The organism is Roseibium sp. MMSF_3544, assembly GCF_030732845.1.
GTDB lineage: Bacteria > Pseudomonadota > Alphaproteobacteria > Rhizobiales > Stappiaceae > Roseibium.
The window spans coordinates 1-202,849 of record NZ_JASHKA010000012.1 but is presented as its reverse complement, the minus strand read 5'-3'; the positions used below and the strand labels follow the sequence as shown (position 1 = coordinate 202,849).

Sequence of the window (202,849 nt, the reverse complement as noted above, 5' to 3'; positions counted from 1 at the left end):
CACATTCGCAGGCGTTCGAGGATGTGGCGCCCGAGGGTCCGAACCTTCCTGTGCTTGCTTCTGAGGAATTTGTCTTTCCTCCTGAATTCAGGTTGCCGCTTGGCGAAAGCGAATTTGACCTCTCGGGCCAGGACGACGCTCTGACGGATTTGGCCGCACTCGACGCCGGGGCCGATGGGGCTCTGCCGGACGAGGGGTCGTTCCAAGTGCCGAACGGGGCTGAGGGGGCATTGCCGGGGCAGTTCGCCATTCCTCGGGGCGGTGCAGACTTTGCTCCAGTTTTCGAACCGGGCACCTTACCGGATGCTACACTGCAGCCGTTACCAGCTGGCGTTTCGGCGCCGGCGTTTGTCAATGGGCCGGCAAACGGTGGGCAGCAAACGCCGCAACCAATCGGTTTCAGGTTGGTGGCGCCGCTGGAAGCAGCACCAGCTGATCTGCCGCAGGGCGGAGATATCAGGGTCGCGGATGTACTCAAGCCCGAGGTGGAGGTGGCCAAAGGCATATCCCTGATTGCTGAGCCAGAGCTCTCATATCCGCTCGCGTCAAAACCTGATGTTTCCGGTGCACAGGTCAGCGTACCTGAGGTGAGAACTGAACGGCGATGGCAGGCCGAGCTTCCCAGCGAGTTGCGGGCGCCGGTGCCTTCATTTGACAAGCCGCTCGAAGCGACCACTCTAAAGCCGGTCACAACGCCTTTGCCGTCTGATGAAGTGCGGATTGCTTCACCAGCTGTGCCCGCTTCCCTCGCTGGTAGCGCGCAGCAAAACCTGACGGCACCAACAGAGGTTCAATCGCAGCAGGTGCCACCGCTGGTGCCGGGCAAAGTGGTCACGCATCCTGTGGATGCTGATCTGTCAGGTGTGGCTGACGACGAGATCACGAACATTGCGAAACGTGCCGGTGCTGAGCCCGGCACAGTGTCGGTGACACAGTTCTTGCGTCAGACATCTGTCACAACCGAAACACGGCTCGAAGTACCGCAGGTTGTGAGCGGCCGCTCTGGCACTGTTGATCCGTCAGGCTTCGCGCCTGTCACCTTGGAAAGCGATGCGGCGGGCAAGGCGGGCACGGCCGCTGGAGGCGCAACGCTCGCGGACGCTAAGTCGCCAAATCCTGCCGCACATAACGGTGCAGATCCAGCGCGTCAATTGCCGGCAGGACCGGTGCAGGAGAGGCCTGCAGGCGCCCCAATCGTGGCGGCAGCCCTGGCGGCGCAGCTCCCTCCTGACGATCCTCAGCTTCTCGGGAATTCCCTGGAGCCCAATCCTTCTGGTGAGTTTGCAACGACCGTGCGCGGCGGCGAAGTTTCGGGTGCCTTGAGAACCGAGAGCCTGCAGCTGCCGAACCAGGCGCAATCCGGTCAGGTTTCAACGCAGGTCGCTGCCGAGATCGCGCGCAACCTGAAAAACGGCCAGACACGGTTTCAGATGCGCTTCGATCCACCGGAACTCGGCAGGGTTGATGTCAACATGCGTGTCGGTGCCGATGGCGGCGTTCATGCGCATCTGATTGTCGAACGGCCGGAAACGCTGGATATGTTTTTGCGCGACCAGCGCGGCCTTGAACGCGCGCTGGAGGCTGCGGGCCTGAAAGCGGAGTCTGAAAACCTGCAGTTCTCGCTAAAGCAGGAAAGCGGCCGTGACTTTGCATCAAGCGATGGCCGGTCTGACCAGACTGCCGACCTGGCTGGCGCGGAAGAGGGGGCCGAAGCTGACGACGCCGACAGGGATGCCGAAGAGGTGGTCCGACTTACGCTTGCCGGGCGGCCCGGTGGATTGGACCTGAAGATTTGACCAGTCACCTGAAGCTGAAGTTCGTCTCATCGATAGGCAGGCTTAGAACGAACTTCAGGTCCAGAAAGGTGACGAGCAAGTTTATGATTCCGGTGTGGTTTTCAAATCTGAAATTCGCACCGGAGGACACTGCAATATGAGGCGAATTTCGAATTCGCCGCACTAAAGGGATGGTGTGCCATCCGGGGAGTATGAAGTGACAACCGTTTCTTCCAGCACGAGTGCAACGGCCCAGAGCGGCGCTTCGGCCAGCCAGACCGGGCTTATGGCCAACTACGAACTGTTCCTGAGCATTCTGACCACCCAGATCCAGAACCAGGATCCGCTCGACCCGATGGACTCGGCCGAATACACCAACCAGTTGGTCCAGTATTCCAATGTCGAGCAGGCAATCCAGCAGAACCAGAACCTGGAAGAGATCATCGCGTCGCTGAACAGCAACATGAGTGTGAGCTATGTCAGCTATATCGGCAACGAGGTGACGGCCAATGCCGCGACCACGACGTTGACCGGAAGCCAGGCGAGCTGGAATTACGACGTGAGCGAAGACGCAACCGGCACATACGAGATCCGCAATTCCAGCGGTGTGCTTGTCTATACCGGGGAAGCCGATCTCAAGGCCGGTTCGGGAACCATCAACTGGAGTGGACAATTGACCACGGGTGGTGACGCCCCGGACGGTCTTTATACAATCTCTTTCGATGTCAGGGACGCGGCCAGCAATCGGGAGACTGTCAGAACGGAAACGAAGGGTATCGTCGACAGTGTCGATCTGTCCGGGTCGGAAGTGATCCTGAATGTCGCCGGACAGAAAATCCCGGTCTCCTCGGTAACGTCCGTTTCAACGCCCAGCTGATAGAAACGGAAACGACCTGTCCGGACGTGACTTGACCCCGTCTGGCGAGCAGCGATGCGATTGATGCAAAGCCTCGTCCGGTAAATTGTCATCCGGTGCAATGCTTTGTTGTCGTTCTCGGTGAAAGGGCGACCTTGCCATCTTGCAAAGTCTCACGCCGACTTGTGCTCCCGCTCATTTTTTTTGAAACGTTCTCGAAGCTTTGTCAGCTGTCGAATTGCGCACGCGTCGTTTTGCCTTGCAAAATGCGCGGGGAGGAAATCATGGTTAACAAAATCATATATTGGAGTTAATTCTTTTAGTGTTCTTCTTTGTGATTTCCTAAATATCATTCACTAAATTTCGATTTTATAGTTAATAAAAACACAACTTTGCTTTAGTCGTTTGTTAAGCGTCGTCTTGTAGTCTCAACTCACCTTGGTCATGGTTAGTGTGAGAGTACAATGACCGAACAGATTCGTTCGCGCGTAAAATATGTCATCGGGCCGGATGGTAGTCCGCTTACTATTGCAGACCTGCCTCCGACATCGACAAAGCGGTGGGTGATCCGCCGCAAGGCAGAGGTGGTGGCTGCGGTTCGCGGTGGCCTGCTGTCGCTGGAGGAGGCCTGTCAGAGATATACCCTGACAGTCGAAGAATTTCTTTCGTGGCAAAGCTCTATTGAAAAGCACGGCCTTGCAGGCCTGAGGGCGACCCGCATCCAGCAATACAGGGGTTAAACCCGAGTATTATCAATCACAGGTTCGCATTTAGTGCGCTTAGGAAGGTCGGCTTTGCCGGCCTTTTTATTTGCGTGATTTGCCTTCGAAATGTCGAAAAACTGGTGAAGCCTTATCCAACTATTAATGAAGTCGGCAGTTTTTCCCCACTTCAGTTGCGAATTGCAAATCGAAAAACGGCAGAAATCAGGCTTTTTTGAGTTTATCCGACTTGAGCGTTAACCAGTTGTTAACCGTCAGGGCGGCAAATTTTGCCCATCGAGGGTGTGGCGTGTCAGGCCGGCTCCAAAAACAACGGCTTAGACATGTTTCAGATGCGGGCGGGCAATCTTGAGCGGCTTATTTGATTTTCTGAAAACACTGGGAGCAGCGCGCCTTGCCGCAATGGGGGCGGTCGCGGCGATCCTTGTCGGCGTGTTTGCATTCATTATTCTTCGCGTCACCGCTCCGCAGATGACGACACTCTATAATGAGCTCACCCTGGAAGATTCCGCAGCGATCGTCTCGCAACTCGAAAGTCAGGGAACGCAATTCCAGCTCTCGCGCCAGGGCGCGACCATTCTAGTTCCCAGAGAGCAGGTTGCCCGGCTCAGAATGCAGCTGGCGGCTGAAGGTCTGCCGACTGGCGGGTCGATCGGCTATGAGATTTTCGACCGCAGCGACACGCTGGGTGCGACAAGTTTCGTTCAGAACATCAACCACCTGAGAGCGATGGAAGGGGAGCTTTCCCGCACCATCGGGTCGCTCGACAGGATCCGAAACGCACGCGTGCATCTGGTTGTTCCGGAGCGCCAGTTGTTTCAGCGGGATCGTCGTCCGCCGTCAGCGTCCATTGTTCTGAACGTGCGCGGTGCGCTTGGCCCCGGCGAAATCCGGGCGGTTCAACACCTCGTGGCGACTGCCGTTGACGGGCTCGACCCCGATCGCGTGTCGATCGTTGACGAAAGCGGCCGCCTTCTGGCGTCAGGGGCCGGCGGGGATGATGAAGATATGGTGTCGACCTCGTTGCAGGAGCGGACAGTTGCCATTGAAGGCCGCCTGCGCAACCAGATCGAAGAGATCCTGAACTCGATTGTCGGGCCGGGCCGGGCGCGGGTGCGCGTCAACGCGGAGGTCGATTTCAACCGGTTGACGGAAACGACGGAGACCTTCGATCCGGAAGGTCAGGTCGTCCGTTCAACCCAGACCAAGGAAGAAGCGACCTCGTCGGTGAGCCGGAACGGTCAAGTCACTGTGGGCAATCAGCAGCCGAATGCCCAGGCCCAGGACGATCAGGGTGGCCGTGATACCGCCTCCCTAACGGAAGAAGTCGTCAACTACGAGATTTCACGTTCCACGCGGACGGAAGTTGTCGAGGCCGGTCAGGTCCGGCGCCTGTCCGTTGCCGTGCTGGTCGACGGGACGTACGAGCCCGATGCAAGCGGCAATTCCGTCTACACGCCCCGGTCCCAGGAGACGCTGGACCGGATCGCGGTGCTGGTGCGCTCGGCTGTCGGGTTCGATCAGACCCGCGGCGATCTGGTTGAGGTCGTCAATCTGCAGTTCGCCCTGCCGCCTCAAGAAGATCTACTGACTGATGGCAACGGTCTTTTCGAATTTACCCGGGACGACATCATTCGCTTTGCGGAGCTGGGTGTCCTTTTCCTGATTGCGATCCTGCTTCTGATGTTCGTGGTGCGCCCGCTGCTGCGCCGGATCGTCACGCCGGAAGAAAAACAGCCCCAGGAGCTGATGATCGGGCCGGACGGAACGCTGGTTGTCGAAACCGAAGTGCCGCAGGAGGAAGAGGAACAAGACGAATTCGTCATCGAGTGGCTGGAACAGGCGCGCCAGGAAGGCGCGGTGCAAGCAAGCTCGATCGCGAAAGTGGGCGACATGATCAAGGATCATCCAAGCGAAGCCGTCAACATCGTGCGCGGCTGGCTGGATGAGCAGGCGGCCTGATGGGAACCGATCAACTTCAACAACACCTCACGATCAGCACGGATGAGGAAGACCGTGAGCTTAAAGGTGCCGAGCGGGCGGCGGTTCTGCTGCTCGCGCTGGGGGAATCGCATGGTTCGCCAATCTGGGAAAAGCTTGACGAAATCGAGGTCCGTCAGGTCTCAGCTGCGATGGCAAATCTCGGGCCGGTGACACCGAACATGCTTGAGAACCTCTTCAAGGATTTTGTTCGCCGGGTCAGCTCGAGAGGCGCGTTGACAGGCAATGTGGATGCGACCGAGCGCCTGCTGGCCAATTTTCTTCCTGGAGACAAAGTGTCGGTCATCATGGAGGAGATCCGGGGACCGGCCGGACGGAACATGTGGGAAAAGCTCTCCAATGTTCAGGAAAACGTTCTCGCGAACTATCTGAAGAACGAATACCCGCAGACCGTCGCGGTGGTGCTTTCGAAAATCAATTCCGACCACGCCGCGCGCGTTTTGGGCATCCTGCCGGAAGAGCTGGCGCTTGAAGTGGTCAGCCGGATGCTGCGCATGGACGCCGTGCAGAAGGAAGTCCTTGAGAAGGTGGAGCAGACGCTCAGGGTGGAATTCATGTCCAACCTGACCAACACGTCCCGCCGGGACAGCCACGAGATGATGGCGGACATCTTCAATAATTTCGACCGCCAGACCGAGGCACGTTTCCTGGCGGCGCTGGAAGAGGACAACCGCGAGGCAGCCGACCGCATCAAGACGCTGATGTTTACGTTCGACGATCTTCTCAAGCTGGATGCGGCGAGCTGTCAGACGCTTCTGCGTCACGTGGAAAAGGACCAGTTGGCGATCGCCTTGAAGGGCTCGACGGATACGGCGCGCGAATTCTTCTTCGGCAACATGTCTTCACGCGCGGCGAAACTGCTTGAAGACGACATGGACGCGCTCGGACCAGTGCGCTTGCGCGACGTTGACGAGGCTCAGACGGACATGGTGAACAAGGCCAAGGATCTGGCCGCAAAAGGTGAAATCATGATCTCCAAGTCCAAGGGCGACGAGGAAATCATCTACTGATGTTTAAACGGCAGGCAGCAACGACAGAATGGGCAGCATGACCAACCCGTCCAAATTTCTGTTCAACATGGACTTCTCCGCGCCGGAGGAGCCGGAAGTTGTTGTGCCGCCGGAACCGCAGATCCCGATGATCCCGGTTGCTGAACATGAGCAACTTCTGGCGGATGCCAGGGCCAAGGCGTTCGAGGAAGGGCGGGTGCAGGCGCTGCAGGATCTCCAGACCAAGCAGGAAACCCTGCTGACGGCGGAGATCAATCGGCTGGTGGATGTTGTCGGCGATGTGGTTCAGACCATTGATGAGGAACTGGCCGCCCAGGAGAAGAATGCGATCAGCCTGTCATTTCTTGTGGCAAGACGCCTTTGCGCGCACCTGATCGCCCGCCAGCCGCTGGCTGAAACGGTGGCCCTGGTGTCAGAATGCCTCGGGCCTCTGCGCAAAGCACCCCACCTGGTGATCCGGATCGCCGAAAAGGACCTTGACGCCTTGAAAGCCCAGGTCGATCCGATCATTCACGAAAAAGGCTTCGACGGCCGCCTTGTGATCCTGGGTGAGCCGGATATCGGGCGCGGTGACTGCCATATCGAATGGGCCGATGGCGGCATCAAGCGCGACCGCAAGGTATTGGAAAGCGAAATCGACACAAGTATCCGCACGTATCTGCGCGCGCACAGCGCGGCCAAAAAGGGCCAACAGACTGGTGCGCCGGCGGAGAAGGAACCTGACGCATGAGCGACGAACAAGACACGAATATTCCGCTGGACGAGCTGGAAGCTCCGCAACGCAGCCTGGAAGAAGATGAGGGCAACACGCCGCAATCGGCTGGTGATCTGGAAGCCGTTTTCGACGTCCCCGTCCGGATATCGGCGGTTCTTGGACATTCCAGAATGCATGTGTCGGATCTTTTGAAACTCGCCTCCGGCACGGTGCTGGAACTCGACCGGAAAGTGGGCGAGGCGATTGATATCTATGTGAATGACCGGCTGGTGGCCCGCGGTGAAGTCGTCCTGGTGGAGGACAAGCTCGGCGTCACCATGACGGAAATCATCAAGACGGACCGGTAAGGAGGGGATCAGATGCGTCTGCTAATTGTCGGGACACTTGGTGGTCAACTTACGACAGCATCGAAAATCGCCATGCAGGGCGGTGCCCAGGTTACCCATGCCGACGATGTCGAGGGAGCTTTAAAGGTTCTCAGATCCGGCCGCGGCGCAGATCTTCTGATGGTCGAGGTGCATCTCGATATCGCGAGCCTGATTTCAAAGCTGCAGAACGAGCGGGTCCATGTGCCGGTCGTGGCCTGCGGTGTGGAGACCGATGCCCAGGCCGCCGTCTCCGCAATCCGGGCAGGGGCGAAGGAATATATTCCCCTGCCGCCCGATCCGGAGATGATCGCGGCGGTGCTGGCTGCCGTTGCGCAGGAGCGCGGCGACCTGATCTATCGCGACGAGGCGATGGCCACGGTGGTCAAACTTGCCGAGCAGGTGGCTCCGTCCGAAGCTTCCGTGTTGATCACCGGCGAGTCCGGCACAGGCAAGGAAGTCATTGCCCGCCACGTACACAAGTGTTCCACCCGGGCCTCGAAACCCTTCATTTCGATCAACTGTGCCGCGATCCCAGAGCATCTTCTGGAATCCGAGCTGTTTGGTCATGAAAAGGGAGCCTTTACCGGCGCCGTTGCCCGCCGGATCGGCAAGTTCGAGGAAGCAGACGGCGGCACGCTGCTTCTAGATGAAATCTCGGAGATGGATGTGCGCCTGCAAGCAAAGCTGTTGCGGGCGATCCAGGAGCGCGTGATCGACCGCGTCGGCGGCACGCGTCCGGTTCCGGTCAATATCAGGATCCTAGCAACGTCCAACCGGGATCTTGCGGAAAGCGTACGCCAGGGCCAGTTCCGCGAAGATCTGCTGTTCCGCCTGAACGTGGTCAACCTAAAACTTCCGGCCCTGCGAGAGCGGCCCGCGGACATCATGGAACTCGCCCAGTTCTTCATCAATCACTACTCCGAGGCGAATGGTGTGCCGGTGCGGCCGGTGTCGCTCGAAGCGCGTCAGGCGCTGATGTCCAATCCCTGGCAGGGCAATGTCCGCGAACTGGAAAACACCATGCACCGCGCGATCCTGCTGGCGTCCGGCACGGAGATCGGCGTCGAGGCAATCCGGATGCCGGATGGGACGCCGCTGTCCGGTTCAAGGGGCCTTGCCGAAAGGGCCGTTCAGACGGCGGAAGCTGTGAGCCGGTCCTTTGTTGGGCGAACGGTGGCAGACGTTGAGCGAGATCTTATCCTCGACACGCTGGACCATTGCCTGGGCAACAGGACGCATGCTGCGAAAATTCTGGGAATCTCCATTCGCACGCTGCGCAACAAGCTGAATCAGTATACCGATGAAGGCGTTAGCGTACCCGCACCGGGGGAAGCACGGGCTTGAATCAACCGTAATCGAACAATGCTGGGCGTGGTAAGTTAAGTCAGTCGAGCGCCTGCCAGTAACCGGAACTCAGAATGTCGGACACGGCAGCAGGCGGACAAAACGGGGCGTCCAGTCCCCCACCAGAGCAGCAGGCGGCTGCTGCGCAGCAGGGCAGTCCGTTGTCGGGCGTGCCGAGCGTTCATGAACTCATCGACACGCTGAAGAAGGGTGACGTCGGTCTTGCCACCGGCATTCTCGTTATCCTGACGCTGCTGATCCTGCCGATGCCGCCGATGATGCTGGACATGTTCCTGGCGGTGTCGATCATCTTTTCCGTCATGATCCTCATGACCGGGCTGTTCATCCAGAAGCCGCTGGAGTTTTCCTCCTTTCCGACCGTGCTCCTGATTGCGACCATGCTCCGGCTCGGTCTCAATATCGCGTCCACCCGCCTGATCCTGTCCAACGGCCACGAAGGCACGGCGGCGGCCGGTAATGTCATCCAGTCCTTCGGCAACCTGGTCATGGGCGGCAATTTCGTTATCGGGATCATCGTCTTTGCAATCCTGGTGATCGTGAACTTCGTTGTCATCACCAAGGGTTCGGGCCGCATCGCGGAAGTCGCCGCCCGCTTCACGCTGGACGCAATGCCCGGCAAGCAGATGGCCATCGATGCGGATCTGTCCGCAGGGCTGATCGATGAGGCGGAAGCCAAGGCACGGCGGAAGGCACTGGAAGACGAGAGTTCGTTCTTCGGTGCCATGGACGGTGCGTCCAAATTCGTGCGCGGTGATGCCATTGCCGGACTCTTGATCACCTTCATCAACATTCTCGGCGGGATCTTCATCGGCGTCGCCCAGATGGAGCTGAGTTTTTCCGAAGCGGCCAACAACTACACACTGCTGACGATTGGTGACGGCCTGGTGTCACAGATCCCGGCGCTGATCGTTTCGACAGCTGCGGGCCTGCTGGTCTCCAAGGCAGGTGTCCATGGGGCAGCAGACAAGGCGCTCACCAGCCAGTTTACCGGTTATCCGAAAGCACTCGGCATGTCGGCGGCGGTCATGGTTATCCTCGCGTTCCTGCCGGGCATGCCGATGGCGCCGTTCCTTGGCCTCGCACTGATCTCGGGATATCTCGCCTATCAGATAGGGACCAAAAAGAAGAAGGCAGCGGCCAAGGTGGCGCAGCAAAAGGCCGTCGAAGCCGCGCCGAAACCGCCGCCTGAGCCGCCCATCACCGATGCGCTGAAGATGGATGAACTCAGGATCGAGCTCGGCTACGCGCTCCTGCCGCTGATCAACGGCAAGGCCCAGGGTGACGGCGATATCCTGACGGAGCAAATCAAGGCGCTGCGCCGACAGGTCGCCGGCGACATGGGCGTGATCATGCCTCCCGTCAGGATCCTCGACAATATTCAGCTCGGCGCGAACGACTATGTCATCAAGGTCAAGGAGGTTGAGGCTGGCCGGGGCATGCTCTACCCGAACCATTACATGGTCATGGATCCGGCGGGCGGCCAGGTGAAGCTCCCCGGAACGCACACTACGGAACCGACCTTCGGACTGCCCGCCACCTGGGTCGAGGCGCAATATCGCGAGGATGCTTCCCTGCGCGGCTATACAGTGGTCGATCCGGCAACGGTGCTGTCAACGCACCTGACCGAGACCATCAAAACCAATATCAGCGAGCTGCTGACCTATGGCGATGTCCAGAAACTTCTGAAGGAGCTGAAGGGCGAGCAGGCCAAACTGGTCGAGGACCTGGTGCCGTCCCAGATCACGGTTTCCGGCCTGCAGCGCGTGCTTCAAACCCTGCTCAACGAACGCATTTCCATCCGCGATCTTGGTACCATTCTGGAAGGGGTGTCGGAAGCGACCGGCATGACCCGCAACACCGATACGATCGCAGAACATGTCCGTTCCAGGCTCGGACGCCAGATCTGTGCCGCCAACCTTGCGCCCGGCGGTTATCTGCCACTGATCGCTTTGTCGCCGCAGTGGGAGCAATCCTTCCTGGAATCCATCGTCGGGGAGGGGGACGACCGTCAGCTCGCGATGCAGCCAAGCAAGCTTCAGGAATTCGTCGGCCGGGTCCGCGACGCTTTCGAGGAAGCTGCGCAGCAGGGCGAAGTTCCGGTGCTGCTGACATCACCCCAGACCCGCCCCTTCGTCCGGTCGATCGTCGAACGCTTCCGTGCTCATACGACGATCATGAGCCAGGCGGAAGTGCATCCGCGGATCAAGCTGAAAACGATCGGGTCGATTTGAGAGGTGGACAGCTTCGCTTCAATGAAAGTGTCTGCCCTCAAATTATTGGTTCGGGTGCAAGACAAGTCTGCCCCTGACTTTTGCCATAAACTTTATCTTTTTTCAGAATTCGTGGCTCGTCGATTTGGTCGAGCGTCACAACGCTCAAATATTCGTCAATGAAAATTATTCCGAAGGCTAATTACTTTGCCTGCTCACTTCCACTCCCAGATCGAATACGGAAGTTAACTAAATTTTAACTTGAAATACGCACAAAGTGCACCACGTGTTAGCTGAAAGGAGAATGCAAATGAATTTGCATAACGCTAAAAGTCTCCTGGTGCGTGATGGCCTGACGTATAGTCGTCCTCGCCTCGCTTGGCTTCCTTCGAACCTGTATCGCTCGCTGCGGGAAGCCAAGAAACACATCAGAAAGAACAAGTAGGCAGGCCTGCGTGCATTAGGTCATACCCGGTTTTCAAAGGGTATGACCTAGCCTACGCTCCCTGGTCCGCACACTCGCGGGCCCCCAGAAACCATCAAAGAACTCTTTAGACCAGCACGTTCACGCGTGCCATGACAGCCGTCGGGTTGGCGTAGGGACCGGCCTGGCTCTGGTTCTGCATGACGAACAGGGTATTGGCCTGTGAGGCCTGTGTGCCGATCGTGTTGAACGTGCTGGCCAGGTTGCGCAATTGCTGCATCTTCTGCGCCGATGCCTGGCGTTTCTTGGCCCAGGCCTGGTTGAAGTCTGACCAGGTGGATTTCCGCTGGGAGCTGAACGTTTTGTGGTAGTCCCGCTGGACGTAGTTTCCGATTTTCGGCATGGTCGCATCTTTCCTGGATACCGGATCACTGTCGCAAGACGTGGTTAACAACCTCTTAACAGGATGCAGAACGCAATTCGCCCTCTTGGTGATCCTGAAAGCAACTGATAAGCCGGTCCGGAACCCAAACATCGTCGTGGAGTTATGATGACTGGACAAGTGCTCGATCTGAACGGGTATACGGATGTCCCGGATGGCAAAATTGCTTTTGTCGTCACCTTTCTGGAAATGGTGAAACCACCTGAAAAACCGCTTGCTGCGGCGCGCGAGGACGTCTCGCTGCTCCGCTGGCACGACCCTGACCTTGCCGCTTACCGCAACCTCTTCCGCCAGGTCGGAGAGGACTGGATCTGGTTCGGCCGCCTGACCCATGACGACGAGACGCTCGGCAAGATGCTGAACGATCCCGCGAACGAAAACTACCTGCCGATGCAGGGCCGGAAGCCGATCGGAACGCTGGAACTCAACTACTCAAATCCCGAAGAACCGGAAGTCTCCTATTTCGGTCTCGTACCGGATGCCATTGGAGGCGGTCTCGGACGCTGGCTGATGGCGCAGGCGGTGGATATGGCCTGGTCACGGCCGGAAACCAAGCGCCTCTGGCTGCACACCTGCACCGGCGACAGTCCGCAGGCGATGAAATTCTACACGTCCTGCGGTTTCAGACCCTACAAGCGCGCCATCGAAATTGCCGACGACCCGCGTCTTCTCGGACATTATCCGCATCATAGAGCGCCGCATGTGCCGGTGATCGAGGGATAGTGCTGCGGCCCGATTTCCGGCAACGAGTGCCTCATCCTGAGGAGGGCCGGCAGGTCCGTCTCGAAGGATGTGCGGCGTGCGCTCTGGTTTGTGCCCATCCTTCGAGACGCCGCTGATGCGGCTCCTCAGGATGACGTGGTGCAGGTAGAAAAATACCCAGGCTGGAAAGTTGGTCACCTCTCCCCAAGAGAGAAGGTAAAGGAACGCGTAGACGCTCCGACCCGAAACGGCTTGGTTGCTTCCTGATGCGGCTCCTCAGGATGAAGTGGTGCTTCGAGCCGAATTTCTTTGGTTCGGTGTGAAAATTTCTCGCCGATCATCCCCGAACAATTCTGGGATGCCCATCTTGCAAGAAGGTGATTGCCTCAGGCGCTCATTTTCACGCGTTCCGGGAACGCTTCCGCGATGGACTGGCGGTTGGGTTGCAGGACGCCGCGCTCCGTGATGAGACCCGTGACAAGGCGGGCCGGCGTCACGTCAAATGCCGGATTGGCAACGGCAGACCCTTCGGCGACGATGTTGATGGTGTGGATGTCGCCACGATCGGTCCGTCCGGTCATTTGCGAGACTTCTTTTCCGTCACGCTCTTCGATCGGAACTTCCCGTACGCCGTCGGAGAGCGAGAAATCGATCGTCGGGGAGGGCAGGGCGACATAGAACGGAACATTGTTGTCCCTCGCCGCAAGTGCCTTCAGATAAGTACCGATCTTGTTGCAGACATCGCCGGTTGCCGTCGTGCGGTCCGTCCCCGTGATGACGATATCAACTTCGCCGTGCTGCATCAGATGGCCGCCGGCATTGTCGACGATCACCGTATGCGGAACACCGTGGTGGCCGAGTTCCCAGGCGGTCAGGAAAGCGCCCTGGTTGCGGGGGCGGGTCTCGTCCACCCAAACGTGAACAGGGATGCCGCCGTCATGGGACATGTAGACAGGGGCCGTCGCCGTGCCCCAGTCGACGGTTGCCAGCCAGCCCGCGTTGCAATGGGTCAGAATATTGACCGGCTCACCTTTCGGTTTCGTTTCGGATATCGCTGCAATCAGCTCCATGCCATGCATGCCGATCGCCATGTTGATGCCGATATCCTCGTCGCAGATCTCGTTCGCGAGTGTGAAAGCGGCAGCTGCACGAAGGGCAGGCTCGACCTGGATCAGGCTTTTGCGCGCCCGGTCCAGCGCCCAATGAAGGTTGACCGCCGTCGGGCGGGTTTCCAGAAGCGCGGAGCAGGCATTGTGAAGCGCTGCGTCGGAAGAGTCCGCTCGCATGGCAAGCGCCACCCCATAGGCGGCCGTCGCACCGATCAGCGGGGCGCCTCGCACCTGCATGACCCGGATCGCGTGGGCGGCGTCTTCCATGGTGTGCAGCTTCGTGATTTCAAAGGCATAAGGGAACTTGGTCTGGTCGATGATTTCGACGCTCTCGCCATCCTTTGCAAGCCAGATCGTGCGATACTTCTTGCCGTCCACATTCATGGCGCAACCTCCCAGGTTCGGTGAAACGATGAACGTTTCTCGCTCAAGACTAACTTTGCATAACCCATGAATTGGAGTGAGGCCAGCGCCGCCTTGCTGGCATTACGGTTAATTTTCCCCTAAGCTTTGTTAACCATTTTGAGATCATTGCCGGTGGATAGCGTGCCGATAGGGCCGCGGTGACGGTTTCGCCGCAAAGGGAGTCGGTTAAGACTCGTCGCACCAACGGCAAAAGAACGGAGCCTGGCGCCTCATGTCTGAAATGCAGGATAACGTCGTCCCACATACGCGCATGCGCTCCCTGCGTGATGCAATCCGGAAGGTTCAGCTCGGTGAAGTCGAGCGCTCGGACGTGGTTGTTGAGCTGCAGGACACCGAGCGTGCGCGGCTCGACATGCTGGCCGACGAGCTCAAGGACGTTTTCAAGGAAATCCCGGAAGATGACGACCAGTTTTCGCTGCAAATCATTTCCGGCTCGACACCGCGCTTGTGGATTGATGCGACGAGTCATGTTGCCGTCGGGGGCGACCGCAAGACGTACCGGTTCCTGAAGGACACCCGTCTTGGCAGGGTCGTCATTCTGGAGACGGCGAATATCGACGACATGGCGGACTGCCTGACGGAATATATCGCCGAACGGGTGATCGAACGGGAAAAGGCGCTGGAAGGCGACTGGCTGAACAATCGGCTGAAAGAGGTGGCACAGGATTCCAAGGTTGTCCGGGTGAGGGAAAGCCGAACATCCTGGCTCGCCGTTGCCGGTGCGTTCTCGATCGGCATCGCCGCCGGCGTCATCGGCCTGATCGCCTTTGCCTGGTTTGCCAATCCGATTTGAGCAGTAGCTGACTTGTCGTTGCGCAGGCGATGAAGCAAAGACCCGCTCGCAGTCCAACTTGTCGATGACTGCGGCCCGCTATCAGCGGATAGCGGCGCCGACAAAAACAATCTTTCTGCAGACGAGTGGGCCCCGGATCTCAGCTGCGCTGCGACTAGGGCAACAATCCGAACAAGGACGCCAGCTTCGCTTGCAGTGATCCCATGGCTTGACCATGGGATCCATCCCGCTTCCGTGTGGAGTTACGAAGCTGTGGCGAGGGCACGGTGTTGATTGCAGGGCCGAACCTGCTGTCCATCAACGTGTCATTCCGGCTGGTGCGCAGCGGAAAGCCGGAATCCGGTAAACACCTGTCTGAGCGTCTTTTTCAATCGCCAACCACACAGATGACTGGATCCCGGTCTTGCCGCATGTGCGGCAAACCGGGACGACAACTCAAACGAAGATTTCCGAAGGCTTCGTGCGTCAGCCCGCGTTTGGAACGGCGACATCCCGCTCGCTTAGAAGTTTCACCGGCTCGTTGGGCGCATCGAAGCCGTGTTCCTCCATCCGGCAGGTCCAGCCGGAATTGGTCTTGTCGATCTTGAAAAGGTTGTAGCGGGCGGCGGGATTGTGTCCGCCCGGGGCACTCGTTGCCGAGGGCACGCCGACAACCGGCACGGGCCCTGACGGCCCTTCTATCTCCTCAAAGCTGTCGATATGCGTGTGGCCATGTAGGATCAACTCCGCTCCTGCGCGCTTCACCACTGCGCGGACGCGGGAGGCATCCGACAGTCTCTTGTGCCATTTGGTGGCTTTCCGGAATGGCGGGTGGTGCAGCATGACGATGCGAAAGAGACCCTCTTTGCCAAGCTCTTCCAAAACGGAGCGCAAGCGCATTGCCTGATCGCTGCCGACCCGGCCGGTCGCAAACCAGGGGGCGGTGGCACGGCCGGTGGTGACGCCCACCATCGCGATGTCATTGCGGATGCGGACATAGGGAAAGGTCGCCTCGGACCTGGTCTTTTCAGCCGGCGCGCCATCGTTCTCGTCGGCGCACATATAGGGCCACCAGGCTGTCCGGGCTTTTCGGACGGCACCAGGCACATAGGCATCATGATTGCCGGGCACCACCGAAACGTCGTTCGGTTCGCCGATCTCTTCGAGCCAGGTGCGGGCCCCTGCGATTTCCAACGGAAGAGCTATGTTCACAAGATCGCCGGTGACCGCTATATGGTCGGGCGCTTTCGATTTCATGTCCTCGACCAGCTGGTCGAGATAGGTCGACCCCATGATCTTGGAACGGTTCCGCTGCCAATTCAGATAACCCAGAATGCGCTTCGAGAGCAGTTGGAAGAGCTTGGGATCGGGCAGGGGACCAAGATGAGGGTCGGAAAGATGCGCGAGCGTGAACATGGAGGCGCATCTTCAAATCAAAATGCGCCGCGTCAAGAAAATAACGCGGCGCATCGAATGCTTCACAGGTGTTTTGCCGTTCAGCGTTTGGCCTTGGCCTTGTCGTGCCTGGCCGTCGCAAGGCTCACCGTTTTGGTCGAGCCTGCGTCGCTGGTGCGCGTCGTTTCGCGCAGCGTGGCGTTCACAACATTTACAAATCCGAACATTGGCCTTGCCTTACTCGCGGCTTTCCCAGTCGTCAGTTTGACGGGAACGTGGTGAGCGCTGCAACAACGCGCGGGTTGCTGAGATCGACAGCCGGTTTCCACTGGTAGTGGTTCGGGCGGCGGCGCTTGCCGAAAAGTGCGTTCAACATTGTCTTGTTCCTTTGGAGGTGAAGGCAGGGGGATCGACTGCCTTCGAAATCATCATTGTGCACGGTATATAGGCACTGACCTGCCGATTTAGGAGAGCTATTCTGACGCATCTGCCCTGCAGCGACTGCATGGGTTAATTTAGGGTTCCTTCAGGAATTGCAGCTTCAAGCTATAGGTAATGCTGAAACTTTTGTCCTTCCTGCCAAGTTCCTGGACCAAGCGAATGGTCCAGAGCGCTGTCCTGATCAGAAATCCGTACATTCTCGGCGTGCGCGTTATCGTTGAAGACGGCGACCGGCAGGTGCTGCTGGTGCGCCATACCTATCTGGACGGCTGGTACTTGCCGGGTGGCGCGGTGGATGGCGGTGAAACGCTTGAAGAAGCGGCAAGCCGCGAGGTTCTTGAAGAAACCGGTGTCGTCGCCGGCAACGCACCTCGCCTATTGGGCATGTTTCTCAACCGGGAGGCGACGGGCCGCGATCACGTGGGCCTGTTTCACCTGAGCGAGTGGAGCCGGGCAGAGGCATTCCTGCAACCGAACGCGGAAATCGCCGAAGCCGGTTTCTTTGCACTGGACACGTTGCCGGACAATTTGAGCCCGGCAACGCAACGCCGCCTTGCAGATTTCAGGACTGGTGCAGCGCCCTCAAGTCCCTATTGGTAGGGCTCTTGCAGCTTGTTGCCGGCGCTCAGGCGGCTGCCGGCAGCCTGTCCCTGTTATGGGCTTTCCCGAAATCGAGGTCCGGTCCAACCGGCACGATGCGCGTCGGGTTTACGCTTTCGTGAGAGCCGTAATAGTGCTGCTTGATCGTTGCCATGTCGACGGTCTCTTCGACACCCGGCATCTGGTAGAGCTCCAGGAGATAGTTCGAGAGATTCGGGTAGTCGACAATCCGTCTGATGTTGCATTTGAAATGGCCGACATAAACTGCGTCGAAGCGCACCAGTGTGGTGAACAGGCGCCAGTCGGCCTCCGTCAACCGGTCACCTGCAAGGTAGCGGCGGCTTTCGAGCAACCCTTCCAGGTAATCGAGAGACTCGAACAGTGCGGTTACGGCCTCCTCATAGGCTTCCTGGCTGGTTGCGAAGCCGGATTTGTAAACGCCGTTGTTCACGGTGTGATAGATGCGCTCGTTGATCGTGTCGATTTCTTCGCGCAGATCTTGAGGATAGAAGTCCAGATTGGAACCGGTCAGTCCGTCAAATTCCGAATTGAACATCCGGATGATTTCCGCGGATTCGTTGCTAACGATGGTTTCCTGCTGCTTGTCCCACAGGATCGGTACGGTCGCACGGCCTGTATAGGTGGGGTCGGCCTTGGCATAGATGTTCCAGGCGTATTTCGCACCGGCGACAGGTTCCTGTTCAGCGAACTCCCAACCGTTTTCCAGCATGAGCGGCTGGACGGCAGAAAGGCTGATCGCACTTTCCAGACCCTTCAGTTTGCGGAAGATCATCGTGCGATGCGCCCAGGGACAGGCATAGGAGACGAACAGATGATATCGCCCGGCCTCGGCCTTGAAGCCGCCATCGCCGCTCGGGCCTGCAGAGCCGTCAGCCGTGATCCAGTTTCTGAACGCGGCATCCTTGCGCACAAACCGTCCACCACTCGATTTCGTATCGTACCACTGGTCTTTCCAGACGCCGTCTACCAAAAGGCCCATTTTGCTCTCCTACGTTCTTCCCTGAAAAACGTTGTGCGCCAGCCACAAAAATCAATCAACTGAATGCTGTGTTCGTCATGGGTGAACAATGGATGTTGTCCCTATGCGAGCAAAAAAGCACTGGACCGACGGGGTGTTGCGTGGTAACCGCATTGCCTCACGAATGAACCGCCGGACATTTTTGAGCGACCCGGCGAAGATGGCGAGACTGGGATAAATGACCGCAGGTCTGATGCTCCGACGACGAACCGACCGACGAGAAAGCTCTCGTCTGCTTCGTCGCGGCTGACCTGATCCCCGTACCAGACACATTCCCCCGGGGTTTCGGCAGGCGCGCTTTTCTGAAAAAGACCGCATGCTGAGGAACAGCCAAATGAAACAAACCTCGTGGGTCATCCGGCTCGAAGATGCCGCCGACAACACCGCCATCGAAGATCTCCAGGCAAATGCTTTCGGACCGGGCCGGTTTGCACGGACAGCCTTCCGCATCCGTGAAAACGTGCCGCACCGGCCGGATCTATCTTTTGTCGGGCTTGTGGGGTCGCATATTGCCGGTTCCATCCGGCTCTCGCCGATATTGATCGGCGAAACCGAAGCCCTGCTGCTCGGTCCCCTGACGGTTTCACCGGATTTCAAGAACAGGGGTCTCGGCAAGGCGTTGATGCGCACAGCGATGAACGCCTCTGCGCTTGCGGGCGACAAGGTCGTGCTCCTGGTAGGTGATGCGCCCTATTACAGTCCGTTCGGATTTCAGCAGGTGCCACTTGGACAGATCACGCTGCCTGGCCCGGTCGATCCCGCCCGGCTGCTGGTGGCGCTTCTGAATGGTGCGGACATGCCAAAAGGTGCGGTACAAGGCGAACGCCAAGTTTCTGTTTAACGACAACGGCCTGCCTTCCCGGACGCAGCGGAGCGGAGATCCGGGATCTGAGGTCTCCCATTGCAACGGGCAGGTCCCGGCTCGAGGCCGGGACGGCAATGGAGTGTTTTGATTGCGCTCTTGCGAAAGGATTTGAAGGGCCTCATCTGCCAATGCGCCTTCCCGGACGCGGCGGAGCGGAGATCCGGGGTGACACTCAATTTCCGAGTTGCCCTTTGTTTGGTGTCGACCCTGCCATCGGGACCGCGCCCGCAACGGTGTACGGGCCGCAACAGCAAAATCCAGAGCTAACGCCCTTCACGGTACCAGGTCAGCGACAGCATGCCGAGCAGAATCGCGAGGCCAAGCAGGCCGATCATCAGCGGATAGCGGTCGACGCCGTTGAGAACACTTGCCTCTGTTGCCTTCAGGCCGATCCAGCCATTGCCTTCATAGCTCGCCGACGCGCGCATCGATACGACCCGGGGCACATCCATATCACCGCCAACATCGCGCAAACGCTGGGTGCTGCCGCCTGTCGCTTCACTGATTGGGGCGATGGCTTCAGTGGTCGAGAGGACGTCAGTGTATTCGCGCGGGTTCTGCGGACCGACATGGATGAGGGCGCTCATTTCACCGTCCGTTACCGAGAACAGGCCGGTTTCGGTCGCCTGCATGTTGCCGCGCCACAGCCCGGGGTCTTGTTCGGACATGGTGACTTCGGTTGTGTCACCGGTCGGTGCGGTCACGGTGACCTCACCGACGGTGTCGCCGAGTGTCTGGCGCTCGATGACAAGATCGGAGCCGCGCATGGAAACATTGAGGGCTTCTTCCTCAAGGTCGGGTTCCTGCATCAGCCAATGCGCCAGACGGCGCAGCAACGGAACGTGCGGTCCACCACCCTCAAATCCGCGCGCCCAAAGCCAGACATGGTCCGACAACAGCATCGCGACGCGGCCTTCGCCTTCACGGTTCAGGACGAGAAGCGGGGCGTCGCTCGGACCGGACATGAGCTGGTGACCGGCGTCGAGTTGGGTGTCGACGGCCCGGAACCACCGGCTCCATGCAGGCGGTTCCTGTTCGGAGCCCGGCAGGCCACGCGTCACCGGATGGCGTTCGCCAAGGCTTGCAAGGGTCGCGTAGAAGGGTTCTTCCAAGATACCGCCGGTCGGGCTTGCCGGAAGTATGGGGGCGAGCGGCGTTCTGTAGAGACTGCCGGCCTCAGCATAATCCGGTCCACCTGCCAACAAGACGGCGCCACCGTCGCGCACATAGCGCGCGATGTTGTCGAAATAGAGCATCGGCAGCACGCCGCGCCGGACATATCGGTCGAAAATGATCAGGTCGAACTCATCGATCTTCACCGAGAAGAGTTCACGTGTCGGGAACGCGATCAGCGACAGCTGGTTGATCGGGGTTCCATCCTGTTTTTCCGGCGGACGCAGAATGGTGAAATGTACCAGATCAACTGACGCATCCGATTTCAGGAGGTTCCGCCATGTGCGTTCTCCTGAATGGGGAGACCCGGATACCAGCAGAACCCGCAGGTTCTCCCGGATACCGTCGATCGTGACGACGGCACGGTTGTTCAAAGTCGTCAATTCGCCCGAAAGCGGCTCTGCCTCGAACTCGAAGATATTGTCGCCGCCGTGTGCGATCTCGACCGGAACATCAATCTTCTGCCCGGTTCTGGCCGTGCGCTCGCTGACCACGGTGCCATCACGCTTGACCGTCAGCAACACCTGATCGCCAGGTCCCGTGCCCTGGCCCTGGTCGACCACAGTGAGGCTGACCGTCTGTTCCGATCCAACCAGTCCGAACCGGGGGGCCTTGTCGAGCACGATGCGGCGGTCGCGTTCTTCCGGAGCGCCGGTGATCAGGCCGTGGACCGGGGCATCAAAACCGAGAGCTCCGGCGCTTTCGGGAATGTCGTGGATCTGGCCATCCGTGATGATGATTGCACCACCGACCCGTTCCGGCGGCACATCTGCCAGGCCGTTTGTCAGAGACTGGAAGACTTGCGTACCGTTGCCCGCACCTGAATTCCTGGCTTCGATAATGCGCAGGTCAAAACCGTTCAAGGCTTCCACGCGCCGCTGAATTTCCGCTGCCGCTTCGTCAGTGGTCGTCTCACGGTCGGCAAGACGCTGGCTCTGGCTCTTGTCGACGACGAGCGCTACCACGCTTGAAAGCGGTTCCCTGTCTTCGCGCTCGATTGCAGGATTGGCCAGCGCAAAGAGCAGCAGCGCCATGGTAAGGGATCGCAGAACCCAGCCGCGTAAACTCAGATACCCCGAAAGGGCTGCGACCAGCAGCGCAACTGCGCCACCGGCAACGAGAGCCCAGAGGGGAAGCAGGGGGTCGAAGGAAAGGGACCAGACCATCGGCGCTCCTATTGTCCCAGCCGCTCGAGCAGGGCGGGGATGTGCACCTGATCGGCCTTGTAGTTGCCGGTCAGGCTGTACATGACAATGTTAACGCCCGACCGGAAGGCATAGTCGCGCTGAACCGGGCTGTTCGGTACGGTCGGATACATGAATTCACCATCGTCGGAGATCGCCCAGGCAGCGGCAAAGTCGTTGCCGGTGATCATGATCGGCGAAACGCCGTCGCCTGCCCGGACCGGCCGGTCACCGCGCGCTGCAATCTCTTCCAGGCTTTCCACCCACAATGGGCTGCCTGCATAACGGCCGGGGAAGGAATCAAGCAGGTAGAACGCCTTCGTCAGAACATGGTCAGGCGGCACCGGTTCCAATGGCGGGACGTCGAGATCTTCCAGAATTTCCCGCAACTTCAGCGTTGCCGGGGTCGAGCCGAAGCCGCTCGCAGACGCGTTGATGTGGTCACGCGTATCGAACAGGATCGTGCCGCCGTTGCGCATGAACGTGTCGATGCGGGCAATCGTCTGGTCTCCGGGCTTGTCCGCCGCCGCATCGATGGGCCAATAAAGCAGGGAATAGAAGGCAAGCTCGTCTCTGGCAATATCGATCCCGATGGGAGCACCTGGCTCAAGGGCCGTTCGCTCCGCAAGAAAGCGGGTCAGTCCTGAAAGGCCTGCCGCGCTGGCATCGTCGATTTCCGGATTGCCGGTGAGAACGTAGGCCAACCGGGTTTCGAGCGTCGACTCCAGCGCCTGGATGTCATTTGACGTCGATTGAGCCTGAACCGGGCTCGGAGCAGACACCAGAGCGGCTGCGAGTGACACGGCCAGGAGACCTGCAAGGCTTGCCGTCCTGCTGCGCAACCCGATCCGGCTCAGGCCACCGGCCAGCAGGAACACGGCGACCGCGTCTGCGATCAGAAGCAGGAAGGCGACGGTGAAAAAGAAGGCCCTGAGATCGACCGGATCGGAGGCAGGATAGGCCGTAAGTGTCGCCTTCGTTCCAAGGGCGGTCAGATCAAGCGGCAACAAGGCATCGTCGGCTTGCATCAGATTGAGTGCGCGGAAGCCGTCCTCGGTGCCGTAAAGCCCCGGTGGCGTTCTTCTGCTGGCGGTTGCCTCGCGGAATTCAGCGGCGTTGACCGGCGTGACTTCCACGGGCGGCGCACCGAACCGTCCATAGCCGTCCAGCAAGCGCAATGGCGGCAGGACGCTTGAAGATGGTGTGCTGTCGTCCGCTGTTTCAGATGCTGCCGCGACGTTGGAAACGGCAAGGATACGGCGGAGCATGTTCAGGAAAACACCTGACAGCGGCAGGTTCGACCAGGTCGAGTCCGCGGTGACATGGAACAGCACAATACTGCCGTTGCCAACCGGTGCGGCGGTCACGAGCGGCGTGCCGTCCTCCAGCATCGCCCAGGTCCGTTCGGGAAGATCGGACGTCGGCTCTGCGAGAACCTGGCGATTGACCGTGACTTCCTCAGGAACCCTGAGGCCGGAGAAGGGTGAATCCTCGGGGAAGCCGGCGAGATGCTGAGGCTGTTTCCAGGAGAGCGACCCACCGAGCGAACGGTCGCCTTCTCGAAGACGTACCGGGATCAGATCATCGCTGCCGCCGGCGGTCCGAGGCCCGGCAAATCGCACCAGCGTGCCGCCGTTTTGAACCCATTCGCGCAATTCGTCTGCGGTGGTATCCGGCAAACGGCCGACATCGGCGAGGACCAGCACAGAAATGCCCTGATCGATCAGCGCGGGAACGGCAAGGGCGATGTCACCATCTTTCGGCTGACGGATGTCGGAGAAGGGCAGCAGCGCCCGCTCAAGATAGTAGACAGGCGACAGAAGCGGTTGGTCGAGGTCGCCGGACTGGCCTGAGATCAGACCGACAATGCGGCGGCGCCAGCTGTCGTCGACCAGCTGGACTGCGCCAGCTGCCGCCTCCCCGGCAATTTCCACCCGGGCAATGTCATTGCGCAATTCGCTGGGCAGTTCGAACCGAACTGATGTCTCCGTGCTTCCGGCATCAAAACCGGCCTGGACTTCGCCCAGAATAAGCCCTTTCAGATCCAGTGCCTGCACATTGGCAGTGGCGACTGTCTGGTCCGGATGCCTGACGACCGTGAGCGAAAGCGCATCCGCGTCGTTCGACAAATCCTTCAGGCCCATCGGCGTGTCCAGACCCGCAAGAACGGTTATCGGAACGTCGCCCGTCATTGCGGCCAGATCCGTCAGAAAAGCACCCTCCGTATGGGTATTGTCCGAGAGCCAGACAATTGCGCCGGGAGGCGATTCCTGCGCTGCCTTGCGCAAACCGATGCTGAGTTCGTTGCGCTGAGGCGGATAGGGGCGTGGTTCAAGGGCCCGCAGTTTTTCCAAAGCGGAGGCTGCCGCTTCCGGAGCAAGGCTTTGGGACGGCCCTTCGGCGGTTGCTGCAAAGAGCACCGGCTGGCCCGATTGTTCTGCCGAATTCAAGAGCTGTTCGGCAGCGCTTACCTGGGCGTCCCAGCTTGCGGCGGATGTCCAGCCGTTGTCGACCAGGAGCCAGAGCACGCCTTCGCCCGTTTCGACAGGCTCCGATGTTCGCCAGATCGGGCCGGCAAGCGCAATGATCAGGATCGCGGCCAGGAGCAGGCGCAGCAGCGTCAGCCACCATGGACTGCGCTGAGGGGTTTCCTCGTGCTGGTCGATGTCCAGAAGCAGACGGGTCGGCGGAAACGAAATCTCCCGGGGACGTGGCGGTGTCAATCGCAGCAGCCACCAGATCACGGGCAACAGAGCGAGCGCTGCGAGGATCCAGGGTGCGGTGAATGTCAGGGGCAGACCGGCAAACATCGATTAAAAGCCTCCCCTGTTCATGACGTCGAGTGCGCCGGACAAAGCGCTGTGCAGGACAAGCAGCGGTTCGGAGGCAGGGCGATCCGTATGGTGCAGAACGTAAGTCCAGCCGGCCCGGCGCGCCATGTCACGGATCTCGGCCCGGTGCGCTTCCAGCTTGGTGTGATAGTCCTCGCGCCAGTTTTCCGCGCGGCCCGCAGTCAGACGGACACCGTTTTCCGGATCGGTGAACTCAATGCGTCCGTCAAACGGGAAGGTTTCCTCGATGGGGTCGAGCACCTGAACAAGGTGCCCTTTGGCACCGGTGCTTGCCACGCGCGCGACCCATTCGGCAATGTCTTCCAGCGGGTCAAGAAAATCCGAAACCAGGACCACGTCTGCGAAGCGCTTGACCGAGAGCGTGTCTGGCAAGGCAACCGGTTTCGACAGATGCGCCAGTGCATCGGCAAGCCGTTCGGCCGCCCTGCGATCTGAAAATGGCCGGGTCAATCCCGTCAGGCCGATCCGCTCGCCGGTTTCGGCCAGCATGTCCGCCAGGGCAAGCATAAGCACAATTGAACGGTCGCGCTTGTTGACTTCCGAAAGCCGGGACCGAAAGACCATGGAAGATGACAGGTCCGCCCACAGCCAGACCGTATGGGCGGCCTCCCATTCGCGTTCGCGGACATAAAGATGATCGTCCCGCGCCGAGCGCCGCCAGTCGATGCGTTTTGCCGGCTCGCCCATGTTGAAGGGCCGGAATTGCCAGAAACTTTCCCCGGGTCCGGCGCGACGACGTCCGTGCCATCCGGCAATGATCGAGCTTGCAACGTGGCTCGCTTCAACCAGAAGGTCCGGAAGGGCATCGGCAACAGACCTTGCCTCGCCGATGACATTCGGCAACGTGCTCTGATCAATGCCTGCCTTGGTGTTCCGGGGGTCCATGTAGTTTCGGGCTCCTGCGAAAGACTTGATGTCAGGCGATTGTCTCTTTGACGCGCTGAATGACGTCTCTCACAGTATGGCCGTCGGCTCTTGCAGCGAACGTCAGCGCCATGCGGTGCTGAAGCACGGGTTCGGCAAGTGCCAGTACATCGTCGATGGAAGGAGCGAGGCGCCCGTCCACCAGTGCCCTTGCGCGCACTGTCAGCATCAGGGCCTGGCTCGCACGTGGTCCTGGACCCCATGCAATCAGGTCGGCGACATCGGTCGCCGACGACGTGTCGTCAGGCCGCGCAGATCGCACGAGCTTCAAGATTGATTCAACGACGGATTCCCCGACTGGCATGCGGCGCACGAGCTGCTGGTAATCCATGAGCTCCTCGGCATTCATGGCGACCTGCGCCTCGGCCTGATCGGCTCCGGTGGTTTCCAGGAGAATGCGGCGTTCGGCTTCCAGATCCGGATAGTGAACGTCAATCTGCATCAGGAAGCGGTCAAGCTGCGCCTCGGGAAGGGGATAGGTGCCTTCCTGCTCCAGAGGGTTCTGTGTCGCCAGAACATGGAATGGGCGCGGCAAGTCGTGCGGATGCCCGGCGACGGTCACGTGATATTCCTGCATGGCCTGCAGCAGCGCTGACTGGGTGCGCGGGCTGGCACGGTTGATCTCGTCGGCCATCAGTAGCTGCGAGAACACTGGTCCGGGAATGAAGCGGAAGGATCGGCCACCGTCCGCACTCTGCTCCATGACTTCCGCGCCCAGAATGTCGGACGGCATCAGGTCTGGTGTAAACTGGATGCGGCGCGCATCGAGCCCGAGCACAGTGCCGAGCGTTTCTACCAGCTTCGTCTTGGCAAGGCCCGGAACACCCACCAGCAAACCGTGGCCTCCGGCCAGGATCGTAACGAGAGATTGTTCGACGACCGTCTCCTGCCCGAAAATGATCCGGGCAATGTCTGCCTTTGCTTCGCTGATGCGGGCAACGGCACGCTCTGCGTTTTCGGCAACGGCGGCGAGATCTTCGTCGCTTGGGCTGGAGGGAGAAACAACACTCATGAATCACCTTTCCCGTATGATCTTTTCCCGGCACCGGGGAGGGCCGGGGCATTGTCTTTAGTTGCTGCGACTCATGCAGTCTGACACCATATAATTCCGTAGATAAGGCGCAATTGTGCGCCATACAGTGGAAAGGTCCAAGATTCTTTCTGCGCACTGGGGAAAAGCGTGGGCTTGCCGGAACGAACTGCAGGTCCATTTTCGATGAATGAGGCACGGACTCGTCAAAATTCCGTAGGCCTTGGAATTGCAGCTACAGGACCTTGAAACGCATGTCGGATGAACACGCTCCTTTAGCAACCACGATGCCCGAAGGACTGAAAGCGCTGATGAGCCGGGCGGATGCGAAAGACAAGACACCTCCGCCCGTGGAAAAATGGAATCCGCAGTTTTGCGGGGATCTGGATATCAGGATTGCTCGAGATGGCACGTGGTATTACCTAGGGTCACCCATCGGACGGCAGCCATTGGTGAAATTGTTCGCCTCTGTTCTGCGCAAGGACGAGGACGGCAAGCATTATCTCGTCACGCCCGTCGAAAAGATTGGCATCACGGTCGATGATGCGCCTCTCCTGGCTGTGGAGATGGCGGAAGGCGGCGAGGGTGATGAACAGCAACTGACATTGCGGACAAATCTCGGTGATCTTGTCCCAGTGGGTACAGAACATCCGCTTCGATTCGAAAAAGAACCAGACAGCGGCGGTCTGAAACCCTATGTTCTGGTCAGAGGCCGTATCGAGGCCCTCTTCACACGTGCGCTGATGTATCAGCTTGCGGAGCTGATCGTTGAACGCACCGGTCCGAACGGTCCGGAAATGGGTGTCTGGAGTGGCGGACAGTTCTATCCCATCGACCCGGAATTGCTGAGATAAAGCCCCTTTGAAGGAGCAGGTGTGTGATTTTGCAACGACCAAAAAGAGTGGGCAGCCCGACTGAATGACCGTAACGCCCATAAACGAAATGCTTCACCGGGGCGACTGGGCAGCAGACCTGCGTGACCGGCTCTCGGCAGCGGAACGGACCAACGACCGTTCCGAGACCGGCGATCATGTGCTCAATCCCGATCTGCCGCCTTATGCCAGGTGGGACGGTCCGCCGCGGGATGCCGCTGTTCTGATCGGTATTCTGGAGCGCGGCGGCGGTCCGAGCGTCGTGTTGACACAGCGGACCGGACATTTGAACTCGCATGCCGGGCAGGTTGCGTTTCCCGGCGGAAAAATCGACCCGACCGACGGGGGGCCGGTTGAGGCCGCTCTCAGGGAAGCGGACGAGGAAATTGGTCTGGCTCCGGGCCACGTGGAGCCGCTCGGCAACCTGGCTCCTTATCTGACCGGATCGGGCTACCGCGTCATTCCGGTGGTGGGTGCCATCAGGGATCTGTCACCATTTCATCCCAATCCCGACGAAGTCGACGATGTTTTTGAAGTGCCCTTGAATTTTCTGATGAATCCGGCCAATCACCAGAAGCTCAGCCGCGAATGGCAGGGCAAGCGGCGTTACTTCTATGCAATGCCCTTCGGAGAACGCTACATCTGGGGCGTTACCGCCGGAATTATCCGATCCTTCTATGAGACGGTCTATCGCTGATGCTGCGTGTTGCACTGACCCACCTGGTCCTGTTTCTCCTGCCTTTCATCTGTTACGCGATCTGGCTGTGGCTGACCAAAAGAAGCAAGGACCCGGACCGCTGGGCGAAAGGGCCACTGGCCTGGCTCACGGTCAGTGGGCTTGGTCTGGTCATCGCGGGTTTTGTGGTCATGTCCACGTTGAACCGCGGGCCGGAGGGCACGGATTACCGGCCGACGCAATACAAAGACGGCGTCTTTGTGCCCGGTGGGTTCGAATAGTCCGATGACAGTCGATGTCGACGATAAGCTCCGTGACGCGGATTGGTTGCGCGCACCTGGCATTCAGGATGTCTTTTCGGCCGTCGAACAGGACGGCGATGAGGCCCGCGCCGTTGGTGGCGCGGTGCGCAACACTCTGCTCGGCCATCCGGTTCCGGACATCGATATCGCCACCACCGCGAGCCCAGAAGACGTCATGCGACGTGCCGGGAAGGCAGGGTTGAAACCGATTGGAACCGGCCTCGACCACGGCACAATAACGGTCGTCAGTCACGGATTTCCCTACGAAGTCACCACGCTGCGCGAAGACGTTGAGACGTTCGGACGCCAGGCTCGCGTGGTCTTTGGCCGCGACTGGCAAAAGGACGCGATGCGCCGGGATTTCACGATGAACGCGCTTTACGTGGACCGGCAGGGACGCCTGCATGATCCGCTTGGCGGGCTGGACGATTGCCTGGCGCGCCGTGTCCGCTTCATCGGTGATCCCGACAGCCGTATCAAAGAAGACTATCTTCGAATTCTAAGGTTTTTCCGGATTTACGCTGCCTATGGTGAAGGTGACCTCGACCCGGAAGGGCTCGGGGCCTGTTTGCGTCAGCGGGACGGACTGCGGCAGCTTTCCGCAGAGCGGATAGGTCATGAAATGAGGCGTTTGCTGCGCGCTCCGCTCGCTGCATATGCTGTGAAAATGATGAACGATTGCGGTCTTTGGGAGATCGCAACGGGTGGCCTCGCCCGCATGGACGACTACGAAGCCTTGCGCCAACTGGACGACATTGCGCCCGAGACGCGAGATCCCGAGCTCGCGCTTGTGGTGCTGGCCGGGTTCGTGCGCGAGGACCTGGAACGTGTGTGTGAGCGGTTCCGGCTTTCAAACGCTGAACGCAAACGCATCCAGACAGCGTGGGCTGCGAAAAAGATGCTGCGCCAGTCGGAAGATGTTCCTAGCGCCGCTTTGCTTACCTATTCCTTCGGCAAGCAGGGGGCCATCGACGGTCTGCTGGCAATCTGGGCGGTCGACAAGGCACGCGGAACAGAGGATGCGGACGCGCTCAGAGACAGGTTGTCTCTCATCAGGGCGCAGGCCGTTCCGGAGTTTCCGCTGAAGGGTGCGGACCTGATCGCTTCCGGCCACGCGGCAGGCCCTACCCTCGGCGTGCTTTTGAAGCGCCTGGAAGGTGAATGGCAGGAAAGCGGTTTTTCCTTAAGCAAAGAGCAACTTCTTGCGCGTTCAACGCAGTAATTTTAGCGTTTTTTTAAAAGAAAACCCGTCAAATGGCGGGATAATTTCTTTTTGCTGACCAACCGGAATTCAAGCTTCCATATCGGTTTGCAGGGCGCGACGAGACAATCGATGGAAATAGTTCTCATATCAGACGGACCGCTTTCACTTGATTCACCGGTGAGAAAGCTGCCGTTTTTCTTCCCTGCAAGATTGATCGATATGGACAAGGTTTCACCGCACACAGTGGGTGAGGGCAAGCTTGCGATCGTCGAGCTGTTGGGATCGACCGACGCCGGGCTGACTGCCTTGAAATCCTCCTGGGCGAGCATTGCCGAAATTCCCGTGATTTGTCTTATCTCGCAGAAAAACCGCAGAGAGGCCGTCCAGGCTGCCGCGCTGGGCAAGACGAAGACGATGGAGCGCGACGCGCCGTTTGCGCTGCTGCTGAAAGAGGTCAAGGTGCTGACCGGATCGGATCCGAATGCGGCCTTGCCCAGACGGACCCCTGAAGACACAGCCGCGGCCTACAGGAACTGCAATGCCTTTCTTGAGAGCCTGTGTTTCTCGACGGTTGAAGGCGCCAAGATCCGCGTCAAGCTGATGAATGAATGTGCCGAAGACCTGCTTTTTGCGCTCAACCGCGACGGTCTTTCAAGCTGGCTTTCTGCCGTACACACGCATCACAGCGAAACCTATCGCCATTCCCTTCGTGTTGCCGGCCTTGCAGGCATGCTTGCCAAGCAGCTTGGCTGGGACGACGAAGACTGTGCGGAAGTTGTCGCGGGCGGATTGGTTCACGATATCGGCAAGATGCGGATACCGCTGACAATTCTCGACAAAAAGAGCAAGTTGACGAACGAGGAACGGGCGCTTGTCGACAGGCACCCGGTGTTCGGTCGTGATATCTTGAAGTCACGGCTTGAAGTTCCGGCGGACATCAAGAGGATGGCCATCCAGCACCATGAATTTCTTGATGGTTCGGGATATCCGAACGGCCTGCCGGGCGAGCGTATCATTCCCAAGGTCCGCCTCATGACGGTGTGCGACATCTACACCGCACTGACGGAAGAGCGTCCTTACTGTGAGAGTGTGCCCGCACGCAGTGCCATCTCCATGATGAAGGACATGGGTGCCAAGCTTGACCAGAAAATGGTGACCAGGCTTGCAGAGATGATGCTGGGGCGCGAAATGGGCGCCGTTACCCGGGCCGCCCCGGCCGCATAGGCGTCGTCGCACCTGCTTCGCAGAGAAACCTAACTTAAGGCCATTTCACGACCGGCGGCATGGACGAGAGGATGGAGGCGACGTTGCCTCCCGTTTTCAGGCCGAAAATCGTGCCCCTGTCATAGAGCAGGTTGTATTCGACGTACCTGCCGCGCCGGACGAGTTGTTCCTCGCGGTCGGCTTCGGTCCAGGTCTTTTCAAAATTCCGGCGGACGAGTTCCGGATAGACAGCCCAAAATGCCTTGCCCACGGCTTGCGTGAACGCAAAATCGGCGTCCCAGTTTCCGCTGTGCAGATAGTCGTAGAATATGCCGCCAATCCCGCGCGGCTCGTTGCGGTGTTTCAGGAAGAAGTAATCGTCGCACCAGGCTTTGTAGGCATCATAGTCGGCCACGTCGTGTGCATCGCAGGCGTCCTTCATCGCCTGGTGAAAGGCGACGGTGTCGGGATCTTCCTGTGTTCGCCGGGCATCCAGAACCGGCGTCAAGTCCGCGCCGCCACCGAACCATTGGCGCGTTGTCACCACCATGCGGGTGTTCATGTGCACCGCCGGTACGTGCGGATTGTGCAAATGGGCAATCAGACTGATGCCAGATGCCCAGAAGCGGGGATCTTCCAACGCACCCGGTATCTGCCCGCGAAACTCCGGCGAGAATTCGCCGTGCACGGTCGAGATATGGACACCGACTTTTTCAAAGACACGGCCATGCATAAGGGCCATGACACCGCCGCCACCTTTTTCGCCGCTGCTGTCAGTCCGTTCCCAGGGTGTGCGTTCAAACCGGCCTGCCGGTTGGTCTGCAAGGGGACCACCAAGCGTGCCGATCTCGTCCTCCAGATCTTCGAAGGACTTGCAGATCCGGTCGCGCAAGTCCTTGAACCACAAAGGAGCGGTTGTCTTCTTGTCTTCGATACCGTCCGGGATAGGGCCGCCGCGATTTTCCGGGCTCGGTGCGTTCATGTGATCAACCCCAATTGAAAAGTAAGTAGAAAGCCCGGGATCAGCCTTCAGGATTGTTTTTAGGAAATGTGTTGGTCTGCCGCAAGACTTCCCCAAGCGCCATTCCTGTCGAGACGGCGACATTCAGCGAACGCATGCCTTCGATCATCGGAATCGTCAACCTTGCGTCGGCAAGTTCGTGGATGCTTTCAGGTACGCCGGTGCTTTCCCGGCCCATCAGCAATATGTCGTCAGCTCGGTATTGAAATTCCGTGTAGATGTCTTCCGCCTTGGTCGTCAGCAGGACCAGCCTCTGGTTTCGCGTCAGGCGGAACAGCTCAAAATCGGCAAAACTCCTGTGCCGCCGCATTGAAGCCCGCTCAAGATAGTCCATGCCCGCCCGCTTCAGGGCGCTGTCGGAAATCGGGAAACCCGCCGGCTCTATCAGATGGACGGTCACGCCCAGACACGCGGCCATCCGCAGGATCGTGCCTGTGTTCTGGGGAATGTCCGGTTGGTAGAGGGCAATGTCTGGCATCGGCTTTTCGATCTCGTGCTTTGAGAGCGCGCTGGGATATCAGCTTAATCGGCCCTTGTCATGGACAACAGGTCGTGGCCGCTGGTTTTACCCAGCTGTAATTTTTGCCAGACAATTGCATTGCAAAACTTCGAAATCCCACGCGAGTGTTTCACTCAATTTATTGGCCCAGACTTCCCTCAGAAGCGTAGGATGAGGAAAAGATTCGATCCTGCTCTCCTGGAGACGTCACGTGTCCCCGCTCTTTCATTTATTCGAAACCTGGATTGACCCGTTTCGATCAGCGCCGCCAAAGGATATGCCGCGCGGCGGCGTCGCTTTTCTGTTTTACTTCGTCAGTCAGGTGCGCTGGCCCTTTGTAGCCATGCTGGTTCTGGGCGGTGCGTCCGCGTTCGTCGAAGTCACAGTCTTCAACTTTCTCGGACGGATCGTGGACCTTCTGGAAAACGGCAACCGGGCAACTTTTTTCAGCGACCACGCCTGGACACTGCTGACCATGGCCTTCGTGGTTCTGGTCCTTCGAGCCCTGGTCAATTCACTGATGGCACTCGTGGAGGAACAGACCGTTGTTCCGTCCTTTTTCAATCTCGTCAGGTGGCAATGCCACCAGCGCGTGATGCGGCAAAGTCTCAGCTATTTCCAGGATGACCTTGCCGGCAGGCTTGCGCAAAAGGTCATGCAGTCGGGCATGTCTGCCGGAGACTTCATGATCAATCTGCTACAGGTTGTGTGGTTCATTGTCGTTTATGCCGTCACGACATTGGTACTTGTGACGGAACTCGACTACAGGCTTGGAGCGATTGTTGCTCTCTGGCTGGTCTGTTTCGCGCTCACCGCCCTTTATTTCGTGCCGCGCATCCGCGATGCCTCTAAGGAAACCGCTCACAGCTATTCAGGCGTGACCGGACGTCTCGTGGATACCTACACGAACATCCAGTCGGTGAAACTCTTCGGCTCCACGCGGGAGGAAAACCACGGAGCCAGAGGGGCCGTTGAAAACTTCATCGGCAAATTGCAGCGGTTCACCCGGTACCTGACGTCAATCCGGATGACCATGTCGCTGATCAACGGCGTCATGATTGTCTCCGTTACCGCGATGGCGCTGAACGTCTGGCAAGATGGTGGCATAAGCACGGGCCATGTCGCTTTCGCGCTCAGCCTGATCCTGCGGCTCAATATCCTGCTCAATCGGCTGTTCAACCAACTCAACGGCTTGTTCCGTCATTTCGGGTCCCTGCAGGACAGCATGGAGACAATCGTAAAGCCTGTCGTGCTGACCGACATGCCCGATGCGAAGGACCTTTCCGTCGCAAAAGGCGCGATCCGTTTTGAGAATATTCGCTTCCACTACGGCAAGGATGGTGGCGTGATCGATCATCTCAACCTGTCGATCCAGCCTGGAGAACGTGTTGGCCTGGTCGGGCCGTCAGGAGCGGGCAAGACCACACTCGTCAGCCTGCTGCTCAGGTTTTTCGACCTGGAGGACGGATGCATCTCGATAGACGGCCAGGACATCAAGTTTGTCGCGCAAGATTCGCTTCGCCGATCGATTGGCATGGTGACGCAAGATACCTCGTTGCTGCACCGATCCATCCGCGAAAATATTCTCTACGGACGGAGCTCGGCGAGCGAGGCGGAGCTCATCGAGGCGGCAAAGAAGGCACATGCGTTCGATTTCATTCAGCAATTGGAGGACAAAAGGGGCCGGACCGGCCTTGATGCCTTCGTCGGGGAGCGGGGTGTCAAATTGTCGGGCGGACAGCGCCAGCGGATCGCAATTGCCCGCGTCTTGCTGAAGGACGCACCGATCCTTGTCCTGGACGAGGCCACGTCCGCGCTCGATTCTGAAGTGGAAGCTGCGATCCAAGAAAACCTGCAAAGCCTGATGGCCGGGAAAACGGTCATTGCGATTGCCCACCGGCTTTCGACGATTGCAGCAATGGACAGGCTTATCGTCATGGACCAGGGACGCATTGTTCAGCAGGGAACACACCAGTCCCTGCTCGCGCAGGAAACCGGGCTTTATGCGCAGCTTTGGCATCGCCAGTCAGGTGGCTTCTTGAAAGCGGACAGCGTGCTGGCGTGATCGACTGAAGCGGCGATATCCCCGTTTCAGACGCTAGCAGTATGATCTGCCCACGCGTGGCAAGCGTAATGGGACAGTCTTTATACTGAGGATTCCATGTTTCAGCTTGTTACTGCCTATGTCGCGACCGCGATTGTTTTTCTTGCGGTCGACTATGTCTGGTTGTCCCAGGTGGCGACCCGATTCTATTTCGATCGCATCGGGCACCTTTTGATGGACAAGCCCAACATGGCGGCTGCCGGGGTGTTCTACATAATTTACGTGATCGGCATCGTGGTGTTTGCCGTCGCTCCAGCCCTGAAATCCGAGAGCCTCGCAACCGCGATCATTTATGGCGCCATGTTCGGCTTTTTCACGTATGCCACCTACGACGTGACCAACTACGCAACGCTGCGCAACTGGCCGGTTATTGTGACTGTCGTCGATGTCGCCTGGGGGACCGCACTGTCGGCCTTTTCCGCGGGCATGGGATATACGCTCACACGCATGGTGACCTGACGAAACAGCAACCGGGCAATATCAGGCCCGAATCTACGGGGAGTACGTAGTTGCCCTAGGGCTGACCGTTACTGAATTTTTACAAGCTCCTACTTAGACTGTTGCAGCGCCGGTCGTCCGCAATCTGGGCGCGATATCCGCACGGAAACGGAACTCAGGTGGGATTTGCCGAAATGCTTTCGATAAAGGGCCGGTTTGTTGCCATGGTTCTCACCGCAGCTGTCATCATGATGGCTGGAACGGCATTCGCATTCTATTCCTTCCGCCAGGCCCTGCTCGCAAAGATCGGGTCGTCCGATGGGGCACAAGAGTTTCTGTCCGGTGATGTTGCGGGAAGCATCGATGCGCTGATCGTCGAGCAAATCTTGACGGTCGGTCTCGTTGTATCGCCCATCGGTTTTGCTTTTCTGGGTCTGGCGGTCGTTTTGGCGCTGGGCATTGCCAGGCCGCTTGCGCGTTTGCAGAGCGGGCTCGACAAACTGTCGGACGGACAGCTTGATATTGTCATCGATGGCAACGAACGCAGCGACGAAATCGGAGCGATCGCACGGTCCGTGACGGCTTTTCGGGAGAATCTGGCGGAAAGGGCGCAGGAGCAGGCACGCCAGGAACTTGCTCACCAGGAAACCCTTGCCGGTGAACGCAAGGCACTCATGCAAGATGTTGCCGACGATTTCGAAAAGTCCGTTCTCAGCGTTGTTTCCGCGCTGACGCAAGCGGCGGGCAGCGTTGAGCAGAATTCCAGCCATCTCAATCAAGCCGTGGGTTCATCGCTCCAGGAGCTGGGAGACGTCCGCCGGGCAACTGAAGACGCAACGGCTTCGGTCGAGACCATGTCAGGATCGGCTGACCAATTGTCGCAATCGCTGGCGCGCGTCAGGGAAGATGTTGACCAGGCAACGGATGTCGCAGGTGTTGCTGTTGAAGAAGCGCGCAAGACAGACGAGATTGTCGGCCGCCTGTCTGAAACGGGACGTGCGATCGGCGAGATTGTCGACCTGATCAGTCAGATCGCCAGCCAGACCAATCTTTTGGCCCTGAACGCGACAATCGAGGCGGCGCGTGCCGGTGAGGCGGGGCGGGGGTTCGCGGTCGTTGCCAATGAAGTCAAGGCATTGGCCGAACAGACGACTAAGGCCACAGAGGATATATCTGCGCAGGTGGCATCCGTCCAGGAAGTTGCCGAGCTCTCCGAAACGGCAATCCGCTCGATTGGAGCGACGATCGGAAAGGTGAGTGACATTTCCTCCGCAATCAGGGACGCGGTTGAACTGCAGTCGTCCGCAACACAGGAAATCAGCAGCAGCGCAACCACAGTGCGTATGAGCACCGGCCAGGTTTCGAACACTGTGGACACTTTAAGCCATGTGATGGAAGCCAGCCGGTCAGCGACCGATGAGATGCTCGGCGCGTCGGCAGAACTCGGCAATCTGTCTGAAAGTCTGCAATCGCAGGTACGTCAGTTCCTTCAGAGTGTCAGAGCTGCGTAGGAGTTTTCCGGTAAAGTCGAGAAAAAAACTGTCAATAATAACTATATTTTCGATTTTCGCTATTTAGGGTTTTTTTCAAGTTCTTTTGGCAGAATTACCTCAACCGGGTTGAGACTAATAACACACCTGCATGATAGAACTTCTAGCCGCTTGGCCAGTGCAATATCTGTTTTTTGGTATCGGGGCAGGGGTAATACTCTTCCCCGCGGTGTTTTTTGTTGGCCGCCGGATCTCGAAGCAGTCGGCCTCTAAGGACAGGTTTGAATTCGGCAACGATGCCGCAATCCTCAAGACCGTTGTTGAACATGCGCACGAAGGCCTTGTCGTGCAGGACATTTACGGGCGCATTGAATGGTCCAATCCCGCCTATTCCCGCATCACCGGCTATTCGGCGGAGGAAATTCGCGGCAGGCGGCCTCAGGAATTCATTCTTCCTCCCGACAAGCAGCTTGCTCCGGACGAAATCGAGAACTTCAAGTTCGACCTCGGCAAATTTTCCTCTGGCTTCAAGGAACTGATTCTCAATCGCAGGAAGAACGGCGAATTCTTCTGGAACCAGCTGACCTTTGCACAGGTGGAAGGCGATACACCCGACAAGGCAAAGATGATCATCCTGTGTCAGGATGTGACCCGAGAAGTCGAACGGTTTGCAGAGCTTGAAGAAACGCGCAAACGATTGAAATATCAGGCGGAGCACGATGAGCTTACCGGCCTTGCGACCCGCGCAAGGATGACCTCCTTTCTGCAGGACAGGCTCTCGTCGGCAACGGACAAGGACGCCAAGGTCGGCATCATTCACTTCGACCTCGACCACTTCAAGGACATCAACGACAGCCACGGCCATAGCGCCGGCGACGCGGTGCTCCGGCATGTGGCGGATGTTCTCAAGACCGTCTTCAAGGACTTTGGTTTGGTCGCACGGGTCGGGGGCGACGAGTTTGTTGCCGTCGTGTCCAAACCGGACGGTCCGGAACAGATGGAGCACCTGGCTCAGCGCATCTTCGACAGTCTTACGCGGCCGATCATGGTCGAACGGCACCGATTGATGGTTGCAGGAAGTGTCGGCCTTGTCCTGGCGGATGCCGGAAAGACCAGTCTGGCGGAGATCGTCAACCGGGCTGACATTGCGCTTTATGCGGCCAAGAAGGCTGGCCGGGGCCGCTTCTCCTGGTATACGGAGGCCCTTGGAGCAGCCCACAGGCACCGGCGCATGAGCATGGCCCAGCTTGACCACGATCTTGAAAAGGGTCGGCTGACACTGCTCATGGAACCCCAATACAGCCTCGCGGACCGTCGCATCACCGGATACGAGGTGTCTCCACACTGGCTGCATCCATCCGAAGGACTTGTCGATCCGACCAAGCTGCTGTCTGTGCAGGAGGACATGAAGCGAATTGCGCAAGTCGAACGATTCGCCTTGCAACACGGCCTGTCGGAAATCAAACGCCTGCGCGATGCCGCGAACGTGCCATTATCAATGTCCGTCAATCTGACTGCCGCAAGTTTCGGAGAACACGGTATTGAAAGCAGGCTCGAAAGCCTTTGCGAAGAGGCGGATGTTGCGTTCAACGACCTCATTCTTGAATTCGATCAGCAAATCATCCGCTTCGACGAACCCGGCAGCCTGCAAAAGGCGATTGAAAGACTGTCCGGTATCGGCTGCCGGATCGCGCTGGACGAGGTTGGCAGCGGACATGGCGGCGCCGGTCAGCTGATCCGCCTGAGCGCGCATCTGCTTAAACTCAGTCCTTGGCTGGTCGGCGATCTTGAGACCGACGTCAACAAGCAATACCTGGCCCAATCAATTATCAATCTGGCTGGCAAATTCGAATTTCAGGTCATGGCGGTGGGCGTTGACACACCAGGGCAGCTGGAAATCCTGAAAGACCTTGGGTGCCAGTTCATTCAGGGGGCGATGATTTCAACACCGCTCTCGCCGCGCGAGGCGGAATTGCACCTGCACGAATTTTCCGGACGCGACCGGCTGCCCTGACACTTTGGTTCGGGTCTGCGACTCGGTTGTGTCCGATTGGCAACAGCTGTCAGTTACATGCCGCACATGAACGCATTGCCTCTTTTCAACTTCGCCAAAAACGGTTACCACACCTCCCAGTCAACTTTACCTTGTTGACACTGTTACCCCAGTGGCCGCCCGGCCGCGCAACCAGGAGGGCTTAAATGATAGATCATTGCATGATCCCAGTACTTTCCGCCCATACTGGTGGCCTAAAGGTATTTGTCTGGCAGCGTTAGGCGCCGACCTACCTCTTCTCAATCAATAGCTTTGCGGTGACCGGCTTAAGCCGTCCCATGCGCTGCACGCCCTTATTGCGCGTGTCTGCCGTCACCATACGACGTGATCCCGTTTCGGAGTTGTTCCGATGAATTCGCAATATCCGCAGAACCTGTCCGCTTTCGCGGACCGTCCGGATTTTGAAGTGCCTTCCATGCAGCGGCCGCCAGTGGGTCCTGGGCGCAGGTTCAGGCGTGCCCTGGTTTACGTTTGCACATTCCTTGGGGCGACACTTGGTGTTGCCGTTGTGCTGTTCGTTCCGGTTTTCCTATTCAATCTGAGCCGGATCGAGGCCCTTGAGATCGCCGGAAGGCATGTTCTGATCTCCGAGTTCTTTGATGAACTCAGCGCCTTGTTCTGGGGCACTGCAATCGTTGCCCTGGCATTCACAAGTTTGATGACCGGCCTGTTCTACATGGCGGCCGGAACGACAATTCGTCCGCGCTCACAACGGCCCGGCAGGGAAGATGCTCTGACGCATCTGACTGTGTTACGTTTGAGCCGGTCTGAGAGGTAGATATGTTCGACCGTTTCGAAAAGCTCGTTGATCCTTTTGAGAAAACCGAGCTTGACGTACCGCCGAAAGGCTTCTGGGCCTTCTGTTGGTACTACACCAAACCTGTCTGGCCGATCCTGGCCTGCGTGTCGCTGTTCGGCACGCTGGTCGCCCTGATCGAGGTGTATATTTTCACCTTCCTCGGGGACCTGGTCACCTGGCTGGAAAAGTCGGATCCGTCGACCTTTCTGGACGACAACTGGCCAACGCTGCTGTTCATGCTCTTCATCCTGCTGGTCCTGCGGCCGGCCCTGGAAGTGCTTTGGCAGCTTTATTTTCACCAGGGCTTGATGGGCAACTATCCGATGTCCATCCGCTGGCGGGTGCATCGCTATCTGCTCCGGCAAAGCGTCTCATTCTACCAGAATGACTTTGCCGGGCGGATTGCGACAAAGCTGATGCAAACGGCGCTTGGCGTGCGTGAGGTGATATCGCGCATGGCTGACATCATGGTGTATGTCGCTGTCTACTTCACGGCTGCGGTCATTGTTGTTGCCGATGCCAATTTTTGGCTCAGCTTGCCGTTTGTTGTCTGGCTTCTGGCGTATCTTCTGACCATCCGCGTTTTCGTACCGAAACTGCGCGATGTTTCAAAAGAGCAGGCGGATGCCCGATCACTCATGACGGGGCATGTTGTTGATGCCTATACCAACATCACCACGGTGAAGCTCTTCTCCCATGCCGACCGGGAGGAAGCTTACGCCCAGAACTCGATGATGGGTTTCCTGAAAACCGTCTTTCACCAGATGCGTCTGGTGACCGGGCTCAATCTGGTTCTGGTGTTCATCAACATGCTTCTGCTGACTTCGATCGGTGGACTGGCGATTATGCTTTGGCAAGCCGGAACGGTGACGATTGGTGAAGTGACGGTTGCTGTTGCGTTCGTCCTCAGGCTTCAGGGCATGTCGCACTGGATCCTTTGGGAGCTTGCCGGTCTCTTTGAGAACATCGGGACGGTCCAGGACGGGATCACCACGATTTCCCGCGAACGGGAAGTAATGGACGTGCCGGATGCAACGCCCCTGGTTGTCGACAGGGGGGAGATCCGGTTTGAGAACATCCGCTTCCACTACGGCAAAAAGGCCGGGGTGATCGAGGATCTCAGCATGACGATCCAGCCAGGTGAGAAGATCGGTCTGATCGGGCGCTCAGGTGCGGGCAAGTCGACGCTGGTCAATCTGCTCTTGCGGTTTTACGACCTGGAAGGCGGCAAGGTTCTGATCGACGGCCAGGACATCTCGCGCGTTCATCAGGACGATATCCGCGCGAATGTCGGTGTCGTCACGCAGGACACGTCTCTGCTGCACCGGTCGATCTTCGAAAACGTTGCTTACGGCAAGCCGGATGCAACGCGCGAGGACGTGGAAGCTGCGCTGCAAAAGGCCCATGCGCTGGAGTTTGTTGGAGGGCTCACCGACATGGAAGGCCGCAAGGCTTTGGATGCTCATGTCGGAGAGCGTGGCGTCAAACTGTCCGGGGGACAGCGGCAAAGGATCGCGATCGCAAGGGTGCTCTTGAAAGACGCACCTATCCTTGCCCTGGACGAAGCCACCTCCGCGCTGGACTCCGAAGTCGAGATCGCCATTCAGGAAAGTCTGTTCGACCTGATGAAGGGCAAAACCGTGATCGCGATCGCCCACCGGCTGTCGACCATCGCGGCGATGGACAGGCTGATTGTCATGGACAAGGGTCGAATCATCGAAGAGGGGTCCCATCAGGACCTTCTTGAGAAAAACGGCCTTTATGCGCAGCTCTGGCAACATCAGTCCGGCGGCTTCCTGGCGCCTGTTCAGGCGGCATAATTCACAAAACGAGACAGCGGGACCGGGATTCATTTGAATTCCGGTCTTGCGCACATTCCCCAAAAAAGGGCAGAAAAGCGACGGGGCGCTTTTTTTGCCTGCGACATATGCGTTTTGATCCATTTGTTGATCTGGACAAGCGTATCGAAGGGTGCAAAAAGACAAGCCGCTTGGCCGATGCGGGCAACTGCCGCACCCGGCCACCGTTGAGCCCGGCATGGTTCCGGCTATCCTTTCTGGCAAAGGGTGGCCCGGACATGATGCGGGCTTTCGGTACAGGTAGATTTTTGAAGGGGACGCGACCTTGGCACACAACACGGATCCGGAAGAACCGAACCGCCGTGACTTTCTCTACATTGCGACCGGTGCAATGGGCGTTGTGGGCGCCGGCGCTTTGGTATGGCCGTTCATTGACCAGATGAACCCGGATGCTTCCGCTCTCGCGCTGGCATCGATTGAAGTTGATGTGTCTGCCGTGGAAGAGGGGCAGTCGATCACAGTCAAATGGCGCGGTAAGCCGGTGTTCATCCGCAACCGCACCGAAACGGAAGTCCAGGAAGCGGCGGGTGTGCCGCTTTCGGACCTGCCGGACAAACTGGCCCGGAACGCAAACCTGCCAGCCAACGCGGAAGCGACGGATCCTAACCGCGGCGTCAAGGACAAGGAAAACTGGCTTGTCCAGATCGGCATCTGTACGCACCTCGGCTGTGTACCGATTGGCGACGCGGGCGAGTTCGGTGGCTGGTTCTGCCCCTGCCATGGCTCCCACTACGACACTGCCGGCCGCATTCGCAAAGGCCCGGCTCCCGAGAATTTGCTGATTCCGCCGCTCGAGTTCGTGAGTGACTCGACGATCAAGATCGGCTAACGGCAAAAATTTTTAGGAGACAGCCATGGCTGGACATTCAAACTACGTTCCGCAGAGCGCTGCGGCCAAGTGGCTCGAAAGCCGCCTGCCGGTTATTTCGCTCATGCGCGGTTCCTTCGTGGATTTTCCGACGCCGAAAAACCTGAATTACTGGTGGACCTTCGGCGGAATTCTGTTCTTCGTTCTGATCGCGCAGATCCTCACCGGCATCGTTCTGGTGATGCATTACACGCCGAGCACGGACGCAGCCTTCGACAGTGTCGAGCACATCATGCGCGATGTGAACTTCGGCTGGCTGCTGCGGTATCTGCACTCGAACGGCGCGTCGATGTTCTTCATCGCCGTCTACATTCACATCTTCCGCGGACTTTACTACGGCTCCTACAAGGCGCCGCGCGAGATTTCGTGGATCCTCGGCGTGATCATCTTCCTGATCATGATGGGCACCGCCTTCATGGGCTACGTTCTGCCCTGGGGTCAGATGTCTTTCTGGGGTGCGACGGTTATCACGAACCTCTTCTCAGCCATTCCGCTGGTGGGTGAGGCCATCGTGACGTGGCTGTGGGGCGGCTTTGCAGTCGACAATCCGACGCTGAACCGGTTCTTCTCGTTGCACTACCTGCTGCCGTTCATGATCTTCGGTGTTGTCATCCTGCACGTGTGGGCGTTCCACACCACGGGCAACAACAACCCGACGGGTGTTCAGCCCAAGACGAAGCAGGACACGCTGCCGTTCCACCCTTACTACACGATGAAAGACCTGTTCGCGATTGTCGTGTTCATGATCTTCTTCTCGTGGTTCGCGTTCTATCTGCCGAACTATCTGGGTCATGCGGACAACTACATTGAAGCCGATCCGCTCGTGACGCCGGCGCATATCGTTCCTGAATGGTACTTCCTGCCGTTCTATGCGATCCTGCGTGCCGTTCCGGACAAGCTTGGCGGCGTCGTTCTGATGTTCGGTGCGATTGCGGTTCTGTTCATCCTGCCGTGGCTGGACACCTCCAAGGTTCGGTCCGGGGCTTACCGCCCGCTGTTCAAGCAGTTCTTCTGGATCTTCGCCATCGTCTGTGTTGCGCTTGGGTATCTTGGCGCCATGCCTGCAGAGGGCATCTACGTGACGCTCTCCCGCATCTTTACCGCCTACTACTTTGCGCACTTCCTGATCATCCTGCCGATGCTCGGGTTCCTCGAAAAACCGTTGCCCTTGCCTGCGTCGATTTCAGAATCGGTGCTGAAGGGCGGCTCTGGCACACCGGCCGGCGCAGCTGCCGCACCGGACACGAAGTAACGCGAACCGGATCAGGAGTTATTTGAGACAATGAGCACCATGATCAAAATGGTTCGTTCCCTTGTCGCGGTGGCAACTCTTGCCATCGCAACACCCGCAGTCGCTGCTGGCGCCAAGATCGAGATCGACTATCAGAAGTGGTCGTTTGCAGGGCCGTTCGGTTTCTATGACCGGGCTCAGCTGCAACGCGGCTTCAAGGTCTATCGTGAAAACTGTTCGGCATGTCACGGTCTGAGACTGGTTGCCTTCCGCAACCTTGCCGAAGATGGCGGCCCGAGCTTTACCGAAGACGAAGCCAAGCAGATCGCTTCCGAATACACCGTCATCGACGGTCCGGATGATTTCGGCGAGATGTATGAACGTCCGGCGATCCTGGCCGATCGTTTCCCGTCTCCTTTCCCGAACCAGCAAGCAGCACGTGCAGCCAATAACGGTGCCTATCCGCCCGACTTTTCGCTGCTCGCGAAGGCGCGTGCGGCACAGCGCGGGTTCCCCGGGTTCGTGTTCGATATCTTCACGCAGTACCAGGAAAATGGACCTGACTATATCTACTCGTTGCTGACAGGCTACGAGGAAGACCCGGAAGGGATCACGGTCCCGGATGGTCAGTACTACAACCATTCCTTCCTGGCCGGGCAGTTCATCTCCATGGCTCCGCCACTCTTTGACGAAGCCGTTGAGTACACCGATGGTACGCCGATGACCGTCGATCAGTATGCGAAGGACGTTTCAGCGTTCATGATGTGGGCCGCCGAGCCGCATCTGGAAGATCGCAAGAAAATTGGCTTCCGCGTGATGATCTTCCTGATCGTGTTCGCAGGCCTGCTTTACTTCACCAAGAAGCAGATCTGGCGGAACGTCGACCACTGATCCGTTCTTACGGAAAAGACTTACAAAGGCGGGCGCTCAGCCCGCCTTTTTTTTAGTTTTGGGCCTATTCAACGCGCGAACCGCTTGATAATCAGCTTCTCGGACTGGATTCTACAGGAGAGACTTGGCAATGGCTGATGCGGTTCTTGGTATTATCGGCGGTTCCGGCATTTACGATCTGCCGGGTCTTGAGAACTCAGAATGGGTCACGGTTGAAAGTCCCTGGGGCGCGCCTTCCGACCAGGTCCGGATTGGCGACATGGACGGCTTGAAGATCGTTTTCCTGCCGCGTCACGGGCGTGGCCACGTCTACTCCCCGACCACCATCAACTACCGCGCCAATATTGACGCCATGAAGCGATGCGGAGTGACAGATCTTCTGTCGGTTTCCGCCTGTGGATCGCTGAAAGAGGAACACGCGCCGGGCACATTCGTTCTTGTCGACCAGTTCATCGACCGGACGTTCGCGCGCGAAAAGAGCTTCTTCGGAACCGGCTGCGTCGCTCATGTTTCCATGGCGACCCCGGTGAGCCCGAAGCTCATTGATGCCGTTGCTGCTGCCGCTGAGGCAGAGGATCTCGCTTATGCCAGGGGCGGGACCTATCTTGCCATGGAAGGCCCGCAATTCTCGTCGCTTGCCGAAAGCCATCTCTACCGCTCCTGGGGCTGCGACGTGATCGGCATGACCAACATGCCGGAAGCCAAGTTGGCCCGCGAGGCGGAGATCTGTTACGCGACCGTTGCCATGGTGACTGACTATGACAGTTGGCACCCGGATCACGGCGAAGTCGACATTCAGGCAATCATCAAGGTTCTGCACGACAATGCTGAAAACGCACAGCGCCTTGTCGCACGGGTCGCGCGCGACCTGCCTCGGGAGCATCAGTCCTGTCCCGCCGGCTCTGACACGGCACTCGAGTTCGCGTTCATGACCGCGCCGGAAAAGAGAGATCCGGCGCTTGTGGCAAAGCTGGATGCGGTTGCCGGCCGGATCCTGAACAAGGCCTCCTGAGGCCGAGAAAAACCAAAGCAGCAATCCTTTAATAGTCGCAAATTCGCTTCGAACCCGCTTGCAAACTTGGTATAAGCGTCGGTCGGGGCATGCGCCGGAAAGATCAGCCGAAGAAAGAGAGCTCGATGACCGAACAGACGATCCAGGATGAATTGGTCGACTCGATCCGCACGATCAGGGACTATCCGAAAGAAGGTATTCTGTTTCGGGACATCACGACACTTCTGGGCAACGCGCGCGCCTTCCGGCGGGCCGTTGATGCACTTGTGCAGCCCTGGGCGGGATCGAAGGTCGACCAGATTGCCGGGATTGAGGCGAGGGGGTTCATTCTGGGCGGCGCGGTTGCGCACCAGCTTTCGGCTGGTTTTGTCCCGATCCGCAAAAAAGGCAAGCTTCCGCATGAGACTGTCCGCATTGCCTATTCGCTGGAATATGGTCTGGACGAGATGGAAATGCACAAGGATGCCATCCAGCGGGGCGACCGCGTTATCCTGGTGGATGACCTGATCGCCACCGGCGGCACAGCGGAGGCAGCCTGCAAGCTGCTGAAATCCATGGGTGCGAATATCGAGGCGGCGTGCTTCATCGTCGATCTGCCGGACCTCGGTGGCCGCAAAAAGCTGGAAGAGCTGAATGTTCCCGTGCGCACGCTGGTGGAATTTCCCGGGCACTGACCAGTCATGGATCAGGACGTGGGCGGGGCGGTCGGGAGACCGGAATTTTCAGATCAATTCCAGCGAGAGTTTGAAACGCTGCTGAAGTGGCGCCGGGACGTGCGCCGCTTTCGAACCGTTCCGTTGCCGGACGGCGTACTGAACCATCTTCTCACGCTGGCGGACCTTGCCCCGTCTGTCGGTAACAGTCAGCCCTGGCGCATCGTTGTTGTCGACAGCCCGGAAAAACGTGCGAACGTCATTGCCTCCTTCGAGGCTGAAAATGATGCGGCTGCCAGACAATATGAACCTGAGAAAGCCCGGCATTACCGCGAGCTGAAACTCTCCGGTCTCAGGAACGCGCCAATCCACCTGGCGGTGTTCAGCGATGAGGATCCTGCCCAGGGGGCGGGCCTTGGCCGGGCAACCATGCCGGAGACGCTCGCCTATTCAACCGTCAGCATGATCCATACTTTCTGGCTTGCCGCCAGGACCGAAGGGATTGGCGTCGGCTGGGTTTCAATCCTCGATCCGGCGGCGGTGTCCGACATCCTTCAGGTTGACGGCAACTGGCGCCTCGTGGCTTATCTATGCGTCGGCTATCCTGAAGAAGACCATATCGACCCGGAACTGGAACGCGCGCGATGGCAGGCGCGCAGTCCTCTTGAAACGCGGTTATTCCGACGTTAGGAGCTCCGAAATGCCTGTAATCATTCGCCCTACGGAAGACAGAGACTATGAGGCTGTGCGTCAGCTTCTGACTGACCGCTGGACTGCTCCGGAAATCATGCTCGACAATGAAATGTTCGACGCGTCGCGCCTCCCGGGCTACGTCGCTTTCGACGGAGAAGAGCTGGTGGGCATGGTCACCCTGATCAAGCGAGAGCAGGAATGGGAAATCCTGACGCTCGACTCAATCAACCGCTGGGGCGGTGTTGGCAGTCAGCTTCTCGATGCGGTGGTGACGGAAGCGCGCTCCAAAGGTTTGCCGCGATTGACGGTGAGAACCTCCAACGACAATCTCGATGCATTCCGTTTCTACCAGCGCCGGGGCTTCCGTTTTGAGCGTATCCGGCAGGGGATCATCGACCAGGAGCGCGAGAGAAAGCCCGGCATTCCCCTGCGTGGCGACTACGGTATCGAAATCCGCGACGAAGTTTTGTTTGCGCGGGCCTTGTAGCCCGCGGCCAGCCCTTCAGACTGGTCTATTTGGACCGCCGTTCGACAAATACGTTGGCCTTGAACGAAAATACCAGCGTGCCGTCCTGGTTGTGTGCCTTCATGTCCGAATGGACGATGCCCCATTCTGGCCGGCTGCGGCTTTCCGTCTTGCCGGTTACTGTCCGCGTGTAGGTGAGGGTGTCGCCCACATAGACCGGCTTGATCCATTTCAGGTCGTCAAAGCCAGGCGAGGGGCCGATACGGGCGGCAAGAACTCCTGCCTCGCGCGCTTCTGACTGCTGAGCGGTCATTTTTGTGACGAACAGTTTCATGAAGACTGATGCCGTATGCCATCCGGAGGCGCATAAGCGGCCGAAATGGGTTTTTGCAGCACCTTCTTCGCTCAAATGAAAGGGCTGCGGGTCGTATTTTTCGGCGAAGCGGATGATCTCGTCTTTCTGGAACGTGTAAGTGCCAAGATCCATGGTCTCGCCGACGGTGATGTCGTCGAAAAAGGCGATCATGCGCTTGGCTCCCGTTTTTCGAAAAGAACGGGGTTTTCCCACATGATGACTTCCTTGCCGTCCTGATTGTCGGCGCGGATGCGAATGAAAACCATTCCGAGATCCGGTTTGGAGCGCAGCTCCTTCGTTCCGATGATTTCAGCACTTGCGGTCAATCTGTCGCCAGGAAAAACCGGTTGTTTCCATTTCAAGGTGCTGATGCCCGGTGATCCGCTGCCTGTGCTCTTGTTGAAAAGATTGGTGGCAAGAAGGCTCATGACCAGGCTGGCCGTTTGCCAACCCGACGCGGCCAGGCCGCCGAGCATCGAGGCCTTGCCGGCTTCCTCGCTTAAGTGAAAGGGTTGCGGATCGAATTCAGTGGCGAATTCAATGATGTCTTCTTTGCTCACATCGATTGACCCGAGCGCGATCGTCAATCCTGGTGTGAAATCCTCAAAAAAAATCGGTGCCGTCATGGATGTGTGCTGCATTGTGCGGGATGGGAAGGCCGATGGACCGGCCTTCAGTGAAGGGTCTCTGCTGTCTGTCGTAGCATGACCGGGGGGCCTTCTGAAAGACACGAGACGTCGACCGAAATGCGCCGGGACGCATCTGCAAGAGTGTCAGGTCTTTACGTATTTCCGCCAATTATGCTCTTCCTTGAACTCGAGCACCTCCCGGATCTTCCGGTTTGAAAACAGGGCCTCATGTTCACCGAGCTCCCGGCTGAGCGGAACACCGGGGAAGAAGCGCCGAAGGATCTCCGGATTGGGAATGTCGACCGAATTCGTGTCATTGCCCGCATTGAAGACCTGGAATCCGAGTCCGTCCTTTTTCAGGCACAGATCGACAATCTGGCCAAGGTCCCTGGCATCGATGTAACAGAAGATGTTGCGGCGGCGCTGAGCGGGGTTTTCGAAGAAATCCGGAAAGCGGTCATATTCGTGCGGCTCGATGACATTGCCGATCCTGAGCGCATAGATGTCGAAACCGGACCGGCGCTGGAAAGACCGCGCCGTCTGTTCGTTGACGACCTTGGAGAGGCCGTAACTGTCCATCGGATTGACATCGTCATCCTCTTCCACAGGCAGAGACTTCGGGTCGACGGTGCCATCGGCAAAGCATACGCCGTAAGTGGTTTCCGACGACGCAATGACGATCTTGCGAATGCCGAGCTTCACCGCTGCTTCGATGACATTGTAGGTCCCGATTGCGTTGACCTCGAAAGTCTTGTTGTCCGGATGGATCAGGATGCGCGGGATGGCGGCGAAGTGAACGATGGCGTCGAATGCGGGGACACCCTTGCCCGGTTCCAGCTCGTCAAAGTTGGCGTAGCTGGTCATGACGTTGAACATTTCGCCGGACCTGGTGATGTCCGCCGTCAGATTGTCGACACCCGGATGGTCGAGCGGGGTGAGGTCGACATTCACCACCCGATGGCCCCTGTTCAGGAGATAGGGGATCACGTGTTTTCCCGCTTTTCCGGATCCACCGGTGAACAGAATTCGCATTGCTTCTTCCTTGTCAGACTTTCCGCGTGCCCGTTGATGCGATGAGACCATATGCGAGGTCCCCGGAGGGACAAAGAGCCTCCTGATCACAAGTCAGCAAGATTTGTCAGATGGGGCGGTGCTAGGGTCCCTTCACCAATCAAGGGCACACCGATGACACAGCACGAGAAACACACAATTTCATCCAAAGATGACGGCTATTTGCGTCGCTTTACCAGAGTAATCGAATACATCTACGCGCATCTTGACGAAGATCCGGATTTGACCGTGCTTGCGGAAGTTGCCGCGCTTTCGCCGTGGCACTGGCATCGTGTGTGGCAATCGGCTTATGGCGAATCCATCGTGGCCACCGTCAAGCGGCTCAGACTGCACCGGGCCTCCGCGGACCTGACCTATTCCAAAATGCCGGTTGCAGAGATTGCAACACGCGCCGGCTACAGCACGCTGGAAGCATTCAGCCGCAGTTTCAAGAAAGTTTACGGCCAATCTCCCTCGGCCTATCGCGAGGCAGGTGTGGAAGGCCGTCTTCAGCCCGCTCATGGCGGTGCTCCCGTTCCACGTACAAGAGGATCTCTTCTCATGCATCAGGTTGAAATCAAATCCATTCCCACCGAAACCCTCGCCATTATCCCGCACAAAGGGCCCTATATGGAGATTGGAAAAGCGTTTGAAAAAGCCATTGGCGTGCTGGTGAGCCGCAATCTTCTGGGGCAGGCAGGCGCCATGAAAGGGCTCTACTATTCCGACCCGACACATGTCCCGGAAGACGAGTTGCAGTCGGCTGCCGGTGTTGCGGTGTCAGAAGGCTTCCCCATCGAGGCCCCGCTCGAAGCGGTCGAGACCTTCGGCGGTGACTATGCCGTTTTGCACTACAAGGGCCCCTATGCGGACATGAAGTGGGCCTATGAATGGCTTTACGGTGAGTGGCTCACCCAGTCGGGCCGGGAGCCGGCAGACGCGCCGTGCATGGAAGTCTATCTCAACAACCCGCGCGACACCGCACCTGCAGATCTCCTGACAGACATCTGCCTGCCGCTCAAGCCGGCTGCCTGACCTCAGGAGGACAAGGGCCAGAACACCAGAATTGCCGGAATGGAGACTGCCAGCACCAGGATTTCCAGGGGAAGACCGATGCGCCAGTAGTCTCCAAACCGGTAGCCGCCAGGACCCATGATGATAGTGTTGTTCTTGTGGCCGATCGGGGTCAGGAACGCACAGGACGCAGCGACAGCCACAGCCATCAGGAAGGGATCCGGATTGACGCCGAGGGTGCCGGCGATCTGAACGGAAATCGGCGCGGCAATGAGACAGGTCGCAACATTGTTCAAGAAATCTGAAAGCGTCATGGTCACGATCATCAAAACGGTGAGCGTGACCCAGGCGGGCGCTCCGGCCGTCAACGCGACAATCCCGTCAGCGATGAGCTGCGCATTTCCGGCGTTTTCGAATGCCTGTCCGAGCGGGATCAGCGACCCCAGCAGCACGATCACTTTCCATTCCACCGAATTGTAGACTTCAGAGCCGCTGACCAGTCCCGTGGCGGCATAAAGAACGACACATGCCGCCAGGGCGACGGGCAGGTAGGCAAGGCCCGCGACTGCCACCGCAATGGCCAGAATGAAGCCGGCGATCGCGAGCCAGGCCTTGTTGCGCTGGATCATGCCTGTCTGTCGCCCCTGCAACGGCAAGACGCCGAGCCAGGAACATGCGTTTTCCAGCCGTTCGGGTGTACCGATCATAAGCAGCACATCACCGGCCCGGATGGTTTCATGCCGGACCCTCTTTTGGATGCGCCGTCCTTCACGCGAGATGCCGAGCAGTGTGACACCGTGGCCGTAAAGCAGCCGCATGTTGAAGGCCGATGTTCCGGTGATGCGGGCGCTGTCCGGGGCAATTGCCTCAACCAGCGCAAGTGCGGAGCCGCCCAGGCCGCCCTTGTGCCGTTCGGAACCGGCAAAGTCGAGCTTGGCAGCCCCCATGAAGCTTTCAATCGCCTTCGGGTCGCCTTCGACGACAAGAAAGTCGCCGCCCTTGATCGGTTCCCGTCTGGCAAAACCCTTGATGCGCCGGCCGTTCCGAATGAGACCGATGATCACCACATCCTTGTCTTCGGCAACCGGATAAAGATCACCGACGGAAACCGGATTGTGTTCGCTGACCTTGCTGACTTTCAGCTCTGCCGAATAAAGGCTTTCGGCGAAACCTTCTTCCTTGGGCTTATCCCGGAAATGGGCCGGCAGCAGCCGCCAGCCAAACAGAGCAACAAACGCGATGCCGCACACGGCCACGGTCAACCCGACCGGCGCAAAGTCGAACATGGAAAAGGGACTGCCGAGTGCGTCGGAGCGGTATTCGGCAATCACGATGTTGGGCGGGGTTCCGATAAGGGTGATCATGCCGCCGAGGATTGTCGCAAAGGAAAGCGGCATCAGGGACAGGCCAGGGGATCTTCCCGCCTTCTTGGCGGCTTCCAGATCCAGTGGCATGAGGAGCGCGAGTGCGGCGACGTTGTTGATGATGCCGGATAGTCCGGCGCCGACGACCGACATCAGTGTGATGTGACCCGAGAGCGCTCGGGAGGCGGACAGAAGCCGGTTCGCGATCAGCTCAACGGCACCTGAATTCATCAGGCCCTTGGAGACGATCAGGACAAGGGCAATGATGATGACGGCGGCATGGCCGAAGCCGGAGAAAATCTGGTCCGATGGCACAAGGCCGAGGAAAGCACCGACAATCAGGGCGGCGAAGGCGACGAGATCAAAACGGATGCGGCCCCAGACCAGAAGCCCGAAGACAATTCCGAAAAGAACAAACAAAGCAATTTGGTCAAAAGTCACTGGGAAGCCGGCCTGTGCGGACGAAAATCACTACCGCAGTGTTTTAGGCTGATTTCCGAAGATTCGCCAGAGAACGAGCCCTGAAGTTGCTCCTGCCCGGACTAATGCCGGGCCGAGCACTCGTTTGTTCAGGTCTTGGGCGCCGTATTTCGGATCAGGCGGACACGGCCTCCCGGTCGGCATTCGGGGACATTCGTCCGATCAAGACTGCCGTTGTCATTGCGACGGCGCCGACCCCCAGAACTGCGAGCCCAAGCGTGGCGAACGCCGACAAAACCAGGCAGCCGGCGACCAGCGCGAAGAAGCCGGCGATCGCAGCGCCAAAGCGACGAATTCCCTGTTTGCAAGTGGCACCAATTGACTTCAGATGGTTCATTCCAGTCTCCATGTTCAGAATTGTCGGGGAAAATCGGGTGGCGGGACAGTGCCCGCCACATCACGAAGGCGTTGTCAGCTTTTGTCGTCGTCGTCATCGTCCAGCTCGGTCGAGATGACGTCGCCGGTCGCTGCATCGATCAGAACTTCAACTTCTCCGGCCGCGGACCTGATTTCGACTTCAAAGACTGCCTTGCCGTCTTCCCGCTCCAGTTCGATGGCTTCAATTGTGCCGTCTTGTGCCTTCAGAGCGATTTCAGAAACCTGTTCGATCGACAGGTCGGACTTCAAGGGAGCGCTTTCAGTGGTGCCCTGCGCTGCAATTGCGAGCGACGTTCCGGTCAATCCAACGGCGATGACGCTGGCGGCGATGATTTTGGCGGTGGTTTTCATAATTGTTTCCTCTTGGCTGTTGCCCGGTGGCCTCTGCCGTCCGGTGAGCAAGAGATAGGCGGTTCGGTTTACCTGCCTCTGGCGCGAAATTTACATTTTTGTAAAGAAACGCGTTTTCGTTTCCAGAAGACGAAACGGCCCTGTACAGCTAAGCGGACAAACCGCCATGCGGGACGGAAAACCTGGTACGTGCGATGAAAATACTGCTGCTGGAAGACGACGAGGGAATTGGGGAGTGGGTGCATTCCAGTCTGAGCGACGCCGGGCACGTGGTCGATTGGATAGCCAACGGCCGGGACGCTCTGGTGAGTGCAACCACGGGCGAGTACGACGTCATCGTTCTTGACCGAATGACACCCGACCTTGACGGGCTCTCCGTCCTGAAGGCGATCCGGGCGTCCAAGAACGCGACGCCAGTGCTGTTTCTGACGGCGATGGAAGCGGTTGAAGACCGCGTCGAGGGACTGGAAGCAGGAGCCGATGACTATCTGACCAAACCCTTTGCGTCGAGCGAGTTGCTGGCACGGATCAACGCGCTCGGACGCAGGGGCGCACCAGCCGCGCAGTCAGAACCTGTAAAGCTGGTGTCCGGAGATATGGAACTTGACCTGCTCAAACAGATCTGCACCCGGCAGGGGACGAAGATCGATCTGAATGCCAAGGAGTTCCGGCTCCTTGAAGTCTTCATGCGTAACGAGGGCCGGGTTCTGACACGCGCAATGCTGCTCGAACGCGTCTGGGACATCAATTTCGATCCCACGAGCAGTGTGGTTGAAACCCATATCAGCCGCTTGCGCGCCAAGATCGAGAAACCATTTTCGGACACGCTCATTCGAACGAAGCGTGGCTCCGGATACGTGTTTGAAACCTGACCCTCAACTGGCCCTCGAACGCTGACGGGAGATCGCCTTCGTGTCATTGATAAACCGGATACGTCTTTTGTTGCGCATGTCGGCTCTGCGGCAGGCCGTGCAACTGACATTGGTTTTTCTTTTGATCGTTGTCGTTGCCGGACTGGCCTCGATCCTGTTCGTTGACCGCGAGATAAGCGCTCAAATTGACGCGGAACTTGAGAGCCGCGCGGACGAGATCTCAACCAGCATAGAAACCAACGGCCTGAACCGCGCTCTGTTTTATGAAACGGAAGACCGGTTCGCCATTTATGAGCAAGAACGTGGTCTGTTTCCGAAACCTCTCGGTGCGCGAACGGGATACGACACGGTCAAACTGGATGGCAAAAAACCGAAGGACGATCTGGACGGTGTCTGGCGTGTTTACACTGTCGATGCTGGACGTGGGGTCCTGGTGGTTGGCACGAACCTGGATGACAAGGACGACTACCTTGAGGTTCTGATCAATATCTTTGCCGTCTCGGGCGGCGCGACGCTTGTGGTCATGGTCACGATTGGCGGGTTTCTGGGCTGGCGCGCCCAGAAACGTTTCAGCACGATTTCCGGCGTTCTTGAAAGGGTGGCCGGCGGTGACCTGAGCGCACGGGTCGAGGTTGCCGGTGGGAACGACGACTTTGACCGTCTTGCACGGGATATCAATCGGACGACCGCACGCCTGGAAATACTGCTGAGGCAAACACGGAACCTGACGGCGAATATTGCTCATGATCTCAAAACACCCCTGACGCGCTTGCAGGCGCAGCTAGAAGCCATTGAAAAGACGCCCGGAGACACGGGTGCCGTCGAAAAAGCCCTCGCTCAAACGGATGAAATGATTGCTCTTTTTGAAGCACTGCTGCGCATCGCCGAGCTGGAAACTGGAGAGCATCGGCGGCGCTTTGAAACGCTCAACCTGTCCAGGCTGGCTGAAGAAGCAGGAGAGATCTACCGTGCGGTCGTGGAGGACAGCGGAAGACATTTTGAACTCAAGGCGGGAAAGACGGCCGAGATTGCCGGGGATCGGCGGCTCCTGCTCCAGGCGATTGCGAACCTGATTGAAAACAGCCTGAAACATACCCCTGAAGGGACACGCCTGACACTCGTTGCAAACGCCAACAGCGTTTCGCTCTCTGATAACGGTCCGGGTATTCCCGAGGCTTATCGAGACAGGGTGTTCGAACCGATGTACCGGCTTGAAGAAAGCCGGACAACACCTGGCTCAGGGCTTGGCCTGGCTCTTGTCCGGACGATCGCCACTCTCCACGGGGCACAGATTTACGTCACGGACAATTCCGATGCGGGACCAAAAAACCCGGGCCTCAAGATCGAACTGCGGTTCTCGCCGGGTCAACCGGATCATTGAGTGTTTCTGACCTTCAAGGCGAATCTCTCCTGAACATGTCCAAAGCTTAATCTCTCGGAAATCCGCCGCCCATATTGCCGAACCATATCTCTTTCATGTGCAAACCATGGGAGTGATCAAAATGAAACCAAGCGAATATTCCTACTACGCGCTTGACCGGATGTTGATTGAACGCGAAGCGCAGAAAAAGCACCGGTCGGCGCAAACGCGGAAGGCCGAAAATAGCGACATGTTCAAACTGGGGAACTGGAACCCGTTGACAATGCTGGGTCTGGGCCGCTGACAAAGCTGATGAAAAGAACCCGCCTGTAACGGCGGGTTTTTTCTTGCAGTGGCGGCTTCAAGTTTTTTGCTTTTCTGACCGGATTGTAACCCGCCGGAAAGGCATCGGACATGGCCACTTCCCACCTTTCATTCAGCAACGAATGGAAGGAGTAATGAAATGGAACCTATTGGATACTCATATTACGACATCGACCGCCTGGTGAAGGAATACAACGGTCAGCGGTCTGAACCGACAGAGAAACACGGATCGGTGAGAGCCGCAAAATGGCAGGACCAGAAAGGTCCGAACCCGCTCATGCTGATGGGCCTCGATAGAAGCTGAAGAAAACCCCGTTGGGAAACCATCGGGGTTTTCCTTGTTCTAATGGGGGCGACAGTCGCGGACGCGCAAAAAACCAATCAAGCCTGCAAGCGCCCAAAGACCGGACCGCCGAGGTTGCCGTCCAGTGCCGCGACTTAGGTGTTGAACTTGAACAGAAGCACGTCGCCGTCCTTGACAATGTACTCCTTGCCCTCGTCGCGCGCCTTGCCTGCGTCCTTGGCCGCGTTTTCACCGCCAAGAGACACATAATCATCATAGGCGATTGTCTGGGCCCGGATGAAGCCGCGTTCAAAATCCGTGTGGATCACTCCGGCGGCACCGGGTGCCTTCGTTCCCTCGGTAATCGTCCAGGCACGGGTCTCCTTCGGACCGGCGGTGAAGTAAGTGATCAGACCGAGGAGATCGTAGCCGGCGCGGATCATGCGATCGAGGCCCGGTTCTTCAAGACCGATCGTCTCCAGGAATTCGTCCTGCTCTTCCTTGTCGAGTTGCGAGATCTCCGCTTCGATTGCGGCGGAAATGACAACGGCAGCAGCGCCTTCCTTTGCGGCCATTTCAGCGACTTTCTGCGACAGGGCATTGCCGTCAGCAGCAGAGGCTTCGTCCACGTTACAGACGTAAAGGACCGGTTTGGACGTCAGAAGGTTCAGGCCCTTCAGCATCCTGGCTTCCTCGGCATCTGCCGTTTCCAGAAGGCGGGCCGGTTTGCCGTCCTGCAGCAGAGCGAGAGCGGCCTCCATGAGCGGCAGAACCGCCTTGGCCTCCTTGTCGCCACCGGTCGCCTTTTTCTTTAGAGGCGCAATGCGGCGCTCAAGGCTTTCCATATCGGCGACCATGAGTTCGGTCTCGACCGTCTCGGCATCTGCGAGCGGATCGATCGTGCCGTCGACATGGGTAATGTCGTCATCCTCGAAGCAGCGCAGCACATGGGCGATGGCGTCGACTTCACGGATATTTGCGAGAAACTGGTTGCCAAGACCTTCGCCCTTGGAGGCTCCGCGGACGAGGCCTGCAATGTCCACGAAGGTGATCCGTGTTGGGATGACTTCCTTGGACGCGGCAATGTCGCGAATTGCATAAAGACGCGGATCGGGAACGGCGACTTCGCCGGTATTCGGTTCGATCGTGCAAAACGGATAGTTGGCGGCCTGGGCCGCTGCGGTTTTGGTGAGCGCGTTGAAAAGCGTGGACTTGCCGACATTCGGCAGTCCAACAATGCCGCACTGGAATCCCATGGGAGATTGCTTTCGGTTCGTGTCTGAAACTGTCGCAGCGCTACATGCCCGAGCGCGGTCGGCAGGTCAAGACTTGGCCGATGTCCTCGGCTTCATTTATGGGTCCGTACCCTAACGGTGTGCGGAGCGTTTTTCCGCCGCTCCGCATGTCCTTCCTGTGGAGGTCCGTCTACGAGGACTATTGTAGCCCGGTCGGATCGACAACGCCGCGTTTGCAGCCCATGCCGGTCGGATCCGCTGCGCGCATCAGTTCGCCGAGATCGGAGTCCAGCCTGATTGTTCCGAAAAGGCTGAGCCAGATTTCGTTGATCAGCGTCCGGCCTGAATCCGACTTACACTTGATAAGAACGCGCTCACCGCTGCCGCTGCCAAAGCTGGTGTCGAAAGCGGCCCTGATTTCCGCGCCGGTGATTTCCTTGCCGACATTGTTGAAGAAAAGGTCACCCACGGCAGAGCCGTTGACGAGACCGGTCAGGTACAGCGTGTCATCATAATATTCGTCCGCGCCGCCTGCACCAAAGTAGCAGGTGCCGTGCTTGATCCACTCGTGGTGATGCAGAAAGCTGGCAAAGCCGGGCATGGCCGCTTCCAGCGCGTCGGCGGTTTCCGTATCGATTTCGGGGGCGGGCAGGCGGTGCCAATTGTCGGGCTTGTCCAGATTGCGGATGTTGTTCGGAACGCCGCAATAGTCGTTGCCCTTGGGCTGCGGCCACAGTCCGTGGATCGAAAGCTGCCGGGTCGTGTGGGGCAGGTGGCCGTCATTGAGGTCCCGGCATTCTTTCTTGCCTGGCCGTGTTTCGCAAAAGGCGGGTTGCCAGCTCAGCGTGAGCAGGTTGTCGATGGATTCCGTGCCTGTCTGATCAATGACGACATCATCGGTGACCGTGTCATTTACGTCGGTCCCGCTCGTCCTTGTGTCAGCCGCCACAACGTGAAGGCCACAGGAGGTGCTGACCCAGCGGGACTCCGTCACCGGTGCGCCGTCGACCGTGACCTGGAAATAGTCGCCGCCCTCCTTGTTGATGCCGAGCATCTCATAAGCCATGCGGGGCAGTGTGGTGATATCGCCCGGATTGGTCTGTTTGTTCTTGCTCTGGAAAGCTTCACAGGTCTTTTCGGCAATGAAATACCCGTCAAGCTTGACGAAAGCAGAAGCGGGCGCCGCAAAAGTCATTGAAATTGCAGCAATAAAAAAAGATCTAAACATAAAAAATCTCCCGATAAAAATATGCAGGGAGCTTTAGATTGCGGCAGCGCCGTGTCGATTTTGTGACGCGAATCACACTTTTTATTCGCGTATAAGTAGAATCAAGGAGTGCGCCGACGGTTGCTATTTGCCGCCCAGGAGCTTCTTGAGCATATCCGCCATGGGACCGGATTTCGGAAGATCGACAGGTTTTTTCTGACGCGCCTGGCGGATATGACTTTGCCCCTTCGGTTTCGAAGATTTGGGCGTTTCAGATCCGGACTTGGCAGCCGTGTCCTTCCGCTGTGCCTTTTCCGGTTCCAGGGCGAGCGTCAGCTTGTTGGCAAACTGGCTGTCTTTTCCCTCCGCGAGCAGGTCCGCGAAGTCAGCAATATTCGACAGAAGCGGGTCAAGCCAGTCGCTGTCTCGTTTCGCAAAGTCGCCGAGCACGTAGTTCGACACAAGCTTCTTGTCTCCCGGATGACCAATGCCGAGACGAAGCCTGCGATAGTCAGGCCCGATGTGGGCGCTGATCGACCTCAAGCCATTATGTCCGCCATGTCCTCCGCCTTTTTTCATGCGGAACTTTGCCGGCGGCAGGTCGAGTTCGTCATAAAGAACGACGATGTCTTCCGGTTCGAGCTTGAAGAACCGCATGGCCTCGCCAACGGAACGGCCGGATTCATTCATGTAGGTCGACGGCTTGAGCAGAAGGACCTTCTCGGACCCCAGACGTCCCTCGGACACCTGGCCCTGGAAACGGGCGCGCCAAGGCTGAAATCCGGAATGGCGCCGATGGATTTCGTCGACGGCCATGAAGCCGATATTGTGCCGATGACCGGCATATTTGGCTCCGGGATTGCCGAGACCGACGATCAGTTTCATCACGCACCTTCAAGATCATGCTTGAAACGAAAAAGCAGCCGATGCCGGCTGCTTTGGATTGGAGGCGGAAACCGCCTCCAGTCATTCTATCACAGAAGCAAAGCTTATTCGCTTTCTTCTTCTTCTGCCGCTGCTGTCGCTTCTTCCGCTTCGCCTTCAACGGCTTCGTCGTCTTCTTCTTTCATGACTGCCGGTGCAGCGATCGTCGCGATCGTGAAATCACGATCCGTAATCGTCGGCTGGCAGCCTTCCGGCAGCGTGACGGCGGAAATGTGCAGGCTGTCGCCCAGATCGGCATTGGCCAGATCGAGTTCCAGACCTTCTGGAATGGAATCGGCCGGAACAGTCATCTCAACAGTGTGACGGACGATGTTCAGAACGCCGCCCTTCTTGAGGCCCGGGCTGTCGTCTTCGTTGAGGAATTGAACCGGAATTTCGACCGTGAGGGTCGCACCCTTGGCAACGCGCAGGAAGTCGACATGAAGAACGTCATCGCGCACCGGGTGCAGCTGATAGTCCTTCGCAATTACCTGGTGCTTTTCGCCATCGATGTTGATGATGCCGATCTGTGCAGTGAAACCGCCCTTGTGCAGGGTGATCGTGGTTTCTTTCACCGGAATGGTGATCGGCAGGGCCGGTTTTTTGTCGCCGTAGATTACGGCAGGTAGAAGGCCTTCGCGACGCAGTGCCCGTGCGGCCCCCTTGCCCACCCGGTCCCGTGCCGACGCCTTCAGCTCATAGCTGGCAGCCATGGGAAACTCCTTGAGTGTATGATAACGGACCGGCGAACCACCGTGTCAGGATGACTTGAGTTGTCCGGGGTCGGTCCAGAAGCGCCTCCTCCAGGGGTGCAGGCGCGAGCGCGCGTATAACGGAAAAGCGCCAGGGACGCAAGAGTGACCCGTCATCACGGCCCATTTTGTCAGGATTCAAGCCTGCGGGACGTGTCTTCCCGGTAGTCAGGATCGGCTTTCTTGGCGAAAGCGGCGCGCCAGGGCTCTGCCAGTTCCTTCAGGTCCGCAAGAGCTTTTGCGATGGCCGGATCCAGCCGTGGATTGAACCTGGCATGAATCACGTCTTTGAGGTTCCAGTCGGGGCAGGGGCGCTCGGCCAGCTCCAGCTTGTCTCCGGCTTCGAGAATGCCGGTTTGAAGGACGCTGAAATACCAGCCTGTCCTGGCGGTTTTCTGGAATGCCGCCGCCATGGCCGGGTTGCCGGTGTGAAGGTTGAGCTTCCAGCACGGCTGACGGCCCTGTGTGATCTGGACGCGCACCGATCCGGCAGCAAGAATATCGCCGATGCAAAGATCTTCTTCGGTGAAGCCGGCACTTGAGATGTTCTCGCCGAACCCGCCTGCGTGAAACTTTTGCTGATGATCGGGAAAAGCCTCGCGCCAGTGCCGATAGTGCTCAGAGGGATAAATGTGCAGGGCTTTGTCGGGACCGCCATGCACCTCGATGTCCGCCTGCTTGTCGCCCACAAGACCGGTTTGCGTGATCTGAACTTCTCCAACAGCCTGCGTCTTGCGGATCGCGGAAGGTGCTTTTCCTTCCCAGCGTTGCTCCGGTTCTCCCAGATAAAGGCCAATAATTTTCCAGTTTTCGTTCATGACATGGGTATTCCTAGGCGGCTTGGTGTTCATGGCAGATTTCAACGGCGTCGGATGCCGAGAGCGGAACATTCAAAAGGCTGCAAAACAGATCGTCATCCGATTGTTGGTGGTGCCTGCAGGTTTGGCACATTCCAAAGGTTCTGCCACCACGCTTTTTCAAGATCTCCCGGATCAGGTCCTTCAATGCGCTCTCAAACGCGTCCGTGGTCTTCCTGGGAAGACTTTCGAGAGCGTCGGTCACGCCTGAAGGGGCGTCCAGCAATGATTTTCCGGTGTCCGTTACATCATAGCGAATGCTGCGTTTGTCCGTCTCAGATTTCACTTCGGCGATGAAGTCCTTGCGGGCAAGCGCCTTGAGCGTCTGGGAGGCGGTGCCACGAGTCGTGGCCAGGTAGTCCGCCACGTGGGATGGCGCACGCGAAAATCTGTTGGCTCTCGCCAGATAGGCAAGTGCTGCGAACTGGGACGGGTTCAAAGGCCCGTTCCAGTCTTCTGCGGCGCTGAGGCGTGACACCCGGTCAATCAGATCCCTAAGCACACGCAAATGATTTGGTTCCTTCATGACTTGAATGTAGCGAGTCGAAATTAAACTTGCAATAGTTTCGAGTCGCTACTAAAAGAGAAGCATCCTCGAACTGGAGAATTCCCATGTTGAAACCAATCCTTGGAAGTTTGATTTTGGCCGGTCTGTCCGCGACAGCGTTTGCCGGAGGTGGCCACGAACATCACGCGCTTCACCAGGAAGACGCCGTCCTCTCGCCCGAAAACACTGCGGTGGATGCAAACTACGACATTCTTGCTGCACACGTTCACCGTGACGGCAGGATCGTGACCTTTCACATGACCTTGAAAGGGACTGCGGGCGCCACCGTCCCGGAAAAAGCGGGCCAATTGGCGGGCGCGCCGGTTGAGGCTTATGTGTGGCCAACGTCTCTGCCTCCCGAAAGCGTCGGATTTGAAGGGGCCGACGGCATCCTGGCGCTTGTTGCAACCAGTCATCCCGACTTTGACGACACGCCGCTGTTCGATGAAGACGGTGACGGTGACCTGGCAAATGACGGAGCCGTCTGGCATTCGCACTGGGTCGTGCTGGCCCAGACGAATGAGTGCGGCGACGGAGCGCTGTCGGTTCTGGATATTCCGGATAACGCCCGGCCAAAGATGCCCGCGACCTGGCCGGGATTGCCGATCTATATCGACAGCCCCGGATTTTCACCGGTTCTGGATGGGCCTGAAATCACGATCAATGTCGCGTTTGAGGATACGGTGCCTGTTGAGACCATATCCTATGACGGGGTCACATCGGCCCTTCGCGTCAACCAGAACATCCACGCGCCACTCTTGTGTGTCGCCGATGTGTTTGACATCGCCTCAGGTGATCTCAGCTTGCCAGGGCGGGTGAAATGACGTGCAATTATAAGGGGTGCTCCCACCCCTTATTCCCTTTGATTGAAAAATACAATCAAAAATTGAATAATTGAAAAAATAATACTACTGTACTTCTCAGTATAATTCGCATGATGCGGATAAAATCGTGAGATGATTCAAGAATAAGATAATGCATACACTGATTTTTAATTCGGCTGCGCAAATCTGTTCCCGGGAATAACCTAGGGAGTGAATGATGAAGCATCTCTTCTATACAACAGCGTTTTGTGTGCTTTTTGCCGGTGCGGCAACCGCGAATGAATTTGAATCCGAACTCAAGTCTCTGGCATCCGGACAGATCGCCGAGATTGCGTCTTCTGCCGAGGTGATTGCAGCCGTCAAGGCGCAAAATGGCGAGACTGGTGCTTACGAGCAGGCAAAGATCGACGAACTGGACACCACCTGGCGTGCTGAAGCCGAGGCAGTCGACCAGCCGATGATCGATGCGGTCATGGAAAAAGACCTGTCCGTCCATCTTGCCGGCGTGCAGGAAGGTAGCGACGGTCTCTTTACCGAAATCTTCGTCATGGACGCCAAAGGCCTCAATGTCGGCCAGAGCGAAGTCACCTCCGATTACTGGCAGGGTGACGAAGCCAAGTGGCAGGAAACTTACTCGGTCGGCAAGGGTGCCGTCCATATCAGCGAACTTGAAGAAGACGACAGCACACAGACACTTCAGAGTCAGGTCAGCGTTCCGGTTGTCGATCCGGCGAGCGGCGAAACAATCGGCGCCGTGACATTCGGCGTCAACGTCGAAAACCTCTGATCATGACATGCGGGAAGGCACGGCCTTCCCGCAACATTCTGGAGAATTCTGTGAAAGTTGCAGCAAAACTTCCGGCGCTCGTGCTTGGCATAGCGCTTCTTTGTTCTGCCGGTGTGGGCATTGCAAGTTACGTTTCAAGCGCAAACACCGTGCGCGGACAAGCAGAGCAACGATTGATGGCGCTGGCGGAAAGCCGCCGCGACAGTTTGCTGGAGTTTTACAGCGGCAAGCAACGAACGATTGAAGGACACGTCGAAGGCAAAACACTTCGCGCGTCCTATAGCGCGTTCGAAAGTGCATGGGCGAAGTACAAGGACAAGGCCTCGCAAGTCCTGACAAAAATCTACGTCACGGACAACCCGCACCTTCCCGGGGAAAGAGATCAGCTCGTCAAGGCGGGAAGAAAGCCCTACGACAAGGCGCATGCAAAGCACCACACGCCGCTGCGTGACTTTGCCGATGCCAACCAGTTTCCCGATCTCAAGCTTGTGAACCTGAACGGCGAGGTGATCTACAGTGCCCGCAAGCTTCACGACTTTGGCGTAAATCTGCAATCGGGAGAGTGGCAGGACACGCCACTGGCCGATGCTTACGAAAAAATTGTTTCCGGCGGACAGGATACGCTTCTGGTCTATGACCCGGTGAACTACCCCGGGCGCGACAACGAACCGACCGGTTTCATGGCTGCACCGATCTCGGTCGGCTCAAAAATAATTGGTCTTGCGGTCTACGAGGCACCCACCGAGGAAGTCACTTCGCTGCTCGGCAAGTTCTCCGGACTTGGAGACACTGGCGATACGCTCCTGGTCAACCAAGCTGGTCTTGCAATGAATGACAGCCTGCGTTCGCCTGATGCCTCTGAAATCCTGAGCGATCGATATGCTGCTCCGGAAATCCTTGCCGCGATGGGCGGGGAAAGCACTTTCACGCGCATCAACGACCTGAACGGTCAGGATGTGTTTGCCGCAATTGTCCCGATTTCGGCCTTTGGTCAGCAATATGCCGTCGTCGTCGTCCAGGGAGCGAACGAGGTGCTGGCGCCTCTGAGCACGCTCAGGAACTGGATTATTGCGATGGCACTTGCCTGTGCCGTCGTGGCGGGGCTTTTCGGATTGTTGCTCGCACGTGGTCTGTCCGGGCGGATCTCGTCCCTTAGCGAGATCATGGACAAGCTCGCGGGCGGCGATACGAGCGTTGACGTTCCCACGCAATCGGTCAACGACGAAATCAGTGCTATGGCCGCCTCTGTCAGCGTCTTTCGTGAAAACGCCCTGGAACGTGAACGCCTTGAGATGGCGCAGCGAGAAACGTCGCTTGAACAGGAGCGTCAGTCCGCGGCGGTCGCCGAGCTGATTTCGGAGTTCCGGACGGACGTCACGCAGATGCTTGATGCAGTCTACAGCAACAGTGAGCAAATGCGGGTTGCCGCCGAAGACCTGAACGGGGTTGCAGACGAAACTGCCCATGAAGCGACCAATGCCTCCGCCGCCTCCGAGACCGCTTCGACGAACGTTCAGACAGTCGCGTCCGCGTCCGAAGAGCTGTCTGCGTCGATCCAGGAGATCCGGCGCCAGGTGCAGTCGACGACCGAGATCGTGCGCAGCGCGTCCCAGGCAGCAGTTGATACCAACACAAAGATCGAAGGCCTGGCCGAATCGGCGCAGCGGATCGGCGATGTGGTCAACCTGATTTCCGCGATCGCGGAACAGACCAATCTGCTTGCACTCAACGCGACCATTGAGGCTGCGCGGGCCGGAGAGGCCGGTCGCGGATTTGCGGTCGTTGCTTCGGAAGTCAAGGAACTTGCGACACAGACGGCGAAGGCAACCGAGGAAATCGAAGGGCAGATCACCGAAGTTCAGGCTGCCACCAAGGAAGCGGTCTCTGCCATTGCCGGTATCACGGACACCATGGGCAAGGTCGACGAGTACACCGGAACGATTGCAGCTGCAGTTGAACAGCAAGGTGCTGCTACTAACGAAATCTCGGGCAACGTCCAGGATGCTGCACGGGGCACACAGGATGTCGCGCAAACCATTGTGTCGATTTCGGAAAAAGCCCAGGTGACGAGTTCTTCCGCAAGCCAGGTTCTGGGTGCTTCGACCGACGTTAACGAGCGGTCGACTGAACTTCGTGAAACGGTCGACCGGTTTCTGAAGGCGGTTGCCGCCGCCTAGCGACAGACCTTCCAGAAGACAATATGCCGGCACCTGCCGGCATATTTTTTTGCCTTTTCAATCACGGTGAACTTTTTGGGTCCGTCTCCTAGTCCTCGTTCGGCGCATAACTGCTCGGATCGACTGTCGACGGCCGGTCCGTGAGGAAAAGGTCAGCTGTGCGTTCCGGTGTCGCGGCGATGACCTTGCCACCCTTGACCACCTTCAGCCGGGTCGCTTTCAGCCGGATTGCCTCAATCTTGTCCCGAGCTTGAAGCACCACGAAGTCGGCCTTGCATCCCTTTTCCAGACCGTAGCCTTCAAGCCCCATAGCCTTTGCCGGATGCGCCGTGACGCAATCATAGGCATAGCGGATGTCGTCACGGCTGGTCATCTGGGCAACGTGCAAACCCATGGAAGCCACTTCCAGCATGTCGCCGGAGCCCATGGAGTACCATGGGTCCATCACGCAGTCGTGGCCGAAGGAGACGTTGACGCCGTAAGAGCGCAGTTCCGGCACACGGGTCTGGCCGCGCCGCTTGGGGTAGGTGTCGTGGCGGCCCTGCAGCGTAATATTGATCAGTGGATTGGCGATCGCGTGCACCTCGGCCTCGGCGATCAGCGGGAGCAGCTTGGAGACGTAGTAATTGTCCATGGAGTGCATGGAGGTGAGGTGAGACCCGGCAACGCGGCCATGAAGCCCGAGCCGCTGCGTTTCATAGGCTAGCGTTTCGATATGGCGCGACATCGGGTCGTCCGTCTCGTCGCAATGCATGTCGACCATAAGCCCGCGTTCGGCGGCGATTTCGCACAATCTGGCGACCGACCGGGCGCCGTCGTCCATGGTACGTTCGAAATGCGGGATGCCGCCGACAATGTCGACGCCCATGTCGAGCGCCGTGATGAGGTTTTTTTCGGCATTTGCCGAGCGGTAAAGGCCATCCTGCGGGAAGGCGACAAGCTGCAGATCGATGTAATCCCTGACCTTCTCGCGGACTTCCAGCAGCCCTTTGACGCCGGTCAGGCGGTCGTCGCAGACATCAACATGGGTGCGGATTGCCAGGAGGCCCTGCGAAACGGCAAGGTCACAGTATTTCAGGGCGCGCTCGGCAACGGCCTCGACGGTCAGGAATTCCTTGAGTTCCCCCCAAAGCGCAATTCCTTCGAGCAGCGTGCCGCTGCGGTTCATGCGCGGTAGCCCGAGTGAGAGCGTCGCGTCCATGTGAAAATGACTGTCGACAAAGGGCGGCGACACAAGTTTGCCGGCAGCGTCAATGGTCTCGCCAGCTTCAGCGTTGATACCTGCCTCGACAGCCTCGATCCGTCCGTCCTTGCAGGCGATGTCGATCCCGGTTCGCCCGTCGTGCAGGTTTGCATTCTTAACCAGAAGATCAAGTGTCATCGGGTGTTACCTTAGCGTTGGCCCTTGAAATACGGAACGAGCAGTGCGCGCGGATAATCGGCCCGCCTTGCCACAACGATCAGCGCCGCGATCGACAGGATATAGGGCATCATCAGGAAGACCTGGCCGGGGATGAAGCTGCCGACTTCTGTCTGAAGACGCACCTGGAAGGCATCGAATGCTCCGAAAAGCAGGGCGCCGATCAAGGCCTTGCCAGGACGCCAGGAGGCGAACACCGTGAGCGCGATACAGATCCAGCCGCGCCCGTTGACCATGCCGAAGAAAAACGCGTCGAACGCGGACATCGTCAGGAAGGCGCCACCAAGCGCCATGATTGCAGAACCGGCAACAACGGTTCCCATGCGGATCGCGTAAACGGACAGCCCCTGCGATTCAACCGCTGCCGGATTGTCACCGACGGCCTGGATGGCAAGGCCGAGTGGGGTTCTGTAGAGAACGTAAGCCGTCGCAAGTACCAGGAACAGGGCCAGGAAGGTCAGAGGCGTCTGTTGAAACAGAGCCGGACCAATGAACGGCAATTCGCTCAAAACTGGAATGTCCAGCGGCTGGAAGGCGTCGATCCGGGGCGGGGAGGACACGTCCGGCAAGGCGGTCCGGTAGATGAAATAGCTCAGGGACGTTGCAAACAGCGTCACGCCTATCCCCGAAACGTGCTGGGAGAGCCCGAGTGGCACAGTCAGGATTGCATGGATCAGGCCGAAGACCGCGCCGGCAAAGGCGGCAACCAGGACACCGCCCCACAGGCCGGCGCCGAGCCAGACCGCCATCCAGCCGGCCATTGCACCTGCGGTGAAAATTCCCTCGATGCCGAGGTTGAGCACCCCTGCGCGTTCGCAGATCAACGCGCCGATCACACCAAAAATCAATGGCGTTGCGATACGCAAGGCCGCTGCCCAGAAATTGGCGGAGAAGAGAATGTCGATGATTTCGATCATCGGCCGGTCTCCTTAGCTGAGGGGGCGGTAATGAATTTCACCTTGAAGCGCAGGAACAGACCGGAGACCAGGACGCACAACAGCGCCATCGCAACGATCAGGTCCGCCAGATAGTTGGAGACGCCGGTGGCTCGGGACATGGAGTCCGCTCCAACAAAGATGCTGGCAATGAAGAGGGCTGCAAAGACAACGCCTATAGGCGACAGGCCCGCAAGCATGGCGACGACGATGCCGGAATACCCAAATCCTGGCGAAAGGTCCGCCGTGAGATAGCCTTTCAGCCCGGCGACCTCTCCAACCCCGGCAAGGCCGGCAAGTGCGCCGGACAGCAGGCCGACGCGAATAAAGGTGGCCGTGACCGGGATCCCGGCGTGGCGAGCCGCTGCCGCGTTTTCACCGACGGCCCGGATTTCAAACCCCCAGACGGTTCGTTTGAGCAGGAAATAGACGCCAAGCGAAGCGGCCAGTGCAAGGACAAGGCCCCAATGGATCCGCATGCGGTCGAGCAGCTTGGGCAGGGCGGCTTCGTCGAGGATCGGTTCCGACTGCGGCCAGCCCATCCCCATGGGGTCCTGCATGGGGCCCTCCAGCATCATCTGCACGAAGAGCAGGACGATAAAATTCAGCAGCAGCGTCGTAACGACCTCGTCCACGCCCAGACGGGTTTTCAGGAGTGTCGGGCCGAGCATGAGCAGACCGCCTGCCAGGGCTCCTGCAACGACCACAATGGGTATGAGAATGAAAGTTGGGGCAGCAATGGCGCCCGTGCCGACTGCGACGGCTGCGAGCGCGCCTGCATAAAGCTGTCCTTCGGCACCGATGTTCCAGAGTTTGGCCCTGAAGGCAACCGCCGCGGCAAGTCCGGTTAGGATCAACGGTGTCGCGCGTGTCAGCATCTCGGTAAAGGCAAACAGGGAGCCGAAGGCGCCCTTGACCATGAGCCCATAAGCCTGAAAAACGGACAGGCCCGCAAAGAGCATGGGAATGGCGGCGAGCACAAGAGCGGCCACGGCAGCGGCAAGGGAAACGCCAAGCATTCGCGAGACGGAGGCTGGCGGGCGCGGTTCAAATCGGATCATGCAGCTTCCCCGCTCTGGCCGGCCATGCGTAATCCGAGCGTGCCGCGATCAAGGCTTTCGGTCGGGTCCGCAGCCGAGAGCCTGCCGCGGTGTATCACCGCGATGCGGTCCGACAGGCGCATCAATTCATCGAGATCCTCTGAAATCAGAATGACACCTGCGCCCCGGTCTCTTGCCGCCAGAAGACGCTTGTGCACGTCCGACGTCGCGCCGACGTCTAGGCCGCGGGACGGTTGTGCAGCAAGAACCACCTTGGGTTCCGGATCCAGCGTGCGCGCTAGCACAATTTTCTGAATGTTGCCGCCTGACAGCAACCTGGCCTGGCTGTCCTCCCCCTGGCAGCGAATATCGTAGGCATTGATCAACCGCCGCGCCGTTTCGCGCATTGCGGAAAAACGAAGCAATCCAAAGCGCTGGTTCTGGGGCTTCCGGATGGATTCAATTGCAAGGTTCTCCGAAACGCTCATGGCCCCGACAATACCGTCGTGGTGGCGGTCCTCGGGAATGCGGGCGAGGCCCTCGTCAATCATTTTGCGGGCGTTTGCACCGGTTTCATTGTTGCCTGCAAGGGTCATCGTTCCGGATGCCGGGGTCTTGAGACCGGAGATAACGCGCGCGAGCATGGTTTGACCATTGCCCGAGACGCCTGCGATCCCAAGAATTTCTCCCGACATCAAGGTGAGGTCGACATCGTAAAGGGCATCGCGCCCGCTTCCCGCCGTAACCTTGTCAAGCACAAGCAGAGGCGCCCCGGGCGATCCCTTGCTGCGCACCGTTTCAACAATCTCATGTCCGACCATCAGTTCGGCCAGCTTGCGCAGATCGCATTCAGCAGTTGGAAGATCGGCCACTTTACGTCCGCCTCGCAAGACGGCGACGCGATGAGACGAGGCAATCACTTCTGCAAGCTTGTGGGAGATGAAAATGATGGCGAGCCCGTCGGCCGCGAGTTTCTTCAGGGTCGCGAACAAAGTGTCCGATTCCTGTGGGGTCAACACGGCGGTCGGCTCGTCGAGAACCAGGACACGAGCATCGCGGTAGAGCGCCTTCAGGATTTCCACGCGCTGTTTTTCACCGACGGAAAGCTGCGATATCCGGGCGTCCAAGGGCACGGTCAAGCCGGAACGCGCAATCAGCTCCTCAAGTTTCTGGCGGGCAGGTTTGCGCGCAGAGGTCAATGCGGTCAGGTTTTCGGTGCCAAGCACAATGTTGTCGAGCGCGCTCAGGTTCTCCGCAAGCGTGAAATGCTGATGGACCATGCCGATACCGGCTTCAAGCGCCGCATGCGGCGACCCGGCTTCAAGTTCACTTAATCCTGTCCCGCGGGACGCAATCAGCACCCGGCCTTCGTCGGCGACGTAGTGCCCGAACAGGATGTTCATCAAGGTCGTCTTGCCAGCACCGTTTTCGCCCAGAAGGGCCAGGATCTCGCCCTCCTTAAGGTCGAGCGAGACGTCGCCGTTTGCCGTGAGTTCGCCAAAGCGCTTGGTGATTCCGTCCAGCCTGAGGACGGTCTCCGCCGCGTGTGTGGGGTCCGTCATGCGGAACTCCGGAATCTGGTTATTCGGCCGTTGAGGCGGCTTGGGCAGGATGTGCCGGCGGCACGGTGCCGCCGGCAAAGGGCGTTACATCGTCGATTTCGGTTCGGTGTCATTCACGTTGACCCGGAACAGGCCGTCGAGAATTTCCTGCTCCTTGGCTTTGGCAGCCGCGACGGCTTCCGGATCGGCCAGATTTTCATCGACAACGAAGCTGCCGCCGCCGTAGGACATGAAGCTGAAGGGACCATAGTCGGCAGGTTCAAAGCTGCCACCGACAACTTCGGCAATGGCGCGATCGACGGTCGGCTCCATGTGCCAGAGCGCAGAAGACAGGATCGTTCCTGGATAGTCGGCGGAGGTGTCGATCACATTGCCGATTGCCAGGATCTCTTTTTCCTTCGCGGCATCGGAGACGCCGAAGCGCTCGGCGTAGAGAATGTCAGCCCCCTTGTCGATCATGGCGAAGGCCGCTTCCTTGGCTTTGGGCGGGTCGTACCAGGAGTTGATGAAGGTCACAAGGAACTTCACATCCGGATTGACGGACGTCGCACCGTCCATGAAAGCGTGCATCAGACGGTTGACTTCCGGAATGGCGTATCCGCCAACCATGCCGATCACGTTCGATTCCGTACTGGCGCCAGCGATCATGCCCGACAGGTAGCTTGGTTCGTGGATCCAGTTGTCGAAAACGGCGAAGTTCGGCTGGGCGGGCCCGAAGGAAGACCCCATCAGGAAGGCCGTGTCAGGATATTCAGCGGCAACCTTGCGGGCGGCCCGCTCAACGGCGAAAGCTTCTCCAACGACAAGATCCATGCCCTGTTCGGCATATTCGCGCATGACACGCTCATAGTCGGTGTTGGCAACGTTTTCGGAGAATGTGTAGGTGATGTCGCCGCGTTCCTGAGCAGCCTTCAACGCCTTGTCGATTCGACTGACCCATTGCTGTTCAACCGGAACGGTGTAGATCGCCGCGACTTTGATCGGATCAGCCGCAATCGCTGCGACGGACGGGAGTGCGACAGTGGCTGTGACGGCCAAAGCGGCCGACATCAGGGCCCTGCGGACCCTGGAAAATGGTTTTGAAACGAGCATCGGATTCCCCTGGAAGTATTTTTACGTAAAAAGTTGATCACAGATTGGGCGTGCTCACAAGCTGTGCAGGGGGTCTCAATGTCGATTTTTTGATCAAATGGGAAAATTTTCAGGCGCAAGTGATTTATTGTTTCGCATTTGCCTTGAGAGGGCAGAAAGCAGACACAAAAAAAGCCGGCAGTGCCGGCTTCTTTTCAGAGTGCCTTCGCGTCAGCTGAACAGGCTGGAGACCGATTTTTCCAGGGCTGTCCTGTTGATCGCCTCACCAATCAAGGGGGCAATGGAAATCGCCCGGATGTTAGTCGCTGCGGTGATCGCCGCTGTCGGCTCGATCGAATTGGTAATGACGAGCTCTTTCAGCTTCGAAGACGTCACGCGCGCAACGGCGCCGCCAGACAGGACCCCGTGTGTAATATAGGCCGTGACCGATTCAGCTCCTTGTGACAACAGCGCTTCGGCTGCGTTGCAAAGCGTGCCGCCGCTGTCGACGATATCGTCGACCAGAATGCAATCGTAGCCATTCACATCTCCGATGATGTTCATGACTTCCGACTCTCCAGGCTTGTCACGGCGCTTGTCGACAATTGAAAGTGGGGCCTCGATCCGCTTAGCAAGCGCGCGGGCGCGAACCACGCCGCCAACATCGGGCGAAACCACCATGACATTGTCCGTGGCGTAACGTTCCTTGATATCCCGGGTCATCACGGGAGCTGCGAACAAGTTGTCCGTCGGGATATCGAAAAAACCCTGGATCTGTCCAGCGTGCAGATCCAGGGTCAAAATACGGTCAGCGCCGGCTTCGGTGATCAGATTTGCCACCAGCTTGGCCGAAATCGGTGTTCGGCCCGATGCCCGGCGGTCCTGGCGGGCGTAGCCGAAATACGGGATCACGGCCGTGATCCGGCGGGCCGAGGAGCGCCGCAGTGCATCAATGATGATGAGCAGCTCCATCAGGTGGTCGTTGGCCGGATAACTGGTCGGTTGCACGACGAAAACGTCCTCGCCGCGCACATTTTCCTGAATTTCTACGAAGATTTCCTGGTCGGCAAATCGCCGGACCTGGCATTTGGCCAGAGGAGCGTCCAGATATTTGGAAATCTCTTCAGCCAGGGCTCGGTTGGAATTGCCCGCGACGATCTTCATAAGCCGCAAGTCCTTCTGGTGCGACACCGGGGTGTGCAGGCGAGAAGATGCTGCAGACACCCGGAAAAGGCCTAGGTCGTGTCAAGTGCCGGTTGCCGCAGGCTTGTCAGGAAACCCTCGGCAGGCGGCGGCGTTGTAACAACCAAGCAACCAGACCACAACAGGGGATAGGCGTTGACACCGTCTTTTTTTGAATTTTTATGACGCGCTGCAAAATTTACCCGGCTAACTCATCATTATCGGTTGAGCCAGGCCTTGATTTCCACCATGGAGCGAGTTGCGATTCGCGAGAGTGTGCCGGCGTTGACCGCCTGCCAGGGATCGCCGGAGGCGCCTCCGGTCGCTTCCGTTCCGGAAATCCGCTTCAATCGCTGACCGTTACTGTCGACAATATCGAACACATAGAACACCGTCCCGTTTGACGGCTGGCCGGTTGCGGCAAGGTAACCGTTCACGCGATAGGTGGCCGAAGCGCCAACCCGGCGCACAAGCGTGATGCCCTGCGTGCGCGCTTCGCGGCCGATGAACTCCGACAGATCGTCGGCAATGTTGCCCGGCGCGCCGGTAAAGGGCTCAAACGCGAAGGTGATGCCCTGATCATCATCCACTTGCCCGGCAATTGACGGCGTCTGCACGGTCCCGGAGATCGGTGTTGGCGGTTGAGGCGATCCCTGGCAGGCGACAAGTGCGCCTAACAGGAAGAGACCTGCCGCAATGCGCAGGGCCGAAAGAACATTCTGACGGGAAGCTGGGAGCATGGAGAGTTCCGGCTCTGTTGGATAAAGTTGTTCTGGGTGCGAACCGTCAGCGACTGTCGCTCCGGATCGCGGAATTAGTCTTGGTTTAGCCTGACTTGACCGGGAGGTCGAGAGGCAGTGTCGATAAGCATTCCGGCTCCGCTTCCGTCGTGAGATAGGTCTGTCCGAGCGTCATGGCCGTGTCGGTAATGGAGTCCATCAGGATCATGTGCATGAAGATGACCATGTTTGGCCTGACCTCGGCAGGATTGGCCCTGTAGGCCATGGGCGTATCCATCCAGCTCGGTGTGAAGCGGGCACCCAGGGAATAACCGCAGGCGTTGAGGCGATGCTGCATCATGCCATGGGCATCCATGCGCTCGGCGTGTGCATCGAATATGTCGCCAAATGTCTTTCCCGGAACAAGTTGCGTTTCCACCGCGGAAAGGGCCTCGCGTGTAGCAAGATACATTTCCTGATGGCGATCGCTCGGTGTTCCAACGATCACTGTGCGCATCAGGGCAGCATGATAGTGTCGGTAGCTGCCGGCCCATTCCAGGGTGATCTGATCCCGCTCAGAAAGGATGCGCCGACCCGCCTTGTAGCGGCACAGAAGCGCGTCGTGGCCGGAACCGATAATGAACTCGTTGCCGGGATAGTCGCCACCGCCTTCGAAAATCGCACCCTGCATGGCTGCAAGGATCCTGCCTTCATCCGCGCCCGGACCGATCTCGTCCATGGCCGCGTGAAAGGCCTTGTCCGCCAGCTCCGCAGCCTTGCGAACGTACACGATTTCCTCATCGCTCTTGACCGCGCGCAATGCCGGGATCACGGTCGAAGCATCTGAAATATCTGCGAAACTGGTCAATTCCGCATTCAGCTGAAGAGCGATTTTGCCGGTCATGCCGTGCGTATCGTATTCGATGCCGATGCGGTTGCCGAGCAGGTTCATGTCGAACAGCATGTCCTTCAGCTGAAGGACGGGGCTGGCTGAGCCGCGGTCGATCCAAACGCGGATATCGGAGATATTGGACGTGTGCCTTGCCTGGCGTTGATCGGCAGAACGGGTCAGAAGCACCTTTTCGCCGTCCCGCGTGACGACGAGGCACTGGAAAAAGCAGAACCCGAAAGTGTCGTAGCCCGTCAGCCAGTACATGCTCTCTTGCGCGAAGAGCAGCATTGCATCCAGCTTTTCCGCATCCATGGCGGCCTTCAGCTTGTCAAAACGGCTTTCAAATTCGGCATCTGAAAAATGAAGTGACATGGTCGTCCTCACATTTGTGCTCGTGCATCAGATCTCGAGCGAGATTGCGCTGATCTGGCGGCCGTAGTCCGGCTCTTTCCGGTGGGTCGTGCGACGGTAGCTGTAGAAGCGATCTTCGTCAGTGTAGGTGCAAAGGCTCATGTCGACCACATGTCCCAGACCGATGCCGCTGAGCCGGCCGGTGATGTAGGCCGGCAGGTTGAACATGAAGTGGTCTTGCCGGTGCGAGGGAGCAAAATAGGCCCGATTTTCCGGACCTTCCTCGACGAAACGGATCTGAAACTCCGGGCCGACTTCATAAGAGGCCTGTGAAATCGTCGGGCCGAGCACAGCAATCATGCTTTGCCTGTTCGCGCCAAGTGTCTCCATGGCCATGACCGTGTTTTCCAGAACGCCCGAAATCGCGCCTTTCCAGCCCGAATGGGCAGCACCGATAACGCCAGCATCCGGGTCGGCGAAAAGGACAGGCCCGCAATCCGCCGTTGAAACGCCGATGGCAAGTCCGGGCGTTCCGGTCACCAGTGCGTCGGCTTTGCGGTCAGCATCATCGGCCCATGGTTCGTCGATGACGATCACGTCCGGTGAATGGATCTGGTAGGGCGACATGAGCCGTTCGGCGGTGACACCAAGTTCACCGGCAACCCGGTTTCGGTTTTCAAGCACGCTGTCGCGATCATCGTCAGAACCGAGCCCGATATTGAGGCTCTCATAGAGGCCGCCGGAGACACCACCCTGCCGGGTGAAGAACCCGTGGCGAATTCCGCTCAGCTTCAGTGCGTCAGCTTCGATCTTCATTTACTGCCCCTGCGAAGAGCGCGCCAATTGCCAGCCGGAACTTCCGGTGTGTCTGCAAGACGCGAATCGACCCACACGGCATGATCCTTGAGGGCTTCAGCCAGCGCTGTCAAACGGTGGAAACGAGCGGCCGTCACTCGTCAGTGCCAAGACCTTGAAAAGATTTCCCATTTGTTCGGACGCGGCAAGCCGTTCGACAGCGTCCCGGATCGCTTCCTGCTCCTTGTGCGCCTTTCCGGCGCCAAGCGCACCAGCGCGTTCCAAGAGACCTGAGCGCAAAAGGAATTCGCCTTGTGTGAGCGGTGGAAGCGCAGTTGCACCAGACCTGGCTGCCGCTGCCGCCAGGGCTTCGAAGTTTACATGGGCTGTCAGATCCGCTTCGCCTGGACGCGCAAGGGGATCGTCGAATGAATGACGGTAGAGTGCCTGCAACGTGTCGCCGGGCGCGGTCTTGAGATAACCGTAATCGATGATCAGTGCCGCTCCGCCATCGCGCGCGAGCCTTGCGCCGATCTCTTCAGCAACGGCATTGGCCGCCGGTTGCGTTTCGAGGACTGTGCCTTCAGCGCTGTCCGCGAAACCGGCCGGTATGTTTTCATCGGGCAGTCGCGGGGTGCCAGCTCCGATCGTGAGTGTGCCTTCGGTATCAAGACCGATCATACGCTCGCGCCAGCCGTCTCCGGTTCTGACAAACTGGTGAATTGGCAGTGCGTCGAAAAACTCGTTTGCCACAAAAATGACCGGTGCTTGCGGAAGGTCCTGAATGCGATCGAAAAAGACGGGTTCCAGAGGGGCTTTTGCAAGGGTTGCTTTTTGAACGTCCCGTAGTCGGGAGCTCGTTTCGATCAGGCAGAGCTGTGCAGCGCTGATGAATTGGGGCCTCAGGGAGGCGATCCGCAAAAGATCGGCCATCAGGGTTCCGCGGCCGGGTCCGAGTTCAACAAGATTGAACCGCGAAGGCGCACCCATAGCCTGATAGGCGGCCATGCAGGCGGCACCGACAAGTTCTCCGAACATCTGGCTGATTTCCGGTGCCGTGATGAAATCACCACTGCTGCCAAATGGTTCGTGCGTTGTGTAATATCCGGCTTCCGGATCTCCGAGACAGATGGCCATGTACTCGGCCACGGAAAGAGGACCTTCCGCAGCGATCCTGGCTCTGATCCTGTCTTTCAGCTGCGTCACTGAGCGGCGGCTCCGGTCTTGCGTGTGCCAGCCCAGATCATTGCTGCCAAGCCGGCCAGGATCATCGGCAACGACAGCAGTATGCCCATGGTGAGGAAGCCTGACAGATACCCGATATGGGCATCGGGAACGCGATAGAGTTCGGCGACCGAGCGGCCGATGCCGTATCCAAAAGCAAATGCACCTGCTAGGAATCCTGGCTTTCTGAGCAGTGTGAAGCGGTGGCTCAAGAGGCGCAGGACGAAGAACAGCAGAACGCCCTCAAGAGCGGCTTCGTAAAGCTGGCTCGGATGACGCGGATCAGGTCCAACATCTGGAAAAACGAACGCCCACGGCACGTCCGTGGGACGGCCCCAGAGTTCCTGGTTGACGAAATTCGCGATCCTGCCGAAGAAAATTCCGATGGGCGCGGCGCAGCCAGCGAGATCGAACAAGGTCCAGATGGAAAGCCCGCGGCGCCAGGCGAACAGGAGCATCGCAACGACCGTGCCTGCGAAGCCGCCGTGAAACGACATGCCGCCTGTCCAGATCGCGATCGCCTCAGCAGGATTGGCAAGGTAGTAGGCCGGATTATAAAACAGGACGTAACCAAGCCGTCCGCCGATGATAATCCCGAGCGTGCCCCATAGGACGAAGTCGTCGATGTCGGTTTCTGTCGGCCGATGACGAGTGCCCCAGAGCCGATCGTTGCGCACCAGAAGGCGCATATAGCGCCAGGCCAGAATGATTCCGACGATGTAGGCGAGCGCGTACCACCGAAGCGCAAAGGGGCCAAACTCGAAAATGACCGGGTCAATGGTGGGAAAAGGCAGAGCAATTACGGTTGGCACGTTTGATCCTTCTAAACCCGAAGCCCTGGAAAGTGGACTCGGCCGCAACGCTTGGCGGATCTTCGCGCCGACGTCAAGACGAGGCCGGCGCTCCACGCACTGCGGCACAATTGGATCTTGAAGTTGCTGCCAATCCCCCATACCTGTCGGATGTTGAATTTGTTCCCGAAAAAGGAGGGTCGGATGACCCAGGGTCCTAACCGTCTTCTCGATGACTTCGCCAAACTGATGACTGACGCTGCAGGTGTCGCTCAAGGCGCCCGGCGTGAGGTGGAGACTGCTTTCAAAGCTCAGGCCGAGCGTTTTCTGGCCGATATGGACATGGTGTCACGCGAAGAGCACGAAGCGGTCAAGGACATGGCCGTGCGCGCGCTCGACAAGATCGAAGAACTCGAATCGAGACTGGCAAAGCTGGAAAGCGATGGTTCCGGCAAAGATTGAGTTGCTTGGAACGCTCGGCTGACGCCGAAGTGAGCACTTTCTGTTAATTGTTGATGACAGAAATGCGACGGATGAACTTGGCGGAAACGCAATGTTTTTGAGCAGTTTGATCAAAAATTCCGCTGAGTCTTCCACAAGTTTCAGCTTTTTCATTCGATTTGGTATGTATCCATTAAATCATTCCTGATCCTATACTCAAAGATAACAGGGATTCGTCGGAGCAAGGCGGAACCGGTTCTCTTCTGAAGGGCCACCAAAGGACGCTTTTTGCTCCTCCGGCATGGGACATATCCCGGCGGCCCGCCCGGTTATCCTGATCGGGTTTTCGGCCCCCGGCTCGAAAGGGGAGAAGGCATCATGAGCCTCATCGAGATCGAATTCGAGCGACCTGGCAATCCCGTAGATACGATCGAAACAGTCGCCGCCTTGAACGACTGGGCCTTCGAGCGCTCGGACGAGGACGAAATCACCATCTCCCTCGGAGGCAGCTGGTGCGACTACCATGTTTCCTTCTCCTGGATGGAGGAAGTGGAAGCTCTGCATCTTGCCTGTGCCTTTGATCTGAAAGTCACGGAGCCCCGCAAGACAGAGGTGATCCGCCTGCTGGCTCAGGTAAACGAGCAACTTTGGATGGGCCACTTCGATCTTTGGCACAAAGAGAACGTCATCATGTTCCGCCAGTCGCTGCTTCTGTCCGGTGGTGCAGAAGCGTCCTCGGCCCAGATCGAAGCCATGCTGACAAATGCACTTGAAAACTGCGAACGTTTCTATCAAGCCTTTCAATTCGTCGTCTGGGCCGGACATTCGGCCACGGAGGCGATGAGCACGGCCTTGTTTGAAACCGCAGGGGAAGCATGAATTTTTCAAAGGAGCGTCCCTTTCTTCTTGTCGGAGCAGGCAAGATGGGAGGGGCGATGCTGTCAGGCTGGATGGCTGAGGGGATCGATCCCTCCGCCATAGTTGTTTGCGATCCGCGTCTGTCCGAAGAGATGGGCGCACTTTTGAACACGCACGGTATCCGTTATGCGGAGAATGTCCCGGAGGATGTGAAGGCCGGCACCGTGCTCGTTGCCATCAAGCCACAGATGATGGATCAGGTTCTTCCTGGTCTAAAGAGCGCGGTCCTGCCCGACACGCTGATCATGTCCGTTGCCGCGGGAACACCGGTGTCAAAGTTCCATTCGGTCTTCGGCGACGTGCCGGTCTGCCGTTGCATGCCGAATACGCCGGCCATGGTGAAACGCGGAATTACCGCCGTTTTCCCGACTGATAATGTGACCTCAGACCAAAGAGAGGATGTCACAAAACTGCTCTCGGCGGTCGGCAAGGTTGTCTGGCTCGACAGCGAAGACCAGATCGACCTGGTTACCGGTGTCAGTGGGTCAGGGCCTGCCTATGTCTTTTATCTCGCCGAAGCGCTGAGTGAAGCCGGCAAGACTGCCGGTCTGCCGGCGGAGATCGCGCATGACCTTGCGGTCGCGACGATCAGCGGCGCTGGGGAATTGCTGCACCAGTCCGGAGAACACCCGTCAATCCTGCGCCAGAACGTCACCAGCCCGAATGGGACCACTGCAGCCGCGCTTGATGTGTTGATGCACGAAGAGGGGTTGCAGCCGGTGATGACAGAAGCGGTTGCCGCGGCAATCAAGCGGGCAAGAGAACTCGCCGGCTGACGTTCGTCAGGCGAGTGGGGTGCTGGCCGCAAACTTTCCAAAATGCACGAAAACTGCAGAGCTGCGGCGCAGCGTCACCCTTTTAACCGCAGCCCGGGTCTCCTATCTTTGATCTCAAAGACCTACGGGAGATCGTTTCATGGCGACCGCAAAGACCAAGCAGAAGATTCTCAAGACCTTTCTCGACCTTCTGTCTGAGCACTCTTACGAGGAGGTGTCCCTGCCGCTCATTGCGGACAAGGCCAAGGTCAAGCTGTCCGACATGCGCAGCGCCTATGGCTCAAAACTCGATCTCGTTGCCGCTTTTGCCGAGCAGATCGACACAAAGGTATTGGACGAACGGGACGAGGACATGGGCGACCAGCCGGCGCGCGACCGTCTGTTCGACGTGTTGATGACGCGCATCGACGCGCTGGAAGAGCACAAGGATGCCGTCAGGGCTCTCCACAAGGCGGCCCGGCGGGATCCGGCGCTTGCGATGGATTTCAACCGCCTGGAGACCCGGTCCCAGAAATGGATGCTGATCGCAGCCGGGATCGACGTCAGTGGTTTGAAAGCAGGCATTGTTGCTCAGGGCCTCTCGCTCGCTTTTTCAAGGGTGGTCCGGGTCTGGCTCGACGAGGCGGATGAAGGCATGCCACGCACAATGGCGAAGCTGGACAAGGAACTCGACAACGGGACGTCCTTCATGAAGCGGCTTAACGGTGTTGAAAAAGCGGCCAGGGGCCTGCGGTCGTTCCTGAGGAAGGCATCGGAGGGGCGGCGCAAACGCAGGCGCGATAGCGAAGAAGACGCCTATGATCGCGATGCTGACTATTCCGGCGAGGAACCGGCAGGCGCATAGCTGGTCTTGGAGCTTGCGCGGAAGAGCGCCTGCGTTCATGGTCGCGCATGAAACAAAGAGGATTTTCATGAGCGACGAGATCAGTTTTGACGATTTTCTGAAAGTGGATGTCCGCGTCGGTCGGATCATAGAAGCGGAAGAATTTCCCGAGGCCCGCAAGCCGGCCTACAAGATGCGGATCGATTTTGGTCCTGAGATCGGTATCAAGAAGACCTCTGCCCAAATTACCAAACACTACACGCCGGCAACACTTGAAGGCATGCTGGTCATGGCGGTCGTGAACTTCCCTCCGCGCCAGATCGGACCCGTCATGTCAGAAGTGCTGACCCTTGGTGTGCCGGATGAAGACGGCGAAGTGGTGTTGCTGAGGCCGGACAAGGATGTTCCCATCGGTGGGCGCCTCTACTGACAAGCCGGGTCTTGTGCCTAGGCGGGAACCCTGAGTTTTGCTCTGAGACCTCCAAGAGGGCTATCTTCCAGGTAAAGATCACCGCCATGGGCGCGCGCGACGTCCCGGGCAATGGCGAGACCTAGTCCGCTACCCGATTCGTCCTGATTTCTTGCAAGATCCAGCCGGTGGAAGGCCCTGAAGGCGATTTCGCGCTGATCAGGTGGAATACCCGGACCGTCGTCATCGACAGTGATCGTCAACCAGCCCCGGTCGATAGAGCCATTCACTTCGACACGATTGCCATACTTGCAGCCGTTTGTGACAAGGTTCGACAGGCATCGTTTCATGGACAGGCGTTTGACCTCCGCCTCCGCGAAACCATCGAATTGCGTGGTGACGTTCTGGCCGGATATTTCCGCCTCTTCCTCCAGCTCTTCCAGAAGCAGGGCAATATCGGTCGCCTGGATGTCCTCGTCGCCGTCGCCACTGGCAAAGGCCAGATAGTCTTCGAGCATGTGGCTCATCTCGTCGACGTCCTTGCCCATGGCCTCACTTTCAGGGCTTTCCCCCATGAAGGCGATCTGCAGCCTGAGACGGGTGAGGATGGTTCTGAGGTCGTGGCTGACCCCCGCCAGCATTGTTGTGCGCTGCTCGATCTGGCGTTCGATCCGCCGCCTCATGTCAATGAAGGCAACACTCGCCCGGCGCACTTCACGCGCGCCGCTGGCGCGGAAATCCGTGACCGGACGGCCCTTGCCGAACGCTTCGGCGGCGTCTGCCAGACGAACAATCGGACGGATTTGGTTGCGCAGGAAAAGGAGCGCGATGAACAGCAACACCACGGAGGTGGAGAACATCCAGACCAGGAAGATGTGAGAATTTGAGGCGTAGGTCTGGCTGCGCCTTGTAAAGATCCTGAGGATGGAATCATCGAGCTGAATTCGGATTTCGACAAAGCGGGAACGACCGACAGTGTCGATCCAGAAGGGTTTGCCGATCTTCCGGCTGATCGCGAGGCTGAGTTCCTTGTCGATGACATCGAAGAACGGCTTGGGCGTTGGGGGCGGCAAGGGTTCGAGCGGCAGGATTGTCGTCGACATGCCGAGCGCACTTGAAGCCATCTGCTCGATCTTGGAGTGATCTGCATCCTGCGGATAGTTCTCAAGAACATAAACAATAGCGTCGATTTCCCGCACCACCGCTTCGGACATCCGCCTCGTGACAAGCTGATAGTGGCGCTCCATGAACACGAACACCAAAACGGATTGCAAGATCACGATGGGGGCAATGATGATGAGGAAGGTCCGCGTATAGATGCCCTTTGGCATCACCTTGTACATGAAACGCGACAACGACCGGTAGACCCGCAGGAATGGCCGGAGCGGGGCGAAAAGTGAAAGTCGCCTGAGCAGGATTTCAGCCTTCATCATGGTTCAATCGCAGGCAAGCCGGTAGCCGATGCCACGGACAGTCTGCAGGTAGATCGGATTGCCCGGATCGGATTCGATCTTGCGGCGGAGCCTGTTGATCTGAACGTCAACCGTGCGCTCTCCGAGACCGCTCTCGCCGCCGACGATCTTGTGCCGCGGGACGGTCGCGCCCGGCTGCTCGGCAAAAATCGACAGGATCTGCTTCTCCCGATCGGTCAGACGCACGAGACTGTCGCCGTTCTTCAGCTCTCCCCTGGAACTGTTGAATGAAAACGGCCCAAATCGAATCTCTTCGGTGACGATAACGGGTTGAGTGTTGCCGCGCCTGAGGATTGCAGCGATCCTAAGCATCAGTTCGCGGGGTTCGAAAGGTTTGGGCAGGTAGTCGTCAACGCCCGCTTCAAGACCTGCAATACGGTCTGTGGCCTCCGACCTTGCCGTCAGCATCAGGATCGGCACTTCGGAGTCCTGCCGCAGTGAGGCGGCAAGCTCAAGTCCGGTTTCACCAGGCATCATGACGTCCAGGATGATCAGATCAAACTCCAGGCCGGAGAGGCACGTGCGCGCTTCAGCGGAATTGGCGGCAACGGAGACCCTGTAGCCGTTTTCCTTCAGCAATCTGGAAAGCAGGTCCCGGATACGCTTGTCATCGTCCACCAGGAGAATGTGGTTGGCATTGTCGTCGGGCACCTGGCTTTTCATGTCGGCCGTTCGTTCCTTGTTTGCGGAGCGCCGCTCAATCCTTCAAGGGGAAGGGGCTTCTGACCAGCTTCAGAATGTCCCCATGCACTTCTGGATCGATCATCTGCAGCAGAAATTTCCGCACGATTTCCTCACTGCCATCTGGCAAGCCAATTAGGGCGCGTTCAAGGCGCTTTTGCTGCAGGCGCGCGAGGTTCTCCGCCAGGGCGTGTCCCTGATCTGTCGTGTAGAGCAGCCGCTGCCGCCGGTCATTCATGCCTTCGCGCTGCTCGATGATGCCCGCATCCACGAGCTGTTTCAAAACCCGCCCGAGGCTCTGCTTGGTAATCCGCAATATGCCGAGGAGATCGGTCACCATGATGCCTGGGTTTCGCTCGACAAAATGCAGCACACGGTGATGCGCCCTGCCAAAGTCGAACTTGGCCAGGACATCGTCCGGATCACCGGTAAAGTCCTTGTAGGCAAAGAACAGGAGTTCGATCAGATCGTATGGCAGCCCATCTTCGCCACCATTTTGCATCTGATCCTTCGGCGCAATATCATTGGTCTGCGCGACGGGTGGAACTGCAGATTTGAAATTTACGTCAGTCATATTGACTTAATTCTGGTCGATTGTTACTTGTCAGCAGCCGCGAACGAAAGGATCGGTCTCCACGATGCACATTTCGGCATCTTATGGGAAGCGAATCCGATCAAAGTCGCCGCGGTCATCAGGATACCGATAGTTGGCGTGCTGTGCAAAAAACACAGCAGCAAAACAGACGCAAGCCTTTGGCATTGTTCGCGTCTGTTGAAGGAAACAAATAACGCTCAAAGAGCGGGCGGGAGATGGAACATGGCTGGAACGCCTTTTGATCAGCTGAGTGGCGACATCTGGTATGATGGCGAGTTCGTGCCCTGGTCAGATGCAAAGCTTCATATTCTGAGCCACGGATTGCATTACGGCAGCAGCGTGTTTGAAGGCGAACGGGCTTATGGCGGCCGGATTTTCAAATCCGAAGAGCACACCGAACGGCTGCTGGATTCCGCGCATACGCTCGGGTTTGAAATTCCCTGGACGGCAGAGCAGATCAACCGGGCCAAGGAAGAAACTCTTGAGCGCATGAAGCTCACGGATGCCTATATCCGCCCCGTTGCCTGGCGCGGAAGCGAAATGATGGGGATCTCGGCCCAGAACAACACCATTCACCTGGCAATTGCCGCATGGGAATGGCCGAGCTACTTCAAGCCGGAAGAACGGCTCAAGGGCATCCGGCTCGACATGGCTGAGTACCGCAGGCCGGACCCGGCAACCGCGCCCTTCAAGGCGAAGGCCGCCGGTCTTTACATGATTTGCACAGTCTCCAAGCACGCAGCAGAATCAAAGGGCTATACCGATGCGCTGATGCTCGATTGGCGGGGCCGGATTGCCGAATGCACCGGGGCCAACGTCTTCTTCATCAAGGATGGCAAGATCCATACCCCGACGCCGGACTGTTTCCTTGACGGTATCACCCGTCGCACGGTGATCGATCTTGCCCGGGACCGCGGCATCGAAGTGATCGAGCGCGCGATCATGCCGGAAGAACTGCCGGAGTTCGAACAGTGCTTCGTGACCGGAACGGCGGCGGAAGTCACACCTGTTTCGGAGATCGCGGGCAACACGTTTGAAGTTGGCGAGATCATCAAGACGCTTATGGAAGACTACGACGCGGCCGTAAGACCGGACGCGCCTGCCTTGAAGGCTGCGGTTGGCTGACCGGTGTTTCCGCTGCGGAAAAGCGAGGCGGGCAGGGCCCGCCTTTTCTTTTGAAATTCATGCCTGACCGCCTGGAAAGCATCTCCCGTTGTGACGTCCTTTCGGCAGTAGCAAACCAGCGGTCGAAATACGATTGCCGGACGCTGCTATGTATTTTGACTAATGCGCCACGTTGACGCATTTTGTGCAGATGGCATCACGGTCTCAAATCGAAGTTCTGCTTCCCGAATTGCGGGCTTATGCCGCATCGTTATGCAATTCCCGCGATGATATTGAGGATCTGGTGCATGATGCTGTGGAGCGTGCACTGAGGGCTGATACGCGTCCGGACAGTCTTGAGGAACTGCGGCCGTGGATGTTTCGGGTAATCCGGAACCTCTTTTATGACGAACTCAGAAAAAGGCGTATCCGCAGGGAATATTTGGCAGCCGAGAAACGTTTGTCCGTTGAGACCGGGGCGGACAACAATGCGGCACGTGACGTGTTGGTTCGGCTTGCGTTCGACAAACTGCCGCCTGATACACGGGAAGTCCTGTTTCTGGTGGATGTGATGGGGCTTCGTTATGCGGAGGTCGCGACGGTTCTGGATGTGCCGAATGGGACGGTCATGAGCCGGGTCAGCCGGGCGCGAAAAACGTTGCTCGAACTGGTGGAAGGTCCGGCTCGGTCCGCGAACAAGGTCTACAAGAATAAATGAGCAGCTTGAGCGAACAGGACTGGGAACGCATAAACGCCTATCACGACGGCGAGCTTCCGGATGAAGAAATGCGCGCGTTCGAAAGACGCCTGGCAGCGGATACGGACCTGGCTGACGCCTTGCAGAAAGTCGCTTCATTGTCCGGCAGTCTTGGCGCCCTGAAACCGGATATCCACGCCGTCGAACAGAATGTCGATCATGACCTTGTGTCCAAACAGGACGCACGCGGACGCGCCTCCCGAAATTGGATGATCGGCGGGACATTGGCGGCTTCTCTGATGATCGTGGGTTTCCTTGGAGTGGAGCTGCTTCGCAGCGAAACGCCCCTTGACTTGCACCTGACTTATCTGGAGCAGGAATTCGAAAGACCGGACGCCGGTGTTGGGCAGGTCGCAGCGCGCGCGCTGCAAGGCTTTCCCGACCTGACCGGCGCTAATCTGGTGCCTGTTGCCTCTCGCACCTACTCGGGAGGAAGCCTTGCCCACTATGCGGGCCGAAACGGCTGCCGCCTGTCCTATTTCAGGGGTCGGGGCGCCTTCGAATTGCCAGGTGAAGCCGATATGCAGGTTACGGCCTGGACGACCGCGGACGGGCTGCATCATGCGATCATCGCAACCGGTATGGATGCGGGAAAATTCGAGGCTATCGGGGTTTATTTGCTGCACGTGACACGGCAGATGCCTGAGATCAAAGTGGCCTCCTCACTCGAGCAGGCCACCGTGACAGCTTCCAGTTGCCTCAGCTAAGAGAAGAACGCCGCTAGTTTGTTCGGGTTGCGGGAAAATTCGGCCGATCCTCACCGTAATGCTGTGAAAGATAGTCGACGATAAGCGAATAGTCCGGCTCTTCGATTTCATACATGCCTTGCTCCTCCACCATCCAGTCCAGCATTTCGACCCAGTCGTCCCGGCTGAGACCCTGCTGGGCCACGATCATTTCGGAGTGACAGGCCGTACAGGCATAGTAGGTTTCCTCAACACCTGGGGCGTTGAACAATATTCCGAATTCGTAGGGTTCGGTTTCCGTGCTCGCTTTCAGGGTGATGTCCGGTCTTGCCCCATCAGGGATGTTCATCAGGGCGAAAGATTTGGCGCGGCTCAATTCCACCGCGACAGCAGTGGATTGGACCACGAGAAAAGCCGCGGCCAGCACAAGCAGACGGGTTCGCAGTTTTGCGAAATTCATAATGTACTCCAGTAGATGCCGAATGGCAGGACGTTGCACCGGCCACGATCAGACATGGCCGGTGCAGGGCTGGCAAACCGGACTAGCTTACGCGCAGGCCGACACGGTGCATTGTGTTGTTGAGGTAGCCCTTGGGGTTCCAGTCAATTGCGAAAGGTTGCATCGCCCCTTCGCTGTCTGTCGCTCGCGCCCAGACCTCGTAATAGCCGGCTTGCGGGAATGTGACGGTAGTGCGCCAGTTCTGCCAGGCACCGGCATTGACCGGTTTGTCGAGTTCCGCCTTCTGCCATGATGTCCCGAAGTCGGTCGATATCTCGAGTTTGGAGACCTCCCGGTCACCCGACCACGCATGGCCGCGTATTTCCGTTTCCAGACCGGAGCTGGCGCCGTTGGCGGGAAAGGTGATCAGTGATTTGACGGGCATACGCTCAATGATCACGAAATCTTCCTTCTCCACTTTTTCTCCCGGCTCGACCGGTCGATTGGGTACCCGATAGGATGTTCCGGTCATTTTGGGCCCGTCGTGAACCTGATCGCGTAGCTGGATGCGGTTCAGCCATTTTTGCGCGGTGGATGCAGGCCAACCCGGAACGACCAGCCGGAGCGGGGCACCGTTCATGGGATGCAGGGGACCACCATTCATCTCAAAGGCAATGAGAACGTTGTCGGTCAGCGCCTTTTCAATCGGCAGGCCCCGCGAGATCGGCATTTTCTCCGGGTCGCCGGACAGATGACCGTCTGCGCCGTAATGCGCCGTGTAAACGACCTCCGGTTTCACGCCGGCTTTTTGCAGAACGTCTTTCAGCCGAACCCCGGTCCACTCGGAACAGGCGACGGCGCCATAGGTCCACTGGTTGCCCTTTGCGGGCGGGTTGAAGAAGCCGCGCCCGTTACCACCGCATTCCAGGGTCAGCGCCATGCTGACCACATCAAACTGTGACTTAAGGTCGTCGATCGTCAGTGTCATCGGATTTTCGACAAGTCCGTCAACGGTCAGTGTCCAGGTGCCTGCATCCACCTCTTCCGGCGGAATGCCGTTGTTGCGGATGAAGTGCCGGTTCGTTGGTGTAATCGGATCGTCGAGGAGTTCCGGTGGTGTTTCGGCGTTCACGGGCCGGTCGTTGAGTAACGTCAGACCGTCCTTGCCAACGAGAACGTCCTCACTTGCGAGGGCCGCCGGCACGAAGCCGGCCGGCATGTTGCGGTGAAAGGGGATCGCGGAGCCGACCATGGCAGCCATGGTCGCAAGGCCGGTATTCTTCAGGAAACCTCGGCGGTTCTGATTGGTTTTTCGGCCGAAAAATTCACGATCCGCCCTTTCCGGATCTCGTGCGAAAAACTCCCAGACGCTTTTCGGATTAATGTCGTCTTTTGCCATGTTGTCCTCCCCCTGAAGTCGCGTTGACGGGCAAGCTTGAATTCGCTCACACGGGGAAAAGACGTCCAGTCCGCTGATTTTATTCCCGGCCCATCAGGTTTTTTTGGCTAGTCCCGGTAAACCCATGCGGGACAAAGGATTCGCTCGTTGCGACCAGGCTTTCTTCAGTTCTGTTTGCTGTCGTGCAGCGCGTGGAACATGCGGCCTTTTTCTGCGTACAAGACGCACGCGATCGCGGCGACGCCGTAGATTGCAAAGGCAAGCCCAAGGGGTTCGGTCGTACCGTTGAAGAACTGACCCATGATGTGTCCCAGAAGAGCGCCGCCCAGGGTCGTTATGAAGCCGATCACGGATGCCGCCGTCCCGGCGATTTTCCCCAGCGGTTCCATCGCCATAGCATTGAAATTCGCGCCGACGAAGCCAAAACACATCATGACGATCGTCGTCAAAACGAAGAACGATGCCAGGCTTTCCAGACCGAGAGCAGAGACGGCGAAGATCGAGAACCCGAACAGCGTGTAAACGAGCAGGGCCGCGTGCGAGAGGCGCCGCATGCCCATCGCTTCGACTAGCTGCGCGTTGGTGAAGGAGGAGATTGCCATTGCGATTGCAATCGATGCGAACACGACCGGGAACAGGTTTCCAAGACCGAATATGTCCACGAAGATCTGCTGCGACATGGCAAGGAATGCAAAGAGCCCTGCGAAGACGAACGCGGTCGCAACTGCATATCCGACGCACAAACGCGTCGTTATGGCTGTTCCATAGGCATCGGTAATCTCTGACAACTCGATCGGTCGACGACGTTCGGGCGCAAGCGTTTCCGGCATCCGAAGCATCGACCAGACCAGCACCGCCATGCCGGTCAAAAGCAGGAACGCAAAGATCCAGTGCCAGCCAGCCATCAGAAGGACTACCTGCCCGACGGAGGGGGCGATCACGGGCACTGCCATGAAAACCATCATCACCAGGGACATGACCTTGCCCATGCTCCGCCCGGTGTAGCAGTCGCGCACGACCGAAAGCGCAGCAACCCGGGCTCCGGCGCATCCGACCCCTTGCAGGACGCGGGCAACGAGCAGTGTCTCCAGGTCGTTTGCGAATATCGCGCCGACGCTCGCCAGGCTGTAAAGGGTCAGTCCGCCTATGAGCACCTTGCGGCGGCCAAGCGCGTCCGTGAGCGGCCCAAAGAACAGTTGGGCACCGCCAAAGCCTGCCAGGTAGGATGTCAGTATCAGCTGCCGGTTGTTTTCCTCAATGATGTTGAGTGCATCGCCAATGGCCGGCAGCGCTGGCAGCATCACGTCGATCGCCATGGCGTTCAGGGCCATGATCATGGCGATGATGGCGACAAACTCGGCAAAGGGAATGCCGGGTTCCCGCAAAACTTCGCTGTCGGCGCGCGCCCGTGCGGGACTTGCGCCAGAATCAGCTGTTGCAGCATCGGAAGAGTCGATGTCGTGTTTCACGGGGCCAGAACCAGTTCAAAGATGTGGGCCGTCGATAAACCACAGCAAGAAGTGTCGGAAAACGGTGCGGTTTTCGGGCTTGAAGAAATGTCAGTCTATGCGGTCAGAGCATTCAGGTCCAGCGTGCCGCGTCCTCGTCGTCCACGGCCCTGGCTTCAACCCAGCTGCTCGCTCCCCCGGAAACAAGGTGTTCCTTTTTCCAGAAGGGTGCGCGGGTCTTCAGATAGTCCATCAGAAAATCGGCGGCCTCGAATGCGGCACGGCGATGGGAAGATGCAGCCACGACGAGAACAATATTGTCGCCGGGAGGGATCTTGCCAAAGCGGTGAATGACGGTGAGACCGGTCAGCGGCCAGCGGCCGATAGCCTCTTCGGCAATTCGGGTCAACTCCGCCTCGGCCATACCGGGGTAATGTTCCAGCTCCAGGGCTGTCAGCGTGCCGGCTTCGTCGCGGCAAAGTCCGGTAAAGCTCACCAGCGCACCGACATCCTTGCGCCCGTTTGTCAGGAGGTCGGCTTCGGCCTGCGCATTAAAGTCTTGCGTCTGAACGCTGATCCTGGGCGCAACCGGCATGCTCAGCCACCCGTCATCGGCGGAAAGAAGGCGGCTTCACGCGCATCACCGATCTCCGCATCGGTTTCCACATGCACCTGGTCGAGAGCCACCCGGATTGCGTCCTCTTCCTCGAATGCGGAGGCGTGATACTCATCGAGCGATTTCAGATGCGCGATCAGATCAGAGACAGTTTTCACGGTGCCGGGAAGCTCGATTGTTTCCTCTTCGATACCGACCCGTTCGCGGACCCAGGCGAAATAGCGGATGTTCATGAAGTTCCTCGAGTGCTCGGCTTGCGTGGTGCAGCTGCGTCTTTATTCGGTAATGAGATGACCGATCCCGGCGCGAAAATAGTCATATCCCGTATATAGTGTAAGAAGGGCAGCAATCCAAAGTGCGGTCAGTCCTGACAGGGTCGTATAGGCAAAGATGGTATCGCCTGCGGGTCCGGCGAGCAGAACCGCGATCGCGACGAGTTGGACTGTTGTCTTCCACTTGGCCAATTGCGTAACGGGCACGCTGACCTGAAGCTCGGCCAGAAATTCACGCAGTCCCGAAACCAGGATTTCACGGCACAGGATAATGATCGCCGCGACCAGAGACCAGTTGCCGATCGTGCCGTCGGCTGCCAGCATCAGCAGGCACACGGACACGAGCAGCTTGTCGGCGATCGGGTCGAGCATCCGGCCGAGCGCCGATTGCTGCTGCCAGGCCCGCGCAAGATAACCGTCGAAAAAGTCGGTGATCGCAGCGACGATGAACAGACCCAGCGCGATCCAACGCGGGGTGTTCCCCTCAAAATAGAAACATGCAGCAACCGCGGGCACCGCCAGAATACGCCCATAGGTCAACAGATTGGGCAGGCTCAGAGCAACGTTTCGTTTCATATCGGCTTTCAGAATGCGGGGTCGCGCCGGAAAATCACGGTCGACAGGATATGCAATCCTGACGGGCCGGTTTCTTGTCGCCCATTAGACGTCGCGTGCCGGCTTCGGGCCAGGGTCGTGCCCCAAAACCCGAAGTGCACGCGTTAATCGAATATCGTATCGCCCTGCTGGTCAATCATCATTTTGGCCTTACGGATCATCTCGTTGGCCGCCTCGGTCTGACCCGGCATGATATCGGCACGTATGAAACGGTGAACCTTCGTCTCTTCGCCGAACTGCTTTTCGATGCGGCCGGCCACCTGCCATTGCCCGCCCGAAGATTGCGGTTCCGCGAAAATCTGGAAACCCTCATGCTCGACCGCCTCAGCCGTGGAGGCCGCTTTCGCCTGTCCTTCGCCTGAAGAGCCAAAGAGGGATTTGAACATCTTGCCGAGCATGTTGCCCACTCCTGTTCCGTTTGGTCCCTTTTACGGGGCGACAAGTGGGGCTTCAAGGGGGCGGAGAGATTCTGTTCGTTTGAAGCGGCAAACAGATGCTTCGGACAGAACGCGGCTCGAGCGTGCACCGCCATATGGCAAGTTTCGCGATCGGCTGAAGCAAAGTGCTGGACGTTGTCCAATTCCGTCAGGCGCTGGTTCTTAGGCCGACACCAAACGGATTTTCGTCTCGTGGCCAGAAGGGGACTTGTCTTTTGCTGAGCGGCAAGTCATCGAATTTTGGCGAGGTGCCGCCTGGCGTTGCCACCTGAATGATCTTGGAGGCGATCTTTTCAAAGGGCGCGTAAAAGTGAAACAGGGATTTGACGATGATCGTGGATTTCGTCGTGAGATCAATGCCGAGCTGTTCGAAAGCTTCGGGGTGATAGACCTGCGTTCTCAGGTCATTGATCAGAATATCGACTTCGTCTGAGGCGCGCAGCCAGACCACTGTCCCCAGCGGCTCCAACCCTTTGCCCAGATGCTGTCCGAGGCCCGAGGTAATGTTCATGACCTTGACGCTCAGGTCGATGGGGTCGCCGGAGTCCGGACCGATTTTCCCACCCAGCCTCAGCCGCAATGTGGCCCCTGTGCCCGCATCCTGGCAGATGCGCACGGCGACAGGGTCCCAGTAAATCCCGGTGGCGACGTGGGTCAGACGTTGGCGCAACAGGGCATGCAGGACAAAGGTCGAGTCTCCTGGCGCGCCACCTCCCGAATTGTCTCCCATGTCCGCCAGAACGACCGGCCCGTTCAAGAACGCCGCTGCTTCGTCGAGCGCGTTCTCGAGAGTTGAAAAGTCGTTTGTCACTTCGTACCGGAGCTCGAAAAACTCCTGCCCAAGCATCTCGGCGGTCTTTTGTGCGAGTTCGGCGTCATCGTCGGCGATGACCAGTGTCCTCGTGCCGACATCGGCGACGTCGGCCCAGGGAAACCCGTGCGCGAGGGAAACGGACAGAAGCCCGGGCTGCGCCTCCAGGTCGCTCATCCGCCTGACAAAATCCCGCATCCTGCCGGTCTTGGTCAGGTAGAGATTGATCATCCGGCAGTCGAAGGCACGCATGACAGGGCGTATTTCTCCCAGGACCGTCTTGTGCGCCAGAGTGAACAATTCTTCCGCGCGCGCCGAGGCATCGTCGTGCGGGTATTCCTTGAAGCAGATGATGAGATCGCTGTTTTGCATCATCTTCTCGGTCAGATGGCAGTGCTGATCCAGCGCCAGGCCAATAGTCGTGTCAGGACAGATCGACCTGACACGTTCGAGAATGTCCCCTTCGCAATCGTCTTCATTTTCGGCGACCATGGCGCCGTGGAGTTGAAGCAGAACGACATCGACACCGCCGGTGTTTTTGAGGTCGGAGAGGATTTCGTCGCGCAGCGCCTGATAACAGTCCGCGACCGTGGGGCCCGCTGGTTCGGAGATCGCAGCCAGACTCTCGATCACCTCCCAGCCGAGCTTCTCTGCACGAGACCGCCAGACATGAAGCGCTTCCGTCATCAGGTTTGGAGGTTCCTGCGTCGCCGTTCCGTGGCGCAGAAAATACTCCTCGAAACCGGACAGCCCCGTCGGCATCGGCGAAAACGTATTGGTTTCAGTAGACAGGGTCGCGATGAAGAGGCGCATTGTCACTCAGGCAGTTAGAATAGTCGTCCAGTCGCTCGGATCTGACGTTCGCTCGGTTTTCAAATTTCTTCGCTAGTATGCACGATGATCTGCCGGTACAGGAAGGTCCGCACCGGGGCTGCAACCCCGGCGCGGTTTCAAGACCAAGCAAAAAAATCAGCGCGTGACACCGAACCGGTCAGCCTTCCTTCCACCAGCGCTGCATGAAGCTGCTGCCATCCAGGTCCAGGTTCGATCCCATGACTTCGGGCGTGCCGACCGAGGGCCGGGTCGCGAAGACATAGGACGCGAACATCGGAATTGCGACGCCGCCCTGGTTGGACACGATGTCCTGCATCTCCCAGTACATGTCGCGGCGTTTTTCCTGATCGAGCTCGGCACGCGCCTCGACCAGAAGCGCGTCGAATTTCTCATGCGACCAGAGCGACTCGTTCCACGAAACGCCGGATTTGAACGCCAGCGAGAACATGAGGTCCTCGACCGGGCGACCCGCCCAGTAGCTCGCACACCAGGGCTTCTTGAGCCAGACATCCGACCAGTAGCCGTCATTCGGCTCGCGCACGACCTTGACGTTGATGCCGGATTTCGCGGCTGAGTTCTGGATGAGCTGCGCAGCGTCTATGGCGCCGGGGAAGGCTGCATCGGACGCCGAGAGTTCGACGTCGAGGCTGTCGAGGCCAGCCTGCTTGAGGAAGTATTTTGCCTTGTCCGGGTCGATGGTCTTTTGTTCCAGCTCGGAATTGAAATATTTCTGCCCGGACCCGATCGGGTGATCGTTGCCAACCGAGCCGTATCCGAAGAGGATTTTCTCCAGCAACTCTTCGCGGTCGATACCCCACTTGATGGCCTGACGGATGTTGTTGTCGTCAAACGGAGCGCGGTTTGTCAGCATCGGAAAGCTGTAATGCTGCGTTCCCGCGACTGAATGCACATTGAGATTGGGGTTGCCGGCAAGGCGCCCGGCCGTTTTCACGTCGATCTTGTCGGCGACGTCGACATCGCCGGTGAGGGCAGCCGTCATGCGGGCATTGGTGTCAAGAAGCACCAGAAGCCGCCATTCGTCGACATGACCGGCTGCATCGGTCCAGTGGTTCCTGTGCCTGGACAGCTTCGCCGCGACACCTGGATCGAACTCATCGAGCCGGTAGGCGCCACTGCCGATGCCGGATTGCCAGTCCATCTTGCCGTCCACGGCCGGCATGATCGCGATGTGGTAGTCGCTCAGGGCTGCCGGAAAGTCTGCGTTGCCGGCCTCCAGCTCGAAAACGACAACGTCGCTGCCATCGACGCGAATGTCCCTGACGCCTGCCAGCAAGGGCGCTGCCGCCGAGGTCGTGTTTTCGCCGCGGTGGTGGTTGACCGAAGCCACGACGTCGTCAGCCGATAAAGTTTTGCCGTTATGGAACTCCACACCGTTGCGCAACTTGAACCGCCAGACCGAAGCGTCGTCCGAGACGTCCCAGGACTCGGCCAGTGATGGCTGGACTTCGTTGTTGGCGTCTATTTCCGTCAGATAGCCGTTCATGGCCAGGCCGAGCGGGATGAGGAAACCGGCGGCGAGCAGCCCGGGATCGAGCGTGTCGCTCGTTGCCCCGTGGCCGAGCCCTGCCGTCAGCGAGCCACCTTTTTTTGGCGTTGCAGCTTCCGCGCGATTTGCCAGCATTGTTGCCGCGCTCACCGTGATCCCGGTCGCCAGCACACCTCTCATGAATTGCCGCCGGTCGATGCTGCGCGAGATCAACCTTGATTCCATGATGCGCAGATAGTCCTGCTTGTTCATTGTGATCCTCCAACTCGTGAGCGCGTTGCGAACTGTTGCCGACTTTCGGCTCGTCGCGTGGAGCTGACAATTGCGCATTTCTTTGCTTTTATAAGCTAGTTTAAGCTTTCATACTGATGCTCAGGAGACGAAGTGGAAGGTCAGTGATTGTGGACGATCTCATTACAAATCTTCGATTCCTCTGTGCGGAAAAGGCGTCCACGGCGAAAGTGTGCAGGGATATCGGCATCAACCAGCAGCAGTTCAGCAAGTACCTGTCGGGACGCACAAAACCGAGCGCAAACAATCTGCGCCGGATTGCGAGATATTTTGGTGTCGATGACGCCGACATTCTCGGATCACACGCACAGTTGGTAATTTCCTACCGGGCGAAATCGGCAACACTGCACGAGCATCGCCAGGATCCGCTGGCGAATGTGTTTCCAGGAGACCTGTCGCGGTTGCGACCGTTTCTGGGCGCATACCAGGTCTATTTTCGGGCCCCTGTCGATCCGAACGGGTATGTGGTGAACTCGGTCTTTCTGGATGAGCGGAACGGCGTCGTCTACAGCCGGCTGATCGAGGCGCTCTCGGATACATCGTCCAAGCGACGCCGCTGGACCAGATGTGACGGCAAAGTATCTTATCAGAATGGCAGGCTATTCATCGTCGACAGCGAGCGGAAGAACGAGAATGCGCTGAGCATGCACATTCTGACGCCTCCTCCGCGGCAGAAACGGCAATATCTCTTCGGGACAATGTGTTTCCTGGCGTCGATGCCAAGCCGGATGCCCTACGCCTCAAAGGTGGTCTGGCGGAAATACGAAGCCTACAAATCCGTGAAGGAACTGTTCAAGACCTGTGGTGTGTTCAGCGCCGACTCCCTGCGGATCGACCCGGTCATTCAAAGGTATCTGGCAAGTCCAACCGGTACGGATGACGGATTTTTCTGACGATTCCCGTTGACGTCGCCAACGTTGACCGGGTGGCGGGCATCAGGCAGACTCCGCTAGGGTCCGTACCCTTACGTCAGTCCCACACGTGATTGAAGACTTTTCGCGACCATTCGCCGATGATTTTGTCGTTTGAAGACAAGGAAATAGACTTCGCGGTGGCGGAGCTCAGACGGTCCGGAAGGTCCGTTAATATTGAACCGCGCGCCTTCGATCTGCTTTGCCTGCTGGTCTCCAATCGCGATCGTCTGGTCGGCAAGGATGAGATCGTTCGGGAAATCTGGGACGACAGGTACATCTCGGACGCTGCCATATCGACCTGCATAAAATCCCTTCGCAAGGCCATTGGCGATGATGGGGACCAACAGCGACTGATCAAGACCGTGCGCGGGCGAGGGTTCCGGTTTGTCGGTGAGGTCAAGGAACAGATACAGGTCATCACTCCTCCGACACCCAAGGCAGAACCGGCAGAGCGTCCGGCGCCGACCGAGGAAACCGGAAAACCATCCATCGTTGTCCTGCCATTCGAGGATTTCGGTTCCGACCACAAGCAAACGCTATTTGCCGAGGCCATTCCGCACGAGCTGATCCAGGGGCTTGCCAAACTGCGTTGGCTGCGCGTCATTGCCAGAGGTACGGCGTTTCAGTTCAGGGGACCGGACCCTGACCTCGCCGCGATCGGCAAGCGCCTTGAGGTTCGCTACGCGCTTACAGGAACTGTTCTTCATTTCCAGGACATGATGAGCGTCACGGTCGAACTGGTTCATTGCGAAAGCGGGCAGGTGATCTGGGCTGATCGATTTGAAGGCAAAAGCACCCATTTCTTTGAAATGCGGCAGGAGATGCTGAACCAGATCGGATCTTCGCTCGAAATCTACATCACACAGCGCGAGGCCTCCATCGCGTCGCGGTCCTCGACCCAGAGCCTCGACGCCTGGGCGGAATATCACTTGGGTTTGCGCCATCTGTTTCTATTCAATGAAAGCAACAACACGGCTGCGAAGTCCTGTTTTGAACGCGCGATCGCAAAAGATCCGGACTTTGCGCGTGCGCTGGCAGGGCTGTCTTTTGCACGATTTCAGGATGCGTTTGTCGGGTATACGCCGGATACGCCCTCTGCTGTTGCCGACGCGCGGCGTTTTGCCGAACAGGCCGTGGAACTTGATCCCCTGGACCCCTTTGCCAATCTCAATCTGGGCCGGTCGTTCTGGCTGAGCGGTGAACCCGGCTCCGGGCTTGGATGGTTGGAGCGTGCCATCTCGCTCAGTCCGAGCTTCGCGCAGGGTCACTATTCGCGGGCCTTTGCTGAAGCGATGCAGGGCCGGACCCAAGCTGCCTTGACCCATGCCTCGGCGGCGATCGACTTGAGCCCGCTCGACCCGTTGCTCTACGGCATGCATGGCGTGCGCGCGATCGCGAAGCTCAGGGCAGGCGATTTCGAAACCGCTGTGAAGGAAGCCGCGTCCGCCGCTGAAGCTCCCGGCGCACACCATCTGATCCACATGATCGCAGCAGCGACCCACGCGCTCGCCGGTGATCTTGCTGCGGCCCGGCGCTACGCGTCCCAGGCTCAGGCAAATGGCGCCAATACGGAGACACAGCACTTTTTCAAGGCGTTTCCATTTGCTGAAAAAGACTTCCGGGAAGAGTTTGAACGCGGCCTGATGCTCGCAGGTCTCTCCTAGCGCGTTGCCGGGATAGGGCGACAAAAAACGCACGGCGATCCGGCACCACCCGCAAATTTCACCCCTTCCTCAGACAATCCCCAAGCGTCCATCAGGCAATCTTCAAGCACCTTCGCAGCGGCAGTGCGATCTATTGATCGTCAACAACCGGCCTGAAGGAGCCTTAGTATGAACGCATTAGACCAATCGTCCTTTTCGGGACCTGATCTGAAGGAGATCAAGCAACGCCAGCAGACCGTCTGGTCCACCGGCGATTATCCGGCAGTTGGAACAACCCTCCAGATTGTCGGCGAAACACTCGCCGAAGCGCTGGATCTTGCGCCGGGTGAACGGGTGCTCGATGTCGCCGCCGGAAACGGCAATGCGACGTTGGCTGCAGCACGCCGTTTCTGCGACGTGGTGTCGACCGATTATGTCGAGGCCTGGCTGAAGAACGGCATGGAACGGGCGAAGGCCGAGCGTCTTCCCGTTGCTTTCCGAGAGGCAGACGCCGAAAACCTGCCATTTGATGACACTTCGTTTGACGTGGTGACGTCGACATTCGGGGTGATGTTTACGGCAGATCAGGATGCCGCCGCGCGTTCGATGCTGCGCGTCTGCAAGCCGGGTGGCCGCATCGGCATGGCAAACTGGACTGCGGCCGGTTTCATCGGACAGGTCTTCAAGACCATCGGACGCCACATGCCGCCGCCCGCCGGTGTGCGCTCGCCGCTGGAATGGGCATCCGAAGCACGCCTTCAGGATCTCTTCGGCAATGAAGCGACCAGCATCGCGATCACCTCGAGAACGTTCGTGTTCCGCTATCGCTCTGCGCGGGACTGGGTTGAAAGCTGGCGCGAAATCTATGGCCCGATGAACAAGGCTTTCCAGGCGGTCGGCGCTGAAGGTGCGGCTGCTCTTGAAGCCGATCTTGTTGGCCTAGCTGAAGCTGCGTCCGTCGGCGGCGAGCGGGCGATGATCGTTCCGGCCGAGTACGCCGAAATCGTGATCCACAAGCGCTGACACTGAAAACGGGCGGTGTCCTGCGGACCCGCTCGTCTCGCTTTTCCAAAAAAACATTTACGCACAAAGGGAACAGACACATGACCAACAGCAATCAGACACTTTATGAGAAATACGGAGGTTTTCCGGGCGTCCGTCAGGTTGTGACCGACTTTTACGAACGCGCGCTCGACAACGATATCGTCGGCCATTTCTTCGAGAACGTGAACATGGCCCGTCTTGTCGATCACCAGACGCGCATGATTGCCGGTCTGCTGGGCGGTCCCGTTGAAGTTTCCGAGACACGGCTTGCAGACGCGCATGCGCACCTCAATGTCGAGCACCACCATTTCGACGAGATTGCCGCGCTTTTGAACGAAACCCTGATCGATGCTGGATTTGAAAGGCCGGACCGCGTTGCAGCGGTTGCGGCGGTCGAGGCCCGGCGGTCGATCATCGTGAAGAGGAGCCGTGCGGCATGAATATCGATGCCATCAGTATGCGCATGCTCTCAAACATAGGTGTCGGCGTTGCCCTCGCCGATCCGGAGGACCTGCGCATTCATTATTCAAACCCTGCCTTTGCCGACTGGTTCAGCATTGAGGAAGGAACGTCGCTGGAAAGTGTGCTCGGGAATGTCGAACGCGGTGATCTGCTGAACGAATTGGCCGAGCGGGACGCGATCAAGCTCGATGTCGCGGTCAAGCGCAAACGCCGGCTCCTGACCATCGAGACCGTCATCCGGCACGCGGAGAGCGATGGACGCAAGATCCTGCTGGTCGAATGCCAGAATATCTCGCGCTTGCGTGAGACAGAGGCAATGATCGACAGCTACGCGAGGATTGCTGAACGCAAAGCGCGTGAACTGGAGCGTGAAAAGGCCCAGGTCGAGAAGCTGCTTTTGAACGTCATGCCCCGTTCCGTCTATGAGGAGTACAAGACCTTCGGCACCGTGACGCCAAAACTCTACGAGCCGGTATCGGTTCTGATGCTGGACTTTGTCGGCTTTACCCAGATGGCGGCTGCGGCCGACCCGACGGTGACCGTGACGGAGTTGAACGACATCTTTACCGGGTTCGACCGGATTGCCGAAATGCACGGGTGCGAGCGGATCAAGACCATCGGGGATGCGTATCTGGCCGTTGCCGGACTGCCGACACCGAACCCGGATCATGCGGATGCCGTTGCCCAATGCGCTGCGAAGATGATCCGGTACCTGGAGCGGAGAAACGAAACCCATCCACATCAATGGCGCGCGCGGATCGGGCTCGCGTCAGGTGCGGTTGTCGGTTCTGTGGTCGGCGTCCAAAAATACGTTTTCGATGTCTTCGGACCGGCCGTGAACCTGGCGTCACGCCTTCAGTGCCTGTCGAAACCGATGGAGGTCACGGCGACAGCTGATTTCGGCGAAGTTGGAATAGAAGGCTTTGTAGCCGGTAATTCAAGATCGGTGGACATCCGTGGATTCGGACCCACCGACGTCGTGAAATTGCAGCTTGAAGGAGCAATAGAGCTTGCGGCGTGACCCATCGGCACAGCCGCAAGTGCCCAGTCTTTCTATGCCAGTTCCCGCCGCGCCCAGTGCTTTCGGCACAGGGATACGTATGTCTCGTTGCCGCCGATAACGACCTGATCGCCTTCCTCCACGATCCGGCCGTTGCCGTCGAGCCGGGCGACCATGGTGGCCTTGCGGCCGCACCAGCAGATGGTCTTGATTTCCTTCAGGTTGTCGGCGATCGCGAGCAGTGACGCACTGCCGGGAAAGAGTTTTCCCTGGAAATCGGTGCGCAGGCCGAAACACATGACCGGAATGCGCTGCTGGTCGGCCACATTTGCCAGCTGCCAAACCTGCTCTTCGGTCAGAAATTGCGCCTCGTCGACCAGAACTGCATCGACTGGTGTCCGCTCGTGCACTTGCTTCACATGATCGAAGACATTGTCTTGCGCTGTAAAAACATCAGCGTCGGCTGACAGACCGATCCGCGAGGCAATCCGTCCCTTGCCGCCGCGATCATCGAATGCGGCGATGAGAAGGAGCGCGTTCATGCCGCGTTCCTCGTAGTTGTAGGCGGCTTGAAGCAGAACCGTCGATTTGCCGGCGTTCATGGAGGAGTAGTTGAAATAGAGTTTTGCCATGCTGACTTCGAGAGAATCGGGAAACGGTTCCCGGCAGTGTTTCGAATCCTGATCTGCGGCTCAAACACTTTCAGCTAAAAGTCACAGGCAATGTCTCAGTTGGCGTTTGAACGTGGCAACGCAAGGTCGACGATCAGCGGCAGATGATCAGAGCCGATGTCCGGGCCGGTTGAAACGCTCAGCACGCGGACATTCCCGGAAACCGCAAACTGGTCGACCGGCGCCCCCAGGATCCAGTGCAGGCGGTAATCGAAAAAGAACCTTGTCGTCTGCGGCCATCCGCCGGGATAGGCCGTCCTCAGATTGTTTTGGGCGAGGGTTCGTTGAAACCGCGCGGACCAGGGCGAACTGTTCCAGTCGCCGATAACAATCAGGGGATCGCTGCCGGTTTCTCTCAGCTCGTGCATGATCGCGTCCGCCGTGTCGAAATAAAGACGCTTGTTGAGCCAGCGGACATGATTCCTGGGACTGTCGGGATGAACCGACATAAGATCGAACGGCCCTGCATCCGTTTCCAGTTTCAATTGGAGCAATTCGCGATCGGGATCATGGATGAGTTTGGAACCCCTGTGAAGATCACCTTCCACGACATGCGACTTGTCCTGCAGGATCGGAAATCGCGAATAGACGACAAGGCTGCCCATTGCGCCAACCTTGAGATTGGAGGGGAACCCGTTCGCACCAGCACCGCCGACGGGGAGCCCGAGGCGTTCCCAGCGCCTTTCCTGCAACCACCACAAAGCTTCCTGGATCACCAAAATGTCCGGCTTTTCCTGTTCCAGAAAAGTCGCCAGAGTTTCATCACCTAGAAACAGGTGCTTGATGTTGATCGATATGATTTTGACCGGAAGTTCGCCCGTCTGCAGAGCTTCTGTGTCGGCGACGTTTTCCAGCGTACGCGCTCCGGTCAGTGCTGTGAGCGAGACCAGCGCGATCACGGCGAGTGCCCATGTGAGGCGATAAAGGATTGCGAACCTGTGACGCATCAAAAGCCCGACCAAGCCCGCCAGGCAACCAACAAACCCGCCGGCGAGAAGCTGGCGCAGGAAAAAGCTCATGTTGTCGGTGAACCAGTAGTCCGGTGCCACAAAGGTGGACAGGCCCAGAGCACAGAAGGTCAACGCTCCGAGTGACCCGCACCAGCAAATCAGCGAAAGCGCCCACTTCAGAAACGACCTGGTTTCACCGTTGTTCCTATCGCTCATGGGTGGATTGCATCCAAGGGATTTGTGAACTGATACGGGACGTTTTGCAGCTGACGGAAAATCGCTTCATCCACCCTCCTAAGTGTCGTCCAGATCTTCAAGCCCCGAGAAGAGGGGCCGCATATGCTCACGGTATCTTTCGGCCCGGTTGACCGAACCGGTATAGATCGGCTTTCGAACCTGCGACATGCTGAAGGTAAACACCTGAGCGTCATTGTTTTCATGCTGCGCACACGCATCGTCCCAGGGCAGCTGAATGTGTTGAACCAACGCCTGGCGCTGAGGTCCGGGCTCGTTCACGAGATCTTCGTAGGACTGATTTCTGATTTCAACGGGAAGGCAGCTTTCCCAATGCTTCATAAGCCTGGCATAAAATCCGTAATAGTGAGCAAGCGACTCCTGCGATCGATTGTAGCTGTGCTTGCCGGGCAAAGGCGTCATGTAGATCGATGTGCAGGTATCGGCAGGATTGCGCCGAACGTGACAGAAATGGGCGTTTGGGAAAAGCAGAGCGATCAGCCAGAGATTTTCGAAATTCTGCGGCAGCTTGTCGACCACCCGGTCTGTCTTCTTGTTGTATGCTTCCAGGAGTGACAGATATTTCCGACCAAATCTTTGGGCCGTCTTCCTGTCCAGGTTCTGTGCGGCGTTGAACAGCCCGTCGTCACCGGTAGCTCCGCTGCCCAGCTCGATGATCCTGTCGTCGAAAAAACTGAGTTCGCCGGCCGCGGTCACCCTGGGGTGCGCAGACAAGATGGCTTCCACCAGGCTTGTTCCGGACCTTGGCATTCCAAACACGAAAACCGGGCGGTCGCTGGAAAGTGCAAAATCCGCGCGTTCCTCGAAAAAATGCGGTGTAAACACCTCCTTGTATCGTTCAAGGAGAGTTTCCTGTTTTTCCGGGTCGTACTGGCCGTACATATCCGCGCGGTACTTCTCGAAATACTCGAATGCCTTTGAAAGGTCGCCGACGCCGTCGCAGATCTTGCCTGCTGTGAACCCAAGCTGCGCGCGTTCAATCCTGGACATATGCTTGTCGGGATCGCTCATCACCGCTTCAATATTCTTGAGCGCGCTTTTTCTTTTCTCCGCGTCAGTGTGGTCCCTGGCGTTAATGAGCACCGACGGTTCAAACGGAGCGAATTCGAATGCTGCGTCGTAGTGGGCTTCCGCCGTTTCCCTTTCACCGAGCGAGTTTTTCAGGCGCAGCATCGCCATGTGCGCAATCGTGGACGTCCCGTTGAGCTTCAGCGCGCTGTTGAATGCCTGTTCGGCCATAACGGGCCTGCGGAGTTTTGAGTAGATTTCACCAAGAGCGCAGTGCGCGATCTCCGAATTCCGGTCGAGCGCGACGGCCTTTCGGGCATGGACAAGTGCTTCTTCGTGCTGATTGTTCTTACTCAGAGCATCTGCAAGCGTCGCGACGATCGCAGCTTCCTTCTTGGCAAATTTCGCTGCGACTGAAAGGTGCGCAACGGCTTGCTCGCTCTTTCCGTGGGTCAGATAAATCACACCGATCCAGTAATTTACCTGAGGATCTTTCGGGCTTGACTGGTGAAGATCCATCAGGATGTCCATTGCGGTGCCGAAATCTCTGTCGTTCATGCACTTGATTGCAGCTTGAAGTCGATTGGACACTTTCAACCTCGCAAATCAGAATGATGCGGCACCGGACCGGTCAGCTGTTCACTCATGAAAATGGTCGTAGACCAGTTTGGCAATGGCTTCGGAAATGCCCGGCACGGACGCCAGGTCGTCTATGCCGGCCTTGGACACAGCCTTGGCGGTGCCGAAATGGCTGAGGAGCGCTTTCTTCCGCGTCGGTCCGATGCCCGCGATCTCGTCGAGCGGGTTCCGGGCAATGTCCTTCTTGCGGCGGGCGCGGTGGCTGCCGATGGCAAAGCGGTGGGCTTCGTCACGCAATCGCTGGACAAAATAGAGCACGGGATCGCGTTCCGGCAGCATGAAAGACTGCCGGCCCGGGATGAAGAATTTCTCGCGTCCGGCGTCCCTGTCCGGGCCTTTCGCGATGCCGACCAGGGGAACATCGGTGATGCCGAGCTCTTCCAGCGTTTCCCGGGCGGCCGTCAACTGTCCCTGGCCACCATCGATCAGGACCAGATCGGGCCATGCGGGCATGTCCGGAGTGTTCTCCGGAAGATCGTCCGCCGTTTCCGCATCACCAGTGCCAAGTTCTGTTGGCGGATTGTCCGGCGCTTCCTCACGGACGTTCTCCTTCAAAAGCCGAGAGAACCGCCGGGTGAGCACTTCGCGCATCATGCCATAGTCGTCGCCCGGCACGAGGTCTTCGGACTTGATGTTGAACTTGCGGTACTGTCCCTTGGCAAATCCTTCCATGCCGGCGACGATCATGCCGCCAACTGCATTCGTGCCCATGATGTGGGAGTTGTCATAGACTTCGATGCGCCGTGGCGGATCAGACAGGTCGAATGCTTCGGAGACGCCTTTCAGAAGGCGCGCCTGGCTGGAGGTTTCGGCAAGGCGTCGCCCGAGCGCCTCACGCGCGTTGGTCAATGCATGGTCGACAAGCTCTTTCTTTTCGCCACGCTTTGGAACCGAGACGTCCACCTTGCGCCCGGTTCGCTCGCTCAACGCCTCTGACAGAAGATCCTGCTCGGCGAGCGCGTGCGACAGCAGGATCTGCTTCGGGGCTGGTTTGTCGTCGTAGAACTGGGCGAGGAAACTCTCCAGGATTTCGGCCTCATCAAGGGATTTGTCGGCTTTCGGGAAATAGGCGCGGTTGCCCCAGTTCTGGCCGGTGCGGAAGAAAAACACCTGAACGCAGGTCTGACCACCCTCCTGGTGCGCGGCAAAGACGTCTGCCTCCTGGACCGATTGCGGGTTGATGCCCTGGTGCGCCTGAACGTGAGACAGCGCGGACAACCTATCGCGGTAGATTGCGGCGCGCTCGAACTCCAGATCGGCAGAAGCGGCCTCCATCTGTTCGTTCAGTTGCTTCTTGATGAGTTGGCTTCGGCCGGACAGGAAGGCCTTGGCTTCCGAAACAAGGCCAGCGTAGTCCTCAGGGTCGATCTCACCGGTGCAGGGACCGGCGCATCTCTTGATCTGATACTGCAGGCAGGGGCGCGAGCGGTTTTCGTAGTAGCTGTCTGAACAAGTCCGGATCAGGAACGCTTTTTGAAGTGCGTTGATGGTTCTGTCGACCGCGCCGGCGGATGCAAAGGGCCCGAAATATTCGCCTTTTCGTTTCCTGGCGCCCCGGTGCTTGACGATCGCCGGCGACTGGTGATCTCCGGTCACCAGAATGTAGGGAAAGGACTTGTCGTCCCTGAGCAGGACATTGAAACGCGGACGGAGGCGCTTGATCAGATTGGCTTCGAGCAGCAGCGCCTCGGGCTCGGTTTTGGTTACGACGAATTCCATCGCCGCTGTCGACAGGATCATGCGCATGATCCGGTTCGACTGGCCCTGCAGGCGGGTATAGCTGGTGACCCGTTTCTTCAGGCTTCTTGCCTTGCCGACGTAGAGAACCTCACCATTTTCGTCCAGCATCCGATAGACGCCCGGACCGTTGGGCAGACGCTTGACCTCATTGGCGATGACCTCGACACCCTTCTTGGGCACGGGCGTCTCATCGCTGGTGCCGGTATCGGCCGTCTCTGGAGAATCGGTTGTGTCCTGCATGTCTGACATTTAAGCGCACAGGACCGTTTGGGAAAGAGCCGTCCGCCGGGCTGTTCGGGTTCTCTAACCTTTAGTGCACATTTCCGAGCATGTAGACGGTCGCGATGTAAAGGGCGTAGGCGGCAGTCATCGCAATGCCTGAGATTTTGTTGAGCTGGATGCGGCAGGCGGCCAGGAACGTCAAAAGAACGGCGCAAGCCAGCATCACCCATATATCCAGTTTCAGAACCTCCGGCGGCACGTCGATCGGGACGACAACAGCGGTTATGCCGATGATCGCAAGAAGATTGAAGATGTTCGAGCCGATGACGTTGCCAATGGCGACGGCGCCGTGCTGGCGGATCGCGGCCATGACAGTGGTGGCTAGCTCTGGAAGCGATGTGCCAAGCGCGATAATCGTCAGGCCGATCACGGCTTCGCTGACGCCCCAATGCGTTGCAATGTCGACCGCTCCGGTGATGGTGAAGTGAGCGCCGAGCGGAAGGCCGACGAGACCAAGGATGATGTAGACGAGTGCGACGTAAACAGAATCGGGCACATCCTCGACATCGTCGAGTTCGTCTGACGGTTCAATTTCGGCATCCGCCACGGCAGCGCCTGCCGAGGCTGCTGCAATCTTCTTTTGCTCCTTGCGGTGGCGCCGGGCGGTGATTGTGGAGGCAGTGAGAAAAATCGCCAGCAGAAACAAGAGAACGAGGCCGGCGTAAAGACCGATCGGCGTGAAAAAGCAGAGCCCGATGAATACCAGTGTGACGGCAACCATGAACACTGCATTGCGCGTCGCACCGTCCTCGCCGCACGGTGTTGCTGCGATCAGCGCCGGCATGCCGAGCACAAGGAGAACGTTGGCAATGTTCGATCCGACCACGTTACCGATCGCGATGCCGCCGGCATCCTCCAATGCAGCCTTGAGCGAAATGACCAGCTCAGGCGCCGACGTGCCGAAGGCGACAATTGTGAGACCGATCACCAGATTGGGAATTCCAAGCCGTTGGGCAACGCCCACGGAGCCTCTGACCAAGACATCGCCGGCAATAATCAGCACAACCAATCCGCCTGCGAGGCTAATATAGTCAAACAGCATAAATGCGTTCCGGTTCGGGTTTTTATGGCCTGCGTGCACAGTTTTTGGAGGGGGCGCGCAAATCAGTTGGGCGCCTTATACGCAATAGATTGGTATGGGGGAACCCGGGGACAAGCATCTTTGCATCAGTGGCCCTGCAATTTGCGAATAGCTTAACGAAGCTTTCACCCTGCCAGAATGTTGCCTGCATTCGTCACCAAAACTCCTAAATCTCAGTCCTGATCTGCCACAAACGATCCCCATATGTCCGCATTGGGGGAGTGAGGACGCGGCTTAAACGTCCTTTTCTAATGGCCAAATCAATTGGTCAGCTCAGTATGGATTATTAGGATCTGGAGTATCATCCATGAAACGTCTTGTGCTTGCAGGCTTGGCAGTAACTGCCGCAACAGCTGGAACCGCGCCGGTTTGGGCAGCCGATTTACCCCAGGCTCCGGCTCCGGCCTATGAGGCAGTTCCGGCTCAGCAACAGAGCATCGACTGGACGGGTCTTTACGTCGGTGGCAACCTCGGTTGGTCATTCGGCAGTTTCGACAACCGGGTCGGCGGAGCCAACCTCGACACCGATGCCAATGGTGTCGCAGGCGGTCTTTATACCGGTTACAACTTCCAGGTCACACCGAACATCGTTGTCGGTGCGGAAGGGGACTTTACCCTTACGGATCTTGAAGACACCAAATCCGCGGGTGGACAGACGGTGACGTCCAAGTCGGACTGGAACTCGAACATTCGCGCGCGTATCGGTTATTCGTTTGACCGGTATCTGGTCTACGGTGCCGGTGGTCTTGCACTGGCGGATCTTGAAGTGTCCGGCAACGGTGACTCAGACAGCAAGACTGCGGTCGGCTGGACGCTGGGTGTCGGTGGTGAAGCCGCGATCACCAACAATGTCTCGGCGCGTCTCGACTACGCTTACCAGGACTTCGGCGATCAGGACTTCAACCTGAATGGCACCGGGGTGACTACCGATTTCAGCAATCAGCTCGTGCGCTTCGGTGTCGGTTACAAATTCTGACACTGGTTGCATAGCTTCTCAAAAGACCGGTCCCGAAAGGGGCCGGTTTTTTGTTACAAGTGGATACAAGCTTTTCAGATAATTGCCGCACATCCATGGTAAAACATGATCTTAGCGTTATGTGTGTGTGGCACGGTGGTGCGCCCAGGCACTTTGGCGCAACGGTTCGAGTGGAGAGGTGAATGCGCTTTTTGATGCGCGGGCTGGTTGGTCTTGCGCTGTTTGCGATCATGATCGGTTTCGCCGGTTTCGGCGCCTACAAGTTTTATGGCGCCCTGACTGTGGAGGAAACCGCGCGCCAGCGTCCGGCGCGCGAACGCAGCTATACCGTCAACGTTGCCGAACTCGCGCCTCAAACCGTCAATCCGGTCACAACTGCCTATGGTCAGGTGGAGAGCTGGCGCACGCTTCAGCTGAGGGCGAGTTCCGAAGGCCGGCTTGTGGATGTCGCCAGCAAGTTCCGCGACGGAGCCGCCGTTCACAAAGGTGAGCTCCTGCTTCGGATCGACCCGGCAAATGCCGAATTCCAGTATCTGGACGCGGAAGCCGCGCTTGCAGATGCAGAGGCCCAAAAAGCCGAAGCGGAAGAAGCAATTGTCGTGGCCGAACAAGAACTTGAGGCCGCGCGCCGCCAGCTCGATCTTCGCCGGCAGGCACTCGAACGCCAGTCGCAGCTCAAGGACAAAGGCTATTCGACCGCCGTTCAGGTCGAAACGGAGGAGCTTGCCGTTGCTTCGCTGGAGCAGGCTCTGAACAACCGCCTGCAGTCGGTGATCACCGCGCGAAAACGCATCGAGCGCATGGATTTGACGGTGCAGCGGGCGCAATTGGCGCTTGAAGATGCCGAGCGGGTGCTGGACGAAACGACGCTTACAGCGCCGTTCTACGGCTATCTGGCGGAGGTCGACGCCACGCTTGGCCGCCGCGTCAGCCCGTCCGAGACACTGGCCCTGCTGATAGATCCCTCCGCCCTTGAGGTGAGGTTCTCGCTGTCCACGTCCGAGTTTTCCCGTCTGCTGGACAACAGCGGCAAGCTTGTGAAGGCGCCTGTCGCCGTCACCCTGCAGCTTGGTGGGCGCTCCGTGGAGGTGCCGGGTCACATCGACCGCGCCGCAGCCGTTGTCTCGGAAGGCGAGGCTGGCAGGACCCTGTTCGCCACGCTTGAAATCGAAGCCGGAACCGTTCTGCGGCCCGGCGACTTCGTCAAAGTTGATGTGGAAGAACCGGAACTGACCGGGGTTGCGGCCGTGCCCGCTGCTGCCGTCACTGAAGACGGCCGGTTGCTGATTGTCGGGGAGGGTGATCGCGTCGACGAGGTTCAGGCCCGCGTCATGCGCCGCATGGGCAATGAAGTGCTGCTGGCTGATGTGCCGTTCGGAACCGATTATGTGCGCGAACGGTTGCCGCAGCTTGGCAAGGGCTTGAAAGTCAATCCGCGCCGGAGCGGCGGCTCGCCTCAAGACACCACAAATGCGCCGCAGACCGCAAAGGCTCCTGATGATCCCGGCATACCGTCTGGTGACCTCATTGCGCTTGAACCGGAGCGGCGCGCGGCTCTTATCGAACAGCTGAACAGTTCGAACATGCCCGAAAACCGGAAGGCACGCCTTATAGCCCTGTTGAACGAACCGATGGTTCCAAAGGACCTGATCGACAGGCTGGAACAGCGGCAGGGCCGAAAGGGATAGGTCTGATCTGAAACGGCACAGTTGCTGAAAGCCGTGATTGGAGCAAATTGAGATGCGTACTCCCGGCGGACCGAGGTTCGCCTCTTTCCTGGACTACATGGTGCGTCACGGCACGGCGGCGAACCTGCTCCTTGCCTTGATGCTGCTTGCCGGAATTGCCGCATCGACGCAGATCAGAACGCAGTTTTTTCCGGATTTCGTACGTGAAGAGGTCGACGTCGAGGTTTCCTGGCCGGGTGCCGGACCAGAGGATCTTGACCGGTCCGTCGTGGAGATACTGGGGCCACAGCTTCTTGCGATCAATGGTGTCGACGAAGCGACGTCTGTCTCGCGTGAAGGCAGAGCATCCATCAATCTGGAGTTTGAAGAAGGTTGGGACATGGGGCAGGCGACCGATGAGGTCAAGGCTGCCGTGGACCAGGCCCGCTCAAGCCTTCCGGAAGGGATCGAGGAACCGGTGGTCACTCGAGGGCTTTATCGCGATCGGGTCACCGATGTCGTCATTTACGGCCCGGTCGATATAGACCAGCTGGCGCGTTTTGCTGAAGATCTGCAGACAGTCCTCTTCCGCGATGGTGTGACCCGGGTTTCGATCCAGGGTCTTGCAAACCCGATCATCCGCATCAATGTCGGCGAGAACATGCTGGTTCGCCATGATCTGACATTGCGCGAGATTGCCGACGTCGTGTCGGCGGAAATGGAAACCACGCCGGCAGGCGACGTCAGCGGAAGCGGCGCGCGCCTCAGGACGGGGCAGACAAGACGGTCCGAGCAGGAACTTGGCGAGATTGTCCTAAAAGCACCAAGTCAGGGCGAAAAACTGGAGCTCAGAGCGGTGGCGGATATCGTCACCGAAGGCGTTGAGAGCGGCAGGGCCTATTATCACAAAGGCATGCCGGCCGTAGTCTTGCGCGTCGACCGCAGCGCCGAGGGCGACACGATCTCCATTCAGCGGGACGTCGAACGGATCACGGCCGAATTCCAGCAAACACTACCCGACGGCGTTGTTGTCCAGCTCACGCGGACCCGCTCGCAGAACATTATCGACCGGATGAACATCCTGATCGAAAACGGTCTGTTCGGACTTGGCCTTGTGCTGGCTTTCCTGTTCCTGTTCCTGTCCTCGCGCACCGCCTTCTGGGTTGCTGCGGGCATTCCGGTCGCCATGATGGCCACGATCGGGCTTATGTATGCCTTCGGGCTTACGTTGAACATGGTGTCGGTCTTCGCCCTGATCATTTGCCTCGGCATCGTCGTGGACGATGCCATTGTTGTGGGTGAACACGCAGATTCCCTGCATCGGCGCGGATATTCTCCGGCCGAGGCGGCGAGCCTCGCGGCCCGCAGGATGACTGCGCCCGTTTTCACAGCTTCAATCACGACCCTGATCGCCTTTATCGGCCTGGTTTTTGTCGGCGGTCGGTTCGGAACACTCATTGCGGACATTCCGTTCACGGTCGCTGTGGTTTTGATTGCAAGCCTGGTGGAGTGTTTTCTGATCCTTCCGGCGCACATGAATCACGCGCTTTCAGCCAGCAAGAAGCAGCGCTGGTACGACATGCCCAACCGGGTCTTCAATCGCGGATTTGTGTGGTTCCGGGAAAACGTCTTCCGTCGTTTCATTGGCTGGGTCATCAAGGTCAGGTATCCGGCGCTCGGGTTTGCCGTCATGATCCTGCTGCTGTCCGTAACGCTGTTCGTCGACGGCAGCGTCCGCTGGCGCTTCTTCAATGCGCCGGAACGCTCGGTGGTGTCCGCGAGCATTGCGATGATGCCCGGCGCGGAGCGCGACGATACCAAGGCGATGATCTCGGAGCTCGAACGAGCGCTTGATGTCGTCAATGAGCGCTATGCTGCAGAACATGACGGCGTCGCACCTGTGCAATTTGCGCTGTCAACGGTGGGCGGAACGGCCGGACGCGGTCTCAGCGGAGCCGACAGCAAGGATGTCGATCAGCTCGGTGGAATCTCGATCGAATTGATCGATCCGGATCTTCGGCCTTACTCGGCGTTCCAGTTCATTGGAGAATGGCGAAAGGAAGTCAACCGCCCGCCTCTCCTGGAGACTCTGGCGGTACGCGGCGAACGGTCGGGACCGGGCGGTGATGCCATCGACGTCAGGCTTTACGGGACTTCCACCGAGAATCTCAAGGCCGCCGCGGAAAGCCTCAAACAGGCGCTTGCACCGCTCGAAGGTGTGAGCGCGCTTGAGGACACGCTGGCCTATGACAAACCCGAACTGAGCCTGACCCTGACGCCGAAAGGCGAGGCGCTCGGTTTCACGACGGACGACATTGCGCGCATTTTGCGCAATCGTCTCGAAGGGATTGAAGTCGCGGAATTTCCGATCGGGCGGCGCACGGCCAAGGTCAAGGTGCTGATGCCGGATGAGGAAACGGACTCATCGTTCCTCTATACCACGCGCGTTCGAACTGATGCGGATACTTATGTTTCCCTGAGCGAAATCGTGCAGATCGACAGCAGCTACGGATTTGCATCCGTGCGGCGCAGTGACGGGCTGCGGACACTCACCGTCACCGGTGATGTTTCGGAAGACAATCCGGAAGCAGCGGCCCGGGTGACGGCCCTTCTTGAAAACGAGTTGCTGCCGCAACTGGCTGCCGAATTCGATGTCGAAAGCGAGATGAGCGGCCTTGCAGAACAGGAAAGGTCCTTCCTTTCCGACGCGATGTTCGGCTTCGCCTTGTGCCTGGCGGGAATTTATCTCGTTCTGTGCTGGATCTTTGAATCGTGGACGCGTCCGCTGATGATCATGATCATCATTCCGTTCGGATCGATCGGCATGTTGTGGGGCCACTATCTGCACGGTGTTCCGCTGTCGATGTTCTCCGTTGTCGGGTTTATCGGCATGTCCGGGATCATCATCAATGACAGTATCGTTCTGGTCACCACGATCGACGAACATGCCCGCAACCACCCCTTCCGCCAGGCATTGATCAACGGCGTCTGCGATCGGCTTCGTGCCGTCGTGCTGACGACCGCAACCACGGTGTTCGGACTGGCCCCGCTTCTATTTGAGACCAGCCGTCAGGCGCAGTTCCTCAAACCGACGGTGATAACCCTTTCCTATGGACTGGGTGTCGGTCTGTTCCTGGTTATTCTGCTTGTGCCGGCACTGTTGGCTGTGCAGCGCGATTTCGGCCAGTCCCTTGTCAGTGGGCGACGGCTGTTGAAGGCGCGGGGCCGCAGTCCGCTGCCCGGCGGACGGGCATAGGATCGCGGAAACGACAAGTCCGATAAAACAAAAAGGCCGGTGATGACACCGGCCTACTGCTTACTTCAGATCAACGGCGGCGTCGTCTGGAACGGGCGCTGCCGGCTGCCGTGTTTCTGCATAAGCCGGTACGACCGCTTCGAACGCTGCCAGCCATGCAACCAGATTCGGATGGCTCTGACGCCAAGCGTCTCCGAAACGCATGTCGAGATAGCCAAGCGCGCAGGCAAGCGTCAGAGTGGCTGCAGTGACGTCCGCGGACGAAGACGGTGCCACGGGCGTGTTTTGCTCAAAATAGGCAAGGCCACGCTCCACCTTGGCACCCTGATAGGCATCCCAGGCGGGGTCACGGTAATTGGGTTGCTTGAAGCGCTTTTCGTAAACGCGAAGCAGAGCAGCATCCATGATGCCGTCTGCAAGTGCCTGGTCGCGCAGGACTGTGAACCGCGCTTCGCCGGACGGGAAGAGCTTGCCGCCCCCGGCCATGAAGTCGAGATACTCGAGAATGACCGCGCTGTCATAGATCACATCGCCGTTGTCCAGGATCAGGGCCGGGATCTTGCCGAGCGGGTTTTGACCGCGCAGACTGTCGTCCGGATCAGCCGTGTTGGCTTCCTCGATGTCGATCCTGTCCTTCAAGCCGAGCATCGCGGCAGCTATTTTCACCTTCCTGCCAAAGGGAGAAGGGGGCGATGAGCGAAGTTTCATCCTGGGTTTCCTCTTGACGTCTTGAAGACTTGTCCCCGGGGCGGGGATCTTTGAATTTTGTCGCCTCAGCGGGGCAGGGGCGGCGGCACCGACAGGCTGTCGGCACGACAACCGGACCGGTCCAAGTTTTCACAAGACCTGAACTCCAGATCTTTCGTCAGGCAAATTCTGACCTCTTCCAATTCCCCGCGCGAACAGGTGACGGCCATTGCATCATTTTCCAGACCGGGATTGGCAAGGCGAAAGGCTTTTTCGACCGTCTCCGGCGCTGCCTTGCTGCGCTTGTCGAGCTTTGCGAACGCTCCTGGAATGGCGACTCTTTCGAAAGCCTCGCGTGTCAGATCGAAATATTCGTCAGGTTCAAGGCCTGAGCAGGTGCCGTGCTTGCGCCACTGGTGAAACACCAGACCGTGGCTCGGCATGATGTCTTCCATGTCAATCGCAATGCGTTTTTCGATCCGCCTGGGACCATCGCAGGATTGGGGATAGCCGCGCTCGTACTGCGGCCACAGGCCGTGGACCACGAAACGAAACGGTTTCCTGATGTCGCATTGGTGGCGATTGGCGTCAGCACCTTCCTGCTTGCAATAGGTGGGCGACCACGACAGTGCAAGGACGTAGAAGTCGAACTCGCCCGGCTGATCGGCTGACGACGGGACAGCGCTCAAGGCGGACAGGAGAAAGGCTACCAGACCAACTACGCGACTGCAGAACGCCATTTCTCCGGAAAACTCAGTGAGGGCGGGCGGTGCTGCAGTGAGCGCCGTAAACACGCCATTTGTCGAGCGGGGAAAGACAGGCTTCAACGTTCCAGCTTATGCCCACGAAGCCGGCATTTTCCTCGATCAGATAGTGCAGATGTTGCTGGGAGCCGTCGGACAGGCTGGCTGTGCCTGTGCAATAGCGGCGCGCAATAGGGCTGACGTCGTTGGCGCGATAGGCCAATTCGCGGATCTCATAGATGTTGGTGATCGTTCTTCCGCCGTAATAGTCGTTGTAGGCCCTGGCGACGGACCCGGCCACGGCGCTTTGTACCGAAGAGGCGGTGCAGTCAGGCAACCGGTTTTCACCGCTGCCAAAGGAGAAATACGGGCGGAATTCTTCAGCCGCTGCCGGAGTTGCAAACGCTGTACAGACGGCAAGTGCGGACAGGATCAGGCGGGCGGAACGGGCAAAATGCACGGCAATATCTCCGAAAGGAAAATTGTGAAACAGACGATGGGGGAGCGGAGCCTCAAGGTCAAGAACCCAAAGCTCCAAAAATGGCCATAGCTTGGGTCATACCCTTATAAAATAGGCTTTGAAAGCGTTTCGCATCGCTTCCGGACAAGACCATGACCAAGGGTTATTCACCAATCAGCTGCGTGACATCCCAGCCTGCTCCGGGACCTTGACGCAGGACATCACAGAACCAGGGCAGGAGGGTGCGCATCTCGCCAGCGAGAGTGAAGGGAGGGTTGATCAGCGTCATGCCGGACCCGAGCATTCGCGTGTCCGGGCCGCTTTTGCCAACGCTCAACTCGATTGTCAGCACGTCCTTGAGCCCCGCGTCCCCGAAGGTCTCGTGCATGCGCTTTACAGACCTTGCGTCTTTCAATGGGTACCAGAGCGCATAGGTCCCGCCTGCCCATTTCTTCCACGCCTTCATGACGGCGCTTGTCATGCGGTCGAATTCATCGGTGACTTCGAATGCCGGATCGATCAGCACAAAGCCCCGCTTTTCTTTCGGCGGCAGGAAGCTGCCCATGGCCAGCCAACCATCCAGATGGATGGTCTTGACCTGAAAGTCTCCGGAAAAAAGGTCGGACAGGGCCCTGAAATCCGCCGGATGAAGCTCGGTCAGGGTCAGCCTGTCGTTTTTGCGGACAAGGTCCCGGGCAAGACACGGAGACCCAGGGTAGGCCTTCAACTCACCATCCGGGTTCAGCGCACGAACCACCGACAGCCACGGGGCGAGCAATTCCGAAACGTCTTCGGGCATCTCGGCAGACAGAACCTTGCCTATGCCTTCCTGCCATTCGCCGGTTTTCTGCGTTTCTTCAGATGTCAGATCGTAGAGGCCAATGCCGGCATGGGTGTCAAGGATCCGGAACGCTTTGTCCTTGCGCTTGAAATACTCAATCAGCCGCGAGAGCACGGCGTGTTTGAGCACATCACCAATGTTCCCTGCGTGATAGGCATGCCTGTAGTTCATCGTTGTGTCCTGCGCCCTGCAAAGGTCAGCTGGCGGGTTCGGGCGCGCGTTTCAGGTAGATGACGGCCTTGTCGCCATTATCCGCCGTCCCGATCTCTTCAAAGCCAAGTCTCTTGTGAAAGCGCAGAGACCCGGGATTGGGCGGGCGTTCGTTAACCTCGCACACAAAGCATCTTCCGGTTCCTGCAAAATGTCTGAAGAGCTCTGCATAGAGCGCATCGCCTATCTTCAGGCCGCGTTTTGTCTCGTCGACGCAAATTCGGTCCGTATAGGCAAAGTTCGAAAGCCTTTCGCTGAGCCAAAGGTAGTTCGGGCTGTCGTAGCTTGTGCCGTCGCCGACACACAGAAGCAAACCTGAAACCGCGCCGTCGACTTCCGCAACAAGGCAGACAAGTGCCTGGTTGACCAGGTCGAGCAGGTCTTCTGCCGTGAGCTCGTTCACGGCCGGAACGGCCGCATTGTTCAACAGCAGCAATGTGCTCAGATCGCCTGGCTCAAACGGACGGATATTGGCGGGAGAATTTGCAGCGGACATGAAACGCACCTGAGATTGAGCGGAACCGCGTTATAGGCGGACCGATACGCTTTGAAAAGATGCGGACTTTGGGTTCAATACGAAAACGGGCGCAGCTGAGCTGCGCCCGTTCGTAATAATTCTAAGCCGGATGGCTGTCTTATTCTTCGGCTTCCGGAGCGCTGTCTTCGACCGGAGCGCTGTCGTCGGCCGGAGCCTCGGAGCCTTCTTCAATCACCTGCAGGTTTACCGCTTTAGGTCCCTTGCCGCGGCGATCCGGTTCCGTCTCGAACGAAATCCGCTGGCCGCTGTCCAGCGTTGCAAGGCCGGAGCGCTCAACAGCCGAAATATGAACGAAAACGTCAGCCTCGCCCTCATCCGGTGTTATGAAGCCGAAGCCTTTGTCTGTCTTGAAGAATTTAACAGTGCCGCTTTGACGCGGGCCACGTTCAACGGGTGGTCCATCGCGCCGGGGAGGGCGTCCCTGCCGGAAGCCATCGCCGTCGCCGCCGTCGCGGCCACCATAGCCGCCGCGGCCACCGCCGCCGCCGTATCCGCCGTCACGACCGCCACCGCCGCCGTAGCCGCCGTCCCGGCCGCCACCATAGCCGCCGCGTCCGCCGCCACCGCCGTAGCCGCCATCACGACCACCACCATAGCCGCCGCGTCCGCCGCCGCCGCCACCGTATCCACCATCTCGGCCGCCACCGTCCCGGTCGCCGCCATAACCGCCGCGGCCACCACCGCCGCCGCCGCCATATCCGCCGTCACGGCCGCCGTAGCCGCCTCCGCCGTCTCTGTTGTCGCGGCCGTAGCCGCCACCAAAATCATTGTCGCGTCCGCCGCGGTAACCACCGTCCCGGCCACCGCCATAATCGCCACCGAAGTCGCCGCCGCCAAAATCACTGCCGAAGTCTTGCGGACCGCCAAACTCGCGCTTGCCGCCGCGCCGACCACGCGACCGCCGGTCCGAATCGCCATCGTGCATTACTGAATCACCTTAATTTCCGTGCCCCGCCGGCACATATCAGCCAATCTCACCCGTCTTCACAGACGTCACCTCAGGCAGGCGCACCCTGTACGCCTGTTCAACATTCTGGGATCGGGCTGAAACAAACCTGCCGCATCCCTTACCAGCCGCTGCGGCTCCATCATAAGGGCGTGAGGCATGAAATCGCAAGAAATTCCTTGGGACAGGCGTTAATCGGGCGCGTTTTTTAAGGGCCAGGTACTTGACCAATTGGACAAGTCAGGTGCCGTACCGTCACATGTCTTCCGGGTTGCTTCTTCCAGCAGGACCAGTCCCGTACCGTTCCAGATCCAGCGGTTCCAGAGCCCGCACTCGCCAACACCGGATCCCTTGAAATAGCTGACCAGCTGCTGATCTGCAGGAATCCACCTTGCGTTGTAAATGAGATCCGATGCAATCGGACCTTTCTCCGACATTCTTGCAACGTGAACCTGGCGCGCAGCGCCGTCCTTGCCCGACAGAATGGCGACATAGGGGCTGTTATAGGCCGTTGGTGCGCCGCAGGGGATGATGTAGAGCGAAGCGCCTTCGGCGAGCGGAACACGCACAGCGTTCAGGCTGGCGAATATGGCTGGATCAATTGCGGAGCAAAGCCTGTTTGCCGACCAGATGGCCGTTACTTCGGGCGGCAACTGGTCTGCACTCAGGATCGGCAATGCGTGCGGCGCATCCCTTGCCGGACCCGTGCCCGGGGCGACGATTGCAGCGACTGTCCCGGTTCGGTCCTGTCTGTTGTCGAGCCAGAGAAGACTGGCCTTCAGGCCCTGAAGGGGAACGGGGACCGATATGGCGTCAGATCCGTTTCCTTCAGGCAGATGGATTGTCAGAACCTTGCCCTTCTGCATGGCGTCCAGAAGCGTGATGGCAGCAGGTCCGGCCGGATACCAGAAGCCTTCACCGCCGAGCGGGCGGAAGCCGGAGGGAGCGGTCACCGCCGGCTGCATTTCGCGCAACTGTTCGATGGGCAGTTCTTCGATGGTCGCGCCATCGACATCAAACCGAAGCGTTCCTTCCTGGGGAAGTTCCGTGTTGGTGGTCAATCGGATAAGCGGCTGAGCTTCGGCCTGCCAGTCCCGGACGATGCGCACGTCAACCCAGACCGACTGGCTGCGGGTGAAGGAGGAGGTGAAGCAGACGCCGGTATTTCCGCAATCCACCGTCCATCCCTCAAAATTTGGTGCGGTACGGCCCGGCTGTGCCATACTCCCGGACACAGCCAAAAAGGCGGTGGCGGCGGTTATCAGGAAAGTCAGCAGTCTTAGCGTCATTATGTCCGGTTACCCGATTTTCATTGCCGTCTTCTCAGAGGCTTATACATCTTGTACGAAATGCACGCGGCAAGGTGAAGCCGCTAACGTGCAGAAAGACGACACCGGATTGTTTTGTCCCGCATTTGTTGCCGAGCCAGTCCGAGGTGTTTCCAAAGGAGGCAGGTGTGACAGAAGATACGACAAATTCAGATATGGATGAAACACCGCCGATTCAGGTGATGGTCCTGCCCGTTACACCTTTTCAGCAAAATTGCTCCTTGATTTGGGACCCGCAGACCATGCGGGGAACCGTTGTCGATCCCGGCGGTGATGTCGAACGCATCCTGGAGGCAATCAAGAAGCAGGATGTCAACGTGGAGAAGATTGTGCTGACACACGGGCATATCGACCACATTGGTGGCGCTGCCGATCTGGCGGCGGCTCTGAGTGTTCCGGTCGAAGGTCCGCATGAGGCCGACAAACCGCTCATCGAACGGGTCGCAGACCAGGCGGCCCAGTTCGGTGTTCCCGAGGCGAAACCGGTGACGCCCGACCGATGGATGGTCGAAGGCGAGCAAGTCGAGATCGCCGGGCGTATGTTCGATGTTCTGCATTGTCCGGGCCATTCTCCCGGCCATCTCGTGTTTGTCGACAAGGAACTCGGGTTTGCGATTTCAGGCGATGTGCTGTTCGCCGGGTCGATCGGCCGGACCGATTTACCAGGCGGAGACCACGCAACGCTGATCCAGTCCATTCAGGAAAAAATGCTGCCGCTCGGCGATGAGGTCTCGTTCCTGCCGGGTCACGGGCAAGCATCGACAATCGGGCATGAGCGCCAGACCAATCCGTTCCTGACCTGACGGCCCAGGGCCGGCCCGCTCCTGCGCAGGCCTCGTCATTGCTTCAGAGAAGGGCTCTCAGGTCGTCTATCCGGTCATTGACGAGCCAGCCGTAGTAGTTTTCTCGTGGCCAGCTTCGACCGGTCCGGCGGAATTTGGCCGCCCGGCCCCAGGGGTCGCCAAGATTGTAGAGAGTGGCGGTCAAACCGGGATTGTTCGAGATGTCGACCTTGCCGACCGACTTGTAGGCCGCAATGGCATCCTGAATGATGGCTGCCATGTAGTGCAGCGACATGTTCGGATCCATCGTCGCCTTGTAAACGGCTTCAGAATTTGACGCTTCCAGCTTCCGGAACCTGCTTTGGCGCGAGACGCGATCGGTCATTTTGAGGACGGTCAGCGGGCTGAGCTGGCCAAGACCGAAGCTTTGGCCCGCATAGAGCGGCTGGAAAAAGGCCTCGTTGAAGTTCTTCTTCGGATAGCGCACGCCTTCGACCCGTTTGCCGCGGAACTTGCTGTTCCACACATTCTCGTAGCAGGACCAGCGGCGGTCGCTGCTCTTCTGGATATGGTCCTTGCGGCAGCGTTCGAACTGCGGGCGCTGAACAAAGACGTCGACATGTTCTCCATTGAGTTCGAAGTCGATGTTTATGCCCGCATAGGCAAGGGCTTTCACGTAATAGGATTGCGCGCTGTCGAGCGTGTCGTAGTTGTAGGTGTGCTCACCGACGATCGCGCCGATAATGTGAATGGGGTCAATGCCGTAGCGGCTTGCGACCCGCTTGATGGAAGACATCAGGCGCCGGTCCCGCTTAAGAACCGCGACGACCTTGTCGAATTTCGCATCGTAGCTTGATTTGGAGGCGGAAGTTCTGCGCGCTGACGCAAACGGGATCTTGGGCTGGCTTTTGTAGCGGTTGCCTTCCGGAACAACGCGTACCGACTGAGCCTCTGCCGGTTGGGTTAAGCCGATGACCGGTACTGCCGGATTGATGAGCAGTCCCAGCGCCAGGCAAGCCGGTATTAGTCTTCGAACAAACTTCAAGGAGCCAGTCTTGCTGCACATCATGATCGCTCTGCGCTCGGCATTATTTTTTTGTCGGATGCTGGGCAGCTTTCCCTGCACCAGTCAACCTAAGCGGATAGACATAGTTCACTGAGCACGACAGTAAATAACGCATCTTGCAATAACCCCCGTAAAAACCACCCTAGCGACAAAGATGCAACAGCTTCCTTTCGCTACGGCACTTCCGTCAACAAAGAAGTGATTGGGGTCACATTTGCCCGCTTATTGACCCAAACTACGACCGGGCGCGCGCCTTGGTGCTGACGGCCGGACCCATTGAGAGCCGCACAGCCTTCGGAACGCCCATATGATCATTGAATTCCTTGTGCCTGCGAAGGCCGCACAATTCGCGTTGAATGATCACGTGCCAGAGCGCTTCACCGGCTTCTGCCAATCTGGTCAGCCGATGCTCGTCCGATGCATCCGGGTCGTTTTCCGCCTCACTCAATTGTTCGAGAGCAGTCTGAAGTTTCGTCGTCAAGCGGGACAGCGTGGACGCCATCTCGCTGAAGACCTCCTGCTCCAGAGCCGCCGCCAGCGGGTCCTTGTCGGCAGGTTTGGTGAATTGGGGCGGTCGTACGGCCATCGGCGGTTCCGGTCAAATTTGATGAAAACACGCAATCAGAATTCGGCAGCCGCGGTCAAGAGGGTGTCACGCCGCAGCCGGGCGCAGTTCGAGATCTTTTTCAAACAGGAGCAGCCCGCCAAGGGCAGCCAATTTGAAGATACACGGAAGTCCGGCATAGGTGACGCTCATGACAAAATTCAGTTCCGGCGTCATGACCACGTTTGGATGGTATCCAAAGATGCCGAGCGCTGGCAGTGCGAGCCCTGTTGCGACGGCGAGAGCTGACTTCGACAAAAACGCCATTATGGAAAATAGCTTCGAGGCTTCCTGCTGCCGCCCGTCAGCTTCGATGTGGTCGGCCAGGATCGCAGGCGGTAATGCGAGATCAGCGCCAAGAGCAAGCCCGGACAAGGCACATACCAGCGCGTAAGACGCGATGTCTCCCTGTTGCAGGAGCGCAGCCCAGCAAAAGGTCAGAATGGCTGCGGCAAGGGAAAATTGCCACGCGCGCAACTTGCCGAACTTCCTGGCAATCGCTGTCCAGAGCGGCATGGAGATTGCGCCCGACAGGAAATAAGTTAACAAAAACAGACCAGTATAGGTTTCCGCGCCGAGCCGGTCGCGAATGAAGAAAAGGACTAGAACCGCGGGTATCGCGCTTGCAAAGACGTTGAGGAAAACGAGCCCGAAGAACAGGCCGCGCCAGCGGTTGTTGAGGAGTGACAACCAGCTGATCCCGGACTGACGTTTCGCCGGGGTTTCCAGAGGAGCTGAGCGCATCCAGCGGACGAGGAGCCAGAGCGTTACGCACAGGAGTGGCAGGTAAACAAGCGACAGCCAGTGAAACGCGTCGGAGGGCCCAACGATTTGTGTCAGGATCGGCGGCGTCACGGCCGCCACAAGAAGTCCGACCAGACCGATAGCTTCCCGGCTTGCGGTAATTCTGGTGCGTTCGTTTGTTGTCGTCCGCCAGAGGCCGCCAAGGGCCTGAAAATTGATGGACACGACCGAAAAGCCGGTCGTGCAGACAAAGACGGCAAGTGCGAACCAAAGAACCGGGGCGCTTGCAAGGGGATGAAACAGCATCCAGAACCCGGTGCCGAGCAACACCGCGCCTATCGCCAGGATTGTTGCGCGCGAGGTGTGAAAACGGTCACTGAGGCTGCCGATGAGCGGGTCCTGGATTGCATCGACCAGCCTGAGTGCCAGCAGGACTGACCCGAGCGTTGCGAGCGGGATTTGCAGAGTGACTGCATAAAAGTCCGGAGCGTGAAGATAGATGGGCAAGCCGACAAAGGCGAGCGGGAACGCCATTGCGCCGTAAGCCGCCAGACTTGCCATCCGAATTGGTTGCAATGCCTTGCTGCCGCTGGAGGCTACTGCCCCCGCTTCGGGTCCGGTCAAGGTTTCGTCCGGACCCAACGTCGTGTTTGTCATTGCTCGACGCTGGTCGAGGGTCAAGAACCGGCTCCGACCAGTCTGGCTCTCAGGCCGGGATTACGGGTGTTGTTGCCGAGCCAAATGGAAAAGAACTTCTTGGTGAAGGCCGGATCGCTGATCGTACCGATCTTTCGGTTTCCACGATAAAACACGGAACTGCCATTCGCCGTGCGCACGCCGGTGATCGACTGACCGGCAGAAACGTTAGGGAAAATCGCATTCATCTGTTTTTCCCAAGAGGCGATCTGTGCAGCCGATGCGCCGCCCTGGCGCTTGATTTCCTTAATCGAGCTATCGGTGATCGCGGTGCCTTTGAAATTGCGAAGGTAAGTCAGCTTCAACGCAAACGGACTGGAGGCACTGTAGACCCCTTTGGGTGCATAAAGTTCGGCATCGAATACCTTGAAGCCCAGATACGTCATGCGGCCCTTGCCGACCAGTTCGGCCGACGGTACTGACCTGGCTGCGGAGCCGATATCTGCTTTGACGGGGAGCGGAACAAGAACCGCGGCCATGAGGAACATGCAGAACAGCGATACGAGCGGCCACTGCGTCGCTGAAGACTGGGTACGTGAATTCATCGGACATCCTCCGGCTGTTTCAGGCTTGAGCCACATGCTGTCCTACGCAGCAGGGCGGGGGCCGGATTGCTTAAATCCGCAGATGATGGTGGAGATGATCAAACGCAAATCAAAATTGGCGTGACCGGGCGTTCTGATGCAATTTGGCGAGCGTCATGTTTCCTTTGATTTTGCGATGCATTATAATGGCCCTATATGGACAAGACAACGGATCGACTGGCGGCGCAATTTGAGCGTCCGCGGGTTTTGGTCTGAAACAGCCGGGACAATCCCGGCAAAGCTTCCGCAATATCGGTGAATGATCTCGAACCAGCCCGGGACCAGGCGCCAGACCGGATTTTGAATGCCTGCCCGCGGTCGGGCATTCAAAATCCGATCCAATTCAAGTTGTTCCGCGCCCGATGCCGGAACGCAAATTTGGGCAAGTGTTATGGGCGATACCGATCTGAAACCCAAACTGAAGCAGAAGACCAAGGTTCAGAAACCGAAACTCTACAAGGTCATTCTGCTGAACGACGACTACACCCCGCGCGAGTTTGTCGTTCTGATCCTGAAAGCGGAATTTCGTCTGGATATGGCGCAGGCGGAAGTTGTCATGCTGACTGCACACCAGAAGGGCGCCTGTGTCGTCTCGGTCTATCCGAAGGATGTCGCGGAGACCAAGGCAACGCGTGCAATCGATGCGGCAAGCCAGCTCGGATATCCGCTTCAGTTCACGGTCGAACCGGAATAGGGACAACCTGCCTCGTCAGTTCGAAATCTCTGTATCGGCAGGACTGATCCATCTCCGCTTCATGTCCTGAAGAACGCCGCTGTTCGTTGATTGCTCCATCCAGTAGTTGAAGTAAGCCGCCAGACCGGGTGAATCGGGCGGCATCAGATAAGCAAACAGGAAACGGCTCGCGGTGTCTTCGGGAACAACGGTGGAATAACCCTCCAGCGATATCGCCAGAGCGCGTGCCTGTTCACGCGTCCAGAGCGCGGCATCAACGTCTTTCATGGTTTCAAGATTGTTGTAGTCCTTCACCACGCGCAGGGTCGCTGATGGAAAACTGCGCTTGGCGAGCGGGATGAGGACGGGGTCGTCGAAAACCGCGATTGTCAGGTCTTTGTTCGCCGCAATGACTGCTCTGGACTTGAACTCTTGCACCCGGTCGCTCTTGACGATCAGCGCGAGTGGACTTTCGAAATAAGGTGCACTGACCGTCAACGTGTTCAAACGCGTGTCGGTGATGTAAAGGCCGCCGACCGCGATATCGAACTTGCGCTGTTTGAGGTCACTGGCAAGGCTTTGCCAGTCATAGGGTATGAACTCCAGGTCGACATTCATGCTTTCGGAAAATCGATACATCATTTCAACGTCGTAGCCCACGAGCCGGCCATCGTTGTTCGTGTAGGTAAATGGCATGACTTCGGGATTGATGCCTACCCTGAGCACACTCGTGGTCTCGATCCGGTCGATCGTGTTGCGGGCCGAAACTTCATCCGACGTCTGGTGCTGCGGATCTTCAGACGAAACGGGACTCTTTTCCGCTGGCGCGCTCGACAGGCGATTGGCGTCGCTGAGCTGCTGCACATAGTCCGGAAGGCTCGCCGCCCTGTAGCTGACTTCGGAATGCAGCGGAACGTGGGTACCGCCCAGACTGCCAAGCGCCCAGATGCCCGAAAAGGCTGCTGCGGAAACCGTGACCAACACGATCAGGGCGCGCAGGTTGAAGCGAACCTTGCCGTAGAAAAGAAACGTCACGGTGGTCGTCACAAAAGCGAATGCGGAGACGGATGTGATCACCTGGCCGTAACGCGTGATCGCCATGGTCTCCACGTAGAGGTTTGTTGTACCCGGTGGCAGTCCGAGCCAATTGGCCATGAACGTGACGGCACCGATAGAGGAGGTCGGCGAGCCGATGCTGGACAACAGCGTGACAAACGGCAGTTCCAGGAGCTGCTGCTTTTCGATCGGAAGGTAGTAGTAGAAGGCCGCGTAGATCAGAAAAACCAGGATGAAGAAATTGCCGATCTGGGCGAGCGGGTAGCTGACAGACAAGGAGGTTTCAATGATTTCCTTCTGTTGCTGTTCCTCACCGTCGCTGTTGCGCAGCTTCGCTGCATATTGCTGCGCTGCTTTCTGGATCAGCGGAAGCGAGGCAACGGACAGCGATGTGACCACAGCCACCATGAAGGCCTCGCGCAAACCCGAAAGCACTTCCCTGTAGGTCAGCGGCAGAAAGACCGTCAGCAGCATCGGAAAAACCCAAAGGGCAAGTACCAGCGAACTCAGCAACACGACTGCGATATAGATCGACAACGCGGCGAAGCCGGTCAGGCTGACCGAACTGATGGACTCGGCGAAAAGCGCGCAGACCCCAAGCGGGGCGAGGTAGACAATCCAGCCCCAGATCCGGATACAGGCGTTGCGGATGATGGTGAGGACATCAAGCAGGGGTGTCGGCTTGATGCTGTGCTGGATAGCAATGCCGAATATCACGCCCATGAGAACAACAGATGGAATGTAGTTCTGGCTCAGAGCCTCGAAGAAATTGTCGGGTATCAGAAGATCGACCAGCGACTTTGCGGATCCCTTGTCGCTCGGAAGGCTGGCGGTGAAATCAACCACGGTCGTGTTGCCGACCAGGGGAACGGTCGACGCAGCGACCATGAGGAACAGGAAGGTCACACCCCATAGCAGCAGATAGACCGGCCAGCTTTTGCGGAACAGGGTCCAGGCGATGCTGGGAGACAACTTGCCAAGTCCGAGGAGGAGCGACGAAAACAGGTAGGGCAGAACCACCACTTCCATCAAGCGGATATAGGCGTCGCCAAAGGGCAGGAGAAATTGGGTCAGCGCGGGACTGAGTGAGCCGATAATTATCCCGATCACGCCGCCGACCAGAACGAGAAGGGGCAGCAGTTTGTTGTTCACAAAGAGCGATCCTCGGCTTCAGTCGGTCTTTCGTGGGTGCGGAGCGGGCTCCCGCAAGCGCACCCTAGCAGAAAGAAAGAGTGTTGGGTATTTCTGCCCGTTGCAGTGGCCAGCCGAAGGCCGCCGGAAGCCGGTTCATAGAATGATTGACCAGTAACGTGCGCTGCCCGGATCAGTCGCGCAGCTTGACGATCTTGTCGTTGCCGCCGTCGTCGCCCGGTGCGCCATCGTCCTTGCTTTCGCTCTCCGGACGCGCGTCTGCAACATCTTTCTTTGCGGTATCGGGCCGATGGTCAAGCGGCTCTGTAATGCCGAGATCGGTCGCCGGGTCGTAGCTTTGCGTCAAACCCAGTTCCTCGGCCGGCCCCTTGCCTTCTACCGCCATCTGGTAGTTGGCAATGACGCCCTTGAGCTGGTTTATCTGCTCGTTCGCAGAATCGACCTGGATCTTGTAGCGTTGCAGACGTTTGTTTTCTTCCACCAGGTCTTCCAGATTGTCAGCGAATTTCTGGTTCTGGTTGCGCTGGTGATTCAAGTCGGTCAGAGCCGAATTGTAGCGCAGGTTGACCTCACGCAGCTTTGCGCTGGTCGCCATGAGTTCGTTGCGGTCCTTCTCGTGGTTCTTCTGGGCGCTGTCGAGCAGATGCTCGATTTCCTGCATCCGTTTCAGAAGATCGCGGCCGCGCTCCTTGAGCGTTGTGTTCTCTTGCGCCATTTCCTGCAGCGATTGTGCGCCGATCCGGCGCTGAGACGACAGGTTCTCGATTTCCGCGTTCAGTGCATAGACTTCGTTGTCGTGCTTGCGTTGTTCTTCCTCAAGGCGCGACTTGGCATAGACCAGTTCCTGGTTGGCGACATCCAAATGCGATTTCAGGTCGATGTTGTCATTGCGGAACTCGACCAGCTCGCGTTTGGCTGATTCCAGTTCACTGGTTGACTGGTTGTTCTTGCGGATTTCGTCTTCCAGCAGTTTGGCGCTTTCGGACAGGTTCTGCTGCAGTTCCTTTTCGCGATGCTTGACGGCTTCCAGATCCTCTTTCAGCCCTTCTGCGTTTCGCTCCAGCGATTCGTGCTTGGCCATCAGGTCATTGAGCTTGCCGGTGATTTCGGTGACCTGTGAATTCGCCTCCACGAGCTTGGAACTCTGGATACGGTATTCCTCATTGACCTTCTTGTTGTTGTCGCGGATCGTGACAATGTCGTTGCGGGCCGTTTCAAGGGCAGTACGCGTCTCAGTGGCGCGTTTACGAAGGGAATGAACTTCCGCCTGCGCGTCTTCGAGTTGCGTGGTCAAGGATCTGACCCTGTGCTCCGCATCGAGAAGGTCGGTGGAGATCTTGGCGTTTTCCGACTTCAGCCTGACTTCTGTCTCGACGCTGTGCCGCGAATTCTCAATGTATTCGGACATCATGCGGATGCTGGTCTGGCTTTCCGCAGCGTAGGCAGCCATCTGGTCGAACATCTGGTTGAGGCCGCCAACGCGCGACTTCAGCCCGTCCAGCTGATTCATCTTCTCCTGCATTTTCAGGGCGAAGGGCGAGATTTTTTCGACGTTGTTGCCTTGCGCAGGTGCCTTGCTGGCCTCTTGCACCTTTGCTGTTTCCGTCGGGACCTCGGTCCGCTGCTCCTGGTCGCCCGGACGCGAGGACTTCGAGAAAATGCCCATTCCTGTCTCCTGAATTTCGCGCCGGCACCGCTCCGGCGAAATCGGCTAGATATTAATCCTTTATTAACCCATCTGCGCCGGTCGTTTCAACGACTCCCGAAGGTCGGCAAACAGAATATATCGGGATGCGTTGCCTCAAAAAGCGAAATGTGGCTTTTGGGTCGATGCGATTAAACCTATGGTAAATAAATCCGGGTGTGCGGGTTGTATCGAAACAGCCCGCTTCCTTGGCAAAAACTCGTAGATTGCCGCGCGAAAGCGGCAGCGTTGGTTCTATGCCTGCCGAAGGCAATCTTTGAAAAACTCCCCGGCAAGAGCGCTCCGGAAAACAGGAGCCAGAGGTTGTCCTGTCAAAATTCCGGCTGGTCGTTGGTGACGCAGTGAATACCGCCGCCGGCGTCGGCGATCGCCCAGGCATCGACAAGATAAACTTCCCGGCCCGGGAAATAGCGTTGCAGCCGGGCTTCGAGGTCGCTGTCCGCCGCCTTGTCCAGTTCGCTCATGGCAACAACATACCCGTCGCCGACCAGCCAGTTCACATCGCCCGGGTACCACTCCACCTTGAAGCCAGCGGCTTCAAGGTCATCTGCAAGCCGCGTTTCCGTCTCATCTCCCGTATCGGCGATGGCAACGGTGGTTGCGTTGACGAAGCGTGCGGACCCGTCAATGTGGCCGGTCGTGAGGTCGTCCGGATGGTGACCGTGGGACCAGATGATCTCCGTCAGTCCAAGAGCGTCCTTGAGGATTTTCTCGTGTTCGGCTTTTGGGAGACCGGGATTCCGCTGGTTCTGGCAATCCCAGTTCAGCATGGCGATGCCTGCACCGTTCACTTCCAGATTGCCTTTTTCAAGGACGTAGTCGGACAGGTCTTCAACCTCAACACCAAGCAGGGCGCCGACGTGAACCGGCACCTTGTTGTCACGCCGGTATCCTGCACCAGTTGAGCCGTCCCAGCCGGTGAATGCCCAATTCTGGACCCAGGTGCTGCTTCCGTCCGTGAGGTAAATCGGGCCGTTGTCGCGCATCCAGGCGTTGTCGACCGGGATCTGATGCCAGGTGATGTTCTTTTCCGGCAGACCGCGCTTGGCCAGAAAGGCTGCGGCAGCCTGCTGTTCCTTCAACGTGCTTGTCAGAATGTGAACGTTTTCGTGTCGTTGCACGGAACCGATGATGTTGGCAAAGGCCGGGCGCATTGCAGTCTCATATTTGCCCGGCCACTGCATCCAGACCGCCGCTTGTGGTTCCCATTCAGCAGGCACCCGGAAGGACGCAGCTTCAGCGGTCGATGTCATGAATAAACCTGCCAGGGCAGCACCCAGGACCTGCGCTTTGTAAGTTGGCATCCGTTCCCCGCATTCTTTGCTGTCCCGGGGGTCGGCAACGGTTCCATACGGGCCCGTCGCAGACACCGTCAAGACGGATCAATGGCCCTGAAGACCGCGTTTCAGATCTTCCAGATTGAGGACGGGCACGATGTCGATTTGCGCGCCGAGGCTCTCCATCAACGGTTCGTTGTAGCGGGGCAGGTTTGCCTGATCGGCCTCCTCGAAGAAGATCGTACCGGCGCGCATGCCGTCCTGCATGTAGAAGTAGGCTTCAGAGGCACCGGTATCGGCGATCAGCTTGTCGATCGCCGTACCGATATTGTGTTGCTCGCCCGCCCGGTTACCGGCCTGGGTTGGAATCTTGAACGTCATCATCAAGCGCATCTGTCATCTCCCTAGCCATGCAAGCTTGTTTTGGTGAGCCCGAACCTAACCGCCCATTTCGTCGATCGTCCAGTTCAAAGGCCAGCCTTCCGGTGGACCGAAGACGCCGTCGCAATTGGATTTTTCCAGGTATTCGACAAGCTCATAGTCTCCGCTTTCCGCCATCATTTCGTGTCGTTCGAACGCGCCGCAGTCGAAATTGGAAGAATAGTAGGTGGTGCCGGTGACTTGCCCCGAATCCGGATCAAAAAAGAGATTGTTCACAAGCGCATGGTTCGGTTGGTTGAAATCCGGGGGCGTTTCGAATTCCTTCCATTCATCGAGAGACGGATTGAAGGGGATGTGAATGGCCATGAAGTAAGGCACGTTGGCATCGGCCATGCGGCAGGGCACGATCCAGGTTTCGACGTCGCCCTCCGCGTAGAACTGCGCGCCATAGGCAGGCAGGGTCTCGGCGAGCTGACAGTCGAGCGTCCGGTAGCCCATCATCTGAACGGAATCCGGCAGCTCCTCAACCGTGTAGACGAGGCCTCTCGGTCCGGAGGACGCACGGTCCTGAGATGGCATGACGGGCGGGGGAACATCATTTGCCGGTGGCGGCGGTGCGGCGGCCTGGGTCTGGGCTGGCGCTGCGTCCTTTGGAGCTGCTTTCGGAGCACTTTCGGCCGCGGCGATGGTTACCTTGCTGTCCGCCGCCAGGCCGCCCCAGGCGACGATGGCGTCGAGACGGCCGATCCGGCCCTGTGCCTCGTCCATCTTCAAGAGCGAATGGGTCAGGCCGTTGAGCTTCACCCAATAGGTGAGCGTGCCGGTGGCGCCGCCATATTCGATCTGGATCACCGCGTCCTCGCCAAGGCGCAGGTATTCGATAAGATCGCGGTCCGAGTCGCCGCCGAAGGTCATCTCGTTTCCGGTGTAGATTTTCGACGCCTTGCCGAAAAATCCGTAATTGTCCTCTTCAAGACTTTCGATCTCGATCCGCGCGCGCATGCCGACCTCGAGCGGCGTCGTGGGGCGCAGTGTCACAAAGACATCGCTGCCGGCTTCGGCGCTGCGCTCGAGTTTCAACCTGAACTTTTCATCGTTGGAACTTTCACCATCGGTTTCGGCGATGCAGTAGTTCTTGTCGTTGCAGCGGATCGACCAGTCGCCAAAGCTGGTCCGGTCCAATTGGGCAAGGGCCGGGCTGGTCAAAGCCACGGAAAAACAGGCGGTTACAAGAAATCTTTTCACTCAATCCCCCATAGTGAAGCGAGTCGTCCGCAGTTCAGTCACGGTGTCAGCATGACGCCGCAAGCAGCTGTGTCAAATGAGAATTCCGCAACGTGAAGCGAAATTTCCCGGCTTGGGGCATGCCCTCGTAAGGCAAGCTGCGATGGTAAGGACGAATTTGATTGGTTGCGAGGCACGGAACAGCAGCAAACCCTTCGGTTTTCAACGTTTCGCGACGAAGCAGCGGGGCAAAGTCACCTTGTCCCGGAGGGAGGCAACAACGGCTTCGCCCTGCTGCGTCAAAGCACTTAACCGCGCAGGGCGCCCGCTTTTCGCGCTGTTCGCCTGAGCTCATCGCCGTTTGCCGCGCCCTCACACCCTATCGTATGAGGGCATGACCTGGCGGCTTGGCTTGCCTATATGTTCAATCTTGACCTATCCGCATCACTTGGGACTGCCTGCCTTTGACGACGCCTCAGACTGCCCAGCCTGCCGCCGCCGATCGTGGTGATGAAGACCGCCTTGCCCAGGCGGAACGGCAGGGGCTCCGGCTGGCGATCATCTGCAGAACAGTCGCAGTCGGGGCTGCGTTCCTGTGGGTCGCCATTTCCTGGTTCTTGTTGGGATTTTACCCGAACCCCTGGATCTTCGTTGCCCTCGGCGCGTTCACCGCCATTGGCATTGCCCATGCCAGCGTGATTGGCACGCGGTTTGACCGATGGTGGATGAAATACGCCATCTACCTGGTTGATGCCGTCGGGATATGCATGACCTTCGCCCTGTTCCCGATCAGCCGGAGTGGCGACGTTCCCCAGATCCTGGCGTTCCGCGCCTATGGCATCTATTACCTGTTTCCGATCGTCGCCATGGCGACGCTGTCCCTGTCGCCGCGTCTGGTTCTTTGGACGGGTGCAGCTGTCGTTGTCGGCTGGTGGACTGCGTTCCTGCTCGTCATTTCCACGATGGAGCGGACGCTGTCCTGGGCCGATCTTTCCCCTGGGGCATCTGGCGCCGACTATGAAGCGGTTTTCCTTTCACCCGATTTCATCGGACGCGGCAACAGGGTCGAGGAGACCGGATTTTTGTTCATTGCGACAGTGATCCTGGCGCTGGGCGTTTTGAGGGCCCGGCGCGTATTCCGGGCACAGGTGAAGGCACAGGCCGAGCGCGAGCGCGTTGCGGCGACGCTTGGACGCTATGTTCCTGAAGCCATTGCCAAGCGGCTGATCGACGACCCGACGGCCCTTGCGCCGCAGGAACGGCATGCCGCCATCCTGGTGATGGATATTGCCGGGTTCACGGCCTATTCCGCGAGCCGCAGTCCGACCGAGGTGATCGAACACCTCAACGCGTTTCTTGCTGGATGCGCCGATGTCATCGCCCGGCACGACGGCGTTGTAATCCAGTTCACCGGCGACGGTCTGATGGCCTCCTTTGGCACACCCATCGAAAGTGCCACGCCGGAAGCGGAGGCCTTTGCTGCGAGCCGGGATCTTCTCAGCGAGGCAGAGCGCTCCAGCTTCTCGATCCGTGTCGGGCTTGCGGCCGGCAAGGTCGCCTCGGGCAGCATCGGCTCTTCCAACCGGCAGGCTTTCACCGTCTACGGCGACACGGTCAACCGCGCCGCCCGTCTGGAAGCGCATGGTAAAACACTGGGCAAACCGGTTTTGATGGATGACGCTGTGGCCGCCAAAGCCGGCGAAACACTGGAACGGTTCGAGGGGCAGGAGCTCAAAGGCTTCGCGGACAAGGTGGATGTCTTCGCACTGGGGTGAGGGGGCCACACACGCCACGCCACGCCGGCCTTGAGCCTATCGACAGTGAGCCAAAAAGGTCCCGGATCAAGTCCATGATGACACTTTTGGGGTAAGCGCACTTGGTCGAAGACACTGAGACCTTTTGATTTGGCACGGTGGATTGGATCCCCGATCAAGTCGGGGATGACCAGAGTGGTTTGAGGGATCGTGCCTCGATCTAAGGGATGACCCGGGAGTTCGCCCCGAGGTTCGTTTTTTCAAGAGATTGGAGAATGAAACGAGACGACCTTGTGACACTTGGAGTCATCCCCGACTTGATCGGGGATCCAATCCACGCAACAACGAGGCATGACGTATTTCGTCTACATTCTTGCCAGTCGCCAACGCGGAACACTCTATACCGGGATCACCAATGATTTGGCGCGTCGTGTTTATGAGCACAGGCAAAAGATCGGTAGCACTTTTGTTAGCAAATACGATGTTACGCGACTGGTCTACTATGAGAATTTCGAGACACCCGACGCGGCGATCGCACGCGAGAAACGCCTGAAGCGCTGGCCACGTGAGTGGAAGATCAAGGCCATAGAAGACTTCAATCCTGAATGGCGAGATCTCTATGAGGACCTAAATCGCTAAGCCCCTCCCTTATGCACACAGGTTGTCATCCCCGCGTAAGCGGGGACCCAGGAACCTTCGTTGATTCCACCGGAAACCAAACGGCAGCGCCGCAGGAGTCCTGGGTCCCGGCTCTCCCCTTGCTTCAGCGGGATGACCGAAGGGATACTGGAGAGGAGCCAATAATTTGAACGGTCTCTTTCACCCAAAGTTTATTTTCTCTCATTAGTTCAATTGCAGATTGAAATTTGGAGAGAGTAATGTCCCTCAAAGGCTACTTTGCTTTGGGCTGCGTCGCGGTGATCCTCTGGTTCGCCTACGGAGTATATGCGGACAAACAGGCTGATATCGCCAAGTTCATGAAAAACCATAATCTTGATGACGTTGAGTTCGCTGCCTTCAAGGCGTGCGGCAGTCATGTGTCGGGTCTACGGCTTAACGCCACGCACAAATCCGTACCTGTTTCCATTTGTGCCTGCCAGGCGAAGGAGATGGTGGAGGTCATGCTGCCGGGGAAGTATTCAAGCCATCAGAAGGTTGTGAGGTCGATGACCGATGGCAAGGTAAATTCCACACAGAGAACGTTGAAAGTGACGCAGTTGCGTTCCGGTTACTCGCCGACATCCGGCTTCAAGAAACTGTACCTGTCGCTTTCCGAGTGCATTTCCGACTATCGCCCGGAAAAAGAGGTTTAGCATAGGAGCAGGTCCGCGAAGTATGCGATGCACTGGGCACAAGACGTGTCCTTCTATGACGTTTGCGTTGCAAGGCGGGTTGGCCATGCGACTGTCGTCGCTGATCTCCCTGACAAGCATGCGCAATTGATACGATCGCCTTTCCACACAAAGACTGTCATCCCCGCGTAAGCGGGGACCCAGGAACCTTCGTTGATTCCACCGGAAACCAAACGGCAGCGCCGTAGGAGTCCTGGGTCCCGGCTCTCCGCTTTGCTCCGGCCGGGATGACACCTGTGGGGTAAGCGCGCTTGGTCGAAAACACTGAAGCCCTTGATATGGCACGCTCCGGTTTGCCAAACACAAGGACTGTCATCCCCGCGCAAGCGGGGACCCAGGAACCTTCATCTTTGCCACCGGAAACCAAACGGCAACGCCGCGGGAGTCCTGGGTCCCGGCTCTCCCCTTGCTCCGGCCGGGAGGACACTTCTGGGGTAAGCGCGCTTACTGGAAAACACTGACGCCTTTCGATTTGGCACGGTGGATTGGATCTCCGATCACGTCGGGGCTGACCAGAGTGGTTTGAGGGATCGTGTCACGAACACGTCCTGGACAGCACCGGCGCCAAGGTGAGGACGCGATGCGCTCGCTTTTCGGGTCGTCCAGGAACGGCGCCGTTCCTATGGTGCCGGGCAAATCGTCGGAGTTTGCCGTTGTCCACCATTCACCGCCTGACGGGTGCCGCCTACGGGATGCACCTTGCTGATCAGATTGCGCTTGTATCCGTTCCGCTCGTTGCTGTCCTGGCCTTTGGGGCATCCCCTGAAGTGATAGGCGTTCTTGTTGCCTGCCAGTCTGCTGCGCACCTGGTTGGCTCGATCCCTTTCGGCATACTTGCCGACCGGAAACAGCTGCGCGCCCTCGCCATCTTGTCGGCTGCGATGTCCGCTGCGGGTTTCGCTGGTGCTGTCGCAAGCATTTTCTTCGGAACGGTTGTCGGGTTTGGCGGTGCGATCACGTTCGCCGGATTTGGTGTCGTTCTGTTTGGCCTGACTGCGCTTTCCATATTGCCGAGGGCGGTCGCTCCTCAACATTTGGCCCGGGCAAATGCCAGCATCGAAATTCCCCGTGCCATCAGTTCTTTCGCTGTCCCGCTGGCGATAGGCCTCGCCATCGACAAAACGCCCGCCTCGTTGGTATTCGCCGTGGCGTGCGCCGCGTCAGGTATCGCCGTGTTGGCTTCTATGTCTTTGCCGAAATTCGATGTCGTGCAAAAGCCGGCCAAAAGGGTTCTTCCTCAGATCCTGGAGGGCGCCCGATATGTTGTCCGGCACCGACTGTTGCTGCCCATCTCGCTTTGCGCGGTCTTTTGGAACCTCGCCTTCGCGGCATTACTGGTCATCATGGTGCCCGCGATAAAGGAGATATACCGCCTTGATCCGGGCACGTTTGGCATCTGTCTCGCCGCATTCGGTTTGGCTGCCATTTTGGGGAGCTGGCTGGCGGGCCGGTTTTCCAATCGGATCTCCCCTTCAGTCATCCTGCTTTTCGGACCGGGGAGTTCGGTGCTTGCGGCTTGTGGACTGCTTGCGATCCAGCCCGGCACGCGGGAATTCTGGCTGTACGCCGCCTTCTTTCTGCTTGGCTTCGGGCCGTCGATGTGGCTCGTCGTCCAGAACTCGGTTCGTCAACTCGTCACCCCGCCCGCGATGCTCGGACGGGTGAACGCGGTTATACAAACGGCCATCTATGGAATAAGGCCCTTGGGCGCGCTTCTTGGAGGTGTTGTCGCAGGGTCCGCCGGTCCGCAGGCCGGTCTCGGTTTCGTGGCAATTGCCTATCTCGCGTCATTCGCTGTTTCGGTTTTCAGCGGTCTTCGGTCGGTCACTAGCTTCGGGTCCCTGGGTGCGCCCTCGAGCGACTGAGCCGACCGTTCAAGAATAAGCTGTTGCTAGTCTTCCTGCGTCGAGATCCACCAGACGATGCCGTTCGGGTCGGCAATACCGCCGCGATAGTCGCCATCTCCGGAGCGGCTCATTTCCTGGATGATCTGACCACCTGCCTCAACGGCCTTCGCAAACACGGCGTCGGCATCGGCGACATAGACATGCACATGTGCTGCGACAGTCTCCGGCATTTCGCCCAGCATGATGACGGTATCATCGAGACGCGCCTCGGCATGCTTGATCCCGGTACCGCTTTCCCGAGCGTGAATGCGCAGCCGGGTGGCCGCGAACGCATGTTCCAGAAACCGAAGCGTCGCCTCGGCATCGCGAACGATCAGGTAGGGGCTTGCGGACGTGTAGCCATCGGGTTTCCAGGACATTGGGAGAGGGTAGCACGCTGTGTCGATGGGCAAAATGGGTCTTCGTTGCGCGTGATTCGCGTTCGGCACAAGACCCGAAAGAATTTGCTTTCGCGAACGGTGATCGCCGGGGCAGGCTGTTACGGATGAGCTGGTTTTATCAATGGGTGCTCTGGAAGTGAGTGGATCCCCGATCAAGTCGGGGATGACGAGAGAGTTTGGGACCAATTACAATCCCAATTCATTGCCGCCCCGGCCTTGGGCCGGGGCCTGTCGGCAGCGAGGCAAAAAGGTCCCGGATCAGGTCCGGGACGGCACATCGTTTGGTGCGAGGATTTGAGAACCGCACAGATCGTCATCCCCGCACAAGCGGGGACCCAGGAAACTTCATTGTTTCCATCGGATACCAAAAACGCAACGTCCCGGAGGTCCTGGGTCCCAGCTCTCCGCTACGCTTCGGTCGGGGCGACACTTCTGGGGTAAGCGCGCTTACTCGAAAACACTGAGACCATTTGATTTGGCAAGGTGGAGTAGATCCCCTACCAAGTCGGGGATGACCGGAATGGTTTGACGGATGGTGCCGCGATCCAAGGAACCACCCCGAGGTTCATTCTTTCAAGAGATTGAAGAAGGAAACGAGACAACCTTGTTACACTTGGAGTCATCCCCGACTTGATCGGGGATCCACTCGTTTCCAGAGCCGTTGGAAGGTTTACTGCCCCGGCCGCCCGCTCTTCTTCGGTCGGCCGCGCCGTTTCTTCTCGTCGACCGGGTCCTCGTAAGACCCGGTCCCGATCTTGCCGCGGCGGACTGGCTTGACCGGATCGTCGTTGCCAAGGGGCACTTCTGTTCGGCCGACCGTCATCTCGTCCAGCGTGTTCTTGCGCACCTTGGCGCTGGGCGCGGGGAGGGCGTTCTTTTGTTTGGCGGCGCGGGCGCGGTCCCGGGCGGTTTCCTTTTTCTTGCCGCTGGCGCCTTCCTTGGTGCCGCCAGCGCCAAACTTGCGGTCGCCCTTGAAGCCGCCGGTGCGGTCGTCGACGTCGGATTGGCGCGCCATGGCGTCGTCGGCGACGGCCAGTTCGGTTTCCTGGAGGCGCTTGATCTCGTCGCGCAGGCGCGCGGCGGTCTCGAAGTCGAGATCGGCGGCGGCGTCGCGCATCTGTTTTTCCAGGTCCTCGATATGGGCCGCCAGATTGTGACCGACGAGAGAGCCTTCTTCCGCAAAACCGGCATCCACCGTGACATGGTCCTGCTCGTAAACGCTGTCGAGAATGTCGGCGATGTTGCGCTTGACGCTTTCCGGGGTGATGCCGTGCTCGGCGTTATAGGCGAGCTGCTTCTCGCGGCGCCGGGTGGTCTCGGCAATTGCCCGCTCCATGGAACCGGTCATGTGGTCGGCGTACAGGATCACCTTGCCGTCCACGTTTCGTGCGGCGCGGCCGATGGTCTGGATCAGTGAGGTTTCGGACCTCAGGAAACCTTCCTTGTCAGCGTCGAGAATGGCGACCAGCGCGCATTCCGGAATGTCGAGACCCTCGCGCAGGAGGTTGATGCCGACCAGCACGTCGAAAGCACCGAGGCGCAGGTCGCGGATGATTTCGATCCGCTCCAGCGTGTCGATGTCGGAGTGCATGTAGCGCACGCGTACGCCATTCTCGTGGAGATATTCGGTAAGATCCTCGGCCATGCGCTTGGTCAGCGTGGTGACCAGCGTGCGGTAACCTTTCTGGGCGACCTCGCGCACCTCGCCGAGGAGATCGTCAACCTGAGAGGAGGCCGGGCGGATGTCGATCACCGGATCGACAAGGCCCGTCGGGCGGATCACCTGCTCGGCGAAGACGCCGCCGGACTGTTCCATCTCCCAGGAGCCGGGGGTGGCCGAGACCGCGATCGACTGCGGCCGCATGGCGTTCCATTCCTCGAAACGCAGGGGGCGGTTGTCCATGCAGGAGGGCAGGCGGAAGCCGTATTCGGCCAGCGTTGCCTTGCGGCGGAAGTCGCCCCGGTACATGGCGCCGATCTGCGGAATGGTGACGTGGCTTTCGTCGGTGAAGACGATGGCGTTGTCCGGCAGGTATTCGAACAGGGTGGGGGGCGGCTCGCCCGGCTTGCGGCCGGTCAGATAGCGTGAGTAGTTCTCGATGCCCGCGCAGGAGCCGGTCGCTTCCAGCATCTCCAGGTCGAACATGGTGCGCTGTTCGAGGCGCTGCGCCTCCAGCAGACGGCCGTGGGTGTTCAGTTCCTCCAGCCGGTGCTTCAGTTCTTCCTTGATCGACTTGATCGCCTGATTGAGCGTCGGCTTGGGCGTGACATAGTGCGAGTTGGCGTAGATCTTGACGCTTTTCAGCTCGCCCGACTTCTTGCCGGTGAGCGGGTCGAATTCGGTGATCGACTCGATCTCGTCGCCGAACAGGGAGATGCGCCAGGCGCGGTCCTCGTAGTGGGCCGGAAACAACTCGATCGTGTCGCCGCGCACGCGGAACGCACCGCGCTGGAAGGCAGCATCGTTGCGCTTGTATTGCAGGGCGACCAGATCGGCGATCAGTTGACGCTGGTCGATGCGCTCGCCGACCTCGATGGCAAAGGTCATCGCCGTATAAGTCTCGACCGAGCCGATACCGTAGATGCAGGAAACGGAGGCGACGATGATAACGTCGTCGCGCTCCAGAAGGGCACGGGTGGCGGAGTGGCGCATCCGGTCGATCTGCTCGTTGATCGAGCTTTCCTTCTCGATATAGGTGTCCGTGCGCGGGACGTAGGCTTCCGGCTGGTAGTAATCGTAGTAGGAGACGAAATACTCGACCGCGTTCTCCGGGAAAAAGGATTTGAACTCGCCGTAGAGCTGGGCCGCCAGGGTCTTGTTGGGCGCCAGGATCAGGGCCGGGCGCTGGGTGCGCGAAATCACCTGCGCCATGGTGTAGGTCTTGCCGGACCCGGTGACGCCGAGGAGAACCTGGGTCTGCTCGCCGGTTTCCATGCCGTCGACCAATTCGGCAATGGCCGTCGGCTGATCGCCCTGGGGTTTGTACTCTGAGGTCAGCTTGATCTCGACGCCGCCCTCGGACTTGGCCGGGCGCTCCGGCCGGTGCGGCACCCACAATTCACCGTTCTTGTGCAGCGGATTGCCGGATTCGATCAGCGCGGACAGTGCTTCGACGGTCGCGGTGGCACCCTGGTTGCCGCCAAGGTCACCGTAGCGGCCATCCGCCGCCGATTTCTTCTTGTTGTCCTTCTTGTGCTGCTTGAGCTTTTCCTCGAGCTGTTCGGCCTCCTCAAGCGACATGTCGAGCCCGGCGACCGGGTTGAGGCCGCCCGCCGCCCGTTCACGGGCGCTGTCCGCTTTTCCAATCGATGTGCCGCGCGCTGACTTCGTCGGCTTTTCGATCTTGCCCTTGGCCTTCGCACCTTTGGGCGAGAGCTTGGCCTTGCGGCCTTCCTGAACGTCCCTGGCGACGGCGCCGTCGCCACCCGCACGCTCGCGTTCGCGCGAAGACGTCCGCGCCGTGCGGCTGATGGTTCCAGGCGCGCCGGGAGCGAGATCCTTCGGTTCCGCCGGATCCTTGATCCTGGATTTCGCTTTTGCAGCGGGCTTTTCGGCTTCTTCCGCGATTTCGGCAGCCCAGTCGCTGATGGAACCGGACAGCGGTGTGCCGGACAACGGTTTCTGCGGCGCTTCACCGAAGCCTTCGGGAGATGCCGTGTCTTCGGAGCGGGGTTTGGAGGAACGCTTTTGCATTGCTGCAATATGGTCCCGTTCCGCGCGCGAGGAAAGGGGGCGGGGGAAGCTTCAGGCGAGATTTCAGGACTTCCTGTCACTCTCCTGACAGAAGGGTGTCAGGAGGGAGCGACGCGCTCCCTAACCCTGCAGCAGTTTTGCAAGTGCGGCCTCGACCTCGGCAGGGTCGACATGGGCGTGGTTGAGATTGTCACCTGAATAGAAAGATGTGCCGCGCGCCACCTGCCTGTGCGCGCCCTTGATGTTCGACAGGACCGGGAATGACGCCCATTCCTTGGCCAGATTGTTGCCGAAGCTGGTGGTTGACATGGCGCCTGTCAGGAAACTTTTCAGGCCGCGTCCGAGCATCAGCTTCATCGCCATCCTGTCCTGCATGTTCGCATCGAAGGGCTGGTCTTTGTCGAGCTTCATGCTCGCGATCAGCCCGTCCATCGTCTTGCGGATGATCTGGTAGCGCCCGACAGCGGAAGACCGGCTTCCGCCCCGCACGAAATCGTCCTGCCAGACGCGAACATTGGCGATGGCCATGTTGACGAAATCCGGATCCTGGCTGTCGGCTTCGCCGAAATGCGCGTTGTAGTTTCCGCCGCTTTCCTCCCGCGCGATCAGATCCAGGATATCCTTGAATTTGGGGTCCGTTTCCGATCCGAGATCCACGGAATCGAATTTCGGATCGATCCAGTGGATCGACACGATATCGCTGGAACTGAAATCGATATGGGTGACCATATTCGACTGATTGCCGCCAAGGATCTTGACCTTTGCCTTGGAGGTGCCGGGCACGTATTCGCGGAAAAAACCGACATGGGAAACCTCGTCCGTGTCGGAATTCGGCGACATGACCACGACCGCGCCGATCGGTGGCTGTACCTTGAGATTGATCGGCCGGCCCCATTTGAGCCAGCTGGCTGACGCTGCAGATGTCGGCTTGATCTTCTGATAGCTCTCGCGGGCTTTGCCACCCGCCTGATCCAGGCACCAGGCGGCAAAGGCCCCGCACCAGGGCGTCGTATGTGTGCCGTTCGTGCCGGTCGCGCCAAAATACTCCGTGATCCTCGCCTGACCATCGGCGTCACTCTCACTCGTGCCGAGTTCGCCCTCTGCAATGGGCATCCAGCTTGCCGATCCTGTGTTGTCGGTGACCGTGTCCGGCGAGTGTTCCTTTATCAGCTTCAGGGCTTCCTTGAAGCTGTTGTCGAGCTTGGTTTCGACCTTGTTCTTGAAACCGTGCAGGCTCTCGGCGGGGGAGGCTGCGCCCTGCCCGGTGCGCATGAATTCCTTGCGGTCGTCCAGCAGCGCTGCGATCGATGCTGAATCCATCCCCTGTTCCGCCAGGAAGTCGTCCAGGGGTTTGCCGTGGTTGCCCGCCTTCAATTCCTTTTGCATCGCAAATGTGTTGTCTACGCCGAACAAACGGCAGCGCAGCAACTCGCCGAACCTTGGGACGTAGGGATTGTCATCGGTGCCAACAGTTGCATCTTCTTGCCAAAGCTTGCTGAGCGCCTTGGCCTCCGCGTGCATCTGATAGGCTGCGCAGGCAATCTGGGCATAAGGGTTTTTGTGGTCTTCGCGCTGGTAATCCTTGCCGAAGTCCGTCGCTCTGAACGCTTCCCACTCCGCTTCGGTCAGACCGAATATGCCCTTGCGCTCGCTTGCCTGGCCCTCTTCAGCTTCGGGATCCAGTTTCGACTGGATGAAGGCCAGCGCGATCAGGAAGTCCATGTTGGTGTAGAAGGGATCGGCGACATCGCTGTTGTTGAAGCGCCAGTGTTCGCTGACGCAGGAGCGGACGAACTCACCCAGATCGAAGGCGAATTTGGGGGTGTAGTTTTCCAGGAGTTCCAGATCGTCTGTTTTCAGCCAGGACGGCTGGACAAAAGATCCCAGCGAGTAGAGCTCGACATGCGTTCTTTCCTGATCGGAGTCAGACTCGACAATCTCGCGGAAAATGAGGTCGGGTTGAAACTCTTCGACCGGCTGAGCGTCATCCTTGTTCAGAAACCGGAATGTTGACGTGGTCGACTTGAAATAGGTGCCCATGTCATTTCCTCGGATTTATTGTATGCACGATCCATTCAGTTTGGCGTTAAATAGAGCCGTGTCCAGATTTCTGGTGACGTGAACCTGTCCGTCTCTCAACGTTTCCGTCAGACCACACCCTGCAAGCTTGTTCCGCAAAGCCAGAATGCTGTTTCGGAATGCCGAATTCTGATTGGCAACAAAAACCGATTGTCCCGCGCTGTCCTTTGGTGCGGACAGGTCGATGCCGTCGATGTTGAGTTCGTTCACCTTGCCGACGAAAGCGTCGACCGCTGCGGGTGTGGCGTAGCGGGAGGCTTCGTAAACGTTGACGAACTGCTCCGTGTCGCAGCCGTTCCCGGTGTTGGGATTGGCCCTGAAGCGGTCATACTCGGCTTTCTGCGCGCCGTCACTCAGGTTGAAGAACGGCCCCTCTCCGGAGATGGTGGGGTCGGGCGCATCCGCCTGGGTCCGCCGATAGATCGCAACGGCGGTCCAGGTCTTGTCTCCGAAACCGCCGATCTCAGCAATGCAAAGGCGCCTCTGATCCTCGTGCAGGTCGGCGAGCTGTTTGCCGGAGCCAGTCCCGTACATGGCCACGACGTTCCTGTTTTCGTCGTCGTTCGGAATGCGGGCGCCGCCCTGGCCTGAACCGCCCTGCCGGGTCGGGCGGTCGCCGGCACCGATCGGCAATCCGCTCATCGGCGACCAGTTGATCGAATTGTCTTCGGTCGGCGCGATCCCGTTGGAGCCGAGCGTCGAGAAATTGTTGATGTTGGCCTCGATCGCAAAGGGCAGGCAGAGCCGCAAATAGGATCTGAGCACATATTCGGCGTGCGGGCGGTCGGTGACAGATATTCTCTCCTGCCGGAAATCGGATCTGAACTTCCTGCGAAGGTTCAACACGATCGTGTTGACGGTCGAAGACTCGACTTCGAGCAGCAGACGGCTTTGGTAGTTTTCAATGCTTTTCGACAAGAGATCGAATGCGAGACCCGTGATCGTCAGAGCGGCTGCGGACGCGTCCGCCACACCCATGATGCCGGTCGTGGCCGCCCTGACCGATCCGATCTGGCTCTGGATCGGCCCCCTGGACCGTTTCTGGTTATCGAGCCATTGCAGATAGGCATCGCAGCGCCGGTCGATGTCGTTCATTCCCTGCGACACGACAAGCAACCAGCGTTTGTCGCCCATGGGCTCCAAATGGCAACCCCGTCCGGCATAAGCGCCGGAAGGGCCGCCGAGCCCGGCTTGCTGGCAAAGATAGTTGAAATAGGTGTTGAGGAGGTTTGAACTCTGGGCAATGTCGGCTTCCGAGGTCACCAGATTCGATCCGATGCCTTCGGTCAGGTAGTTGGTGCCCGACGGTCCGCAACTCGCCACGAACAGTGCACTGAAAATGCCTGCCAACGGACGCAAAAAGCTACGGCGTCCGCGCGAACGCGAACTCCTGCGGGTCAGCATCAGACCCCTCCCTGAATACTCTTAAAATCACCCCGGGCGCCCGTTACCGGGGGCACCTTGCGGTCAACTATCCCGGCTGCGTCTTCGCAATGTCAATTGTTTGTTAACCAATTGCAGGCCGCGGTTGTGACCGCGGCTGGACGCGGAGCCGCAGCGGTGCCACGCCCGTTCCTGTTCGAGCGTGTAAGTCTCTGTCCGTCAAGCGGTAATCGACGCAACGCCAAGGAAGGTTCGTGTATGCCGGGCCGGCTCTTGCTACGAGATTAAGTGTGGACATTCAGGGCGTCGCGAACCGTCCTGTCATAAATGCCGGTTCCAGCCTCGCGAACACGCGGATGCAGGCGAATCGCGACGGCGGAGCCGCATTGTGCCTAATTCAGCGCGCTTAGAGCTGGATGGTTCAGGCTGTCCGTTGACCCTGCCTGCGTCTGTCCACCACTTCCGGCGTCTGGTTCTTGTAAAGATCCTCGATGCAAACACCCATGTTGCGCCCGTTCTCCTTGGCGAAATAAAGCGCCTGGTCGGCAAGGGCGAGAAGGTGGGACGCGGTGTCGGCATGTTTGGGGGCTGTTGCCCAGCCGATGCTGACGCCGATCTGTGCCAGGCCGCCGGAAACAGGGATGGGTTGAGCGGCCGCCTCGATCACCGTGTCGCACAGCCAACGCATGCGGTTGTCGTCGACAGGCCCTCTCAGCAGCGCCATGAATTCGTCCCCGCCCGTGCGCGCTACCAAAGCATGTTCTGACAGGGTGGTGCGCAGGCGGCGCGCCACCTGGCGGATAACCATGTCGCCCGCTTCGTGACCATAAGTGTCGTTGACCGCCTTGAAGCGATCGAGATCGATGGCCACGACGGCGCAAGGTGTTTCGTGGCAGTTCGCCATGGCCCGATCGAAGGCGTTGTGGAAGTGGGGCCGGTTTGCGAGCCCGGTCATCAGATCGTGGGACGCCATGCGGCGGTTGAGCGACTCGCTGTCTTCAAGAGCACGCGACTTTTGTGCCAGCTTGCGGGCGAAAAAGACGCCGACGGCGATGAACATGAGCACAAGAACGGCGGCAATCGGACCGATGGCATTGCGGATCTTGCTGCCCGGCGCCTCACTGGTCCACTCGAAATAGCCGATCGGCTTGTGGCCATGCACGGCGACAGGCACGCTGGCTTCGTGGTGGTCGCTGCCGGCAACATACGTGAAGTCCTGAAGCAGCAAGGTATCGCCAATTTCCGCCAGGAACGCTTCCTCGATCAGCGCAACGGAGACGATCACACCCGGAGGGCCGTCGGGAAGGGCAAGGTCATCGGATTCGGGCACGATCGCCATGGCGCTGACGAGACCCGGTTTGCCGGCGACATCGCGCACGTCCGTGGCATAGATCGGCGCCAGTTCGCCCTTTTCGACATACTTCACTTTGTAGCCGTCGGCGGCCGGGCGCCGGACGGCCTGGTAGCCAATGCGCGCCTTGGCAACAAGATCGCGTGTCGCCTCCAGGATTTCCTGACCTGCGAGCGGCGGCACGATTTCGTCTTCGGCGGCCACCAGGATCAGGTCGTTCTTGCTGTCGACGATCAGTGTCCAGTCGTGATGAAAGTCGAGCCACATCTGTCGGGCGATTTCATGCGCGAACTCGTCGTCGATGCGATCATCGATTTGTACTTCGGTGGCGGTCTTGTCGTTGACGGCGACAAAGGTCTGGTGCCGCGCCTCCAGTTCGAGGCTGTGTTCCAGGGCTTCCGTCACCAGCGCACGCTCGTGGCGCAGGGCTAGTTCGTCGGCGCTGTGCGTGGTGCTGATGAAGAGATACGCCATGGCGAAGACGCCGCCGGCTAGAAGCAATGAAATCGACCCATAGGCAAGGTGGCGCAGTCTGACCTTCTGCGCGGAATTTGCACTGCCATGTGCCGATGCTGTCTTTGTCTTTCTGTCCCGTGTCACGCTCCGGTTCCCCGTTTCACAGAATTTTTCCCTGACCCGTCATCGCACGCGGACAGTGAAAGCGAGGTTTTCGCGGGGTGAAAACGCCAGGCTTTTGCGAAACGGAGTTAATGCGTGGTTAGGTGGAGATGCTGGTTTTTCGTTGCAAATGAAGGGTTTCGTTAACGAAGTCGCTTCGAAAACAGCACGACAGGTTTTGCAACATGTGGGCGCGACGCCTAAAGTCATCGGGAGGCACTCGACATTGGAGAATACGCTGATGAAGCTCAACCGACGACAAGTTGTTCGCCTTGCCGCGGCCGGTGGAGCGGGGTTGTTGGTGCCCTGCAAATTCGCGGCAGCACAGCAGGGCGCCAGCTCCGCAGCAGAATTCTCAAAGCACTTTTCGGACACGGGCGCCGAAGTCCTTGATCCTCTTCCGCTCATTACCGGCAGCAGCTTTAACGGCGGCCTCAGATTTGACGACACGAGAAAGTCTTATCCAGGCGGCATGTCCGTGAGCGTGCAGCCATCAAGCCGGATCGAGGATGTGGGGAAGTCAAACGAGACGGGTGTTCTCGCGCTCTTTCATATTGGGGTGCTCAATCTGTCGACCGGCGCGGGGCCGCGCGATGCGATCAAACTCCTGCTCGGCTATGTTGTTGATGAAGTGGGACTGGATCCCGAAAAACTCGTGTTCGTCTCGACCGAGGTGTTCGAACCCTATTTCAGCAGCAATCCGCTTCTGCAGAAGGGGCGTTTTGTGAAGCGGGATCAGGCGGAAGCCATGTCGGCGGGCGATGGCTCAGGCTTTTTTGCACCGGCCGGTCATCCCGAGACGAAGGGCTTTGCGACCGTCAGCCTTCACTATCCGATCGGGTCAGGGACGTCGGCTGAGCTGCAATATCCGCTCCCGGACTATCTGGAAATCGGCGAGATCTGCCTTGTCGAGCCGGGTGACGGTGCTGCAGGTCCTGTCGGAGGTGGCTTTGGTCTGGAACGGCTCGCCATCGCGACTGGAGCGCCGGCGCCCGACTATGCAGACAGCCGGGCGAGCCTTGTTGATGCGGTGAAGAAAGAAGCGTCGGAGACCGGCAAAGATCTTCCGGCTGGCCTGGAGGTGTTCGCGGACTAAGAGCGGGCGCGATCTTACTCGCCTCGGGGATAGCGCTGGCTGTCTTCGACGTCATTCAGGTCCATGTGGTTGCGCATGTAGCGCTCGGAGGCCTTTTGCAGGGGTTGGTAGTCCCAGGGAAAATAAGCACCGTTGCGCAAGGCTTCATAGACAATCCAGCGTCTGGCCTGCGATTGGCGAACTTCGGCATCGAACGCGCTCATGTCCCATCGCGCCTTCACCGCGTCGGCAAAACGGGAGACGGCATCAGCGTGGGCCGGGTCTTCTGCCAGATTGGTCAATTCATAGGGATCGTCGGTCAGGTTGAAAAGCTGGGGTGGGTCCAGTTCGCAATGGACGTATTTCCAGTCGTCTTCGCGGATGCCGACCAATGGTGCGTAGGAGGCTTCAGCAGCGTATTCCATAAGCACCGGCGCGGTCCTCTCCTTGCCATTGGCAAGCGGTACGAGGCTCTCGCCATCGGTCCAGGGCATGATTTCACTCATGTCGATGCCGGCAATATCACAAAGGGACGGCAGAACATCGAGCGTGCTGACGGGTGCAGTGATGCGTTGTGGCGTCAGGTCGTTGTCGGCAATCATCAAAGGCACACGTGAGGACCCTTCGAAGAAGGTCATTTTGAACCAGAGGCCGCGCTCGCCGAGCATGTCGCCGTGATCGGAGACGAACAGGATGGTGGTCTCTTCGGCGAGATGCATGGCCTCAAGGGCACTGAGAATTTCGCCGATCTTGTCGTCGAGATAGGAAATATTGGCGAAATAGGCACGCCGAGAGCGGCGGATGTCGTCCTCTTTGATGTCGAAGCTGCGCCAGTCGTTGGCATCGAAGATACGTTTGGAATGCGGATCGTGGTCCTCGTAGGCCTTCGCCGGTACCTCAGGCAGAAGGCGATCGCAATCCTCGTAAAGATCCCAGTATTTCCGGCGGGCGACATAAGGATCGTGCGGGTGGGTAAAGCTGACGGTCAGGCAAAATGGTCGGTCGTATTTGCCGCGCCCATAGTCGTAGATCTTCCGGATTGCCTGGAAGGCGACGTCGTCGTCATATTCCATCTGGTTGGAGATTTCGGCAATGCCGGCACCCGTGACCGAGCCCATATTGTGATACCACCAGTCAATCCGTTCACCCGGCTTGCGGTAGTCCGGGGTCCAGCCGAAATCAGCCGGGTAGATATCGGTGGTCAGACGTTCCTCGAAGCCGTGCATCTGGTCCGGACCGACGAAATGCATCTTGCCGGAGAGACAGGTCGTGTAGCCCGCGCGGCGCAGATGATGGGCATAGGTCGGGATATCGGACGCGAATTCGGCAGCGTTGTCGTAGACACCGGTGCGGCGGGGAAGCTGTCCGGACATGAAACTCGCCCGGCCCGGGGCACAGAGCGGGGAGGCGGTGTAGGTGTTTTGAAACCTAACCGACCGATCGGCGAGTTTCTTGAGGTGAGGCGCATGCAGAAAATCTGCCGGACCATCCGGAAACAGTGTTCCGTTCAGCTGGTCGACCATCAAGATCAGAATGTTCTTGCGAGACGTCATGGTGATTCCCCGTGGCCGGATTTGGCGCTGGCGAAAGCGTAGCTTTTTCTTGATTGGTCAATCAATCAAAAACGCGGATGTTTGTTGCCGAATTCCGACATCGGGGTCTTGACCTGGAGTGCACTCCAGCCTGTAAGTGGGTCAGATCGTTCTGTTCGGAGGCAGTTATGCGGATTGGTGATCTTGCTGAAAAGTCGGGACTTTCCACCGACACCCTGCGCTATTACGAAAAAATCGGCCTGTTGCCGAAGCCGTTGCGCGATGCGGGTGGGCGGCGTGTCTATGACGAGACGATCCTCAGATGGATCGACTTTCTCGCAAGGCTCAAATCCACCGGGATGGGGATCAGCAAGCGGCAGCAATATGCTGAGCTGCGCGCCAAGGGGGCCGCGTCCTTTACGGCGCGAAGAACCATGCTTGAAGAGCACCGACAGAAAGTGTCGGACGACATTGGTGCGCTCACCGAAATGCTGACTGTGCTGGACGAAAAAATCGATCTCTACAAAAGGATGGAAGCCGGCGAGCCCGTCGATCCCGCCTTTGAAAACTGTGCCCGGACCGAACACGGCGCGCCGTCAGGTATGAAAGGCCGGACTGATGACAACAGCACTGGACCAGGGTCGCGCGCTGACCCAGAGACTTAATCCCCAACTGGAAACCGTCCTCAACGACAGATATGACGACCTTGTTCCGGGCTTTGCCGAAAGCCTGATCGAGTGGGCGTATGGCCGCCACTATGCGCGTCCGGGGCTGGATCTGAAGACGCGGCAACTTTGCACGATCGCCGCGCTAACGGTGCTCGGAGGTCAGACCGGACCGCAGCTCAAGGTCAATATCGAACACACGCTGGCCGCCGGGGCCGAGCGGAGAGAAATCGTGGAGGCGATCTGGCAGATGGCTGTCTATGGCGGCCTGCCGGCGGCGATCAACGGGCTCAATGCGGCAAAAGCAGTCTTCGAGGCGCAAGACATGCCGCGTTAACACCGGGCGATCAATCTCGTTTGCGAGAAGTCGCCGACCGGTGTTGCCCGAGTCAGGGTTTTTCCCGGTCGGCGTGCCCGAGGTCTTTTTCCGGCCAAAGCAAATCGCGCAGCCGCTGTTTCAGGACCTTGGCTTCGGGAAAGCCGCCATCTGCCGTCCGGTCCCAGACCGTGTGGCCGTCGCAGGTGATGGTGAAGGTGCCGCCGGTTCCGGGCACAAGCGTCACGGCACCGGTCTCTTCTGAAAATGTGCTCAGGATTTCCTGTGCCATCCAGGCGGACCGCAACAGCCAATTGCATTGGCGGCAATAGGTAATGATGATATGGGGCGAGGGGACGTCGGTCATGGCGTCTGACCTTCTTAAAAGAAAACCGAACTTCACCGCTTGTGCCACACACTGCCGCCGAAACACCAGATGTTCAAACAGCATTGCGCGCACATCCGTCGCTTGCTGCAATCTGCGGTCCGGTATACTCGGCGGAGCCGCAGGTGGGCCTGAGCAACCGCGTTTACAGGATCGAGGCTGACAAGGGCGCCTTCTTTCTGCGTCTTCCGCGCGTTCAGACGGCTGGCATGGTCGACAGAGAAGCCGAGGCGGCAAACATCCGGATCGCGGCCGATCTTGCTATTGCCCTGGCTCCGCTCTACTGCGATCCGGACAGCGGCATACTGCTGACCCGTTCGATCAATGCTGTCACTCCACCGCCTTCGGATTTGCCCGCCCGGCTCGGAGCGGCGATTGGGAAGCTCCACGCGTCCGGCAAGGTGTTTCGTGGCTTGCTGGATGCGGATGCGGTTTTCAGAGCCCAGATGGAGCTTCTCGTTTCAAGCACAGTCTGTGCATCGGAGATCAAAGCACTCGATCAGGCGCTGCGAGGCCTGAACGCACCGGAAGTCGACCGATCAAACGTCACGCTTGTGCCAAGCCATGGTGACCTTTCGCCCGGAAACTGTCTTGCGACACCGGAGCGACTTTGGCTCATCGACTGGGAATATTCGGCAATGTCCAGTCCTGCTTGGGATCTTGCCTATGCGATCCTGGAGCATGGATTCGAGGACTTTGAGGAAACGCAGTTTCTCAAGGCATACCGAAAGAGCGGTGCAAACGAGCTGTGTCCTTCGCCTGAGCAGCTGGAAATCATGAAATCAAAGTGTGATGCAGTGTCCGCGCTCTGGGCATATGAGCAATTGCGCCAGGGTAGCGACAAAACCGATTTTCGCGTCTTTGCGCGCGCAAGACAGGATCGCGCCTTGGCCAGACTTGAGAAGATCAATCAGGTGTAGGTGGCTCTAATCCGGGATCGACGAGGCATTGTTGATAGCGGCTGTTCATCTGCGCGCGCAGACCCGGATCCTCGGGATCGTTCAACAGCAAGGACCATGTGTCATCGGCCTGGAGTTTCATCAGCGTGCAGCTGCAGACCGCCTCGCAGATCTGCTCCGTTCCCTGACTTTCCTGGCACGCGCGCGCGCAGTTGCCGACAAATGCATTTGCCGCCCGATCGACCTGCGGTCCCGCAGCCGCCGCGGCCCAGACGAGACCGTACAAAACCGGTTGGTGCAACAGATAAACGGGAAGAGAATGCCGTCCGAGCCAGCGGGTCAAACGTCCGGCTGAGCCTGAAAAACTGACCCCGGACATCGCTTGCCAGATCCGGAACCGTCGGAATGTTTTCGAGAGCGCGAGACCGGCAAGTGTCACGCCTGCCCAGGGTGCGATCGGTACATAGTCGACGCTGCCGAAAGTCGGGGTCCCGAGCCCGGTCCAAAGCCAAAGCTGGCCGTCCAAAACAGGGCTGCTGGCCCAGGTCGGCAGCGTGAACAGTAAGAGGGCTCCGGCAAGCGCAGCCCAAAGCGGCAGGCGAATGAACGGGAGTGCGATCACACTGGCGGCGGCGATGCAATGGAGAATGCCGAAACGCACAAAGTTGTTGGCGAACGTGAAATAGGTCACCAAGGACACAGCTGCGGCAGCGGCTACAATAACAGCCAAACGTCGCCAAAACGCGCGCCAACGGATCCCCTCGTGATGGGCAAGATCGAGACTGACGCCGGCCAGGAACAAAAAGCTGCCTGCGATCATCGCGGCAAACGAGCGCCAGCCAAAACCCTGTGCAACCGGCCAGTCTACAAGGCTGAACCAAGAGAGGTCCCACGAGAAGTGGTAGATCGCCATTGCGATGACGGCGAGACCGCGTGCCAAATCGAGCGCGGCCAAACGGGTTGCCGACATTAGCAGGCTTTCTGATTCAGGTCGTGCGACATCCTACGATCCCTAAAGGATCGGCAGAGAAATCTCTAGCTGCTGAATGCAACGACCAGGGTCGTAATCAATGCGGTCGCGGCGATCATTGCGCCGACGAATGGCCACGGGGATGGACGATGAACGGTAAATACATCGCGGCTCGCCGGGTCTTGCAGCATTGCCCTCAACTCCCTAAGTCCCACCATGAACTGAGGCGAGAGTGCGGCATATTGGAGCTGTCGAAAAGACTGTAAATACCCTGCGGTTCTGTTTTCCCAAGAAAAACACATGGATGTGGAGTAACCGGCAAAATACAGGGTTGCGACTTGACGATCCGGACTTTTTGCAATCTCGGGACCATCGGTAATTTTGAGGATGGCACCCACGCCGGTCCTTGAAGATCGACGCCGCCTCAAGCGGCGCCGGACAAGGTGGTCTCCCGAACTGTATGCTTGATAATGCCTGCGATTTGCGCGCAGTCTTCAAGTGTGAAACTCAACGGGATCCGCATGTCGAAAAGGCCTGCCAGAATAGCGTCGGTTTGCGGAAGCACTTGCGGATCAACGTATTTCCAGCTGTGGTGGTTGGATGTGAAAGCGACCGGATTGCTGTCGCCAAACCACTTCAGCTCAACGCCGAGCTTCTTGTTCGCTTCGACAAATGCACGCGCGTCGTCCGGTTTGATTGCGGGCAGAAGGAACTGGATCGAACTTCCGACGTAGCGCTCCGCGTTCGGACGATGAGGAAGCCGGATTGCGTTGACCTCCGACAGACTGCGCGCAATCAGATCGTAGCGTTCGTTCCATCGGCGAACGCTGTCTTCCAGCACTGATAGCTGCGGAAGCAATATGGCCGCGCGCAGATTGTCCATGCGCCCGGACATGTTGGGCGTTTCCAGCCGGATGGTCTCAAAGGTTGATCGAGGTGGCGCAGCGCCGTGGCGCTCGTAGAGCATATAGGAGCCGGACAGGATGATGGCGCGCGCCATGAATTCCGGATCGTCTGAGGTCAGTAGTCCACCTTCTCCGGAATTCAGATGCTTGTAAGTCTGGGTGGAAAAGCATCCGGCCAGGCCGAACCCACCGCTTGGCCGGCCGTTCCATTGTGCCCCCATCGTGTGGGCACAGTCCTCGATCAAGCGAACGCCTTTGGCCTCGAGCAGGGCTTGAAGCGCATCCATGTCGCAAAGATGTCCGCGCATGCTGGAAAGAAGGAGCATTTTTGCGCCGGTCGTGGAGATCTTCGCCTCAAGGTCGTTGAGATCCAGAACAAGGTCTTCCGTCACTTCGACGTAAACAGGACGGGCGCCAACACCAGCGATCGCACCTGGAACAGGCGCAAGCGTAAAGCTGTTGGTCAGAATCGGATCTCCGGGCGCAACGCCGGCAGCGCGAAGCGCGGTCGACATTGCATAGCCGCCCGAGGCACAGGCGAGGCAATATTCAGCACCCTGATAGTCAGCAAACGCGCGCTCCAGTTCAGACGTCGCGCCCAGTTCATCACCGACCGTGTTGTAGCGATGCAGACGTCCGCTGCGCAAAACATCGACCGCTGCCGCGATCGCGTTTTCAGGTATCGCCTCTTGCTGGGTGAAGACTCCACGAAACGGTTCCAAGCAATCCCTCCAACATTCAACAGCACGTGTTCCGCACTCATCGTAGACGGATTTACCCGCCTTTCAATTGAGAGCAAAGTCCCACGTTCAACTCGAAGGGTGTTCAGTCCGAGACCAAGAGTTCAAAAGGCTGTCAGAGATCCAGAGCGTCGAGACCGGCTTCCAGATAGTCCGCGAGCAGCGGAATGCCGAGAAGATACTTGGCGGTTGAACCAACCGCCCGCTCACGTGCCTCTTCGACGACCTGATCGAAGTCTTCGGCTTCGAAGTCGCCGCGCCCGATCCAGGTGACGGCCACAAGCTCTGCGGCTTCGTCGACATTGAGATCTTCGATCAGTTCACGCAGTTCGGTGTTGGAAAGATCGTCGCTCTCTTCTTCGGCAAGCCCGTCGTGATTGTGACCTTCCTCAAGAGTGTCTGCGTCAAACTCCACATCACCGTCGTGACCGTCCTCGAAGGTGTCTTTCATGGCCGACGCAGCAGCGCGCGCCTTTTGCACAAGCATGCGGATTGTGTCTGCTGAGAGTGTGAGGTTTATGTCCATGGCTGCCTCCGACAAACCTGTTATTTCTTTATCGATCCACTTTTCGTCGTTGGCAATGGTCATGACGCGAATTCCTCCAATCAAGCCCCTGAAACTTTCCCCATGGTTATCCACGTTATTCAGTTGCGTTTAACTGTTTTTCCGTTAATGAAGCCGCCCCGGCACCTGATGCCTTGAAACGCGCTTGCAGACGGTTTTCCCAGTTGCTTTACTTGCCTGAGCAAAGAGATCCTGTCCTTGACCCGGATCAACGCGCATGGGGCGAATGCGCATTTGGAGCCAGGCGGTGGCTCTGTAAACTGGGTGAACTGGGTGGGGTACAAGCTTCCGGGGCGGACCGGGCACTCAGGGCTCGGCATCCATGTTCTCAGCATGGATGCCGAGCCTAAATTTTTGGGACTTGGTGTACGGCCTGATTTGGCTACTCGTTTATGAGGGCGTCACCTAGTCCTCATTGAACCTCGGGCTTCTTTTTTCGAGGAATGCCGACATGCCTTCCCGCTGCGCTGGCAGTCCGTAGAGAGCGTGGTAGGTTTGTCGCTCGTACCGCATGCCGGCGTCGAGAGTGCTGTTGTCCGACATGTTCACGCAGGCCCTGGCCATTTGAACAATGTCACTCGGTTTTTCGGCGATGGTGGCGGCGACCTCGTGCGCGGTTTCTTCCAGCAGCTCCGAGGCGACGACCCTGCTGACCAGTCCGATGCGCAATGCCTCTTCGGCGTCGATCATCCGGCCGGTCAGGATCATGTCCATCGCCCGTGTGCGGCCAATCAGGCGCGTCAGTCTTTGAGTGCCGCCGATGCCCGGGATGCAACCGATCTTGATTTCCGGCTGACCGAACCTGGCGTTTTCGGAAGCCAGGATCACGTCACACATCATGGCGAGTTCACAGCCGCCGCCAAGCGCGTAGCCGTCGACGACTGCTACCTTTGGAATGCGGAGCGCTGCGAAGCTGTCCCATCCGGCAAAGAAATCACTCGCCTGCATGCTCGCGTGGTCCTGGCCTGCAAGCTCCGTGATGTCGGCGCCGGCTGCAAAGGCGCGCTCGTTGCCCTTCAGCAACAGACACCCGATTTTGGTGTCGCGGTCGAAGGCGGCGGATGCTTTCAGCACTTCCTCCATGACGCGGGTATTGAGCGCGTTCAGCTGCTTGGGGCGGTTGAGGCGGATCGTTGCGACCCGCCCGTCGCTGCTGGTTTCAATGGTTTCAAACATGTCAGCTGTCCCAGATCGCGCCATAGGCCGGAATGCCGAGCGTTTCCATATCGTGAACCACCTTGCGGGTGAGTTTTTGATTGGAGATCACAATGACTGCTTCGGCCCCGCTTTCACGCACTGCCTGCAGCGCCAGGGCTGACAGGTCCGGCTTGCCGTGGGCATCCGTGTCCCAGATCAGCGGTTTTTCCGTGTGGGCTTCGATTTCGTCCACCAGATCATCGCCATAGGTTTCGCGCGGCGACCGCGTCGACCAGATGAGCCGGTTGGGAACCTTTCGTTTCAGGAGATGCGGCAGAATGGGTCCGATGCCCGAGCCGGTGCCGACATAGACGACTTGTGAAAAAAGGTCCTCGATCCGGGCGACACCGCTCGTCGTGATCCCCTTGACCCAGACCTTTTTCGGCGGATTGTCGATGAAAGCGCCGGTCCAGTCGCCCGCCCGGGAGATCGCCAGCCGGTAGCCCGTTTCATCCGGTGAGGGGATGTTGGCAAAGGCATGATATTCGCCGAACGGCGTGTGGCTGATTGCATTGGAGCTTCCGGCAAACGGCGTGTCACCGTAGTCGAACCTGGCCAGTACGACGTGATTGGACGGTTTGACAATTCCGACATCCACCCGTTTCAACGTCAACCAGGGCGAGGCGATGGAGAGTGTTATCAGGCACAGCATCCAGAAGGCCGGTGTTTCGGTCAGGGGAACGTCCATGTCACGGGTAATCGAGACTGTCTGGGCCCAGAAGAGGGCGAGAACCGTCCAGCCGACAAAGCGATGGATCTTTTCAAAGGCGTTGTGAAAGCGCGTGCGGAACCGGCTCAAGGCAGTTCCGATCATCAGGCACATGAGGACCACCATAAGGCCGCTCAAGGCAAGCGTTATCACCGACACCTGGGGAGAGCCCGCAAGCCGGTCCGATGCCATGGCGAAGAGCAGGAAGGCGAACCAGAGAGTGCCCGCGACTGTGCCGCCATAATGAAGCCCGCCGAAGTGAAAGACCTTGCCCGCACCCCAACGGATCCAGAGCGGCCAGGAGACGGGGATCCGGGTCGCAAGCCAGAAGAGGGCATTGATGATGCGCTGCTGCCTGATTAGAATCCCGAGCGAGAGGTTGATCAGGGCCATGTCGGCGATCGTGTCGAGGCGGAAAGCCGTGCCCTCGAACCATTGTCCGCTGCGCAAACCTGCGACAAGGACCGCCAGATTGATGATGGCGACAAGCATATAGAGCCGCCGGTACTCCATCAGCGCCGGGTGGCGGGTCATACGCCGCCAGTTCGGTGCGGCGTGGTTGAGATCGGTTGTCTGGGTTGTCATCAGTTCAGCTCCACACCTTCGTTCGCGATGTGGTCTTCGGCGAGTTTGTGAAGCAGGCGTTTGTCCAGCTTGCCCCTTGGAGTGCGCGGCAATTCGGGCAAGGCCAACACGACTGTCGGCATGCAGTAGTAGGGAAGGCGGTCACTGACCTGCTGCCGGGCTCTTTGCGGACTGGCGTTTGCCGGCGAAATGAAACTCACCAGGTTGCGGTCATCGAGTTTCAGCGTGGCGGCCCGATTGCAACAATCGGCACTTTCAAGTGCGCTGGAAACGCCGTCGAGTTCGACCCGGAAGCCACGTATTTTCACCAGGTCGTCGACACGGCCGAAATGCTCCAGCTCCCCGGTAGCGGTCCAGCGGCCGAGATCACGGGTGCGAAACATCATGTGGCCGGGACGGAACGGATCCGGCCGGTAACGTTCGTCCGTCAGGTCGCGATTGGCGAGATAGCCTGCAGTGACACAGTCGCCCCCGGCCCACATCTCCCCCTTGTCTCCAATGGGCAGCGGACGCAGCTCGTCGTCAAGAATATAGACCGTGTTGTTCGGTGTCGGGCGCCCGATCGACAGGACCTGCTTTTCCGGAAAATGCGGTTCGGCGGTGTTGATAATCGTGGTCTCCGTCGGTCCGCAGGAATTGTAGAAGAGACAGAAGGAAGACCAGGCGTCCGCGAGGGACCTAGGGCACGGCTCACCGGCGACTGCCGCCGCCTTGACCTGCTGGCAGCGACGATTGTCGAGCGAGGCGAGGATCGAGGGCGTCGCGATCAAGATGTCGACCTCTTCTGCCGTCTCCTGGATGGACTTTCCGCGGATCACCAGAGTTGCGCCGTTGGAGAGCGCTCCGAGGATCTCCCAGGCTGCCATATCGAACGCGATTGAGAGGATCTGACCGACGCGCAAACCTGGCCGCATGCCGAGGTCGCCGGGGCTGGTCAACAGAATATTGGCCAGATTGCGATGCGTAACCTGAACGCCGTTCGGGACGCCGGTGGTACCTGAGGTGAACAGGATCATAGCCAGATCGTCAGGCTCGGCGCGGTTGGAAATGAGATCCGGAGCGCTAGCAGACAGGTCTGGATCGTTCATGACTGCGTCGATCGAAATCAGGGCCTGGTGCGCTTCAACCGGAACATCTGCAGCCACGTCGCTCAAGGTCAGTAATACCTTTGCGCGTGTTACGCCGGCGATATGGCGTAGCCCGGCTTCCGGGGCGACACCGACATGCTGCGGAACGTAAGCCGCTCCGAGTTTCATGGCAGCAACGATGCCGACGACCATTTCCAGCGATCGCCGAAGATAGAGACAGACTGCGTCCCCTCGTTTCACGCCATGATGTTTCATGAGCCCGGCCAGCCGGTTCGAGGCTTCGTCGAGTTCACCATAGGTCATCGTCCGGCCACCGCATTCAACGGCCGGTGCGTCCGGCTGCATGCGCAACCAGTGCCGGATTGCAGCAGCGATGGTCGCATGGCGAGGGCGCACATTTTCACCCCATCCGTATGTTCGGAATTTCTCCCGGTCCGCGGACGTCAGGCAGGCCAGAGGATCGGTCAGGAAACGCGAGGCGAGGGGATTGATCGTGTGAGTTTCGTTGAACGCATGAAGTGAAAATTCCGGCGTTGCACCCTCCCATATCAATGATGCGTCACCATTGATAATGGGAAATTTTCCCATTGACTTTCACAATCGGTAAACTACCTGTCACGAAAATGTTGAGTGTGGAAATGCAGGAACTTACTGAAAGAGTGCTACTTACCTAAGCCCACGAACCTTATGGAATAATATGTCGATCGGACCCAAGGACCCGTTTGAAACAGCGCTTGCCGACCTGTTAATACCGCTTGCCAAAGCGATGGTTGCGCGTGGGGTCACGATCGGGACAGCAACCGAAGCTTTGAAGAAGGCCCTTGTGAGCGCCGCCGAAGAAGTGTCCGATTCCACGGTGAGCGACAGCAAGGTGAGCGCCCTGACGGGTCTTCACCGAAAAGACGTCAAGCGCCTGCGAAATGAAGACACCGACGCACCTGAAAAGCGCAGTTGCAGTGCGGCCGCGCTTGTCGTCGGCTATTGGTCGACAGCGCCGCAATTTCTGAACGACGACAACGCCCCGAGAGACCTTGCGCGCAAGAGTGCCGATGATGCGCCAGGTTTTGACGACCTTGTGCGGCAGGCGCGGATCGACATGGCACCTGGAACGGTTCTGAAGACCCTTGTCGACCAAAAACTGGTCAACCGCTTGGAAGATGGGCGTTACCGGCTTTTGAGCAACGCGTTCGTGCCGACTGCCGGAAGCGCGGAGCAGGTTGCCGCCTATCGGGCAACATTGTCTGCCCACCTGGCCGCGGCAACGCACAACCTGATCGCGGAAGAAGATACACCCCGCCACTTCGACCGTGCCGTGCGCTACACCCATTTGTCCGCGGCATCTGTTGAAGAACTTCGTGCGATTTCGGCTAAAAAAGCGCAGAAAATGCTTCAGGACATCAACGTCCGGGCCCGTCAATTGCAGGACCAGGATCAGGACAGTGACCAGAAAGGCCGCTTTGCCGCCGGCACCTACATCCTGCCTACGTTTCCAGAAGACAAGGAAGGGTGACAGTGCTCGTCCGCCTCATTGCCGCAGCAGCAATTTTCTTCAACATCAGTCAGACACTTGCGCAGGACAGCGAAGAGCGTGAGGGCGGTGTCGTTGGAACGGGCATTGCCGGGGTCATCACTGATCTTGGCAGTATCTATGTGAACGGCCACAAGATCGAGATTGCGGACGGTATGAACGTAAGCGGATCGGTGCCTGAAATTGCGGCCGGTGAGCTCAGGCCCGGACACACGGTCGCCGTCGTCGCGCGGCTTCAGGACGATATCTGGCGGGCGGAGCATATTCGCCAGGTTCTTCCTCTTGTCGGACCGGTCGAAAGAATAAGCGGCGGGTCGCTGACCGTTTTGGGAACGGACGTAACGCTTGGAACTTTATCTGTTGCGGTCAATGAAGGCGACTGGGTCGCGGTCAGCGGGCTCTGGCAGGGGGCACGTGTTCTTGCCACGGCGGTGGAGGTTCTGCCCGGCTGGCAAGGACCGGCGCAAGTCAGCGGCAGCTTCTTTGAAGCCGCGACTGGCGAGCCGCAGAAAATTGGCGGAACAGACCTTCAGGGGATCATTCCCCGGCACCTGTCACCTGGTGACTTTGTCCGCGTCGTGGGCACTCCGGTTCCAGGTGGGATTAAGGCGGAACAGCTGGAAACAGGCCTTTTCGACGCCAAGGTCGGCGTTATCCAGGTGGAAGGATACTTTTCCGAACCGAAACCGGACGGTCTTTACACGGTTCTGGGATCGGGTCTGATCGCCTTTACCGACACGCCTGCAATGATCGATGCGTCGGTCAGGATTATCCAGTGCGGCGCGAATGGGAGATTGGGTGCATTCCCGGCAGGCATGCAGTCGGCCGAAGATATTGAGACCATTCGCGCCAGGTTGGGCTGCTTCTAGAACACCAGCGCTGAAGGATTTCAAGCAGCTTTTGCCTTGCTGCGGCAGTAGCAGGACGCGTGGACGGGGACGGTCGCGCGCGCAGCAGCTTTATCCAGCAAGAGTTTCACATGCTTGGCTTCCGTCAGCTCGCCGCGATGGACAAGGCACTCGTGAAGACCATGCAAGCTCCAGATGTTCTGAGGGTGCTGGCAGGCTCTTGCCAGCGTATCGTCCAGACCGAGATCTGCCCGGTAGACAGCTTCTGCTTCCTCGTACCTGCCGTCTTCCATCAACAGCGCACCCAGCGCGTGACGGGTCGGCTGCATCCAGCCCCAGGGCTCGTCGTATAGGAGATTGTCATCGAGTTCGACTGACCGGCGCAGATGCTCCAGACCCTCTTTCCGTTTGCCGGATTTGAATGCGAGTTCGCCGTCCATCATCGCTTGACCGATAGCCAAAACGTCATCGGCGGTGTTGTTGAAGACCATCCGGCTTTCCTGGACCGCTTCGCGGGCAGCAATTGCGCGTTCGCGCTCCCGTGCTGCCTCCTCCATCAGTCCAAGATTTGCCATCGCGACGGTGCGGGCCTGGAAGATGGCAGCGGTGGTGTAACTGTAGAGATCCGCATCTTCCGGGAACGGTTCGTCCAGGATCTCGCGCCATTGCCCGAAACGGACCATGACGTGGATTTTCTTGCCGTAGAAGGACTCAAACAGGTCCGGCATGAACCGGACGACTTCGTCGGGCAGCATGCGCATCAGTTCTTCCGATGCCGCCAGGGCTTTTTCCGGCTGACCAAGGAACATCGCGCCATAGGCCTCAAAATGGACGTTGTGAATGCGGTAAAGCGTATAGAAGTTCTGACTTCCTGCGAATTCCTCGTATTTCCGGTCGACATCAGCTGCCCTGTGATTGCGCCAGACAACGTTCTGGTATTCGCCGCATAAGACGTCGATATGGGTGGCCATGTGGCACAGGTGGCCGCTTTCCGGAACCAGGTCCACGAGCCTGTCGCCGTGCTTGAGCGCCTTTTCCGGTGTCGGCGACATTTCCATCAGGTGGATATACATGTGCAACAGGCCCGGGTGGTCCCAGGCGTCGGCTCGTTCGCTGAAAGCCGTCTCCAGAGCTGCCTGGGCTTCCAGCGTCGAAGCCCCTTCGGCCGGTATGCCGTTGGGAAGGTCCCAAAGCTGCCAGGGGGACCGGTTCATCAGCGCTTCTGCAAAGATTGTCACGACGTCCAGATCGTTCTTGTGCGCCGCGTAGACCTGACGCATCGCGTCGGCAAAGGCGTCGTGCCAGGGCATGTAATCCTCAACTGTCGGATCGTCGGGGAAGCGTTTGCCGATTGCGTCAATCAGGGCGACTTCGACCGGCTGCAGGTCGTTGCTGAGCGCCATCCCCGCGTCCACCGTTTCCCTGGCCCGTTGCAGCGTGGAAACGCGCTCGTCAGGCTCGAAAAATTCCCAGGGTTTGTTGTAGTTGGGACCGATTGCATATGCTAGGCCCCAATAGGCCATGCCGCACTTGGGGTCCTTCCGAATGGCATCTTCGAAACAGACGGCAGCAGCCTCATGATTGTAGCCGTACAGCCAGACCAGACCCTGGTCGAACAGGTTTTGCACGTCTTCGGAGGAGGTCGAGATTTTTCGCGAATAGGTTCCAAGATCAAATTTCATTGTGACGCCTCCCAATGCTGGCCGTGCCTAAAAACCAGTGACGCAAGCAGCGGTAAAGAAACTAAAGACAAAGAGTCAGCCGCATAATTAACGCAGCGTCAAGTTACGGTTTTTGCACTCTTTGCGGCGGCTGGTCGCCGTAGGACAAACCGTCACCAACCAATGCATTCAAATTAACGGGTCCTGACCCTAGGATGAAATCGCTAACACTCCGGGACGAGGCGATTCCATGTTTGGGCTAGATGTTTTAATCACCGTAGCGAATATAATTTATCTTTTTTCCTATGCGGTACGGGACATTCTTTGGCTGCGCATTCTGACAGTTGTCGGCGCCACGATGCTCTTGCCGTATTACTATTTCCAGGTCGACACACTCTGGGCCGCGATCGCGTGGAACTCGGTCTTCATCGCGATCAACATCTACTGGATCATCAGGCTGCTTCTGGACCGCAGACCGGTGCCGCTCAGCGCGGAAGAGAGGCGGCTTTACCAGCTTGCCCTCCGCAACATGAGCGAGCGCGAGGCCTACAAGCTTTTTCGGATGGGAAGCAGATCATCCATTCCCGCCGAGACCGTCTTGATGGCACAGGGCGATCCAGTCAAAGAGCTGACGCTGATCGTTGAGGGGGAAATAAGTGTCGACATGGACAGCACCCACATGGACACGCTGGGTGAAGGTCGGTTTGTGGGCGCTGCTGCCTTCCTGAGCAAAGATACGGACTATACCGCCCCTGTTTCGGTGCAGGTGACCAAACCGACGCGCGTTATCGTCTGGAAACTTCCAGAGCTGAAGGCGGAATTGAAAAAAGACACCGATCTTGAGATCGACATCGAGGCGAGCCTCGGACTGGAAATTACGCGCTTTCTTCAAACCGCCCGGACCAAATTGCTGTCGACCTGACTTTCACCTTAAGGAAACAGGTCCAATTGATCGTGCTGGACCAAGCGCGAAATTCGTCAATCCCGGCTCAAAGCTTGCGCCAAGGACGACGCGGTCTCTTTTTTCTCCCGGAGGTCCAGCCCTGAATGCAGGTCGATTATGTGGCTCTTCTGAATTTCTTCCGCTGCCGACCCGTCCTTTTCGGAAAAAGCCTTCATGAGCGCATGATGGGCATGGCTCTCACAGGTCGCATCGGCCCGTTTCCAATAAAGGGCAATGATAAGTGACGAGCGGGATATCAGGGAACGAACCATCTGTGAAAACACCTGCTGGTCCGCGATATCCGCAATCGCAATATGAAACGCTCCCGACAGTGAGAGCGCTTTGCCTTTGTCGCCGGCGTCAATCGCCGCGTGTTCAGCATCCAGGTGCCTGTTGAGCCGTTTAATGTGCGGTGCCCCGATCACCTCGGCGGCAAGACGGGCAACTCGAGGTTCAATAAGCGCGCGTGCTTCGAAGACCTCCTGGGCTTCGCGAATGCTGGGACGTGAGACGAATGCTCCACGGTTGCGCTCGATGTTGACCAGTCCCGAGTGGGCGAGCGCCTGTAGCGCTGCCCGCACAACCGTGCGGCTTGCGCCGTATATCTCGCCAACCTCGTCTTCCGAAAGCTTCATTCCCGGAGAAAGACGATGCTCGAGAATGGCTGAATGAAGGTTCAGACAAATATCAAGCGTGCGCCCCGGAGGAAGTGGAAAGGTGTCATGCGTAGCTGCGGCGCCAAATCCATTCGGCGCAGTCATTGTTCGGGCCATGGCGTCTTCGTCTTGTGGCTTGCGATAGCACCTATATTGTATAACGTTTGTTGTGTTCGATAGCAAATTTGATTGTATACAATTTTTCATCATTCTGTATTTATTCTGATTAATTTTTGTGCGCGTTTTCCGGTCTGAGGTTTCTGTAAATCACAGGAATTGGCAGAAACGCTGGATTTGACCAAGTTGGCACAGAGCCTGCAAGGCAGTTCGAGACTACGTCGTTTTCAAGAGCTGTCTTATGAAGAAAACAGAAGATCTGGAACTCGTTGCCACAACCAAGCGATATGGTGAAACGATTGCTGTCGATAGCGTCAGCCATCGATTTAAAGCGGCCACCTACTCGTGCCTGCTTGGACCTTCGGGATGCGGCAAGTCTTCGACGCTGCGCATGATTGCAGGTCATGAGCATGTCAGCGAGGGAGACATACTTCTGGGGACACACAACATCACCGACTTGCCGCCTGCCAAGCGCGGCACCGCAATGATGTTCCAGAACTACGCGCTCTTTCCGCATCTCAGTGTTGTCGACAACGTTGCATTTTCACTGAAAATGCGCGGCATCGACAAGACGAGCCGGCATGCGCGTGCTCTGGACCTTCTTCAGCTTGTCGACATGGTCGATTACGCGTCGCGCCTGCCATCGCAGCTGTCCGGAGGTCAGCAGCAGCGGGTCGCACTGGCGCGCGCGCTGATCACGGAACCGTCCGTTCTCCTGCTGGATGAACCGCTTTCGGCTCTCGATCCTTTCTTGAGGATCAGGATGCGGCTGGAATTGAAGCGTCTGCAGCGCGAGCTCGGCATCTCTTTCATCCATGTGACGCATTCTCAAGATGAGGCCCTGGCTTTGGCCGATGACATCATCGTCATGAACAACGGCGTCATCGAACAGGCCGGGTCACCGAAAGATGTCTTCAATTCGCCGCTAACCGAATTCGTCGCCCGGTTTATCGGGGGGCATAACGTGCTTCAGGTCGACGGCGGCCCGATTGCCGTAAGAGCCGACCGGCTTTTCATTCAAAAAGAAGGCTCACCAGAACAAGGGCATGCGGCAAGCGTCAAAGACGTGGAATATCTGGGCACCACCGTGAACCTGGCCCTTGTCGCACCGGAGGTCGGTGACCTGACGGTGGCGCTTCCGGACCAGGTTTTCTTCAATGATCCGATTGAAATAGGCGCAACCGTTTTCCTCTCCTGGAAGCCGGAAGATGCGCACCACCTGGCGGCCTAAGCCGCCTCGCAAGGCCTCGCGAAAGAGGCACTACTCCAAAGGGGATGAGGAGAAGCAGTCATGACAAAAAAGGAAAACAGGAATATTGTTAGCCGTCGAAGCATCCTGAAGGGCGGTGCGGCCGCCGCCGGTGCTGCGCTCGGATCAGGCGCCGTTACAGGATTTCCGACCATCTGGGCGCAGAACATCAAGGACGTAACACTGCGCCAGTTCGGAACCGGCGTTTCCAACCTCAACGAGGTCGCGGCCAAGGTGAAGGAAGATCTTGGCTTCACGCTCGAAATGACCGCACTCGACAGTGACAGCGTAACCCAAAGGGCGGCGACGCAGCCCAAGTCCTTCGACATTGCGGACATCGAATACTGGATCTGCAAGAAGGTCTGGGGCGCGGGCAATCTTCAGCCCATGGATACGTCAAAAATCAAGAACTACGACAAGATTGTCGGCATCTTCAAAAGCGGGAAGCTGACACCTGAATCAACAATCGCACAAGGCACGGCGCCGCATTCCGTCGGGTTTGTCGACGGGCCGGACGGCAAAAGCTTTGCCGGCGAAGAAACCGGTTGGATGACATTGATCCCAACCATCTACAACGCAGATACTCTCGGAATTCGCCCCGATCTCATCGGACGCCCGATCGAGAGCTGGACTGAGCTGTTGAACCCGGAGTTCAAGGGCAAGGCCTCCATTCTCGACATCTCCTCGATCGGGATCATGGATGCAGCGATGGTCTGCGAAGCCATGGGCGAAGTTCAGTATGGCGACAAGGGTAACATGACCAAGGAAGAGATCGACAAGACCATGGCGATCTTCACCAATGCCAAAAAAGATGGTCAATTCCGCGCCTTCTGGAAGAGTTTCGACGAAAGCGTGAACCTGATGGCATCGGGTGAAGTCGTGATTCAGTCGATGTGGTCGCCGGCGATTACAGCCGTTCGCTCCAAAGGCATTCCTTGCGTCTATCAACCGCTCAAGGAAGGTTACCGGTCCTGGGGTGGCGGTATTGGCCTGTCCAAAAATCTGTCCGGTCTGGAGCTGGACGCGGCCTACGAGTACATCAACTGGTACCTCGATGGCTGGGTCGGCGGCTTCCTGATGCGGCAGGGCTATTACTCGGCCGTACCGGAGACTTCCAAAAATCACATGTCTGAAAACGAATGGGGTTTCTGGTTCGAAGGCAAGCCGGCAACGGAAGACATCGTGAACCCGTTCGGTGATGTGATGGAGAAAGCCGGCGCGACCCGCGATGGAGGCTCTTTCTACGACCGTATGGGTGCGGTTGCCTGCTGGAACGCCGTCATGGACGAAAACCAGTACATGGTGCGCAAGTGGAATGAGTTCATCGCGGCATGACGGCTTCGCATGTTGCTCCCTGTCCGGCGGAAGGCCGGGCAGGGACAGATCAGGGCAGACAATCTGAACGGCGGCGCTTCGATCCATCCCGCCAGGCGGAGAGGGTGAGCTGGTTTCTCGCCGCGCCGCTGGCCTGTATTCTCGGGTTCTTTCTGCTTCTTCCGATCGCCATCATCGTCGTCGTCAGCTTTTGGAACTATAACGAATGGTCGTTCTTCCCTGACTTCGTCTTTGACAACTATGCCTTTCACCTGACGTCGCCCGTGACGTGGGCGACCTATCTGAAGACGCTGAAATTCATGGCGCTGACATGGATCTTTTGCGTGGTCATTGGCTTTACCGTCGCCTATTTCCTGGCGTTCCAGGTACAAAGCCTGCCGATGCAGGTCGTGCTCTTTCTTCTCTGCACGATCCCTTTCTGGACATCCAACATCATCCGGATGATTTCCTGGATCCCCTTTCTTGGGCGCAACGGCATTGCCAATTCCAGCCTGTTGCAACTCGGAGTGATAGATGAGCCTCTCGAATGGCTGCTTTATTCCGATTTCGCCGTGGTTCTCGCGTTCGTTCATCTCTACGCGCTGTTCATGGTCGTTCCGATATTCAACACAATGATGCGCATAGACAAATCGCTGATTGAAGCGGCGCGTGATGCCGGAGCCAGCGGTTTTCAGACACTTGTCAACGTGGTGCTGCCGCTATCCAAGCCGGGTATCATGATCGGATCGATTTTCGTCGTGACGCTTGTGATGGGCGACTTCATCACCGTGCGGCACATGTCCGGCGGTCAAAGTGCGTCGGTCGGGCGGATCATTTCCAACGAGATTTCCCTTTTGCAGTATCCGGCGGCCGCGGCCTCGTCAGTCGTGCTCCTGTGCACCGTCCTGCTGATGATCGGTGTCATGATGCGTTTTGTCGACATCAGAAAGGAGCTTTGAGCATGGAACCCAGAAGCCGCTCCTTCTACGCCCTGTCGGCCTTTTTCGCTCTGTTCCTGCTTTTCCTCTACGGGCCGGTCATCACGATAGGAATCCTTTCCTTCCAGGGCCCGCAGGGCGGACTGACATTTCCGATGAACGGTGTGTCGTTTCACTGGTTTGTGGATCTATTCGAGCAACAGGCTGTCGGTGACATCTGGGGATCTTTCAGAAGGTCACTCTTTCTCGGCCTTATGGTCATGGCCGTTACGGTCGTGATTTCGGTGATGGGAGGTCTTGCCTTTCGCAGCCGGTTCCGCGGTTCCAGCGCGCTTTTCTACATTATCGTGGCAAGTCTGATTATTCCTTCGATCCTGGTGTCGCTCGGGGTCGGCCTGATTTTCAACATTCTGGATTGGGAGGTCCACTGGTCCACGTCCGGGTTCGGCGCCCAGCTTACCTGGACGCTGCCTTTCGGACTTCTGATCATGTTCGCCGTCTTTAACCGCTTCGATAAATCCTACGAGGAGGCATCCAGGGACCTGGGGGCGTCGTCCTGGCAGACCGTGCGTTATGTCGTCCTGCCAATCATCGCACCGATGCTGATTGGCGTGGCATTGTTCGGGTTTACGCTTTCCTATGACGAGTTTGCCCGAACACTCCTGACGAGCGGTTCCTACAACACGTTGCCGCTCGAAATCTACGGAATGACCACCAACGTGACGTCACCGGTTCTTTATGCACTTGGAACGCTCACGACGGTGTTTTCCCTTCTGATCATCGGGTCTTTCCTGACGGTATTCGTGCTCTTGCGGCGCCGGCAGGCCCGGCAGGGGTCGGATGCGGGCAAGGGCATGGTGTGACAAGCCGATGGGGGGACGAAGCAAAGACATTCTGATCATCAATCCCAACACGACGGTCTCCATGACCGCGAAGATCGGGGAGGCCGCTCGCTCGGCAGCAAGACCGGAGAGCCGGATTACGGCCATCAATCCAGCCACCGGTCCCGCTGCCATCCAGGGGGCGGAAGACGGCGAAGCGGCTCTCCCCGGCCTGTTTTCCCTCGTGGATGAAGTTGCCGCGTCGCACCGGAACTTTGACGCGCTGATCATTGCCTGTTTCGACGACACCGGACTTTGGACGCTGAAGCAACGATTTGACCTGCCGGTTCTGGGAATCGGCGAAGCCGCGTACCACACAGCCGCGCTTTTCGCCGAGAGGTTCACCGTCGTGACCACGTTGCCTGTATCGATACCGGTGCTGGAAGGAAACCTTGAGAGAATGGGCCTGGCACATCGATGCAGCCGGGTCAGAGCATCCGATATCCCAGTTCTCGATCTGGAAGATGGCGATCGGCGGGTCTGGCGCAAGATCCACGCTGAAATCGCAGAGGCGCTTGAGCAAGATGATTGTGGTGCCATTGCGCTCGGCTGTGCGGGCATGGCAAATCTTGCGAATGAGCTCAGTCTTGAGTTCAAGGTGCCGGTCATTGACGGGGTCGCGGCGGCGGTCCGGCTTGCTGAAGTCATGCTGGATGCGGACTGTTCCAGCACCGATCCAGCCGGGGCATTGGCAACGGTCCCGAGTATCTGAACGCAGGAAACCGGCACCGGAGGGTTCACAAGACTGTGAACCTGTGTGTCTAGGTTTCGTTAACCTGCTTCGGTAAATTGTTGTTCATGTTTCGAGTTTTGCTCATTATCGGACTTTTGATCGCCGGCGCGCAACAAGGCTTCGCGCGCGGGTCGGTCGGCATGTCCGCGAGCGAACTACCCGTCGTCATGACGATGGACCTTGCAATCGCGCAATTGCACGAAAAAGAGTGCTGCAGCGAGCAGCCGGTTGCGGAAACGAAACCCTCTTACTGCAAGAACTCCGAATGCAAGGCGGTGATGGCTGCGGCTTCGTTCAATTCGCTTTCCGGACAAGACCATCCGGACTGGGTTTCGGTGCGTCATCACACCTCTGTGCCGGAAAGGCTGGAACCCAAACCGCCCAATTCCTGATCTGACCGTATTGAGAGGCGGACCCTTGAGGTTCGCCGTTAGGTTATTGAAATATCAGGAGTAAGCCTCGTGTTGAACAAACGAGACCTGTTGCTTGGCGGTGCTGCAGCCTTATTGACTGCGCAGCCCGGACTTGCCTACGCGCATCACACCAAGAGATACAGAAATTTCAAGCTGGATCAGCAATATGTGCCTCAGCGCGTTTTTCTGTCGATGAACTACGCACCCGGAACGATCGTTGTCGATCCGCGCAATCATTTTCTTTATCTGATGGAGCGCTGGGGCCGTGCACGCCGCTATGGCGTGGGTGTTGGCAAGGCGGGCCTTGCCTTCCGGGGACGGGCGACGATCGAGCGCAAGGCGGAATGGCCGCGCTGGACACCGACCAAGAACATGATCCGACGCGAGCCGCAGAAATATGCACGCTACGCAAACGGTGTGCCCGGGGGGATCAACAATCCGCTCGGTGCAAGGGCGCTCTATCTCTACAAGAACGGGCGCGACACCTATTACCGGATCCATGGAACGACGGAGCCCTGGTCCATCGGCCGATCAGTCTCAAATGGCTGCATCCGCATGATCAATGACCATGTCGTTGATCTCTATGAGCGCGTTCCGCTCGGAACACAGGTAGTGGTGCTTTAGGCCCAAGGTTTCGGACAAGACAAAATGAGTAACTTCGTGACACGGCGCCAGATCCTGTCAGGCGGACTGAGCATGGCCGCTCTGACGCTCGCGGGCTGCACCACACAAACTGCGCGCGTGCCTCAGCCTGAGCCCGTGCAGCCGAGAGTGGATGCAAATTTCCTTGTGAACTACGGGCCGCGTCCGCAGGAAGAGTTTCCAATTCCGGCGGTCGATCCCAGAGTCCTTGCACCCGAGTTCAGGCGTCAAAGGGTTGCCTATAACAGCCCTGAAGAGCCTGGAACCGTCGTCGTCGATACGCGCAACTTCTACCTCTACCTGGTGGAACCGAGCGGGACTGCCATGCGCTATGGTGTCGGCCTCGGCCGGCAGGGATTTGAGTGGTCCGGGCGCGCGCGCATTGCCTGGAAGCGGCCCTGGCCGACCTGGACACCGCCGGCGGAAATGATCGCCCGCGAACCGGAGCTGGAACCATACAGCGCGGAAAATGGCGGCATGCAGCCCGGTCTCGGCAATCCGCTGGGTGCGCGAGCCCTCTACATCTTTCAGGGCAATGTCGACACGCTCTATCGCCTGCACGGAACCAACGAACCTCACTCCATCGGCAAGGCCGTGTCCTCCGGATGCGTTCGTCTCATCAACCAGGACGTTATCGATCTTTATGACCGGGTGCGTTCCGGTGCCGAGATCGTCGTGACATGACCGGTTCGCGCGCAGCCTGAAGAAGGCCGCCAGCCGGGGCAAGAACCAGACAGGTGACTTATGAAAAAGCAACGAAAGTCAGCCAGATCAAACGCGAAGAAAACCCACCAGACCAAAAGCCGGGGTGCACGTTCTGAAACCGGGGAAAGCCGGCGGAATGTCTTGCGGCTTGCCCGCAATCTCGGGATCGGAGCTGTGCTTCTGGGCGGGACGGGATACGTCTTTGCAAACAACTTTGTCAGCATGAAGCATGAACATGATCTGACGCGGGTCGCCAATGGCCGCCCGACAGTCGTGCAGGTTCACGATCCGCAATGCCCGCTCTGCCGGGCACTCCAGGAGGAGACCCGAAGCGCACTGGCCATGTTCGAGGACGGTGAGCTGGATTACGTGGTCGCCAACATCCGGACCGACAAGGGACAGGCCTTTGCAAACAGGTATGGTGTCCCTCACGTCACGCTGCTTCTCTTCGACGGCAATGGCGAGCTGAAAGAAGTCCTGCAAGGTGAGCGCAGACAATACGAACTGCGCAATTCTTTCCAGGCGCTTTTGTCCGGATCAGCGGTCGAAAGGACCTACTGAGGTCGCCCTCGGGCAACTTGCAGTCCTGTCACGGCATGTCCAGCGTTGTCACGAGGGAAATGATCCTGCCGCCGGACAGGGTGAAGACATTGGTGCCACTGCCGCTGCCGCCGGGAATGGCCTGGGAGTAGCAGGTCCATTTCACCGTGATGGTATCACCGTCGATTTCAACGGCCCCAAGATTGATCACGGCATCATCGAAAGCATCGCTCCGGCTGGCGGCGAAGGCTGCCAGAATGGCATTGCGCCCGCGATGGGGATCTGTTTGTCCCGAGAAGGGTTCGGAATAAACGGCGTCCTCTGCAAACAGCGATCCGAGAATGTCGGATCCGGACGGTCCGGCTTGCATTGCCAGGAAGAAATTTGCAATTTCCAGGGGCATGTTGCTCATGGGGAGTCCTTTTGAATGTCTGTCGATCCCGACGTGATTGAGGCGCTATCGACCGTTTTGAAGGACCTGCGGGACGCGCCGCAGGCGCCGATCCCGCCGTCCGTCCTCAAGGAACTGGCGCCGTTGACGGGTTGCGGCACGCGTTTGAAGATCGATCTGGACGCCAGCCGCGCGATCGGTGCACCTTTGGTGACCGTCTTTGAACAACCGTCGGACGAGCAGCTGCTCGCGCCGCTCACGCCGCGCCAGAGACAGGTTGCACAACAGATCATTGCCGGAAAATCGAACAGAGAGATCTCGGATGCATTCGGCATCAGTCTTGCCACCGTCAAGGATCATGTGCATGCCGTGCTGCAACGGCTGAAGCTGCCCTCGCGGCGGGCGGTCATGGCTGCTGCGAGAAAGGCCGGCTAACCGTATCGGCGCAAAGCCGAACCGACAATCCATCCGAAGATGGATATTCAGAGCGAACATCCCGATTGGACGATGCCGACTTATTCGGCTGCCTTGACGCGGTAAGGCACAATTCCCCGCTGGCCCGGATCGATGAATGGTTCCTTGTCGATGGCGGGAAAGGCGCGCTGGTCGCAGTCGTCCCGGGGGCAGATCCGGCAGTTGACGCCGATCGGTTCAGGAGACGACACCTCGTCAAGCGCCAACCCGTCTCCGTAGACGATGGCATCGGCGTATTTGACTTCACAGCCGATGCCGAGAGCGTATCTGCGTTCACCGGTGCGATAATCCGGCTGGTGCTTGGTGATGCTGGTGGCGATGCAAAGATATTCGACACCGTCGGGCATCTGCGCGATCTGGGCGGTGAACTTGTTGGAGTTCTGCTCGAATGCCTGATGAACGTTCCAGCGCGGACAGGACCCGCCGAACCGGGCGAACTGGAAGCGGGTGGCGCTGTGGCGTTTGACGACGTTTCCAGCGCGGTCGATCTTGACGAAATAAAAGGGCAGCCCGTTGGCGCCGGGACGCTGAAGTGTCGACAGCCGGTGGCAGACCGTCTCGACGCTGGCATCCATCAGGTTCGACAGGAGCTGGATGTCATGCCGGCACTTGGTTGCCATGCGCAGGAAGTCGTCGTAGGGCAGCAGCAGGGCGCCTGCGAAATAGTTGCGCAGCGCCAGCGTTGCGATGCTCTCAGCCGATCCCGTTCGGAACCCCGCGCGTCTGACCTCTTCCCGGATCAAGTCCTTCACGCACAGCTCGGCTATGACGGTACCGAGCAGGAAGTTCTTGGTGGATTGGGGAATTGCCCGGTAGATCGAGATTTTTCTCGTGTAGTCCTGATGGCGGATCAGGGTGCCCTCATAGCCCTCGTTCTGTTCAACCGTGATGTCGAAACGTTTGCGGAGCCAGCCGGTCAGGCGGTCGAACTTGCTCTGGCAATTGTGCAGGCTGATTTCATAAGAGAGCTTCTCGGCAGCCCGATCGAGGCTGTCGACATAATTGTCGGTGTAATGAAAGAAGTCCCTGACCTCGTCATATGCAGACTTTCGCACGCTTGTGCCGGCTTCGTCCGCACCGCTCATCTGGACAAGATCGTCTTCCAGCACGTCTCTGTCGTGATAGCTGCGCAGCGCGCCGTATAGATCCATGATCGCCTTGGTGACCCCGGGCGCGCGGCTGACCAGTTCCTGAATCTCCTGCCGGCTCACCGCCGAGTTGTGAAACTGGGTATCGGCGAAAACCTCCTGAAGGTCCTGTACGACCCGGTCGAGGTCGTTCTTTTCAAAGGCTGCGAGATCGACCCCGAATATGCGGTTGATCGTGAGCAGGACCGACGCGGTGACCGGCCTGTTGTTGTTTTCAATCTGGTTCACATAGGCCGTTGAAAGACCAATCTTCTTGGCGAACTCGGTTTGCGAGAGCCCGAAATCGGTTCTGATCTGACGCAGGGTGTGGCCGGAATAAAGCTTCCTGTTCATGGCGGGCTCTCAGTCAATTGCTAATTTTTAACAATACGCAGTAAACTATTTAACATTTTACAATATAAGCACTCTGGGGGAAAGTGAATTCATCACGGATGGAAACGCTACAAGTTGGAACAAGACGATGAACGCTCCCTTTGCCCTCGATACGCATCTCTTACAGACCGGCCAGAGCAAGCCCTTTACCGGTGGCCTGCGCCTGCCCCTGAACCTGAGTGAAAAACTCACACGGCGTCAGCTCGAAATTCTGCTGCTGCTGTGCGAGGGCAAGGTGAACAAGCAGATCGCTTATGATCTGGGCGTCTCGACGGCGACGGTGAAGGTTCATATTCGCAATGCGATTACGCGCCTCGGTGCGAAAAACCGCATGAACGCAGTCGCAATCGTAGCGGCAAATAGCGCCATCTTCAGAAACAGCGCTGCCTGGGCCGCCTGACACGCCATCACCCACCGGGCGATGCCTTGAAGATCCGGCTTTCACCTGTCATCCCCGGCGCATTGCCGGGGATTTCCTTTTGCGTTGAGCGCTAGCCGCTTGAACCAAAGCAGTTTTTTTGACTGAACCATTGCGACCGACTTTCCCGGGCACTTGCGTCCGCGGCCTCAGAAGGTGTATGCCGCCGCGATCATGACGAGCAGTCTTCTCGGCCTTTTCGCCGTTTCCTTCCTGGCCGCAACCTTGCTACCGGCTCAATCCGAGCTCGGGTTGTCCGGCCTGATCTATGTGGAAGCTGCACCCGTCTTCGTGCTGGTGCTGGTTGCCAGTCTCGGCAACACGCTGGGGTCTGTCGTCAACTGGATGATAGGCCGGGGGGCAGTTCGTTTTTCAAACGCCCGCTGGTTTCCCGTCAAACCTGAAAAACTGGAAAAGGCGACGGCCTGGTATCGGCGTTACGGCCGCTGGAGCCTGTTGTTGAGCTGGGCACCGTTCATAGGAGATCCGCTCACACTTGCGGCGGGGCTGCTCAGGGAAAAATTCTGGCCGTTTCTGATTCTGGTCGCAATCGCAAAAACCGGGCGATATATCGTCGTCGCCCTGATTACCACACAGGCGTTTTGACCGAGAGGACGTCGACCAAATTCGGTTTCAATCTCGGTTCCGTACCCTAGGACCCGTGCGGATTGTTACTCGGACGGTCTGATGGCTGAGAGTGTTCAATGCCGGGCTTCTGCGAGTTTATTTCGGCTTCGGCATCGGAATTGGCCATCGTTGCAGCAGCAACCAGGGCGACCGCAAGCACCATGCCGAGAAAAATCGCCTGCAGGAGAGGCTTTGCATCACGCAGGTCGCTGCCGCCGGGAACGTATCCCCGGCCATTCGGATTTTCAGAATTTGCCATTTTCACTTGCCAGTTGGCCCTGATCTTATTGTTCTAACCGTCTTGTGCGTTTGCCCGCGTCAGGTCGTCGTAGAGCCGCAGCGCCAGCAGCCGCGTCACGGCAGCCATGGCGATAAAGGCGACGAGCGGAAGTGCCAGGGAAGGTGCAAGCGCAAGCGACATCAGCACCAAAATGCCGATGGCCAGCAAGAACAACACGACCGGCGGGAACCCGGTCCTGCTTGCGGCACGTGACGCCCGGCTTGATGTCATAATCGGCATTCGAACCTCCATCATCTTCCGGCTCGCAATCTTGATTGAAATTGGGCCCTCAGACAGACGGCAATCAGGCATTCGATGAGAGTTTTCGTGACGATATTGCGGCACTGCGGTTGCTCTGGATTTTTAAGGATGGCCGCGTTGAAACGCTAAACTTGGCCGCATCGGCCAACTTTTACATGCTGATTTTAGTGTTTGTTTGCTTTTGCGCGCCATACTTGCCCTTCGGGAGAGCTTGTTACAAACAGGTCGGGCAAGGAATGACACTCAACGCAGCGCAGAGCGCTTTGGCCCAAAAGCCACAGGACCCTGTGACGCAGCCGCAAACCCCACCGCAGCCGCAAACGGCAGAGGGTGAGGTAGCTGCGCTTTCGCTTGCCGGTCTCCAGTTCTTCATTGCCGATATCAGCCGGAAAACGATCCTGTGGCACGAGGTCGGGTCCCAGAGCTTCAATAGCGAAGTCAAGGACTTGCAGGAAGCGCCCTCAAACGAGGCCCTTCGACATCTTTCGCCCGAAGACCGCAAAACCATTTTGCGTCTCGTGCAAGGCGCCATAAGGGAAGGGCAGGCAGGCCCGTTCGATGTGGGCGGCGGGCCGGACCATCGCATTCCAGGTATTCCGATCGTTGCTTATCGGTATGAACTGCCCGACGGGCGTATTCTGGCAATCTGTTTTCCCTCCATTGGAGAGACTGACGACAATCCCGGACGGATCGCTCTTGGCCTGGCGCCGATCCTGCAGCATTTCGTGGCGTCTTCCACGAGGATCGTCTTGCTTGTCGACAATTTCGGCTATGTGCGATTTGCCAGCGACGGCTTCCTGAAGAGCTTTCAGATTGAGGATTCGCGCCTGATCCTTGGGCGGAATATCGCCCATATCCAGAACCGGGTGGGGCGCACGATTGTTTCCCTGTCTCTGGCGTCGCTGACGCGGCGGGCCAGCGCGACTGGGCGCGGCAAGTTTCTGCTGGCAGCGAGCGACAGTCTCGATCTCAACTATGACGCCATGTACTTCCGCATCGGCGGCACGGTCGGCGGCGTCCTGTTTTCGGCCGGTCACGTTGGCGGCGATGTTGATTTTGCCAAAGTGTTCGAGATCTGCAGCGCACCGATCCTGGTGATCAATGCCAAGTCACGCATGATCATTGCGGCGAACCAGGCCGCCATGAAGGCCTATCATCTGACGCCGGAGATTATGGACGCGCGGCCGGTCACCGAATTTCTCCTCAATCCCGACAGCTACCAGTCGTTGCTTGGAGCAGCGAAGCAGGAGTCCGATGTGCCCCTGTCTGTGCCGGTGTCGGTTCTGAACGGTCTGACGAAGAAGAAACGCTTCAAGTGCAGTCTGATCGACGAGGAAAAGAACGAGCCGAAGCTCATTCTTGAGACCCGCAGCTGAGCCTTAGGTCATGCCATCAAGCGGGCGGCAGCCGCTTGAGTTCTATCCTGATCCAGATTTCGTCCTTCGGACCGTTGTCTTCCAACCGGGGCCCTGTGAAATTCAGCCGTGACCCGTAGGCGACGAATTGCGGCATGGTGCCGAGAATTTCAACGGACCGCGTCTTCTTTTTCTGAAAGAGGTAATCCGCCTCGAAACGGAACGCGAGCCTGTTGCCCGAATTGACCTGGCCGCGAAAACTGGCAAAGGGGTTGCGATCATCGTTGCGCGATCGGCCCGCGAAATTGACCCATTTGAGCAGGTAGAACTGATTGTTCCGGAAACGAAGCTTGGCGGAGGCCAGCATCGTTCTGCTATTGATCTGATGAGGGTCTTCCGGATGCGGATTGAAGCGGTGCACTTCCATCGCCCATTCGCCGTCAAAGACCTTTGGTGTTTCCTCAAATACCTTGATCAGGGTCAGAAGCGATTTCTGGTCGATGTATCCGGTGTCTTCCAGGCTGCTGGCAACCTGAAATGCCCGGAGTGCGGTGCGCGATTTCGTCCCGAAAACGCCGTCCGGTGTTCCCGCGTCATGTCCGAGCATGTTGAGCGCGCTCTGAACACGCGTCAGTCCTTCCGTTCCCAGACCGAGGCTTTCTTCGATTGCCTGCGGGGAGGCGGCGGCGAGCTCGATTGTCTTGCCGGACTGGCTTGCCGTATCAAGGCGGTCCAACAGTGTCTGCGCGGAGAGCGAAGTTGTTGTTTCCTGACGGGTAGATCCGCCCGTCTGCTCAGACACGGCTTCCTTTTGAAGTTCCTTGAGCAGTCTGTCGGCGACGTCGGACGCCGCAGTCTGCGGGAAATTCTCGATGATCGTGCGATAGCCGAGAATTGTGTTGCCTGCGACAGCCTGTTTCAGCGCAATCGTTGCCGCAGCTTCCCTTTCAGCATCATTGTCGTAGCTCACAACGGGCTGGATCAGCGCCGGATTGTGGAAGAAATAGAATTCGGCATCCATTGAAGCGACGACTTCCGGACGTTGCTGCTGGGCGGTCTTGGACAGAACATCGCGCGTCACCCGTTTCAGCATGGTCGAGACCTCAATGTTCGGGGTCACGATGTGTTCGGCGAGCGCAGTCGTAAACGGTGAATTTCTGGTGTCGCCGTCAAGCGCGACTTCGTTCGGCTTTGTGGCGAAGGCAACCAGCGAGTTCGCCGTACCGGTGGGAGGGGCGAGACCGCGGTTGAGCCCGAGCGACCGCGCCCGGCCGGCCAGCTTTTGGCGCAGGTTGTCTGCGAACGGATTGTTCCGGCAGGCGTCGATGAAAACCAGGCTAAGCGGGACGGTCGCTTCCATCATGTTGATGATCGAGTTCAGGTTCTTGCCACTCGTGACCACATCCTGCTGATCGAATATCATCGCATCGGTCGCAAGCAGATAGTTTTCGTCCCGAAACTGCATTCCGTGACCTGCGAAAAAGAAAAGGCCGGTCGAGGCTGTTTGAAGATCGGACTCAAACGTTCTGAGCGCACGCGTCAGTTCCTCGAACGAAGCATCCTGCACCAGCGTGACCTTGAAACCGAGCTCGGTGAGCTTTCCTGAAATCAGCACCGCGTCGTTGATCGGATTTGCGAGTCTTACCGCCTGCTGATAGCTGGCATTCCCAATGACGAGCGCGATGCGCTTTTCTTCTGCCTGTGCTGGAGAAAAAGAACTTGCAAAAATGAATATCACTATGAGTCTGCTGATCAATTGCAACATGTTTGCCTCACGTCGGAAAAGGAATTCAAACAACCATAAAAAACCAACTGGAAGTTTGGCGCCTTAACGCAGTTGCCGTCAAGGATCCATCGCCATTTCAGCTACGTCATGTGAGACATGGAAGCCAGTGTGGCATCCATCGAAACGGTGTTGGGAAATGCCCCTGGCCAGCACCTGTTTTTTCGCCAGCTTTCTTTGTTTGCGCCGCTTTAGCTCTTGTCTTCCGACACGCACGGTTTTACGGTCCGCTCGCTGTTAATTCCCTTTCCCCTGGAGGACATTATGGGATTTCTTGCTGACGCATTGGCGCGTGTACAACCTTCTGCGACCATCGCCGTCACCAACAAGGCACGCGAGCTGAAAGCCGCCGGCCGCGATGTGATCGGTCTCGGCGCTGGCGAGCCTGATTTCGACACACCGGACAACATCAAGGCAGCGGCGATCAAGGCCATTAATGACGGCAAGACCAAATACACCGCCGTCGACGGGATTCCGGAGCTCAAGGCCGCCATCTCTGAGAAGTTTCAACGGGAAAACGGGCTGACTTACGCGCCCAACCAGATCACCGTCGGCACCGGTGGCAAGCAGGTGCTCTACAACGCCCTGATCGCGACGCTCAATCCGGGCGACGAAGTCATCATTCCAACGCCTTACTGGGTCAGCTACCCGGACATGGTGCTGCTGGCTGGTGGTGAGCCGGTCATCGTGGAAGCCGACAAGTCGACTTTCAAGATTACCCCCGAGGCGCTTGATGCGGCGATCACGTCGCGCACCAAGTGGCTGATCTTCAACTCACCGTCCAACCCATCCGGCGCTGCCTATACCGAAGCGGAGTTGAAGGCGCTGACCGATGTGCTCGTGAAGCACCCGCAAGTCTGGGTGATGACCGACGACATGTACGAACACCTGGTCTATGACGACTTCAAGTTTACCACTCCGGCACAGGTTGAACCGGCGCTGCAGGAGCGCACGCTGACTGTCAATGGTGTTTCGAAGGCCTATTCCATGACCGGCTGGCGGATCGGCTATGCCGGCGGACCGGCCGATCTCATCAAGGCGATGGCAAAGGTCCAGTCCCAGTCGACGTCAAATCCTTGCTCGATCGCGCAGTGGGCAGCCGTAGAAGCCTTGTCCGGCACTCAGGACTTCATTCCGAAGAACAACGAAACCTTCAAGGGGCGCCGCGATCTGGTCGTCGCCATGCTGAACCAGGCAAACGGCATCACCTGCCCGGTGCCGGAAGGTGCGTTTTACGTCTTCCCGTCCTGTGCAGGCACAATCGGCAAGACGTCACCATCGGGTAAGGTGATTGAAAACGATGCGGATTTCGTCACCGAACTTCTTGAAACGGAAGGCGTCGCCGTTGTTCACGGGTCCGCCTTCGGGCTCGGTCCCAACTTTCGGATTTCGTATGCAACATCCACTGAGGCCCTGGAAGAGGCGTGCAGACGCATCCAGCGTTTCTGCGGAAATCTGAAGTAATCCCTCCGGGCCTTAGGTTCAGGAACGAGAAGGGCGGCTTTGGCCGCCCTTTTTCATGTCCGCCCGCATGACGAAGACGTAACACTCATGCCCAGATTTTGACGTGATGGGGTTGCATATCACGGTTGTTCCCGCCTTCTCCTCAGGAAGGCGGGACCGCTCTTGATATGGAGAATTTCAATATGCGCTCTTTGAGCATTGCGCTTGCTGCCGCTGTTCTTTCGATCACTCTTCCCGCACAGGCATCGGAGAACACTCCGAAGGTTGAAATCGGGACGCTGAATTGCCTGGTTGAAGGCGAGCACAGCTTTATCGTCGGGTCTTCGGCGAAGCTCGGTTGCAGCTTCAAGCCGGTTGATGGCGGCGCCATCGAGTATTATCGCGGCAATGTCCGGGACTACGGTCTTGATATCGGCACAACAAAGGAAGCAACACTTGTATGGGGTGTTCTGGCACCGTCCGCCGACCGCAAACCGGGACTGCTGGCAGGCACTTACGGCGGCGTAACCGCAGGCGCAAGCCTTGGTGCCGGGATCAAGGCCAACGCACTGCTTGGCGGCTTCGATCGTTCGATCGCGCTGAACCCGTTCAGCCTCGAAAGCCAGACCGGCACCAACCTGACGCTGGGTGTCAGCAAACTGACACTCGAAGCCATCAACTAATGACACTGCCGGCCGCTCTGTTACGGAGCAGGCCGGCGCCACTCATTCCTTGATATCGCAGGGCGACCCGGATCCCGCACAAGGGTCTGCCGAAGGCTCCGGTTGGGCATTGAGGCGGTTGATCTGTTCCGTTCTGTTGAGCCGGTTGGCCCTGTCGATCCGCATTTGGGTCGAAAAGTCGTTTCGCTGGCGGCTGAGGCTCTGGTTGAGCTGTTGTTCTGCTGACGGAAGCTGCGAGTTTCCGGATTGGGGCAGGCCACGCAGCTGATTGGTCTGGGCTGCAGCTTGTCCTGAAGCCAGAGCGAAAAGAGCAAGACCCCAAAGACCAATTCGGAACGTCATGAGCACACCTGCACAGTCGAGTTTTTTGTTTGTCGGCCCAAGCAGACCGAACGGATCACAACCCGGCGGGCTTGAAGCCTCTTTCCCGGGCCATTGCGGCAGGTGTCTCGCCGAACTCTGAGGAGACACCCGCATTGGCTCCATATTCCAGCAGCAATGCGGCAAGATCCTGATCTTCTTTCATCACCGCGTAGTGAAGCGGCGTGTAGCCAAGGTCACCCTGGAGGTTTGGGTCCGCACCCTCTTCAAGAAGGACCCGGCAACCATATCTGTCGCCGCGGTGGGCCAGGATATGAAGCGCAGTATCTCCTTCGCTGTCGGCCGTGTCGATACTGATGACGGCCCTGCCGTCCTGGGCCGGGAAAAGGGCAAGGGAAGTCGACTGCAGGATTTCCTGGAGGCTCGCACGTTTCTTTGGTCGTTTGGCCATTTTGTCTTCTCTCAAAGGCCCGCGTGCCGGATGCATCGGCCGGTGGAGAATGCATACATAACAACACTAAGGAAAAGCTTAATAATATCCGCGGCTTATGAGCGAAATTCGCGGTAAATGCTGCGCTGCGACGTAATATTCCCTTGCCTTCAAGCCATATTCGGCGCGACGATGGCAGACCGCCCTTGGTCGATGTGCCGTCTAACCAAGGTGCCGGCGTTGTTTGACGCCGGAATTCAAGCCATCGGCCCCATCCGGGCGTGACGCGGCAGGCCCGCGTTCCTCACCGGCCATGCCGCGTTGTTACGGGGGATATCCTCGAACATACGGGAGGCTCATTATGGCAAACTCTACAAACGGAAAAGGATCAGCTGCCGGCAGTACGCCGCGCTGTATCGCCCTTGTCGGTCCGTTCGGCAGCGGCAAAACAAGTCTCTTGGAGGCTTTGCTCGCGCGGACGGACAAGCTGGCCCGGCAGGGCACTGTGACCGACGGAAACACCGTCGGCGATGCATCGCCGGAAGCGCGCGCTCATGGAATGAGCGTGGAAATCAACATCGCCAATACCGAATATCTGGGTGACAACTTCGTCTTTGTCGATTGTCCCGGATCCGTGGAATTCCTGAGCGAGATGGACGGGGCTCTCAGCGGCGTTGACATGGCCGTTGTCGTTGCGGAGGACGACGAGCGCAAGGTTCCAGCCCTGCAGCTCATCCTGAAAGCTCTTGAAGCCCGCGCCATTCCGCGGGTTTTGTTTTTGAACAAGATCGACAAGAGCAGCCGCCGCGTGCGCGATGTTCTGAACGTGCTGCAACCGGCGTCCGCTGTTCCGCTGGTTCTGAGACAGATCCCCATCTGGGAGAATGGCCAGGCGACCGGTTTCATCGACCTGGCGCTTGAACGGGCTCACGTCTATCACGAGAAAGAAGAGAGCACGCAGATCGACATGTCCGATGAAGACCGGACGCGCGAACACGAAGCTCGTTTCACCATGCTCGAGCATCTGGCCGATCATGACGACGACCTGATGGAAGCGCTTCTGGAGGATATCGCCCCCGATCGCGACCTTGTGTTTGCGGATTTGGTCAAGGAAATGCAGGACGGATTGATTTGTCCGGTATTCTTCGGTTCCGCCGATCACGGCAATGGCGTCAGCCGCCTCTTGAAAGCGCTTCGTCACGAAGCACCGGGCGTTGACGCCCTCAAACAGCGCTTGTTGGACGACGAGAGCCGCGCTGTGTTCCAGATTGTAAAAACCCTGCACACCCAGCATGGCGGCAAGCTGTCCGTTGCCAGAATTCTGGAAGGACAGGTCTCTGATGGGGACAGCCTGTTCAGGAACGGCAGTGACGAGGTCAAGGTTTCCGGACTGTTTTCGATCTTCGGCCAGCACGCCAGCAAGATTGCCTCGGCAAGCAAGGGAGACCTGGTCGCGCTCGGACGCATGGACCATGTTGAGACCGGGGATCTTTTGAGCGACGCGGAAGGGCCGATCGCCAGCCTTTCGACCGCAGAACCGCGCAGTCCGGTGTTGGCGACGGCGGTCGCGGCTGCGCAAAGAAAGGACGAGGTCCGGCTGTCGGCTGCCTTGACGAAACTGGTGGAAGAAGATCCATCACTGTCGATCAGCCAGAACCAGACAACGGCCGAAACCCTTCTGAAAGGACAGGGCGAGATGCACCTCAGGGTCGCCCAGGAAAGGCTTGCCGGAAAATACGGCCTGGACGTTACGGCACACACGCCACATGTGCCTTACGCCGAAACTATCCGGGGCAAGACCTCTGTGCGTGGCCGCCACAAGAAACAGTCCGGCGGACACGGGCAGTTCGGGGATGTCGTTCTTGAAATCTCGCCGCTTCCAAGGGGGGAGGGCATTCAGTTCTCGGATACGATCACGGGCGGTGTTGTTCCCAAGCAGTACATTCCGTCCGTGAGAGATGGCGCTCAGGATGCACTCACACGTGGCACCTTCGGCTTTCCGGTCGTGGATGTGGCGGTCTGTTTGACCGACGGCTCCTACCATTCGGTCGACAGCTCCGACCAGGCTTTCAAGATGGCAGGTATTCTGGCGATCCGGGAAGGTTTGCCTGAATGCAAACCGGTCTTGCTTGAGCCGATCCACAAGGTGGTGATTGCCTGCCCGAACGATGCCACGGCGCGGGTGAATGCGATCGTCTCGGCGCGGCGCGGGCAGCTGCTCGGGTTCGACGCGCGTCCCAACTGGCCGGGCTGGGATGAGGTTCAGGCGCTTATGCCGGAGGCGGAGATCGGTGATCTGATCATCGAGCTGAGATCGGCGACCGCCGGCGTGGCGAGCTATACGTCCGGGTTCGACCATATGGCGGAACTCACAGGCAAGGCCGCCGAACAGGCGCTTCAGCGCTCGGGCAAGCAAGCGGCCTGACCGGTCGTGTGTCGCCCGATCCAGGGAATGAGAGAGGGGCCCAAGTGGCCCCTCTTTGTTTTTTACTCATCTGGATAGGAAGGATCCACTTTGGGATGAGGTCTGAACTTCACGCACATTGAGTCCCAATGCCATTGTCGTCACCGCGGTCAAGCGTCAATTGACCGTGTAGACCGCGCGTTCGAATGCGTCGTAAGTCTCCATGAATGGGGGTTCAACAAAGGGAAGGGACTGGGTCATGATGACTGCGGCCAGATCCTTGCTCGGGTCGACCCAGTAGTGAGTATTGCATACGCCCGCCCAGCTTTGTGTTCCCGCGGACCGCTTTCCTGGAATGTCCGACGTATGCAGTGTCGCGATCATGCTGTGAGCCGTATCGTCCGGCAGGACCACGTCGGCCGTTATGGGAGAACAAGACACCATTCTTTGAAACTTCAGTCCATGCATCTGATCGCCGAGCATCGTCTCTGCGCCGTTCTCAGACAAAATGCGATTTCCGTCCAAATGTCCCTTGTTCAACAACATGCGCAGGAAACGCATGTAGTCGTTGGGCGTGGAATAGAGCGCATGCCCCATGCCGTATACTTCAGGCATTGATGGGGGAGCCAGCTCCATTGGACCAAATTTGCCATCCTCGCCGCGGATGAAGACGTCGGCGAGCCGATCCTGCAACCCTTCCGGTTCGAAAGCCGTGCTCGTCATGCCAAGCGGTTCAAAAATTTCTTCATGGCAGAAAGCATCAATACGCCTGCCGTCGGCAGCTTCAACCATCTGGCCGAGCCAATCAGTGCTTGGGCCGTAGCCCCAGCGGGTTCCCGGATCGAATGTCAGAGGGTAGTTGAGCGAACTCTTCAATCCAGACAGGATTGTGGGATGACCGGTCAGTTCCATGTACCTGGGAACGTCCGTGTTCCAGAATTCGTATTCCAAACCGCTTGTGTGAGTGACCAGATGGCGCAATGTGGCCCGGGTCTTCGGGGCGCGCAGCACCGGCTTGTCACCGTCAAAACCCTCAAGCACTTTCAAGTCGTTCCAGGCGCTCAGAACATCGCCGACCGGTGTGTCGAGCGAGAGCTTGCCCCGGTCCACCAAAATAGCGGCAGCAAGGCCTCCAACCGCCTTGGTCATGGAGAAAATGCGAAAAACGGTATCGGCATCCACCGCCATTGAAGAGGTGGCATTCCCGGTTGCGTGGGAGTACGTGATCCCCTCGGAATTGCCGGTCATTCCGACAACGAATGGGACTTTCTCGTCCGCCACGGCACTGTTCAATACGCTTTCGATCGACATTTGTGTCCTCCCTTCACTTGTCAGTTTTTCCAATATGAAACAATAAACCCAGAGTCGCTTCGCTTCCTATCGATTTGTGGTGCAATCACCTTCCTCGCGCTCGCCGGAAACGGGGGTGGCGGTTTGCAAGAGGCTTCAGGCTCAGAACTGGAAGCGGACGATGCACAAGATTGAAGCACGTCCCCCTCCGCAGCGGGTGTTTTTTCTTCACGATCCGATTGTTCCCGGTCACTAGGGCGTTATTTGCCTTTGAAGGCCGATTCCGGTTCTTTCTTTGGCAAACAGGAGCCACAACATGAACATCTTGAAGAAGCGCAGCTGGGAAATCCCGGAGCGCGAGGCCACACCGGAACATGTGTTTTTGAACCGCCGTCAGATTCTGGCGGGCCTTGCCGGGAGCGGTGCGCTTCTTGGCACCGGTCTCGGTGTGCGCCCGGCATTCGCCGAGGAAGACCCGAGCGCAGGGCTTTATCCGGTGGAACGCAACGCTGCCTTCAAGCTGGACCGGGACGTGACAGCCGAAGATGTTGCCTCCAAATACAACAACTTCTACGAATTCGGCTCACACAAGCAGATCTGGCCGGCGGCGCAGCAGCTCCAGATCCGGCCCTGGACCGTGACGCTGGACGGACTGATCGACAATCCGCAGATCGTCGACATAGACACCCTTCTTTCCAAGATGCCGCTGGAAGAACGCCTTTACAGGCACCGCTGCGTGGAAGCCTGGTCGATGGCGGTGCCCTGGTCCGGTTTCCCGCTAGCGGAGCTGGTCAAGCTGGCAGGTCCGCAGACCAATGCGAAGTATCTGCGCTTCGAAACATTCCTCGATCCTTCCATCGCAAGCGGCCAGAAGCAGACCTGGTATCCCTGGCCCTATGTGGAAGGGCTGACGCTGGAAGAAGCCACCAACGAACTCGCCTTCATGGCGACGGGCATTTACGGCAAGCCGCTCGCCAAGCAGTTCGGCGCGCCCGTGCGCCTGGTGACTCCCTGGAAATACGGCTTCAAATGCATCAAGTCGGTGGTACGGATCTCGTTCACATCCGAGCGTCCCGTCAGCTTCTGGGAAGAGATCCAGCCCAAGGAGTATGGTTTCTGGGCGAACGTGAACCCCGAAGTGCCACACCGTCGCTGGTCGCAAGCAACGGAAAGGCTTCTGGGAACGGAAGAGCGCCGCGATACCCTGCTTTACAACGGCTATGGCGAGCAGGTGGCCGGTCTTTACGAAAATCTGAGCGGCGAAAAGCTGTTCATGTGACGAAGCAGCGGTGCTGCGGTTCGCCGAAAAATCTCATCTGGACAAAAAAAGAGCCGGGTCTTAAAAGACCCGGCAGTTTATTTTGATTCACTGAATACAGTGGAATCACCTTCCAGAGGGGAACAGCTGGTCTGGACATCACTGGGAGGAGGATGTGACGCCCGTGTGACCAACAGTGCTGCTTATATGCGGTGCACAAGCTGCGCAAACAAGTGGCAGCCGTGCAAATCTGCTATGCATTTCACGCAGAGCTTGGCGCCGACATTTCTTCAATCTGGAATTGTTATTGTATAACAACAGGTTCTTGCCGGATTCTGTTTACTGTCCGCCTCAAGTAATTACTTTATCAGCTGAAGAAAACCGCCAAGTTTCCTAAAGTGACGCAAAAATATCACAGGTGTGCTGGCTTTTTGTGCTGCTCAATTATTAGGCAGGTCGCTTCGGTCAATAGACCCATTTTTCGGCGCTTGTCAGCAGGAATTCCCGGAAAGCTTTTACGCGGGCCGTGTTCTTCAATTCCGAGGGATAGACGAAATAGGTGTCGAAAGAGGGGACCTTGTCTTCCTGTTCGGTCAGGACTGGCACCAGATTGGTCGCATGATCGATGATGTAGTCGGGCAGGATCGCGATGCCGACGCCTGACTGAACGGCGCGTTTGATTGCAACCAGGTTATTGACCTTCAGGACGGAGCGCCGCGGTTCGCCGGCGGGCCTGCCGGCGGAATCCAGCCAGTTCATGGATCTGAGGTAGGCAGGGGCCTGTTCGCCGAAGGTGATGATGCGGTGGTTGTCGATATCCTCTATCGAGGCCGGAGAGCCAAACCTCTGAATGTATTCGGGTGCGGCATAAACATGAAAATGCACGGTGAACAGCTTGCGCTGGATCAGGTCCGGCTGGGTCGGCTGTCGCAGGCGGATGGCGACATCGGCCTCGCGCATGCCGAGATCAAGCTCGTCGTCGTCGAAGATCAGATGCAGGTCGACCTCCGGATAAAGGTCGATGAAGCTTTTGATGCGCGACGTCAGCCAGGTCGATCCAAGCCCGACAGTGGTGGTCACACGCAAGATGCCCGACGGTTTTTCCTTGCTGTCGGTGAGGCTGGACTGCACCGACTCCAGCTTCATCAGGACGTCGCTTGCCGTCCGGTAGAGGAGCTCGCCCTGTTCGGTCAAAAGCAGCCCGCGGGCGTGCCGGTGAAACAGGGCGACGCCAAGGTCATGTTCCAGGGCACTCACCTGACGGCTGACAGCCGACTGGCTCATGTGCAGTGTGTCGCCCGCATGCGTGAAGCTGCCAGCCTGGGCGGCTGCATGAAAGATGCGCAATTTGTCCCAATCCATGCATGCCCCTCCGCAGGACAATCAGTGGCGTTACTCGGCAGCCTGCTGTGTCGTTGCAGCCTCATGTTCAGCCAGAAACTTTTCCGCTTCAAGGGCGGCCATGCAGCCCATGCCGGCGGCAGTGACGGCCTGACGGTAAATGTCGTCCGTGACATCTCCTGCAGCGAAAACGCCCGGGATCGACGTCCTTGTCGAATCCGGAGCCGTTTCCAGGTAGCCGTTCGGCTTCAGTTCCAGCTGATCCTTGAACAGTTCCACAGATGGTGCATGGCCGATGGCGATGAAGACACCGTCAGTGGAAACTTCCTGGAATTCTCCTGTCTTCGTGCTTTTCAGGCGAACGCCAGTGACTGCTTTCGGCTCGCCGCCGCCCAGGATCTCGTCGACCTGATGGTCCCAGATAACGTCGATCTTCGGGTTCTGAAACAGCCGGTCCTGGAGGATCTTTTCTGCGCGCAGGCTGTCGCGGCGATGCACCAAGGTGACCTTGGAGGCAAGATTGGACAGATAGAGGGCTTCTTCGACCGCTGTGTTGCCGCCGCCGACCACAACCACTTCCCGGTTCCGGTAAAAGAAACCGTCGCAGGTTGCACAGGCCGAGACTCCGGCGCCCATATAGTCCTCTTCAGACTGAAGTCCGAGCCAGCGCGCCTGGGCACCGGTCGCAATCACGAGCGTGTCGGCGGTGAACACCGTACCGCTGTCGGCTTCCAGGCGGAACGGCCGCTGTGACAGGTCGGCTTTGATGATCGTGTCATAGAGGACCTTCGTGCCAACATTTTCGGCCTGCTTTTGCATCTGTTCCATCAGCCAGGGGCCCATGATCGGATCCGCGAAGCCCGGATAATTCTCGACATCGGTGGTAATCGTCAGCTGCCCGCCCGGCTGAATTCCGGCAACCAGCGTCGGTTCAATCATTGCGCGGGCCGCGTAAATCGCCGCGGTGTACCCGGCCGGACCGGAGCCAACGATCAATAGCTTGCTGTGTTCCGTGCTCATGAAGCTACCTTCTTCCTGTCTCTTTGTCGTCTCAGCCCACCAGGTCATGACGCTGGTCAAGGCTCGTTGCGCTGCCGTCTTGAGGCTGCAAACTCTGCCAGAACGCGTTCCGCGATGACGGGTGTCGCATCTATCGGCTCGTAGGTAGTTGTTTTTAGCGGACCTGGAAAGGGCTGTGTTACCCCTAGACGGTCCAAACTTTCCAAAAAACGGGTGATTTTGCCGTGACCGCCACTCGGATGGAACACGTGAACGGGTTTTCCGGTTGCTGCGGCCTCGCCAATCATATTGGTCGAATCGGCCGTCGCTACAATAGCATCCGCCTTTGCCAGGTAATGGCCGAGCGGATTAGGCGCTTCGCCGGACCAGTAACAATGCCCACCCGAATTGGCCAGGTTGGACAAACCATCGGCGAGTGGAGGCGGTGTCCGTCTTGAGGTCGTGATCATGAAACGGGCATCATTATTCTCCGCCATTGCCTTGAGGCCGTTCAGAAGCCGATCCTGATCGTCTTGTGTAAAACTATGATGGCGGCTGTTGCCGCCAACGAGTACGGCGACCCGGGGGTGGCCGAGCCCATCGATGTCCGGCACGGCCTCTGCACGCAGTTTATCGAGTTTTTCGGATGAAAACCGGTGGGGCGAGGTCACGGTGACCAGGACGTTGTCGCCACGCAGCTTGTCGTGTTCGGGAACCCAGATCAGGTCGGCGGTTCCGGTGCCTGACCGGGGGTCCTTCAAAAAGACGGTGAAGGTTGCACCATTGGAGAGTTTTTTCAGCCTGCGCAGATAGGCTGCGGCGCGACGACCCGAGGCGATGGCAATGTCCGGATAGGGCGGTGCGATCGGGCTGCCGGGTAGCGTCTCGCGCTCGCGTGGATCGATGGGGCCGTGCGGCAGCCACCAGGAAAAGGGTGCGCGTGGTGCGATCGTCCGGGTTTCGAAAGGTGCGCCAATTGCCTCCGCCACGCCAACACATTGTGCCAGGTCACCGGCCTTGCCATCCGTCATGATCCAAACGGATGCTGGGGAGATCTCCGGCTCGCTGTGCATTTATGGAGAACTTTCCCTTTCGTAATCTTTCGGAATCGTGCGCAATTTTGTTATACTGTTGCACAAACGCGCAAAAAATCATAATTCGGCAACACGAAATACGTTATCGCGGAGACCAGCTTTTCCGCAAGATGCCAAGCTCGCCTCAGGAGATCTACCCACAGGCGGTGCGGGCGGCAGAGTTCAAAGGAGACAGGATTGAAAGCGCGGCTTGACGCCATTGATTGGCAGATCCTGAAAGAATTACAAGACGACGGCCGGATGACCAACGTGGAGCTGGCCAGACGGGTCGGCATATCCGCGCCACCTTGTTTGCGCCGGGTAAGGGCTCTGGAGGAGGCCGGTCTCATTCAGGGCTACCGGACACTGCTCGACGAAAAGCAGCTCGGCTACGATGTGACCGCCTTCGCAATGGTTGGGCTTCACAGCCAGACCGAAGCCGACCTGATCGCCTTCGAGCAGACGGTTCAGAGCTGGCCGCTGGTGCGTGAGAGCTACATGCTGTCGGGCGAAGTGGATTTCCTCCTGAAATGCGTTGCGCCTGATCTGCAAGCATTCCAGAACTTCGTCATTCGGGAACTGACCGCAGCGGCGAATGTTGACAGCGTGCGCACGGCGCTGACGATCCGCCGGACCAAGGACGAGCCGGTGGTGCCGATCGACGCGTAAGCCACAAATCAATCACCCCTTACCAGGGTCGGTAACCTAGCCCGCTGCCGCCTGTTCCTGGCGTTCCTTCATGCCTTCCAGTTTCTTGTTGAGACGGGACATAAGTGAAATATCCCGAAGCGCTGTTGCGACCAGTGTGAAGGCGACGCTCAGGAGCGCGCAGGTCGTGATGATCGCGATCGGCATCAACTGGTCGTAGTGATAGGCGTCCAGCGCCCGGTCGATCGGGTCGACGCCGGAATAAAGACGGTTACGGATGGTTTCGCGGTAGGCGCCGAATTCAATCGAGCCCTGCTTGATGTAGCGCAGCCCCATAACGAGTACGATCACGGCAGCGGCAAGCGCGAGCAGGAAGCCGAACATCTGCAGGGCGAACGCATAGGCGTTCTCATGACGGCGTTTGACGATCCGCGTGAAAATGCGGCGCTCGCGTGCGTCCAGCTTCGAAAACGCATACCAGCGATAGATCCAAAGCGGCACGGCAGCCACCAGCAGCCACACTCCAATAGCATGAAAGACCATCGCATGACCTCCAACACGTACTGGTGACACCTTAGCGGGTGACCGGCACGCGTCAAAGGGAAAACGGCAATCGTCTGTTGCTGCCTGGTAGGGCGTTATCTGATTGGAATGTCAGAGGTTCAGAGGAATTTGACTTCCACGATCTCGTAGGAACGCGCGCCACCTGGAGCGGCCACTTCGACACTGTCACCGACAGACTTTCCGATCAGCGCGCGCGCGATCGGAGAGGAAATGGATACCTTGCTCTGCTTCACGTCTGACTCAACATCGCCGACGATCATGTAGTGCTTTTCCTCTTCCGTGTCCTCGTCAATGAGGGACACGGTTGCACCAAACTTAACAATCTCGCCAGAGAGCTTTGTAACGTCGATGACTTCAGCGCGTGACAGCTTATCTTCGAGTTCCGAAATACGGCCTTCGTTCAGGCTCTGGGCTTCCTTTGCCGCATGGTATTCGGCGTTTTCCGACAGATCGCCGTGCGCACGCGCTTCCGCGATGGCATCGACGATGCGCGGACGCTCAACCGTCGTACGCTCCTTCAGCTCATCCTGAAGCATTTTGTACCCGGCAGAGGTCATCGGAACTTTTTCCATGGGTCTCAGACCTTCAACTTATTGGGTCCATCCGAGCTCATCTTGCTCATTGCTAGGACCGCGCATTTACAAAAACAAACCAAGCCGGGAAAGGCGCGCTTTCCCGGCCGGTCATGTGTATAATAGCCTTAGCCGAAGTAGGATTGTAAAGGTCTTACTTCAAGGCTTCCCGCCTTGTGTGCGGTAATGCCCTTGGCTGCTGCGACAGAGCCTGCAAGGGTCGTGTAATACGGGACCTTGTTCAGCAGAGCCGCCCGGCGCATGGACCGGCTGTCGGCAATGGCCTGCGCACCTTCCGTCGTGTTGAAGACGAGCTGGACCTCACCGTTCTTGACAGCATCGACGATATGCGGACGGCCTTCAAGCACCTTGTTGATTTTCTTCACCGAGATGCCCTGGTCTTCAAGGTATTTCTGGGTGCCGCCCGTGGCGATGATCTTAAAGCCTGCCGCTTCAAGGCTGCGCACGGCTTCCACGACGCCTTCCTTGTCCGGGTCCCGCATGGAAACGAACGCAGTGCCCTTGTCCGGCACACCAATTCCCGATCCGATCTGGGACTTCGCAAAGGCGGTGCCGAAGGCTGTGTCGAGGCCCATGACCTCCCCGGTGGAGCGCATTTCCGGTCCTAGGATCGTGTCGACGCCCGGGAAGCGCGCGAAGGGGAAGACGGCTTCCTTGACAGCGATATGATCGAACTGCTTTTCGCTCAGACCAAAGGAGGCGAGGCTTTCCCCGGCCATTACACGGCTGGCGATCTTGGCGATCGGAGCCCCAATGGTCTTGGCGACAAACGGCACGGTGCGGGACGCGCGCGGGTTGACCTCAAGAACGAAGATCTCGCCGTCCTTGATGGCATACTGGACGTTCATGAGACCGCCGACCTCCAGCGCAAGCGCCAGAGCTGTCGTTTGGCGTTTCAGCTCCGCGATGAGGTCCGGAGACAAAGAGAAGGGCGGGAGCGAGCAGGCGCTGTCGCCAGAGTGAATGCCGGCCTCTTCGATGTGCTCCATGATGCCGCACACGAAAACGTCCTTGCCGTCGCACAACGCGTCGACATCCACTTCGATGGCACCGTCCAGATAACGGTCGAAGAGCAGCGGATTCGTGCCGAGAACGGTATTGATCTGGCCGGTTTTGTCATTGGGGTATTTTGCCCTGACCTCCGCCGGAACGAGCTCGGGCAATGTGCCAAGCAGGTAGGAGTTCAGGGCCTCCTCATCGCGGATGATCTGCATCGCGCGGCCGCCGAGAACGTAAGACGGGCGAACCACCAGCGGCAGGCCGAGCTGGCCAGCGATCAAGCGGCCCTGTTCGACAGAGTAGGCAATGCCGTTCTCCGGCTGTTTGAGACCAAGTTTGACGAGCAGCTTCTGGAAACGGTCACGGTCTTCCGCCAGATCGATCATGTCCGGCGACGTTCCGAGGATCGGCACATCAGCCTTGACGAGCGCCTGCGCAAGTTTCAGCGGCGTCTGACCGCCGAACTGCACGATAACGCCGTGCAGTGTTCCATTTTCCTGCTCCTTGCGGATGATCTCAAGCACATCTTCGGGTGTGAGCGGTTCGAAGTAGAGCCGGTCGGACGTATCGTAGTCGGTCGAGACCGTTTCCGGATTGCAGTTGACCATGATGGTTTCATACCCGGCATCGTCGAGTGCGAAGGCCGCATGGCAGCAGCAATAGTCGAACTCGATCCCCTGGCCGATCCGGTTCGGGCCACCTCCGAGGATGACAACCTTCTTGCGGTCCGACGGATCGGATTCGCACGCAGGAGCGCCCATGAACGGAGCCTCGTAAGTCGAGTACATGTAGGCGGTCGGTGAGGCGAACTCGGCTGCGCATGTGTCGATGCGCTTGTAGACCGGATGCACATTCAGCGCGTCGCGCAGCTTGACGACATCGCCGGCGTCGAGACCTGCAAGGCTTGCCAGACGCGCGTCCGAAAAGCCCATGGCCTTCAGTTTGCGCAGGTTCACAGCATCCTTCGGCAGTCCGATGTTTCTGACCTTTGCTTCCATGGCCAGAATGTCGGAGATCTGCTCCAGGAACCAGATGTCGATGCCGCTTGCCTGGTTGATCTCTTCAATCGTCATGCCGAAACGCATGGCCTGAGCTACATTGAGCAGGCGCATGGGCGTTGGTGTGGAGACGGCGGCGCGCAGTGCATTTTTGTCGTCGCCCTGGTCGAGCCCGGGAATGTCGGTTTCATCAAAACCGTTCAGACCGGTTTCCAGACCGCGCAGCGCTTTTTGCAGGCTTTCGTTGAAGGTGCGCCCGATGGCCATGACTTCACCGACCGACTTCATCGCCGTGGTCAGCGTTGCTTCCGACCCGGGGAATTTCTCGAAGGCGAAGCGCGGGATCTTGGTCACGACATAGTCGATGGTGGGCTCGAAGGAGGCCGGGGTCGCGCCGCCGGTGATGTCGTTTTCAAGTTCATCGAGCGTGTAACCGACTGCCAGCTTTGCCGCGATTTTTGCAATCGGGAAGCCGGTCGCCTTGGAGGCGAGTGCGGACGACCGCGAAACGCGCGGGTTCATTTCGATGACCACGAGCCGGCCGTTTTCCGGATTGACCGCGAACTGGACGTTCGAGCCGCCTGTTTCGACACCAATCTCGCGCAAGACTGCGATCGAGGCGTCCCGCATGATCTGGTATTCCTTGTCGGTCAGCGTGAGCGCGGGGGCGATCGTAATGGAATCACCCGTGTGTACGCCCATCGGATCAACATTCTCGATTGAACAGATGATGATGCAGTTGTCCGCCTTGTCGCGGACGACTTCCATCTCGTATTCCTTCCAGCCCAGAAGGCTCTCGTCGATCAGGACCTGCCCGACCGGGGAGGCGTCAATGCCGGAGCGGACGATGGTCTCGAATTCTTCCCTGTTATAGGCGACGCCGCCGCCCGTACCGCCAAGGGTGAAGGCCGGGCGAATGATAGCCGGAAGACCGATTTCGTCGAGGGCGCGCATGGCCTCCAGGTAGCCCGCGTTGCGATCGTAACCGGTAATCCGTCCGTTGTCGTCGCGAATGGCAGGTGAGGAAGCAATGGCCGCGCGCGGGTTCTCCAAGCCGATGGTGTCCATCGCTGCCCGGAATTTCTCGCGATCTTCAGCCTTTTCAATCACATCGCCGCGGGCGCCGATCATCTCCACGCCAAACTCTTCAAGGACACCCATCTGTTCGAGGTCGAGCGCGCAATTGAGAGCGGTCTGGCCGCCCATTGTCGGCAACAGCGCGTCCGGGCGCTCCTTTTCGATGATCTTGGCCACAAGCTCCGGGGTGATCGGTTCGATATAGGTCGCATCGGCAAGGTCAGGATCGGTCATGATCGTGGCCGGGTTCGAGTTGACCAGGATGATGCGGTAGCCCTCTTCGCGCAGCGCTTTGCAGGCCTGTGTGCCGGAATAGTCGAATTCGCAGGCCTGACCGATGACAATCGGACCGGCTCCAATGATCAGGATGGAAGAGATATCTGTGCGTTTTGGCATCTCGGCTCGCGGCTCGCAGCGACCGTTCCGGATAAGCGCGTTCGCTATTCGGTCTGGCTCGGTCTGTAAGTGAATGACAATGTTGGCTGAGCGCGTCTTATAGGGAAAAGCTGAGCGCTAGGAAACCCCGGACAGGGCAGAACTCGACGTTTTCCGAGCCGGATTGATAAGATTATTCGCTATCTGCCGCATCCGGCCCCAAAGGTGTCGTCAATTGACCGTCAAAGTCTCCGATCCCTTCCGACAGCGCGTAGCAAGCCAGACGTATGGATTTCGGGATTTCCACTGGTCGGCCGTCGCGATTTCCCTTTTCGTAATACTGGATCATGCGTTTCTTCAGACCAAGCCGCTCAGCCGCATCCTTCTGCTTCAGTCCGAGCGTTCGCCGCCACTGGCGAAACTGCTGGGGTGTCATGCCTGGCAGAGAGGCTTTTGTCTTCGATTCGGCCATATTTCTTTTATTCCAAAGTAACTTGGTTCCGCGCGGCCGCAGCGGACGGACACGCGCCGATCAAAAAGACAGAAATAACCTGGATGGCACTTTGTCAATCAAGAAGTGCACAGTGTGCTACTTTTTTGCAACACCGGCACCGCCAGGCAACTGCCGCCACCAGCGCCGGCATGAAAATGCCTAAATGCGCGGATTTACTCAATCCGAGTTAACGCAGATGCCAGTTGCTTCTCGCGTTGCCATTCCGTAGTGGAATTTTTTTGGCGAAAAGACCAAGTTCTCCACAGCTGTTTGAGCCCTGAAAGTTGTCGGAGAAATATTTCGTAATATCGGTACATATCCGGAAATTAACCCGTAAAGGGGGTAGAACAATCGTTATCCTATTAATGATTGCAAAGTGTCGCTTGCACTTGAATACCGGAATGTGGCTACGTAGCACCTAGGTTATTTTGCCGAGGTAAAATAAACGACCCTGTTAAGGCTAGGAAAATAAAGTAGTTTTCAAAAAGCAATCTGCCGTGGAGTTAAGAAAAAAGTCCGCTTGAATTGCAGTGAAAGAAAATATGATTTATTAAAAGCAGATTATCGATAATTAATATTTATAACCCCTCCTTGGTTCGAGTGGGTGAATAAAAGATGTTGCTCTTGTTGTCTTTCTATCTTTAGCAGAGATTTAATTTTCACTAGACTGAAACTTCTGCGAATAATGATCTTTTTACCTAATTTTTGCGTAGATTTTACCTAGCGATCCAGTGTATTAGTCTGTGTGCAATGTTCCAAAAATAATGAATCGGGACTTTTGCCGTGAGTTGATGCTCATGCTGAGAGGTTGTTTTTTGCAGTGCTAGTGGGACCTGAAACTCTGGAGGTGGGACCGGATCGACAGGAGCGCTGCAAAGCCTGACCAGACTCGGAACATAAAAACAAGATCGGGCTTACTACTATGAACAATGTCGCAACCAAAATGGTCGTTGTTCCGGACATCGCTGGTCCGGGACAGGACGTGGTGCTGGATGATCGTGCCCTCGCGATTTCCGAAATGTCTGAGCGTTTCAATGTGACGCTCCGCACGCTGCGCTTCTATGAAGAAAAAGGACTCCTCAATCCTGTACGTAAGGGTGCCCGCCGCTTTTACGGCACGCGCGATGTCTCGCGGATGCGTGTCATTCTTCAGGCGAAGAAGATCGGACTGACACTTGCTGAAATCAGAAGGGTCATCAAACTGGTCGAAGGCAGCTCCGACAAGCAGGACCAGTTCAAGGAACTTCAGGAAATCTGCCGTGGACAGCAAGAGATCCTCATTGAGCAGAAAGAAATGCTCGACGAGCAGATTGCCGAGGTAGACCAGGTTCTCACAGCTTTTGACGAGCTGATTGCTTAACTGTCACGCTTTGAATAGCAAAACCCCGGTACACACAAGTGTGCCGGGGCTTTCGGTTTTTGCCGTTCCGGTCGTCACGAAGACGCTCCCCAAGCGGACGTGACGGTTCAGGCCGCTTTCGATGATTGCATAAGGTCGGTAAAGCGCTGAAACAGGTAGTGGCTGTCGCGCGGGCCGGGCGAGGCCTCCGGGTGGTACTGGACCGAAAAGACAGGTTTGTCCTTCATCGCAAGCCCGCAATTGGATCCGTCGAACAGCGAGACATGGGTCTGCTCGACATTGTCCGGCAGACTGTCAGCATCGACCGCAAAGCCATGATTCATCGACGTGATTTCAACCTTGCCGGTCGTATGATCGAAGACGGGGTGATTGGCGCCGTGATGGCCCTGGTGCATCTTGATCGTGTTGCCTCCAAGGGCAAGCGCCAGCATCTGGTGTCCCAGGCAAATTCCAAATACCGGTATGCCCTTGTCGACGACATTCCTGATCATGCCGACAGAGTATTCGCCGGTCGCCGCGGGGTCTCCCGGTCCGTTCGACAGGAATACACCGTCGGGTTCATGCGAAAGGACTTCTTCAGCGCTTGCTGTTGCCGGCAAGACGATCACTTCGCAACCTGCCTCTTTCAGCAGACGCAAAATGTTCCTCTTGATGCCGAAGTCGATGGCCACGACCTTGAAACGGGCAGTGTCGGACTCTCCATAACCCTCGTGCCACTTCCAGGTGGTCTGAGACCATCGGTGTGACTGAGTGGTCGAGGCATCTTTGGCCAGATCCATTCCCACAAGACCGGGCCAGTTGGCGGCGGCCGTCTTCAGGCTTTCCAGGTCGAACTGTCCGTCGGCGGCATGTGCGATGACACCGTTGGGGACGCCCTTTTCCCGGATCAGGGCCGTCAGCGCACGCGTATCGACCCCGCAGATGCCGATCAAGTTGCGGTTTTTCAGCCAGGCATCGAGATGTTTTGCAGCACGATAATTGGACGGATCGGTGATAGGGGCCGCCAGAACGACGCCGCGAATGCCGCTGTCGGCGGCCATGTTGACAGTCTCGATATCCTCATCATTCGTGCCGACATTGCCGATATGTGGAAAGGTGAAGGTGATAATCTGACCGGAATAGGACGGGTCCGTCAAAATTTCCTGATACCCTGTCATCGCGGTATTAAAGCAAATCTCACCAACGGCTTGGCCGGTTGCCCCAAGGCCCTGACCTTCGATAATGCTGCCGTCGGAGAGAACGAGCAGGGCTGTCGCCGGGGTCTCAGACCATGCGTCTGCAGTCGTCATGTCTTGTATCCAGAGTCTGTTGGTGACATCATGCGCTGCAGGATAGGCGTCCGGGGCAGGTGAGAGCACCTGCAAGTGGCCGTCTGCATCAAGCGCGGGACTCTATGGGAAGCGGCAAGGATCGTCAATATTGATCCTTTGAAAAAAAATCGTTCAAATTCAATAGCTTGACTGAGAAGTGTGGAAGGGCGCCGAAGCGCCCGCGGGCTCAGTACGGCAGGGGTAGGGTGAACCATGCGCGACGACTTGCGCGAAAGAATCAACGCTGCGCTGAAAACAGCTCAGGAACAGGGCGACAAACGCAGGTGCGCAACGCTGCGCCTGATCCAGACGGCAGTCAAAGACCGGGAAATCGCTGCCCGTGAAAGCGGCAAGGACGGTGTCGACGACCACGACGTCATTGAGATCCTGCAGAAAATGATCCGCCAGAGAGAGGTCTCAGCGGAGGAGTTCGAAACGGGCGGCCAGCTTGATCTTGTTGAGCAGGAACGTGTCGAACAGGACATCATTCGAGAGTTTCTGCCGGCCCAGCTCAGCGAAGACGAAATGCGGGCCCTTTGCGAGGAAACCGTAAAGGATATCGACGCCCATGGTCTGCGCGATATCGGACGCTGCATGAACGAGCTGAAAAGCCGGTATCCCGGAAAAATGGATTTCGTTCAGGCGTCCTGCGTGGTCAAGGACATGTTGCGCACAAACGGCAACGGCAACGGTCACGCGCCGCAAGGCGGGGTTGAGGACACGCAAGGCTAGCCGGAATCTAGGCTGGGCACTCCAACTCTATCAACAGGTCGTCGAAAGTCGGCTCTTGCTGTCCACGTTCCTCTGGCGCGGCGGCAAAAGACGCACTATTTTGCAGGGCTACCGGGCGGACATCGATGTGGTCGCCCGCCGTTCATGGAACACATAAAGATCGTCCGTCCGTCACATGCGTTTCGAACCGCGCCTTCTCGATGAAATCCGCACCCGGCTGACGCTGTCGGACATTGTCGCACGCCGGGTCACGTGGGATCGCCGCAAGACCCAGCCGGGCAAGGGCGACTACTGGGCCTGCTGCCCCTTCCATCAGGAAAACACCCCGAGTTTTCACGTCGATGACCGGCGAAACCGCTACAAGTGTTTTGGCTGCGGTGCGTCCGGTGATCACTTTACGTTTCTGTGCGAGACAGAGGGACTGAGTTTTCCGGAATCTGTCGAGCGGCTTGCCGAGCAGGCAGGCGTCGCCTTGCCTGCCCCAGATCCACAAGCCGCCAAACGGGAGAAAAAACGGGCGGGTCTCGCCGACATTTGCGAGATGGCGGCACAGTTCTTTCAAACCGAGTATTCCGGTCCGAGAGGGGCCGGCGCGCGCGAATACACGGCGAAGCGCGGCCTTGCGCCGGAAACTTTAAGAGAGTTCCGCTTCGGCTTTGCACCCGACAGCCGCAACGCCCTGAAATCCTATCTTGAGGCCAGGGAGATCCCGGAAGCAGCGATGGTGGAAGCCGGCCTCGTGATCAAGCCTGACGACGGGCGACCTGGTTACGATCGCTTCCGGGGTCGATTGATGATCCCGATCCAGGACGACAGGGGCAGGGTGGTTGCCTTCGGTGGCCGGACGCTTTTGCCCGACGGTCAGCCGAAATATCTGAACTCGCCGGAAACGCCGCTGTTTCACAAAGGGGTCATGCTGTTCAACGCCCACCGTGCGCGCGAACCGGCGTTCAAGGCCGGGGAAGCCGTCGTTGTGGAGGGATATCTGGATGCCATTGCGCTTTGGCAGGCCGGGATCCGCCATGTGGTGGCCTCTCTCGGGACGGCCTTTACCGAGGACCAGGTGGTTCGGTTATGGAAGTTTGCCCCTGAACCCGTGATCTGTTTCGACGGCGATGTTGCCGGCGTGTCGGCGGCCCACCGGGCGATCGACCGGATCTTTCCGGTTCTGAAAAGCGGTTACTCGTTTCAGTTCTGCTTTTTGCCTGATGGCATGGACCCCGACGATCTGGTCAAGTTGCGCGGGCTCGACGGGTTCCGGCAGGAAGTCGGCAAGGCGCAGGCTCTTTTCGATGCCGTGTGGGAACGCGAAATCTCCGTTTCCCGTATTGATACGCCTGAGCGCAAGGCCGCACTTGAAAAACGGTTTGACGACCTGATTGCGACGATCCGGGACGAACGTGTCCGCCGGCGCTATCAGCTCGACCTGAAATTCAAGCTCTCCAATCTGTTCTTTGAACAGGCCCGCCACTCGCGGCGTGACGGCAAAAAACAGGCGGATGCATCGGCCGGACTTGGGATTGCGCGCGAGCGTGTCGCGGCGAGCAACGATTTCGGAACCGAACGCCTGGTTCTTGGGCTTTGCATGCGCTATCCGCATCTGCTGGACCGGAATTTCGAGCGCCTGACGGGTCTGCCGTTCACGAACGAACAGCACATGCAGCTTCGCGATGTCCTTTGCCGAATTGTGGACGATCTGGAAGCAACACCTGTTGCGGATCTGACCAGATCATTCGACGAGCCGATGCGTGACATCATGGACGAGATGATGATGGAGACGATCGGTTTGCAGGAACAGGGCAGAGCCGAGTTTTCTGCTTTGAACCACCGCTTTCCGCTCTTGAAAACCAATCCCCCCGAGGATTTCGTCGAAGCGGCATTTCTTCATTTTCTCGATCTCCTGGAACTGAACGCCCTGGAGACAGAATTGAATGACGAGTTTTCAGATGCAGGGGAAGAGCTCGACGAGCAATCCTGGATGCGCATTCAGGCTCTGACGCAGGATCTGAGCCGCCGCCGCGAAGAATGCGCACGTGAAGAAGCCAATCTCGCGGAACGGGCCAAGAAGATCAGAACTGCACCACCGGTGGCTGCAGCGCAGTAACAGTACACGGTATCCGGAACTCCAGATCAGTTGTGTTCGGGTCCTCGAACAGGGCTCGTCCGGACGCTCAGATTTGCAAAAAGATGGCTCTAAGCGTGTGTGAGGCCACAAAAAATGCATTTTCCAATTGACTGATGACGAATCACACTTGCGAATCGTGCGCGCCGAGCTAAATAGAACTTTTGCAGCCCTCAAGTGCCGCAGCTTACAGAGCCAGCGCGCGGCAAATAGTCTGAACAAAAGGCTGCAAACCCGTTTGAACACCGAGACGGTGCCCGCAACCGCGAGCGCCAAATTGAAAGGCCGTGTGCTTCGTTGATGCTAATACCCGTCAATGTCGAAAACGCCACGGTTAATTGGGACTTAAGGGACACGGCTTACAAACCTATCCACATCGATTCTTTTGGACGCGGCCGCAGGGACTGCCGGCGCGCTGAAAGAAGACTGGTTTGAAGCCAAAGTAAGGGCGCTGCGCGGCCACCCCGGCCGCGAACTGGAGCACGATATGGTAGCCAAAGCGACGCAAGCTGAAGACACGCAGGAAGCACCCACGGATGGCCCGGACGGCCCGCTGCTGGACCTGTCGGATGCCGCAGTCAAAAAGATGATCAAAGCCGCCAAGAAACGCGGCTATGTCACCTATGATGAGCTAAACGAAGTTTTGCCCTCCGAGCAGGTGTCATCGGAAAAGATCGAAGACACCATGTCCATGCTTTCCGATATGGGCATCAACGTTATCGATTCCGACGAGGCTGAAGACGGGCCGGAAGAAGTCGATGGCGGTGAGCTGACGACAACCACGACGACTGCGGTGGCAAAGACCACCAACACGAAAGAGCCGGCAGACCGGACCGACGATCCGGTTCGCATGTATCTTCGTGAAATGGGCTCGGTTGAGCTTTTGTCCCGCGAAGGCGAAATCGCGATCGCAAAGCGTATCGAAGCCGGTCGTGAAGCCATGATTGCGGGTCTGTGCGAAAGCCCGCTGACCTTCCAGGCGATCATCATCTGGCGTGACGAGCTGAATGAAGCGCAGGTTCTTCTGCGTGACATTATTGACCTGGAAGCGACCTATGCCGGCCCGGACGCCAAGGCAGGGCCCGCCGTTGCCAACGATGATGTTGCGCCCGCGGAAAAGACGGAAGAAAAGTCCGAGAGCGGCGTTTCCGAAGACACGGAAAACGAAGAGGGCGAAGGGGAAAGCGAAGAGGACGACGACGAGTTTGAGTCCAACGTTTCGCTGTCCGCAATGGAAGCCGAACTGAAGCCCGGCGTCCTGGAAACGTTCGACAACATCGCCGACAACTACAAGAAGCTTCGCCGTCTGCAGGACCAGCTGGTTGAAAACAAGCTGGCCAACAAGACCCTGTCTCCAAGCCAGGAGCGGCGCTACAAGAAGCTGAAGGAAGACATCATCGTTGATGTGAAGAGCCTGTCGCTAAACCAGAATCGTATCGATGCCCTGGTCGCGCAGCTCTACGACATCAACAAGCGCCTGATGGGTTACGAGGGCCGTCTCCTGCGCCTTGCCGACAGCTACAACGTCGACCGCACGGACTTCCTGAAGCAGTATCAGGGTGCGGAGCTGGATCCGAACTGGCTGCGCAAGGTCGCGAATCTCTCCACCCGTGGCTGGAAAAACTTCATCGCCAAGGAAAAGGAAACCGTGCGCGAGCTGCGTCAGGAAATCCAAACGCTGGCGACGGAAACCGGTCTGGAAATCACAGAGTTTCGCCGCATCGTTGCGATGGTGCAGAAGGGCGAGCGCGAAGCGCGCATCGCCAAGAAGGAAATGGTCGAGGCGAACCTGCGTCTCGTGATTTCGATTGCGAAAAAATACACCAACCGCGGTCTGCAGTTCCTGGATCTTATTCAGGAAGGCAATATCGGCCTGATGAAGGCGGTCGATAAGTTCGAATACCGGCGCGGCTACAAATTCTCGACATACGCGACATGGTGGATCCGGCAGGCGATCACCCGGTCGATCGCCGACCAGGCCCGCACCATTCGTATTCCGGTCCACATGATCGAGACGATCAACAAGATCGTGCGGACCTCCCGGCAGATGCTGCACGAGATCGGCCGTGAGCCGACCCCGGAAGAGCTGGCAGAGAAGCTGCAAATGCCGCTGGAAAAGGTCCGCAAGGTCCTGAAGATTGCCAAGGAACCGATCTCGCTCGAAACGCCGATCGGCGACGAGGAAGACTCCCACCTCGGCGATTTCATCGAGGACAAGAACGCGGTTCTGCCAATCGATGCAGCGATCCAGTCGAACCTGCGTGAAACCACGACACGAGTATTGGCATCTCTGACGCCGCGCGAGGAACGCGTTCTTCGTATGCGTTTTGGCATCGGCATGAACACCGACCATACGCTGGAAGAGGTCGGCCAGCAGTTCTCTGTCACGCGCGAGCGCATTCGCCAGATCGAGGCAAAGGCGCTCAGAAAGCTGAAGCACCCGAGCCGGTCGCGCAAGCTGCGGTCGTTCCTGGACAGCTAAGACGCAGGCAAATGTGACGGAAATCTTGAAAAACCCGGCCGCAATGCCGGGTTTTTTGCTGAAACACCTGATTGCAAGTTGATCGCCGCAATCCGCTCAAGGGCACGTTTTTGGCCATAATCGACGATATGAACCGTCCGATGAGCGAGACGGTGACCGAAGACAGACGGTATTTCCTGGGAGGATTGATCGCCTCCCTGGTGCTGCACGGCTTTTTGGGGCTCGTATTTCTGGGTGAGATTTCCGGCTACGTCGCAGAGCCTGTCCAGGAACCGATCGACGTCGAAATCATCATCGCTGAAGCTCCTGAACCGGTTGAACCGGTCGAGGAGGAGCCTGCCCCTGAAGAGCCCGAGCCAGAAGAGCCCGAGCCAGAAGAACCAGAACCGGAAGAGCCAGAACCGGAAGAGCCGGAACCGGAAGAGCCGGAACCTGAAGAGGAAGAAACCGAGGAGCCAACGCCGGAGCCTGAACCTGCTCCTGATGCTGAGAGCGCACCCCCGGTGACCGTGCTCGAGCCGGTGGAAGAATTTGGCGAAGAAGATTCAGGTCCGCCGGCAAGCGCAGAAGAGCCCGTCGAAGAGCCGCTTGAGGAAGTGGCCGAAGAAGACTTGCCAGAGCCGCCGGAGAGCGATGTTCCCGAAGACGTACAGGAAACCGATGCGCTGGAGACAGCCGAGGCAGAAGAGACTTCGGAACCGGCACCGGAAGCTGAGGCAGAACCCGAACCCGAGACGGAAACGGACGCTGAACCTTCCGAGGATCTGGAGACCGGGATCGAGACCGCTGACGATGTCGATCCGCTGGCAGGACCGGTCAGTGATACGGAAATAGCTTCTCTGCCGACCCCTGAGGCCAAGCCTTCCACCGAAACGGACGCGGGCACCGAAGCGGAAGTGGATGTCGGAGAGGCGGATGAAATTTCGACCGATGACTTCGGGACGGTCGGGCCGATCGTGACGGCGGCTGCACCCGCGCCAAAACCGGTGATCAGGCCCGAACCATCTTCGCCACCGGCTTCGGCGCCGCCAGCTGCGGGACGGTCCGATCTGATCCCCGCACGGCAGCTCTTTACCCGGAACCCGCTCGAAGAGCAGCGTTCCATAACAGCCCTACGCGGCATACCGGCGGGTGAGCGGCTCAATCGCCTGTGCGTCTCTGAATTGCGCGCTCAGCTGACAGCGGTCAGCGCTGTTCCACCTGAATTGCTGCCTTCATTCCGGGGGCTTTCCGGCAATGTTCTTGAGCCCCGCAACGCGGCCTTTCGCAGCCTTGGACGCTGGTTCAACGTGGACTTCAGGTGCGAAACAGACAGCGGCGTGACGCGGGTGGAGCGTTTCAGCTTCAGAATTGGCACCGAAGTGCCGCCATCCGAGCAGCTACGGCGTGGTTTGTCGCAGTTCTGACGGTAGGCCGGGCCCACGAGGATATGAACTAGCCCATATCATATGTCTCGACCGTGCCGAGAGGGCCGGCCATGATCAATTTCTGGGAGGCGTAGGGGAATGGATTGAATGCCGGGCGAGTGCCCTGATCCGTCTGAACGGCCTCAAGCAGTTCAGCTGTTCCTGGCGCGGCCAGAAAATAGCCAAGGCGGAACCAGGTGTTCAACTGAAGAACCCCTTTCGGTTCGGGAATGGTGTCGTGGTCGGTGTAGGGTGTCCAAGGATAGACCGGCAATGGCTGCTTGACGGTCTTTTCAATCGAGGAGCCGGATTGAATTGCCGTTACAAACGGAATGTTCTCCACGTCCACAAGCATGTTGCCGGGCACTTGCACGATCTGACGGCTCAAAACCAGCTGATCCTGCTCAATTGTCGCATAGCAGGCGTCTACCAACGGAAAGACCGATCCGTCGAACTCGCCGTGCAGAACATCGAACAGGTAAAGGGTCCTGCCGGATGTGTTGGTCACCTGATAGGTCAGATGGAGCGTTTTGTCGTCTTCGCGTGTGGCAACCGACAAGGACATGTCGCTGTTCTGATTGGTGATTGCTGACATTGCTGCCGCCTTTTCCTTCATGCCGCCGGTGAGGCCGAGTAGTGCCAGACCTGCTGCGAATTTGCGCCGGTTAATAGAAATCACGGTGGGGCTGTGGAGGATCCCATTCTTCACGGATCTTGTTTTCGCTGTAGGGCTCGTTGTCATGGGGCGGAATTCCTACAGTCCTGGCTTCTTCCTTGATGACCTTTGCGTTTTTGGTCGGATCGGAAGGGTCCGGCTTAGAGTCATTGTCCACTTGTGTCATGTCAAGCTCGCCATCGGCGGCGTGCTGCGAGTGGATCAGTTCGTGCGCCAGGCCGATCTCCGGAGGGCGGGTCTGCCA

General features: G+C 58.2%; 192 protein-coding genes. 91 read left to right on the top strand and 101 right to left on the bottom strand.

Annotated features, from left to right (window positions below):
• From RBB47_RS18675 to flhA, 9 genes are all read left to right on the top strand, one after another.
• A partial coding sequence (locus tag RBB47_RS18675; RefSeq protein WP_305987388.1) for a flagellar hook-length control protein FliK occupies positions 1–1,796 on the top strand: 1,796 nt, incomplete at its 5' end.
• Between the two features lie 196 nt (positions 1,797–1,992).
• Positions 1,993–2,652, top strand: a complete 660-nt coding sequence (locus tag RBB47_RS18670) for a flagellar hook assembly protein FlgD (RefSeq protein ID WP_305987387.1) — start codon at positions 1,993–1,995, stop codon at positions 2,650–2,652.
• A gap of 443 nt (positions 2,653–3,095) precedes the next feature.
• A complete protein-coding gene (locus tag RBB47_RS18665; RefSeq protein WP_029065927.1) occupies positions 3,096–3,371 on the top strand; it encodes a DUF1153 domain-containing protein in 276 nt (91 codons plus the stop codon).
• Positions 3,372–3,701: 330 nt separating this feature from the next.
• Positions 3,702–5,315: a flagellar basal-body MS-ring/collar protein FliF gene (fliF, locus tag RBB47_RS18660; RefSeq protein ID WP_305987386.1), complete on the top strand. Its 1,614-nt coding sequence runs from the start codon at positions 3,702–3,704 to the stop codon at positions 5,313–5,315.
• Positions 5,315–6,364, top strand: coding sequence for a flagellar motor switch protein FliG (gene fliG / locus RBB47_RS18655; RefSeq protein ID WP_305987385.1), 1,050 nt, complete (start codon positions 5,315–5,317; stop codon positions 6,362–6,364). Before fliF ends, fliG begins: the two co-directional genes overlap by 1 nt.
• A gap of 37 nt (positions 6,365–6,401) precedes the next feature.
• Complete coding sequence (locus RBB47_RS18650; protein ID WP_305987384.1) at positions 6,402–7,094, top strand: FliH/SctL family protein; 693 nt, start codon at positions 6,402–6,404, stop codon at positions 7,092–7,094.
• Positions 7,091–7,426: a flagellar motor switch protein FliN gene (gene fliN / locus RBB47_RS18645; RefSeq protein WP_305987383.1), complete on the top strand. Its 336-nt coding sequence runs from the start codon at positions 7,091–7,093 to the stop codon at positions 7,424–7,426. Before RBB47_RS18650 ends, fliN begins: the two co-directional genes overlap by 4 nt.
• A 12-nt stretch (positions 7,427–7,438) precedes the next feature.
• Positions 7,439–8,791: a sigma-54 dependent transcriptional regulator gene (locus tag RBB47_RS18640; RefSeq protein WP_305987382.1), complete on the top strand. Its 1,353-nt coding sequence runs from the start codon at positions 7,439–7,441 to the stop codon at positions 8,789–8,791.
• Between the two features lie 74 nt (positions 8,792–8,865).
• On the top strand, positions 8,866–11,043 hold the full coding sequence (gene flhA, locus RBB47_RS18635) for a flagellar biosynthesis protein FlhA (RefSeq protein WP_305987381.1): 2,178 nt from the start codon (positions 8,866–8,868) through the stop codon (positions 11,041–11,043).
• A 530-nt stretch (positions 11,044–11,573) separates the two neighbouring features.
• Here flhA and RBB47_RS18630 read toward each other — a convergent pair.
• Positions 11,574–11,849 (bottom strand): flagellar biosynthesis protein, encoded by a 276-nt coding sequence (locus tag RBB47_RS18630; protein ID WP_305987380.1) that lies wholly within the window; start codon positions 11,847–11,849, stop codon positions 11,574–11,576.
• A 147-nt stretch (positions 11,850–11,996) separates the two neighbouring features.
• Here RBB47_RS18630 and RBB47_RS18625 point away from each other — a divergent pair, with 147 nt between their 5' ends.
• Positions 11,997–12,611 carry a GNAT family N-acetyltransferase gene (locus RBB47_RS18625; protein WP_305987379.1) on the top strand — a complete coding sequence of 205 codons (615 nt, stop codon included), beginning with the start codon at positions 11,997–11,999 and terminating at the stop codon, positions 12,609–12,611.
• A gap of 365 nt (positions 12,612–12,976) precedes the next feature.
• On the opposite strand, the gene mtnA is transcribed toward RBB47_RS18625, so the two are convergent.
• A complete protein-coding gene (mtnA, locus tag RBB47_RS18620; RefSeq protein WP_305987378.1) occupies positions 12,977–14,083 on the bottom strand; it encodes an S-methyl-5-thioribose-1-phosphate isomerase in 1,107 nt (368 codons plus the stop codon).
• Between the two features lie 253 nt (positions 14,084–14,336).
• On the opposite strand from mtnA, the gene RBB47_RS18615 reads away from it, so the two are divergent.
• Positions 14,337–14,918, top strand: coding sequence for a hypothetical protein (locus tag RBB47_RS18615; RefSeq protein ID WP_305987377.1), 582 nt, complete (start codon positions 14,337–14,339; stop codon positions 14,916–14,918).
• Positions 14,919–15,383: 465 nt separating this feature from the next.
• Here RBB47_RS18615 and RBB47_RS18610 read toward each other — a convergent pair whose 3' ends face one another.
• Positions 15,384–16,313 (bottom strand): metallophosphoesterase, encoded by a 930-nt coding sequence (locus tag RBB47_RS18610; protein ID WP_305987376.1) that lies wholly within the window; start codon positions 16,311–16,313, stop codon positions 15,384–15,386.
• An 80-nt stretch (positions 16,314–16,393) separates the two neighbouring features.
• A complete protein-coding gene (locus tag RBB47_RS18605; protein WP_305987375.1) occupies positions 16,394–16,519 on the bottom strand; it encodes a hypothetical protein in 126 nt (41 codons plus the stop codon).
• A 373-nt stretch (positions 16,520–16,892) separates the two neighbouring features.
• Between RBB47_RS18605 and RBB47_RS18600 the strand changes: the two genes are divergently transcribed.
• Positions 16,893–17,333 (top strand): NUDIX domain-containing protein, encoded by a 441-nt coding sequence (locus RBB47_RS18600; protein ID WP_305987374.1) that lies wholly within the window; start codon positions 16,893–16,895, stop codon positions 17,331–17,333.
• 25 nt (positions 17,334–17,358) lie between these two features.
• On the opposite strand, the gene RBB47_RS18595 is transcribed toward RBB47_RS18600, so the two are convergent.
• Positions 17,359–18,333 (bottom strand): glutathione S-transferase family protein, encoded by a 975-nt coding sequence (locus RBB47_RS18595; RefSeq protein ID WP_305987373.1) that lies wholly within the window; start codon positions 18,331–18,333, stop codon positions 17,359–17,361.
• A 373-nt stretch (positions 18,334–18,706) separates the two neighbouring features.
• On the opposite strand from RBB47_RS18595, the gene RBB47_RS18590 reads away from it, so the two are divergent.
• The gene (locus tag RBB47_RS18590; protein WP_305987372.1) at positions 18,707–19,213 is read left to right on the top strand and encodes a GNAT family N-acetyltransferase; all 507 of its coding nucleotides are present in this window, start codon (positions 18,707–18,709) and stop codon (positions 19,211–19,213) included.
• Positions 19,214–19,500: 287 nt separating this feature from the next.
• Here the strand turns inward: RBB47_RS18590 and RBB47_RS18585 are convergent, their stop codons facing one another.
• Genes RBB47_RS18585 through RBB47_RS18570 form a run of 4 tightly spaced genes read right to left on the bottom strand, consistent with a single transcriptional unit; the run spans position 19,501 to position 26,382 of the window.
• Positions 19,501–21,576 carry a hypothetical protein gene (locus RBB47_RS18585; RefSeq protein ID WP_305987371.1) on the bottom strand — a complete coding sequence of 692 codons (2,076 nt, stop codon included), beginning with the start codon at positions 21,574–21,576 and terminating at the stop codon, positions 19,501–19,503.
• 8 nt (positions 21,577–21,584) lie between these two features.
• Positions 21,585–24,404 carry a DUF4159 domain-containing protein gene (locus RBB47_RS18580; RefSeq protein WP_305987370.1) on the bottom strand — a complete coding sequence of 940 codons (2,820 nt, stop codon included), beginning with the start codon at positions 24,402–24,404 and terminating at the stop codon, positions 21,585–21,587.
• Between the two features lie 3 nt (positions 24,405–24,407).
• Positions 24,408–25,331 carry a DUF58 domain-containing protein gene (locus tag RBB47_RS18575; protein ID WP_305987369.1) on the bottom strand — a complete coding sequence of 308 codons (924 nt, stop codon included), beginning with the start codon at positions 25,329–25,331 and terminating at the stop codon, positions 24,408–24,410.
• A 31-nt stretch (positions 25,332–25,362) separates the two neighbouring features.
• Positions 25,363–26,382, bottom strand: a complete 1,020-nt coding sequence (locus RBB47_RS18570; RefSeq protein ID WP_305987368.1) for a MoxR family ATPase — start codon at positions 26,380–26,382, stop codon at positions 25,363–25,365.
• Between the two features lie 272 nt (positions 26,383–26,654).
• Between RBB47_RS18570 and RBB47_RS18565 the strand changes: the two genes are divergently transcribed.
• From RBB47_RS18565 to RBB47_RS18545, 5 genes are all read left to right on the top strand, one after another.
• On the top strand, positions 26,655–27,254 hold the full coding sequence (locus RBB47_RS18565) for a DUF1285 domain-containing protein (protein ID WP_305987367.1): 600 nt from the start codon (positions 26,655–26,657) through the stop codon (positions 27,252–27,254).
• Positions 27,255–27,318: 64 nt separating this feature from the next.
• Complete coding sequence (locus RBB47_RS18560; RefSeq protein WP_305987366.1) at positions 27,319–27,969, top strand: CoA pyrophosphatase; 651 nt, start codon at positions 27,319–27,321, stop codon at positions 27,967–27,969.
• Positions 27,969–28,229: a DUF6111 family protein gene (locus RBB47_RS18555; RefSeq protein WP_305987365.1), complete on the top strand. Its 261-nt coding sequence runs from the start codon at positions 27,969–27,971 to the stop codon at positions 28,227–28,229. The genes RBB47_RS18560 and RBB47_RS18555 overlap by 1 nt, the downstream gene beginning before the upstream one ends.
• A 4-nt stretch (positions 28,230–28,233) precedes the next feature.
• On the top strand, positions 28,234–29,472 hold the full coding sequence (locus tag RBB47_RS18550) for a CCA tRNA nucleotidyltransferase (RefSeq protein WP_305987364.1): 1,239 nt from the start codon (positions 28,234–28,236) through the stop codon (positions 29,470–29,472).
• 111 nt (positions 29,473–29,583) lie between these two features.
• Positions 29,584–30,678 (top strand): HD-GYP domain-containing protein, encoded by a 1,095-nt coding sequence (locus tag RBB47_RS18545; RefSeq protein ID WP_305987363.1) that lies wholly within the window; start codon positions 29,584–29,586, stop codon positions 30,676–30,678.
• A 34-nt stretch (positions 30,679–30,712) separates the two neighbouring features.
• Here the strand turns inward: RBB47_RS18545 and hemF are convergent, their stop codons facing one another.
• Together hemF and RBB47_RS18535 are read right to left on the bottom strand one after the other, a co-directional pair.
• Positions 30,713–31,639: an oxygen-dependent coproporphyrinogen oxidase gene (gene hemF / locus RBB47_RS18540; RefSeq protein ID WP_305987362.1), complete on the bottom strand. Its 927-nt coding sequence runs from the start codon at positions 31,637–31,639 to the stop codon at positions 30,713–30,715.
• Positions 31,640–31,679: 40 nt separating this feature from the next.
• On the bottom strand, positions 31,680–32,156 hold the full coding sequence (locus RBB47_RS18535) for a tRNA (cytidine(34)-2'-O)-methyltransferase (protein ID WP_305987361.1): 477 nt from the start codon (positions 32,154–32,156) through the stop codon (positions 31,680–31,682).
• 298 nt (positions 32,157–32,454) lie between these two features.
• Between RBB47_RS18535 and RBB47_RS18530 the strand changes: the two genes are divergently transcribed.
• The 13 genes from RBB47_RS18530 (at position 32,455) to RBB47_RS18470 (ending at position 46,755) form a co-directional block, all read left to right on the top strand.
• Positions 32,455–34,242: an ABC transporter ATP-binding protein gene (locus RBB47_RS18530; RefSeq protein ID WP_305987391.1), complete on the top strand. Its 1,788-nt coding sequence runs from the start codon at positions 32,455–32,457 to the stop codon at positions 34,240–34,242.
• A gap of 96 nt (positions 34,243–34,338) precedes the next feature.
• Entirely contained in the window at positions 34,339–34,740 is a 402-nt protein-coding gene (locus RBB47_RS18525) for a DUF2177 family protein (protein WP_305987360.1), read from the top strand.
• A 173-nt stretch (positions 34,741–34,913) separates the two neighbouring features.
• Positions 34,914–36,230, top strand: coding sequence for a methyl-accepting chemotaxis protein (locus tag RBB47_RS18520; protein ID WP_305987359.1), 1,317 nt, complete (start codon positions 34,914–34,916; stop codon positions 36,228–36,230).
• Positions 36,231–36,360: 130 nt separating this feature from the next.
• Positions 36,361–38,223: a bifunctional diguanylate cyclase/phosphodiesterase gene (locus RBB47_RS18515; protein WP_305987358.1), complete on the top strand. Its 1,863-nt coding sequence runs from the start codon at positions 36,361–36,363 to the stop codon at positions 38,221–38,223.
• Positions 38,224–38,611: 388 nt separating this feature from the next.
• On the top strand, positions 38,612–39,040 hold the full coding sequence (locus tag RBB47_RS18510) for a hypothetical protein (protein ID WP_305987357.1): 429 nt from the start codon (positions 38,612–38,614) through the stop codon (positions 39,038–39,040).
• 2 nt (positions 39,041–39,042) lie between these two features.
• Positions 39,043–40,881 carry an ABC transporter ATP-binding protein gene (locus tag RBB47_RS18505; RefSeq protein WP_305987356.1) on the top strand — a complete coding sequence of 613 codons (1,839 nt, stop codon included), beginning with the start codon at positions 39,043–39,045 and terminating at the stop codon, positions 40,879–40,881.
• A gap of 304 nt (positions 40,882–41,185) precedes the next feature.
• Positions 41,186–41,749: a ubiquinol-cytochrome c reductase iron-sulfur subunit gene (gene petA / locus RBB47_RS18500; RefSeq protein ID WP_305987355.1), complete on the top strand. Its 564-nt coding sequence runs from the start codon at positions 41,186–41,188 to the stop codon at positions 41,747–41,749.
• Positions 41,750–41,774: 25 nt separating this feature from the next.
• Entirely contained in the window at positions 41,775–43,040 is a 1,266-nt protein-coding gene (locus tag RBB47_RS18495; RefSeq protein ID WP_305987353.1) for a cytochrome b/b6, read from the top strand.
• 30 nt (positions 43,041–43,070) lie between these two features.
• Positions 43,071–43,910 (top strand): cytochrome c1, encoded by an 840-nt coding sequence (locus tag RBB47_RS18490; RefSeq protein WP_305987352.1) that lies wholly within the window; start codon positions 43,071–43,073, stop codon positions 43,908–43,910.
• Between the two features lie 130 nt (positions 43,911–44,040).
• On the top strand, positions 44,041–44,922 hold the full coding sequence (locus RBB47_RS18485; protein WP_305987351.1) for an S-methyl-5'-thioadenosine phosphorylase: 882 nt from the start codon (positions 44,041–44,043) through the stop codon (positions 44,920–44,922).
• 125 nt (positions 44,923–45,047) lie between these two features.
• Positions 45,048–45,596, top strand: a complete 549-nt coding sequence (locus tag RBB47_RS18480; RefSeq protein ID WP_305987350.1) for an adenine phosphoribosyltransferase — start codon at positions 45,048–45,050, stop codon at positions 45,594–45,596.
• A gap of 6 nt (positions 45,597–45,602) precedes the next feature.
• Entirely contained in the window at positions 45,603–46,265 is a 663-nt protein-coding gene (bluB, locus tag RBB47_RS18475; protein WP_305987349.1) for a 5,6-dimethylbenzimidazole synthase, read from the top strand.
• 10 nt (positions 46,266–46,275) lie between these two features.
• Positions 46,276–46,755 (top strand): GNAT family N-acetyltransferase, encoded by a 480-nt coding sequence (locus tag RBB47_RS18470; protein WP_305987348.1) that lies wholly within the window; start codon positions 46,276–46,278, stop codon positions 46,753–46,755.
• Between the two features lie 25 nt (positions 46,756–46,780).
• Here the strand turns inward: RBB47_RS18470 and RBB47_RS18465 are convergent, their stop codons facing one another.
• The 3 genes from RBB47_RS18465 to RBB47_RS18455 all read right to left on the bottom strand — a co-directional run bounded on the left by RBB47_RS18465 (position 46,781) and on the right by RBB47_RS18455 (position 48,750).
• Positions 46,781–47,260: a MaoC family dehydratase gene (locus RBB47_RS18465; RefSeq protein ID WP_305987347.1), complete on the bottom strand. Its 480-nt coding sequence runs from the start codon at positions 47,258–47,260 to the stop codon at positions 46,781–46,783.
• Complete coding sequence (locus tag RBB47_RS18460) at positions 47,257–47,715, bottom strand: MaoC family dehydratase (RefSeq protein WP_305987346.1); 459 nt, start codon at positions 47,713–47,715, stop codon at positions 47,257–47,259. Before RBB47_RS18460 ends, RBB47_RS18465 begins: the two co-directional genes overlap by 4 nt.
• A 147-nt stretch (positions 47,716–47,862) precedes the next feature.
• On the bottom strand, positions 47,863–48,750 hold the full coding sequence (locus RBB47_RS18455) for an NAD(P)-dependent oxidoreductase (protein ID WP_305987345.1): 888 nt from the start codon (positions 48,748–48,750) through the stop codon (positions 47,863–47,865).
• Between the two features lie 153 nt (positions 48,751–48,903).
• On the opposite strand from RBB47_RS18455, the gene RBB47_RS18450 reads away from it, so the two are divergent.
• On the top strand, positions 48,904–49,803 hold the full coding sequence (locus RBB47_RS18450) for a GyrI-like domain-containing protein (RefSeq protein WP_305987344.1): 900 nt from the start codon (positions 48,904–48,906) through the stop codon (positions 49,801–49,803).
• A 2-nt stretch (positions 49,804–49,805) separates the two neighbouring features.
• Here RBB47_RS18450 and RBB47_RS18445 read toward each other — a convergent pair whose 3' ends face one another.
• The 3 genes from RBB47_RS18445 to RBB47_RS18435 form a co-directional block, all read right to left on the bottom strand.
• Positions 49,806–51,587 carry an SLC13 family permease gene (locus tag RBB47_RS18445; protein WP_305987343.1) on the bottom strand — a complete coding sequence of 594 codons (1,782 nt, stop codon included), beginning with the start codon at positions 51,585–51,587 and terminating at the stop codon, positions 49,806–49,808.
• 154 nt (positions 51,588–51,741) lie between these two features.
• Positions 51,742–51,963, bottom strand: coding sequence for a hypothetical protein (locus RBB47_RS18440; RefSeq protein ID WP_305987342.1), 222 nt, complete (start codon positions 51,961–51,963; stop codon positions 51,742–51,744).
• Between the two features lie 74 nt (positions 51,964–52,037).
• Entirely contained in the window at positions 52,038–52,355 is a 318-nt protein-coding gene (locus RBB47_RS18435) for a PepSY domain-containing protein (RefSeq protein WP_305987341.1), read from the bottom strand.
• A gap of 194 nt (positions 52,356–52,549) precedes the next feature.
• Here RBB47_RS18435 and RBB47_RS18430 point away from each other — a divergent pair, with 194 nt between their 5' ends.
• The 4 genes from RBB47_RS18430 (at position 52,550) to RBB47_RS18415 (ending at position 55,215) form a co-directional block, all read left to right on the top strand.
• The gene (locus RBB47_RS18430) at positions 52,550–53,227 is read left to right on the top strand and encodes a response regulator transcription factor (RefSeq protein ID WP_305987340.1); all 678 of its coding nucleotides are present in this window, start codon (positions 52,550–52,552) and stop codon (positions 53,225–53,227) included.
• A 40-nt stretch (positions 53,228–53,267) separates the two neighbouring features.
• Complete coding sequence (locus RBB47_RS18425; protein WP_305987339.1) at positions 53,268–54,608, top strand: HAMP domain-containing sensor histidine kinase; 1,341 nt, start codon at positions 53,268–53,270, stop codon at positions 54,606–54,608.
• A gap of 121 nt (positions 54,609–54,729) precedes the next feature.
• Complete coding sequence (locus tag RBB47_RS18420) at positions 54,730–54,891, top strand: hypothetical protein (protein WP_305987338.1); 162 nt, start codon at positions 54,730–54,732, stop codon at positions 54,889–54,891.
• 159 nt (positions 54,892–55,050) lie between these two features.
• Entirely contained in the window at positions 55,051–55,215 is a 165-nt protein-coding gene (locus RBB47_RS18415; RefSeq protein ID WP_305987337.1) for a hypothetical protein, read from the top strand.
• Between the two features lie 134 nt (positions 55,216–55,349).
• On the opposite strand, the gene ychF is transcribed toward RBB47_RS18415, so the two are convergent.
• The 6 genes from ychF to RBB47_RS18385 form a co-directional block, all read right to left on the bottom strand.
• Positions 55,350–56,450 carry a redox-regulated ATPase YchF gene (ychF, locus tag RBB47_RS18410; RefSeq protein ID WP_305987335.1) on the bottom strand — a complete coding sequence of 367 codons (1,101 nt, stop codon included), beginning with the start codon at positions 56,448–56,450 and terminating at the stop codon, positions 55,350–55,352.
• A gap of 178 nt (positions 56,451–56,628) precedes the next feature.
• Positions 56,629–57,657: a ribonuclease T gene (locus RBB47_RS18405; protein ID WP_305987334.1), complete on the bottom strand. Its 1,029-nt coding sequence runs from the start codon at positions 57,655–57,657 to the stop codon at positions 56,629–56,631.
• Between the two features lie 123 nt (positions 57,658–57,780).
• Positions 57,781–58,521, bottom strand: a complete 741-nt coding sequence (pth, locus tag RBB47_RS18400) for an aminoacyl-tRNA hydrolase (RefSeq protein WP_305987333.1) — start codon at positions 58,519–58,521, stop codon at positions 57,781–57,783.
• 104 nt (positions 58,522–58,625) lie between these two features.
• Entirely contained in the window at positions 58,626–59,273 is a 648-nt protein-coding gene (locus RBB47_RS18395) for a 50S ribosomal protein L25/general stress protein Ctc (protein WP_305987332.1), read from the bottom strand.
• A 170-nt stretch (positions 59,274–59,443) separates the two neighbouring features.
• Complete coding sequence (locus RBB47_RS18390; RefSeq protein WP_305987331.1) at positions 59,444–60,130, bottom strand: MOSC domain-containing protein; 687 nt, start codon at positions 60,128–60,130, stop codon at positions 59,444–59,446.
• Between the two features lie 13 nt (positions 60,131–60,143).
• Complete coding sequence (locus tag RBB47_RS18385; RefSeq protein ID WP_305987330.1) at positions 60,144–60,695, bottom strand: MarR family winged helix-turn-helix transcriptional regulator; 552 nt, start codon at positions 60,693–60,695, stop codon at positions 60,144–60,146.
• An 86-nt stretch (positions 60,696–60,781) separates the two neighbouring features.
• Between RBB47_RS18385 and RBB47_RS18380 the strand changes: the two genes are divergently transcribed.
• The 3 genes from RBB47_RS18380 to RBB47_RS18370 all read left to right on the top strand — a co-directional run bounded on the left by RBB47_RS18380 (position 60,782) and on the right by RBB47_RS18370 (position 64,504).
• Positions 60,782–61,540, top strand: a complete 759-nt coding sequence (locus RBB47_RS18380; RefSeq protein ID WP_305987329.1) for a hypothetical protein — start codon at positions 60,782–60,784, stop codon at positions 61,538–61,540.
• Positions 61,541–61,754: 214 nt separating this feature from the next.
• Positions 61,755–62,327 carry a hypothetical protein gene (locus tag RBB47_RS18375; protein ID WP_305987328.1) on the top strand — a complete coding sequence of 191 codons (573 nt, stop codon included), beginning with the start codon at positions 61,755–61,757 and terminating at the stop codon, positions 62,325–62,327.
• Positions 62,328–62,377: 50 nt separating this feature from the next.
• Positions 62,378–64,504, top strand: coding sequence for a methyl-accepting chemotaxis protein (locus RBB47_RS18370; RefSeq protein ID WP_305987327.1), 2,127 nt, complete (start codon positions 62,378–62,380; stop codon positions 64,502–64,504).
• A gap of 88 nt (positions 64,505–64,592) precedes the next feature.
• On the opposite strand, the gene RBB47_RS18365 is transcribed toward RBB47_RS18370, so the two are convergent.
• From RBB47_RS18365 to lgt, 11 genes are all read right to left on the bottom strand, one after another.
• Positions 64,593–65,885, bottom strand: a complete 1,293-nt coding sequence (locus RBB47_RS18365) for an amidohydrolase family protein (protein WP_305987326.1) — start codon at positions 65,883–65,885, stop codon at positions 64,593–64,595.
• Positions 65,886–65,896: 11 nt separating this feature from the next.
• A complete protein-coding gene (locus RBB47_RS18360; RefSeq protein WP_305987325.1) occupies positions 65,897–66,841 on the bottom strand; it encodes an ABC transporter permease in 945 nt (314 codons plus the stop codon).
• Positions 66,838–67,920, bottom strand: coding sequence for an ABC transporter permease (locus RBB47_RS18355; protein WP_305987324.1), 1,083 nt, complete (start codon positions 67,918–67,920; stop codon positions 66,838–66,840). Before RBB47_RS18355 ends, RBB47_RS18360 begins: the two co-directional genes overlap by 4 nt.
• Positions 67,917–69,461 (bottom strand): ABC transporter ATP-binding protein, encoded by a 1,545-nt coding sequence (locus RBB47_RS18350; RefSeq protein ID WP_305987323.1) that lies wholly within the window; start codon positions 69,459–69,461, stop codon positions 67,917–67,919. Before RBB47_RS18350 ends, RBB47_RS18355 begins: the two co-directional genes overlap by 4 nt.
• A gap of 84 nt (positions 69,462–69,545) precedes the next feature.
• The gene (locus RBB47_RS18345) at positions 69,546–70,553 is read right to left on the bottom strand and encodes a BMP family protein (protein WP_305987322.1); all 1,008 of its coding nucleotides are present in this window, start codon (positions 70,551–70,553) and stop codon (positions 69,546–69,548) included.
• A gap of 210 nt (positions 70,554–70,763) precedes the next feature.
• Positions 70,764–71,696, bottom strand: a complete 933-nt coding sequence (locus RBB47_RS18340; RefSeq protein ID WP_305987321.1) for a ribose-phosphate pyrophosphokinase — start codon at positions 71,694–71,696, stop codon at positions 70,764–70,766.
• A 236-nt stretch (positions 71,697–71,932) separates the two neighbouring features.
• Positions 71,933–72,454, bottom strand: a complete 522-nt coding sequence (locus RBB47_RS18335) for a hypothetical protein (RefSeq protein WP_305987320.1) — start codon at positions 72,452–72,454, stop codon at positions 71,933–71,935.
• An 85-nt stretch (positions 72,455–72,539) separates the two neighbouring features.
• A complete protein-coding gene (locus tag RBB47_RS18330) occupies positions 72,540–73,697 on the bottom strand; it encodes a Xaa-Pro peptidase family protein (protein ID WP_305987319.1) in 1,158 nt (385 codons plus the stop codon).
• A gap of 27 nt (positions 73,698–73,724) precedes the next feature.
• Entirely contained in the window at positions 73,725–74,492 is a 768-nt protein-coding gene (pgeF, locus tag RBB47_RS18325) for a peptidoglycan editing factor PgeF (RefSeq protein ID WP_305987318.1), read from the bottom strand.
• 96 nt (positions 74,493–74,588) lie between these two features.
• Positions 74,589–75,677, bottom strand: a complete 1,089-nt coding sequence (locus tag RBB47_RS18320) for a class I SAM-dependent methyltransferase (RefSeq protein ID WP_305987317.1) — start codon at positions 75,675–75,677, stop codon at positions 74,589–74,591.
• Complete coding sequence (lgt, locus tag RBB47_RS18315) at positions 75,674–76,507, bottom strand: prolipoprotein diacylglyceryl transferase (protein WP_305987316.1); 834 nt, start codon at positions 76,505–76,507, stop codon at positions 75,674–75,676. The genes RBB47_RS18320 and lgt overlap by 4 nt, the downstream gene beginning before the upstream one ends.
• A gap of 183 nt (positions 76,508–76,690) precedes the next feature.
• Between lgt and RBB47_RS18310 the strand changes: the two genes are divergently transcribed.
• The 5 genes from RBB47_RS18310 to RBB47_RS18290 all read left to right on the top strand — a co-directional run bounded on the left by RBB47_RS18310 (position 76,691) and on the right by RBB47_RS18290 (position 79,874).
• On the top strand, positions 76,691–76,948 hold the full coding sequence (locus RBB47_RS18310) for an accessory factor UbiK family protein (protein WP_305987315.1): 258 nt from the start codon (positions 76,691–76,693) through the stop codon (positions 76,946–76,948).
• A 357-nt stretch (positions 76,949–77,305) separates the two neighbouring features.
• On the top strand, positions 77,306–77,806 hold the full coding sequence (locus tag RBB47_RS18305; RefSeq protein ID WP_305987314.1) for a YbjN domain-containing protein: 501 nt from the start codon (positions 77,306–77,308) through the stop codon (positions 77,804–77,806).
• Positions 77,803–78,621: a pyrroline-5-carboxylate reductase gene (gene proC / locus RBB47_RS18300; RefSeq protein WP_305987313.1), complete on the top strand. Its 819-nt coding sequence runs from the start codon at positions 77,803–77,805 to the stop codon at positions 78,619–78,621. The genes RBB47_RS18305 and proC overlap by 4 nt, the downstream gene beginning before the upstream one ends.
• Before the next feature lie 139 nt (positions 78,622–78,760).
• Positions 78,761–79,465, top strand: a complete 705-nt coding sequence (locus tag RBB47_RS18295; RefSeq protein WP_305987312.1) for a TetR/AcrR family transcriptional regulator — start codon at positions 78,761–78,763, stop codon at positions 79,463–79,465.
• Between the two features lie 67 nt (positions 79,466–79,532).
• Positions 79,533–79,874, top strand: a complete 342-nt coding sequence (locus tag RBB47_RS18290; protein ID WP_305987311.1) for a tRNA-binding protein — start codon at positions 79,533–79,535, stop codon at positions 79,872–79,874.
• A 17-nt stretch (positions 79,875–79,891) separates the two neighbouring features.
• Here the strand turns inward: RBB47_RS18290 and RBB47_RS18285 are convergent, their stop codons facing one another.
• From RBB47_RS18285 to RBB47_RS18275, 3 genes are all read right to left on the bottom strand, one after another.
• Positions 79,892–81,196, bottom strand: a complete 1,305-nt coding sequence (locus RBB47_RS18285; RefSeq protein WP_305987390.1) for an ATP-binding protein — start codon at positions 81,194–81,196, stop codon at positions 79,892–79,894.
• Between the two features lie 93 nt (positions 81,197–81,289).
• Positions 81,290–81,988: a response regulator gene (locus RBB47_RS18280; RefSeq protein WP_305987310.1), complete on the bottom strand. Its 699-nt coding sequence runs from the start codon at positions 81,986–81,988 to the stop codon at positions 81,290–81,292.
• A gap of 34 nt (positions 81,989–82,022) precedes the next feature.
• Positions 82,023–82,580 (bottom strand): MarR family winged helix-turn-helix transcriptional regulator, encoded by a 558-nt coding sequence (locus tag RBB47_RS18275; protein WP_305987309.1) that lies wholly within the window; start codon positions 82,578–82,580, stop codon positions 82,023–82,025.
• A gap of 243 nt (positions 82,581–82,823) precedes the next feature.
• On the opposite strand from RBB47_RS18275, the gene RBB47_RS18270 reads away from it, so the two are divergent.
• The 3 genes from RBB47_RS18270 to RBB47_RS18260 all read left to right on the top strand — a co-directional run bounded on the left by RBB47_RS18270 (position 82,824) and on the right by RBB47_RS18260 (position 85,169).
• Positions 82,824–83,726, top strand: coding sequence for a branched-chain amino acid aminotransferase (locus tag RBB47_RS18270; protein WP_305987308.1), 903 nt, complete (start codon positions 82,824–82,826; stop codon positions 83,724–83,726).
• A gap of 190 nt (positions 83,727–83,916) precedes the next feature.
• Positions 83,917–84,423, top strand: coding sequence for an RNA polymerase sigma factor (locus tag RBB47_RS18265; RefSeq protein WP_305987307.1), 507 nt, complete (start codon positions 83,917–83,919; stop codon positions 84,421–84,423).
• Positions 84,420–85,169, top strand: a complete 750-nt coding sequence (locus RBB47_RS18260; RefSeq protein WP_305987306.1) for an anti-sigma factor — start codon at positions 84,420–84,422, stop codon at positions 85,167–85,169. The genes RBB47_RS18265 and RBB47_RS18260 overlap by 4 nt, the downstream gene beginning before the upstream one ends.
• 13 nt (positions 85,170–85,182) lie before the next feature.
• Here the strand turns inward: RBB47_RS18260 and RBB47_RS18255 are convergent, their stop codons facing one another.
• From RBB47_RS18255 to RBB47_RS18215, 9 genes are all read right to left on the bottom strand, one after another.
• Complete coding sequence (locus RBB47_RS18255) at positions 85,183–85,608, bottom strand: hypothetical protein (protein ID WP_305987305.1); 426 nt, start codon at positions 85,606–85,608, stop codon at positions 85,183–85,185.
• An 82-nt stretch (positions 85,609–85,690) separates the two neighbouring features.
• Positions 85,691–86,986 (bottom strand): sulfite oxidase, encoded by a 1,296-nt coding sequence (locus RBB47_RS18250; protein ID WP_305987304.1) that lies wholly within the window; start codon positions 86,984–86,986, stop codon positions 85,691–85,693.
• 164 nt (positions 86,987–87,150) lie between these two features.
• On the bottom strand, positions 87,151–88,455 hold the full coding sequence (locus tag RBB47_RS18245) for a multidrug effflux MFS transporter (RefSeq protein ID WP_305987303.1): 1,305 nt from the start codon (positions 88,453–88,455) through the stop codon (positions 87,151–87,153).
• A gap of 112 nt (positions 88,456–88,567) precedes the next feature.
• The gene (locus RBB47_RS18240) at positions 88,568–89,029 is read right to left on the bottom strand and encodes a molybdenum cofactor biosynthesis protein MoaE (protein ID WP_305987302.1); all 462 of its coding nucleotides are present in this window, start codon (positions 89,027–89,029) and stop codon (positions 88,568–88,570) included.
• 2 nt (positions 89,030–89,031) lie between these two features.
• Entirely contained in the window at positions 89,032–89,283 is a 252-nt protein-coding gene (gene moaD, locus RBB47_RS18235) for a molybdopterin converting factor subunit 1 (RefSeq protein WP_305987301.1), read from the bottom strand.
• Between the two features lie 42 nt (positions 89,284–89,325).
• Positions 89,326–89,898, bottom strand: coding sequence for a CDP-diacylglycerol--glycerol-3-phosphate 3-phosphatidyltransferase (gene pgsA, locus RBB47_RS18230; protein WP_305987300.1), 573 nt, complete (start codon positions 89,896–89,898; stop codon positions 89,326–89,328).
• A gap of 143 nt (positions 89,899–90,041) precedes the next feature.
• Positions 90,042–90,335, bottom strand: coding sequence for an HlyU family transcriptional regulator (locus tag RBB47_RS18225; protein WP_305987299.1), 294 nt, complete (start codon positions 90,333–90,335; stop codon positions 90,042–90,044).
• A gap of 187 nt (positions 90,336–90,522) precedes the next feature.
• A complete protein-coding gene (locus RBB47_RS18220; RefSeq protein ID WP_305987298.1) occupies positions 90,523–91,998 on the bottom strand; it encodes a M81 family metallopeptidase in 1,476 nt (491 codons plus the stop codon).
• Between the two features lie 178 nt (positions 91,999–92,176).
• Complete coding sequence (locus RBB47_RS18215) at positions 92,177–93,778, bottom strand: ABC transporter substrate-binding protein (protein WP_305987297.1); 1,602 nt, start codon at positions 93,776–93,778, stop codon at positions 92,177–92,179.
• Positions 93,779–93,921: 143 nt separating this feature from the next.
• On the opposite strand from RBB47_RS18215, the gene RBB47_RS18210 reads away from it, so the two are divergent.
• The 5 genes from RBB47_RS18210 to RBB47_RS18190 all read left to right on the top strand — a co-directional run bounded on the left by RBB47_RS18210 (position 93,922) and on the right by RBB47_RS18190 (position 98,901).
• A complete protein-coding gene (locus tag RBB47_RS18210) occupies positions 93,922–94,710 on the top strand; it encodes a helix-turn-helix transcriptional regulator (protein ID WP_305987296.1) in 789 nt (262 codons plus the stop codon).
• 119 nt (positions 94,711–94,829) lie between these two features.
• Positions 94,830–96,395 carry a winged helix-turn-helix domain-containing tetratricopeptide repeat protein gene (locus tag RBB47_RS18205; RefSeq protein ID WP_305987295.1) on the top strand — a complete coding sequence of 522 codons (1,566 nt, stop codon included), beginning with the start codon at positions 94,830–94,832 and terminating at the stop codon, positions 96,393–96,395.
• Positions 96,396–96,563: 168 nt separating this feature from the next.
• Positions 96,564–97,397 carry a class I SAM-dependent methyltransferase gene (locus tag RBB47_RS18200; protein WP_305987294.1) on the top strand — a complete coding sequence of 278 codons (834 nt, stop codon included), beginning with the start codon at positions 96,564–96,566 and terminating at the stop codon, positions 97,395–97,397.
• Positions 97,398–97,477: 80 nt separating this feature from the next.
• Complete coding sequence (locus tag RBB47_RS18195) at positions 97,478–97,858, top strand: group 1 truncated hemoglobin (RefSeq protein ID WP_305987293.1); 381 nt, start codon at positions 97,478–97,480, stop codon at positions 97,856–97,858.
• Positions 97,855–98,901 (top strand): adenylate/guanylate cyclase domain-containing protein, encoded by a 1,047-nt coding sequence (locus tag RBB47_RS18190; protein ID WP_305987292.1) that lies wholly within the window; start codon positions 97,855–97,857, stop codon positions 98,899–98,901. The genes RBB47_RS18195 and RBB47_RS18190 overlap by 4 nt, the downstream gene beginning before the upstream one ends.
• A gap of 32 nt (positions 98,902–98,933) precedes the next feature.
• Here the strand turns inward: RBB47_RS18190 and RBB47_RS18185 are convergent, their stop codons facing one another.
• From RBB47_RS18185 to RBB47_RS18165, 5 genes are all read right to left on the bottom strand, one after another.
• Positions 98,934–99,512 carry a thymidine kinase gene (locus RBB47_RS18185; protein ID WP_305987291.1) on the bottom strand — a complete coding sequence of 193 codons (579 nt, stop codon included), beginning with the start codon at positions 99,510–99,512 and terminating at the stop codon, positions 98,934–98,936.
• A 95-nt stretch (positions 99,513–99,607) separates the two neighbouring features.
• Entirely contained in the window at positions 99,608–100,717 is a 1,110-nt protein-coding gene (locus RBB47_RS18180; protein ID WP_305987290.1) for an endonuclease/exonuclease/phosphatase family protein, read from the bottom strand.
• Between the two features lie 78 nt (positions 100,718–100,795).
• On the bottom strand, positions 100,796–102,322 hold the full coding sequence (locus tag RBB47_RS18175) for a sulfotransferase family protein (RefSeq protein ID WP_305987289.1): 1,527 nt from the start codon (positions 102,320–102,322) through the stop codon (positions 100,796–100,798).
• Positions 102,323–102,403: 81 nt separating this feature from the next.
• A complete protein-coding gene (gene uvrC, locus RBB47_RS18170; RefSeq protein ID WP_305987288.1) occupies positions 102,404–104,383 on the bottom strand; it encodes an excinuclease ABC subunit UvrC in 1,980 nt (659 codons plus the stop codon).
• 70 nt (positions 104,384–104,453) lie between these two features.
• On the bottom strand, positions 104,454–105,467 hold the full coding sequence (locus RBB47_RS18165) for a calcium/sodium antiporter (protein ID WP_305987287.1): 1,014 nt from the start codon (positions 105,465–105,467) through the stop codon (positions 104,454–104,456).
• Positions 105,468–105,813: 346 nt separating this feature from the next.
• Here RBB47_RS18165 and RBB47_RS18160 point away from each other — a divergent pair, with 346 nt between their 5' ends.
• From RBB47_RS18160 to RBB47_RS18150, 3 genes are all read left to right on the top strand, one after another.
• A complete protein-coding gene (locus tag RBB47_RS18160; RefSeq protein ID WP_305987286.1) occupies positions 105,814–106,482 on the top strand; it encodes an outer membrane protein in 669 nt (222 codons plus the stop codon).
• A 182-nt stretch (positions 106,483–106,664) separates the two neighbouring features.
• The gene (locus RBB47_RS18155; protein WP_305987285.1) at positions 106,665–108,170 is read left to right on the top strand and encodes an efflux RND transporter periplasmic adaptor subunit; all 1,506 of its coding nucleotides are present in this window, start codon (positions 106,665–106,667) and stop codon (positions 108,168–108,170) included.
• A gap of 52 nt (positions 108,171–108,222) precedes the next feature.
• The gene (locus RBB47_RS18150) at positions 108,223–111,405 is read left to right on the top strand and encodes an efflux RND transporter permease subunit (protein WP_305987284.1); all 3,183 of its coding nucleotides are present in this window, start codon (positions 108,223–108,225) and stop codon (positions 111,403–111,405) included.
• A gap of 60 nt (positions 111,406–111,465) precedes the next feature.
• On the opposite strand, the gene RBB47_RS18145 is transcribed toward RBB47_RS18150, so the two are convergent.
• The 7 genes from RBB47_RS18145 to RBB47_RS18115 form a co-directional block, all read right to left on the bottom strand.
• Positions 111,466–112,113 (bottom strand): glutathione S-transferase family protein, encoded by a 648-nt coding sequence (locus RBB47_RS18145; protein WP_305987283.1) that lies wholly within the window; start codon positions 112,111–112,113, stop codon positions 111,466–111,468.
• Between the two features lie 65 nt (positions 112,114–112,178).
• Positions 112,179–112,832, bottom strand: a complete 654-nt coding sequence (locus RBB47_RS18140) for a ribonuclease T (RefSeq protein ID WP_305987282.1) — start codon at positions 112,830–112,832, stop codon at positions 112,179–112,181.
• 13 nt (positions 112,833–112,845) lie between these two features.
• Positions 112,846–113,295 (bottom strand): cytoplasmic protein, encoded by a 450-nt coding sequence (locus tag RBB47_RS18135; RefSeq protein ID WP_305987281.1) that lies wholly within the window; start codon positions 113,293–113,295, stop codon positions 112,846–112,848.
• Positions 113,296–113,458: 163 nt separating this feature from the next.
• Positions 113,459–114,307 (bottom strand): 23S rRNA (adenine(2030)-N(6))-methyltransferase RlmJ, encoded by an 849-nt coding sequence (locus RBB47_RS18130; protein ID WP_305987280.1) that lies wholly within the window; start codon positions 114,305–114,307, stop codon positions 113,459–113,461.
• A 25-nt stretch (positions 114,308–114,332) separates the two neighbouring features.
• Positions 114,333–114,842, bottom strand: coding sequence for a GNAT family N-acetyltransferase (locus RBB47_RS18125; protein WP_305987279.1), 510 nt, complete (start codon positions 114,840–114,842; stop codon positions 114,333–114,335).
• 139 nt (positions 114,843–114,981) lie between these two features.
• Complete coding sequence (locus RBB47_RS18120; RefSeq protein WP_305987278.1) at positions 114,982–115,809, bottom strand: cold-shock protein; 828 nt, start codon at positions 115,807–115,809, stop codon at positions 114,982–114,984.
• Positions 115,810–116,021: 212 nt separating this feature from the next.
• Positions 116,022–117,119 carry a DUF1176 domain-containing protein gene (locus tag RBB47_RS18115; RefSeq protein ID WP_305987277.1) on the bottom strand — a complete coding sequence of 366 codons (1,098 nt, stop codon included), beginning with the start codon at positions 117,117–117,119 and terminating at the stop codon, positions 116,022–116,024.
• 194 nt (positions 117,120–117,313) lie between these two features.
• On the opposite strand from RBB47_RS18115, the gene RBB47_RS18110 reads away from it, so the two are divergent.
• On the top strand, positions 117,314–117,961 hold the full coding sequence (locus RBB47_RS18110; RefSeq protein WP_305987389.1) for an MBL fold metallo-hydrolase: 648 nt from the start codon (positions 117,314–117,316) through the stop codon (positions 117,959–117,961).
• 43 nt (positions 117,962–118,004) lie between these two features.
• On the opposite strand, the gene RBB47_RS18105 is transcribed toward RBB47_RS18110, so the two are convergent.
• The 4 genes from RBB47_RS18105 to RBB47_RS18090 form a co-directional block, all read right to left on the bottom strand.
• Positions 118,005–118,946 carry a DUF1402 family protein gene (locus RBB47_RS18105; protein WP_371932815.1) on the bottom strand — a complete coding sequence of 314 codons (942 nt, stop codon included), beginning with the start codon at positions 118,944–118,946 and terminating at the stop codon, positions 118,005–118,007.
• Between the two features lie 295 nt (positions 118,947–119,241).
• On the bottom strand, positions 119,242–119,592 hold the full coding sequence (locus tag RBB47_RS18100) for a DUF6665 family protein (protein WP_305987275.1): 351 nt from the start codon (positions 119,590–119,592) through the stop codon (positions 119,242–119,244).
• Positions 119,593–119,658: 66 nt separating this feature from the next.
• Positions 119,659–121,011 (bottom strand): MFS transporter, encoded by a 1,353-nt coding sequence (locus RBB47_RS18095; RefSeq protein ID WP_305987274.1) that lies wholly within the window; start codon positions 121,009–121,011, stop codon positions 119,659–119,661.
• Between the two features lie 20 nt (positions 121,012–121,031).
• On the bottom strand, positions 121,032–121,595 hold the full coding sequence (locus RBB47_RS18090; RefSeq protein WP_305987273.1) for a chalcone isomerase family protein: 564 nt from the start codon (positions 121,593–121,595) through the stop codon (positions 121,032–121,034).
• Between the two features lie 430 nt (positions 121,596–122,025).
• Here RBB47_RS18090 and clpS point away from each other — a divergent pair, with 430 nt between their 5' ends.
• Positions 122,026–122,328, top strand: coding sequence for an ATP-dependent Clp protease adapter ClpS (gene clpS, locus RBB47_RS18085; protein WP_305987272.1), 303 nt, complete (start codon positions 122,026–122,028; stop codon positions 122,326–122,328).
• 15 nt (positions 122,329–122,343) lie between these two features.
• On the opposite strand, the gene RBB47_RS18080 is transcribed toward clpS, so the two are convergent.
• The 5 genes from RBB47_RS18080 to RBB47_RS18060 form a co-directional block, all read right to left on the bottom strand.
• On the bottom strand, positions 122,344–124,515 hold the full coding sequence (locus RBB47_RS18080; RefSeq protein WP_305987271.1) for a cation:dicarboxylate symporter family transporter: 2,172 nt from the start codon (positions 124,513–124,515) through the stop codon (positions 122,344–122,346).
• Positions 124,516–124,687: 172 nt separating this feature from the next.
• Positions 124,688–126,181 carry a hypothetical protein gene (locus RBB47_RS18075; RefSeq protein WP_305987270.1) on the bottom strand — a complete coding sequence of 498 codons (1,494 nt, stop codon included), beginning with the start codon at positions 126,179–126,181 and terminating at the stop codon, positions 124,688–124,690.
• Between the two features lie 350 nt (positions 126,182–126,531).
• Positions 126,532–127,473 carry an agmatine/peptidylarginine deiminase gene (locus RBB47_RS18070; protein WP_305987269.1) on the bottom strand — a complete coding sequence of 314 codons (942 nt, stop codon included), beginning with the start codon at positions 127,471–127,473 and terminating at the stop codon, positions 126,532–126,534.
• A 129-nt stretch (positions 127,474–127,602) separates the two neighbouring features.
• The gene (locus RBB47_RS18065) at positions 127,603–127,890 is read right to left on the bottom strand and encodes a hypothetical protein (RefSeq protein ID WP_305987268.1); all 288 of its coding nucleotides are present in this window, start codon (positions 127,888–127,890) and stop codon (positions 127,603–127,605) included.
• 45 nt (positions 127,891–127,935) lie between these two features.
• Positions 127,936–129,123, bottom strand: a complete 1,188-nt coding sequence (locus tag RBB47_RS18060; RefSeq protein ID WP_305987267.1) for a DUF1176 domain-containing protein — start codon at positions 129,121–129,123, stop codon at positions 127,936–127,938.
• Between the two features lie 443 nt (positions 129,124–129,566).
• Between RBB47_RS18060 and RBB47_RS18055 the strand changes: the two genes are divergently transcribed.
• From RBB47_RS18055 to RBB47_RS18040, 4 genes are all read left to right on the top strand, one after another.
• Positions 129,567–130,877, top strand: coding sequence for an adenylate/guanylate cyclase domain-containing protein (locus tag RBB47_RS18055; protein WP_305987266.1), 1,311 nt, complete (start codon positions 129,567–129,569; stop codon positions 130,875–130,877).
• Between the two features lie 330 nt (positions 130,878–131,207).
• Positions 131,208–131,495, top strand: coding sequence for a GIY-YIG nuclease family protein (locus RBB47_RS18050; protein ID WP_305987265.1), 288 nt, complete (start codon positions 131,208–131,210; stop codon positions 131,493–131,495).
• A gap of 239 nt (positions 131,496–131,734) precedes the next feature.
• Positions 131,735–132,169, top strand: coding sequence for a hypothetical protein (locus RBB47_RS18045; RefSeq protein WP_305987264.1), 435 nt, complete (start codon positions 131,735–131,737; stop codon positions 132,167–132,169).
• Between the two features lie 692 nt (positions 132,170–132,861).
• A complete protein-coding gene (locus RBB47_RS18040; RefSeq protein ID WP_305987263.1) occupies positions 132,862–134,073 on the top strand; it encodes an MFS transporter in 1,212 nt (403 codons plus the stop codon).
• A 26-nt stretch (positions 134,074–134,099) separates the two neighbouring features.
• Here RBB47_RS18040 and RBB47_RS18035 read toward each other — a convergent pair whose 3' ends face one another.
• From RBB47_RS18035 to RBB47_RS18015, 5 genes are all read right to left on the bottom strand, one after another.
• The gene (locus RBB47_RS18035) at positions 134,100–134,474 is read right to left on the bottom strand and encodes a glyoxalase/bleomycin resistance/extradiol dioxygenase family protein (RefSeq protein WP_305987262.1); all 375 of its coding nucleotides are present in this window, start codon (positions 134,472–134,474) and stop codon (positions 134,100–134,102) included.
• Positions 134,475–135,165: 691 nt separating this feature from the next.
• Positions 135,166–138,189: an excinuclease ABC subunit UvrB gene (uvrB, locus tag RBB47_RS18030; RefSeq protein WP_305987261.1), complete on the bottom strand. Its 3,024-nt coding sequence runs from the start codon at positions 138,187–138,189 to the stop codon at positions 135,166–135,168.
• Positions 138,190–138,309: 120 nt separating this feature from the next.
• On the bottom strand, positions 138,310–140,229 hold the full coding sequence (locus RBB47_RS18025; RefSeq protein ID WP_305987260.1) for a TIGR02594 family protein: 1,920 nt from the start codon (positions 140,227–140,229) through the stop codon (positions 138,310–138,312).
• Positions 140,230–140,244: 15 nt separating this feature from the next.
• Complete coding sequence (locus tag RBB47_RS18020; RefSeq protein ID WP_305987259.1) at positions 140,245–141,672, bottom strand: hypothetical protein; 1,428 nt, start codon at positions 141,670–141,672, stop codon at positions 140,245–140,247.
• A 400-nt stretch (positions 141,673–142,072) separates the two neighbouring features.
• Entirely contained in the window at positions 142,073–143,602 is a 1,530-nt protein-coding gene (locus tag RBB47_RS18015) for a GGDEF domain-containing protein (protein WP_305987258.1), read from the bottom strand.
• 259 nt (positions 143,603–143,861) lie between these two features.
• Between RBB47_RS18015 and RBB47_RS18010 the strand changes: the two genes are divergently transcribed.
• On the top strand, positions 143,862–144,716 hold the full coding sequence (locus RBB47_RS18010; RefSeq protein ID WP_305987257.1) for a hypothetical protein: 855 nt from the start codon (positions 143,862–143,864) through the stop codon (positions 144,714–144,716).
• Positions 144,717–144,730: 14 nt separating this feature from the next.
• Here the strand turns inward: RBB47_RS18010 and betC are convergent, their stop codons facing one another.
• Positions 144,731–146,248, bottom strand: a complete 1,518-nt coding sequence (betC, locus tag RBB47_RS18005) for a choline-sulfatase (protein WP_305987256.1) — start codon at positions 146,246–146,248, stop codon at positions 144,731–144,733.
• Positions 146,249–146,415: 167 nt separating this feature from the next.
• On the opposite strand from betC, the gene RBB47_RS18000 reads away from it, so the two are divergent.
• Together RBB47_RS18000 and RBB47_RS17995 are read left to right on the top strand one after the other, a co-directional pair.
• A complete protein-coding gene (locus RBB47_RS18000; RefSeq protein ID WP_305987255.1) occupies positions 146,416–146,892 on the top strand; it encodes a MerR family transcriptional regulator in 477 nt (158 codons plus the stop codon).
• Entirely contained in the window at positions 146,846–147,229 is a 384-nt protein-coding gene (locus RBB47_RS17995; RefSeq protein WP_305987254.1) for a carboxymuconolactone decarboxylase family protein, read from the top strand. The genes RBB47_RS18000 and RBB47_RS17995 overlap by 47 nt, the downstream gene beginning before the upstream one ends.
• A 52-nt stretch (positions 147,230–147,281) precedes the next feature.
• Here the strand turns inward: RBB47_RS17995 and RBB47_RS17990 are convergent, their stop codons facing one another.
• Positions 147,282–147,575 (bottom strand): SelT/SelW/SelH family protein, encoded by a 294-nt coding sequence (locus RBB47_RS17990; RefSeq protein WP_305987253.1) that lies wholly within the window; start codon positions 147,573–147,575, stop codon positions 147,282–147,284.
• Between the two features lie 143 nt (positions 147,576–147,718).
• Between RBB47_RS17990 and RBB47_RS17985 the strand changes: the two genes are divergently transcribed.
• On the top strand, positions 147,719–148,513 hold the full coding sequence (locus RBB47_RS17985) for a choline kinase family protein (RefSeq protein ID WP_305987252.1): 795 nt from the start codon (positions 147,719–147,721) through the stop codon (positions 148,511–148,513).
• Here the strand turns inward: RBB47_RS17985 and RBB47_RS17980 are convergent.
• The 7 genes from RBB47_RS17980 to RBB47_RS17950 form a co-directional block, all read right to left on the bottom strand.
• Complete coding sequence (locus RBB47_RS17980) at positions 148,500–149,462, bottom strand: heparan-alpha-glucosaminide N-acetyltransferase (RefSeq protein ID WP_305987251.1); 963 nt, start codon at positions 149,460–149,462, stop codon at positions 148,500–148,502. The two genes, RBB47_RS17985 and RBB47_RS17980, sit on opposite strands and share 14 nt — an antisense overlap.
• Positions 149,463–149,527: 65 nt before the next feature.
• Positions 149,528–149,860: a hypothetical protein gene (locus tag RBB47_RS17975; protein WP_305987250.1), complete on the bottom strand. Its 333-nt coding sequence runs from the start codon at positions 149,858–149,860 to the stop codon at positions 149,528–149,530.
• A gap of 26 nt (positions 149,861–149,886) precedes the next feature.
• Positions 149,887–151,089, bottom strand: a complete 1,203-nt coding sequence (locus tag RBB47_RS17970) for a DegT/DnrJ/EryC1/StrS aminotransferase family protein (RefSeq protein WP_305987249.1) — start codon at positions 151,087–151,089, stop codon at positions 149,887–149,889.
• Between the two features lie 133 nt (positions 151,090–151,222).
• Positions 151,223–151,696 carry a DUF3775 domain-containing protein gene (locus RBB47_RS17965; protein WP_305987248.1) on the bottom strand — a complete coding sequence of 158 codons (474 nt, stop codon included), beginning with the start codon at positions 151,694–151,696 and terminating at the stop codon, positions 151,223–151,225.
• A gap of 381 nt (positions 151,697–152,077) precedes the next feature.
• Positions 152,078–152,848 carry an enoyl-CoA hydratase-related protein gene (locus tag RBB47_RS17960; protein ID WP_305987247.1) on the bottom strand — a complete coding sequence of 257 codons (771 nt, stop codon included), beginning with the start codon at positions 152,846–152,848 and terminating at the stop codon, positions 152,078–152,080.
• Between the two features lies 1 nt (position 152,849).
• Positions 152,850–154,163 carry a hypothetical protein gene (locus tag RBB47_RS17955; protein ID WP_305987246.1) on the bottom strand — a complete coding sequence of 438 codons (1,314 nt, stop codon included), beginning with the start codon at positions 154,161–154,163 and terminating at the stop codon, positions 152,850–152,852.
• A complete protein-coding gene (locus tag RBB47_RS17950) occupies positions 154,163–155,839 on the bottom strand; it encodes an AMP-binding protein (RefSeq protein ID WP_305987245.1) in 1,677 nt (558 codons plus the stop codon). The genes RBB47_RS17955 and RBB47_RS17950 overlap by 1 nt, the downstream gene beginning before the upstream one ends.
• Before the next feature lie 109 nt (positions 155,840–155,948).
• Here RBB47_RS17950 and RBB47_RS17945 point away from each other — a divergent pair, with 109 nt between their 5' ends.
• A complete protein-coding gene (locus RBB47_RS17945; protein ID WP_305987244.1) occupies positions 155,949–156,761 on the top strand; it encodes a DUF6502 family protein in 813 nt (270 codons plus the stop codon).
• A gap of 2 nt (positions 156,762–156,763) precedes the next feature.
• Positions 156,764–157,648 carry a DUF5666 domain-containing protein gene (locus tag RBB47_RS17940; protein WP_305987243.1) on the top strand — a complete coding sequence of 295 codons (885 nt, stop codon included), beginning with the start codon at positions 156,764–156,766 and terminating at the stop codon, positions 157,646–157,648.
• A gap of 20 nt (positions 157,649–157,668) precedes the next feature.
• Here RBB47_RS17940 and RBB47_RS17935 read toward each other — a convergent pair whose 3' ends face one another.
• Entirely contained in the window at positions 157,669–159,309 is a 1,641-nt protein-coding gene (locus RBB47_RS17935; protein ID WP_305987242.1) for a hypothetical protein, read from the bottom strand.
• A gap of 229 nt (positions 159,310–159,538) precedes the next feature.
• Here RBB47_RS17935 and RBB47_RS17930 point away from each other — a divergent pair, with 229 nt between their 5' ends.
• Entirely contained in the window at positions 159,539–160,210 is a 672-nt protein-coding gene (locus tag RBB47_RS17930; protein ID WP_305987241.1) for a cyclic nucleotide-binding domain-containing protein, read from the top strand.
• A gap of 56 nt (positions 160,211–160,266) precedes the next feature.
• On the opposite strand, the gene RBB47_RS17925 is transcribed toward RBB47_RS17930, so the two are convergent.
• A complete protein-coding gene (locus RBB47_RS17925) occupies positions 160,267–161,004 on the bottom strand; it encodes a GntR family transcriptional regulator (RefSeq protein WP_305987240.1) in 738 nt (245 codons plus the stop codon).
• A 241-nt stretch (positions 161,005–161,245) separates the two neighbouring features.
• On the opposite strand from RBB47_RS17925, the gene RBB47_RS17920 reads away from it, so the two are divergent.
• The 9 genes from RBB47_RS17920 (at position 161,246) to RBB47_RS17880 (ending at position 168,440) form a co-directional block, all read left to right on the top strand.
• On the top strand, positions 161,246–162,235 hold the full coding sequence (locus tag RBB47_RS17920; protein ID WP_305987239.1) for an ABC transporter ATP-binding protein: 990 nt from the start codon (positions 161,246–161,248) through the stop codon (positions 162,233–162,235).
• 60 nt (positions 162,236–162,295) lie between these two features.
• A complete protein-coding gene (locus RBB47_RS17915) occupies positions 162,296–163,588 on the top strand; it encodes a PotD/PotF family extracellular solute-binding protein (RefSeq protein ID WP_305987238.1) in 1,293 nt (430 codons plus the stop codon).
• A complete protein-coding gene (locus RBB47_RS17910) occupies positions 163,585–164,526 on the top strand; it encodes an ABC transporter permease (protein ID WP_371932812.1) in 942 nt (313 codons plus the stop codon). The genes RBB47_RS17915 and RBB47_RS17910 overlap by 4 nt, the downstream gene beginning before the upstream one ends.
• Positions 164,527–164,528: 2 nt before the next feature.
• Positions 164,529–165,368 carry an ABC transporter permease gene (locus RBB47_RS17905; RefSeq protein ID WP_371932811.1) on the top strand — a complete coding sequence of 280 codons (840 nt, stop codon included), beginning with the start codon at positions 164,529–164,531 and terminating at the stop codon, positions 165,366–165,368.
• A 7-nt stretch (positions 165,369–165,375) separates the two neighbouring features.
• Positions 165,376–166,098, top strand: a complete 723-nt coding sequence (locus RBB47_RS17900; RefSeq protein WP_305987235.1) for an aspartate/glutamate racemase family protein — start codon at positions 165,376–165,378, stop codon at positions 166,096–166,098.
• A gap of 86 nt (positions 166,099–166,184) precedes the next feature.
• Positions 166,185–166,511: a hypothetical protein gene (locus RBB47_RS17895; protein WP_305987234.1), complete on the top strand. Its 327-nt coding sequence runs from the start codon at positions 166,185–166,187 to the stop codon at positions 166,509–166,511.
• Between the two features lie 90 nt (positions 166,512–166,601).
• Positions 166,602–167,156 (top strand): L,D-transpeptidase, encoded by a 555-nt coding sequence (locus RBB47_RS17890; protein ID WP_371932814.1) that lies wholly within the window; start codon positions 166,602–166,604, stop codon positions 167,154–167,156.
• A 24-nt stretch (positions 167,157–167,180) separates the two neighbouring features.
• Positions 167,181–167,858, top strand: a complete 678-nt coding sequence (locus tag RBB47_RS17885; RefSeq protein WP_305987232.1) for a L,D-transpeptidase — start codon at positions 167,181–167,183, stop codon at positions 167,856–167,858.
• A 60-nt stretch (positions 167,859–167,918) separates the two neighbouring features.
• On the top strand, positions 167,919–168,440 hold the full coding sequence (locus tag RBB47_RS17880; RefSeq protein ID WP_305987231.1) for a thioredoxin family protein: 522 nt from the start codon (positions 167,919–167,921) through the stop codon (positions 168,438–168,440).
• Positions 168,441–168,468: 28 nt separating this feature from the next.
• Here the strand turns inward: RBB47_RS17880 and RBB47_RS17875 are convergent, their stop codons facing one another.
• Positions 168,469–168,831, bottom strand: coding sequence for a nuclear transport factor 2 family protein (locus RBB47_RS17875; protein ID WP_305987230.1), 363 nt, complete (start codon positions 168,829–168,831; stop codon positions 168,469–168,471).
• A gap of 15 nt (positions 168,832–168,846) precedes the next feature.
• On the opposite strand from RBB47_RS17875, the gene RBB47_RS17870 reads away from it, so the two are divergent.
• A complete protein-coding gene (locus RBB47_RS17870) occupies positions 168,847–169,245 on the top strand; it encodes a helix-turn-helix transcriptional regulator (protein ID WP_305987229.1) in 399 nt (132 codons plus the stop codon).
• A gap of 80 nt (positions 169,246–169,325) precedes the next feature.
• On the opposite strand, the gene RBB47_RS17865 is transcribed toward RBB47_RS17870, so the two are convergent.
• Positions 169,326–170,765: a short-chain fatty acyl-CoA regulator family protein gene (locus tag RBB47_RS17865; protein WP_305987228.1), complete on the bottom strand. Its 1,440-nt coding sequence runs from the start codon at positions 170,763–170,765 to the stop codon at positions 169,326–169,328.
• A gap of 127 nt (positions 170,766–170,892) precedes the next feature.
• On the opposite strand from RBB47_RS17865, the gene RBB47_RS17860 reads away from it, so the two are divergent.
• Together RBB47_RS17860 and RBB47_RS17855 are read left to right on the top strand one after the other, a co-directional pair.
• The gene (locus RBB47_RS17860; RefSeq protein ID WP_305987227.1) at positions 170,893–171,204 is read left to right on the top strand and encodes a helix-turn-helix transcriptional regulator; all 312 of its coding nucleotides are present in this window, start codon (positions 170,893–170,895) and stop codon (positions 171,202–171,204) included.
• 192 nt (positions 171,205–171,396) lie between these two features.
• Positions 171,397–171,828, top strand: a complete 432-nt coding sequence (locus RBB47_RS17855; protein WP_305987226.1) for a YqaA family protein — start codon at positions 171,397–171,399, stop codon at positions 171,826–171,828.
• Between the two features lie 46 nt (positions 171,829–171,874).
• On the opposite strand, the gene RBB47_RS17850 is transcribed toward RBB47_RS17855, so the two are convergent.
• Positions 171,875–172,108 carry a hypothetical protein gene (locus RBB47_RS17850; protein ID WP_305987225.1) on the bottom strand — a complete coding sequence of 78 codons (234 nt, stop codon included), beginning with the start codon at positions 172,106–172,108 and terminating at the stop codon, positions 171,875–171,877.
• Between the two features lie 33 nt (positions 172,109–172,141).
• Complete coding sequence (locus tag RBB47_RS17845) at positions 172,142–172,369, bottom strand: hypothetical protein (protein ID WP_305987224.1); 228 nt, start codon at positions 172,367–172,369, stop codon at positions 172,142–172,144.
• A 257-nt stretch (positions 172,370–172,626) separates the two neighbouring features.
• Between RBB47_RS17845 and RBB47_RS17840 the strand changes: the two genes are divergently transcribed.
• Positions 172,627–173,766 (top strand): hypothetical protein, encoded by a 1,140-nt coding sequence (locus RBB47_RS17840; RefSeq protein ID WP_305987223.1) that lies wholly within the window; start codon positions 172,627–172,629, stop codon positions 173,764–173,766.
• A gap of 16 nt (positions 173,767–173,782) precedes the next feature.
• Here RBB47_RS17840 and RBB47_RS17835 read toward each other — a convergent pair whose 3' ends face one another.
• Positions 173,783–175,483, bottom strand: coding sequence for a caspase family protein (locus tag RBB47_RS17835; protein WP_305987222.1), 1,701 nt, complete (start codon positions 175,481–175,483; stop codon positions 173,783–173,785).
• Positions 175,484–175,792: 309 nt separating this feature from the next.
• Here RBB47_RS17835 and RBB47_RS17830 point away from each other — a divergent pair, with 309 nt between their 5' ends.
• Both RBB47_RS17830 and RBB47_RS17825 read left to right on the top strand, forming a co-directional pair.
• Positions 175,793–176,992 carry a pyridoxal phosphate-dependent aminotransferase gene (locus RBB47_RS17830; protein WP_305987221.1) on the top strand — a complete coding sequence of 400 codons (1,200 nt, stop codon included), beginning with the start codon at positions 175,793–175,795 and terminating at the stop codon, positions 176,990–176,992.
• A gap of 182 nt (positions 176,993–177,174) precedes the next feature.
• Positions 177,175–177,654, top strand: a complete 480-nt coding sequence (locus tag RBB47_RS17825) for a DUF992 domain-containing protein (protein WP_305987220.1) — start codon at positions 177,175–177,177, stop codon at positions 177,652–177,654.
• A 42-nt stretch (positions 177,655–177,696) separates the two neighbouring features.
• Here the strand turns inward: RBB47_RS17825 and RBB47_RS17820 are convergent, their stop codons facing one another.
• Together RBB47_RS17820 and RBB47_RS17815 are read right to left on the bottom strand one after the other, a co-directional pair.
• The gene (locus tag RBB47_RS17820) at positions 177,697–177,996 is read right to left on the bottom strand and encodes a hypothetical protein (RefSeq protein WP_305987219.1); all 300 of its coding nucleotides are present in this window, start codon (positions 177,994–177,996) and stop codon (positions 177,697–177,699) included.
• Between the two features lie 55 nt (positions 177,997–178,051).
• The gene (locus RBB47_RS17815; protein ID WP_305987218.1) at positions 178,052–178,426 is read right to left on the bottom strand and encodes an ankyrin repeat domain-containing protein; all 375 of its coding nucleotides are present in this window, start codon (positions 178,424–178,426) and stop codon (positions 178,052–178,054) included.
• Positions 178,427–178,766: 340 nt separating this feature from the next.
• Between RBB47_RS17815 and RBB47_RS17810 the strand changes: the two genes are divergently transcribed.
• Positions 178,767–180,830: an elongation factor G gene (locus tag RBB47_RS17810; protein ID WP_305987217.1), complete on the top strand. Its 2,064-nt coding sequence runs from the start codon at positions 178,767–178,769 to the stop codon at positions 180,828–180,830.
• Between the two features lie 156 nt (positions 180,831–180,986).
• Here the strand turns inward: RBB47_RS17810 and RBB47_RS17805 are convergent, their stop codons facing one another.
• On the bottom strand, positions 180,987–182,120 hold the full coding sequence (locus RBB47_RS17805; protein ID WP_305987216.1) for a serine hydrolase: 1,134 nt from the start codon (positions 182,118–182,120) through the stop codon (positions 180,987–180,989).
• Between the two features lie 295 nt (positions 182,121–182,415).
• On the opposite strand from RBB47_RS17805, the gene msrP reads away from it, so the two are divergent.
• Entirely contained in the window at positions 182,416–183,378 is a 963-nt protein-coding gene (msrP, locus tag RBB47_RS17800; RefSeq protein WP_305987215.1) for a protein-methionine-sulfoxide reductase catalytic subunit MsrP, read from the top strand.
• A 444-nt stretch (positions 183,379–183,822) separates the two neighbouring features.
• Here the strand turns inward: msrP and RBB47_RS17795 are convergent, their stop codons facing one another.
• The 3 genes from RBB47_RS17795 to RBB47_RS17785 are packed head-to-tail and all read right to left on the bottom strand — an operon-like array spanning position 183,823 to position 186,770.
• A complete protein-coding gene (locus RBB47_RS17795) occupies positions 183,823–184,719 on the bottom strand; it encodes a LysR family transcriptional regulator (protein ID WP_305987214.1) in 897 nt (298 codons plus the stop codon).
• 30 nt (positions 184,720–184,749) lie between these two features.
• Entirely contained in the window at positions 184,750–185,718 is a 969-nt protein-coding gene (gene trxB / locus RBB47_RS17790) for a thioredoxin-disulfide reductase (protein WP_305987213.1), read from the bottom strand.
• Between the two features lie 56 nt (positions 185,719–185,774).
• Positions 185,775–186,770, bottom strand: coding sequence for a mitochondrial fission ELM1 family protein (locus tag RBB47_RS17785; protein WP_305987212.1), 996 nt, complete (start codon positions 186,768–186,770; stop codon positions 185,775–185,777).
• Between the two features lie 198 nt (positions 186,771–186,968).
• Here RBB47_RS17785 and RBB47_RS17780 point away from each other — a divergent pair, with 198 nt between their 5' ends.
• Positions 186,969–187,439, top strand: a complete 471-nt coding sequence (locus RBB47_RS17780; RefSeq protein WP_305987211.1) for an Lrp/AsnC family transcriptional regulator — start codon at positions 186,969–186,971, stop codon at positions 187,437–187,439.
• 36 nt (positions 187,440–187,475) lie between these two features.
• On the opposite strand, the gene RBB47_RS17775 is transcribed toward RBB47_RS17780, so the two are convergent.
• The 4 genes from RBB47_RS17775 to RBB47_RS17760 form a co-directional block, all read right to left on the bottom strand.
• Positions 187,476–187,961 (bottom strand): hypothetical protein, encoded by a 486-nt coding sequence (locus RBB47_RS17775; RefSeq protein ID WP_305987210.1) that lies wholly within the window; start codon positions 187,959–187,961, stop codon positions 187,476–187,478.
• 119 nt (positions 187,962–188,080) lie between these two features.
• Positions 188,081–188,554, bottom strand: a complete 474-nt coding sequence (greA, locus tag RBB47_RS17770; protein ID WP_305987209.1) for a transcription elongation factor GreA — start codon at positions 188,552–188,554, stop codon at positions 188,081–188,083.
• Positions 188,555–188,682: 128 nt separating this feature from the next.
• Positions 188,683–192,045, bottom strand: a complete 3,363-nt coding sequence (gene carB, locus RBB47_RS17765) for a carbamoyl-phosphate synthase large subunit (RefSeq protein WP_305987208.1) — start codon at positions 192,043–192,045, stop codon at positions 188,683–188,685.
• Between the two features lie 172 nt (positions 192,046–192,217).
• Positions 192,218–192,496 carry a helix-turn-helix transcriptional regulator gene (locus RBB47_RS17760; protein ID WP_305987207.1) on the bottom strand — a complete coding sequence of 93 codons (279 nt, stop codon included), beginning with the start codon at positions 192,494–192,496 and terminating at the stop codon, positions 192,218–192,220.
• Positions 192,497–193,439: 943 nt separating this feature from the next.
• Between RBB47_RS17760 and RBB47_RS17755 the strand changes: the two genes are divergently transcribed.
• The gene (locus RBB47_RS17755; protein WP_305987206.1) at positions 193,440–193,877 is read left to right on the top strand and encodes a MerR family transcriptional regulator; all 438 of its coding nucleotides are present in this window, start codon (positions 193,440–193,442) and stop codon (positions 193,875–193,877) included.
• 107 nt (positions 193,878–193,984) lie between these two features.
• Here the strand turns inward: RBB47_RS17755 and carA are convergent, their stop codons facing one another.
• Positions 193,985–195,166 carry a glutamine-hydrolyzing carbamoyl-phosphate synthase small subunit gene (gene carA / locus RBB47_RS17750; RefSeq protein ID WP_305987205.1) on the bottom strand — a complete coding sequence of 394 codons (1,182 nt, stop codon included), beginning with the start codon at positions 195,164–195,166 and terminating at the stop codon, positions 193,985–193,987.
• 246 nt (positions 195,167–195,412) lie between these two features.
• Here carA and RBB47_RS17745 point away from each other — a divergent pair, with 246 nt between their 5' ends.
• The 4 genes from RBB47_RS17745 to RBB47_RS17730 all read left to right on the top strand — a co-directional run bounded on the left by RBB47_RS17745 (position 195,413) and on the right by RBB47_RS17730 (position 201,929).
• The gene (locus tag RBB47_RS17745) at positions 195,413–195,919 is read left to right on the top strand and encodes a GatB/YqeY domain-containing protein (RefSeq protein ID WP_371932813.1); all 507 of its coding nucleotides are present in this window, start codon (positions 195,413–195,415) and stop codon (positions 195,917–195,919) included.
• A gap of 175 nt (positions 195,920–196,094) precedes the next feature.
• Positions 196,095–198,023 carry a DNA primase gene (gene dnaG, locus RBB47_RS17740; protein ID WP_305987203.1) on the top strand — a complete coding sequence of 643 codons (1,929 nt, stop codon included), beginning with the start codon at positions 196,095–196,097 and terminating at the stop codon, positions 198,021–198,023.
• 505 nt (positions 198,024–198,528) lie between these two features.
• A complete protein-coding gene (gene rpoD, locus RBB47_RS17735; protein WP_305987202.1) occupies positions 198,529–200,523 on the top strand; it encodes an RNA polymerase sigma factor RpoD in 1,995 nt (664 codons plus the stop codon).
• Between the two features lie 71 nt (positions 200,524–200,594).
• Entirely contained in the window at positions 200,595–201,929 is a 1,335-nt protein-coding gene (locus RBB47_RS17730) for a DUF930 domain-containing protein (RefSeq protein WP_305987201.1), read from the top strand.
• Between the two features lie 28 nt (positions 201,930–201,957).
• On the opposite strand, the gene RBB47_RS17725 is transcribed toward RBB47_RS17730, so the two are convergent.
• Positions 201,958–202,608: a hypothetical protein gene (locus RBB47_RS17725; protein ID WP_305987200.1), complete on the bottom strand. Its 651-nt coding sequence runs from the start codon at positions 202,606–202,608 to the stop codon at positions 201,958–201,960.
• Positions 202,595–202,849 (bottom strand): M91 family zinc metallopeptidase (locus RBB47_RS17720; RefSeq protein WP_305987199.1); only part of this gene is annotated, 255 nt, incomplete at its 5' end. The genes RBB47_RS17725 and RBB47_RS17720, both read right to left, overlap by 14 nt.

Bases quoted from the DNA above. Each gene is read 5' to 3' on its own strand.
- RBB47_RS18305 (WP_305987314.1), top strand. From the start codon at position 77,306: ATGAGCCTCATCGAGATCGAATTCGAGCGACCTGGCAATCCCGTAGAT.
- RBB47_RS17910 (WP_371932812.1), top strand. From the start codon at position 163,585: ATGACGGCTTCGCATGTTGCTCCCTGTCCGGCGGAAGGCCGGGCAGGG.
- RBB47_RS18200 (WP_305987294.1), top strand. From the start codon at position 96,564: ATGAACGCATTAGACCAATCGTCCTTTTCGGGACCTGATCTGAAGGAG.
- RBB47_RS18140 (WP_305987282.1), bottom strand. From the start codon at position 112,832: ATGGCGTTCTGCAGTCGCGTAGTTGGTCTGGTAGCCTTTCTCCTGTCC.
- RBB47_RS18100 (WP_305987275.1), bottom strand. From the start codon at position 119,592: ATGGCCGTACGACCGCCCCAATTCACCAAACCTGCCGACAAGGACCCG.
- RBB47_RS18155 (WP_305987285.1), top strand. From the start codon at position 106,665: ATGCGCTTTTTGATGCGCGGGCTGGTTGGTCTTGCGCTGTTTGCGATC.
- RBB47_RS18110 (WP_305987389.1), top strand. From the start codon at position 117,314: ATGGATGAAACACCGCCGATTCAGGTGATGGTCCTGCCCGTTACACCT.
- RBB47_RS18165 (WP_305987287.1), bottom strand. From the start codon at position 105,467: ATGCTGTTTGACTATATTAGCCTCGCAGGCGGATTGGTTGTGCTGATT.
- RBB47_RS17815 (WP_305987218.1), bottom strand. From the start codon at position 178,426: ATGGCCAAACGACCAAAGAAACGTGCGAGCCTCCAGGAAATCCTGCAG.
- RBB47_RS17980 (WP_305987251.1), bottom strand. From the start codon at position 149,462: ATGTCGGCAACCCGTTTGGCCGCGCTCGATTTGGCACGCGGTCTCGCC.
- RBB47_RS17760 (WP_305987207.1), bottom strand. From the start codon at position 192,496: ATGGCCGAATCGAAGACAAAAGCCTCTCTGCCAGGCATGACACCCCAG.
- RBB47_RS18615 (WP_305987377.1), top strand. From the start codon at position 14,337: ATGTCTGAAATGCAGGATAACGTCGTCCCACATACGCGCATGCGCTCC.
- uvrC (WP_305987288.1), bottom strand. From the start codon at position 104,383: ATGCAGGACACAACCGATTCTCCAGAGACGGCCGATACCGGCACCAGC.
- RBB47_RS17755 (WP_305987206.1), top strand. From the start codon at position 193,440: ATGAACAATGTCGCAACCAAAATGGTCGTTGTTCCGGACATCGCTGGT.
- RBB47_RS18585 (WP_305987371.1), bottom strand. From the start codon at position 21,576: ATGGTCTGGTCCCTTTCCTTCGACCCCCTGCTTCCCCTCTGGGCTCTC.
- RBB47_RS18575 (WP_305987369.1), bottom strand. From the start codon at position 25,331: ATGGACCCCCGGAACACCAAGGCAGGCATTGATCAGAGCACGTTGCCG.
- RBB47_RS18130 (WP_305987280.1), bottom strand. From the start codon at position 114,307: ATGAACTACAGGCATGCCTATCACGCAGGGAACATTGGTGATGTGCTC.
- RBB47_RS18490 (WP_305987352.1), top strand. From the start codon at position 43,071: ATGAGCACCATGATCAAAATGGTTCGTTCCCTTGTCGCGGTGGCAACT.
- trxB (WP_305987213.1), bottom strand. From the start codon at position 185,718: ATGAGCACGGAACACAGCAAGCTATTGATCGTTGGCTCCGGTCCGGCC.
- RBB47_RS18665 (WP_029065927.1), top strand. From the start codon at position 3,096: ATGACCGAACAGATTCGTTCGCGCGTAAAATATGTCATCGGGCCGGAT.
- RBB47_RS18000 (WP_305987255.1), top strand. From the start codon at position 146,416: ATGCGGATTGGTGATCTTGCTGAAAAGTCGGGACTTTCCACCGACACC.
- rpoD (WP_305987202.1), top strand. From the start codon at position 198,529: ATGGTAGCCAAAGCGACGCAAGCTGAAGACACGCAGGAAGCACCCACG.
- RBB47_RS17855 (WP_305987226.1), top strand. From the start codon at position 171,397: ATGACGAGCAGTCTTCTCGGCCTTTTCGCCGTTTCCTTCCTGGCCGCA.
- RBB47_RS17865 (WP_305987228.1), bottom strand. From the start codon at position 170,765: ATGAACAGGAAGCTTTATTCCGGCCACACCCTGCGTCAGATCAGAACC.
- flhA (WP_305987381.1), top strand. From the start codon at position 8,866: ATGTCGGACACGGCAGCAGGCGGACAAAACGGGGCGTCCAGTCCCCCA.
- RBB47_RS18440 (WP_305987342.1), bottom strand. From the start codon at position 51,963: ATGAACCATCTGAAGTCAATTGGTGCCACTTGCAAACAGGGAATTCGT.
- RBB47_RS18385 (WP_305987330.1), bottom strand. From the start codon at position 60,695: ATGAAGGAACCAAATCATTTGCGTGTGCTTAGGGATCTGATTGACCGG.
- RBB47_RS17810 (WP_305987217.1), top strand. From the start codon at position 178,767: ATGGCAAACTCTACAAACGGAAAAGGATCAGCTGCCGGCAGTACGCCG.
- RBB47_RS18095 (WP_305987274.1), bottom strand. From the start codon at position 121,011: ATGACAAACACGACGTTGGGTCCGGACGAAACCTTGACCGGACCCGAA.
- RBB47_RS18145 (WP_305987283.1), bottom strand. From the start codon at position 112,113: ATGAAACTTCGCTCATCGCCCCCTTCTCCCTTTGGCAGGAAGGTGAAA.
- hemF (WP_305987362.1), bottom strand. From the start codon at position 31,639: ATGAACGCACCGAGCCCGGAAAATCGCGGCGGCCCTATCCCGGACGGT.
- RBB47_RS18395 (WP_305987332.1), bottom strand. From the start codon at position 59,273: ATGGCTGCCAGCTATGAGCTGAAGGCGTCGGCACGGGACCGGGTGGGC.
- RBB47_RS17850 (WP_305987225.1), bottom strand. From the start codon at position 172,108: ATGGCAAATTCTGAAAATCCGAATGGCCGGGGATACGTTCCCGGCGGC.
- RBB47_RS18190 (WP_305987292.1), top strand. From the start codon at position 97,855: ATGAATATCGATGCCATCAGTATGCGCATGCTCTCAAACATAGGTGTC.
- RBB47_RS18465 (WP_305987347.1), bottom strand. From the start codon at position 47,260: ATGATCGCCTTTTTCGACGACATCACCGTCGGCGAGACCATGGATCTT.
- RBB47_RS17895 (WP_305987234.1), top strand. From the start codon at position 166,185: ATGTTTCGAGTTTTGCTCATTATCGGACTTTTGATCGCCGGCGCGCAA.
- RBB47_RS17930 (WP_305987241.1), top strand. From the start codon at position 159,539: ATGTTTGGGCTAGATGTTTTAATCACCGTAGCGAATATAATTTATCTT.
- RBB47_RS18415 (WP_305987337.1), top strand. From the start codon at position 55,051: ATGGAACCTATTGGATACTCATATTACGACATCGACCGCCTGGTGAAG.
- RBB47_RS17860 (WP_305987227.1), top strand. From the start codon at position 170,893: ATGAACGCTCCCTTTGCCCTCGATACGCATCTCTTACAGACCGGCCAG.
- RBB47_RS18215 (WP_305987297.1), bottom strand. From the start codon at position 93,778: ATGAACAAGCAGGACTATCTGCGCATCATGGAATCAAGGTTGATCTCG.
- RBB47_RS17965 (WP_305987248.1), bottom strand. From the start codon at position 151,696: ATGACCATTGCCAACGACGAAAAGTGGATCGATAAAGAAATAACAGGT.
- RBB47_RS18350 (WP_305987323.1), bottom strand. From the start codon at position 69,461: ATGACGGACCCCACACACGCGGCGGAGACCGTCCTCAGGCTGGACGGA.
- RBB47_RS18270 (WP_305987308.1), top strand. From the start codon at position 82,824: ATGGCTGGAACGCCTTTTGATCAGCTGAGTGGCGACATCTGGTATGAT.
- pth (WP_305987333.1), bottom strand. From the start codon at position 58,521: ATGAAACTGATCGTCGGTCTCGGCAATCCCGGAGCCAAATATGCCGGT.
- RBB47_RS17950 (WP_305987245.1), bottom strand. From the start codon at position 155,839: ATGGGAAAATTTCCCATTATCAATGGTGACGCATCATTGATATGGGAG.
- moaD (WP_305987301.1), bottom strand. From the start codon at position 89,283: ATGAACATCCGCTATTTCGCCTGGGTCCGCGAACGGGTCGGTATCGAA.
- RBB47_RS18115 (WP_305987277.1), bottom strand. From the start codon at position 117,119: ATGACGCTAAGACTGCTGACTTTCCTGATAACCGCCGCCACCGCCTTT.
- RBB47_RS18545 (WP_305987363.1), top strand. From the start codon at position 29,584: ATGGAAATAGTTCTCATATCAGACGGACCGCTTTCACTTGATTCACCG.
- RBB47_RS18530 (WP_305987391.1), top strand. From the start codon at position 32,455: ATGCCGCGCGGCGGCGTCGCTTTTCTGTTTTACTTCGTCAGTCAGGTG.
- RBB47_RS18050 (WP_305987265.1), top strand. From the start codon at position 131,208: ATGACGTATTTCGTCTACATTCTTGCCAGTCGCCAACGCGGAACACTC.
- RBB47_RS17785 (WP_305987212.1), bottom strand. From the start codon at position 186,770: ATGCACAGCGAGCCGGAGATCTCCCCAGCATCCGTTTGGATCATGACG.
- RBB47_RS18180 (WP_305987290.1), bottom strand. From the start codon at position 100,717: ATGAGCGATAGGAACAACGGTGAAACCAGGTCGTTTCTGAAGTGGGCG.
- RBB47_RS17845 (WP_305987224.1), bottom strand. From the start codon at position 172,369: ATGCCGATTATGACATCAAGCCGGGCGTCACGTGCCGCAAGCAGGACC.
- RBB47_RS18090 (WP_305987273.1), bottom strand. From the start codon at position 121,595: ATGAATTCACGTACCCAGTCTTCAGCGACGCAGTGGCCGCTCGTATCG.
- RBB47_RS18330 (WP_305987319.1), bottom strand. From the start codon at position 73,697: ATGTCACTTCATTTTTCAGATGCCGAATTTGAAAGCCGTTTTGACAAG.
- RBB47_RS18485 (WP_305987351.1), top strand. From the start codon at position 44,041: ATGGCTGATGCGGTTCTTGGTATTATCGGCGGTTCCGGCATTTACGAT.
- RBB47_RS18240 (WP_305987302.1), bottom strand. From the start codon at position 89,029: ATGCCGGTTGCGCCCAGGATCAGCGTTCAGACGCAAGACTTTAATGCG.
- RBB47_RS18495 (WP_305987353.1), top strand. From the start codon at position 41,775: ATGGCTGGACATTCAAACTACGTTCCGCAGAGCGCTGCGGCCAAGTGG.
- RBB47_RS18160 (WP_305987286.1), top strand. From the start codon at position 105,814: ATGAAACGTCTTGTGCTTGCAGGCTTGGCAGTAACTGCCGCAACAGCT.
- RBB47_RS18260 (WP_305987306.1), top strand. From the start codon at position 84,420: ATGAGCAGCTTGAGCGAACAGGACTGGGAACGCATAAACGCCTATCAC.
- ychF (WP_305987335.1), bottom strand. From the start codon at position 56,450: ATGGGATTCCAGTGCGGCATTGTTGGACTGCCGAATGTCGGCAAGTCC.
- RBB47_RS17830 (WP_305987221.1), top strand. From the start codon at position 175,793: ATGGGATTTCTTGCTGACGCATTGGCGCGTGTACAACCTTCTGCGACC.
- RBB47_RS18390 (WP_305987331.1), bottom strand. From the start codon at position 60,130: ATGAACGAAAACTGGAAAATTATTGGCCTTTATCTGGGAGAACCGGAG.
- RBB47_RS18195 (WP_305987293.1), top strand. From the start codon at position 97,478: ATGACCAACAGCAATCAGACACTTTATGAGAAATACGGAGGTTTTCCG.
- RBB47_RS18295 (WP_305987312.1), top strand. From the start codon at position 78,761: ATGGCGACCGCAAAGACCAAGCAGAAGATTCTCAAGACCTTTCTCGAC.
- RBB47_RS18035 (WP_305987262.1), bottom strand. From the start codon at position 134,474: ATGTCCTGGAAACCCGATGGCTACACGTCCGCAAGCCCCTACCTGATC.
- RBB47_RS18580 (WP_305987370.1), bottom strand. From the start codon at position 24,404: ATGTTTGCCGGTCTGCCCCTGACATTCACCGCACCCTGGATCCTCGCA.
- RBB47_RS18650 (WP_305987384.1), top strand. From the start codon at position 6,402: ATGACCAACCCGTCCAAATTTCTGTTCAACATGGACTTCTCCGCGCCG.
- RBB47_RS18470 (WP_305987348.1), top strand. From the start codon at position 46,276: ATGCCTGTAATCATTCGCCCTACGGAAGACAGAGACTATGAGGCTGTG.
- RBB47_RS18175 (WP_305987289.1), bottom strand. From the start codon at position 102,322: ATGAACGACAGAGATTTCGGCACCGCAATGGACATCCTGATGGATCTT.
- RBB47_RS18275 (WP_305987309.1), bottom strand. From the start codon at position 82,580: ATGACTGACGTAAATTTCAAATCTGCAGTTCCACCCGTCGCGCAGACC.
- RBB47_RS18360 (WP_305987325.1), bottom strand. From the start codon at position 66,841: ATGATCGAAATCATCGACATTCTCTTCTCCGCCAATTTCTGGGCAGCG.
- RBB47_RS18520 (WP_305987359.1), top strand. From the start codon at position 34,914: ATGCTTTCGATAAAGGGCCGGTTTGTTGCCATGGTTCTCACCGCAGCT.
- RBB47_RS17920 (WP_305987239.1), top strand. From the start codon at position 161,246: ATGAAGAAAACAGAAGATCTGGAACTCGTTGCCACAACCAAGCGATAT.
- RBB47_RS17955 (WP_305987246.1), bottom strand. From the start codon at position 154,163: ATGACAACCCAGACAACCGATCTCAACCACGCCGCACCGAACTGGCGG.
- RBB47_RS18625 (WP_305987379.1), top strand. From the start codon at position 11,997: ATGACTGGACAAGTGCTCGATCTGAACGGGTATACGGATGTCCCGGAT.
- RBB47_RS18045 (WP_305987264.1), top strand. From the start codon at position 131,735: ATGTCCCTCAAAGGCTACTTTGCTTTGGGCTGCGTCGCGGTGATCCTC.
- greA (WP_305987209.1), bottom strand. From the start codon at position 188,554: ATGGAAAAAGTTCCGATGACCTCTGCCGGGTACAAAATGCTTCAGGAT.
- RBB47_RS18480 (WP_305987350.1), top strand. From the start codon at position 45,048: ATGACCGAACAGACGATCCAGGATGAATTGGTCGACTCGATCCGCACG.
- RBB47_RS17995 (WP_305987254.1), top strand. From the start codon at position 146,846: ATGACAACAGCACTGGACCAGGGTCGCGCGCTGACCCAGAGACTTAAT.
- RBB47_RS18205 (WP_305987295.1), top strand. From the start codon at position 94,830: ATGATTTTGTCGTTTGAAGACAAGGAAATAGACTTCGCGGTGGCGGAG.
- RBB47_RS18355 (WP_305987324.1), bottom strand. From the start codon at position 67,920: ATGATCCGATTTGAACCGCGCCCGCCAGCCTCCGTCTCGCGAATGCTT.
- msrP (WP_305987215.1), top strand. From the start codon at position 182,416: ATGAACATCTTGAAGAAGCGCAGCTGGGAAATCCCGGAGCGCGAGGCC.
- RBB47_RS18075 (WP_305987270.1), bottom strand. From the start codon at position 126,181: ATGGGCATTTTCTCGAAGTCCTCGCGTCCGGGCGACCAGGAGCAGCGG.
- RBB47_RS18070 (WP_305987269.1), bottom strand. From the start codon at position 127,473: ATGACATCGACCGCTGAAGCTGCGTCCTTCCGGGTGCCTGCTGAATGG.
- RBB47_RS18570 (WP_305987368.1), bottom strand. From the start codon at position 26,382: ATGAGTGTTGTTTCTCCCTCCAGCCCAAGCGACGAAGATCTCGCCGCC.
- RBB47_RS18025 (WP_305987260.1), bottom strand. From the start codon at position 140,229: ATGGGCACCTATTTCAAGTCGACCACGTCAACATTCCGGTTTCTGAAC.
- RBB47_RS18065 (WP_305987268.1), bottom strand. From the start codon at position 127,890: ATGCGCTTGATGATGACGTTCAAGATTCCAACCCAGGCCGGTAACCGG.
- RBB47_RS18255 (WP_305987305.1), bottom strand. From the start codon at position 85,608: ATGAATTTCGCAAAACTGCGAACCCGTCTGCTTGTGCTGGCCGCGGCT.
- RBB47_RS17945 (WP_305987244.1), top strand. From the start codon at position 155,949: ATGTCGATCGGACCCAAGGACCCGTTTGAAACAGCGCTTGCCGACCTG.
- RBB47_RS18265 (WP_305987307.1), top strand. From the start codon at position 83,917: ATGGCATCACGGTCTCAAATCGAAGTTCTGCTTCCCGAATTGCGGGCT.
- proC (WP_305987313.1), top strand. From the start codon at position 77,803: ATGAATTTTTCAAAGGAGCGTCCCTTTCTTCTTGTCGGAGCAGGCAAG.
- RBB47_RS17990 (WP_305987253.1), bottom strand. From the start codon at position 147,575: ATGACCGACGTCCCCTCGCCCCATATCATCATTACCTATTGCCGCCAA.
- RBB47_RS18595 (WP_305987373.1), bottom strand. From the start codon at position 18,333: ATGGGCCTTTTGGTAGACGGCGTCTGGAAAGACCAGTGGTACGATACG.
- RBB47_RS18505 (WP_305987356.1), top strand. From the start codon at position 39,043: ATGTTCGACCGTTTCGAAAAGCTCGTTGATCCTTTTGAGAAAACCGAG.
- pgsA (WP_305987300.1), bottom strand. From the start codon at position 89,898: ATGAAACGAAACGTTGCTCTGAGCCTGCCCAATCTGTTGACCTATGGG.
- RBB47_RS18555 (WP_305987365.1), top strand. From the start codon at position 27,969: ATGCTGCGTGTTGCACTGACCCACCTGGTCCTGTTTCTCCTGCCTTTC.
- RBB47_RS17960 (WP_305987247.1), bottom strand. From the start codon at position 152,848: ATGTTTGAAACCATTGAAACCAGCAGCGACGGGCGGGTCGCAACGATC.
- RBB47_RS18375 (WP_305987328.1), top strand. From the start codon at position 61,755: ATGATGAAGCATCTCTTCTATACAACAGCGTTTTGTGTGCTTTTTGCC.
- RBB47_RS18150 (WP_305987284.1), top strand. From the start codon at position 108,223: ATGCGTACTCCCGGCGGACCGAGGTTCGCCTCTTTCCTGGACTACATG.
- RBB47_RS18125 (WP_305987279.1), bottom strand. From the start codon at position 114,842: ATGTCCGCTGCAAATTCTCCCGCCAATATCCGTCCGTTTGAGCCAGGC.
- RBB47_RS18430 (WP_305987340.1), top strand. From the start codon at position 52,550: ATGAAAATACTGCTGCTGGAAGACGACGAGGGAATTGGGGAGTGGGTG.
- fliN (WP_305987383.1), top strand. From the start codon at position 7,091: ATGAGCGACGAACAAGACACGAATATTCCGCTGGACGAGCTGGAAGCT.
- RBB47_RS18310 (WP_305987315.1), top strand. From the start codon at position 76,691: ATGACCCAGGGTCCTAACCGTCTTCTCGATGACTTCGCCAAACTGATG.
- carB (WP_305987208.1), bottom strand. From the start codon at position 192,045: ATGCCAAAACGCACAGATATCTCTTCCATCCTGATCATTGGAGCCGGT.
- RBB47_RS18250 (WP_305987304.1), bottom strand. From the start codon at position 86,986: ATGGCAAAAGACGACATTAATCCGAAAAGCGTCTGGGAGTTTTTCGCA.
- RBB47_RS18185 (WP_305987291.1), bottom strand. From the start codon at position 99,512: ATGGCAAAACTCTATTTCAACTACTCCTCCATGAACGCCGGCAAATCG.
- RBB47_RS18525 (WP_305987360.1), top strand. From the start codon at position 34,339: ATGTTTCAGCTTGTTACTGCCTATGTCGCGACCGCGATTGTTTTTCTT.
- RBB47_RS18220 (WP_305987298.1), bottom strand. From the start codon at position 91,998: ATGCGCCTCTTCATCGCGACCCTGTCTACTGAAACCAATACGTTTTCG.
- RBB47_RS17885 (WP_305987232.1), top strand. From the start codon at position 167,181: ATGAGTAACTTCGTGACACGGCGCCAGATCCTGTCAGGCGGACTGAGC.
- RBB47_RS18420 (WP_305987338.1), top strand. From the start codon at position 54,730: ATGAAACCAAGCGAATATTCCTACTACGCGCTTGACCGGATGTTGATT.
- RBB47_RS18225 (WP_305987299.1), bottom strand. From the start codon at position 90,335: ATGCTCGGCAAGATGTTCAAATCCCTCTTTGGCTCTTCAGGCGAAGGA.
- RBB47_RS18630 (WP_305987380.1), bottom strand. From the start codon at position 11,849: ATGCCGAAAATCGGAAACTACGTCCAGCGGGACTACCACAAAACGTTC.
- RBB47_RS17870 (WP_305987229.1), top strand. From the start codon at position 168,847: ATGTCTGTCGATCCCGACGTGATTGAGGCGCTATCGACCGTTTTGAAG.
- RBB47_RS18450 (WP_305987344.1), top strand. From the start codon at position 48,904: ATGACACAGCACGAGAAACACACAATTTCATCCAAAGATGACGGCTAT.
- RBB47_RS17825 (WP_305987220.1), top strand. From the start codon at position 177,175: ATGCGCTCTTTGAGCATTGCGCTTGCTGCCGCTGTTCTTTCGATCACT.
- mtnA (WP_305987378.1), bottom strand. From the start codon at position 14,083: ATGAATGTGGACGGCAAGAAGTATCGCACGATCTGGCTTGCAAAGGAT.
- RBB47_RS17875 (WP_305987230.1), bottom strand. From the start codon at position 168,831: ATGAGCAACATGCCCCTGGAAATTGCAAATTTCTTCCTGGCAATGCAA.
- RBB47_RS17900 (WP_305987235.1), top strand. From the start codon at position 165,376: ATGGGGGGACGAAGCAAAGACATTCTGATCATCAATCCCAACACGACG.
- RBB47_RS18515 (WP_305987358.1), top strand. From the start codon at position 36,361: ATGATAGAACTTCTAGCCGCTTGGCCAGTGCAATATCTGTTTTTTGGT.
- RBB47_RS18405 (WP_305987334.1), bottom strand. From the start codon at position 57,657: ATGTTTAGATCTTTTTTTATTGCTGCAATTTCAATGACTTTTGCGGCG.
- carA (WP_305987205.1), bottom strand. From the start codon at position 195,166: ATGACGACTGCAGACGCATGGTCTGAGACCCCGGCGACAGCCCTGCTC.
- RBB47_RS18345 (WP_305987322.1), bottom strand. From the start codon at position 70,553: ATGCTCGTTTCAAAACCATTTTCCAGGGTCCGCAGGGCCCTGATGTCG.
- RBB47_RS17775 (WP_305987210.1), bottom strand. From the start codon at position 187,961: ATGGTCTTTCATGCTATTGGAGTGTGGCTGCTGGTGGCTGCCGTGCCG.
- RBB47_RS18380 (WP_305987329.1), top strand. From the start codon at position 60,782: ATGTTGAAACCAATCCTTGGAAGTTTGATTTTGGCCGGTCTGTCCGCG.
- RBB47_RS18590 (WP_305987372.1), top strand. From the start codon at position 18,707: ATGAAACAAACCTCGTGGGTCATCCGGCTCGAAGATGCCGCCGACAAC.
- RBB47_RS18010 (WP_305987257.1), top strand. From the start codon at position 143,862: ATGAAGCTCAACCGACGACAAGTTGTTCGCCTTGCCGCGGCCGGTGGA.
- RBB47_RS17935 (WP_305987242.1), bottom strand. From the start codon at position 159,309: ATGAAATTTGATCTTGGAACCTATTCGCGAAAAATCTCGACCTCCTCC.
- RBB47_RS18120 (WP_305987278.1), bottom strand. From the start codon at position 115,809: ATGCACGATGGCGATTCGGACCGGCGGTCGCGTGGTCGGCGCGGCGGC.
- RBB47_RS18640 (WP_305987382.1), top strand. From the start codon at position 7,439: ATGCGTCTGCTAATTGTCGGGACACTTGGTGGTCAACTTACGACAGCA.
- RBB47_RS18365 (WP_305987326.1), bottom strand. From the start codon at position 65,885: ATGACACTTGATCTTCTGGTTAAGAATGCAAACCTGCACGACGGGCGA.
- dnaG (WP_305987203.1), top strand. From the start codon at position 196,095: ATGCGTTTCGAACCGCGCCTTCTCGATGAAATCCGCACCCGGCTGACG.
- RBB47_RS17820 (WP_305987219.1), bottom strand. From the start codon at position 177,996: ATGACGTTCCGAATTGGTCTTTGGGGTCTTGCTCTTTTCGCTCTGGCT.
- RBB47_RS18280 (WP_305987310.1), bottom strand. From the start codon at position 81,988: ATGAAAAGCCAGGTGCCCGACGACAATGCCAACCACATTCTCCTGGTG.
- RBB47_RS18510 (WP_305987357.1), top strand. From the start codon at position 38,612: ATGAATTCGCAATATCCGCAGAACCTGTCCGCTTTCGCGGACCGTCCG.
- RBB47_RS18285 (WP_305987390.1), bottom strand. From the start codon at position 81,196: ATGTACAAGGTGATGCCAAAGGGCATCTATACGCGGACCTTCCTCATC.
- RBB47_RS18340 (WP_305987321.1), bottom strand. From the start codon at position 71,696: ATGAAGATCGTCGCGGGCAATTCCAACCGAGCCCTGGCTGAAGAGATT.
- betC (WP_305987256.1), bottom strand. From the start codon at position 146,248: ATGACGTCTCGCAAGAACATTCTGATCTTGATGGTCGACCAGCTGAAC.
- RBB47_RS18020 (WP_305987259.1), bottom strand. From the start codon at position 141,672: ATGCTGACCCGCAGGAGTTCGCGTTCGCGCGGACGCCGTAGCTTTTTG.
- RBB47_RS17915 (WP_305987238.1), top strand. From the start codon at position 162,296: ATGACAAAAAAGGAAAACAGGAATATTGTTAGCCGTCGAAGCATCCTG.
- RBB47_RS18290 (WP_305987311.1), top strand. From the start codon at position 79,533: ATGAGCGACGAGATCAGTTTTGACGATTTTCTGAAAGTGGATGTCCGC.
- RBB47_RS18610 (WP_305987376.1), bottom strand. From the start codon at position 16,313: ATGTTCACGCTCGCGCATCTTTCCGACCCTCATCTTGGTCCCCTGCCC.
- RBB47_RS18435 (WP_305987341.1), bottom strand. From the start codon at position 52,355: ATGAAAACCACCGCCAAAATCATCGCCGCCAGCGTCATCGCCGTTGGA.
- RBB47_RS18460 (WP_305987346.1), bottom strand. From the start codon at position 47,715: ATGACGGCACCGATTTTTTTTGAGGATTTCACACCAGGATTGACGATC.
- RBB47_RS17880 (WP_305987231.1), top strand. From the start codon at position 167,919: ATGAAAAAGCAACGAAAGTCAGCCAGATCAAACGCGAAGAAAACCCAC.
- RBB47_RS18535 (WP_305987361.1), bottom strand. From the start codon at position 32,156: ATGCCAGACATTGCCCTCTACCAACCGGACATTCCCCAGAACACAGGC.
- RBB47_RS17925 (WP_305987240.1), bottom strand. From the start codon at position 161,004: ATGGCCCGAACAATGACTGCGCCGAATGGATTTGGCGCCGCAGCTACG.
- RBB47_RS18335 (WP_305987320.1), bottom strand. From the start codon at position 72,454: ATGCTCCCAGCTTCCCGTCAGAATGTTCTTTCGGCCCTGCGCATTGCG.
- clpS (WP_305987272.1), top strand. From the start codon at position 122,026: ATGGGCGATACCGATCTGAAACCCAAACTGAAGCAGAAGACCAAGGTT.
- uvrB (WP_305987261.1), bottom strand. From the start codon at position 138,189: ATGCAAAAGCGTTCCTCCAAACCCCGCTCCGAAGACACGGCATCTCCC.
- RBB47_RS18560 (WP_305987366.1), top strand. From the start codon at position 27,319: ATGACCGTAACGCCCATAAACGAAATGCTTCACCGGGGCGACTGGGCA.
- RBB47_RS17805 (WP_305987216.1), bottom strand. From the start codon at position 182,120: ATGTCGATCGAAAGCGTATTGAACAGTGCCGTGGCGGACGAGAAAGTC.
- RBB47_RS18600 (WP_305987374.1), top strand. From the start codon at position 16,893: ATGGTCCAGAGCGCTGTCCTGATCAGAAATCCGTACATTCTCGGCGTG.
- RBB47_RS18605 (WP_305987375.1), bottom strand. From the start codon at position 16,519: ATGTTCGGATTTGTAAATGTTGTGAACGCCACGCTGCGCGAAACGACG.
- bluB (WP_305987349.1), top strand. From the start codon at position 45,603: ATGGATCAGGACGTGGGCGGGGCGGTCGGGAGACCGGAATTTTCAGAT.
- RBB47_RS17905 (WP_371932811.1), top strand. From the start codon at position 164,529: ATGGAACCCAGAAGCCGCTCCTTCTACGCCCTGTCGGCCTTTTTCGCT.
- RBB47_RS18565 (WP_305987367.1), top strand. From the start codon at position 26,655: ATGTCGGATGAACACGCTCCTTTAGCAACCACGATGCCCGAAGGACTG.
- RBB47_RS17795 (WP_305987214.1), bottom strand. From the start codon at position 184,719: ATGGATTGGGACAAATTGCGCATCTTTCATGCAGCCGCCCAGGCTGGC.
- RBB47_RS17840 (WP_305987223.1), top strand. From the start codon at position 172,627: ATGACACTCAACGCAGCGCAGAGCGCTTTGGCCCAAAAGCCACAGGAC.
- fliG (WP_305987385.1), top strand. From the start codon at position 5,315: ATGGGAACCGATCAACTTCAACAACACCTCACGATCAGCACGGATGAG.
- RBB47_RS18455 (WP_305987345.1), bottom strand. From the start codon at position 48,750: ATGCGAATTCTGTTCACCGGTGGATCCGGAAAAGCGGGAAAACACGTG.
- pgeF (WP_305987318.1), bottom strand. From the start codon at position 74,492: ATGAAGATCGAAGCTGACGCACTGAAGCTGAGCGGAATTCGCCACGGG.
- RBB47_RS18550 (WP_305987364.1), top strand. From the start codon at position 28,234: ATGACAGTCGATGTCGACGATAAGCTCCGTGACGCGGATTGGTTGCGC.